This window comes from Pseudomonas sp. UBA4617, from assembly GCF_002386445.1.
In the GTDB taxonomy this organism is placed as follows: domain Bacteria; phylum Pseudomonadota; class Gammaproteobacteria; order Pseudomonadales; family Pseudomonadaceae; genus Aquipseudomonas.
Window position 1 is genome coordinate 1 of the sequence record NZ_DGIR01000009.1, and the last position, 204522, is coordinate 204522.

At 62.6% G+C, this 204522-nt stretch carries 218 protein-coding genes, 1 tRNA gene, 2 pseudogenes and 1 riboswitch; of the genes and pseudogenes, 107 read left to right on the forward strand and 114 right to left on the reverse strand.

Features of this window, described 5'->3' with window-relative positions; genetic code table 11:
- Nucleotides 1–31: 31 nt before the first annotated feature.
- Nucleotides 32–325 carry a DUF1330 domain-containing protein gene (locus tag B4L76_RS02235; protein ID WP_296230198.1) on the reverse strand — a complete coding sequence of 98 codons (294 nt, stop codon included), beginning with the start codon at nt 323–325 and terminating at the stop codon, nt 32–34.
- A gap of 77 nt (nt 326–402) precedes the next feature.
- Here B4L76_RS02235 and ribBA point away from each other — a divergent pair, with 77 nt between their 5' ends.
- From ribBA to B4L76_RS02270, 7 genes are all read left to right on the forward strand, one after another.
- A complete protein-coding gene (ribBA, locus tag B4L76_RS02240; protein ID WP_296230200.1) occupies nt 403–1524 on the forward strand; it encodes a bifunctional 3,4-dihydroxy-2-butanone-4-phosphate synthase/GTP cyclohydrolase II in 1122 nt (373 codons plus the stop codon).
- Between the two features lie 219 nt (nt 1525–1743).
- Nucleotides 1744–2769, forward strand: a complete 1026-nt coding sequence (locus tag B4L76_RS02245; protein ID WP_296230202.1) for a polyamine ABC transporter substrate-binding protein — start codon at nt 1744–1746, stop codon at nt 2767–2769.
- Nucleotides 2766–3683 carry an ABC transporter permease gene (locus B4L76_RS02250; RefSeq protein WP_296230203.1) on the forward strand — a complete coding sequence of 306 codons (918 nt, stop codon included), beginning with the start codon at nt 2766–2768 and terminating at the stop codon, nt 3681–3683. The genes B4L76_RS02245 and B4L76_RS02250 overlap by 4 nt, the downstream gene beginning before the upstream one ends.
- Before the next feature lie 6 nt (nt 3684–3689).
- On the forward strand, nt 3690–4499 hold the full coding sequence (locus B4L76_RS02255) for an ABC transporter permease (protein WP_170029338.1): 810 nt from the start codon (nt 3690–3692) through the stop codon (nt 4497–4499).
- 19 nt (nt 4500–4518) lie between these two features.
- The gene (locus tag B4L76_RS02260; RefSeq protein ID WP_296230208.1) at nt 4519–5667 is read left to right on the forward strand and encodes an ABC transporter ATP-binding protein; all 1149 of its coding nucleotides are present in this window, start codon (nt 4519–4521) and stop codon (nt 5665–5667) included.
- A gap of 273 nt (nt 5668–5940) precedes the next feature.
- Nucleotides 5941–7242, forward strand: coding sequence for a phosphate ABC transporter substrate-binding/OmpA family protein (locus B4L76_RS02265; RefSeq protein WP_296230209.1), 1302 nt, complete (start codon nt 5941–5943; stop codon nt 7240–7242).
- Between the two features lie 185 nt (nt 7243–7427).
- Nucleotides 7428–8492: a TerC family protein gene (locus B4L76_RS02270; RefSeq protein WP_296230211.1), complete on the forward strand. Its 1065-nt coding sequence runs from the start codon at nt 7428–7430 to the stop codon at nt 8490–8492.
- 324 nt (nt 8493–8816) lie between these two features.
- Here B4L76_RS02270 and B4L76_RS02275 read toward each other — a convergent pair whose 3' ends face one another.
- The 3 genes from B4L76_RS02275 to B4L76_RS02285 all read right to left on the reverse strand — a co-directional run bounded on the left by B4L76_RS02275 (nt 8817) and on the right by B4L76_RS02285 (nt 11111).
- Nucleotides 8817–9209 (reverse strand): hypothetical protein, encoded by a 393-nt coding sequence (locus tag B4L76_RS02275; protein ID WP_296230212.1) that lies wholly within the window; start codon nt 9207–9209, stop codon nt 8817–8819.
- The gene (locus B4L76_RS02280; protein ID WP_296230213.1) at nt 9202–10602 is read right to left on the reverse strand and encodes a PAAR domain-containing protein; all 1401 of its coding nucleotides are present in this window, start codon (nt 10600–10602) and stop codon (nt 9202–9204) included. The genes B4L76_RS02275 and B4L76_RS02280 overlap by 8 nt, the downstream gene beginning before the upstream one ends.
- 140 nt (nt 10603–10742) lie before the next feature.
- The gene (locus B4L76_RS02285; protein ID WP_296230489.1) at nt 10743–11111 is read right to left on the reverse strand and encodes a histone-like nucleoid-structuring protein, MvaT/MvaU family; all 369 of its coding nucleotides are present in this window, start codon (nt 11109–11111) and stop codon (nt 10743–10745) included.
- Between the two features lie 294 nt (nt 11112–11405).
- On the opposite strand from B4L76_RS02285, the gene B4L76_RS02290 reads away from it, so the two are divergent.
- The gene (locus B4L76_RS02290; protein WP_349679062.1) at nt 11406–12077 is read left to right on the forward strand and encodes an OBAP family protein; all 672 of its coding nucleotides are present in this window, start codon (nt 11406–11408) and stop codon (nt 12075–12077) included.
- A gap of 88 nt (nt 12078–12165) precedes the next feature.
- On the opposite strand, the gene B4L76_RS02295 is transcribed toward B4L76_RS02290, so the two are convergent.
- Nucleotides 12166–13395, reverse strand: a complete 1230-nt coding sequence (locus B4L76_RS02295; protein WP_296230215.1) for an acyl-CoA dehydrogenase — start codon at nt 13393–13395, stop codon at nt 12166–12168.
- Nucleotides 13396–13536: 141 nt separating this feature from the next.
- On the opposite strand from B4L76_RS02295, the gene B4L76_RS02300 reads away from it, so the two are divergent.
- Complete coding sequence (locus B4L76_RS02300) at nt 13537–14463, forward strand: LysR family transcriptional regulator (protein WP_296230216.1); 927 nt, start codon at nt 13537–13539, stop codon at nt 14461–14463.
- 196 nt (nt 14464–14659) lie between these two features.
- Entirely contained in the window at nt 14660–15814 is a 1155-nt protein-coding gene (locus B4L76_RS02305; protein WP_296230217.1) for a cysteine desulfurase family protein, read from the forward strand.
- A 6-nt stretch (nt 15815–15820) separates the two neighbouring features.
- On the opposite strand, the gene B4L76_RS02310 is transcribed toward B4L76_RS02305, so the two are convergent.
- The 3 genes from B4L76_RS02310 to nfsB all read right to left on the reverse strand — a co-directional run bounded on the left by B4L76_RS02310 (nt 15821) and on the right by nfsB (nt 17488).
- Nucleotides 15821–16258, reverse strand: coding sequence for an RES family NAD+ phosphorylase (locus B4L76_RS02310; RefSeq protein WP_296230218.1), 438 nt, complete (start codon nt 16256–16258; stop codon nt 15821–15823).
- On the reverse strand, nt 16255–16704 hold the full coding sequence (locus B4L76_RS02315; protein WP_296230219.1) for an antitoxin Xre/MbcA/ParS toxin-binding domain-containing protein: 450 nt from the start codon (nt 16702–16704) through the stop codon (nt 16255–16257). The genes B4L76_RS02310 and B4L76_RS02315 overlap by 4 nt, the downstream gene beginning before the upstream one ends.
- 130 nt (nt 16705–16834) lie before the next feature.
- Nucleotides 16835–17488 carry an oxygen-insensitive NAD(P)H nitroreductase gene (gene nfsB, locus B4L76_RS02320; protein ID WP_296230220.1) on the reverse strand — a complete coding sequence of 218 codons (654 nt, stop codon included), beginning with the start codon at nt 17486–17488 and terminating at the stop codon, nt 16835–16837.
- A 104-nt stretch (nt 17489–17592) separates the two neighbouring features.
- Here nfsB and B4L76_RS02325 point away from each other — a divergent pair, with 104 nt between their 5' ends.
- Genes B4L76_RS02325 through B4L76_RS02335 form a run of 3 tightly spaced genes read left to right on the forward strand, consistent with a single transcriptional unit; the run spans nt 17593 to nt 20029 of the window.
- Nucleotides 17593–18516, forward strand: coding sequence for a LysR family transcriptional regulator (locus B4L76_RS02325; protein WP_296230221.1), 924 nt, complete (start codon nt 17593–17595; stop codon nt 18514–18516).
- 47 nt (nt 18517–18563) lie between these two features.
- The gene (locus tag B4L76_RS02330; RefSeq protein WP_296230222.1) at nt 18564–19394 is read left to right on the forward strand and encodes an AraC family transcriptional regulator; all 831 of its coding nucleotides are present in this window, start codon (nt 18564–18566) and stop codon (nt 19392–19394) included.
- A 50-nt stretch (nt 19395–19444) separates the two neighbouring features.
- Nucleotides 19445–20029, forward strand: coding sequence for a LysE family translocator (locus B4L76_RS02335; RefSeq protein ID WP_296230223.1), 585 nt, complete (start codon nt 19445–19447; stop codon nt 20027–20029).
- Between the two features lie 61 nt (nt 20030–20090).
- Here the strand turns inward: B4L76_RS02335 and B4L76_RS02340 are convergent, their stop codons facing one another.
- The gene (locus B4L76_RS02340) at nt 20091–21290 is read right to left on the reverse strand and encodes a sugar transporter (protein ID WP_296230224.1); all 1200 of its coding nucleotides are present in this window, start codon (nt 21288–21290) and stop codon (nt 20091–20093) included.
- 205 nt (nt 21291–21495) lie between these two features.
- Here B4L76_RS02340 and B4L76_RS02345 point away from each other — a divergent pair, with 205 nt between their 5' ends.
- The 5 genes and pseudogenes from B4L76_RS02345 to tssK form a co-directional block, all read left to right on the forward strand.
- The gene (locus B4L76_RS02345; protein WP_296230491.1) at nt 21496–22812 is read left to right on the forward strand and encodes a hypothetical protein; all 1317 of its coding nucleotides are present in this window, start codon (nt 21496–21498) and stop codon (nt 22810–22812) included.
- 649 nt (nt 22813–23461) lie between these two features.
- Nucleotides 23462–24472: a type VI secretion system baseplate subunit TssG gene (gene tssG, locus B4L76_RS02350; protein WP_296230225.1), complete on the forward strand. Its 1011-nt coding sequence runs from the start codon at nt 23462–23464 to the stop codon at nt 24470–24472.
- A complete protein-coding gene (locus B4L76_RS02355) occupies nt 24469–25047 on the forward strand; it encodes an FHA domain-containing protein (RefSeq protein ID WP_296230226.1) in 579 nt (192 codons plus the stop codon). Before tssG ends, B4L76_RS02355 begins: the two co-directional genes overlap by 4 nt.
- Entirely contained in the window at nt 25044–25793 is a 750-nt protein-coding gene (tssJ, locus tag B4L76_RS02360; RefSeq protein WP_296230227.1) for a type VI secretion system lipoprotein TssJ, read from the forward strand. Before B4L76_RS02355 ends, tssJ begins: the two co-directional genes overlap by 4 nt.
- A 25-nt stretch (nt 25794–25818) precedes the next feature.
- Nucleotides 25819–26085 (forward strand): annotated as a pseudogene (gene tssK / locus B4L76_RS02365) (type VI secretion system baseplate subunit TssK); the annotation flags it as partial.
- A gap of 125 nt (nt 26086–26210) precedes the next feature.
- On the opposite strand, the gene tssM reads toward tssK, so the two are convergent.
- A complete protein-coding gene (gene tssM, locus B4L76_RS02370; RefSeq protein WP_296230228.1) occupies nt 26211–29888 on the reverse strand; it encodes a type VI secretion system membrane subunit TssM in 3678 nt (1225 codons plus the stop codon).
- A 290-nt stretch (nt 29889–30178) separates the two neighbouring features.
- Between tssM and tssF the strand changes: the two genes are divergently transcribed.
- From tssF to B4L76_RS02395, 5 genes are all read left to right on the forward strand, one after another.
- Nucleotides 30179–31942, forward strand: a complete 1764-nt coding sequence (gene tssF / locus B4L76_RS02375) for a type VI secretion system baseplate subunit TssF (protein WP_296230229.1) — start codon at nt 30179–30181, stop codon at nt 31940–31942.
- A 15-nt stretch (nt 31943–31957) separates the two neighbouring features.
- Nucleotides 31958–32761: a type IVB secretion system protein IcmH/DotU gene (gene icmH / locus B4L76_RS02380; protein ID WP_296230230.1), complete on the forward strand. Its 804-nt coding sequence runs from the start codon at nt 31958–31960 to the stop codon at nt 32759–32761.
- A gap of 240 nt (nt 32762–33001) precedes the next feature.
- Complete coding sequence (locus B4L76_RS02385) at nt 33002–35743, forward strand: type VI secretion system Vgr family protein (protein ID WP_296230231.1); 2742 nt, start codon at nt 33002–33004, stop codon at nt 35741–35743.
- Nucleotides 35740–40278, forward strand: coding sequence for an RHS repeat-associated core domain-containing protein (locus B4L76_RS02390; protein ID WP_296230234.1), 4539 nt, complete (start codon nt 35740–35742; stop codon nt 40276–40278). Before B4L76_RS02385 ends, B4L76_RS02390 begins: the two co-directional genes overlap by 4 nt.
- A gap of 2 nt (nt 40279–40280) precedes the next feature.
- Nucleotides 40281–40637, forward strand: coding sequence for a hypothetical protein (locus B4L76_RS02395; protein WP_296230236.1), 357 nt, complete (start codon nt 40281–40283; stop codon nt 40635–40637).
- A 277-nt stretch (nt 40638–40914) separates the two neighbouring features.
- Here the strand turns inward: B4L76_RS02395 and calA are convergent, their stop codons facing one another.
- On the reverse strand, nt 40915–41967 hold the full coding sequence (gene calA / locus B4L76_RS02400; protein WP_296230238.1) for a vanillin reductase: 1053 nt from the start codon (nt 41965–41967) through the stop codon (nt 40915–40917).
- Nucleotides 41968–42147: 180 nt separating this feature from the next.
- Here calA and B4L76_RS02405 point away from each other — a divergent pair, with 180 nt between their 5' ends.
- Nucleotides 42148–43053, forward strand: a complete 906-nt coding sequence (locus B4L76_RS02405) for an AraC family transcriptional regulator (protein ID WP_296230240.1) — start codon at nt 42148–42150, stop codon at nt 43051–43053.
- 35 nt (nt 43054–43088) lie between these two features.
- Here B4L76_RS02405 and B4L76_RS02410 read toward each other — a convergent pair whose 3' ends face one another.
- Nucleotides 43089–43685: a TetR/AcrR family transcriptional regulator gene (locus B4L76_RS02410; RefSeq protein WP_296230242.1), complete on the reverse strand. Its 597-nt coding sequence runs from the start codon at nt 43683–43685 to the stop codon at nt 43089–43091.
- Between the two features lie 93 nt (nt 43686–43778).
- On the opposite strand from B4L76_RS02410, the gene B4L76_RS02415 reads away from it, so the two are divergent.
- The gene (locus tag B4L76_RS02415) at nt 43779–44375 is read left to right on the forward strand and encodes an NAD(P)H-dependent oxidoreductase (protein ID WP_296230244.1); all 597 of its coding nucleotides are present in this window, start codon (nt 43779–43781) and stop codon (nt 44373–44375) included.
- Nucleotide 44376: 1 nt separating this feature from the next.
- Here the strand turns inward: B4L76_RS02415 and thpR are convergent, their stop codons facing one another.
- Nucleotides 44377–44922 (reverse strand): RNA 2',3'-cyclic phosphodiesterase, encoded by a 546-nt coding sequence (thpR, locus tag B4L76_RS02420; RefSeq protein WP_296230245.1) that lies wholly within the window; start codon nt 44920–44922, stop codon nt 44377–44379.
- A 158-nt stretch (nt 44923–45080) separates the two neighbouring features.
- Here thpR and lpxO point away from each other — a divergent pair, with 158 nt between their 5' ends.
- From lpxO to B4L76_RS02480, 12 genes and pseudogenes are all read left to right on the forward strand, one after another.
- Nucleotides 45081–45980, forward strand: coding sequence for a lipid A hydroxylase LpxO (gene lpxO, locus B4L76_RS02425; protein WP_296230246.1), 900 nt, complete (start codon nt 45081–45083; stop codon nt 45978–45980).
- A 133-nt stretch (nt 45981–46113) separates the two neighbouring features.
- Entirely contained in the window at nt 46114–46458 is a 345-nt protein-coding gene (locus B4L76_RS02430) for a carboxymuconolactone decarboxylase family protein (protein WP_296230247.1), read from the forward strand.
- A 78-nt stretch (nt 46459–46536) separates the two neighbouring features.
- Entirely contained in the window at nt 46537–47106 is a 570-nt protein-coding gene (locus tag B4L76_RS02435; protein WP_296230248.1) for a GNAT family N-acetyltransferase, read from the forward strand.
- A gap of 123 nt (nt 47107–47229) precedes the next feature.
- On the forward strand, nt 47230–48396 hold the full coding sequence (locus B4L76_RS02440; RefSeq protein ID WP_296230249.1) for a DUF1624 domain-containing protein: 1167 nt from the start codon (nt 47230–47232) through the stop codon (nt 48394–48396).
- Between the two features lie 27 nt (nt 48397–48423).
- A riboswitch (cobalamin riboswitch) is annotated at nt 48424–48620 on the forward strand.
- Between the two features lie 111 nt (nt 48621–48731).
- Entirely contained in the window at nt 48732–49742 is a 1011-nt protein-coding gene (locus B4L76_RS02445; RefSeq protein WP_296230250.1) for an ABC transporter substrate-binding protein, read from the forward strand.
- Entirely contained in the window at nt 49742–50758 is a 1017-nt protein-coding gene (locus B4L76_RS02450; RefSeq protein WP_296230251.1) for a FecCD family ABC transporter permease, read from the forward strand. The genes B4L76_RS02445 and B4L76_RS02450 overlap by 1 nt, the downstream gene beginning before the upstream one ends.
- The gene (locus tag B4L76_RS02455) at nt 50755–51543 is read left to right on the forward strand and encodes an ABC transporter ATP-binding protein (protein ID WP_296230252.1); all 789 of its coding nucleotides are present in this window, start codon (nt 50755–50757) and stop codon (nt 51541–51543) included. Before B4L76_RS02450 ends, B4L76_RS02455 begins: the two co-directional genes overlap by 4 nt.
- Before the next feature lie 19 nt (nt 51544–51562).
- A pseudogene (locus B4L76_RS02460) lies at nt 51563–52899 on the forward strand (OprD family porin).
- A 318-nt stretch (nt 52900–53217) separates the two neighbouring features.
- A complete protein-coding gene (locus B4L76_RS02465; protein ID WP_296230253.1) occupies nt 53218–53697 on the forward strand; it encodes a hypothetical protein in 480 nt (159 codons plus the stop codon).
- A 79-nt stretch (nt 53698–53776) separates the two neighbouring features.
- The gene (locus B4L76_RS02470; RefSeq protein ID WP_296230254.1) at nt 53777–55348 is read left to right on the forward strand and encodes a sensor domain-containing diguanylate cyclase; all 1572 of its coding nucleotides are present in this window, start codon (nt 53777–53779) and stop codon (nt 55346–55348) included.
- A 249-nt stretch (nt 55349–55597) separates the two neighbouring features.
- The gene (locus B4L76_RS02475; RefSeq protein ID WP_296230255.1) at nt 55598–56683 is read left to right on the forward strand and encodes a hypothetical protein; all 1086 of its coding nucleotides are present in this window, start codon (nt 55598–55600) and stop codon (nt 56681–56683) included.
- Nucleotides 56684–56998: 315 nt separating this feature from the next.
- A complete protein-coding gene (locus B4L76_RS02480; RefSeq protein WP_296230256.1) occupies nt 56999–57406 on the forward strand; it encodes a hypothetical protein in 408 nt (135 codons plus the stop codon).
- A 79-nt stretch (nt 57407–57485) separates the two neighbouring features.
- On the opposite strand, the gene B4L76_RS02485 is transcribed toward B4L76_RS02480, so the two are convergent.
- Genes B4L76_RS02485 through B4L76_RS02505 form a run of 5 tightly spaced genes read right to left on the reverse strand, consistent with a single transcriptional unit; the run spans nt 57486 to nt 60581 of the window.
- Nucleotides 57486–58220, reverse strand: coding sequence for an amino acid ABC transporter ATP-binding protein (locus tag B4L76_RS02485; RefSeq protein WP_296230257.1), 735 nt, complete (start codon nt 58218–58220; stop codon nt 57486–57488).
- Nucleotides 58207–58857, reverse strand: a complete 651-nt coding sequence (locus tag B4L76_RS02490) for an amino acid ABC transporter permease (RefSeq protein ID WP_296230493.1) — start codon at nt 58855–58857, stop codon at nt 58207–58209. The genes B4L76_RS02485 and B4L76_RS02490 overlap by 14 nt, the downstream gene beginning before the upstream one ends.
- Complete coding sequence (locus B4L76_RS02495) at nt 58854–59519, reverse strand: amino acid ABC transporter permease (RefSeq protein ID WP_296230259.1); 666 nt, start codon at nt 59517–59519, stop codon at nt 58854–58856. The genes B4L76_RS02490 and B4L76_RS02495 overlap by 4 nt, the downstream gene beginning before the upstream one ends.
- Before the next feature lie 22 nt (nt 59520–59541).
- On the reverse strand, nt 59542–60327 hold the full coding sequence (locus B4L76_RS02500) for a transporter substrate-binding domain-containing protein (protein ID WP_296230260.1): 786 nt from the start codon (nt 60325–60327) through the stop codon (nt 59542–59544).
- Complete coding sequence (locus B4L76_RS02505) at nt 60324–60581, reverse strand: hypothetical protein (protein ID WP_296230261.1); 258 nt, start codon at nt 60579–60581, stop codon at nt 60324–60326. Before B4L76_RS02505 ends, B4L76_RS02500 begins: the two co-directional genes overlap by 4 nt.
- 24 nt (nt 60582–60605) lie before the next feature.
- On the opposite strand from B4L76_RS02505, the gene B4L76_RS02510 reads away from it, so the two are divergent.
- The gene (locus tag B4L76_RS02510) at nt 60606–61289 is read left to right on the forward strand and encodes a FadR/GntR family transcriptional regulator (RefSeq protein WP_296230262.1); all 684 of its coding nucleotides are present in this window, start codon (nt 60606–60608) and stop codon (nt 61287–61289) included.
- A 154-nt stretch (nt 61290–61443) separates the two neighbouring features.
- Nucleotides 61444–62781, forward strand: a complete 1338-nt coding sequence (locus tag B4L76_RS02515; protein ID WP_296230263.1) for an MFS transporter — start codon at nt 61444–61446, stop codon at nt 62779–62781.
- A 33-nt stretch (nt 62782–62814) separates the two neighbouring features.
- On the opposite strand, the gene B4L76_RS02520 is transcribed toward B4L76_RS02515, so the two are convergent.
- From B4L76_RS02520 to B4L76_RS02530, 3 genes are read right to left on the reverse strand one after another with little or no spacing between them, the layout of a single operon-like run.
- Complete coding sequence (locus tag B4L76_RS02520) at nt 62815–65955, reverse strand: CusA/CzcA family heavy metal efflux RND transporter (protein ID WP_296230264.1); 3141 nt, start codon at nt 65953–65955, stop codon at nt 62815–62817.
- A gap of 15 nt (nt 65956–65970) precedes the next feature.
- The gene (locus B4L76_RS02525) at nt 65971–67170 is read right to left on the reverse strand and encodes an efflux RND transporter periplasmic adaptor subunit (RefSeq protein ID WP_296230266.1); all 1200 of its coding nucleotides are present in this window, start codon (nt 67168–67170) and stop codon (nt 65971–65973) included.
- Nucleotides 67163–68416 carry a TolC family protein gene (locus B4L76_RS02530; RefSeq protein ID WP_296230268.1) on the reverse strand — a complete coding sequence of 418 codons (1254 nt, stop codon included), beginning with the start codon at nt 68414–68416 and terminating at the stop codon, nt 67163–67165. Before B4L76_RS02530 ends, B4L76_RS02525 begins: the two co-directional genes overlap by 8 nt.
- Before the next feature lie 215 nt (nt 68417–68631).
- On the opposite strand from B4L76_RS02530, the gene aroQ reads away from it, so the two are divergent.
- On the forward strand, nt 68632–69081 hold the full coding sequence (aroQ, locus tag B4L76_RS02535; RefSeq protein ID WP_296230270.1) for a type II 3-dehydroquinate dehydratase: 450 nt from the start codon (nt 68632–68634) through the stop codon (nt 69079–69081).
- Nucleotides 69078–69926, forward strand: coding sequence for a shikimate dehydrogenase (locus tag B4L76_RS02540; protein WP_296230272.1), 849 nt, complete (start codon nt 69078–69080; stop codon nt 69924–69926). Before aroQ ends, B4L76_RS02540 begins: the two co-directional genes overlap by 4 nt.
- Nucleotides 69927–70002: 76 nt before the next feature.
- On the opposite strand, the gene B4L76_RS02545 is transcribed toward B4L76_RS02540, so the two are convergent.
- Complete coding sequence (locus B4L76_RS02545; RefSeq protein ID WP_296230273.1) at nt 70003–70539, reverse strand: thioredoxin family protein; 537 nt, start codon at nt 70537–70539, stop codon at nt 70003–70005.
- Complete coding sequence (locus B4L76_RS02550) at nt 70529–70804, reverse strand: DUF2790 domain-containing protein (RefSeq protein WP_296230276.1); 276 nt, start codon at nt 70802–70804, stop codon at nt 70529–70531. The genes B4L76_RS02545 and B4L76_RS02550 overlap by 11 nt, the downstream gene beginning before the upstream one ends.
- Nucleotides 70805–71025: 221 nt before the next feature.
- On the opposite strand from B4L76_RS02550, the gene B4L76_RS02555 reads away from it, so the two are divergent.
- From B4L76_RS02555 to B4L76_RS02570, 4 genes are all read left to right on the forward strand, one after another.
- Nucleotides 71026–71766 (forward strand): response regulator, encoded by a 741-nt coding sequence (locus B4L76_RS02555; protein WP_003250463.1) that lies wholly within the window; start codon nt 71026–71028, stop codon nt 71764–71766.
- Nucleotides 71763–73049: a sensor histidine kinase gene (locus B4L76_RS02560; protein WP_296230285.1), complete on the forward strand. Its 1287-nt coding sequence runs from the start codon at nt 71763–71765 to the stop codon at nt 73047–73049. The genes B4L76_RS02555 and B4L76_RS02560 overlap by 4 nt, the downstream gene beginning before the upstream one ends.
- Before the next feature lie 235 nt (nt 73050–73284).
- On the forward strand, nt 73285–73902 hold the full coding sequence (locus B4L76_RS02565; RefSeq protein ID WP_296230287.1) for a ferric reductase-like transmembrane domain-containing protein: 618 nt from the start codon (nt 73285–73287) through the stop codon (nt 73900–73902).
- A gap of 14 nt (nt 73903–73916) precedes the next feature.
- Nucleotides 73917–74405, forward strand: coding sequence for a DoxX family protein (locus B4L76_RS02570; RefSeq protein WP_296230289.1), 489 nt, complete (start codon nt 73917–73919; stop codon nt 74403–74405).
- Between the two features lie 38 nt (nt 74406–74443).
- Here B4L76_RS02570 and B4L76_RS02575 read toward each other — a convergent pair whose 3' ends face one another.
- The 7 genes from B4L76_RS02575 to B4L76_RS02605 all read right to left on the reverse strand — a co-directional run bounded on the left by B4L76_RS02575 (nt 74444) and on the right by B4L76_RS02605 (nt 85785).
- On the reverse strand, nt 74444–75142 hold the full coding sequence (locus B4L76_RS02575; RefSeq protein WP_296230291.1) for a DNA-binding domain-containing protein: 699 nt from the start codon (nt 75140–75142) through the stop codon (nt 74444–74446).
- The gene (locus tag B4L76_RS02580; RefSeq protein ID WP_296230292.1) at nt 75135–75983 is read right to left on the reverse strand and encodes a DUF692 domain-containing protein; all 849 of its coding nucleotides are present in this window, start codon (nt 75981–75983) and stop codon (nt 75135–75137) included. Before B4L76_RS02580 ends, B4L76_RS02575 begins: the two co-directional genes overlap by 8 nt.
- Nucleotides 75984–76058: 75 nt before the next feature.
- Nucleotides 76059–76550: an EF-hand domain-containing protein gene (locus tag B4L76_RS02585; RefSeq protein WP_296230294.1), complete on the reverse strand. Its 492-nt coding sequence runs from the start codon at nt 76548–76550 to the stop codon at nt 76059–76061.
- 170 nt (nt 76551–76720) lie between these two features.
- Nucleotides 76721–77272, reverse strand: a complete 552-nt coding sequence (locus B4L76_RS02590) for a DUF4174 domain-containing protein (RefSeq protein WP_296230296.1) — start codon at nt 77270–77272, stop codon at nt 76721–76723.
- 182 nt (nt 77273–77454) lie between these two features.
- On the reverse strand, nt 77455–81981 hold the full coding sequence (locus B4L76_RS02595) for an NEL-type E3 ubiquitin ligase domain-containing protein (RefSeq protein WP_296230297.1): 4527 nt from the start codon (nt 81979–81981) through the stop codon (nt 77455–77457).
- A 132-nt stretch (nt 81982–82113) separates the two neighbouring features.
- Nucleotides 82114–84474 (reverse strand): DNA polymerase II, encoded by a 2361-nt coding sequence (locus B4L76_RS02600; protein WP_296230300.1) that lies wholly within the window; start codon nt 84472–84474, stop codon nt 82114–82116.
- A gap of 120 nt (nt 84475–84594) precedes the next feature.
- On the reverse strand, nt 84595–85785 hold the full coding sequence (locus tag B4L76_RS02605) for an MFS transporter (protein WP_296230301.1): 1191 nt from the start codon (nt 85783–85785) through the stop codon (nt 84595–84597).
- Between the two features lie 118 nt (nt 85786–85903).
- Here B4L76_RS02605 and B4L76_RS02610 point away from each other — a divergent pair, with 118 nt between their 5' ends.
- Nucleotides 85904–86800, forward strand: a complete 897-nt coding sequence (locus tag B4L76_RS02610; RefSeq protein WP_296230302.1) for a LysR family transcriptional regulator — start codon at nt 85904–85906, stop codon at nt 86798–86800.
- Here the strand turns inward: B4L76_RS02610 and B4L76_RS02615 are convergent.
- Nucleotides 86781–87701: a LysR substrate-binding domain-containing protein gene (locus tag B4L76_RS02615; protein ID WP_296230303.1), complete on the reverse strand. Its 921-nt coding sequence runs from the start codon at nt 87699–87701 to the stop codon at nt 86781–86783. The two genes, B4L76_RS02610 and B4L76_RS02615, sit on opposite strands and share 20 nt — an antisense overlap.
- A 159-nt stretch (nt 87702–87860) precedes the next feature.
- On the opposite strand from B4L76_RS02615, the gene B4L76_RS02620 reads away from it, so the two are divergent.
- The 8 genes from B4L76_RS02620 (at nt 87861) to B4L76_RS02655 (ending at nt 93493) form a co-directional block, all read left to right on the forward strand.
- Nucleotides 87861–88649 (forward strand): YqcI/YcgG family protein, encoded by a 789-nt coding sequence (locus B4L76_RS02620; protein ID WP_296230305.1) that lies wholly within the window; start codon nt 87861–87863, stop codon nt 88647–88649.
- Between the two features lie 2 nt (nt 88650–88651).
- Entirely contained in the window at nt 88652–89278 is a 627-nt protein-coding gene (locus tag B4L76_RS02625; protein WP_296230307.1) for a LysE family translocator, read from the forward strand.
- Between the two features lie 38 nt (nt 89279–89316).
- Nucleotides 89317–90402: a hypothetical protein gene (locus B4L76_RS02630; RefSeq protein WP_296230308.1), complete on the forward strand. Its 1086-nt coding sequence runs from the start codon at nt 89317–89319 to the stop codon at nt 90400–90402.
- Nucleotides 90403–90548: 146 nt separating this feature from the next.
- Nucleotides 90549–91235 (forward strand): sel1 repeat family protein, encoded by a 687-nt coding sequence (locus B4L76_RS02635; protein WP_414707156.1) that lies wholly within the window; start codon nt 90549–90551, stop codon nt 91233–91235.
- Between the two features lie 124 nt (nt 91236–91359).
- Complete coding sequence (locus B4L76_RS02640; RefSeq protein ID WP_296230311.1) at nt 91360–92052, forward strand: AzlC family ABC transporter permease; 693 nt, start codon at nt 91360–91362, stop codon at nt 92050–92052.
- A complete protein-coding gene (locus B4L76_RS02645) occupies nt 92049–92363 on the forward strand; it encodes an AzlD domain-containing protein (RefSeq protein WP_296230312.1) in 315 nt (104 codons plus the stop codon). The genes B4L76_RS02640 and B4L76_RS02645 overlap by 4 nt, the downstream gene beginning before the upstream one ends.
- Nucleotides 92360–93193, forward strand: a complete 834-nt coding sequence (locus tag B4L76_RS02650; RefSeq protein WP_296230314.1) for an AraC family transcriptional regulator — start codon at nt 92360–92362, stop codon at nt 93191–93193. Before B4L76_RS02645 ends, B4L76_RS02650 begins: the two co-directional genes overlap by 4 nt.
- A 72-nt stretch (nt 93194–93265) precedes the next feature.
- Complete coding sequence (locus B4L76_RS02655) at nt 93266–93493, forward strand: hypothetical protein (protein WP_296230316.1); 228 nt, start codon at nt 93266–93268, stop codon at nt 93491–93493.
- A gap of 39 nt (nt 93494–93532) precedes the next feature.
- Here B4L76_RS02655 and B4L76_RS02660 read toward each other — a convergent pair whose 3' ends face one another.
- The 5 genes from B4L76_RS02660 to B4L76_RS02680 all read right to left on the reverse strand — a co-directional run bounded on the left by B4L76_RS02660 (nt 93533) and on the right by B4L76_RS02680 (nt 99022).
- Nucleotides 93533–94015: a copper chaperone PCu(A)C gene (locus B4L76_RS02660; RefSeq protein ID WP_296230318.1), complete on the reverse strand. Its 483-nt coding sequence runs from the start codon at nt 94013–94015 to the stop codon at nt 93533–93535.
- Complete coding sequence (locus B4L76_RS02665) at nt 94016–94624, reverse strand: SCO family protein (protein ID WP_296230319.1); 609 nt, start codon at nt 94622–94624, stop codon at nt 94016–94018.
- A gap of 212 nt (nt 94625–94836) precedes the next feature.
- Nucleotides 94837–95421, reverse strand: a complete 585-nt coding sequence (gene nfuA, locus B4L76_RS02670; RefSeq protein ID WP_003250416.1) for a Fe-S biogenesis protein NfuA — start codon at nt 95419–95421, stop codon at nt 94837–94839.
- A gap of 58 nt (nt 95422–95479) precedes the next feature.
- On the reverse strand, nt 95480–96514 hold the full coding sequence (locus B4L76_RS02675) for an acyltransferase family protein (RefSeq protein ID WP_296230324.1): 1035 nt from the start codon (nt 96512–96514) through the stop codon (nt 95480–95482).
- 207 nt (nt 96515–96721) lie between these two features.
- Nucleotides 96722–99022: a fatty acid cis/trans isomerase gene (locus B4L76_RS02680; protein WP_296230325.1), complete on the reverse strand. Its 2301-nt coding sequence runs from the start codon at nt 99020–99022 to the stop codon at nt 96722–96724.
- 175 nt (nt 99023–99197) lie between these two features.
- On the opposite strand from B4L76_RS02680, the gene metH reads away from it, so the two are divergent.
- Together metH and B4L76_RS02690 are read left to right on the forward strand one after the other, a co-directional pair.
- Complete coding sequence (gene metH / locus B4L76_RS02685) at nt 99198–102905, forward strand: methionine synthase (RefSeq protein WP_296230327.1); 3708 nt, start codon at nt 99198–99200, stop codon at nt 102903–102905.
- 107 nt (nt 102906–103012) lie between these two features.
- Nucleotides 103013–103228, forward strand: a complete 216-nt coding sequence (locus B4L76_RS02690; protein ID WP_296230329.1) for a DUF2970 domain-containing protein — start codon at nt 103013–103015, stop codon at nt 103226–103228.
- Between the two features lie 286 nt (nt 103229–103514).
- Here B4L76_RS02690 and B4L76_RS02695 read toward each other — a convergent pair whose 3' ends face one another.
- Complete coding sequence (locus B4L76_RS02695; RefSeq protein WP_296230331.1) at nt 103515–104591, reverse strand: ABC transporter substrate-binding protein; 1077 nt, start codon at nt 104589–104591, stop codon at nt 103515–103517.
- A 213-nt stretch (nt 104592–104804) separates the two neighbouring features.
- Here B4L76_RS02695 and B4L76_RS02700 point away from each other — a divergent pair, with 213 nt between their 5' ends.
- From B4L76_RS02700 to B4L76_RS02725, 6 genes are all read left to right on the forward strand, one after another.
- Nucleotides 104805–106457, forward strand: a complete 1653-nt coding sequence (locus B4L76_RS02700; RefSeq protein ID WP_186675760.1) for a nitrite/sulfite reductase — start codon at nt 104805–104807, stop codon at nt 106455–106457.
- Nucleotides 106441–106935: a DUF934 domain-containing protein gene (locus tag B4L76_RS02705; RefSeq protein ID WP_296230333.1), complete on the forward strand. Its 495-nt coding sequence runs from the start codon at nt 106441–106443 to the stop codon at nt 106933–106935. The genes B4L76_RS02700 and B4L76_RS02705 overlap by 17 nt, the downstream gene beginning before the upstream one ends.
- A 127-nt stretch (nt 106936–107062) precedes the next feature.
- Nucleotides 107063–108631, forward strand: a complete 1569-nt coding sequence (locus B4L76_RS02710) for a hypothetical protein (RefSeq protein ID WP_296230335.1) — start codon at nt 107063–107065, stop codon at nt 108629–108631.
- A 222-nt stretch (nt 108632–108853) separates the two neighbouring features.
- Nucleotides 108854–109657: a 2,5-didehydrogluconate reductase DkgB gene (gene dkgB / locus B4L76_RS02715; protein WP_296230336.1), complete on the forward strand. Its 804-nt coding sequence runs from the start codon at nt 108854–108856 to the stop codon at nt 109655–109657.
- Nucleotides 109658–109662: 5 nt separating this feature from the next.
- Entirely contained in the window at nt 109663–110850 is a 1188-nt protein-coding gene (locus B4L76_RS02720) for an MFS transporter (RefSeq protein ID WP_296230338.1), read from the forward strand.
- A gap of 144 nt (nt 110851–110994) precedes the next feature.
- Nucleotides 110995–111459: a DUF1348 family protein gene (locus tag B4L76_RS02725; RefSeq protein ID WP_296230340.1), complete on the forward strand. Its 465-nt coding sequence runs from the start codon at nt 110995–110997 to the stop codon at nt 111457–111459.
- Here the strand turns inward: B4L76_RS02725 and B4L76_RS02730 are convergent, their stop codons facing one another.
- Nucleotides 111460–112815, reverse strand: a complete 1356-nt coding sequence (locus B4L76_RS02730) for an ATP-binding protein (protein ID WP_296230342.1) — start codon at nt 112813–112815, stop codon at nt 111460–111462.
- Entirely contained in the window at nt 112812–113534 is a 723-nt protein-coding gene (locus B4L76_RS02735) for a response regulator (protein WP_296230344.1), read from the reverse strand. Before B4L76_RS02735 ends, B4L76_RS02730 begins: the two co-directional genes overlap by 4 nt.
- Nucleotides 113535–113698: 164 nt before the next feature.
- Between B4L76_RS02735 and B4L76_RS02740 the strand changes: the two genes are divergently transcribed.
- The 5 genes from B4L76_RS02740 to B4L76_RS02760 all read left to right on the forward strand — a co-directional run bounded on the left by B4L76_RS02740 (nt 113699) and on the right by B4L76_RS02760 (nt 118120).
- Entirely contained in the window at nt 113699–114475 is a 777-nt protein-coding gene (locus tag B4L76_RS02740) for an MlaA family lipoprotein (RefSeq protein WP_296230345.1), read from the forward strand.
- Entirely contained in the window at nt 114442–114705 is a 264-nt protein-coding gene (locus B4L76_RS02745) for a hypothetical protein (RefSeq protein WP_414707150.1), read from the forward strand. The genes B4L76_RS02740 and B4L76_RS02745 overlap by 34 nt, the downstream gene beginning before the upstream one ends.
- 132 nt (nt 114706–114837) lie before the next feature.
- On the forward strand, nt 114838–116070 hold the full coding sequence (locus B4L76_RS02750) for an MFS transporter (protein WP_296230348.1): 1233 nt from the start codon (nt 114838–114840) through the stop codon (nt 116068–116070).
- A 36-nt stretch (nt 116071–116106) separates the two neighbouring features.
- The gene (locus B4L76_RS02755; RefSeq protein ID WP_296230350.1) at nt 116107–116880 is read left to right on the forward strand and encodes an AraC family transcriptional regulator; all 774 of its coding nucleotides are present in this window, start codon (nt 116107–116109) and stop codon (nt 116878–116880) included.
- A 91-nt stretch (nt 116881–116971) separates the two neighbouring features.
- Nucleotides 116972–118120 carry a M14 family metallopeptidase gene (locus tag B4L76_RS02760; protein WP_296230351.1) on the forward strand — a complete coding sequence of 383 codons (1149 nt, stop codon included), beginning with the start codon at nt 116972–116974 and terminating at the stop codon, nt 118118–118120.
- A 45-nt stretch (nt 118121–118165) separates the two neighbouring features.
- Here B4L76_RS02760 and B4L76_RS02765 read toward each other — a convergent pair whose 3' ends face one another.
- From B4L76_RS02765 to B4L76_RS02795, 7 genes are all read right to left on the reverse strand, one after another.
- Nucleotides 118166–119131: a Csu type fimbrial protein gene (locus B4L76_RS02765; RefSeq protein ID WP_296230352.1), complete on the reverse strand. Its 966-nt coding sequence runs from the start codon at nt 119129–119131 to the stop codon at nt 118166–118168.
- On the reverse strand, nt 119131–121428 hold the full coding sequence (locus tag B4L76_RS02770; protein ID WP_296230494.1) for a fimbria/pilus outer membrane usher protein: 2298 nt from the start codon (nt 121426–121428) through the stop codon (nt 119131–119133). The genes B4L76_RS02765 and B4L76_RS02770 overlap by 1 nt, the downstream gene beginning before the upstream one ends.
- Before the next feature lie 105 nt (nt 121429–121533).
- Nucleotides 121534–122310: a fimbrial biogenesis chaperone gene (locus B4L76_RS02775; RefSeq protein WP_296230354.1), complete on the reverse strand. Its 777-nt coding sequence runs from the start codon at nt 122308–122310 to the stop codon at nt 121534–121536.
- Nucleotides 122311–122349: 39 nt separating this feature from the next.
- The gene (locus B4L76_RS02780) at nt 122350–122853 is read right to left on the reverse strand and encodes a Csu type fimbrial protein (RefSeq protein WP_296230355.1); all 504 of its coding nucleotides are present in this window, start codon (nt 122851–122853) and stop codon (nt 122350–122352) included.
- A 3-nt stretch (nt 122854–122856) separates the two neighbouring features.
- Complete coding sequence (locus B4L76_RS02785) at nt 122857–123387, reverse strand: Csu type fimbrial protein (RefSeq protein WP_296230357.1); 531 nt, start codon at nt 123385–123387, stop codon at nt 122857–122859.
- A gap of 19 nt (nt 123388–123406) precedes the next feature.
- Complete coding sequence (locus tag B4L76_RS02790; RefSeq protein WP_296230495.1) at nt 123407–123943, reverse strand: Csu type fimbrial protein; 537 nt, start codon at nt 123941–123943, stop codon at nt 123407–123409.
- Nucleotides 123944–123974: 31 nt separating this feature from the next.
- The gene (locus tag B4L76_RS02795) at nt 123975–124502 is read right to left on the reverse strand and encodes a Csu type fimbrial protein (RefSeq protein WP_296230359.1); all 528 of its coding nucleotides are present in this window, start codon (nt 124500–124502) and stop codon (nt 123975–123977) included.
- Between the two features lie 266 nt (nt 124503–124768).
- On the opposite strand from B4L76_RS02795, the gene B4L76_RS02800 reads away from it, so the two are divergent.
- Genes B4L76_RS02800 through B4L76_RS02810 form a run of 3 tightly spaced genes read left to right on the forward strand, consistent with a single transcriptional unit; the run spans nt 124769 to nt 129899 of the window.
- The gene (locus B4L76_RS02800; protein ID WP_296230361.1) at nt 124769–127018 is read left to right on the forward strand and encodes an ATP-binding protein; all 2250 of its coding nucleotides are present in this window, start codon (nt 124769–124771) and stop codon (nt 127016–127018) included.
- Between the two features lie 15 nt (nt 127019–127033).
- Nucleotides 127034–127495: a response regulator gene (locus B4L76_RS02805; RefSeq protein ID WP_296230362.1), complete on the forward strand. Its 462-nt coding sequence runs from the start codon at nt 127034–127036 to the stop codon at nt 127493–127495.
- 13 nt (nt 127496–127508) lie between these two features.
- Nucleotides 127509–129899: a response regulator gene (locus B4L76_RS02810; protein WP_296230364.1), complete on the forward strand. Its 2391-nt coding sequence runs from the start codon at nt 127509–127511 to the stop codon at nt 129897–129899.
- Between the two features lie 188 nt (nt 129900–130087).
- On the opposite strand, the gene B4L76_RS02815 is transcribed toward B4L76_RS02810, so the two are convergent.
- A tRNA-Gln gene (locus B4L76_RS02815) sits at nt 130088–130162 on the reverse strand.
- A 261-nt stretch (nt 130163–130423) separates the two neighbouring features.
- Between B4L76_RS02815 and B4L76_RS02820 the strand changes: the two genes are divergently transcribed.
- Nucleotides 130424–130666: a hypothetical protein gene (locus B4L76_RS02820; RefSeq protein WP_170029248.1), complete on the forward strand. Its 243-nt coding sequence runs from the start codon at nt 130424–130426 to the stop codon at nt 130664–130666.
- Between the two features lies 1 nt (nt 130667).
- On the opposite strand, the gene B4L76_RS02825 is transcribed toward B4L76_RS02820, so the two are convergent.
- Nucleotides 130668–131093, reverse strand: a complete 426-nt coding sequence (locus B4L76_RS02825; protein ID WP_296230365.1) for a DUF1810 domain-containing protein — start codon at nt 131091–131093, stop codon at nt 130668–130670.
- Between the two features lie 158 nt (nt 131094–131251).
- Here B4L76_RS02825 and zapE point away from each other — a divergent pair, with 158 nt between their 5' ends.
- Together zapE and B4L76_RS02835 are read left to right on the forward strand one after the other, a co-directional pair.
- Nucleotides 131252–132373, forward strand: a complete 1122-nt coding sequence (gene zapE, locus B4L76_RS02830) for a cell division protein ZapE (protein ID WP_296230366.1) — start codon at nt 131252–131254, stop codon at nt 132371–132373.
- 54 nt (nt 132374–132427) lie between these two features.
- Nucleotides 132428–133624 carry a hypothetical protein gene (locus B4L76_RS02835; protein ID WP_296230368.1) on the forward strand — a complete coding sequence of 399 codons (1197 nt, stop codon included), beginning with the start codon at nt 132428–132430 and terminating at the stop codon, nt 133622–133624.
- 76 nt (nt 133625–133700) lie between these two features.
- Here B4L76_RS02835 and B4L76_RS02840 read toward each other — a convergent pair whose 3' ends face one another.
- The gene (locus B4L76_RS02840; protein ID WP_296230370.1) at nt 133701–135590 is read right to left on the reverse strand and encodes a propionyl-CoA synthetase; all 1890 of its coding nucleotides are present in this window, start codon (nt 135588–135590) and stop codon (nt 133701–133703) included.
- A gap of 180 nt (nt 135591–135770) precedes the next feature.
- On the opposite strand from B4L76_RS02840, the gene B4L76_RS02845 reads away from it, so the two are divergent.
- Nucleotides 135771–136637: a LysR family transcriptional regulator gene (locus B4L76_RS02845; protein ID WP_296230372.1), complete on the forward strand. Its 867-nt coding sequence runs from the start codon at nt 135771–135773 to the stop codon at nt 136635–136637.
- Here the strand turns inward: B4L76_RS02845 and B4L76_RS02850 are convergent.
- From B4L76_RS02850 to B4L76_RS02870, 5 genes are all read right to left on the reverse strand, one after another.
- Nucleotides 136611–137765: an HPP family protein gene (locus B4L76_RS02850; protein ID WP_296230373.1), complete on the reverse strand. Its 1155-nt coding sequence runs from the start codon at nt 137763–137765 to the stop codon at nt 136611–136613. The genes B4L76_RS02845 and B4L76_RS02850 overlap by 27 nt on opposite strands.
- Nucleotides 137766–137937: 172 nt before the next feature.
- Nucleotides 137938–139257 (reverse strand): sensor histidine kinase, encoded by a 1320-nt coding sequence (locus B4L76_RS02855; RefSeq protein WP_296230375.1) that lies wholly within the window; start codon nt 139255–139257, stop codon nt 137938–137940.
- Nucleotides 139254–139922, reverse strand: a complete 669-nt coding sequence (locus B4L76_RS02860; RefSeq protein WP_296230377.1) for a response regulator transcription factor — start codon at nt 139920–139922, stop codon at nt 139254–139256. The genes B4L76_RS02855 and B4L76_RS02860 overlap by 4 nt, the downstream gene beginning before the upstream one ends.
- Nucleotides 139923–140237, reverse strand: a complete 315-nt coding sequence (locus tag B4L76_RS02865) for a PepSY domain-containing protein (RefSeq protein WP_296230378.1) — start codon at nt 140235–140237, stop codon at nt 139923–139925.
- Nucleotides 140237–140545, reverse strand: a complete 309-nt coding sequence (locus tag B4L76_RS02870; protein ID WP_296230379.1) for a PepSY domain-containing protein — start codon at nt 140543–140545, stop codon at nt 140237–140239. The genes B4L76_RS02865 and B4L76_RS02870 overlap by 1 nt, the downstream gene beginning before the upstream one ends.
- Nucleotides 140546–140728: 183 nt before the next feature.
- On the opposite strand from B4L76_RS02870, the gene B4L76_RS02875 reads away from it, so the two are divergent.
- Together B4L76_RS02875 and B4L76_RS02880 are read left to right on the forward strand one after the other, a co-directional pair.
- Nucleotides 140729–141808 carry a patatin-like phospholipase family protein gene (locus B4L76_RS02875; protein ID WP_296230380.1) on the forward strand — a complete coding sequence of 360 codons (1080 nt, stop codon included), beginning with the start codon at nt 140729–140731 and terminating at the stop codon, nt 141806–141808.
- Between the two features lie 236 nt (nt 141809–142044).
- Nucleotides 142045–143223, forward strand: coding sequence for a tyrosine-type recombinase/integrase (locus B4L76_RS02880; RefSeq protein ID WP_296230381.1), 1179 nt, complete (start codon nt 142045–142047; stop codon nt 143221–143223).
- A 16-nt stretch (nt 143224–143239) separates the two neighbouring features.
- On the opposite strand, the gene B4L76_RS02885 is transcribed toward B4L76_RS02880, so the two are convergent.
- Nucleotides 143240–143443, reverse strand: a complete 204-nt coding sequence (locus B4L76_RS02885; protein WP_296230382.1) for a hypothetical protein — start codon at nt 143441–143443, stop codon at nt 143240–143242.
- Nucleotides 143433–143741, reverse strand: a complete 309-nt coding sequence (locus B4L76_RS02890) for a hypothetical protein (RefSeq protein WP_296230383.1) — start codon at nt 143739–143741, stop codon at nt 143433–143435. Before B4L76_RS02890 ends, B4L76_RS02885 begins: the two co-directional genes overlap by 11 nt.
- Nucleotides 143742–143849: 108 nt before the next feature.
- Here B4L76_RS02890 and B4L76_RS02895 point away from each other — a divergent pair, with 108 nt between their 5' ends.
- Nucleotides 143850–144545 carry an SOS response-associated peptidase gene (locus B4L76_RS02895; protein ID WP_296230384.1) on the forward strand — a complete coding sequence of 232 codons (696 nt, stop codon included), beginning with the start codon at nt 143850–143852 and terminating at the stop codon, nt 144543–144545.
- On the opposite strand, the gene B4L76_RS02900 is transcribed toward B4L76_RS02895, so the two are convergent.
- From B4L76_RS02900 to B4L76_RS03080, 36 genes are all read right to left on the reverse strand, one after another.
- The gene (locus B4L76_RS02900; protein ID WP_296230385.1) at nt 144508–144714 is read right to left on the reverse strand and encodes a hypothetical protein; all 207 of its coding nucleotides are present in this window, start codon (nt 144712–144714) and stop codon (nt 144508–144510) included. The two genes, B4L76_RS02895 and B4L76_RS02900, sit on opposite strands and share 38 nt — an antisense overlap.
- 24 nt (nt 144715–144738) lie before the next feature.
- Nucleotides 144739–144951: a hypothetical protein gene (locus tag B4L76_RS02905; protein ID WP_296230387.1), complete on the reverse strand. Its 213-nt coding sequence runs from the start codon at nt 144949–144951 to the stop codon at nt 144739–144741.
- A 69-nt stretch (nt 144952–145020) separates the two neighbouring features.
- A complete protein-coding gene (locus B4L76_RS02910; protein WP_296230389.1) occupies nt 145021–145563 on the reverse strand; it encodes a hypothetical protein in 543 nt (180 codons plus the stop codon).
- A complete protein-coding gene (locus tag B4L76_RS02915; RefSeq protein WP_296230391.1) occupies nt 145564–145890 on the reverse strand; it encodes an STAS-like domain-containing protein in 327 nt (108 codons plus the stop codon). It lies immediately after the preceding gene.
- Nucleotides 145887–146987: a hypothetical protein gene (locus B4L76_RS02920; RefSeq protein ID WP_296230392.1), complete on the reverse strand. Its 1101-nt coding sequence runs from the start codon at nt 146985–146987 to the stop codon at nt 145887–145889. Before B4L76_RS02920 ends, B4L76_RS02915 begins: the two co-directional genes overlap by 4 nt.
- Before the next feature lie 134 nt (nt 146988–147121).
- A complete protein-coding gene (locus B4L76_RS02925; protein ID WP_296230393.1) occupies nt 147122–147637 on the reverse strand; it encodes a DUF2514 domain-containing protein in 516 nt (171 codons plus the stop codon).
- Nucleotides 147634–148080 (reverse strand): structural protein P5, encoded by a 447-nt coding sequence (locus tag B4L76_RS02930; protein ID WP_296230394.1) that lies wholly within the window; start codon nt 148078–148080, stop codon nt 147634–147636. Before B4L76_RS02930 ends, B4L76_RS02925 begins: the two co-directional genes overlap by 4 nt.
- A complete protein-coding gene (locus B4L76_RS02935; protein WP_296230395.1) occupies nt 148077–148289 on the reverse strand; it encodes a hypothetical protein in 213 nt (70 codons plus the stop codon). The genes B4L76_RS02930 and B4L76_RS02935 overlap by 4 nt, the downstream gene beginning before the upstream one ends.
- A gap of 58 nt (nt 148290–148347) precedes the next feature.
- Nucleotides 148348–148953: a tail fiber assembly protein gene (locus B4L76_RS02940; RefSeq protein ID WP_296230397.1), complete on the reverse strand. Its 606-nt coding sequence runs from the start codon at nt 148951–148953 to the stop codon at nt 148348–148350.
- Nucleotides 148953–149477 carry a hypothetical protein gene (locus B4L76_RS02945; protein WP_296230399.1) on the reverse strand — a complete coding sequence of 175 codons (525 nt, stop codon included), beginning with the start codon at nt 149475–149477 and terminating at the stop codon, nt 148953–148955. The genes B4L76_RS02940 and B4L76_RS02945 overlap by 1 nt, the downstream gene beginning before the upstream one ends.
- A gap of 9 nt (nt 149478–149486) precedes the next feature.
- Nucleotides 149487–150542, reverse strand: coding sequence for a hypothetical protein (locus B4L76_RS02950; protein ID WP_296230400.1), 1056 nt, complete (start codon nt 150540–150542; stop codon nt 149487–149489).
- Nucleotides 150542–155200 (reverse strand): phage tail tip fiber protein, encoded by a 4659-nt coding sequence (locus B4L76_RS24220; protein WP_349679063.1) that lies wholly within the window; start codon nt 155198–155200, stop codon nt 150542–150544. Before B4L76_RS24220 ends, B4L76_RS02950 begins: the two co-directional genes overlap by 1 nt.
- Nucleotides 155200–155598: a DUF6950 family protein gene (locus tag B4L76_RS02965; RefSeq protein WP_296230402.1), complete on the reverse strand. Its 399-nt coding sequence runs from the start codon at nt 155596–155598 to the stop codon at nt 155200–155202. The genes B4L76_RS24220 and B4L76_RS02965 overlap by 1 nt, the downstream gene beginning before the upstream one ends.
- Nucleotides 155599–155600: 2 nt before the next feature.
- The gene (locus B4L76_RS02970) at nt 155601–156203 is read right to left on the reverse strand and encodes a hypothetical protein (RefSeq protein WP_296230404.1); all 603 of its coding nucleotides are present in this window, start codon (nt 156201–156203) and stop codon (nt 155601–155603) included.
- Nucleotides 156203–156787 (reverse strand): hypothetical protein, encoded by a 585-nt coding sequence (locus B4L76_RS02975; protein WP_296230406.1) that lies wholly within the window; start codon nt 156785–156787, stop codon nt 156203–156205. The genes B4L76_RS02970 and B4L76_RS02975 overlap by 1 nt, the downstream gene beginning before the upstream one ends.
- Before the next feature lie 16 nt (nt 156788–156803).
- Nucleotides 156804–159596, reverse strand: coding sequence for a phage tail tape measure protein (locus tag B4L76_RS02980; RefSeq protein WP_296230407.1), 2793 nt, complete (start codon nt 159594–159596; stop codon nt 156804–156806).
- Between the two features lie 55 nt (nt 159597–159651).
- A complete protein-coding gene (locus B4L76_RS02985) occupies nt 159652–160071 on the reverse strand; it encodes a superinfection immunity protein (protein ID WP_296230409.1) in 420 nt (139 codons plus the stop codon).
- Between the two features lie 80 nt (nt 160072–160151).
- Nucleotides 160152–160331, reverse strand: coding sequence for a hypothetical protein (locus B4L76_RS02990; protein WP_296230410.1), 180 nt, complete (start codon nt 160329–160331; stop codon nt 160152–160154).
- Between the two features lie 167 nt (nt 160332–160498).
- A complete protein-coding gene (locus B4L76_RS02995) occupies nt 160499–160984 on the reverse strand; it encodes a hypothetical protein (RefSeq protein WP_296230411.1) in 486 nt (161 codons plus the stop codon).
- Between the two features lie 57 nt (nt 160985–161041).
- A complete protein-coding gene (locus B4L76_RS03000; protein ID WP_296230412.1) occupies nt 161042–162211 on the reverse strand; it encodes a phage tail tube protein in 1170 nt (389 codons plus the stop codon).
- A 60-nt stretch (nt 162212–162271) separates the two neighbouring features.
- A complete protein-coding gene (locus tag B4L76_RS03005; protein ID WP_296230413.1) occupies nt 162272–162676 on the reverse strand; it encodes a phage tail terminator-like protein in 405 nt (134 codons plus the stop codon).
- Entirely contained in the window at nt 162673–163062 is a 390-nt protein-coding gene (locus B4L76_RS03010; RefSeq protein ID WP_296230414.1) for an HK97 gp10 family phage protein, read from the reverse strand. The genes B4L76_RS03005 and B4L76_RS03010 overlap by 4 nt, the downstream gene beginning before the upstream one ends.
- A gap of 2 nt (nt 163063–163064) precedes the next feature.
- Nucleotides 163065–163448 carry a glutamate 5-kinase gene (locus tag B4L76_RS03015; RefSeq protein WP_296230415.1) on the reverse strand — a complete coding sequence of 128 codons (384 nt, stop codon included), beginning with the start codon at nt 163446–163448 and terminating at the stop codon, nt 163065–163067.
- A gap of 1 nt (nt 163449) precedes the next feature.
- Entirely contained in the window at nt 163450–163821 is a 372-nt protein-coding gene (locus B4L76_RS03020) for a hypothetical protein (protein WP_247282990.1), read from the reverse strand.
- Nucleotides 163821–164117, reverse strand: coding sequence for a hypothetical protein (locus B4L76_RS03025; RefSeq protein WP_296230416.1), 297 nt, complete (start codon nt 164115–164117; stop codon nt 163821–163823). The genes B4L76_RS03020 and B4L76_RS03025 overlap by 1 nt, the downstream gene beginning before the upstream one ends.
- Before the next feature lie 42 nt (nt 164118–164159).
- Nucleotides 164160–165128 (reverse strand): major capsid protein, encoded by a 969-nt coding sequence (locus B4L76_RS03030; protein WP_296230417.1) that lies wholly within the window; start codon nt 165126–165128, stop codon nt 164160–164162.
- A 9-nt stretch (nt 165129–165137) separates the two neighbouring features.
- Complete coding sequence (locus B4L76_RS03035; protein WP_296230419.1) at nt 165138–165884, reverse strand: DUF6651 domain-containing protein; 747 nt, start codon at nt 165882–165884, stop codon at nt 165138–165140.
- A 151-nt stretch (nt 165885–166035) separates the two neighbouring features.
- Nucleotides 166036–167112: a hypothetical protein gene (locus B4L76_RS03040; protein WP_296230422.1), complete on the reverse strand. Its 1077-nt coding sequence runs from the start codon at nt 167110–167112 to the stop codon at nt 166036–166038.
- Nucleotides 167112–168518: a DUF4055 domain-containing protein gene (locus B4L76_RS03045; RefSeq protein ID WP_296230423.1), complete on the reverse strand. Its 1407-nt coding sequence runs from the start codon at nt 168516–168518 to the stop codon at nt 167112–167114. Before B4L76_RS03045 ends, B4L76_RS03040 begins: the two co-directional genes overlap by 1 nt.
- A 2-nt stretch (nt 168519–168520) precedes the next feature.
- The gene (locus tag B4L76_RS03050; RefSeq protein ID WP_296230424.1) at nt 168521–169819 is read right to left on the reverse strand and encodes a terminase large subunit domain-containing protein; all 1299 of its coding nucleotides are present in this window, start codon (nt 169817–169819) and stop codon (nt 168521–168523) included.
- Complete coding sequence (locus B4L76_RS03055; RefSeq protein WP_296230425.1) at nt 169806–170267, reverse strand: DUF2280 domain-containing protein; 462 nt, start codon at nt 170265–170267, stop codon at nt 169806–169808. The genes B4L76_RS03050 and B4L76_RS03055 overlap by 14 nt, the downstream gene beginning before the upstream one ends.
- A 31-nt stretch (nt 170268–170298) precedes the next feature.
- Nucleotides 170299–170895 (reverse strand): putative metallopeptidase, encoded by a 597-nt coding sequence (locus tag B4L76_RS03060; RefSeq protein ID WP_296230498.1) that lies wholly within the window; start codon nt 170893–170895, stop codon nt 170299–170301.
- An 8-nt stretch (nt 170896–170903) separates the two neighbouring features.
- Nucleotides 170904–171116 carry a hypothetical protein gene (locus tag B4L76_RS03065; RefSeq protein ID WP_296230426.1) on the reverse strand — a complete coding sequence of 71 codons (213 nt, stop codon included), beginning with the start codon at nt 171114–171116 and terminating at the stop codon, nt 170904–170906.
- Between the two features lie 74 nt (nt 171117–171190).
- The gene (locus B4L76_RS03070; RefSeq protein ID WP_296230427.1) at nt 171191–171412 is read right to left on the reverse strand and encodes a hypothetical protein; all 222 of its coding nucleotides are present in this window, start codon (nt 171410–171412) and stop codon (nt 171191–171193) included.
- Between the two features lie 81 nt (nt 171413–171493).
- On the reverse strand, nt 171494–171763 hold the full coding sequence (locus B4L76_RS03075; RefSeq protein WP_019751351.1) for a hypothetical protein: 270 nt from the start codon (nt 171761–171763) through the stop codon (nt 171494–171496).
- Nucleotides 171763–172074, reverse strand: a complete 312-nt coding sequence (locus B4L76_RS03080) for a peptidase M48, Ste24p (RefSeq protein ID WP_296230429.1) — start codon at nt 172072–172074, stop codon at nt 171763–171765. Before B4L76_RS03080 ends, B4L76_RS03075 begins: the two co-directional genes overlap by 1 nt.
- A 94-nt stretch (nt 172075–172168) precedes the next feature.
- On the opposite strand from B4L76_RS03080, the gene B4L76_RS03085 reads away from it, so the two are divergent.
- Both B4L76_RS03085 and B4L76_RS03090 read left to right on the forward strand, forming a co-directional pair.
- Nucleotides 172169–172354, forward strand: coding sequence for a type II toxin-antitoxin system HicA family toxin (locus B4L76_RS03085; RefSeq protein ID WP_241105720.1), 186 nt, complete (start codon nt 172169–172171; stop codon nt 172352–172354).
- Between the two features lie 45 nt (nt 172355–172399).
- Nucleotides 172400–172822 (forward strand): type II toxin-antitoxin system HicB family antitoxin, encoded by a 423-nt coding sequence (locus B4L76_RS03090; RefSeq protein WP_296230430.1) that lies wholly within the window; start codon nt 172400–172402, stop codon nt 172820–172822.
- Nucleotides 172823–173185: 363 nt separating this feature from the next.
- Here B4L76_RS03090 and B4L76_RS03095 read toward each other — a convergent pair whose 3' ends face one another.
- The 13 genes from B4L76_RS03095 to B4L76_RS03155 form a co-directional block, all read right to left on the reverse strand.
- Nucleotides 173186–173731: a hypothetical protein gene (locus B4L76_RS03095; RefSeq protein ID WP_296230431.1), complete on the reverse strand. Its 546-nt coding sequence runs from the start codon at nt 173729–173731 to the stop codon at nt 173186–173188.
- Nucleotides 173728–173874, reverse strand: a complete 147-nt coding sequence (locus B4L76_RS03100; protein WP_296230432.1) for a hypothetical protein — start codon at nt 173872–173874, stop codon at nt 173728–173730. The genes B4L76_RS03095 and B4L76_RS03100 overlap by 4 nt, the downstream gene beginning before the upstream one ends.
- Nucleotides 173871–174473, reverse strand: a complete 603-nt coding sequence (locus B4L76_RS03105; protein ID WP_296230433.1) for a recombination protein NinG — start codon at nt 174471–174473, stop codon at nt 173871–173873. The genes B4L76_RS03100 and B4L76_RS03105 overlap by 4 nt, the downstream gene beginning before the upstream one ends.
- A complete protein-coding gene (locus B4L76_RS03110) occupies nt 174464–174787 on the reverse strand; it encodes a hypothetical protein (protein ID WP_296230434.1) in 324 nt (107 codons plus the stop codon). The genes B4L76_RS03105 and B4L76_RS03110 overlap by 10 nt, the downstream gene beginning before the upstream one ends.
- Nucleotides 174787–175188 (reverse strand): recombination protein NinB, encoded by a 402-nt coding sequence (locus tag B4L76_RS03115; protein WP_404940837.1) that lies wholly within the window; start codon nt 175186–175188, stop codon nt 174787–174789. Before B4L76_RS03115 ends, B4L76_RS03110 begins: the two co-directional genes overlap by 1 nt.
- Nucleotides 175189–175199: 11 nt before the next feature.
- Nucleotides 175200–175799, reverse strand: coding sequence for a hypothetical protein (locus B4L76_RS03120; RefSeq protein ID WP_296230435.1), 600 nt, complete (start codon nt 175797–175799; stop codon nt 175200–175202).
- Entirely contained in the window at nt 175792–176013 is a 222-nt protein-coding gene (locus B4L76_RS03125) for a hypothetical protein (RefSeq protein WP_296230436.1), read from the reverse strand. Before B4L76_RS03125 ends, B4L76_RS03120 begins: the two co-directional genes overlap by 8 nt.
- Nucleotides 176010–176753: a replication protein P gene (locus B4L76_RS03130; protein ID WP_296230437.1), complete on the reverse strand. Its 744-nt coding sequence runs from the start codon at nt 176751–176753 to the stop codon at nt 176010–176012. Before B4L76_RS03130 ends, B4L76_RS03125 begins: the two co-directional genes overlap by 4 nt.
- The gene (locus B4L76_RS03135; RefSeq protein ID WP_296230438.1) at nt 176750–177529 is read right to left on the reverse strand and encodes a helix-turn-helix domain-containing protein; all 780 of its coding nucleotides are present in this window, start codon (nt 177527–177529) and stop codon (nt 176750–176752) included. Before B4L76_RS03135 ends, B4L76_RS03130 begins: the two co-directional genes overlap by 4 nt.
- Nucleotides 177526–177948, reverse strand: coding sequence for a hypothetical protein (locus B4L76_RS03140; protein WP_296230439.1), 423 nt, complete (start codon nt 177946–177948; stop codon nt 177526–177528). Before B4L76_RS03140 ends, B4L76_RS03135 begins: the two co-directional genes overlap by 4 nt.
- Complete coding sequence (locus tag B4L76_RS03145) at nt 177945–178799, reverse strand: Rha family transcriptional regulator (RefSeq protein WP_296230440.1); 855 nt, start codon at nt 178797–178799, stop codon at nt 177945–177947. The genes B4L76_RS03140 and B4L76_RS03145 overlap by 4 nt, the downstream gene beginning before the upstream one ends.
- 319 nt (nt 178800–179118) lie before the next feature.
- Nucleotides 179119–179322 (reverse strand): hypothetical protein, encoded by a 204-nt coding sequence (locus B4L76_RS03150; protein WP_027907145.1) that lies wholly within the window; start codon nt 179320–179322, stop codon nt 179119–179121.
- A 32-nt stretch (nt 179323–179354) separates the two neighbouring features.
- On the reverse strand, nt 179355–179603 hold the full coding sequence (locus tag B4L76_RS03155) for a transcriptional regulator (protein WP_016486618.1): 249 nt from the start codon (nt 179601–179603) through the stop codon (nt 179355–179357).
- A 96-nt stretch (nt 179604–179699) separates the two neighbouring features.
- Between B4L76_RS03155 and B4L76_RS03160 the strand changes: the two genes are divergently transcribed.
- Nucleotides 179700–180542 carry a S24 family peptidase gene (locus B4L76_RS03160; RefSeq protein WP_296230444.1) on the forward strand — a complete coding sequence of 281 codons (843 nt, stop codon included), beginning with the start codon at nt 179700–179702 and terminating at the stop codon, nt 180540–180542.
- Between the two features lie 53 nt (nt 180543–180595).
- Here the strand turns inward: B4L76_RS03160 and B4L76_RS03165 are convergent, their stop codons facing one another.
- Nucleotides 180596–181204 carry a hypothetical protein gene (locus B4L76_RS03165; RefSeq protein WP_296230445.1) on the reverse strand — a complete coding sequence of 203 codons (609 nt, stop codon included), beginning with the start codon at nt 181202–181204 and terminating at the stop codon, nt 180596–180598.
- Nucleotides 181205–181291: 87 nt separating this feature from the next.
- Entirely contained in the window at nt 181292–181618 is a 327-nt protein-coding gene (locus B4L76_RS03170; protein WP_296230447.1) for a DUF1654 domain-containing protein, read from the reverse strand.
- Nucleotides 181619–182370: 752 nt separating this feature from the next.
- Between B4L76_RS03170 and B4L76_RS03175 the strand changes: the two genes are divergently transcribed.
- From B4L76_RS03175 to B4L76_RS03235, 14 genes are all read left to right on the forward strand, one after another.
- The gene (locus B4L76_RS03175; protein WP_296230448.1) at nt 182371–182739 is read left to right on the forward strand and encodes a hypothetical protein; all 369 of its coding nucleotides are present in this window, start codon (nt 182371–182373) and stop codon (nt 182737–182739) included.
- A 26-nt stretch (nt 182740–182765) separates the two neighbouring features.
- A complete protein-coding gene (locus B4L76_RS03180) occupies nt 182766–182939 on the forward strand; it encodes a hypothetical protein (RefSeq protein WP_296230449.1) in 174 nt (57 codons plus the stop codon).
- Nucleotides 182940–183251: 312 nt separating this feature from the next.
- On the forward strand, nt 183252–183536 hold the full coding sequence (locus B4L76_RS03185) for a hypothetical protein (RefSeq protein WP_296230450.1): 285 nt from the start codon (nt 183252–183254) through the stop codon (nt 183534–183536).
- Nucleotides 183533–183769: a DUF551 domain-containing protein gene (locus tag B4L76_RS24265; RefSeq protein ID WP_414707154.1), complete on the forward strand. Its 237-nt coding sequence runs from the start codon at nt 183533–183535 to the stop codon at nt 183767–183769. The genes B4L76_RS03185 and B4L76_RS24265 overlap by 4 nt, the downstream gene beginning before the upstream one ends.
- 20 nt (nt 183770–183789) lie before the next feature.
- On the forward strand, nt 183790–184044 hold the full coding sequence (locus tag B4L76_RS03190) for a hypothetical protein (RefSeq protein ID WP_296230452.1): 255 nt from the start codon (nt 183790–183792) through the stop codon (nt 184042–184044).
- Nucleotides 184041–184271: a hypothetical protein gene (locus B4L76_RS03195; protein WP_296230454.1), complete on the forward strand. Its 231-nt coding sequence runs from the start codon at nt 184041–184043 to the stop codon at nt 184269–184271. The genes B4L76_RS03190 and B4L76_RS03195 overlap by 4 nt, the downstream gene beginning before the upstream one ends.
- Nucleotides 184268–184483, forward strand: a complete 216-nt coding sequence (locus B4L76_RS03200; protein ID WP_296230455.1) for a hypothetical protein — start codon at nt 184268–184270, stop codon at nt 184481–184483. Before B4L76_RS03195 ends, B4L76_RS03200 begins: the two co-directional genes overlap by 4 nt.
- 117 nt (nt 184484–184600) lie before the next feature.
- Entirely contained in the window at nt 184601–184747 is a 147-nt protein-coding gene (locus tag B4L76_RS03205; RefSeq protein WP_172439570.1) for a hypothetical protein, read from the forward strand.
- An 8-nt stretch (nt 184748–184755) separates the two neighbouring features.
- On the forward strand, nt 184756–185388 hold the full coding sequence (locus tag B4L76_RS03210) for an AAA family ATPase (RefSeq protein WP_004573816.1): 633 nt from the start codon (nt 184756–184758) through the stop codon (nt 185386–185388).
- An 11-nt stretch (nt 185389–185399) separates the two neighbouring features.
- Nucleotides 185400–186056 (forward strand): hypothetical protein, encoded by a 657-nt coding sequence (locus B4L76_RS03215; RefSeq protein ID WP_296230463.1) that lies wholly within the window; start codon nt 185400–185402, stop codon nt 186054–186056.
- A 59-nt stretch (nt 186057–186115) separates the two neighbouring features.
- Nucleotides 186116–186781: a 3'-5' exonuclease gene (locus B4L76_RS03220; protein ID WP_296230465.1), complete on the forward strand. Its 666-nt coding sequence runs from the start codon at nt 186116–186118 to the stop codon at nt 186779–186781.
- 3 nt (nt 186782–186784) lie between these two features.
- Complete coding sequence (locus tag B4L76_RS03225; protein ID WP_296230467.1) at nt 186785–186979, forward strand: hypothetical protein; 195 nt, start codon at nt 186785–186787, stop codon at nt 186977–186979.
- 41 nt (nt 186980–187020) lie between these two features.
- Nucleotides 187021–187368 (forward strand): hypothetical protein, encoded by a 348-nt coding sequence (locus tag B4L76_RS03230; protein ID WP_296230468.1) that lies wholly within the window; start codon nt 187021–187023, stop codon nt 187366–187368.
- Nucleotides 187343–187879: a hypothetical protein gene (locus B4L76_RS03235; RefSeq protein WP_296230469.1), complete on the forward strand. Its 537-nt coding sequence runs from the start codon at nt 187343–187345 to the stop codon at nt 187877–187879. Before B4L76_RS03230 ends, B4L76_RS03235 begins: the two co-directional genes overlap by 26 nt.
- Here B4L76_RS03235 and B4L76_RS03240 read toward each other — a convergent pair.
- On the reverse strand, nt 187836–188159 hold the full coding sequence (locus tag B4L76_RS03240) for a hypothetical protein (protein WP_289131463.1): 324 nt from the start codon (nt 188157–188159) through the stop codon (nt 187836–187838). The genes B4L76_RS03235 and B4L76_RS03240 overlap by 44 nt on opposite strands.
- 111 nt (nt 188160–188270) lie before the next feature.
- Here B4L76_RS03240 and B4L76_RS03245 point away from each other — a divergent pair, with 111 nt between their 5' ends.
- Complete coding sequence (locus B4L76_RS03245) at nt 188271–188822, forward strand: hypothetical protein (protein WP_296230470.1); 552 nt, start codon at nt 188271–188273, stop codon at nt 188820–188822.
- A gap of 50 nt (nt 188823–188872) precedes the next feature.
- Here B4L76_RS03245 and B4L76_RS03250 read toward each other — a convergent pair whose 3' ends face one another.
- Nucleotides 188873–189517: a hypothetical protein gene (locus B4L76_RS03250; RefSeq protein ID WP_296230471.1), complete on the reverse strand. Its 645-nt coding sequence runs from the start codon at nt 189515–189517 to the stop codon at nt 188873–188875.
- Nucleotides 189518–189561: 44 nt separating this feature from the next.
- On the opposite strand from B4L76_RS03250, the gene B4L76_RS03255 reads away from it, so the two are divergent.
- On the forward strand, nt 189562–190485 hold the full coding sequence (locus B4L76_RS03255) for a DNA cytosine methyltransferase (RefSeq protein ID WP_296230472.1): 924 nt from the start codon (nt 189562–189564) through the stop codon (nt 190483–190485).
- Here B4L76_RS03255 and B4L76_RS03260 read toward each other — a convergent pair.
- Complete coding sequence (locus tag B4L76_RS03260) at nt 190482–190745, reverse strand: hypothetical protein (RefSeq protein ID WP_296230474.1); 264 nt, start codon at nt 190743–190745, stop codon at nt 190482–190484. The two genes, B4L76_RS03255 and B4L76_RS03260, sit on opposite strands and share 4 nt — an antisense overlap.
- A 45-nt stretch (nt 190746–190790) precedes the next feature.
- Here B4L76_RS03260 and B4L76_RS03265 point away from each other — a divergent pair, with 45 nt between their 5' ends.
- The 10 genes from B4L76_RS03265 to queD all read left to right on the forward strand — a co-directional run bounded on the left by B4L76_RS03265 (nt 190791) and on the right by queD (nt 195319).
- Complete coding sequence (locus tag B4L76_RS03265) at nt 190791–191513, forward strand: hypothetical protein (RefSeq protein WP_296230475.1); 723 nt, start codon at nt 190791–190793, stop codon at nt 191511–191513.
- Entirely contained in the window at nt 191510–191770 is a 261-nt protein-coding gene (locus B4L76_RS03270) for a hypothetical protein (RefSeq protein WP_296230476.1), read from the forward strand. Before B4L76_RS03265 ends, B4L76_RS03270 begins: the two co-directional genes overlap by 4 nt.
- Before the next feature lie 49 nt (nt 191771–191819).
- Nucleotides 191820–192422 (forward strand): hypothetical protein, encoded by a 603-nt coding sequence (locus B4L76_RS03275; RefSeq protein ID WP_296230477.1) that lies wholly within the window; start codon nt 191820–191822, stop codon nt 192420–192422.
- The gene (locus B4L76_RS03280; RefSeq protein ID WP_296230478.1) at nt 192419–192670 is read left to right on the forward strand and encodes a hypothetical protein; all 252 of its coding nucleotides are present in this window, start codon (nt 192419–192421) and stop codon (nt 192668–192670) included. Before B4L76_RS03275 ends, B4L76_RS03280 begins: the two co-directional genes overlap by 4 nt.
- Nucleotides 192667–193221 carry a hypothetical protein gene (locus B4L76_RS03285; protein ID WP_296230479.1) on the forward strand — a complete coding sequence of 185 codons (555 nt, stop codon included), beginning with the start codon at nt 192667–192669 and terminating at the stop codon, nt 193219–193221. The genes B4L76_RS03280 and B4L76_RS03285 overlap by 4 nt, the downstream gene beginning before the upstream one ends.
- A gap of 43 nt (nt 193222–193264) precedes the next feature.
- Nucleotides 193265–194038, forward strand: coding sequence for a DNA-methyltransferase (locus B4L76_RS03290; protein ID WP_296230480.1), 774 nt, complete (start codon nt 193265–193267; stop codon nt 194036–194038).
- Nucleotides 194039–194089: 51 nt separating this feature from the next.
- Nucleotides 194090–194446 (forward strand): hypothetical protein, encoded by a 357-nt coding sequence (locus B4L76_RS03295; protein ID WP_296230481.1) that lies wholly within the window; start codon nt 194090–194092, stop codon nt 194444–194446.
- 38 nt (nt 194447–194484) lie between these two features.
- Nucleotides 194485–194661 carry a hypothetical protein gene (locus tag B4L76_RS03300; protein ID WP_175406158.1) on the forward strand — a complete coding sequence of 59 codons (177 nt, stop codon included), beginning with the start codon at nt 194485–194487 and terminating at the stop codon, nt 194659–194661.
- A gap of 25 nt (nt 194662–194686) precedes the next feature.
- Complete coding sequence (locus tag B4L76_RS03305) at nt 194687–194899, forward strand: helix-turn-helix transcriptional regulator (RefSeq protein WP_296230484.1); 213 nt, start codon at nt 194687–194689, stop codon at nt 194897–194899.
- A gap of 63 nt (nt 194900–194962) precedes the next feature.
- On the forward strand, nt 194963–195319 hold the full coding sequence (gene queD / locus B4L76_RS03310) for a 6-carboxytetrahydropterin synthase QueD (RefSeq protein ID WP_112252437.1): 357 nt from the start codon (nt 194963–194965) through the stop codon (nt 195317–195319).
- 93 nt (nt 195320–195412) lie between these two features.
- On the opposite strand, the gene B4L76_RS03315 is transcribed toward queD, so the two are convergent.
- Nucleotides 195413–195880, reverse strand: a complete 468-nt coding sequence (locus tag B4L76_RS03315; RefSeq protein ID WP_296230485.1) for a DUF1289 domain-containing protein — start codon at nt 195878–195880, stop codon at nt 195413–195415.
- 406 nt (nt 195881–196286) lie between these two features.
- On the opposite strand from B4L76_RS03315, the gene acnB reads away from it, so the two are divergent.
- Nucleotides 196287–198896, forward strand: a complete 2610-nt coding sequence (acnB, locus tag B4L76_RS03320) for a bifunctional aconitate hydratase 2/2-methylisocitrate dehydratase (protein WP_296230500.1) — start codon at nt 196287–196289, stop codon at nt 198894–198896.
- A gap of 97 nt (nt 198897–198993) precedes the next feature.
- Here the strand turns inward: acnB and prpD are convergent, their stop codons facing one another.
- From prpD to acnD, 3 genes are all read right to left on the reverse strand, one after another.
- Entirely contained in the window at nt 198994–200478 is a 1485-nt protein-coding gene (gene prpD, locus B4L76_RS03325) for a 2-methylcitrate dehydratase (protein WP_296230486.1), read from the reverse strand.
- Nucleotides 200479–200612: 134 nt separating this feature from the next.
- Nucleotides 200613–201803 carry a 2-methylaconitate cis-trans isomerase PrpF gene (gene prpF, locus B4L76_RS03330; protein ID WP_296230487.1) on the reverse strand — a complete coding sequence of 397 codons (1191 nt, stop codon included), beginning with the start codon at nt 201801–201803 and terminating at the stop codon, nt 200613–200615.
- Between the two features lie 70 nt (nt 201804–201873).
- A complete protein-coding gene (acnD, locus tag B4L76_RS03335) occupies nt 201874–204462 on the reverse strand; it encodes a Fe/S-dependent 2-methylisocitrate dehydratase AcnD (protein WP_296230501.1) in 2589 nt (862 codons plus the stop codon).
- Nucleotides 204463–204522 lie beyond the last annotated feature (60 nt).

The window sequence follows — 204522 nt, forward strand, 5'->3', positions numbered from 1 at the left end:
GGTTTACCCGCGAAGAGGCCGCAAACCCAACTCAGGACTCGACCCCTTCGACAATGATCACCTCAGCCTTCGCCACCCCCTGACGATGACTGCACGCCTCCTGGTACAGCGCGGACCGGTAACACGCCAGCGCCTGCTCATACGAATCGAACTCGATCACCACGCTACGCTGAGGGGTAGGCCGCCCCTCCATCGCCTCGCTGCGCCCGCCACGGGCCAGAAAGCGGCCGCCGAACGCCTGGAAGGCAGCCGGGGCGCGCTGGGTGTACTGCTGGTATTGCTCGGGGTCGGTCACGTCCACATGGGCGATCCAGTAGGCCTTCATGCGTTGCTCTCCTGTTACGGCGATATTATGTATTATGGTATACCATAATAATCATCCTATCACCGTGAGCGTGCAACATGGCATTCAATACCATCGAGGAACTTCTCGAGGACTACCAGCAGGGCAAGATGGTCCTGCTGGTGGATGACGAGGACCGGGAAAACGAAGGCGACCTGCTGATCGCCGCCGAGCGTTGCGACGCCCAGGCCATCAACTTCATGGCCCGCGAAGCGCGTGGCCTGATCTGCCTGACCCTGACCGACGAACACTGTCAGCGCCTGGGCCTGGAACAGATGGTGCCGGCCAACGGCAGCGTGTTCAGCACCGCTTTCACCGTATCGATCGAAGCGGCCAGCGGCGTGACCACCGGCATTTCCGCTGCCGACCGCGCGCGCACCGTAGCCGCAGCCATGGCCCCCGGCGCCCGCCCCGAGGACCTGGTGCAACCGGGGCACATCTTCCCCCTGCGCGCCCGCGAAGGCGGCGTGCTGACCCGCGCCGGGCACACCGAAGCCGGCTGCGACCTGGCGCGCCTGGCCGGTTTCACCCCGGCTTCGGTGATCGTCGAAGTGCTCAACGACGACGGCACCATGGCCCGCCGCCCCGACCTGGAGGTATTCGCAGCCCGGCATGGGATCAAGATCGGCACCATCGCCGACCTGATCCACTACCGCCTGAGTACCGAACAGACCATCAAGCGTATCGGCGAACGCGAACTGCCGACCGTGCATGGCAGCTTCCGCCTGGTCACCTATGAGGACCGCATCGAAGGGGGTGTGCACATGGCCATGGTCATGGGCAACATCCGCCGCGAACAGCCGACCCTGGTGCGGGTACACGTGATCGACCCGCTGCGCGACCTGGTAGGTGCCGAATACGCCGGGCCACCCAACTGGACGCTGTGGGCGGCGCTGCAGAAAGTGGCCGAGGAAGGCGCCGGGGTGGTGGTGATCCTGGCCAACCATGAGTCCTCCCAGGCCTTGCTCGAGCGCGTACCGCAGCTCACCCACCCGGTGCGGCCTTACCAGCGGGGGCAATCGAAGGTGTACTCCGAGGTCGGCACCGGGGCGCAGATTCTCCAGGACCTGGGCGTGGGCAAGCTGCGTCATCTGGGTCCACCATTGAAATATGCCGGGCTGGCCGGGTACGAGCTGGAGGTTGTGCAGAGCATCCCCTTCGAGCCTGGGCTGGTGGGCTGATACGCAGCCTGGCAGGGACAGAGTGATGGCCGGTAGCCCATAGCTCTTGCCAAAAGCTTGGAATACCATAATATGATATCCCGTAGACCTTAAATCTGTTGGCCGCCTCCTACAATTACCAACGGCCTTCAGACACCTTGTTTTAGCGGCTCCCCGAACACGATTGGCGGGCGCATCACAGGCCCCGCCTCGAATAACAAAAGCAACGAGGGCGTAACCATGCTGTTGAGCAAACGTGTAACCGCAGTGCTGTCCGCCAGCCTGCTGACCCTGGCCTGCCAGGCCGCCCAGGCTGCCGACAGCCTGAACTTCGTCAGCTGGGGCGGTACCACCCAGGACGCCCAGAAAGAAGCGTGGGCCGTACCCTTCAGCAAGGCCAGCGGCATCAAGGTGGTCCAGGACGGCCCCACCGACTACGGCAAGCTCAAGGCCATGGTCGAAAGCGGCAACGTGCAATGGGACGTGGTCGATGTCGAAGCCGACTTCGCCCTGCGGGCTGCCAGCGAAGGCCTGCTCGAACCCCTCGATTTCAACCAGATCAAACGCGACAAGATCGACCCACGCTTCGTCTCCGACCACGGCGTCGGTTCGTTCTTCTTCTCCTTCGTGCTCGGCTACAACGAAGGCAAGCTCGGCGCCAGCAAACCACTGGACTGGACGGCGTTGTTCGACACCAAGACCTACCCGGGCAAACGCGCCCTGTACAAATGGCCCAGCCCAGGCGTGCTGGAACTGGCCCTGCTGGCCGATGGCGTGGCCCCCGACAAGCTCTACCCGCTGGACCTGGACCGCGCCTTCAAGAAACTCGACACCATCAAGCAGGACATCGTCTGGTGGGGCGGTGGCGCCCAATCGCAGCAGCTGCTGGCCTCAGGTGAAGCTTCGCTCGGCCAGTTCTGGAATGGCCGCGTCTACGCCCTGCAGCAGGACGGTGCGCCGGTGGGCGTGAGCTGGAAGCAGAACCTGGTCATGGCCGACTTCCTTGTGGTGCCCAAAGGTGCCCGGAACAAGGACGCGGCCATGAAGTTCCTGGCCAACGCCAGCAGCGCCGAAGGCCAGGCCGAGTTCGCCAACAAGACTGCCTACGCGCCGGTGAACGTCGACAGCGTGGCCAAGCTGGACAAGGACCTTGCGCAGAACCTGCCCACCGCCTACGCCCAGGACCAGGTCACCCTCGACTTCGCCTACTGGGCCAAGAACGGCCAGGCCATCGCAGCCCGCTGGAATGAGTGGTTGGTCAAATGAAAGTCGCCATCAACGCCCTGCATAGCGCGCAAGGTGCCCCCACGGGCACCGGCGCACCGGGCGCGGCTCAGCGCCGCGCAAGCCTGAGCCAGCGCTGGAAAGGTAGCCGCAACCTGCTGCCAGCCCTGTTGTTCCTTGGCCTGTTCTTCTTCGCCCCGCTGGCCGGCCTGTTGCTGCGCGGGGTGCTGGAGCCGACGCCGGGGCTGGGCAACTACGAGCAGTTGTTCGCCAACTCGGCCTATGCGCGGGTGCTGTTCAACACCTTCTCGGTGGCCGGCGTGGTCACCCTGATCAGCGTGCTGCTGGGTTTCCCGCTGGCCTGGGCGATCACCCTGGTGCCCAAGGGCTGGGGCCGCTGGCTGCTGAACATCGTGCTGCTGTCGATGTGGACCAGCCTGCTGGCGCGCACCTACTCGTGGCTGGTGCTGCTGCAGAGCTCGGGGGTGATCAACAAGGCGTTGATGGCCATGGGTATCATCGATGCGCCACTGGAAATGGTGCATAACCTGACCGGCGTGGTGATCGGCATGAGCTACATCATGATCCCGTTCATCGTGCTGCCGCTGCAGGCCACCATGCACGCCATCGACCCGATGGTGCTGCAGGCCGGCTCGATCTGCGGCGCCAGCCCGTGGACCAATTTCTGGAAGGTGTTCCTGCCGCTGTGCCGCTCGGGGCTGTTCTCCGGGGCACTGATGGTGTTCGTGATGTCGCTCGGTTACTACGTCACCCCTGCCCTGCTGGGCGGTGCGCAGAACATGATGCTGCCCGAATTCATCATCCAGCAGGTGCAGTCCTTCCTCAACTGGGGCCTGGCCAGCGCCGCGGCCGCACTGCTGGTGGTCATCACCCTGGTGCTCTTCTACCTGTACCTGAAGCTGCAGCCGGAATCGCCGGTTGGCAACGCGAGGTAAACCGCCATGCTCCTGTCTCCCAATGCCATGGGCCGCCCGCTGCGTACCGGCCTGTACCTGACCACCGGGGTCATCGCCGCCTTCCTGTTGCTGCCGGTGGTGTTCATCGTGCTGTTGTCATTCGGCTCGTCGCAGTGGCTGGTGTTCCCACCGCCGGGCTGGACCTTCAAATGGTACGGCCAGTTCTTCTCCAACCCGGAGTGGATGGACGCTGCGCTGGCCAGCCTCAAGGTGGCCCTGCTGACCACCGTGGCAGCCGTGCTGCTGGGCCTGCCTACCGCGTTCGCCCTGGTGCGTGGCCGTTTCCCTGGCCGCGAACTGCTGTACGGGCTGTTCACCATGCCGATGATCGTGCCACTGGTGATCATCGCAGTGGCGGTGTACGCGCTGTTCCTCAAGCTTGGCTACACCGGCACGCTGTTCGCTTTCGTGGTCAGCCACGTGATCGTCGCCCTGCCCTTCACCATCATCTCGATCATCAACTCGCTGAAGCTGTTCGACCAGTCGATCGAGGATGCCGCAGTGATCTGCGGCGCTTCGCGGCTGCAGGCGATCTTCAAGGTGACTTTCCCGGCGATCCGCCCGGGCATGATCGCCGGTGGCCTGTTCGCCTTCCTGGTGTCGTGGGATGAAGTGGTGCTGAGCGTGATGATGGCCAGCCCCGACCTGCAGACCCTGCCGGTGAAGATGTGGACCACCCTGCGCCAGGACCTCAGCCCGGTCATTGCCGTGGCCTCGACTCTGCTGATCGGCCTGTCGTTGCTTGTAATGTTCATTGCCGCCGCCTTGCGCCGGCGCACCGAAGTCAACGCCTGAGCGCGCGGAGAAAACAATAATGAGTGCAGTGATGAAAGAAAACGCGCCAGGCAAGACCCTGGTCAGCCTGCGCGGCCTGAACAAGCATTACGGCGACTTCACCGCCGTCGATAACCTCGACCTGGACATCCAGGATGGCGAGTTCCTCACCTTTCTCGGCTCCAGCGGTTCGGGCAAATCCACCACCTTGTCGATGCTGGCCGGTTTCGAAACGCCCAGCAGCGGCGAAATCCTGGTCGACGGCCAGTCGCTGGTCAACGTGCCACCGCACAAGCGCGACATCGGCATGGTGTTCCAGCGCTATTCGCTGTTCCCGCACCTGAACGTGCGCGACAACATCGGCTTTCCGCTGGCCATTCGCAAGCTGAGCGCCGCCGAGACCAGCAAGCGTGTCGACGCCATGCTCAAGCTGGTGCAACTGGAGCAGTTCGCTCACCGCAAGCCGTCGCAGATGTCCGGCGGACAGCAGCAACGGGTGGCGATTGCCCGCGCGCTGGTGTACGAGCCACGCATACTGCTGATGGACGAACCCCTGGGTGCGCTGGACAAGAAGCTGCGCGAAGACCTGCAGGACGAACTGCGTCAGCTGCACCGGCGCCTGGGCATCACCATTGTCTACGTCACCCATGACCAGGAAGAAGCCATGCGCCTGTCGCAGCGCATCGCCATCTTCAGCCACGGCAGGATCGTCGGCCTGGGCACCGGTTACGACCTGTACCAGAACCCGCCCAATGCCTTCGTCGCCTCGTTCCTGGGCAATTCCAATTTCCTGCGGATCAAGGCCAGCAGCAACGGCGCAGGTAGCTTCGAAGGGCAGCCGGTGGCGATCCGCCTGACGCCGGGCCTGGCTGCGTCGCAGGAGGCGCTGATCATGGTGCGCCCGGAAAAGGCCCTGGCCCTCACCGCCGAGCAGGCCGTGCGTGAGCCGCTGCCGGCGGGCTGGAACGAGGTCAGTGCCAAGGTTGGCGAGGTGTTGTTCCTGGGCGAGAGCCAGACTTGCCACGTAGTCACTGCGGGCGGCACCGAGCTGACCGTGAAGGCACTGTCGGCTGCGGGAATGCCGATGCAGCCGGGCGATAGCGTGAAGGTGCGCTGGGCGGTGGCAGATGCCTGCATCTACACCGAATGGGCCGACAGCGATTTGAGCAAATCCGCCGGGGCGCATTGAAATGACCGGGGCGGCTGCGCGGCCCAGCGCCGCCAAGCCGGCTCACCCCGGCACCGCGCAAGCTTCGAGTTGACGCTGCCCCTGTAGAAGCGGCTTCAGCCGCGATCACTGGCAAAACCGGCGCCAGCCATCGCGGCGCCTGCTTCGCGGATCAGTTCCGCTGCTACTGGTGTGACCTGAACCGGCTTCGCAGTATCGCCTGGCGGCTGTCACATTATCATCACGCTACTGTCGTAATCTGCCGGCCATCTCTATGCCACAGGGCTAACCGGCATGCCCCGCCTGCTTGTCTTGCTGCTTTCCCTGCTTGCGCAGATGGCCCACGCCGAACACCTGCGGGTGCAAGGTTCCAACACCATAGGCGCAGCGTTGCTGCCGGCGTTGGTCCAGGCGCAATTGCGCGCCCGGCATGCCACGGCGATCGAACAGCACCCCGGGCAACTAGCCAATGAAACCGTGATTACTGCGCGTGACAGCCAGGGGCAGCCGATACGCGTCGATATCGCCGCCCACGGTTCCAGTACCGGCTTCACCGCCCTGGGGCGTGGCGAGGCCGACCTGGCCGCCGCTTCGCGGCCGATCAACGACAGCGAAGCGGGCCAACTGCGCGCACTCGGCGACCTGCGCGGTGCCGCCGCCGAGCAGGTGATCGGCCTCGATGGCGTGGCGGTCATCGTGCACCCCGACAACCCGCTGCCCCAACTCACTACAGCGCAACTGGCACAAGTCTTCTCCGGTCAGATACAGCGCTGGGAGCAGTTGGGCATTGCCGGTGGCACCATCCATCTCTACGCCCGTGACGACCGCTCCGGCACTTACGAAACCTTCAAGGCGCTGGTGCTGGAACCGCGGCACGAAACCTTGTCGGCCACGGCCAGGCGCTTCGAGTCCAGCGACGAGCTGGCCGCGCAAGTCGGCGCCGACCGCCTGGCCATCGGTTTCAGCAGCCTGTCGGCTGTGCACCGGGCCAAGGTGCTGGCGGTGGCTGAAGGCGACGCGCCGGCCATGCTCCCCGAGCGCGCGCTGGTGGCCAGCGAAGACTATCCACTGTCGCGGCGTCTGTACTTCTACCTGCCGGCCAATCCGAAACTGCAGGCCAAGGCCCTGGCAGACTTCGCCCAGAGCCCGGCCGGCCAGGCGATCGTCGCCCAGCAGGGTTTCGTCTCGCAGCAGATCAATGCCCAGCCTGTCACGCCGCTGGCCGACATGCCACCCCGTTATCGCGCCCTGGCACAGCAAGCGCAGCGGTTAAGCGTGAACTTTCGCTTCCAGGAGGGTAGCGCGAGCCTCGACAGCAAGGCGTTGCGCGATGTGCAGCGGGTAGCCGAGTACCTGCGCCAGGCCGGCAAGCTGAACGGCAAGGCAGTGCTGGTGGGGTTTGGCGACCCCAAGGAAACACCCGGCCGTGCCGCGCTGCTTTCCCGCCTGCGCGCCCAGGCGGTGCGCCGCGAGCTGGCGCGCGATGGTGTCGAGGTGCTGCAGGTGATGGGCATGGGCGACGAACTACCGGTGGCCGGGAACGAACTGGAGCAAGGGCGCCTGCGCAACCGCCGGGTCGAGGTGTGGGTGGACTGACCGCAGCTGCGTGCCGGGTCGCCGCAACACAGGTCCCGGCAAAAAAATGTAACAGCTCCCCATTCGGCATCCCCGGCAATCAGGACTAGGATCAAGACCATGTGATACCGGGCCCCTCTGACGGCTTCCAGGCCGCCATGTCGGATCACTGTTGCCATGCAACGTCGACATTCAAGGAGGGGCTCATGACAGCTCTGCACACATTCCTCACCACCCCGTTTCTCGGCACCAGCGCCTGGTTGTGGCTACTGTTCGTGGTCATCGTCGTCGGCCTGCTGGTGCTCGACCTTGGCGTGCTGCACCGTCACGACCGGGAAATCGAAATGCGCGAAAGCCTGTTGCTGTACTCAGGCTATTTCAGCGTCGGCGTGCTGTTCGGCCTCGGGGTCTGGTATTACCTGGGCGCACAACCGGCGCTGGAGTTCTATACCGGTTTCCTGGTCGAGCAGTCGCTATCGATGGACAACGTTTTCGTCATGGCGATGATCTTCAGTTATTTCGCCATCCCCCGCCGCTACCAGCACCGCGTGCTGTTCTGGGGCATCCTCGGCGTGGTCGTGCTGCGGGCGATCATGATCGGTGTGGGCGCGGCGCTGGTGCAGAACTTTGCCTGGGTGTTGTACCTCTTCGGCGCGTTCCTGCTGTTTACCGGGGTGAAGATGGCGCTGTCGAAGGAAGACCACCGGCCGGACCTGGCCAACAACCCGATCCTGAAGTTCGTGCGGCGGCACATGCGGGTCACCGAGCAGATCCACGGCGCGCATTTCTTCGTACGCCTTGCTCCGCCCGGCCAGAGCAAGGCGCTGCGCCATGCCACCCCACTGTTCCTGGCGCTGGTGCTGATCGAACTGGCCGACCTGGTGTTCGCCGTCGACAGCGTGCCGGCGATCTTCGCCATTACCCAGGACCCGTTCATCGTCTATACCTCGAACATCTTCGCCATCCTGGGGTTGCGCTCGCTGTATTTTGCGCTGGCGGCGCTGATGCACCGGTTTGTGTACCTCAAGTATGCGCTGGCGATGGTCCTGATCTTCATTGGCTGCAAGATTTTCTATCACGGCATGGTGGGCAAGGTGCCGGCGCTGCTGTCGTTGGGGGTGACGTTCGGGTTGCTGTTGGGTGGCGTGGTGGTTTCATTGGTCAAGACGCGGGGGGAGAAGGTGGCTGTCATAAATCAGTCAGTCGAACAACCTGCAAATTCCAATCGTACAATCGACCAGAAAGAGGAAGACCCGCAGATGCGGGTCTGAGGTTTCGTTATCCTTTAATCATAAGGTAACCCACCAATGACCAAAGCAGCGCAACAAGAATCATCCAAAACGCAATAATCATCTTTCGCTTCAAGCACGGCGGAAAGTCCTTCAGCTCCTGCTCATCAAGCCAGCCCATATATAGGTGCATCTTGGGAAACGCAACCAAGGCGCTCACCGTACTTAACAACAAACAGCGGGACCTCAGGCTCCCCTCCCAAACAGGCTTCATTTGCTCCAGATAAGGGTTGCTTGTGATAGCGGATAACGCGACTTTATAATCGCGAGACACCGCGATTTGCACATGTAGTTCTGAATTCACCGTTAGTCAAATTTGAACAATGCCCACACGACAAACATCCAAATAAGACCGGTCATGGTTAGCCAAGCCGAGACCTTCAACCTGCGTTTAAGCCTCGGCGGGAACGCTTCTAACTCTTTGGGATCCAGTTGTCCCATACGCAGTACCAGCCAGGGAAATGCAACCAACCCACTTACCGTACAGAGCGTCAAGCAGCGCCATTTAAATGATCCAGCGCCCCATGCACGCTTGATGCCTTCGAAATAGGGATTGCTCGTGATGGCCGAGCAGGCGATGCCATAGTCTTTTGTCAACGTCATGACAGCACTGAGAATTAGCCCTGGCATGCCGATAACAAATGGACTTAATAATAATATTACTTTGGCGAGAGGTTGCCAGCCAGCAATATCAATCACTGGTCCCCTCGTAAATAAACTCACCAACTGATTCACCAAGTTTGCCGCCCAGCAGACCTCCAGTCATGCCGCTGGCACCCACCAGCACCACACCGCACACTGGCGCCGCGAGGCCTGCAGAGCCCATGGTAACAACGGCGCATATTGCTCCAGATACCAAGGTTGCTCCTGAAGAACCAAGCATAGCTCCAGCGGTTCCAACAGCAAAACTTCCCGTTTCGGTCATTCTGACCTTTTTACAAGCTTCAGTCTCACCAGCTCGACAAACCTCTCGTACCGTCAGATAAGATGAGGCTCCTCCCAGCCCAAATGCAGCATATCCTCCATGCTCAAGGTACTTGCTAAGCCGCGCCACCTTGTCCAGATGCGTCGCATACCCTGGGATCTGCCTCGGCCCGCCCGCCTTCGACCAATGATGCACAAGACTCCTGGTCGAAATATTCAAGCGCTTCTTCAGCCGTTCGTAGTTGCCCAGATCCAGTTGCTTGTTAAGAAATGCCACTTTCAACTGGCCATCCAGTTGCTGCAGCAACTTTCGCCGCTCGGCAAAGAAGCTCGGGCTGTTCAGGTGGCCATGCCGGATGAACTCGCGCTGGTGCAATAGCTCAATACTGGTCAGCGTATTACTGACCTGCTTTAACCCTTGTTCCAGCATGTCCTTGCCGACGCCCATGGACTGGCTGGCATTGCTGAGCAAGCCGGCGATTTCGGCCTGGTGCTCCATCATGAAGTCCGCTTCGGCGAAATCGAGCACTGCCAGCGCACGGCGTGAATGCTCGGCCGCCGCCATCAGCTGGCCTTCCTCGCGGGTGCAGGCATCACCGTTGTCAGGGTCACCGAGGACGAAGATTTCCCCTGCCTTGAAGCCCTGTTCAAACGTCGGGTTGAGCCGCTGCAGGCGGGAGATGGGTAGGGTGGCATCGTGCTCGGCCAATTGCAGCAGCACCTGCGCGAACGACATGCGCCGTGGCACTACATAGAACCCGGGCTCCAGCGTACCGGGCAACGCCCCCACTACCGGTTGGGAGAAGTGTCCGGGGTACAAGGCGTTTGACGGCTCGGCAAAGTGGGTATTGGCCCGGCCCATAACAGGCTGCGTAGACGGTGGCGCCTCATGCAACGGTGCAACAACCCGATTACTGCCCGGTGGGCAGCCACAGAGCACCAGCGCACCGTCCACGGCCACCCGCTGGCCGCCGGAAATAAAATGGTTTACGCCTTCGGCGACAGTGCCCGCCTGCCCGCAGAGCGGGCACGGCGTGGTACGGTCACCCTCGCGAAGCACCATTCGACCGTCGGCGAGATAGCCGGCGCCCGTCGCTATACAGACAGCACCCGTAGTGGTGACATCACCATCGACTGCCTGCCCTCTTCCCTCCAGACTGACGCGCATCCACAAGTTCCCTGTACCTGGTTCAGGGATGGAAACCTAGCATCCACAGGGGGACTTCGAGGGCAGGGAGTCAAAAATCAGAAGTTTCCTACGGGCTGGCCAAGCTTACAGTTTCGCCTGGTTTCACCTGCCTGGGCACGCTAACGAACCAGCCAGTTCTCAACTTCTTCAGCGCCATGTTCAGCTTTCCAGGCCTTCATCTTCGCGTGGTTGCCGCCCTTGGTTTCAATCATTTCACCCGTATGCGGGTTCTTGTACTGTTTCACCTGGCGCGCGCGCCGCTTGGCTTTGGGCGCAGCGGCGGGCTGAGCCGGGCGGCGACCGCCTTGCGGGTCCAGCAGGCTGATGATGTCGCGCAGGCTGAACTCGTACTTGGCCAACAAGTTGCGCAGTTTGGTTTCAAACTCGATTTCTCTTTGCAGCTCGGGGCTGCCTTTCATGGCTTCCAGTTCGGCAAGTTGAGCAGCCAGTTTCTGTTCCAGCTGGCGGAATTCGGCAAGACGGGACATTAGGGGTACCTTCTTCAGGACGGCCTGGGTTGTCTGGGTTGACAACCAATTAGTGCAGCCACGCAAGTACTAAGTTCCAGGCCATTGCACCAGCTGTACCGCCTGTCCCGTGAATTCAATGTTTTGCACCAACTGGCGGTCTTCTGCCCACACCCCATGGAGACCGATTACATGAAGTTCATCGCATGCTGGCTGCGCCTTTCAGTCGCCTGTCTTGCCCTCTGGGGCTGCTCCACGCCCCGAACAGTGTCGCCTGTCGACGCACCCGGAAAACCCGAGTCCGGAACCACCAGAATGTTGGAGGCAGGCGCAGCGCTGTTGCAGGACAAGCCCCCCATCGAAGCGCTCAATGCCTATCTGGATGGCTTCCACTTCTACAACGGCCACCCCGACATCCAGATGGAAGCCCACCATTACTGCTCGGTGCTGAACGAAGATGTCATCCAGTGCGTGATCTACGACGGCAATACCCGTAGCGCCAAGATCATGGGCGTCGAGTACATCATCGACCAGAAGCTGTTCGCCCACTTGCCGGCAAAGGAGAAAGCCATGTGGCACAGCCATGGTTATGAAGTATCGTCTGGCCAACTGGTAGCACCAGGCATCCCCGCGCCGGCAGAACATGCGCTGATGCAGCGCCTGGCACATACCTATGGGAAAACCTGGCATACCTGGCACACCGACCAGGACAAGGCGCTGCCGCTCGGCGTCCCGCAGTTGATGATGGGCTTTACCGCCGATGGCCAGGCCAACCCGGCCATGGTCGAACAACGCAACCGGCGCCTGCGCATCGATACGGCCGACAGCAAGGCGCAACGGGCCGACATCGCGATACCCGCACCCGACCCGCAGGCCAACGGCTGGCAACGGGGCAATGTCATCCAGCTCGTCGACCCGACCGGCGCCCACCTCCATCGCCCCAGCCAGGCAACACCGGAAAACACCAACAGCCGCTCCAGCCGCTAGCCGTTCTATGGGCTTCCTGACGAAAAGCCCGCGGCCACCGGTCTGGCTGCGCCCTGCCTGTGGAAGCGGGCGACCCAAGCGAGCGAAATCATCGCTCGTCGTGCCGCTTGCGCGCCGGCATATGCTTGCCGATTTCATACTTGCCAATCGCCGCCCGGTGCACCTCGTCCGGTCCGTCGGCCAGGCGCAGGGTACGTTGCATGGCATACATGTAGGCCAACGGGAAGTCGCCGCTCACCCCAGCCCCGCCATGGATCTGGATCGCCCGGTCGATCACCTTCAACGCGACGTTCGGCGCCACCACCTTGATCTGCGCAATCTCGCTGCGAGCCACCTTGTTGCCGACCGTGTCCATCATGTACGCCGCTTTCAGCGTCAGTAGCCGGGCCATGTCGATTTCCATGCGCGAGTCGGCAATCTTGTCGACGTTGCCCCCCAGTCGCGCCAGCGGCTGGCCGAAAGCGGTGCGCTCCACCGAGCGTTTGCACATCAACTCAAGTGCACGTTCGGCCATGCCGATCGAGCGCATGCAATGGTGGATCCGGCCCGGGCCAAGACGCCCCTGGGCAATCTCGAAGCCGCGGCCTTCGCCAAGGATGACGTTCTCGTACGGCACCCGCACGTTTTCGAAGTGCACTTCGGCATGGCCGTGAGGTGCGTCGTCATAGCCGAACACCGGCAGCGGCCGGACGATCTTCACCCCGGGCGCATCGGTCGGCACCAGCACCATCGAATGCTGCTGGTGGCGTGGCCCCAGCGGGTCGGACAGGCCCATGAAGATCATCACCTTGCAGCGGGGGTCGCAGGCACCCGAGGTCCACCACTTGCGGCCATTGATCAGCCATTCGTCACCGTCACGCACAGCTGTGGCAGCCATATTGGTGGCGTCCGAGGACGCCACGTCCGGTTCGGTCATGGCAAATGCCGAGCGGATCTCGCCGCGCAACAACGGCTCCAGCCATTGATGCTTCTGCGCCTCACTGCCATAACGCACCAGCACTTCCATGTTGCCGGTGTCCGGTGCCGAACAGTTGAACGGCTCTGGCCCGAGCAACGAGCGGCCCATGATCTCTGCCAGCGGGGCATACTCCAGGTTGCTCAGCCCGGCGCCGTATTCCGATTCAGGCAGAAACAGGTTCCACAGGCCCTCGGCGCGGGCCCTGGCCTTGAGTTCCTCCATGATTGCGGTGGGCTGCCAGCGGTCGCCCTCGGCGACCTGCCGCTCGAACACCGCCTCGGCGGGGTAGACATGGGCGTCCATGAACGCGCTGACGCGCTCACGCAGTGCCTGGACCTTGGGCGAATAGGCGAAATCCATCGGGGGCTACCTTCACGGTTCGAAGTACATGGGGCAGAGCCTAGAGCAGCAAGCCACCATCCACCTAGTCTATTTTCCGTGTGTATAAACATTCATAACCGATATATGATCGGCCGATAATTCCAACAAAGAGCGGCGCCCATGAACCTCAGCAAGGTCGACCTCAACCTGTTCATCGTATTCGATGCGATCTACACCGAAGCCAACCTGACCCGTGCCGGGCAGATTGTCGGCATTACCCAGCCGGCGGTGTCCAACGCCCTTTCGCGGCTGCGCGAAACCTTCAACGACCCACTGTTCGTGCGCACCGCGCAAGGCATGGTGCCTACCCCCATGGCGCAGAACATCATCGGCCCGGTGCGCAACGCCCTGGCGCTGCTGCGCATTTCGGTGCAGGAAAGCCGCACCTTCAACCCGCAACAGGCCAACAAGACCTTCCGCATCAGCATGACCGACCTGACCGAGGCGGTCATCCTGCCGCCGCTGTTCCAGCGCCTGCGCCGCCTGGCACCGGCGGTGCTGATCGAAAGCTTCCTGTGCAAGCGCCGCGAGACCACCAAGGAGCTGGCCGCCGGGCGCCTGGACTTTGCCATCGACGCGCCGTTGAATACCGACCCGCAAGTACGCCACATCAAACTGATGCAGGATCGCTATGTCTGCGCCTTGCGCCAGGGCCATCCATTGGCAGACAGCAAACTGACCCTCGAAAGCTACCTGGGCATGACCCATATCCATATCTCCAGCCGCCGCAACGGCCTGGGCTATGTCGACCTGGCCCTGGGCAAGATGGGCGTGCAACGCAAGGTTGCCTTGCGTTCGCAGCATTACCTGATGGCCTCGCAGGTGCTGCAGCAGACCGACATGGCAATGACCGTTCCCGAGCGCTTCGCCCGCCGCCATCAGTTGCGCTACCAGCCACTGCCGGTGGAAGTGCCGGCGCTGGAGACCCATCTGTATTGGCATGAAAGCACTGACCAGGACCCGGCCAACCGCTGGATGCGCGAACAGATCACCGAGTTGTGCGAGCGCGTCGTGGCCGAGGAGGAAAAGGCGCTGGCGCCCGCCTGAAGGGCTTGCCAAGAGGCGTTGGGGCCAAACCTTGGGCAGGCGAGAGAAAAATTTTCTACTAATCGTTCTATTGGTAGAAATATCCTTTCAGCGATTCGGGAAATATCGCCGCAAGAAGCAAAAACTATTGCCCAAGCGGCGGGTACGCTTGCTGCAACGATCGCCGAGATTACGGCAATGACACGGACCCGCCCCAATGCCTAGCGCCCCGCTCTATTTCGACTATGCCGCCACTACTCCGGTCGACGACCGGGTCATCGAAACCATGCTTGCCTGCCTCGGCAGCCAGGCCAACTTCGGCAACCCGGCATCCACCGGCCATGCCTTTGGCCAGGCCGCCCGCCAGGCTGTCGAGCAGGCCCGTCAGCAAGTGGCCGAGCGCGTCGGCGCGCAGGCTGACGCACTGGTCTGGACTTCAGGCGCGACCGAGTCCAACAACCTGGCACTCAAGGGCATCGCCCAAGGCTTCGGCCAGCCCGGGCACCTGATCACCAGCCAGCTGGAACACAAGGCCGTGCTCGACAGCGTGGCTGAGCTGGAGCGCCAGGGTTGGGCGGTTACCCGCCTGGCAGCCGATGCCGCCGGGCTGATCCAGCCTGCCGCCGTGCAGGCGGCGTTGCGCGCCGACACCCGCCTGGTATCGCTGATGGCGGTCAATAATGAACTGGGTACGCTCACTGACGTTGCCACGATTGGCGAACAGGTGCGCACCCACGGTGCCCTGCTGCACGTGGATGCAGCGCAGGCGGTGGGCAAACTGGCCATCGACCTGAGCGCGATGGCCGTGGACCTGATGTCGTTCTCGGCGCACAAAGTGTATGGCCCCAAAGGGATTGGTGCGCTCTACGTCGGGCCGCGCGCACGCCCGCTGATGTGCGCGCAGATGCACGGCGGCGGGCATGAGCAGGGGTTGCGATCCGGCACCCTGGCGACCCACCAGATCGTCGGCATGGGCACCGCCTTCGCCTTGGCCGGCCAGCCCGGCGACAGCGAGCACCGCCGCCTCGAACAGTTGGCCGGGCGCCTGCGCGAAGGCTTGCTGGCGCTGCCTGGCGTCAGCCTCAATGGCTGCGCCCAGCAGCGTATTCCGCATACGCTGAACCTGTGCATTGACAACCCCCGTTTCAACAGTACCGCACTGGCCAGCGAGCTGGCATTGTCAACCACCTCTGCCTGCAATTCGGCAAGCAAGGCGGCCTCGCACGTGCTGCTGGCAATGGGACTGGACGAACACCGGGCACGCAACAGCGTGCGCCTGAGCATCGGCCGCTTCAGCACCGAGGCCGAAGTGGACACAGCGATCAAAGTTTTTGCCAGGGTGCTGGCAGCGGCTTCGGCGGCATTCTGGTAAACCTGTCTAGAACAGCCGGCTGTCCGGGGTGAAGTCTTCGACTTCGAGCCTGGCACTGTGCGCCTGCGGGTGCCGCGGGTTGAACAGGTAATTGATGGTTCTGGGCATGATCGCGCTGGGCACCGGCAGCAGCAACGCCGAACAGTCATCAAGGAAGCGGTTGCCCAGACCGCGGGTAAGTTCGGTCTGCGTTGACCAGCCAGGCTGCAAGGATGGCAGCTGTGCCTGGGAAACCGTGTCGGGCAACTCGATGCGCAGCAAGCGCATCGTGGTAGGGAAATCCTCGGGGTCGATCTCCAGGTGCACCAGCACTTCGAGCATGGCACCGGCCGGGCTGGTGGCAGCATAGACCACTGGCCGACCGGCCTGGTGCCAGCGGCCGCTGACGCGCAAACCGCCGGTTCCGCTCAGGTCGGCATAGGCGCTGATCCGCCACAGGATCACAAGCCAAAGCCTTCGGCGATCTGCAGCAGCATTTCCTCGACCTGGGTAGTACCTTGCTGGGTAGTGAGCATCTGCATGGGCGTCAGTCCCGCGAAGCGCTCCTTGGGCTTGGATAGCCAGCGCTTGGCCTTGGCCGCGTCGCCGAACACGGCTTCGGCCATCGCGGTGATATGCGCCGAGCGGAACAACCGGTCACTTTCCTCGACGGTCAGTGGCTGGTCACGTTCGATGCGGGACTTCAGGGTGCGCAGGGGAATGATCTGGTCACGCTCCACTGGCGTGAATACCCCCAGCTCGGTCAGCTTTACCAGCCAGGTGGCGGCAAACCCGTGGGTGATGCGGGTGTGGATCTCGAGATCACTGGCAAACTCGGGGATTTCCAGCAGCGCATGCAGGCGCGCCCGGTACTCGTGGTAACCGTTGTCGCGAAGCACTTCGGCAAGCATGGCAAGCTCCTTTCCGGCGTTTGCCGACAAGTATGCGGTATTTGCCGGATACATGCCAGCCAGGATGCCAAGCGGCCCAGCCCTGACCTTGATAAATTGCAAGGGCCGCTGTGCGGCCCCCCGGACGATGTCACAGGAAGGTGAACACCTGCGAAGCCGGCAAGCGCGACTTGTTCAGCCCGGCATTGAAATCCGTCTCGCTGCGGTACCCCAGGCTGAGGATTACCACGCTGGTGAAGCCACGCTCGCGCAGGCCCAGCTCGGCATCGAGGATCTTGCTGTCGAAGCCCTCGATAGGTGTCGCGTCCAGGCCATGGGCCGCAGCCCCCAGCATGGCCGTACCGAACGCCAGGTAGGTCTGCTTTTCCATCCAGTGCTGCAAATCTTTCTGGTCAAAACGGTGCAGGTCGACGTAGTGCCGGCGGCTCTGGTTCTGCGCGGCACGCGCCTGCTCATCACGGAAGCGCCCATCCGCTGCCTCCTGCTCGAGCACTGCGTCCAGGTGGGCCTCGCTCATCTCGGTGCGCGTGCAGAACACAATCACGTGTGACGCATCGAGAATTTTCGGCGAGTTGTAGGCAAAGCGTTCGGCAGTGCTCTTGGCCACGCGCGCCTTGCCTTCGGCAGAATCGGCGACGATGAAATGCCACGGCTGCGAGTTGACCGAAGACGGGCTGTGGCGCAGTTGTTCGAGCAGGGCGTCGACGGTGGCCTGGGGAATACGGCGCGAGGCATCGTAGGCTTTGGTGGTGTAGCGGCGCTTGGCCAGCGAGACAGTATCCATGCAACAACTCCTGGAATGAACGAGGGATTTGCTGGCCATGCTATCTTACCTGCAAAAAAGAAAAACCAGCACAATGCAACAACACTTTAACTTGTGGAGTGAAAATGCTGCGCATCGCCGACCTCGAGCTGTTCGTTCGCAGCAGCGTACTGGGCAGTTTCACTGCCGCCGCACACGAAGCCGGCTTGTTGCCAGGCCAGGTGGCTGCCGCGATCAAGCGCCTGGAGCGTGATCTCGATGTGCGCCTGTTTGCCCGCACCACCCGCAGCCTGCGCCTGACTGCCGAAGGCGAGTTGTATCTGCCGACCGCCGTGAATGTGCTGGAAAGCCTGCGCCAGGGCCGCGAAGACCTGCATGGCAACTCCAGCGTGCTGCGTGGCGTCCTGCAGGTATCAGCGCCTTCAGACCTGGGCCGCAACATGCTGTTGCCGTGGCTGAGCGCCTTTCGCCGCGAACATCCGGCCCTGCACCTGCGCTTCTTCCTGTCCGACCAGATCGCCGATCTCAACCGTGACCCGGTGGACGTGGCCATTCGCTACGGCCTCAACCAGGACGCCAACTACATTGCCCTGCCGTTGGCCGACTGGAACCGCCGGGTGCTGGTCGCCTCACCCGACTACCTGGCACGGCACGGCCGCCCGCTCACGCCTGAAGCCCTGCAACAGCACGCCTGCCTGCTGTACATGCAGCACAATCGGGTCTACGACAAATGGCGGGTGGGCAACCGTACCGTGCAAGTGCGCGGGCCGCTGGTCAGCGACGATGCCGACGTGATCCGCCGCCTGGCCTTGCAAGGCGAAGGCATCGTCTACAAGTCGTGGCTGGATGTGAGCGCCAACGTGGTAGCCGGCGAACTGGAAATCATCCTGCCCGAGCACATTGGTGAGGCTGCACCGGTCACCTTGGTATGCCCGCACCGCAAGCAGCTCACGCCCGCGATCAGGCAATTGCATGTGTGCCTGCGCGAACGCTTCGAGGCTTTGCGCAGCCGGGCCCTGAGCAACGGCTGCACAATCGTTCCAGACTGAGCCGGGCCGTTACGCTAAGGTAGTGGTTTCCGTTACGGCACGCCCCCATGAGCAACTGGATCGACCTCAAACAGGACGCCGACACCGGCATCGAGTCGGTCCGCGCGCATTTCGTCGGGCATGCCTACGACCCGCACTGGCACGACAGCTTCCTGGTCGGCGTGACCGAACAGGGGGTGCAGCAGTTCAACTGCCGCCGGGTACGCCACCGCAGCACACCGGGGCAGGTGTTTCTGCTCGAACCGGGTGACATCCATGATGGCCTGGCACCGACTGCGGAAGGCTTCACCTATTCGACGCTGTATCTGCAACCCGCCTGGCTGGACCAGCAACTGCGGGCGCTGTTCGAGCACGTGCCAGGCGACAGCCTGCCCAGCTTCGCCGATACCCTGTGCCACGACGAAAGCCTCGCCCGGGCCACCGCCCTCGCCTTCAGCGCCGTGCACGGGCAGGACTGGCGCATCGTGCGCCAGACGGCCATGGACGACCTGCTGGCTTGCCTGACCCGCCACCTGCACTGGCGCCGACGCATCAACCCCGACCCGCGCCTGCCGCTGACCGCGCAGCGTGCGCGCGATTACCTGCACGCCAACCTGGCGAGCGACATTGGCCTGGAAGACCTGGCCCAGGCCTGTGGCATCGACCGCTTCCGCCTGACCCGCGCGTTCAAGGCCGCGTACGGCCTGGCGCCGCACGCCTACCTGATCCAGCTGCGCCTGGCTCGCGCGCGGCGCCTGCTCGCCCAGGGCCAGACTCCCAGCGAAGTGGCCATGGCCCTGGGCTTTGCCGACCAGAGCCACCTCGGGCGCTGGTTCCGCCGCGCCTACCAGCTGACCCCGGCCGACTACCGCAGGCGCTGCTCAAACCTTCCAGACTGAACGGCGGCGGGCAGCGAACATGGTGCTTCGTTCATCCGGAGCCCTTGATCATGTCGCAGTCACTGTTGCCTTTCATTCTGTTTGCCCTGGTGTCCAGCATCAGCCCCGGGCCAACCAACCTGTTGATCCTCGCGCATGGCGCTCGCGCCGGGCTGCGCGCGAGCCTCGTGCCGATCGTGGCTGCCTGTGGCGCAGCTGCAGTGATCGTGCTGATGGTTGGCCTGGGGCTGGGTGAGCTGCTGCTACGCCACCCGCTGGCTCAGCAGTTGATGAGTGGCGCCGGTGTGCTGTGGTTGAGCTGGCTGGCGTGGAAAATGCTGCGCAGTGCGGCCGCCCCGCTGCAGGCAGCCACGGGGCAAGGACTCAGTGCGTTCAGCGCGGCCGCGTTGCAGGTGGTGAACCCCAAGGTGTGGCTGATGGCGGTGGCCGTGGTCGGGGTGTTTGCTTCACCATCGCTGCCGGTGTGGCGGCTGGCGCTGGTGTTCTGGCTGATCGCCCTGCCGTGCATGGCGGCGTGGGCGCTGCTTGGAGCAGGCAGCGCGCATTGGCTGCAGGCGCCGCAGAGGTTGCGGCTGTTCAACCAGGTGCTGGCAGGGGTGCTGCTGTTGTCTGCTTGGGCTGCCGTGCTGGCCTGAGCAGTCTGCACCCTCGCTCTCAGGTCTACAGGTATCTGCAGAAGTGCGTGCCAGGGTCAGGTCAATGTGTCAGTGCCTCGCGGAACCGCGCGGTACTGGCAACCGCCAGCAGCAACCCGAGCACCGCCACGCTTCCGCCCACCAGGCCGATGTAGGCCACGTCCAGCTGGCTGCTGACAATACTCCCGAGCAACGCGCCACCGCCGATGCCGATGTTGTAGATACCCGAGAACAACGCCATGGCCACGTCGGTGGCATCGGACGCCAGCTTCAAGGTCTTGGACTGCAGCGACAGGCTGAAACTGAGAATGGCCACGCCCCAGAACATGCTCAGCGCAGCGAACGCATAGAAGTTGCCCGACAGCGGCAACAGCAGCAGCAGGCAGGCCGCCAACAGGCCGATCGAACCGACCAGGAAGCCATGCGGGAAGCGGTCGCTGTAACGGCTGAACAGCAACGAGCCGAATACCCCGGCACCACCAAACAACAGCAATAGCAAGGTGGTGCGCTCAGCGCCGATCTGTGCCACGTGCAGGGCAAACGGCTCGATGTAGCTGTAGGCAGTGAACTGCGCGGTGATCACCAGCGTCACCAGCACATAGGTGATCACCAGCGCCGGGCGCTTGAACAGGATCGGCAGGCTACGCAGCGAGCCGGAGTTCTGGCTGGGCAACAAGGGCAGCGACTTCATCAGGCAGAGCATGGTCGCCAGCGCCACCACGGCAATGCTCAGGAAGGTAATGCGCCAGCCCAGCGCCTCGCCCACCACCCGGCCCAGCGGGATGCCCAGGACCATGGCCAGGGTGGTGCCGGTAGCCAACAGGCCCAGCGCCTTGGCCTGCTGGCCCGGCGGTGCCACGCGCACCGCCAGCGAGGCGGTAATGGCCCAGAACACCGCATGCGCCAGGGCAATGCCGATACGGCTGACCAACAACATGGCAAAGCTCTGCGACAGCCACGACAGCAGGTGGCTGCCGATGAACACCATAAACACCAGCAGCAACAGGCGCCGCCGCTCGATGTTGCGGGTCAGCAGCATCATCGGCAACGAGGCCAGCGCCACCACCCAGGCGTAGATCGTCAGCATCAGGCCGACCTGGGCGGTGCTCATGGCAAAGCTGCGGCCAATGTCACTGAGCAGCGCCACCGGGACGAACTCGGTGGTGTTGAAGATGAACGCGGCCAGGGCCAGGGCCATCACGCTCAGCCAGCTGCCGCTGCCTGCCGTGGCGGGCATGTGGGTGGGTATGGGTCCATTCATGGGTTGAAACCGGTTCTCCGCAGACAAGGCAACAGACCGCACGCCAGCCACCCGGTTGCACCGGGTGTCGACGTACGCTTTGTTATTGGAAGGAATGCCCGGCATGGTACGCGTCACACCCCGGCCTCACAACCGCGCATCGGGCAGAAGGAGTACCATGCGCGCTTTGTGGATACGTGTACGCAACCAGGAGCCCGACCCGCGCATGGACAAGCAGACTCCCCAGCAACAGTGGCAACAGGCGGTCACCGCCTATGCCCGGGCCGTCAACGACTACGTCGCGCAGGGCCGCGCGCACGGCTGGGATCACCTCGAAGCACCGCAGGCCGCTGCCACCGAGCACCTGCTGGAGGCCTGGCTGGCCGCCCTGCAAGCGGCCAACCGCCCCGGCGTCGATGACCAGCAGCGCCAGGCCTTCCGCGAGGCCTGGCCGCCTGCGCACCATCCCTTGGTGCCGTTGCTCGATGCTCACGGCCAGGGCATCAGCAACGTCTTGCTGCTGGATGACGGGAGCCTGCTGGCGCGCATCGGCATGCCCTGTGACAAAGGCCAGGTAGTGCGTATCGACAGCCACGCGGTAACGCCGGTGATCGGGGTCGAGCATTTCGGTCGCTGCCCGGCACGTCGCTACTTCGCCCTGGCCAACACCGAAGGGGTGCGCGTGACCGATGGCTGGGGCGGCCCCCAGGTGCAGCGCCTGGCCTGGCCGACGGGGCTGGAGGGGTTGCCGGCAGGTTACCCGTTCGAGCCGTTCGAGTTGCCACCCACGCCCTCCGCCCTGATCCCCTTTCCGGATGGCCAGCGGGTCCTGCTGGTAAGTGCCGAAGGTATCTTCCTGCTCACCTGCCAGGGCGCGATCCGACTGCTGCCGCAGCAGGCACGGATACTCGATGAGCTGGCCGAGGGCACCGACCCGGACGACATCAGCCTGGGGCTGAGCATGGAGCACGGTGCGGTGTCGGCGGATGGCCGCTTGATCGCGGTCGGTGAGCAGGGCAGCCGCCACCACGTGCTGGACGACCAGCTCAGGCCCGTGGCCACGATCGGGCCTGCCAGCGAATACCCGCACTTTGCCCTGTTCAACCGCACGGGCGACCAACTGCTGCTCAACGCCTGCCACTTCTACAGCGGTGCCAGCCTGGCGGTCAGGGTGGCCGACCTGCCGGGGCTGGATACCGACTACTACAGCCAGGACCCACGTACGCCGCTGGTACAGGATGGCGCACGGGTGTATGCCGCCGTGGCGCGTGACGGCGAATACATCGTCGGCGATGCCTATGGCTACCTGCGGGCGTTTGGTGAAGATGGCGTGGAGCATTGGCAGCATTACCTGGGCTCGACCATCAGCGCGCTGGATGTCAGTGCCGATGGGCGGACGCTGGTGGCGGCCAGCCATGCCGGGTTCGTTTCGCTGATTGCGCTGGACAGCCAGCGGCCAGCCTGGCAGATCGGCACCGGGGACCATGGTGAAGTGCGGCGCTGGTTGTTCTGGAAGGGCTGGGACAGGCCGATGGCCTGGTAACCGCAGGTGCCCCGCTCCCATCGGGACCAGTGTGGTGTTTCAGAAATGCCGCTGAAAATCTGAGCCAGGCTCGGTAGAAGCTCACTCTCCAAGGGCACCACTTCACGCTGACCTCGGCGTCATGGCTGAGGTTGAGCGTTTTATTTTCAACGTTGAGCGAGAAGCTACGACAACCGTGTCGTAAAGCAAACCCACTCCTGGACTTGTCACTATCGCCCCCTGGCGATCCGAACGCAGTCGCTCTACTGCGTGAGCGGCGTAGTTCAATGGCTGCACAAGCTGTTCTCCGTGTTTGGTCAGGGTCGCTAGTTATTGAGCTCGCAGTGATCGAGCAGGCAACTCGGAGTTCTATATTGCCCCTCCGCATCACGCAGAATGAACAGCAGCAACCAACACGACCGAACATCCCAAGCACACGACTTACCTAGCACAGGAAAAAGCTATGAACTGCGCGATAGCGTGGTGACCAACTTCCTGCAAACATCTTCTTACACTTCGTACCTCGACCGGAAGCCCTTCCTCATTGCATGGTTTTCTTTTTAGCGAAACTACCGCCGAGCCATTTGTTTAATCAATGCCTACCGACTGGTAATTATTCTTACAAACACGTCTTACATATAGAAACCACACCACTCCCTGAGGATTTGACATGGACGATGAATCAGCAAATAAAGTCCAGGATGCTGTGGACCGTATGTTGCCTGAGGCCCATCAGTACTCGTACTTCCAGCTTCTAGAGTTGATGTACCACGTACACGGCGATGATCTTGAGCAACGCCCCCTCTCCCGCGAAACCCGAAGACGCTTGCGGCTGGAGGTCTCTCCGAAACTGTCATTCCCCGTCGCCGATGTAATCAGTGCTGAGCGTATTGGGGACGATCGCTACAGCATTCAAGCCACCTTCCTTGGCTTGCATGGCACCGATTCGCCGCTGCCCAGCTATTACCTTGACGAAGTGGCCTATGAGCATGCGCAGAGCATCGGTGTACGCCCGGCCTACTTCAACTTCTTCAACCATCGTCTGCATACCCTGTTGCATCAGGGGTGGCGCAAGTACCGCTATTACCGGCGCTTCCAACCGGGCGCCACAGACGGTTTCTCTCGTTACATCTTCGCCATGATCGGCCTGGATGACGCGGCGTTGCGCGGGGCGACCGCCTTGCCCTGGAGCCGGTTGCTGAGCTTCGTGGGGATGATTGCCAGCCGCAGCCGATCACCGGGCATGGTGGCTGGCATGATCGCGCACTGCTTCGATCTTCGGGACGTGACGATCCGCGAGTTCGAGAAACGCGTCGTGCAGATACCGCAGTCTCAGCGCAATGGCTTGGGTTCGCGCAATTGCACGCTCAATGACAACTTCCTGGTGGGCGGCAGCACCGTGTCACGTAGCAGCAAGTTCACCATCGTGATCGCGGGGCTTGACCAACAGCAGTTTCGCGAGTTCCTGCCCAGCGGTGACAACTACCACCGACTGGCCCGGCTTGTGGAGTTTCTGCTGCGCGATGTCGGAGCGTATGACCTGGAATTACGCATGCGTGCCGAAGAGGCACCGCCCTTCAGCCTCAGAGCCGAGCATGGCACCCACCTCGGCTGGACCAGCTTTTTAGCTGACCGCAATGACCCCACACCTCCCCCTGTTCGCATCACGGTACGCGCATGAGTACAGATGATCTCTCCCCCAGTCTTACCCTGGCCGTCCTCAACCCGGAAACACTCCTGCATGGCAGCGAGCCGCAGTACCGCTTCGACAAGGCAGGCGGCACCCTTGGCACGCAAGCGACCTGGCGGCTGCATGATCGTGAGGCGCGCATCCTGCCGGTGCACTGCGAGATCCGCTGGCATGAAGGCCATTTCTGCCTCATCGACCACAGCAGCAAGAGCTTCATGAACGGCAGTGACACCGCACTGCTATCAGGCACACCTATACGCCTCAGGCACAACGACAGGCTGCAGATCGGCGATTACCAGATTGCCATCCGCTTGGGCGATGAGGACGAGGCAGAGGAACGGCTGGAGCTTCATTCTGCCAACAATCCGCTTTCACCCCTGCAGGCCGCACAGCGTTTGTGCCCACTGCAGGTTCTCGGCGAACCGGCTATCGATGCAATGAGTCTGTGCCTCCCCTCAGAGCCCGTGCATACAGATGAGCTCGATCCCCAAGCGTATCTGGACCGTGTGGCGCAATCCCGCATTGACCCCACCATCGCCGAGATCTTCGGCAGGGAGATGCGATGAACAAGCGCATCGGTGTGGTTCTGGCCTGTCTGGCACTCAGCGGCTGTACCTCGATCAGCAAGGCATACCAGGTGATCAGGGACCCGACGCTGCCTGTCGGCGGCCCTACCAACGACATCAGCCATGTGGGGCTCAGTCTATATGCCGCTGATCCACCTGCTGTCGCCAGCTCAGCTAACACGACCCTGGAGGAGCCTGCCCCGCCGTCTGACCAACCGACGGGGCTGGCGGTGACCCTCAGTGCGACGGATGCCGTTGGGCTAACTGACAAGGTCGGCGCGCTGGCTGAACAACTGCACCAAAACTACCCAACATCACCCAGTGCGCCTGCTCAGTTGGCCAGCTACACAGCAGCGCACTCCGAGGCACCAGAGCCGACCGGCCAAGCGCCGCGACAAGCCCCCTCTTCCATCGCCTTCAAAGTACTGCAACTCAGGGACGACTCCCTGTTGCTGGACGCCACATATGAGCAAGTGGAAGAAGATCTGGACGAAGCACTGGGCAGCACCCTGATCAGCGTTGACGACTTCCGGTTGGTGCCGGGCCATTTCAAGTTCATTGAACATGAAGAGATCAACGAGCGTACGCGTTACATCGCTGTCGTGGCGCACCTGGATGATCCTCACGGCAAGTGGAAGGATTCCATACGCATCAAGCCCCGCGGTTACAGCCACACCGTGCACGTCCACTTCGAGAACAACGGCGTCGAGCTGCGTCAGGACAGCGAATTTCTCCGCAACCAGTAACGCCTACTGAAAGAAGGAATACCCGATGACTTCACGTAACGCTGTGCTATGGAAAGAAGGCGTGTTCGTCAAACCGCAGCACCTCCAACAGATGGCCTTCGCCGCGGAGTCGGCACTGCAACAACGCGTGTTCAGTTTGAACGATGCATTCTATGGGTTCAGCGAACTGGAATTGAATGCGGAGTACCTGAGCTTCGGCAAGGTTGCCATCATCCGCGCCCGTGGGGTAATGCCCGATGGCACAGTCTTCGACATTCCCGGTGACATGCCACCGCCCGCGCCATTGGAAATTCCCCGGGGAGTTCCCGAATCTTGAGATGCAACTCTGGGCGATCGGGCCGGACTGAATCGCTGAAGCAGTCAAAGAAGAACGCCGATGCCAGTACTGGCATCGGGGTTGTTCTTTTATGAGCTATGTCAGCGCTTTGCCACTTCGTTGGCTACCCCTTCGCGCAACAACCGCTGCGGCAATTCGAAACCCGCAAACAGCTGGCGAGTGAAAGGATTGTTCGCGCCTGTCGCGTGGAACTTGTAACGCGCAGTCTCACCGGCAATCCCGAAACTTAAATCGACGCTGGTTGGCGTGCGAGCGTTCAATCCACCGCGACTGAGCAGGCGGTAGAACGACCATGGGCCGTGGTAGCCCAGGCTGACCGTCGTACCCGCTGCCTGTACCAAGGTGACGCGGCTATGCCCACTCTCCCCGCCAGGGCCTGGCCAGGTCATGCCAAGCGGGTCTCTACCCTTGTCCGCAAATGCCTGCAGCTGACCATCCACACCAAAGACGCTGCCCCGCAACCCGCTGCTGATAGCCACTGGCTCCAGGCCAAAACTCACGTTCAATTCACCACGATTGTCGAAGAACGCGTTGCGAATCGATTCCGCCTGCTTCAGTTGCTCCATCACCTCAGGTCGGACCAGGTAGCCGTCATCGGAGCTGGAATAGAGCGCATTGAGGTTGTCTTTCAGGAACACCGTGAGGTATTGATCCTGGAAGCGCTTGAGCTGCCCCTGCGGGCCAAAAAACGCCTCGAAGTCCTTGAGCGAAACATCCGGCCCAGCTGGGTCGATCGGGTAGCGTGAAGCCAGGCGCTCCTGGTAGACGCTGTACACCTCCGCCTCCCAGCGCTGCTCCAGCTCGCGCAGCGCCATGACCATCAACACCTGGGAGGTCTGCTCCGCCAGTTGGCGAACATGCCGGTTCAGCGGTTCCGGCAAGCCCGTGGCAACGCGCTGCAGGTTGCGGATGGGATCGGGTTCTTTCTCGGAGAACCGGGTGAGCGCCACCGCCAGCGCGGCCTTGCCTTGATTCGGGTTGTCCTGCACCGCTTTCACATAGTCATACACGGCGCTGACGGCCTGCAGCGTTTCGTCATGGAAGGACGGCTTGTCGCCCCGCACATCGAGCATCCCCGAAAGCCCGGCAAACGACCGATAAATTCCCATGGCCTGTACGCGACCTGGTGGATTGCCTTGTGGCTGCTTCTCGTTGTCCACGGGCTCAGGGTAGATCAGCGTGTTGCCGCGCACCGCTTCCAACAATCGCCGCATGGGGGCTGCCGGGCCGGTGACCTGCTCCAGCACACTCACCGCATGGGCCAGGTCGGTGAACTCTGTAACCGAAAACTGGTTCAGCACCCGCCGCCAACTATCGATGTAATCGGCGCTGTACAAGGCACGCAGGCGTTCCGTCAGGGCCTGGCGGTCCACCTCGGAATAGTCGAGGGTGCGCCGCTCGCCCAATACCCACTGGTCGATCAGGGCGAGGTCGGCCACGTACTGGCTGTGTTGGTCGAAGTAGTCCCGAAAGCCCCGCGCAGTGAGCAACGGTGGCAGCGACAGACTGCCATCGACGGCCGCCTGGTAGTTGCGCTGGTTCAACGGCACATAGACGATATCGAAGGCCGGCCCGATCTCGTTGCGCAGGTCCAGCGCACCGTGCAACTGCTGTGCAGCCTGCTGCTTCAGGCTGATGTAGACGCGCTGGGCCAGGGGCAGTTTGCGCAGCTGCTGTTGTGCCTCAGCTACCACGCGCTGGTAGCTCGGCAGCTCGACATCAGCGTAAGCGAGGCCGTACTGCAGATGACGCATCAGCGCCGCCTGCAACTGGCCTTGACCCGGATAAGCCTTTTGCCATTCACGGGCCATCCACTGCTCAACCAGTTCCGGTCGGCGATTGGCGCGATCCTCGATCATGCGGTACACACGCAGGGCGGCCAGTTGTTCATCACTACCGGGTGCCGCCTGCTGGATGGTCGCCGCCACGCCACCCGCAATCGCCGGTAGAAAGCGCCGGGCCAATGCATTCAGGTAGGCCTGGTCCACCTGTGGGCCGATGGCTTTGCCCTGGTACAAGCCCATGTCCGTGAACACGGTCCAGCCTGAGCGATAGTCACCGTACAGGCTCACCGCATCGCGGATCTCATCCAGTGGTGCCAGCAGGTTGCGCCCGCTCAGGTCAGCTTTGCCGTCGGCGCTGGTGTTGGTGAACGCCTGGCTTTTCTCCAGCACCTGTTCGGCCTTGTCACGGTTGACGCTGTAGAAGTACAGCCAACCACCGGCCATGGCCAACCCGCACACGCTCGCGGCGATGGCGCCGCCTCGCAACAGGCGGACCTTGTGCTCGACAACCCGCTGGTTGTCGCCGGCCAAGCCGGCCTCGGGATAGACCACGCGTTGCAACAGTTGCTGGGCGAAATAGACCACGGAAGTGCCTTGTGGCTTGGTCGACAGTGCTGGCGGGCTGAGGGCAAAAGCACGGGCGGAGGCATCCGCGAGCAGGTTACGTACCTCTCCGCGCTGGTAGACCGAGGAAAAATACACGCCCCGCACCAACGCAGGCGTGGTGTATCGATCGCTGCTCAGCACGTCGCCCAGGAAACTCAGCAACATCTTGCGGGCACCACTCAGCTCCCTGAGCAGCGAGTAGGCACGTTTGCGCGCCGCTGGAGGCATTGCACCGCAGGCGGACTCCAATGTGTCCTCAAGCTGCTCGATGAAGTGCTGGTAGGCCTCGCCCAGTTCCTCCAGCCAGCTGTCGAAATCGTTCACCGACGCCAGCGTAAAGGTGAAGCCCTGCACCTCTTCGCGCTCGCGTGCCAGCAGCTTGGCAAACAGTTCCTCAAAGCCGTCCAGCAGGTCGAACTTGGTCATCACCACGTACAGCGGCAGACGCGTGCCTAACTCGCCACCCAGCTCCGTGAGGCGTGCGCGCAGCACGAAGGCCAGGTCACGACGCTCTTTTTCGCTTTGCGCGAACAGCTTGGTCATGTCCACCAGCAGAACCACGCCATTGAGCGGCCGACGACTGCGATTCTGCGCCAACCAACCGATCATGTGCCGCCACAGTCGGCGCTCGATACCTGCCGGCAGCCCTGGCGGATCGGCCGGCTTGAGCGCGACGGGAGCAGCTGTCTCTGTAGCTGCAGGCGCATCGTCCTGACCGTCTTCAAGCGTTGCCGGGGACGGCTGCGGATCGGGTACCGGCACGGGCCGCTCCGGTTGGCTGATGAACTCACCGGGCGGATCGATCAGCACCGCATCGTCCCCTACCCACCAGTCGATATCGAACACCAGGTCTGGATCGGCGCTGGTCCGCTGAGTCGAACTGCGCTCGGTACGGGTCAGGGCAAAGCGCTGGTCCGAGCGGCTGACAAAGCTCGATTTGCCGGCATTCTCTTCGCCCAGGATGAGATACCACGGCACATCGTATCGATGCCCGCGACCGCCCTGGCTGTCGCGCAAGCGAGCCAGGCTGCCGTCGAGGGCGCGCTGCTGGGCCTGCAGGTACACCAGGCAGGGATCCTCCACCTCACGCCGCTGCCGTTGCTGCTCGCGCATGATCGAGCGATTGCGACGGTGCACCCACGCGCTCCACACCAGCAGCGGTAACACCACCAGCAGCACGGTGGCGGCAATACGCACAGGCTGCTCGGCCAGCGGCTGCTGGCCACGCCACTGCCACTGCGGCCCCCACCACCATACCCCGATCACGGCAACTGCCACGCAGAGCACTGTGGCGATAACAACTACGGGCATCGCCTGACGCTGCAACAACGATAAACCACGCAGCAGACTGTCCTTTTTCACTTTCATAGCGGCAAACCTTACCGACTGCACTTTCGATGAATTGACGCACGCTCGAGGCACGAATGGCAAAAGACAGTAACAGCACCCGAAATTACTTATCAACGCCTACCATTACGAAATAAGCGCTAACACTTTTTTTGAAGACGCCGCACGGCGATCTGCAATAAAGAATTAATAGCCGCACACCACCACGGCATTTAAACCACGAACTTGTGGGAAGTTTCCTACAAGTCGCCCCGATCAATTTTTATTGCGTCGGACTCACCCCCTTAAATAGAGCGCTCGAAACAACAAACATGAAGTTTAAAGATTGGTTCAGGCAGGAGCTGCAGACCCTCCGGGAGCTGGGTGACGACTTTGTCGAAGACGAGCCGCGCCTGGCGCCTTTTCTCGGGCGCACCGCTTCGGACCCGCAAAGTGAGCACGTGTTGGAACACTTCGCCTTCCTGACCGCTCGCCTGGTCATGAAGCTCGAAGACCACCTGCCCGAGCTGACACACCCTCTGCTGCAACTGCTCTACCCCAATGTGCTGCGGCCGCTGCCGAGCATGACGGTGATGCAATTCATGCCGGTCGACCATGCGCTGAGCGAAACCCAGGTGATGGCCAAAGGCACGCCGGTGTACTCCCGGCCGGTTGACGGCGTGAGCTGCGAATTCCGCACGTGTGCCGAGCTGGCCATCGCACCGCTGGAGATCCGCAGCATCGCGACGCGGCCCAGTGCCGAAGCCCCCGTGGTGCGCATCGACCTGGGCGCCCTGTCCGAACAGCCCCTGCGGCGTATGAAGTGCGACCATTTGCAGTTCCATCTCGCCGGTGGCATCCGCAACGCGCTGCACCTGTACCAATGGCTGGCACGGCACCTGGACAAACTCTACCTGCACATCGGCCAACACCGCTTCGCACTGCCACCCGCCGTGACCTTCGTCGGTTTCGAGGTCGATGAAGCCCTGCTGCCAAGCGCAGGCGAGCAGATGGACGGCTACCGCATCCTGCACGAGTTCTTTTGCTTCCCCGAACGCTTTCATGGCTTTCGCATCGAGGGGCTGGGGGCCTACTGGCCGGATGAAGCCGCCGAACAGATCCAGCTGGAATTGCGCTTCAACAGGCCCCTGCCACCTGACATCCAGATCGATCAGACGACGATCCTGCTCAACTGCGTTCCCGCCATCAACCTGTTCACCTGCAAGGCCAAGCCCATTCCACTCAGTGAAAAGGCAAGCCACGCGCTTGTAAACGTGGGCCGCCAAGGCAGCGATAAAGACGAGATATTCAGCATCGATCACGTCAGCAGCCAGCGGCAGAAGTCCAAGGACCATGTACGCGACTTCAAGCGCTTCGAGGCCCTGTACCGTGATTTCCCACTAAGCGAACGGCTACCTTCGCTCTACTACCAACTGCACATCGAACAGGAGCCGGTCAACGATAAGGTGCAACACAAGATTGGCGTGGTGCATCACAACCTCGTGCCGTATCTGGGTGACCAGGAAGAACTGAACATCGAGCTGACCTGCAGTAACGGCGCCCAGGCGCAACAGCTGAAGGTGGGCGACATCGACCTGACCACCCAGGACACGCCCTCGTACATAACTTATCGCAACCTGACCCCACCCACTCGCAGCTACCCGCCCATGCTGCAAAGCGGTGGCCAGGGTGAGCGTCACTGGGCGCTGATCTCCAACCTGGCCTTGAACAACCTGTCGCTGTCCTCCCCGGCTGCGCTCGCTTCAGTTCTGCGGGTATATGACTTTGTCGGTGCTCATGACCTGCAGCAGGCCCGCAAGACCGCTCAGCGCCTGGGCGCCATCAAGAAAGTGCACAGCGAGCCCTACGACTGGCTGATCAAGGGCCTGCCCGTACGCGGCATGCGCACCACCCTGCACATCGACCCTGACGGCTTCGAATGCGAGGGCGAGGTGCAGCTGTTCGGCAACGTGCTGTCCCACTTCATGGCGTTGTACGCCAGCAGCAATTCCTTTCATCAACTGCAGATTGCCAACACCGCCAATGCCACCCGCCAGCTATGGCCCGCCCGGACCGGGCGGCAACCGGTAATGTGACCAGGAGGTCCGCCCATGAACAATGTGCCCGAGCAAGACTACGAAAGGGGCCACGCCGATGCCCGAACGTCTCCACCCCCGAACGAACTATTCCCCCAGGTTGACGCGCTTGGATTCGACACCCGCTCGAACACTGGCAATCCCATCCTCGACATTGCCGCGCCGCTGTTCGGTTTGGTCATTCGCCTGGAGGGCACCGAAAAGTACGAGCACGTCGAGCCGTTATATGGCCACGTCAAGACCATGATCCATGGCATGGTCGAGGAAGTGCGCCAGCTTGAGCACTGCGATGAGGGCGACCGCGTGGTGTTTTCCTACTGCCTGTGCTGTGTGGTCGATGAAGCGGTGATGGCCACGCCCTGGGGACGTGACTCACCGTGGAAGGCCCAGTCCCTGCTCAGCGCCATCCATCAGGAGACCTGGGGCGGCGAGAAATTCTTCAATGTGCTGGAGCGCCTGCTAGGGGCGCCGGAAAAACGCCGCGACCTGTTTGTGTTCCTGTTCTGGTGCCTGGCATTGGGCTACCGCGGCAAGTACGCCAACCAGACCAATGGCGACCAGGAACTGGAACGCTGGATGGCGCGTCTGCGCAAGCGGATCGTGGAACTACGCGGCCCCAAAGCCCACTCACAACGGTTGACCGACCCTTTCACCAATGTGGCGCCCCGCCACTATCGCATGAACCGCCAATTGCCGTGGTGGACACCGTGGGCCGTCATGGGCGTGTGTTGTACCGCCGTCTACATGTACTTCGCCAGCAGACTCAACGGTATCACTGAACAAGTTCTGGCTTCGCTGCAAACGCTGTTGCAGCCATAACTTTCACCAGAACGAACCGACATGATTCAGCAGTCACTGTGCCTATCGGCGCAGCAAGTACGGCTTCACCATAAAAACGATAAGCGCTGCATTTAGCGAAACTTCCTACACGACTCTAGGAAACCACTGCAGCGACCTGGAAGGGATTCCTCGCTACGGTCTTGAGTGCACTTACGCCGCGCGTTCCATAACGCGTTCGGCTTCATGAACCTGCCGAAAGGATGAACAGCAGGAGTCTGCATGAGCAACTTGAACGATGTACGTTTCACCTTCAGCACGCCCGCCGATGAGGCAATAGCATTTGATGTGGTGTCCTTCGAATTGAAGGAAGGGATCAGCGAACTGTACCGACTGGAAATCGAACTTGTCAGCTTCGCCGACGACGCCGACTTTGCCACCCTCCTCGACCAGCCTGCTGCTTTGACCATCTGGCAACAGGATGAGGCTGTGCGCCATGTGCACGGCCTGATCAGCAGCTTCGAGCAAGGCAGGACTGGCCACCGCCGCACCCGCTACCGCGCCGTGATCGAACCACAACTGGCGCGCGCCGGCCTGCAATCGGACTGGCGCATTTTCCAGCACCGCCCGGTCCCGCAGCTGTTGGAGGAACTGTTCCGCGAACGCCAGTGGGGCACGTTGGCCCAGTACATGGTCAACCCGCACCAAAGCCGTGAGTTCTGCGTGCAGGCCGGCGACCTGGACCTGGACTTCTTCTGGCGCCTGTCAGCCGAGGAAGGCCTGATCTCGATCTTCGAGCACAGCGAAGGCAGCCATGGCGTGGTGCAGGCGGACAGGATCAACCAGTTCGGCAGCCTGGAAGGTGAGCCGGTGCTGTACGTCGCCAACCGTGGCGGCACCGAGCAGCAGCCCTGCCTGCACCATTTTGCCTACCGCGAGCAGGTGCGCAGCAGCCGCCAGGTCCAGCGCGACTACACCTTCACCCACCCGCGCTACAACCATGAGCACACCATGCTCCCTCAGGAGAGGGGCAATCAAAGCAACGATTACGAACGTTACGACTACCCTGGCCGCTACAAGCACGACAATGCCGGCAAACCATTCACCCAGACCAAGATCGATGCGTTGTTCAGTGATGCACGCGTGGCCGAGGTCGAAGGTGACGATGCCCGTCTGCAGCCGGGTATCGCCTTTCAGCTGAGCGGCCATGCCCGCGAGGACATGAACATCCTTTGGCGACCGCTGCATATTACCCACAAGGGACGCCAGTTCACCGCACTGGAAGAGGACGCGGCTGAGGCCGAGGTCGGTACGTCCTACTCACTCACCGCCACCCTGATTCCTGCACAAGTCGAATGGCATGCCCCTGCCCGCCCCAAACCGGTCATCGAAGGCCCGCAGATGGCCAAGGTGGTCGGGCCGCCCGGTGAGGAAATCTACTGCGACGAGCATGGCCGCGTGCGGGTACAGTTTCCCTGGGATCGCTTCGGCCAGGACGATGACAAGAGTTCCTGCTGGGTGCGGGTCACCCAGGCCTGGGCCGGTGCCACCTGGGGCCAAATGGCCATTCCCCGCATCGGCCAGGAGGTAGTGGTCAGTTTCCTCAACGGCGACCCCGACCAGCCGATGATCACCGGTCGCAGCTATCACATCGTCAACCGCCCACCGTACCGACTGCCCGAGTTCAAGGCCGTCAGCCCGATCCGTAGCAAAGAGCACCACGGCAAGCGCCATAACGAACTGCGCCTGGACGACACCACCGGGCAGATCAGTGCGGCCTTGATGAGTGATCACGATCACTCGGCACTGAATCTCGGCTACCTCACCCATCCCCGCCATTTTGGCGGCAAACCTCGTGGGCAAGGTTTCGAACTACGCACCGATACCCACGGCGTGGTGCGTGCGGGTGGCGGGCTACTGTTGACGACCGAAGCTCGCGCTCGCGCCAGCGAACACCATACAGACCTCGCCGAAACCGCCGAGCGCCTGAAGGCCGCTCAGGAATACCACACCACCTTCGCCAGTGAAGCCCGCGACCACCTTGCCCAGGAAGGCGGCGATCAGGATGAAGTGGGCGATGCCCTCAAGGCACAACACGACGCCATTCGCGGTAGCGGCGGCAACCCTGACGCCAATCGCTTCCCTGAACTGGCCGATCCGCAACTGGTACTCGCCAGCCCAACCGGCATCGCCACCAGCACCCCAGAATCCACCCATATCGCCAGCGGTGAACACCTGGGTTTGAGCACGGGCGGCCACACCAGCATGGCCATCGGCAAACGCCTGCTGATCAGTGCCAGCCGTGGCGTGCGGCAGTTCGTGCAGAGCATGGGCTGGCGTTTGGTGGCCGCTTCCGGCGACATCGACCTGCGTGCCCTGAAGGACAACATCAACTTGCTGGCCAAGCTCAAGGTCAGCGTCACCGCCGAACGCATCACCCTCAGTGCCAAGGAGGAACTGGTGATCCAGGCCGGTGGCAGCAGCACAATCTACAACGCGGGCGGCATCGTGCATGCCACGGCAGGCCAGTACACCGCGTACGCGACTGACTTCATCTACAAAGGCTCGAAGAGCGAAGCAGCAGCGTTTCCCGACGAGATCAAGGCGGGCCAGGGCAATCTGGAACTGTTTCAGCACTATGCGAGCCGCCATGCCTACGAGATGGCGGACTACCGCGTCGAAGACGCATTGGGTCGGGTGTTCACAGGAAAGCTGGATAGCGAGGGCTTCGCCAGCGTGGCAGGGCTCGCCGCCGGACCGGCCAAGGTGACATTGGGCAAGGATCCGACTGATACATGGTCGCCAGCGAGCGAGATCAAACAGTCTGGCGATGCCGCCATTAGCTCGAAAACCGCCGAGCTCGCAGCCAAGGCGGCGGAGCAGGTTGCAACTGCAGTTCTCTCGAATGCCGCCCCCCCAAATGCCTCGGTAGCCAAGGGACTGCTCAATCAGCCTCTGATGAACCGCGCCTCCAAAGAACTGGAGATGTTAGTCACCGCCGCCGTGGGGAAAACAAGACGATGACCGCACCTTCCGCACGTCCACACGAGACGGCCGTCGCGCCTATCAGAGAGATCCCCCCGGAAGACATTGAAGAAAGTGCAAACAATGTTGACCTCTGGCTCAGGCAACTCAGCGAAAACAGGCTGACCCTCGCCGATCTGAAGATGGCTGCTGAGTTCATTCCCATCGCTAACAACATCATGGCGGCTGTTGACGCCGTCAGCGATATGATCACGCTCGCAGAGAACAAGAACAGGACGTTGCTCGACTGGGTCAGCCTCGGCATAAACCTGATCGGTGTAATTCCAGTCCCTCCCGTTATGGCCTTTGCAAGAAAGAGCCTAAGGCCTGCCCTTCACCTAGCCAAGCAGCAGGTCAAAGCAAATCCGAAAGCAGCGATCGGCGAAACCATAGTAACCGTCCTGACCGGGCACCTGAACGCAACGATCCTCGGCGAGTTGGAGAACTTCGTCACCTTCGCAGAAGCCGAACTGTCGCAAATGCTTGCGAAAAGCGGCGCGTCTGCGAAGGCAATGATGCTTACGATCGCCAAGGGTATCGACGACTTCCTGAAAGGACAATTGAAGCATGCGCCGGCAACCAAAAGCGACGAACTTTCGTGGCTGGAGGAGATTGCAAAACATGCGACGCTTCCCCTGGAAGTCGCTACCGTTGCGGCGCTCAATAGCTTATCGAGACTGATCCCCCCTTACATAAAAGCCATTGGCTTCAAATACGTTGCATTACTTCGACACCTTGCTACCGAGGTGGAGGAAAGTCTCAAGGACCTTGGCAACGCTCAAGTAGCCAACAGCATTGGCCACATCCTGTTAATGCTGCGAAACGCCGCTGGGCGCAAACGTGCTCAGCTCAATACCAGTGTTCCTCCAACCGGCATAAGGCAAGCCAGAGGGGTTAGCCGCCAGAATGAACTGGGCGCGATCAACAGGCAGCCTGGCCCGAGGCAGGATGCAAAGCCCGAGAAGAATGGCGCCTGCGCTAGTACATGCCACAACATCACTTTCGCGCGCGGCTCTGAACAGTTGATTCACACTGATTTTACGCTTCTTGGATCCTTCACAGTTTCTTGGGCACGCAACTACCGATCCAGTCAGTCCGCCCTTGACGGCGGCCCATTGGGTGCACGATGGATATCTCCCTACACTGTCTACTTTGAAATCACCGATGAAGCACTGTGCTACCAGGCTGCTGATGGTCGTTCCCACAGCTACCCACTGCCCAAAGTCGGAAAATTCCATCATGACCCCGTCGAAGAAGTCGTACTCGTTCGGACGGGCGAGCGAACGCTTTCACTCGCCAGAGGACATGCGCTAGAAGAGCAGTATGAGCGGGTCGGCGACATTTTCAGGCTCATCTGCATACGCCAGCGCGGCGGAGCCAGCATCGCCCTCCACTACGAGCATTTTCATGAAGGAACCCAAGTCCTCTCTGATCTGCTGACCTATCAGAACGACCAGCCCCATCAACACGTCCAAACTCAACTTGATCGTACCGGACGCATCGAGAGCTTGTGGTTGATGAAGGCTGGAGAGCCGGTTCGACAGCTGGCCGCCTATCGCTATAGCGACGATGGTGACCTGATAACTGCCCTGGATGAGCATGGCAGGCAGTGGAACTACGAGTATCGGCATCACTTGATCACCAGGTACACCGACAGGACCGGCCGGGCAATGAACCTGGCATGGCTGGGTGAAGGGCCGGATGCCAAAGCCGTTCACGAATGGGCAGACGATGGCAGCTATGAGGTGCGCCTGGAGTGGGACAAGCACATCCGCCTTACCTACGTCATGGACGCCCTGGGCAACGAAACCAAGCACTACTACAACATTCAGGGCTACACCTATCGCATCGTCCACCCCGACGGCAACGAGGAATGGTTCTTCCGCGACGATGCCATGAACGTGGTCCAACATGTGCACCGCGACGGCAGCGTTGACCACTATGCCTACGATGAGCGCAGTAACCTGCTGCAGCACACTCGTCCAGATGGCACCTCGGTCCACCACGCCTACGATGACCTCGACCAACGTTTTAAAACACGGGATGCCGAGGGGGGATTATGGCGATATGACTACGACCAACGCGGCAACATCATCGAAACCACAGACCCACTGGAGAACAAGACCCAGTACACCTACAACAGCGACAACCTGCCCATTGCCATCACCGATGCCAACGGGGGCGAGAAAAAGCTCACGTACAACCACGACGGTCAGCTGGCTAGCTACACCGACTGCTCTGGCAAAAGGACTCAGTGGAAGTACGACGCGCTCGGCCAACTTACCAAGCTTATCAACGCTGCCGGTGAGGTAACCGAGTATCACTACGACGCAGGGCACCTCACCAGTGTCGTCCATCCGGACCAGACCCGAGATCGCTTCGAATATGATGCTGAAGGCCGGCTGCTCAGCTTCACCGACGCTCTGCACCGCCGTACCCGCTGGGACTATAACGAAGCCGGGTTGATTCATCAGCGCCACAACCCCAACGACACCACCCTCACCTACCACTGGGACAAGCTCGGCCAACTGGTGCGCCTGCGCAACGAGAACAACAGCGAAGCAACCTTCGCCTACGACCCCGTAGGCCGCTTGCTCAAGGAGACAGGCTTCGACAAGCAGGCCACCGACTACCTCTACGACAACGGCAGTGACTTGCCTACCCGTCGCCTCGACGGCGACCGCATCACGCACTTCGACTACGACCCCATGGGCCGTTTGGTCGAAAGCAACGCTGGGCAGCGTGGCGGCAAAGAGTGGGAAACCGAAACCTTCGCTTACGACGGCAACGGCAGACTGCTGCTCGCCGAGAACAAGGACTGCAAACTGCAGTGGTTCTACGATCTTGCGGGCAACAATACCCGTGAGCACCAGCACTTCAAGTACATGCAGCAGCCGAAGGTCGCCGTCTTCACCCACGAATACGACGCCCTCAATCTGCGGGTCGCCACCACGCGGCCTGATGGCCATAGGGTCAGTTGGCTCACCTATGACAGCGGGCACCTGCTTGGCCTCAAGTTTGATGATCGCGAACTGCTCAGCTACCAACGCGATGACCTGCACCGGGAGATTGGCCGCGAACAAGGCAATGGCCTGATTCAGCGTCAAACCTGGACTGCGAATGGTCAATTGCTCGAACAAACCTTGGCGCACCGTGGTGCCACCAGACGCATTGCGGCTCGCAATTATCGATACGACGAAAGCGGCCAGCTTACCCATGTCAACGACCTGAACCGGGGTGACACGTACTACCGTTACGACCCAGTGGGCCGACTGCTCGAAGCCACCCACAACTACAGCAAGGAGACATTCGCCTTCGACCCGGCGAGCAACCTGCTGGATCCCGACGCGCCGCCTGGACCGAACCCGCACTCACCGCGCAAGATCAACGACAACGTACTCCGCAGCTACTGCGGCACTCAGTATCGATACGACGAGCGCGGCAACCTGCTGGAGCGGATCGAGAACGGCAAGACAGGTCATTTCACGTGGGACCTCTACAACCGGCTGCGGCGTTACGAAGATGATCGGCTGATCGTCAGTTTCGCCTATGACGCATTGGGCCGTCGTCTATACAAGAACTCACGCGCCAAGTACCGGGATCGGCCTCAGGCAGGGCCATTGTGGAACGAGAACGCTCGACGGCAGCGGGATGAGGAACTGGGCTGCGGATTCACCTGGTTTACCTGGGACGGCGACACGCTTGCCACGGAGTGCCGTGATCAGAAGGAACGGGGCGGCAGCACCACTCACTATGTGTTTGAGCCAGGGACGTTCATACCTGTAGCCCAAGCTGTGACCAATACTGTCTTGGACCTCCTGCCACAGCCCCTGTATGGAGATCATTACAGCATCGATAGAGATCCGATCTGGCTGCACAAGCCCAAAGCAGGGCCGATTGAAGCGTTTGTTTGGTATCAATGCGATAAGCTCGGTACGCCTATGGAGCTGACTGACGAAGATGGGCGGATAGACTGGAGCGGAGTTTATAAGTCTTGGGGATTTGCTAAAGAAAAGCTAAGTGACAAAGCTGGATTGGTGGATATTGGAAATCAGTTGCGCTTTCAAGGGCAACACTTTGATATTGAGACGAATTTTCACTATAATCGACATCGATACTATGATCCTAGGACGGGCCGCTTTATTGGAAAAGACCCGATAGGATACGCAGGCAGCCTGAATTTATATAGTTATGCACCGAACCCTTTGGACTGGATTGACCCCTATGGACTGGCAAAAAATAGAGGCCGCATCCAGGCCCAAGGCGCAAAGCTCGAAGAGTCTGTGTCTTGGAATCAAGATACTCCAGTGACAGCGGCTGATGGTAAAAGAATGCTGACTGAATTGAAAGAAAAGCTAAGCGGTCGTGATTTAAATATGAGATCTGAGGCATTCACCAAGGCTGAACGATATATCGACGATGCGTGCAAGTGTGGCGGGGTAAGCGCCCAGGCGAGCAAATCATTCAAGGTTCGCGATACCAAGGGTGAACGGGTTGACATTGAAGTTATCACGGGAAGTGCATTTGAGGAATAATCATGTACGACGACTATCTTACTTGCCAAGAAACCTACATAGCCCTTGAGAATTTATTCTTAGACGAATTCAGATCTTTTGCATCTAAAAATATTAAATCCAAGAACTTTTCGACACCTTTTTACACAACAACATTCAACAATGGCCAGCGATTCGCGGATGCAAATCCTATTTTCTCTGTTCGGGACGTGGAGGGAAACAGAGTCATGCGAATAGTGATTAACGAGGACGAAAAGGAGCTTTCAATATTTTTTAAACCCACTGATTTTGGTGATGAGACTGTGGTATTCGGAGGAATTATCAATTTAGAGCAAATGTTACAAGTTATGAGGGAGTGGGCAGTACAAGCTATCCAATGATGAGAGGATGGATCCTCCCTTCAGCCAGGAGTCGGGTAGCAGTACTTTGAGTCCTGGCGCTATTAGCTGGATGCTGGTACTCGTAATGCAAAATGGGTCGTTGCATAATAAGGGGCGAATCGAATGCCACCAGCGTTAGACAGCACTAAGTACACCCAACTCAACAACTTCGTGCGGCACGAGCGCTGGGCAAATGATTTTTCAATGGTATTTCTGAAACACAACAGCTCTGCGGAAGCGGGTGTGACCGCGACGAGGCTGCTAAGCAGCCGTTCGGTCAGCCCTCGAGTGTGGCCATGTCGATGACGAAGCGGTACTTCACATCACCGGCAATCATCCGCTCGTAGGCCTGGTTGATGTTGCGAATATCCAGCAATTCGATATCGCAGCGAATGCCATGCTCGGCGCAGAAATCCAGCACTTCCTGGGTTTCGGCGATCCCGCCGATCAGGGACCCCGCCAGCACCCGACGCTTCAACACCAGATTGGCCGCATGCAGCGCGGGGTCGATCGGTTCGATCAGGCCCACCAGAATATGCACACCATCGAACTTCAGTGTTTCCAGGTAGGGGTTGAGGTCATGCTGGACCGGGATGGTGTCAAGCAGGAAATCGAACCGCCCGGCAGCCGCGCGCATCTGCTCGGCATCGGTAGACACGATCACATGGTCGGCGCCCTGGCGACGCGCCTCGTCGGCCTTGGCCTGCGAACGGGTGAACAGCGTGACCTCGGCGCCCAGGGCCTTGGCCAACTTGATGCCCATGTGGCCAAGGCCTCCCATGCCGAGAATGCCGACCTTGTGGCCAGGGCCGACGCCATGGTGCTTCAGCGGCGAATAGGTGGTAATGCCAGCACACAGGATCGGCGCGGCGCTGGGCAAGTCCATGCCGGCCGGAATGCGCAGCACGAAGTGCTCGCTGACCACGATACTGCTTGAGTACCCGCCCATGGTATTGCTGCCGTCGACCCGGTCCGGGGTGGCGTAGGTCATGGTCGGGCCTTCCAGGCAGTACTGTTCCAGGTCCTTGGCACAGGCTTCGCAATGGCGACAGGCGTCGACCATGCAGCCGACCCCGACCAGGTCACCGACCTTGTGCGCAGTCACTTTGTCGCCCACTGCGGTGACGCGGCCGATGATTTCGTGGCCAGGCATTAGTGGGTACACGGCAATGCCCCATTCGTTGCGTGCCTGGTGGATGTCCGAGTGACACACGCCGCAATACAGGATCTCGATGGCGACATCGTCCGGGCGTGGGCTGCGGCGCTCGAAAGTCATGGGCGCCAGGGGGCTGGTGGGAGTCTGGGCGGCATAACCGATGGCGGTGTACATACAGGGCCTCGCTGTGAAGTGAAACGATTCAGGCGGCGCATTTTGCGCGCCATGTACCGCCCCGCCCATCGCTGATCCTCCGGCATTCATGCCTGATTCTCCGAAGATGTCCTGCCGCAGCTGGCGCGCCGCCGCCAATCTGCGATGATCAAGCTGTCTGATTCTCTGCCTTGGTTCACCATGCAACTGACCCGATACGTCGACGCCAATGCGCCGCTTTGCGCCCTGATTCGCCGCCTCGCCATACACCCGGGCTTCGTACCCACACACCTGCCCCAGGTGCAGGTATTGAGCTGGGACCATTACGTGGCCAGCAGCCCGCAGATCTACGAACCCAGCCTGATGATCCTGGCCCAGGGCAGCAAACTGGCACGCCTGGGGCTACGAACCCTGGAGTACGGCGCCGGGCATTATCTGGTGCAGGCATTGTCGGTGCCGTTCATGTGCGAAACCTTTGCCACCCCCGAAGCGCCCTTGCTGGGCGTGGCGGTGCACATCGACCGCGGCGTGCTCGGGGAGTTGGTGCAAAGCATGGATCTGGCCCCGGATGCAGCGGTGCAGGCACAAACGCCGCAGTCGATGACTTCGGCGGCGCTCGATGCGCCGATGCGTGAATGCGTGGAACGCCTGTTGCACTGCCTGCAGGACCCGCTGGATGCCAAGGTGCTGGGGCCGGCGCGGGTACGCGAGGTGCTGTATACCGCCTTGCGTGGCCCCCAGGCGGGCGTATTGCGGGCATTGGTCGAGCAACAGGGGCATTTTGCCCGCATTGGCGCCGCCCTCGCCCACCTGCGCGAGCACTACGCCGAGCCGCTGAGCGTGGAGGCGCTGGCCGCGCGTGCCAACATGAGCGTGTCGACCTTTCACGAGCATTTCAAGCGCTGCACTGACATGGCGCCGATGCAATACCTCAAGCGCCTGCGCTTGCTCAAGGCCCAGCAGATGCTGATTGGCGAAAGCCTGGGGGTGGCCCAGGCGGCCCACCGGGTGGGGTACCAGAGCACCTCGCAGTTCAGCCGTGAATACAAGCGCCAGTTCAACCGCAGCCCAGGCGACGAATTACCCTATCAAAGCTTGCCGGTTTGAGGCGATGGGCTGTGCCGCCGGCCAATCTCGATCCGTCACTGGCGCTCGACCATCGCCATGATGGCGGCCTGCAGTTCGGCCTTGGCCGCCTGTGCTTCCAGTTCTCCCGCCGCAGCCGCCTGCGACAACGCATCCGCTGCCCCCACCAACAGGCGCATGCCGGCAGCCCCGACGGTACCGCTGGGGGAAAAGCCGGCCAGCGCTTCCCGACACTTGTCGAGAAAGGGCTGCTCATAGGCCCGCTTGAGCGCTTCCATCTCCGGCGACCCGGCCAACGCGGCCGAGACGCCGGGTATTTCCACCCCCTGGCTCATCACGCAGTCGACGTAGGCCTCGGCTATCACCCAGGCGCGGCTGGCCAGGCTGGCATCACAGCGCGCCAGAGCCTGTTCCAGCATGCGCGACTGGCGGGCATCGTATTCCTGATACAGCGCCACCAACAGCCCGGTACGGGTTTCGAAATGGTCGTAGACCACCGGCTTGGTCACCCCCGCCTGCTCGGCCAGACGGCCCAGGCTGAGGGCATCGGTGCCCTCCTCGCGCACCAGCTGCCAGGCCACATCGAGCAACTGGCGACGGCGCTCGTCACGGCTCAGGCGCTTGCGCGCTCGGGTTGGATCATCGCTTGACATCGCTTACCTACCAAAAGTAACTTACTGAACGTAACTTACCTTGAGTATATAGAGCTGAAGGTAACCCTGCATCCTCATCCAGGAGAATTCACCATGCACGCCCTGATCGTTGTCGGCCATCACGACCCGCAATCCCTGACCCACGCCCTGGCCCGGCAGGTGGCCGATGGCCTCGCCCACGCAGGCCACAGCAGCGAAATCGCCGACCTGGCCAGTGAAGGTTTCGACCCGCGTTTCGGCCTGGCCGACCATGCCGTGCACCGTCGGCTGGCTGCCCCGCCGGCAGATGTGCGCAAGGAACAGGCCCGCATCGAACGCGCCGATGCCCTGGTGCTGGTGTACCCCATCTACTGGTGGTCACTGCCGGCCTTGCTCAAAGGCTGGGTTGAGCGGGTGTTCAGCAACGGTTGGGCGTTCGACTATGACGGCAGCTCCACCGTGAAGAAATTGCGCGGCATGAAGGTGCACCTGGTCGGCGTCGCCGGAGCCGACCGCGGCACCTTCGAACGACATGGCTATGGCGAAGCGATGCGCGTGCAGATCGAGCACGGCATCTTCGACTACTGCGGTGCCAAGGTGCTCAGCTCGACCCTGCTGGAGGACAGCGAAGGGCTGGACCCCGCCGCACACCTGCGCACGGCCCATAGACTGGGTGAACGGTTGTTCGTGGATTGCGAAGTGGCAGCGTGAGTCAGTGGGCCAGCGACCATTGCGCCAACGGCCAGTAGGCGCCCTTGCGCGACTCGTAGAGGGTGAGATGGCGGGCAGCAAGGTAGAAATCCGGCATACTGCTGGCCTCTGGCGGCTGGCCGCGAAAATCCCTGGCCAGTGTCAGGTGCGGGCGATAGTCGCGGCTGGCCGCTTCCACCCCTAGCGGCAGCAGCACTTGCTGCAGGCCGTACACCAGGTGCAACAGCGCCGTAGGGGTTTGCTGAGCCTCCAGCACCAGGGCGCCGGCCCGCTGCCATACCTGCAAGCGGTCCAGTATCAGCCGTGGTGCCGCAGCCGGCAGCGCCAGCTGGTCGACCGCCGCGCAGATCGCCGGCACCTGGGCGGCATCCACATCGCCGAGAAACAGCAGCGTCACATGGAAGTTGGCGGCCGGCACCGGCTTGCCGCTGCGCAGGTTCAGGCCGCGTCGCCATTGGGCCAGTGCCCGGCGCTGGGTATCACTTACCGGCAAGGCGAAGAACAACCGCTTGAAGGGGGTGCCAGTGCCACGTACATCCTGAATCATGGGAACTCCCGAACATGAAACGTTTGCGCAAGGCTAGAGGGTATTACACCTAAGTCGCCCGGGTGTTTCGTAACAATAGGTACAAACTGCCCCCATGATTGTTTATGCTGGCTGGCTAATGCCATGGCGCATGGCCATTTTTCGACAAGTAAACGTCCATGAAAATTGCACTCGTACTCCTCTTTGCCCTCTCGATCGCCTATGTTCACCTGCGCGGTCGGGTTCGTCACAAGCTGACCCGTCAGCTGGGCGACCACTCCAGTTTTCTGGCCCCGGTCAACAGTTTCCTGTACCTGTTCTCCAGGCACCCGGCCAAGCCTTACCTGCCGGTAGAAGCCTTCCCGGAACTGCAGACGCTGCAGGACCACTGGCAGGAAATCCGTGACGAGGCGCGCCAACTGTTGCATGTCGGCGAAATCAAGAAATCCGACAATTACGATGATGTCGGTTTCAATTCCTTCTTCAAGACCGGCTGGAAGCGCTTCTACCTGAAGTGGTACGGCGAAAGTCACCCGTCGGCGATGACCCTGTGCCCGCGCACCACCGAGCTGCTCAAAGGCATCGGCACGGTCAAGGCCGCGATGTTCGCCACCCTGCCACCGGGCGCCAGGCTGGTGCGTCACCGTGACCCGTATGCCGGCTCGTACCGCTACCACCTTGGCCTCGACACGCCCAACGATGACGGTTGCTACATCGACGTGGACGGCGAAAAATACTCCTGGCGCGATGGTCAAGGTGTGGTGTTTGACGAAACCTATATCCACTACGCGGCCAACACCACCGAGCACAACCGCATCATCCTGTTCTGCGACATCGAACGCCCGCTCAAGTACCGCTGGGCAACCGCGTTCAACCGCTGGTTCAGCCGCAACGTCATGGCAGCGGCCGCCGCGCCCAACGATGCTGGCGACAAGACCGGTGGCATCAACCGGCTGTTCACGCGTATCTACAAAATCCGTGAACGGGGCAAGGCGCTGAAAAAACGCAACCGCACCCGCTACTATCTGGAAAAGTGGGCGTTCGTCGCCGCGCTGGTACTGGTATTTATCTACATCTGACTGGCAGTCGGGCGCTTGCAGAAGCGGCCTTGCTGGGCCGCTTCAAAGCCCGCCAGCACCAAAGTACAAGTCTCACTTCCCGCGCTTCGACTAGCCTGAAAGCTCCATTCGCAACCTTACCAAGGTGAAGACGATGAGCATGATGGACTGGGACGCCTACCGTAAGCAGTTGATGGCCGGCATCGGCGATCTCAAGCAACTCTCCCCCGACACCGTTGCCGGCTACATGACCGCCAGCGGTGCGGGTGCCAAGACCAGCCACCTGGACGCCAAGACCCGCGAGCTGATCTCCCTCGCCGTGGCCGTGACCACCCGCTGCGATGGCTGTATTGCCGTGCACTCGCAGCAAGCTGTCAAGCACGGGGCCAGCCGCGAGGAAATCGCCGAGGCTCTCGGCGTGGCCGTAGCGATGAATGCCGGTGCCGCGCTGGTGTACTCGGCGCGCGCCCTGGACGCGGTGGGCAAGGCCACCGACTGAGCGCAACCGGCGCCGTCGCCCTTGCGCGACGGCGCCGCGCCCACCAGACTGGGCAGCCCAGCCCATTCAGGTAGCCGCATGATCCACATCCGCCCCATGACAGCCAAAGACTTCGACCACTTCTGGCCCACCTTCCAGGCTGTAGTCCAGGCCCAGGAAACCTATGCATTCGACCCGGCGTTGAGCTTCGACCAGGCGCGCCAGCTGTGGCTGGAAATACCGTTGCGCACGCTGGTCGCCGAGGCTGATGGCGAATTGCTTGGCTCCTATTACCTCAAGCCCAACGCCGCCGGGCCTGGGGCGCACGTGGGCAATTGCGGCTATATGGTCTGCGAGCGCGCCCGTGGCCGGGGTGTGGCGCGGTTGATGTGTGAACATTCGCAGAAACTGGCACGCCAGGAAGGCTTTCTGGCGTTGCAGTTCAACTCGGTGGTTGCCACCAACGAAGTGGCGGTGGCGCTGTGGCACAAGCTCGGCTTCGAAACCGTTGGCCGTTTGCCCAAGGCCTATCGCCATGCCAGCCTCGGGCTGGTGGACTGCCTGGTGATGTACAAGTGGCTCGCTGATGAACCGGTAGTGGAAAAACCGCCGCTGCTGATCGGGCGCAAGAATATCGAGGCGCGGGTTTCGCGGCGACGCGGGCGCTAAGCGCTTCTTGCCGAACCGGCCTGCCCGCGAACAGGCCGGCACGGGCAAAAACCTCTACCAACCTGGGAGCAATTAGTTATAAGATAACGTTTCATTTGACATCCATTCCTACAGCGACCCGCCATGACAAGCGCCAGTGCCACCCCCACCCTGCTCACCCAGCGCCTGCAGAGCATCGATGCCCTGCGCGGCCTGGTGATCCTGTTCATGCTCCTCGACCACGTGCGCGAGACCTTTTTCCTGCATCGTCAGGTCAGCGATCCGATGGCCATCGACACCACCGAGCCCGCGCTGTTCTTCAGCCGCACCCTGGCCCACCTGTGCGCACCGGTGTTCGTCCTGCTGACTGGCTTGTCGGCCTGGCTGTATGGCGAGAAGCACCAGGGCCGCGGCGATGTCTCGGCATTCCTGTTCAAGCGCGGTCTGTTCCTGGTGGTGCTGGAATTCACCCTGGTCAACTTCGCCTGGACTTTCCAGCTGCCGCCAAGCGTCATCTACCTGCAGGTGATCTGGGCCATCGGCATCAGCATGATCGCCCTGTCGCTGCTGGTGTGGCTGCCACGTGGCGCGCTGATCGGCCTGGGCGCAACCCTCGTCGCGGGGCATAACCTGCTCGACACTGTGCACTTCGATGTCGGATCTGCCCTGCATGTCCCTTGGGCGATCCTGCATGATCGGGGCTGGTTGGAAGTCTCCGACAACCTGCGCCTGCGCACCTCCTACCCGGTACTGCCGTGGATCGGCGTGATCGCCCTGGGCTATGGCCTGGGCCCCTGGTTCGCCCGCAGCAGCGATCCTGCTCAGCGCCAGCAGCGCTTGCTGCGGTCCGGCCTGGCCGCGTTGCTTGGCTTTGTCGTGCTGCGCCTGTTCAACGGCTACGGCGAGGCACCGTGGAGCCTTTACCCTACGCTTACGCAAACCCTCATGAGCTTCTTCAACATCACCAAGTACCCGCCCTCGCTACTGTTCCTGGCACTCACCCTGGGTTGCGGCCTGCTGTTGCTGCGCGCTTTCGAACGCGCCGGCCAGGCGCGCTGGATCAATGGCCTGGCGATATTCGGCGCGGCGCCGATGTTCTTCTACCTGCTGCACCTGTATGTGCTGAAGCTGCTGTACCTGGCCAGCGTGGCGCTGTACGGCCGCAACCAGGGTGACTACTTCGGTTTCGATGGCATCACTGCCGTATGGCTGGGGGCGGTGCTGCTGGCGGTTTCACTGTACCTGCCAGTGCGCTGGTTCGCCCGGCTCAAGGCGCGGCGGCGTGACATCGGCTGGCTGAAGTACTTGTGAAAAGCGTTTCACCTGGCGGCACGATGGTCTACCATGCCGGCCGCCGGTTTCCATCACGGAATCAATAGGGAATCCCAGGCCCAAGCAACGGGCCAAACGGAACTGCCCCCGCAACTGTAGGTGCCGAGCCTGCTCCACCAATGCCACTGGGTCGTTGACCCGGGAAGGCCGGAGCCAGGCCATGACGCATCAGTCAGGAGACCTGCCGGCCTACATTCACCAACCGGCGGGGTGTCCGGGATTGGCCATCAGTGTTGCCCCTGCAGTCAGCAGGGGCCCGGCGATGCCTGTCCGTGCGTTCCTCACCCGAACTGTCCGATAGGAGATCGCCCAGCATGCTGCCCCGTTTCGCCACCCTGCTTGCCAGCCTCGGCCTCACTGGCCTGGCCCAGGCCGCAGCCACCCACTATCCGCTGACGATTGATAACTGCGGCAAGCCGCAGACCTTCGTCCAGGCACCGGAACGCGTCGTCACCATTGGCCAGGCCAGTACCGAAATGCTCTATGCGCTGGGGCTGGGCGACCGGCTGGCAGGCACCTCGCTGTGGTTCAACAACGTACTGCCCGAGTACCAGGCACAGAATGCCAAGGTGCCGCGCCTGGCCGACAACGAGCCCAGCTTCGAGGCGGTGGTCGGCAAGCGCCCGCAACTGGTGACGGTGCAGTTCGAATGGATGGTCGGGGCCCAGGGCGCGGTAGCCACCCGCGAACAGTTCGACGAATTGAACATCCCCACCTACCTGTTGCCATCGGACTGCGAAGGCAAGGACAACCTGGTCGGTGCCGATGGCACCCGCCTGCAGGCATTCCAGGTCGACAGCATCTACAAGAGCATCAACCAGCTGGCCGAGATCTTCGATGTCCAGGCGCGCGGCAGTGCCCTCAACGCCGAGCTGAAAGGCCGCCTGGACAGTGCCAGGGCACAGCTGGCCGGCAAGGACCTGTCCACCACCTCGGCGCTGTTCTGGTTCTCCAGCGCCGACCTGGGCATCGCACCCTACGTAGCGGGCCGTCAGGGTGTTGCCGATTTCATGCTGCGCACCCTCGGCGTGCGCAACGTGGTGACGTCCACCGAAGAATGGCCGACCGTAGGCTGGGAAACCCTGGCCAAGGCCAACCCCACCTGGCTGATCATCGCCCGCATGGACCGTCGCCGCTACCCCGCCGACGACTATCAGAAGAAGCTGGCATTACTGCACAGCGACCCGGTAACCCGCAACATGGAAGCGGTGCGGCAGAACCGCATCATCATCCTCGATGCCGACGCCATGCAGGCTGGCATCCGCCTGTTCAGCGGCCTGCAGACCTTGTCCGCCGCCTTCGCCAGCGGTAACGCAGGCCGGTGATGATGCGTCTGTCATTCTCCGTGGCGATGGCCCTGGCGGCACTGCTGTTGGCCGTGCTGGCCGGTACCGCCATCGGCGAGAGCAACCTGGCACCCACTGTGGTCGCCCAGGTCCTGGCCAACCAGCTGTGGCAGGCCGGCTACCCGGTCGACCCGATCGATGCCGGGATCGTCTGGAATTACCGCCTGACCCGTACCCTGGTTGCCGCGGCCTGCGGCGCCGGCCTGGCCACCTGCGGCGTGGTGCTCCAGGCGCTGTTGCGCAACCCGTTGGCCGAGCCCTACCTGCTGGGGTTGTCCGCCGGCGCCTCGACCGGTGCGGTGCTGGTCGGCTTGCTGGGCTTCGGTAGCCTGGCGTTGAGCATGTCCGCCGGCGCCTTCCTCGGCGCCCTGGCAGCGTTCGCCCTGGTGCTGGTGCTGGCGCGCATGGCCGGCAGCGGCAGCGGCAACGCGCAGGTCATCCTTGCCGGCATCGCCGGCTCGCAACTGTTCAATGCCCTCACCGCGCTGCTCATTACCATGTCGGCCACGGCCGAGCAGGCGCGCGGCATCCTGTTCTGGCTGCTGGGCAACCTCAGCGGCGTGCGCTGGCCTTCGGTGTGGCTGGCCATGCCAGTGGCATTGTTCGGGCTGCTGGTGTGTCTGTGGCACCGCCGCACACTGGATGCGTTTACCTTCGGTGCCGACTCGGCAGCATCGCTGGGCATACCGGTACGGCGTACCCAGTTGCTGCTGATCAGTTGCGCAGCCCTGGTCACCGCCGTCATGGTATCGATCGTCGGTGCCATCGGTTTCGTCGGGCTGGTGATTCCCCATGCGCTGCGCTTGCTGCTCGGTCCACGGCACAGCCGACTGCTGCCCGCCAGCGCGCTGGGTGGCGCACTGTTCCTGATCGCCGCCGACATCCTGTCGCGTACCCTGATTCCTGGCCAGGTGATCCCCGTGGGTGTGGTTACCGCACTGATCGGCGCACCGGTGTTCGCATTGATCCTGGTCAGCCGTCGGGGGCGCCCATGACCGCCATGACCACTGTGGATTTCTCGCCCCTGAGTTGCCAGGGCCTGGGCCTGCAGCTTGGCGGCAATGCTGTGTTACACGAGATAGACCTGCACGTCGTCGCGGGCGAAACGCTGGGCATCATCGGCCCCAACGGCTCCGGCAAATCCTCATTGCTGAAGGTGCTTGCCGGGCTGCGCAAGCCAGGCAGCGGCAGCGTGCAGTTACTGGGCGAACCGCTGGTGCAGTTGCCCCGCCGGCGTATTGCGCAGGCCCTGGCGCTGGTCGAACAGCAGGCCGACACCCTTGATGCCATCAGCGTATTCGACGCCGTTGCCCTCGGCCGCACCCCCTGGCTGTCGGCACTGGCGCCGTTCTCGCGGGAAGACCAGGCCATCGTCGAACAGGCCTTGGCCGACCTCGACGCGCTGCACCTGCGCACGCGCCTGTGGGGCTCACTGTCCGGTGGCGAACGCCAGCGCGTGCACATCGCCCGCGCCCTGGCGCAGCGGCCGCAGGTATTGCTGCTTGACGAGCCGACCAATCACCTGGATATCCAGCACCAGCTGAGCCTGCTGCACCAGGTGCAAGCCCTGGCGGTCACTACCTTGGTGGCGCTGCATGACCTCAACCAGGCGCTTACCTGCGACCGCCTGGCGGTGCTCGACAAGGGCCGTCTGGTTGCCCTTGGCAAACCACTCGAAGTACTGACGCCCGAGCGCCTGCTGAGCACCTTCGGCGTGCATGCCCATTACCTCACCGACCCCTTCGACGGCGCGCGCATCCTGCGTTTCCGCGCCCCTTGAACAGGAAGTTCTACGCATGATGCGCCCTGTTGCCCTGCTGCTCGCCAGCACCCTGCTGGCCCCGTTCGCGCTTGCCGATTCGGCACAATCGCAAAGCAACGGTTTTTTCGCAGATGGCCGTTGGAACCTGCTCAACCGCAGCGTATTCGACCAGCGCGACTACCGGCACGGTGGCCGCAACAGCGCAGCGCGCAATGCCTACAAGCCGCGCAATGAACGTAACGGCAAGGCTGAGGAATGGGCCTATGGCCTGATGGCGACCTTGCAGTCCGGTTTCACCCAGGGGCTGATCGGCGTCGGGGTCGATGCCCATGCCTACCTGGGCGTGCAGCTCGACAGTGGTGGCGGGCGGGCGGGCAAGGCGCGCCTGCTCGCGGTCACTAACGACGGGCACCCCAAGAGCAATTACAGCCGTGCCGGTACGGCACTGAAGCTGCGCTTGTCCGATACCGTGCTGTCCTACGGTGAGCAGAGGGTCAAGACCCCGGTGTTCAGTGCTCCGACAGCCGCCTGTTACCCGAGACCATGACCGGCCTGTTGCTCACCAGCAATGAACTCGACCACCTCAAGCTGGTAGCCGGGCACTTCACCGAGGACACCGACCGCAATGCGTCCAGCCATCATCAAGGCTTCGTGGTGAACTATTCCAACGGCCGCCAGGGCAACAGCTTCGACCTGGCTGGCGTGGTGTGGGACCCCGGCGCCGCTTTGCGCGGCAGCCTCTACACCTCACGCTACCAGGACAGCTGGAACCAGCATTATCTCGGCGCTACCTTCAGCCACGCCCTGGACGAACACCGCAGCATCAGCCTGGACCTCAACCTGTATCGCACCACCGACACCGGCAAGGCGCTGTCCGGCCGCATCGACAACACAACCTGGAGCCTGGTCTCGCGCTACGACCAGGGGCCGCACGGTTTCAGCCTGGGCTGGCAGCAGGTACACGGCAATACGCCGTTCGACTACGTGACCCGTGGGGCGATCTACCTGGCCAACGCGGTACAGATGTCGGACTTCAACGCGCCGAACGAGAAATCGTGGCAGGCACGTTATGACCTGAACATGGGTGCCTACGGCGTGCCGGGTCTGAACCTGACCGCGTTGTACGTGCGCGGGTTCGATATCGACGGCACCCATGTCGACCCGGCGGGCGGTTACGCCTACCTGGGGTATGGCAAGGGTGGCAAACATTGGGAGCGCGACCTGGAAGCGCGCTATGTGGTACAGAGTGGCAAGGCCAAGGGCACCGCGTTTTCGCTGCGGCATAACCTCCATCGAGGAAATACCGCCCAGGCGGAGCTGGACGGGGACCAGATCCGCCTGGCCGTGGAATGGCCATTGTCGGGTGCGTTCTGATCGGCCCCGTCAGCTGAACCGGGGCTGCCATGCACCCAACTGGCAGCAGGCTGCAAGCGCCACTGCGCCCGCTCCTGCGCCGCCATGGCCTGCACCATCTCGGCAAATGTGCGCTCATGTTCCGCACTGACATTGGCGAACGCCCGGTAATCGGGGCTCACAGGTCCTTGCGGTGTTCGAATTCGTCCAGGAGTTTGACGAGGCATGTTCTGACCCGCCAACGCCGCCATCCGCGCACGTGAAGGCAGATGACAGGGTCGTCGTGGCCCGGCCGACATCGGTATAATCCCCGCTCTCACTGCCCGACCAGGCCACACCATGCCGCGTCTTCTCCCGTTGTTGTTACCCCTGCTGCTGACTGCCGCCCTCACCGCCTGCGACCAGAAGCCCTCGCGTGAACAGCAGATCCTGGCCCAGCTGCCCCTGCAGGACGCCTACGCGCACAACATCGCACGCATGGCAGCACTGCTCGGCCGCAGGCACCCGCAGCTGTCGCAGGCGACCATCGAGGATGTGCTACGCAAGCACCTGACCGTCGAAGACCAGCGCCAGGACCTGTTCCGCCTTTACAGCGAGAAGAACTTCAGCGACGCCGAGTTCGCCACCATCGTCGAGGCCACCCAGGATCCGGCCAAAGCCCGCGCCCTGGAAGACACCGAAGCAGGCAAGCGCCTGGGCGAGAAGCTCACTGCCCTGATGCGCGAGACGGCCCGCGACGTGAAAGTCCAGGCCCTGGCCGAGCAGCGCATGCAACAGGTGGAAGACGAACTGGAAGCGCTGGAGAAGACAGGCTCGTGAATACGGTTTCCCATCGCGCTCATAACGCGTAAGGTTATTCCTGTTTCGTAGCTGCTTATTCCATTATTCGAGGTCAGGATTGCCAAACAGCAAGCACGGATTGCGCCTGGATCTACGCACCCTCATCCTGGTGCTCTGCGCCCTGACCGCCTTGGTCATGCTGTGCGCCAGCTATTTCGCCAGCTATCGGGTGCAGCGCCAGCTATTGATCGATCACGCCCTGGAAGCCAACCGGGTGTATGCGACGAAGCTGGCCAGCATCACCGAGACCTTCATCAGCAATGCCCAGCAACAGTTGTCGTTCAGCGCCGGCGTGCAGGGGCGGCAGCTGGCTGATGCCCTGGCGCTGCAAGTCGAAACAGAACGCGTGCTGAGCCAGAGCATGGCCTTCAACTCCACCTTCGTGCTCGATGCCGACGGGGTGCTGCTGGCCATTTCCCCGGCGTCACTGCGGCACCTAGTTGGCAGCCGCATGCACTCACCCGGTGTCCAGGAAGCGCTGAATGCGCGCAGCCCACTGGTGTCGACGCCCTACATATCGGCGGCCAACAACCTGGTAGTGGCCTTGTCGCACCCGGTTTTCGACAGCAAAGGTGGCTACCGGGGCTACGTTGGCGGCAGCTTGTACCTGCGTGAGCGCAACATCCTCAACAGCCTGCTGGGCGAACATTTCTACAAGGACGGCTCGTACCTGTACGTGGTCGACCGCAACCGTCGCCTGCTCTATCACCCCGACGGCAGACGGGTGGGCAAAGTGGTTGAAGGCAATGCCTTGATCGACCAGCTGGCGACCCTGGGCAATGGCACCCGCCAGCTGACCAACAGCAACGGAGTGGCCATGGTTGCCGGTTTCGCTACCGTGCCCAGCGCCGGCTGGGGCGTGGTGGCCCAGCAGCCGCTGGCGCAGACCGTCGCGCCGCTGAACCGGCTGATTCTGAACGTAGTGGGCACCTCGGTACCCTTGGCGCTGGTCGGCAGCCTGTTGCTGTGGTGGCTGGCCATGATCATTGCCCGGCCACTGTGGCAACTGGCCGCCGGCGCCCGCTCGATGGACCGCGCCGGTACTGCCGAGCGCCTGCATCGGGTGTCGGCCTGGTACTTCGAGGCTGCCCAGCTCAAACGTGCGCTGCTGTTCGGCCTCAACTTGTTGCATGAGCGCATCGGCCGGCTCAACCGCGACGCGCAGACCGACCCGCTGACCGGCCTGGGCAACCGTCGCAGCCTGGAGTTCAGCTTGTCGTTGCTGGAAGCCGAAGGTCGGCCGTTCGCCGCCATTGTGCTGGATATCGACCATTTCAAGCGGGTCAATGACAACCACGGCCACGAAGTAGGCGACCAGGTGCTGCGCCGGCTGGCAGAGCTGATGCGCCGCTGCTGCCGCGAGGGTGACCTGCTGTGCCGTACCGGCGGCGAGGAGTTTCTCATGCTGCTGCCCGGGGCCAGCCTGGACGTGGCGGCGGTAGTGGCCGAGCGGCTGCGGGTGACGGTGCAGGATACGCCGGTCGAGCCGGTGGGGGCGGTGACGATTTCGCTGGGAGTGGCGCACTGGGAAGGCGAGGCTGGTGGAGAGCCGGGGTATGTGCTGAGTGCCGCAGACCGGGCGCTTTACCGGGCCAAGCAGGAGGGGCGTAATCGGGTGGTCGTTGGCTGATCATCTTGATTCTCCCGCGAATGCTCGGTGACGACAAAGATGCAAGCTGGAGAGCAATTTACAAGATCAACAAACGGCTGGTATCAGTCGAGCACGGTACAAGCTGGTGCTGACAGTTCGCTGACCGCGCCTCCCATTGGAGTCTGAGATCCACTGACAAGAAGCACAACTAACATTTCTGCCAGTGGTCACAACTTGTAACTTCAGGCCAAATCAATGCTCCAGGAGGCGATCAGAGGATGACCCGCCATGCGTACCCATACAGGAATCAAGTTTGCCTGTTCAACACTCATGATCCTGAGTTTGACCGTTCCTGCTATTGCCACGCTGAGTGCATCTGCCGAAGACCAAAGTACCCTTGCAGGAGCGGATGATCGCCGAGAGCAGGGGCAGCAGGAACCGATCACACCCGCAAGAAACGTGGTACAGAGCGAAGAGCAGGCCGAGTTGCTGCGTCGGCTGGCAGCCTCTCCGAAACTCATCGAACGGCTCAACAACCGCTATCAGAACACGCGTGCCAGTTGTCCAGATGGGCGCACGCCATTGTATTGTACAGGTCTGCTCATACGACGGTCCGTGTATAGCAGCAGTTTTGACTTCTGGACGCACAGCCCGGCAGCAAAAGCACTGGGATCAGTTACCCTCTCTTTTATCCGCGCAGATGCCAATACCAATGGCAACGATATCAGCAGTGGTTTTATCCTGATGGATGACGCCACCGCACAAGCCCGAGAAAAACAGATGCCGTCCTTTCGCTGCATCTATCCGTTCAGTGCAGGTACGCAAAATGCCAATCGACCGTTGCATGGATGCGGCTTCGCCAACAGCGAAGCCCCTCCAAGGGTAGATGAAAGTACGTGTGGCACATTAGCGGACCCTGCCATCACCGCAACCCGATGGATTGCCAATTTCCAGAGGTTCGGTTCCAACCGGGCCAACCAATGCTCATTAAGCACAAAAGTGCCTACACAGGTAATTGCCAGTCTAGAGGTTCGCCAACAACTTTCGACACCAACCGACACCTATGGCAATGAACTGCTGGCCGAACTCTGGGATGAACAAAAACCGGAGTCCCTGCCCATCGAAGCCTTCTTTTTCAACCCGAAAAAAAGCGGTTCCTTCAGCAGTGCACTGGAACTACGTGATGCTTACTACATCAAGACCTCCCAGCTCCTGCCCCTTGTGCGGCTAGACTTCAACGCTAGTGGCAACGCAATTGTCACGGCGCTTAGCGAGCAGGAACAAGGTGAGCAGATCAGCAACGGACTGAACCTCCGTTTGGCAACATTGGCGAAAACTGTGCGGGAAAAGCATCGTTGTACTGCAACGGCGTGATACTTCGCACAACCACGTTTGGTACCAACTTTCATGTATGGAATCCAAGCGAAAGATCGGTAATATCTGGCGCGGTATCCTTTTCCCTTGTGCGCAAAGACAGCGGAATGACAGTGCTCGCTTGGAACACTCTCTACCAAGGATTGATTTTCCAGCCGCTCGACAGCATCACCGAAAGTGGCATGTACCCCATTACTCCGCTGTGCATCTACCCCACAGACGCCGCGAGTTGGTACCGCGCCGATAAAGGGTGCGGCGCTCACTCCAGCTATCCGAACAACAGCCAAGCTTGTAGTGCGCAGAACGTTACTACGCTTGCAATTCAAAACGCATTTCCAGGCGGTAGTGGGAAATACAAGCGCCTTCAACGAACGCAACAAGCACCAGTGCAGCATGGGCATCACACCAAGCACCGTGCGTATCAGCTTTGACACACGCAACAACAATACCGTCAATCCTCAGCAACGGGCGCATCATAATGAATTGATGATCGGGACCTGGCCACAGGACATTCCCGACCTGCTTCCACTCGAAGCGTTCTTCTGGCTAGCCTCAGCTGACAACAACGGGCTTGAGCAGGCGAAAAACATGCAGCGCGACTTGATGACAACTGCCAAACTCTGGGTTCCGGTGATACGGCTGAATCTCAAAGCTGCCAATCCAGCAGAAACGTTTGCCTACGCAACCGAAGACCAGGCCTGTACCCGCACTCAATGCAACTGAGGTGAGCATGTAAACCACCGCAGCTCAACAGGCCTGTGTTGGCTTGCACGCCAACACAACCATCGAGCCTCGGCCGCGCCTAGGCCGAGGCCACCGCACCGATGAAGTTGGCCAGCTCCGCTGTCTGCGGCGCGGCGAACACCTCGCGTGGGTTACCCATTTCATGCACCTTGCCCTGGTGCATGAACACCAGCTTGTCGCCGACCTCACGGGCGAAGCGCATCTCATGGGTGACCATGATCAGGGTCATGCCCTCGCTGGCCAGCTGGCGCACCACGCCGAGCACTTCGTTGACCAGCTCGGGGTCGAGTGCCGAGGTGATCTCGTCGCACAACAGCACTCTCGGCGACATCGCCAGGGCGCGGGCGATCGCCACCCGCTGTTGCTGGCCACCGGAGAGCCGGTCGGGGTAGGCATCGAACTTCTCCGCCAGGCCCACTCGCGCCAGCATCTGCTCGGCCAGGCGGCGCGCTTCGGCGCGGCTGGCCTTCTTCACCACCTGCGGCGCCAACATCACGTTCTCGCCCACGCTCAAATGCGGGAACAGGTTGAACTGCTGGAACACCATGCCCACCTTCTGGCGCAAGGCGCGCAGGTCGGCGCGGCTGGCGTCGAGGTATTCACCGTCCACCTCGATCACCCCGTCGCTGATCGACTCCAGGCCATTGAGGGTGCGTAGCAAGGTGCTCTTGCCCGAGCCGCTGCGGCCGATGATGGCCACCACCTCACCCTCTTCGATGCTGAGGTCGACGCCCTTGAGCACGTGGTTGTCGCCGTAATACTTGTGCAACGCAGACACTCTAAGCAGGGGCATGCAGCCTCCTTTCCAGGTAACGGGCGCTCAGCGAGAGCGGATAGCAGAGAACGAAGTAGCCCAGCGCGACCAGGCCGTAGACCATGAAGGGTTCGAAAGTGGCATTGGCCAGCATGCCGCCGGTCTTGGTCAGCTCGGTGAAACCGATGATCGAAGTGACCGCCGTACCCTTGACCACCTGCACCGAGAAACCCACCGTCGGCGCCACGGCGATACGCAACGCCTGTGGCAGGATGACGTGGCGCAGCTGCTCCGGCCGGCTCAGCGCCAGGCTGCCGGAGGCTTCCCACTGGCTACGCGGGATCGCTTCGACGCAACCGCGCCAGATTTCGGCGAGAAAGGCGCTGGTGAACAGCGTCAGGGCAATGGCCGCAGCCATCCATGCCGACACATCGAGGCCGAACAGGGCAATACCGAAAAACACCATGAACAGCTGCATCAACAGCGGCGTGCCCTGGAACAGCTCGATATAGCCGCGCGCCAGGCCGCGCCACAGCCGCTGCCCGGACAGCCGTGCGACCAGCACCAGCAAGCCGGCAGCACCACCGCAGAGGAACGCCACCAGCGATAGCAGCAAGGTCCATTGCAGGCCGATCAGCAGGTTGCGCAGAATGTCCCAGAAGGTGAAATCCATCAGCGTCTCCCCATCAGCAGGCGCTGCCCCAGCCACGCCAGCAACTGGCGCAGGAGGATGGCCATGAGCAGGTACAGCGCGGTAGTCAGCAAGTAGGTCTCGAACGCGCGGAAGTTGCGCGACTGGATGAAGTTGGCGGCGAATGACAGCTCTTCGGTGGCGATCTGCGAACACACCGCCGAACCCAGCATGACGATCACGATCTGGCTCGACAGTGCCGGCCAGACCTTGGCCAGCGCGGGTTGCAGCACCACGTGGCGGAACGCTTCGAAGCGGCTCATGGCCAATGCCGCGGCTGCTTCCAGCTGGCCCTTGGGAATGGCCTGGATGCCTGCTCGGATGATCTCGGTGGAATAGGCCCCCAGGTTGATCACCATGGCCAGCACCGCCGCCTGCCACTCGGTCAGGCGCAGGCCCAGCGCCGGCAGGCCGAAGAAGATGAAGAACAGCTGGACAATGAACGGCGTATTGCGGATCAACTCCACGTACAGGCCGAACAGCGCATCGAAAGGCCGCACGTGCCAGGCACGTACACCGGCACCCAGCACGCCGATGGCCACGCCTAGCAGCGTGCCGACTGCAGTCAGCTGCAAGGTGAAGCCGGCGCCCTTGAGCAACAGGCCGACCTGGGCCAGCACGGGGGCGAAGTCGAATTCATAGGCCATGTCGGCAGGCTCCGAACAACACTCAGAAGTCCGCCGGCAGCGGCTGCTTCAGCCATTTCTCGGCATTGCGGTTCAGGCTGCCGTCCGCCTTGGCGGCGTCCAGCGTGGCGTTGACCTTTTCCAGCAGCGCCGGCTCGTTCTTGGCCAGCCCCACGTAGACTGGCGAGTCCTTGAGCTTGACCTTGACCACCGGCACCTTGGCCGGGTTCTTCTCGGCAATGGCGGCCATTACCACGCTGCCACTGGCGATCAGTTCGACCTGGCCGGAAAGATAGGCGGCGATGGTCGAGTTGTTGTCTTCGAAGCGCTTGATCACCGCCCCCTTGGGCGCCACGGCGCTGAGTTCCATGTCCTCGATCGAGCCACGGGTAACGCTGATGGTCTTGCCGGCGACCGCATCGATTCCGGCGATGTCAACTTCTGCCGGGCCGAACAGCGCCAGGTAGAACGGCGCATAGGGGCGCGAGAAGTCGATCACTGCGGCACGCTCGGGGTTCTTGCCCAGGCTCGAGATCACCAGGTCGACCTTGCCGGTGGTGAGGAACGGAATGCGGTTGGTGCTGTTCACTGGCGTCAGGGCCAGCTTCACCCCCAGCTTGTCGGCCAGCAGTTGCGCGGTATCGATGTCCAGGCCGCGCGGCTTGAGATCGGGGCCGACCGAACCGAATGGCGGAAAGTCCTGCGGCACCGCCACCTTGAGCACGCCACGGGTGCTGATGTCGGCCAGCGCATCGGCCTGGGCGGTAGGCAGTGCCAGGGCGCCGCTGCAGAACAGGCTGGCCAGGAACAGGGTGCGGAATGTCTTCATCGAACGGCCTCGCAGAGATCAACGGAAAAATGGTGCTGGCCAGACAGTGCACAGGGCATGCCAGCAAGCGCCGCCACCTCGCGCGAACGGGGCAGAGGCCGGTATTGAACGGTCTTACTGGTCTGAACAGTCAGCCCGCGCCGCTTGCCGAGCAAACGGCTGCGCCCCGCTTTTGTGCAGCCTGCCAGAACCTTGCGCCAGCGCGGCGCAACGCTTGCCAGCGCGGGGCAATAGCCGTAAAAAGCCAAGGTCATCGCCCTCCGACCGGTCTGAACAGCATGCTCGACACCCTCCCCCGCGCCGTCCCCGAACAGGCCCTGCAAGGCATTCGCAAGTTGATCGATGAAGGCGCCTATCAGCCCGGCGAGGCCCTGCCCTCGCAACGCGACCTGGCCGAGCAGTTGGGGGTCAGCCGGGCGTCGTTGCGCGAGGCCCTGTCATCCCTCAGCGCCCTGGGCCTGGTCAGCGTGCAGCCGGGCAAGGGGGTGTTCGTGCAGGTGCCGCCGCCCGTGGCGTTCGCCTGGCCCTACGCCGAACAGGTATCGGCCAGCGACACCTTCCAGTTGCGCTATGCCCTGGAAGGGTTTGCCGCCGGCCAGGCGGCACTGGCGCTGACGGCGGACGACATCGACCGCCTTGAGGAGAATGTCGAGGCGATGCGCCGGGAACTGCTTGCCGGCCGCTTCGAAGCAGCGGCCCGGCTGGACTTCGCCTTCCATCAGTTGTTGCTGCAGGCCTGCGGCAACCAAGCCATGCTGCAGGTGATCACCGCCAGCCAGGACATATTCCTGGAAAGCCAGAAGCTGCCGTTCATTCGCCCGGAGCGGGCCATGGAAACCTGGCAGGAACACCGCAAGATCCTTCGCGCCCTGTGCCGTCGCTCCCAGGCCGCGGCGCAGAAGGCGATGCAGGAGCATATCCGCAATGCGGCTTCACGCACCGGGGTGGTGTTTTCGGTGTAGCGCCTGGCCGATGCGGTCGAAACAGGCATCTGGAGGTCGCCCTGAACGAAGCGGGCAACTGCCCGGCTCGGTCTACTGGCCCTGATAACAACGATGGCGCGCTGAAGTGCGCCACATTCATCCAGGCTGCCTATGGAAACCGGAGAGCTTCCGTATGTCTGCATCGCATGAGGTATCCCCCGCCACCCTGCGCCGGGTGATCGCCGCCTCGGCCATCGGCAATTTCGTCGAATGGTTCGACTTCGCCGTCTATGGTTTTCTGGCTACCCTGATCGCCAGCCAGTTCTTCGCCAGCGGTGACGCCAGCGTGGCCTTGCTGAAAACCTTCGCCGTGTTTGCCGTGGCCTTCGCCCTGCGCCCGCTGGGCGGTATCGTGTTCGGCGCGCTGGGTGACCGCCTGGGGCGCAAGCGCATCCTGTCACTGACCATCCTGCTGATGGCCGGCTCGACGACCCTGATCGGCCTGCTGCCGACCTATGCCAGCATCGGCTTGGCGGCCCCCGCGTTGCTGACCCTGGCGCGCTGCCTGCAAGGCTTTTCTGCTGGTGGCGAGTATGCCGGGGCGTGCGCCTACCTGATGGAACATGCGCCCAACAACAGGCGTGCCTTCTATGGCAGCTTCGTGCCGGTCTCGACCTTTTCCGCCTTTGCCTGCGCGGCGGTGATCGCCTATGGCCTGGAGGCCAGCCTGTCGGCCGAGGCCATGAATGCATGGGGCTGGCGCATCCCGTTCCTCATCGCCGCGCCGCTGGGGCTGGTTGGCCTGTACCTGCGCTGGCGCATGGAGGAAACCCCGGCGTTCCGCGAAGCCCTCGCCGAAGGCAACGTGCATGAACATTCGCCGCTCAGGGACACCCTGCGCCACCATGGCCGGGCGATCCGCAACCTGGGCGCCTTCATCTCGCTCACTGCGCTGTCGTTCTACATGTTCACCACCTACTTCGCCACCTACCTGCAGCTGGTCGGCAACCTGACCCGCGCGCAGGCGCTGCTGGTGACCACGGTAGCCTTGCTGTTCGCCGCGATCGGCTGCCCGCTGGCCGGGGCGTTCTCGGACCGTGTCGGGCGGCGCAGGACCATCGGCTTCACCTGCCTGTGGGTGATGCTGTGCGTGTTCCCGGCCTACTGGCTGGCCAGTTCCGGTTCGATGCCTGGCGCGCTGCTGGGGGTGATCCTGCTGGCGATCGGGGCGTTGTGCAGTGGTGTGGTGACCGCGGCGTTGCTATCGGAAAGCTTCCCTACCCGTACCCGCTACACCGCTTCGGCGATTACCTACAATGTGGCTTACACGTTGTTTGGCGGTACCGCGCCACTGGTGGCGACCTGGCTGATCGGGCAGACCGGCAGCAACCTGGCTCCGGCGTTCTACCTGGTGGTGATCGCGCTGGTAGCGCTGCTGGGGGGCTTGGCGTTGCCGGAGACTTCACGGATTTCGTTGCATGATGAGGTGGAAGGCGACGGAGTGAGGACTGGGGCTCGTCGTACAGTCTGAGGATTCGGGGCCGCTTTGCGGCCCCCGACAGTCTCAAACCTCCTGCGCCTCTTCACGCCGGTACGCCCACTGGTACAACGCCGGTAACACTAGCAAGGTCAGCGCGGTGGACGACAGAATGCCGCCAATCACCACCGTCGCCAGCGGCCGCTGCACCTCCGCCCCGGTCCCGCTGGCCAAGGCCATCGGAATGAAACCCAGCGACGCCACCAGTGCCGTCATCAGCACCGGTCGCAAGCGCGTCAGCGCCCCCTCCTCGACCGCCACCCGCAACGTGCGCCCTTGCTCGCGCAGGCCACGGATGAAGGCAATCATCACCAGCCCGTTGAGCACCGCCACCCCCGACAAGGCAATGAACCCCACGCCGGCGGAAATCGACAGCGGAATGTCGCGCAACCACAGCGCCAGCACCCCACCCGTGAGGGCGAAGGGAATGCCGGTGAACACCAACAGGCCATCCCTGAGGTTGTTGAACATCATCAACAACAAGGCCATGACCAGCAGCAGGGCCACCGGTACCACCACCTGCAGGCGCGCGGCCGCCGACTGCAGCTGCTCGAACTGGCCACCCCAGCGCGTCCAGTAACCCGGTGGTATCGGCACCTGTTCGAGCAGGGCCTGTTCGGCCTCCTCGACGAACGAGCCCAAGTCCCGCCCACGCACGTTGGCGCTGACCACCACCACCCGCTTGCCATCTTCGCGGCTGACCTGGTTCGGGCCCAGTTGCAGGTTCAGGGTGGCCACTTGCGACAACGGAATGAAGGCGATCGGCCCGCCGCCGGCATTGGCCGGTACCGGAATCAACAGGCTGGCCAGCCCGTCGACATCCGTGCGCAGGGTTTCCGGCAGGCGCACGACCATGTCGAAACGGCGGTCGCCTTCGTACAGCGTACCGGCCGTGCGGCCGCCCACGGCGATGGCGATGGCGTCCTGCACCTCACCGACGTTCAGGCCATGCCGGGCCGCCTTGTCACGGTCGATGTCGATGGTCAGCACGGGCAGGCCGGTGGTCTGCTCGACCTTCACTTCGGATGCGCCCGGCACACCCTGCAGGCTGCTGGCGATCTGCCCGGCGGTGCGGTTGAGCACGTTCATGTCATCGCCGTACAGCTTCACCGCCACATCGCTGCGCACCCCGGAAATCAGCTCGTTGAAACGCAGCTGGATGGGCTGCGACAGCTCATGGTTGCTGCCCGGCACGCTGGCCGCGGCACGCTGTACTTGGGCAATCAGTTCCTCTCGCGGCTTGCCCGGGTCCGACCATTGCTCACGCGGGCGCAACATCACATAGGCATCGGAGATGTTCGGCGGCATCGGGTCGGAGGCGATCTCGGCGGTGCCGGTTCGGGCGAACACCCGCTGCACTTCCGGCACCTGGGCAATGATTGCCTGCTCCAGGCGCTGCTGCATGTCCACCGACTGCGACAGGCTGGTACCCGGCACACGCAGGGCCTGCAGGGCGAAGTCGCCCTCGCTGAGGCTGGGGATGAACTCGCTGCCCATGCGGCTGGCCAGCAATCCGGACAGCAGCACCAGGCTGGCGGCGGCGGCGAACGCCAGCCGGCGTCGGGCCAGCACCCAGGCCAGCAGCGGCGCATAGCGCTGGCGCGCCGTGCGCATCAGCAAGCCTTCTTCTTCCTTGACCTTGCCGGTGACGAACAGCGCAATGGCCGCCGGTACGAAGGTAACCGAGAGGAGCATCGCACCGAGCAGGGCCATGACCACGGTAAAGGCCATGGGGTGGAACATCTTGCCCTCCACCCCGGTCAGGGCAAAGATCGGCAGGTACACCACCATGATGATCAGCTGCCCGTAGAGCAGCGGCCGGCGCGCCTCGCGGGCGGCGGCGAACACCTCATGGAAGCGCTCGGCACGGGTCAGCATGCGTCCACGGCGTTGCTGGGCATGGGCCAGGCGGCGGATGGCGTTCTCCACGATCACCACCGCGCCGTCGACGATGATGCCGAAGTCCAACGCACCAAGACTCATCAGGTTGGCGCTGACCTTGTTGCCGAACATGCCGCTGAAGGTGAACAACATCGACAACGGGATGACCATGGCAGTGATCAGCGCGGCGCGAACATTGCCCAGGAACAGGAACAGCACGGCGATGACCAGGATGGCGCCTTCGACCAGGTTCTTCTTCACCGTGGCGATGGCTTTCTCCACCAGGTGGGTGCGGTCGTACACCGTCACGGCAACCACGCCCTTGGGCAGATTGCGGTTGATTTCCACCAGTTTGGCGGCAACCGCCCGGGATACCGCACGGCTGTTCTCGCCGACCAGCATGAACACCGTGCCCAGCACCACTTCCCGGCCATTTTCGGTCGCCGCGCCCGAGCGCAACTCCTCACCCAGGCTTACCTGGGCGACATGGCTGACCCGGATCGGCGTGCCATCGGCGGTCGAAATGACGATGTTGGCGATGTCCTCCGCCGACGCCACCTGGCCCGGCGCGCGGATCAGCCATTGCTCGCCGTTGCGCTCGATATAACCGGCGCCGACGTTGGCGTTGTTGCGTTCCAGCGCCGTGACCAGGTCGTTGAGGGTGAGCTTGTATGCCGCCAGGCGCTTGGGCTCCGGTGCAATCAGGTATTGCTTGGCATGGCCACCGATGCTGTTCACCTCAGCCACCCCCGGTACCGTGCGCAACTGTGGCTTGATGATCCAGTCCTGGATCACCCGCAGGTCGGTGAGGGTGTAGGGCGTGCCGTCCTCCTTCAGGGCACCCGGCTCGGCCTCCACTGTCCACAGGAATATCTCACCCAGCCCCGTGGAAATCGGCCCCATGCCGGCTTCGATGCCGTCGGGCAGCTGCTCGCGGGCCACTTGCAGGCGCTCGTTGACCAGTTGCCGGGCGAAGAACAGGTCGGTGCGGTCATCGAAAATGACCGTGACCTGCGACAGGCCCGAGCGCGACAGCGAGCGGGTCTGCTTGAGCCCGGGCAGGCCGGCCATGGCGGTCTCGATGGCAAAGGTGATGCGCTGTTCGGTCTCCAGCGGCGAAAAACCGGGCGCGGCGGTATTGATCTGCACCTGGACGTTGGTGATGTCCGGTACAGCATCGATCGGCAGGTTCTGGTAGCTATGGATACCTACCGCGGCCATCAGGACCACGGCCAGCATCACCACCAGGCGCTGCTCGATGGCAAATTGGATCAGGCGTTCGAACATGCTGGAGTTCCCCGATCAATGGCTGTGTGCAGCCGAGCCTTTGCCCAGCTCGGACTTCAGGACAAAACTGCCAGCGGCGGCCACCTGGGTACCGGCGGCCAGGCCGCTGGTGATTTCCACCTGGCCGGCGTCACGCCGACCGGTCTGCACCGGGCGGGCCTCGAAACCTGCTTCGCTGCGGGCAAACACCACGGTCTGTTCCTCCCAGGTTTGCAATGCGCTTTCCGGCACCACCACGGCAGCCCTGAAGCGCTCGAGGCTGACGGCAACATTGACGAACAGCCCGGGGCGCCAGGCGCCGTTGGGGTTGGCCAGGCTGACGCGGACAGTGGCGGCGCGGTTCTGCTCGCCGAGCAGGTTGCCAACGTAGTTGACCTTGCCCTCGACCCGGGCGCCGAGGTCCGGTGCGCTGACCGTGACACTGCGACCGGTCACCACCTTGTCCAGGTCGCGCGGGGCCACGGCAAAGGTGGCCCAGACCCGGTTCAGGTCGGACAGGGTGAAAGCGTTACTGGTCGCATCGACCACTTCACCCACGCTCAGGTGCTTTTCCACCACCACCGCATCGAACGGCGCACGCAATTCATAGCGATTACCGGCACCGGCCGGGCCCACGGCGGCGAGCTTCTGCCAGGCATTGGCCATGGCGATCTCGGCCTCCTGCAGCGCCTGGCGAGCCTGCAGGTAGTCCTGCTCGGCGCTGATGCGTTCCTGCCACAACTGTTGCTCGCGCTGGAAGGTCAGACGCGCCAGTTCCAGGCGGCGCTGGGCGGCCTGCTGTTCGCTGCGCAGGTCGGATATCTGCTGGCTGGCAATCACCGCCAGCACCTGGCCACGCTTGACCGCCTGGCCCAGTTCGGCCTGCACGGCCGCGACCACGCCCGGCACACGCGGCACGACATGCGCCGTGCGGTCTTCGTCGAAACGGATCTCACCCGGGAAGCTGATGGCATTGCCCAGTTCGCCTGGGCCGGCGGTGGCCAGCTGTACACCGGCAGCTTCGATCTGGGCGCGGCTCAAGTGCAGCTTGCCCGCTTCCTCGCCATGGCTTTGGCCGGCCGGTTCTTCGCCATGGCCGTGGCTGTCTTCGCCATGGTCGTCGGGAATGGCTTGTGCACTGGAAGCCTGGCCGAGGTTGCTGGTCCAGACCAGGCCCGCGAGGCCGAGTGCGGCAAGCGCTGCGACCAGAAGGGCGATCTTGCGTGGATTAGTCATTGTTGCTCCTGCTGTGCGGGTATTTGCCGAGGTCGTCGAGGTCGCCATAGATCCGCTCGATCTGCGCCCGCGCGTCGGTCGCCGAAGCCAACGCCTCGAGGTACAGCCCGCGCGCCTCGATCAACGTGCGCTGGGCGTCGAGTACATCGAGGAAGGCGAACTTGCCCATTTCGAAGCCGCGGGTGGCCGTGTCCACCGCCTGCTGCGCAGCCGGCAGGATGGTGCGGTCATAGGCCTGCACGTCCTGCATGGCCGTCGCCCACTGGCCGACAGCATTGCGCGTTTCACTGCGCAGACGCAGCGCCACGCCATTACGCAGATCCCGCGCCTGGTCGGCCCGGCGGGCTGCGGCCAGCACGTTGCCCTGGTTGCGGTCGAACAACGGCAAGGGCAGCGACAGGCCGACCACATTGACCCGCTCGCGATCTTCGCGGCTGTACTGGCTACCAAGGCTGACGGTGAGGTTGGGAATACGCAGGGCCTTCTCCGAGCCGAGGGACGCGTCGCCGCGCTCGACCTGGGTAGCAGCCAGGCGCCATTCGACAGTCTGCTCGACCCGGTCGAGCAACGCGTCAACGCTGGGCGCTGCGCCAGGGGACAGGTTGGCCGCCTGCAATTGCCCGAAGCTTGCCCGCGGGCTGCCGGTCAACCGTGCCAGGGCCTGGTAGGCCACGCTGCGCTGGGTGCGCGCGCGGCGCACTGCAGCCTCGGCTTGCGCCTGCTGCACCTGGGCGCGGGTAACTTCCACGGGTGATGCCTGGCCGGCAGCTACCCGCCCCTGCACCACCCGTAGCCCACGCTCGGTCAATGCCTGCGATTGTTGCGCCAGCGCCACCGCGGTTTGTGCGCGCAACGCAGCGTGGAAAGCCTGCACCACATCGGCGCGCAGGCCATTACGCTGGCGTTCGAGGTCAAGCTGGGCAATGGCCTGGCCGGCCTTGGCCACGGCAATGCGCGCGCCACGCTTGCCGCCCAGCTCCAATGGCTGGCTGAGCGTGACAGTGGTGGTGCTGGTGTCGCGGCGAGTGTCCTCCCGCTCCCAGGCCAGTTCCGGGTTGGGGATCAGCCCGGCCTGGCGCCGCTCGCCATCGGCGATGCCGATTTCCCGGCCAGCCGCAGCCAGCTCGGGGTTGTGGGCAAAGGCGGCGGCCAGCGCCTCGGGCAGGCTCAGGCTCTGGCTGGCCTGGGCGCCGGCGGCGCCCGCCAGCAACAGGCAAAGCAAGGCGATCTTGGGCGGGATGGGCACGTAACGGCTCCTCGTCGACGAACGTTGGCGAGGCACTGTAGAGAGCGCTGCTTATCGGGGCGGTGGCGTGGAAATTACAATTTCGTAATCAGTATTGCGGACACTGTGGTTCGATAATCGCCCACTTTTGCAGAGCCAGGGCTTGGCTGGATTGACTAAACTAACCAGTCGGTACATAACTGGATGCATCCAACAACAACAAAGCGATGCTCGTCATGAAGCCTGTCATTCTCGTGCTCAATGGCCCCAACCTGAACATGCTGGGCACCCGGGAGCCTGCCCAGTATGGTTACGAAACCCTTGCCGACCTGGCGCAGGGGTGTGCCGACACAGCCCAGGCCCATGGCCTGGAAATCGAATTCCGCCAAACCAACCATGAAGGCGAACTGATCGACTGGATCCACGCCGCCCGTGGTCGCTGTGCCGGCATCGTGATCAACCCCGGAGCCTGGACCCACACCTCGGTAGCCATCCGCGACGCGTTGGTCGCCGCCGAGCTGCCGGTCATCGAAGTGCATCTGTCCAACGTGCACAAACGCGAACCCTTCCGTCACCTGTCCTTCATATCGTCCGTCGCCGTCGGGGTGATCTGCGGCCTGGGCAGCCACGGCTACCGCATGGCCATCAGCCACTTCGCCGAAATGCTCCGGGAGCGCACTGCATGAGCCCGCAAGCCATTCTCGCAGGCCTGATCGGCCGTGGCATACAGCTGTCACGTACCCCGGCCCTGCACGAACACGAAGGCGATGCGCAGGCTCTGCGTTATCTGTACCGACTGATCGATGCCGACCAGCTGCAACTGGACGACAGCGCCCTGCCCGGCCTGCTCGATGCCGCGCAGTACACAGGCTTCACCGGGCTCAACATCACCTACCCGTTCAAGCAGGCAATCCTGCCGCTGCTCGACGAGCTGTCGGAAGAAGCCCGCGGCATTGGCGCAGTGAACACGGTGGTACTCAAGGACGGCAAGCGGGTCGGCCACAATACCGACTGCCTCGGCTTCGCCGAAGGCTTACGCCGTGGCCTGCCCGATGTGGCCAGGCGCCAGGTGGTGCAGATGGGCGCCGGTGGCGCAGGTTCGGCCGTGGCCCATGCCCTGCTGGGAGAAGGCGTCGAGCGGTTGATGCTGTTCGAGGTGGACGCGGCCCGTGCGCAGGCCTTGGTGGACAACCTCAATACCCACTTCGGCGCTGGCCGCGCCGTGGTCGGCAGCGACCTGGCTACCGCACTGGCCGAGGCGGACGGCCTGGTCAACACCACCCCGGTGGGCATGGCCAAACTGCCTGGCACACCGCTGCCGATAGAGCTGCTGCATGCGCGCCTGTGGGTGGCGGAGATCATCTACTTCCCGCTGGAAACCGAACTGCTGCGCGCGGCCCGGGCCTTGGGCTGCCGCACGCTGGATGGCAGCAACATGGCGGTGTTTCAGGCGGTGAAAGCGTTCGAGTTGTTCAGCGGACGGCAGGCGGATGCGGCGCGGATGCAGGCGCATTTCGCCAGCTTCACCTGACCGCACAGCCTTGCGCTGCACCGGTGGCAGCGGCCTTGCATGACACAAGGTCGCTGCCGCAGTCGATGCAGGCCACTCATCCGTTCTCTTCCAGCAACGCCTGTATCACCTGCTCCTGCCCGGCATAATCGCCCTCGCCAAAATGCACATGGCGCACCTGGCCCTTGCGGTCGACGAAGTAATGCGCCGGCCAGAACTGGTTGCCCCAGGCATTCCACACCTTGTAGTCGTTATCCACCGCCACCGGGTAACCGATGCCCAGCCGGGCCACCTTGTCACGCAAGGTGCCGACATCGTGCTCGTAGTCATATTCCGGCGTATGTACCCCGACCACTACCAGGCCCTGGTCGGCATAGCGCCGTGCCCACTCGTTCACATGCGGCAGGCTGCGCTGGCAGTTGCTGCAGTCCCAGGTCCAGAAATCCACCAGCACTACCTTGCCCTTGAGCGCTGGTGCATCCAGCGGCGCCGAATTGAGCCACTGGCTGGCCCCCGACAGCGACGGCATGGCGCCGTAGCTGTCGCGTGCCAGGAGGTGCCCGGCCAGGCCAAGGCCGGTAAGGGCCAGGGCGATACCGCCCACCTTGAGCAACCAGCGGCGATCAATTCTCATGGCAACCGCCGGTGGCGTAGGTACGGTATTGCACGCTCTGCCGCTGGCCCTGGGAGTCCAGGTAGTCCATGCGGCTGTTCACCGGACCGCAGGTATTGCTCTGGTCGTTCTGTACCGACAGGACTTTCTGAATGTCCAGGTGGTCGCCGTAGCGGTACTGCATCACCGCATCGTCATTCATCGGTGCAGTGCCAGCATGGGCGATGAGGGTGCCGACGCTGAGTACGGCGAACAGGCTGGCGCTGGCGAAGGTCTTGAAGGTCATGGCATCTCTCCTGTGTAACGCTTGGGGGGGTGGGGAGTGCTGCTCCCCGGTCGAGAGCCATTTGACGCCCGCCAGGTATCCCGTATGTGTCGCCCAGCGTTGTGATCTGCTTCCTCCTGTATCGGTCCACGGGCCAGATACACTGCAATACAAAACCCCGCAGGCAAGCGCCCACGCGCTCGGTAAACTGCGCCCATCCCCCTTGCACAGGAACGCAGCGCATGGAACACGTCGATCACATCCTGATCGTCGACGACGACCGCGAAATTCGCGAGCTGGTCGGCAACTACCTGAAGAAGAACGGCCTGCGCACCAGCATCGTGGCCGATGGCCGCCAGATGCGCGCCTTTCTCGAAGCCAACAGTGTCGACCTGATCGTGCTCGACATCATGATGCCCGGCGACGACGGCCTGTTGCTGTGCCGCGAGCTGCGCGCCGGCAAACATCGCAACACCCCGGTGCTGATGCTGACCGCGCGCAACGACGAGACCGACCGCATCATCGGCCTGGAAATGGGGGCCGACGATTACCTGACCAAGCCGTTCTCGGCCCGCGAACTGCTGGCACGCATCAATGCCGTGCTGCGCCGTACACGCATGCTGCCGCCCAACCTGACCATCAGCGAAAGCAGCCGGCTGCTGGGCTTCGGCCAATGGCGCCTGGACACTACCGCGCGCCACCTGCTCGACAGCGAAGGCACCCTGGTGGCCCTGAGCGGCGCCGAGTACCGCCTGCTGCGGGTGTTTCTCGACCATCCGCAGCGGGTGCTCAGCCGTGAGCAACTGCTCAACCTGACCCAGGGCCGCGAGGCCGACATTTTCGACCGCTCCATCGACCTGCTGGTCAGCCGCCTACGCCAGCGCCTGGGCGATGACGCGCGCGAACCCAGCTGCATCAAGACCGTGCGCAGCGAGGGCTATGTATTCTCGCTGCCGGTGCAACTGCTCGAGTCGCCTTCATGAAGTGGCCACGCACCCTCGCCTCGCGCCTGGCGCTGATCTTCTTCACCGGCCTGGTCCTGGCCTATGGCCTGTCATTCGGCCTGCAGGCCTACGAACGCTATATCAGCAGCCGCTCGATGATGCTCAGCACCCTGGAACAGGACGTGGCCACCTCGGTAGCCATCCTCGACCGCCTGCCCGCAGCCGAACGCGCCGCCTGGTTGCCGCGCCTGGAGCGACGGACCTATCGCTACCGACTGGACCAGGGCCTGGCGGGCGAAGCGATGCCCAGCAGCGACCCGCCCATGGCCGCCGATTCGATCGTCAAGGCTATCGGCAACGACTACCGCCTGACCTTTCAGGAAATACCCGGCCCGAACGTGCACTTCCAGGCGCACCTGAGCCTGGCCGACGGTGCACCGCTGACCATCGACGTGACCCCGGCACCGGTGCCGGTGGCCCGCTGGCTACCGGTGGTGTTGCTGATCCAGTTGGCCGTGTTGTTGCTGTGCACCTGGCTGGCCGTACGCCTGGCAATCGGCCCGCTGACCCGCCTGGCCCAGGCGGTGGACAACCTCGACCCGGACAAGCCGGGTGTGCAACTGGACGAGAGCGGCCCGCGCGAGGTGCGCTACGCCGCGGTGGCCTTCAACGCCCTGCAAGCGCGGATCGCCGCCTACCTGAAAGAACGCATGCAGTTGCTGGCGGCAATATCGCATGATCTGCAAACACCGATCACACGCATGAAACTGCGGGTCGAGGTGATGGATGACGGGCTGGAAAAGGACAAGCTGTGGAATGACCTGGGCGAAATGGAACACCTGGTGCGGGAAGGCGTGGCCTATGCCCGGAGCATGGACACCAGTACCGAGGCCCCGTGCCGGGTCAACCTCGATGCCTTCCTCGACAGCCTGGTGTTCGACTATCAGGACAGCGGTGCGCGGGTCGAGCGCCGTGGCAGTAGCGGCAGCCTGTTGGAGACCCGGCCGCATGCCTTGCGACGCGTGCTGGTGAATCTGGTGGACAACGCCCTCAAGTTCGCCGGGGCTGCCGAGCTGGAAATAGCCCGGGACGGCGACACGACAGTCATCCGCGTGCTGGACAACGGGCCGGGAATACCCGTTGGCGAGCTGGATGAAGTGCTCAAGCCGTTCTACCGCGTGGAGGGTTCGCGCAACCGTAGCACCGGTGGCACCGGGTTGGGGCTGGCGATTGCCCACCAGTTGATCCAGGCCATGGGCGGTCGGCTGACACTTAGCAACCGCACAAGCGGCGGGTTGTGCGCGCAGATCGAACTGAAATGACAGCTTTTGCAGGTGCGAGCTTGTTTCGCGACCGGGCTGCGCAGCGGCCCCGGGTTTACAGCTTCGCAGCATGAGCTGCCGGGGCCGCTTGGCGGCCCTGTCGCGGCGCAAGGCCGTTCCTACCAAAAGTGGTCGCGCCTCTACAAACAGATACACAACCCAACTTCCGCCGACACACTGCAGATACGCCGCTCCAACACACTCCCGGTTACAACCATATTGCGGGAGCCCCCTGATGACCCCACTGACTCTACCCTCCGGCTGGAAGCTGTTCGCTGTCCTCGCCGGCCTGACCCTGGCGATGACCGCCGTGGTCCTGGCCAGCCAACCTGACCCCGACGGCCTGCGCAGCGCCATCCGCGCCACCGCGCGCAGCTCGTTCGCGCTGTTCCTGCTGGCGTTCCTGGCCTCTTCCCTGGTGACGTTGCTGCCAGGCCCCCAGAGCCGCCGCATCCTCCAGGAACGGCGCTACCTGGGGCTGGCATTCGCTTTCTCCCACACCGTGCATGGCGTGCTCATCTACCGCTATGCCCAGCAATTCCCCGAGCTGTTCTGGGCCAACCGCACGGTCACTTCCAGCCTGCCCGGCACCCTTGGCTACCTGTTCCTGCTGCTGCTCACCATCACTTCGTTCAAGGCCCCCATGCGCTTGCTGGGTGGCCGTGCCTGGCGGGCCCTGCACAGCACCGGCATGTGGGTACTGGCGGCAGTGTTCTGCCTGTCGTTCTACAAACGCATCCCCATGGGGAGCTGGTACCCGCTGGCGTTCGCCCTGATGTTCAGCGCCATCGCCATGAAACTCACTGCCAAGCTGGCCCGCCAGCAACGTCGTAACGCCCGCGCCTATTCCTGAGGAGAAAACACAGCATGAACACGCTGACGCGTACCCTGAGCACCTTTGACCGTTTTGGCACCTGGAGCGCCGACCTGCCGTTGCGGCTGTTCCTGGCCTGGGAGTTTTTCGAGTCCGGCTGGGAGAAGTTCAATGGCAGCAACTGGTTCGCTGACTTGCAAGCCAGTTTCCCGTTCCCCTTCAACCTGCTGCCGGCGGAGTTGAACTGGCAGCTGTCGATGTGGGCAGAGCTGATCCTGCCGTTGCTGCTGTTGCTGGGCCTGGGTACCCGGCTGGCAGCAGCAGGGCTGATGGTGGTCACCGTGGTGGCGATCGTCGCGGTGCATTGGCCGGCGCACTGGTCGAGCCTGGCCGAGCTGGCCCAGGGTTATGTCATTACCGACCAGGGTTTCGGCAACTTCAAGTTGCCGCTGATCTACCTGGTGGCGCTGCTGCCGCTGCTGCTCAAGGGAGCTGGGCGCTTGAGCCTGGACCATTGGCTCAGGGTGCGGTGCTGCAAGTAGATACTGTTGGGGCTGCGCAGCAGCCCCAACACCTCGCGTCAAACTGTACCGATGATGATTCCCTGCTCGCGCAGCCCTTCCAGCAATGCCAACCCTTGCATCACATCGGCGTCCAACGCCTCCAGCCGCGCCCGCCCAGTGCCCTGCTCCAGCGCCAGTAATCGGTACGCCAGCGGCGTCAAGCGAGCGAAGCGCACCTGCAACCCGGCATCGCGATAAACCAGCAACAAGGTCGCTGTCGCAGGTGCAGCCTGCGGCTGGTAATCCGCCCCGATCCGCTCCACCGGCCACCGATAGGCCAATACCCGAGCCACACAAGACAGCAGCGGCTCCCCGTCCAGCAGATTGCCCAGCGGGTCATGCGGCGGGTCCTCGGCATCGCTCAGGTACAGCTGCGCCTCGATCCACTCGTAGTGCGCCAGCTCCAGTTGCCAGGGAGCATCCGGCGGCACGCCCTGCAGGTAGTCGACGAACGCCCCGGCTATTTCGGTGAACAGTGGCGTCTGGCTGCGGTAGTTGGCGTAGAAATCATGTACGCGAGCATGCCAGCGCTGTTCGCCCAGCGCCTGGCGCATGACCGGGAAGCTGCCGGCCAGCAAGCCTTCGATGGCGCCATAGAACAACTCCCGGTACACCTTGAGCCGCCGTGCCTCCACGCCAGCCGGTGGTGCATGGCGCTGCGGGTCGCGCAGGTGGCGGGCCAGGGCGTATTGCTGTTGACGCAAGGTCTCATCCATTGGCGTGCCCTCCAGAGGCGTGCTGCAGCTGGCGAATGCGCGCCGTCTCGGCCAGCAGTTCGGCGAGCGGCGGGTAGTTGAAGTCGCGCTCGAGCACCGTCGGTTGCACGCCAAAACGCGCGCAGGCAATTGCGTACAGCGCCCACACCTCTTCCTTTACTGAGGCGCCATGGGTGTCGACCTTGAGGTCGGGCGCCTCGTCGTAGTGGCCGGCCACGTGCATGCCGACCACCCGGGCCTTGGGCAGGCCTGCGAGAAACGCCTGGGCCTGGTAACCATGGTTGCAGGCATTGACGAACACATTGTTGACGTCCAGCAACAGGTCGCAGTCAGCCTCGTCGAGCACCGCCCGGATGAAGTCGAGCTCACTCATGGCCTGGTAGGGCGCGGCATAGTAGCTGATGTTTTCCACGGCTATCCGGCGCCCCAGATGCTCCTGCACCTGGCGAATACGCGTGGCCACATGGCGCACGGCTTCATCGGTGAATGGCAGGGGCATCAGGTCGTACAGGTGGCCGTCGTCGCTGCAGTAGCTCAGGTGTTCGCTGTACAGGCGCACCTGGTAGCGCTCGAGAAAGCGCCGCGTCTGCTCGAGGAACCGCAGGTCCAGCGGTGCGCTGCCGCCCAGCGACAACGACAAGCCATGGCAGGCAATGGCAAAACGTTCGGCCAGTTGCGCCAGCCCTTTGCCGTAGGCACCGCCCACGGCAATCCAGTTTTCCGGGGCGCATTCGAGAAAGTCCACCACGCCGGCTTCCAGCGCCAGTAGTTCCGACATCAGGCCGCGGCGCAGGCCTAGCCCCGCTTGCAGAGGGGCGGCGGGTATATGGGTTGGGTACATGGAAAGATCTCCAACAGGCACAACGCCCCGCCTGGCCAGCAGGAGGGGCGTTGCGCTTACAGGTGGGTCAACGGCTCAGGGCTTGCCGGTCAAGTGGCTGAACAGGCCTTCGGGCATGCGCTTGCCATTGGCCTGGTAGATCGCCTTGAGGTGGTCGGCAGCTTCCTGTTCGGAAATGTAGCCATCGTGGTTGCGGTCGATCTTGTCAAAGTCGCCGGCACGCTCCTTGGCGACTGCAACGAACTCGTCACGCGACACCTTGCCGTCGTGGTTGGTATCGGTTCGGGCGAACGACGCATCGCCGCACTTGCCTTCGCCACATTTGCCCTCGGCGCCGGCCTTGGCACTGGCGCCACACTTGCCCTCACCGCACTTGCCTTCGCCCTGGGTGGCCTTGGCGCTGGCCCCGCACTTGCCTTCACCACATTTGCCTTCGCCGGCCACCTTGGCCGAAGCCAGCTGGTAACCTTGGGCCAGAGGTTCGACAGCGAATGCGTTGCTGCCAAGTGCCATGCCGCCGATCAGGGCGGCGCCAAGCAGGCCGAGCGTGCTTCGTACATGTGTCATGGTGATGCTCCACTGTGGTTGGGATGTGGAGCCATTAGGCCGTTGCGATTTGTCGGGGATGTATCGCAGAAGGCGCGGTTTTGTATGAAAACCGCTCAGCAGCGTGGCCATATACAGTCAGATACAAACCAGGCTGCAAGCGGCCCCGGCGGGCGCCGGGGCCGAGCCACTCAGTCTTCCAGCGGCTTGGGCGGCGCAGCCGGTTTGGCTGGCTTGGCCGGCTTGCTGTCCTTGGCCTTGGTTTCCGGCGCCGCGGCCACAGGCTCGGGTGCCGTGAGCGCTTTTTCGCTGGCGGGCAGCTCATCGACCGCCTTGAAGATCGTCTGTGGGTCGATAGGCTCGCCGCTGTCGTCATCCTTGAGCACATGCCGTTCGCCGTCCTTGCCCACCAGGATCACCTTGGTACCCTTGCTCGCGCCAAGTTTCAGTTCCCGGATCAGGGCCATGGTGGTCTGCTGTTCGAGGTTCTTGTCCTCACGCTTGCCCATCATGCTGGCGACGCTGTACAGCACCAGGCTGCGTTCCTTGAACGCTGCCTGGGTGGCCGGGTCCTTCAACGCCTCGTTCAACCCGCGCAGGGTCGGGTCGGCGCTGCTCGGGGCGATAACCACCAATGGCCTGGCCTTGCCCAGTTCCTTGGCCAATGGCGCATCGCTGTCTGCGGCGAACAGCGGGCCGGCAACTGCAAGCAAGGTGGCGAGGGTCAGTGACCGAACGAGCATGTGCATCTCCTTATTCTCTCGATTAACCAAAGACTTCAGATCATGGAGAAAGATCCTACGTGCGAGCCTAAACCAACCAGCACGATCACAGCACCGGCAGAAGGTAACCCGGCATTTCCTTGACGGTGCGCCGCCCCCCGGAAAATACCAGTGCCCGAAGTTGAGCATAGCCCACCGATGCCTCATTGCCCTGCCATCCGCGGCTCTGGAGCGGCCTCCAGGGCCTCCCGGGTAAGCGCCAGCAGCAGTGCATGGCGTGCTTGCTCACGCTCGCGTTGCAAGGTCGCGTATTGAGCCATGTACTCGGCTTCCGGCATGCTGTCGGCAGCCTCCATCAACCGGTTGGAGCGCTCCTGGTAAGGCGCATTGAACGCCTCCAGGCGCTCGGCATGGTTCCTGAGCAGATGCTCTTCCCAGAATTCACGTGCCACCAGCGATGCGGCAAGGTGCTCTGTGGTTTCGGCCTCCTCGACCCGCACCCGCGCCTGTTCCAGGCGCTGCGCAGTCACGCCGCCAACCTCGGCGAACAGCATGTCGCCCGGCTGTGCCGGCAAGTCCAGGCTGTCGCGCAGGCCAATACGGTAGGCAAGCCCCACTTCGATTTCGTCCGGGTCCGCCCCATCGGCCCGCCTCGCCTGGATGTCCTCGAGGGCAATGCGGTCCACCTCGTCCAGGCGCCACAAACGCCGCCCCAGTTGCAGCAATGCGGCCTCTTGATTCCCTCCCGCCGCATCCACCCGTGCTCGCCAGACCAGCATATGCAGTTCCAGGTTGCTGAAGCACAACGTGACGCTGTCTTGGCACGTGAGCGTCTCGGCCGCGCGCCTGAACAGTTCTTCGCGCAACGAGCTGTAGTCGCGCATGGCAATCAGCATGCCGAACACCCGGTTCGCCAGGGCCTGGCGATGCGTACGGAAATCCGCGGTTTCCTGCAACCTGCGCAGCAGGTTGAAGAAATCCGCGGCGCCTGGCTCAGTCACCAGTTCGTCCCAGGCTGAAGACTGTTCAGGTCGCAGGGCACTATCGGCGGCATCCAGCCAACGCAGGCGGACCGAAGCCGCTGGGGCGATCACCTCCTGTTCAAGGGGTATGGCATGCGCCTGCATGAAGAGCTGCAGCCGCTGGGCAGTTTCGGCAGTCAGCGGGTTACCTTCGAGCAATACGGTGCTGCTGACCCAGGCCGGTGAGCGATAGAAGCGCCGCGGCAATTCGGTGATCTGGTTGCCGCGCAGATCGGCGATTACCAGTTCCAGGCGGTCCAGCAATGCCGGGGGGAATTCGCTGATGCCAGTATTGCGCATGTGCAGCCGGGCCAGGCGGTCGAGGCGGTACAGCGGGAAAGCGCGGCCCAGTGGGTTGTACGACAGATTGACGTATTCCAGCGCCTCGCAGTTGGCAAGCGTCATGGCCTGCGAGGCATCCAGCACAATGTTGTTGCCGAACAGGTCCAGCTCGCGCAAGTGCGCCAGGCGCTGCAGGTCTGGCGGAACCCGGGTCAGCTCGTTACCGGAGAGTTCGAGCACCTGCAGGCGTGGGAAAGCACGCAAGAACCCTGGGGAGAATTCGCGTAGCCCCAGGCCCATCATCGACAGCTCGTGCACGTGGCCGAAGCTGACCTGTTCCGGCAACTCCGGCAACCTTTGCAGGGTCACTGCCCACAGGCTCAGGCGATACCCCGAGGGCAGGCCTTCCACCCCGGCCGTGCGAATAGCGCTGCGTTGCCAGCAATTGACCAGCGTATCGCGCAGGTAGCGGCGTTCTCCGCGTTCCAGGGTACTCGTGCCCATCTGGATCCAGGCGTGCAGATGGGTCTGCAGCGTTTCCAGTTCACGCATGAGGCTGGCCACTTCATCCTCGGGACGGCGCCCAGCCTGATGTGCGTCGTTGATCCAGGCAAGCACCTGCGCGTCGGTATACGAAGGGTAGATCGCACGCAACGAGGCGAACACCCCCTGCGGCCTGGCACGCCGCCCCGAACCCTCGCCGCGTCCACTCAGCGGGTAGCCAATGCGCCCGTCCGGCAGCCGCCGGGGTGGGCGGAACCAGCTGGCCGGTTCGGCGTGGCCCAACAGACGGCGTATCAGCGCCCGTTGCTGCAAGGCCTGGCGCCCGACCAGCACGCGCAGGTTATGGGCGAAGGGGGCCCCCACGCCCAATGCAGCCTGCTGGCTCTCATCGTACGCAGCAGCGATCACCGCAAACAGTTCACCTGGCTCTCCGAGCACGCCATGTGCGCCGTGTAGCTGGAACTGGCCGTGCAGATGGACCAGGTCGAAACAGCCCTCGCACTGCTCGCTGCCCGCCAGCATTGGCCCGTCGAGCGCCCCTTCGAACAACCGCCAGCGAACGCTGCGGGCCAGCCCTGGCAGTTGCTCGCTCAAGCCCAGCACGGCCCTGGCCAGATCAGCCCCCTGTGGCGTGTCCAGAAAAAGCCCTTCGTACACCCGTATCACCCGTACTTCCAGCGCGGCTTCCCGGGCTGCGGCGGCGAGGTTCAGCGACACCCGCCCGGTGTCGCGCAGCCGTTGCCGGTCAGCCGGCCGCGCATCACGCAGCAAGGCGGCGGCTTGCCGGTCATGCAGCCCCGGGAACAACCGGCGCAAGGTCGCGACATCCTGCCCTTGGCTGCCCTGCTCTGCGACGTATACGCGCTCGAACAACGCCCGTCGCCGGGCCCAGGCCAGCTCGGCCAGCGCCTGGTCAGTGAGCCCCACCGCGCCTGGCAACCTGCGGGCATGTTCCAGCACGGCAGTATCGATGACCTGCACACCACCGCGCAGTTGGCTGACCAGCTGGCGGATGCGCCGGTCCAGGTTGAAGCGCATGGCGCTGTCGCGCATGCCTGCACCGGGGGCATGACCATGCACATGCAGGCCGCGAAGTTGTGCACTGTCCAGGGCATGGGTCGCCATGAAGAGCCCCACATCATCGTCATCGAGCCTGGCAAATTCGCCCCCCAGGCGACGTAGCAGATAACCTTGGCCGTCCCACTGCGCGGGCTGTTCGCACCACAGCCGCCAGGCACCGGCACCATTGTGCTGCAGACGCGGTGCATGGCCGGCCCGCGCCCGCAGGCGCCACTGCCCCGGTAGCCGGTCCGCGACGACCGCGTAATGATGACCGTTCATTTCCACCCAGGCCTGCTCGCCCAGTCGCTGGATACCCTCGCTGTCGGCTGCGCTCGCCTGCGCCGGTAGCACGCTACGGAACGCTGCGAGGGCCGGCTGCCACAAACGCCTGGTGCCATCTTCGAGCCGCACCGGGACCAGGCTGTCGACCATTGCCGACCTGCTCCAAAGGCTGCGCACGGCGCTGGCACCCGCCACCGTTGCGGCCATCACTGCCACGTCGGATGCCACATTCAGCACGTGGTCCAGCGCTTCGCTGGTATCGCCCTCATGCCAGGCTTCGATGCCATGGAACACTTCTCCCAGCAGTTCCCACGCAGTCACTGCCAGCAGGCCGACACCGATCACCGGTACGAACAATGCCGCCAGGTTGAGCAGGGCCCAGCCTTCGGCAGCCAAGCGCTGGTCATGAGCCCTCTGTTGCTCGGCATCGACGCTGCGGGTAGGCACCGCGATCATCGCAGCGTCATCCATCAGCTGCTCGATGCGCGCCCGGGCCAAGGCTTCGAACACTGGCTCAGAAAGGACTTGCGTATGTTCCCCGAGGCTGATGTTGGCCAGGTCGGAGACTCCCTGGTAGCCGGCAATTACCGCAGCGAAGAAGGTCTGGCTGTCGCGTCGGCGAACGAAACGGCTGAAAAAGCGTTGGTACTGCGGGGTTCGCAAGCGCTTGCCCAAGGCGTTGGCGAAATGTCGCAAGTCGGGGAATGCCCGCCAGGCGCCCTGCGGGTCACCCGGAATGTGCACCAGAACCCGCGCCGTGCTGCTGTAAAGCGGGCTGAACGTTTCATCGCGCACATCGAGCACGACGACCTGTTCAAGCCAGGTACCCAGCAGTTTCAGACGCTTGGCCTGCACCGGTCGCCCGTCAAGCTGCAAGGGCGCGTACAGTCCGCAGAAGTCCACCAGCAGCTGGTGCTCCGCTTCGCTGACCTGGCCGCTGATCCAGGCGACATGCGCATCGACCAGCATCGCATAGCGCTGCGCCCGGGCAATCAGCGACTTTACCTTTGGCATCGCGTCATCGCTTGCAGGCGGCTGCAGGATCGACCTCAGGTGATCCTGATACTGCCCACCCAGGTCGAGGCTGCGACACAGCGCGGCGAAATCGCAGGCAGTTGGCAAGGTGTGCTCCGCCGCCCCCAGCAGGCCATTACCGATGGGTTGCCCACCCTTTATCGCCTGGTCAGCCGTGAAATTGCGCAGTGCGGCCTCAAGCAGGGGGATCTGTTCATAGACCACCGTGGTCAGGTGGCTGCCCACCGGCTGATCGTTGATCACCGGCTCACGGCGGCCCTGGCGAAACTGCAGGGTCCCGATGTCGATCGTCGCGGGCAGGTTCAACGCTGCTTGCAGCAACGGCCTGGCAAACCGGTCGATGCCCTGGATCTGCCCAAGCACCGCACTGACGCGCTGGCGGAAGTACAGGCTCAGGCTCATGGCCTGCGCCAGCGCCTGTACTTGCGCCGGGGTGGCCGAAGCCAGCCAGCCCGGCAAGCGCTGCGCGATGATTGCGTCCTGGAAGGCCTGCTCTGCAGTCATGGGCGGATGTAGCGGTTGGTCGGTGCTGCCAGGCATCATGCGTGTCTCCGTTGGATGAAGACCCGAGCCTAAGCAGCTGGCAGACAAGCCGGCGGCTAGATAGTTAATACCTGGCTGCCATCAACCTCAGCGCAGCTGGATGATGTGCAACAGGCCGGCTGCCACACCGGCTCAGAACAGCGGCAATTGCTGATCCACAAGGGCACCGAAACCCTCTCCCACGAACGGCAGGATGGCGTCGGCCACCGGTTGCAGCTGGCGTGACAGATAATGCTCATAGTCGACCGGCGCCTGCAGGTTCTCCAGCGGTTCCGGGCCGGCAGTGGTCATGACATAGCTGATCCAGCCACCGCGCTGGTACTGCAGCGGACGGCCCAGGCGGCGGTTATAGTCATCCGCCAGGCGCGCGGCCCGCACATGCGGCGGCACGTTGCGCTGATAATCGGCCAGCGGCCTGCGCAGGCGCTTGCGGTACACCAGCAGGCTGTCGAGTTCGCCAGCCAGGGTCCGTTGCACATATTCGCGCAGGTAGTCGCGAAATGGCTCGCCACGGAATATCCGCCCGTACAGTTCCTGCTGGAACTGCCGGGCCAGCGGCGACCAGTCGGTGCGCACCGACTCCAGGCCCTTGTAGACCATTTCTTCGCTGCCATCGGCGCGCTGCACCAGGCCAGCGTAACGCTTCTTGCTGCCTTCGTCGGCGCCGCGGATGGTGGGCATCAGGAAACGCCGGTAATGCACTTCGTACTGCAGTTCCAGCGCGCTTTCCAGATGCATCTTTTCGCGCAGGTGTTCGCGCCACCACTGGTTGACCAGGGCCACCAGCTCACGGCCGATGCGGGCCGCGGCCTGATCCTCATGTGGCCCTTTTAGCCAGACGAAGGTGGAGTCGGTATCGCCATAGATCACCTCATACCCCTGGGCTTCGATCAACGCCCGGGTCTGGCGCATGATCTGATGGCCGCGCAGGGTGATCGACGAGGCCAGGCGCGGATCGAAGAACCGGCAGCCGCTGGAACCGAGCACACCGTAGAACGCATTCATGATGATTTTCAACGCCTGTGACAGCGGCGCGTTGCCCTCGCGCTTGGCCGCTTCCCGGCCCTGCCATACCCGCTCGACGATGGCCGGCAGGCAATGCTGGCTGCGCGAAAAACGCGCCCCCCGAAAACCTTCCACTGAATGTTCGTCGTCGGGCAGGCGCAAACCTTCGACCAGCCCGACCGGGTCGATCAGGAAGGTACGAATGATCGACGGGTACAGGCTCTTGTAGTCCAGCACCAGCACCGAGTCGTACAGGCCGGGACGCGAATCCATGACGAAACCACCAGGGCTGGCTTCCTCGGGGCGGCTGCCGAGGTTGGGGGCGACGAAGCCCAGCCGGTGCATCTGCGGGATGTACAGATGACCGAACGCCGCCACCGAACCGCCGCTGCGGTCCACGGCAAGGCCGGTGACCGACGAACGCTCGAGGAGGAAATCGAGCAGGCGGGTATGGGCGAAGATGCGCGTGACCAGTTCGCAATCCTTGAGGTTGTAGCGTGCCAGGGCCGGTTTGTCCTCGGCGAAACGGCGGTTGATTTCATCCATGCGCTGGTACGGCGTGTCGATGGCCTTGCCTTCGCCGAGCAACGTCTGAGCAACACTTTCCAGACTGAACGACGGGAAGCTCCAGGTTGCCGAACGCAGTGCCTCGATACCGTCGATCAGCAGCCGGCCCGGGGCATCGGCGAACACGTGGCCGCCACTGGCGTGGCTGCGCAAGCTCAGCGGCGCGCCATTACGCCCCAGTATCAGCGGCACCTGCAGCAGTCTGGCGTGTTCATGCAACAGGCGCAGGTCGAACTGGATCAGGTTCCAGCCGATGATCGCGTCGGGGTCATGCGCGGCGAACCACTGGTTGAGGCCAGTCAGCAGCTCGGCGCGGTCGGCACAATAGTGCAGGGCAAAATCGAGGTCATCGGCCACGCCGTTCGCCGGGCCGAGCATGTACACCTGGCGCTGCCCGCAACCTTCCAGAGCAATGCTGTACAACTCGCCACGCTCGCTGGTTTCGATATCCAGCGACACCAGGCGCAGCGGTGGTCGATAAGCCGCAAACGGCTTGAGCTGGGCATCGCACCATACGCCCTCGGCATCAGCCTGACCGGTGAACTGCACCGGGGCAGTGATGAAGCGCTCCATCAGGTAGCGCTCGGGCGGGCGGATATCGGCTTCGAACACCTCGATACCGGCCGTGCGCAGGCGTTGCTCCAGTTGCATCAACTGCCGGTGCTGGCGGCAGTACAGGCCCAGCACCGGGCGCTGGTCGAAGTCCTTCAGCTGCAACACCCGCAGCTCCACGCCGGGTTCGTTGCCCAGCAAAACCCGGGCATACGCTTCCTGCGCCTGGGGAATGAACGCCACCGACACCTGCGGCGCCAGGCGCAACAGCCGCGGCCCCTGGTCGGTGGCCAGCCAGAACTCCACACAGGTGCCTTCGGGCGTGTCATGCCAATGCCGGGTCAGGACAAAGCCCTGCTGCAACTCCACCGCGTCGACCTCTGATCGTTTGTTGTGCTGATCGTGGCGATTCTACCTCTGACGCACCATTGCCGCGTGTTTTTTTAGGATGCTGGCTGGTCGGCGACAGGGGCGGACCAGTGAAAGCGCCTAACGAGCGCCCGTCACGAACCCATTGCGCCGCCCGGCCAAGGCCAACAGCCAGGCAACCCCGACCAGCCCCAGCACCACTGCCCCAAACCACTCCACCCCGGCCCCGCTCAACAACACCCCGCCAATGATCCCGCCCAAGGCAATGGCGCCGTTCCACACCGTCACCAGCATCGACTGCGCCACATCCCCACCCTCGCCAGCCGCATCCGCACAGGCAGTCTGCAGCAGGGTCGGCGCGCCACCGTAGGTCACGCCCCACAAGGCGATGCCCAGGTACATCAGCCACGACGACGCCTGCCCCAACAGCAGCGTGGCCAGGGCAAAGCCGGCCAGGCTCAGCAACACCAACAGGCGTAGATGCCGATCCACCAGCCCTCCCACCAGGCCGATCCCGGCCAGGGCCGCCAGGCCAAACACCATCAGCACCGGGCCGATGTCGGCGGCCATGCCAGCGGCTGCCAGCAACGGCACGATGTAGGTGTAGAGAATGTTATGGCCCAGGATCCAGCAGAGGATCACCAGCAGCACCACCGCCACCCCCGGCGTGCGCAGCACCTGCAGGGCCGCCGGACGCTTGCCGACGACGTGCCCCGGGTAATCCGGCACTGACCGCAGCACCCAGGCCATCAGTACTAGCGCCACCCCGGTGACCACCATGAACGTGGCCCGCCACCCCAGCCCCGCCCCCAGCCAGGTGGCGATCGGCAGCCCGAGCGACAATGCAATCGGCTGGCCGAGCATCGCCACCGCCATGGCCCGGCCCTGCAACGCCACCGGCACCATGCGCCGGGCATGGCCGGCAATCAGCCCCCAGGCCAGCCCGGCCGCAGCGCCGGTGAAAAAGCGCAGGACCAGGGTCAGGGTGTTGGACGACGACATGGCCGTCAGCCCGTTGAACAGCACGAAACCGCCGATCGCCAGCAACAGGGCGCGGCGGCGGTACCAGCCCTGGGTCAGGGTCACCAGCGGGATAGCCGTCAGCAGCGAGCCCATGGCATACGCGGTGACCCATTGCCCGGCCATGGCCTGGCTGATGTGCATGCCATCGGCGATCTGGTCGAGCAGGCCGGCCGGCAAGGTTTCACTGAGGATGGCGATGAAGCCGGTCATGGCCAGCGCCAGCAGCCCGCCGAGCGGGAAACGTTCACTGTCGGCGGCCAGCAGCGGTGCGGAGGATGTCTGGGACATTGCAGATGCCTTGAGTAGGAAAACCAGGCGGACAGTCTGCAAGCCAAGGCCATTGCGGAAAAAGGTGGTTACAATGCCGCTCACCCAGGACACCGGTGTCCGCAATCAGAGATACAGTATGGACAGCCTCAGCGGCTTCGTAGTCTTCAATCGGGTCGCCGAAACCCGCAGTTTCGTCGCTGCCGGCCAGTCGCTGGGCATCAGTGCCTCGGCCGTCGGCAAACGTGTGGCGCGCCTGGAAAGCCGCCTGGGTGTGCGCCTGTTCCACCGCAGCACGCGCAGCATCACCCTCACTGCCGAAGGCGCGCTGTTCCTCGAACGCAGTCGGCGCATCCTGGCCGAGATCGAGGCCACCGAGCAGGAACTGTCCCAGGCCAGCGAGACCCCGCGCGGTCGCCTGCGGGTGAGCATGCCGCAGGTCACCGGCCTGGTGATGCCGGCGCTGGCCGAGTTCATGGCACGTTACCCGCAGGTGGAGCTGGACCTGGACTTTTCCGACCGCATGGTGGACATCGTCGGTGAAGGCTTCGATGTAGTGATGCGTGGCGGGCAGCCGGGGGATTCACGGCTCAATGCCAAGTTCCTGGGGCACTTCCAGCACTGCCTGGTGGCTTCGCCCGAGTACCTGCGCGAACGCGGCACGCCCAGGCACCCGCGCGACCTGGCGGCGCACACCTGCCTGCACTACCGCTTCCCCAGCAATGGCAAGCTGGAAACCTGGCCGCTGCGCCAGGAGCACCCCGAGCAGGGCTATGACATCCCCATCTCGATGGTTTGCAACCATGTCGAGACGCGCGTCTGCTTTGCCGTGAACCACCGCGGCATCACCTGCCTGCCGGACTTTACCGTACGCCGCGAACTGGCCAGCGGTGCGCTGGTCAGCGTACTGGACAATTTCATGGAGCGGCGCGGCAGCTTCTACCTGCTCTGGCCGTCAGGGCGACAAATGCCACCGAAACTGCGGGTATTCATCGACTTCATGCTCGAACGCGTATTCAATCGTACAGGTAGTTGATGTCCTTGCAGGCCAGCGCCGGCACCTGGCCGAGCAGGAACTCGCGCAATTTGTGCATCTGCCGCGCCTTGGGGCTGGCCTTGAGCCAGGTCATGTAGTAGCCGTCGCCAGTCGCCACCGCGTGCTTGAACGGCGTGACCAGGCGCCCCGCCCCCAGGTCGGCGCTGGCCAGCACCAGGTCTACCACCGAAATACCCAGGCCTTGCTGGGCGGCAGAAATGCCTTGGTCAAGGGTATCGAACACTTGCCCGTGGTCGATGCTTATGTGCAGCGCGTCCATGCGTGCCAGCCAGCGCCGCCAGTCACGCCGGTCGGGCGACGGGTGCAGGAATTCGCACTGGGCGAGGTCGGCCAGAACCGGTTGCGCCTGGGTCATGTAGTCGGGGTGGCACACCGGAATCAGCCACTCGTCGAACAGCTTGAAGCTCTCGATATCGGCGGGAAAACGCCCGTTGGCCAGCAGGATCGCGCAGTCGTAGGGCTCGGAATAGAAGTCCACGCTGTCGATGTCCATCCACACGCTGGACAATTGCACGCTGCAGTTGTCCTCGACCTTCTTGAATGCATCCAGTGCCCGTAGCAGCCAGCGCACGGTGAGCGTGGACGGGGCTTTCAGGCGCAGGCCGTAGCGGTCCTGGCGCAGCAGCGCGCAGGCATTTTCGATGATCTTGAAACCCACCTTGAGCTCTTGCGCCAGCAGGCGGCCGTGCTCGGTCAGCGCCAGTTTCGGCCCGCGCCGCTCGAACAGGTCACAACCGAACATGGCTTCGAGCGTCTTGATGTGATGGCTGACGGCCCCTTGGGTCAGCGCCAGTTCTTCCGCGGCACGGGTAAATGAGCCATAGCGAGAGGCCACCTCGAAGGCACGCAGTGCGTGCAAGGCCTGAATCCGTTCCGACATGGCGACGCTCCGAGCATGAATGAGACTAATAGTAGGTCATAGTTCCACGCGTTTTACAACGCCCGGATCGTCTCGGAAAATGCAGGTAAATAACAAAGATAACCAAGATCCTGCCTGCATGTGACTGGAAAGTTCATCTAATTATCGCCTGGGGAAATCATGTTTACGGGTTATGGAACTTGCTACCGCCTGGACGCGCTGGAGCTGGCCGCTGAACATGTCCGGTACACGCAACACTGGACTTACAAAACCATAGAGCATTTTCGCACTGTACTTGCCAACCCTGAATTCCCTTGCCTGTTCGGCCGCAAGGCGGTGAACGGCGCTACCTGTCACATACTCTTCGCCCGCTCCGAGCAATTGGCCGATGACATCGCACAGGGCCTGGCCGACTACGTACGCACGATCGCCCCGATCCCACCCAAGCAACGTATCGGCAGCCCGCTGGTGGTATTCCTCGAAACCGCTGCCGACCATACCCTGGCCGAACAGCAGGCGCTGGCCTGGAAGGTGCTGCGTGGCGTGCATGCACGCGATCCGCACCCTTGGCCGCAAGGCATCCCGACCGACCCCGGAGACAATGGGTGGTCGTTCTGCTATGCCGGCATGCCGCTGTTCATCAACATGAACTTTCCCGGCCACCAGCAGATGAAAAGCCGCAACCTGGGGCCGCACATCACCTTCGTCATCAACCCTCGCGCCAATTTCGACGAAGTGGCCAACGCCAATACCGAAAGTGGCCAGCGAATCCGCGAACGCATTCGCGAACGCGTGCGCCACTACAACGACGGTGTCATGCCCGACACCCTTGGCTTCTTCGGCGATGCCGACAATTACGAGTGGAAGCAGTATCAACTGCAGGAAGCAGGGTCGCTCAACCCCTCCCGCTGCCCATTCCATGCCCATGCCGCACACCCGGCCACACCCGACCTACTGATCGAGACCTGACCGTGAATACCGCACTCACCGCTACCTATGCCCTTACCGTACTGCTGCTGATCGCCACCCCCGGCCCGGTGGTGGCTTTGATCGTCAACACCGCGGCCGCGTCCGGCTCGCGCAAAGCCATTTTCACCGCAGTCGGCACCAACTGGGCGTCACTGGTGCTGATCGGCGCGGCCGCCTGGATCATCCTCACCAGCGCGGCCATCGACAAGACCTGGCTGAGCGTCATGAGCCTGCTGGGCTGCCTGTTCATCGGCTACATCGCCGTAGGCACGCTCAGGGAAGCCCTGGCGGCGCCTGCATCCGAGGCACCGGCTGAATCCGCCAAGCCCGGCCGCGGCGGGCTGCTGCAGGGCTTCATGGTGGGCATTTCCAACCCGAAGGACATCATTTTCTTCATCGCCTTCTTCCCGCAGTTCATCCAGATCACCGAGTCGTTCGGCAAGAGCATGGTGGTGCTGTCGCTGCTGTGGGTGGCCATCGACTTCGCCGTGCTCAGCCTGTACATCTTCGCCATCGGCAAGATCGCCTCGCAACGCAGCAACCGCATGATCAGCCTGGCCTCGGGCGTCGCCCTGCTGCTGATCGCGGCTGGCGGCCTGCTGTACAACCTCAGGGAACTGGCAGCCTGAAAGTGCTGCAGGCGCCCGTTGCAACAGAAGGAGACCCCATGACCGCGACAGACCCGAACCGGGCGCCTTCACCGTTGCAACAGGACTACCAGCGCTTTCTGCTGCTGGGCAGCCGGCGTGCCCCGCACACCGTGCATGTCCATGAAACCGACTACCGCTCCGGTACCATCAACACCGATGCCCTGGGCCTGCGCTATAGCCATTGCGCCGGCAAGCGCTTTTCGGTGGCCGAGCGCGGCAGTGCGGCACGCATCAACCTGCTGGTGGGTGGCTCTACCGCCCTGGGCATCGGCGCCAGCTCCGATGAACATACGGTGGCTTCGCACCTGTCGATGCTCACCGGCGAAGTCTGGCTGAGCCTGGCCGGCTGCGGGCTCAACGCCAGCCAGGAACTGCTGATGTTCCTTACCCACCAGCACCGCCTTGGCCAGATCGGCCATGTGGTAGTGCTGAGTGGCGTCAACAGCCTGGCCCACGAAGCCCTCAGCGAAGTCCTCGGCAACCAGCACGACCCGCAGCACGCCAAGGCCTACCAGCGTTTTCTCAACAGTTTCAGCGAAGGCCTGCAGCCTGCCGCGCCGCCCCGCCGACCATCACTGTGGCGGCGCATCAGCCAGGCGTTGGTCGCGCCCACTCCGGTCGAAACGCCGGCAACCTGGCCATTGTCGTCCCCGGAAAAGCGCATGGCGCGTGCGGCCGACCTTATCGGCCGGACCTTGCGCCAGTGGGACCGCTTGCTGGCTGACAGCCACGCCACCCTGACCTTCATCCTGCAGCCGCTGCTGCCCTGGTGCCGGGACAGCCTGCCGGCTGGCGAGCAAGCCATGCTGGACGCGCTGGAACGGCAACCGGCAAATTTCGACCGGCTGCTGGACGGCGTCTTCGACAGCCAGTTGCATTCGGCTTTCTTCCGCCGCATCAAGAGCCAGGCCGACCCGGTCCCTTGCTACGACATGAACAGCATGCTCAGCAGCTCGCCGGTGTTCGGCGCCGACCTGTTCATCGACCGTCTGCACCTGAACGACCTGGGCAACAATGCGCTGGCCAAGGTGATCACCGCCAAGCTTGGCCTGGCCCAGGAAAAACACGCCCAACGCAAGGTCTCGCCAGTCAAGCTCGTCTGAGAGTCGGCAGGTGGTCTTCCGGCGAAGCCCTCGGGTGGCTAGAATAGGCCGTCGTTCCGACCTGCCCGAGGCGCCCGTTTGACCGCCATGAACATCGAAGCCGTCCATCAGTACCTGGCACCCCGTGGAGTCTGCCTGTGAAACGCATGCTTCGCTTGCCCCCACTGTTGATCGCCCTGATGCCACTGGCCGCGCATGCACATGAGGTGCGTATCGACCCGCATGCCGACCTGCTCTACCGCCAGGCCCTGCCTTTGCTGGAGCAGGCTGACAGCCAGGATGACAGCGCCACTACGCTGCGCACGGCCGTGACTGGCGACCCGGAACTCAGCCGCCAGGGCCAGGCGATGGCTCATACCCTGCCCACGGCGGTTGCCTTGCTGAAAAAATCCGTCGAGCTGGGCCACCCGGTCGCACAGTACCGCCTGGCGCTGTACTACATGACCTACCTGCCTGCGGCACAGATTCCAGATGCCGCTTGCCCATTGCTCGAAGCCAGCCTCAAGCAGGGCTTCGCCGCACCGGCGCCGGCCATTGCCACCTGGTGCCCCCCCTACAACGTCAGCGAAGAATACCGTGCTGCACTGGAGGCCATTCCCAACATGGCCACGGTATATGCCTCCTACTACCCGCAGCCGGCCACGCGCCTGGCCTGCAACCGCAACAGGCCGCAGGGGCTGGAAATGCAGTGGGGGCGTCAGCGCGACTACCAGGCCGAGGTGTACCGCCTGCTCGGCGACCTCGATCCGCAACATCGCCAGAGCCTGCTGCAAAAGGCCGTCGAGATAAATGGCTGCGTCACGGCGCAACAGCACCTGACCAGCCATCCCTGAGCCGCCTTTGCAGGAACCGCGTCGTCCAGCAAACAGCAACCCGCGTCAACCAGCAAGATCGTTCAAGCCATTCCCCCGCGCCTTCTGGCATGCTGGCCTGCCTTGTACATGCACTGCAGCCATCATGTCCCACATTGCACGCCAAGCTTACCTCCACGGTGCCATCGCCAGCCTGCCGCTGTCGCTGGCCGTCGCCCCCTGGGGCCTGCTGGCCGGCTCCATGGCCATCGAAGCCAACCTCAGCGCCTGGCAAGGGCAAGGGCTATCGGCCATTGTCTTCGCCGGGGCCGCGCAACTGGTCGCCATCGGCATGCTCAAGGGCGGCGCCAACCTGGCGTCGATCCTGCTGACCACCCTGCTGCTGACCTCGCAGCACCTGTTGTATGGCCTGTCGATGCGCCCGCTGCTATGCAACCAGCCGTTGCGCTGGCGGCTGGGCCTGGGCTTTCTTCTGACCGACGAGTTCTTTGCCCTCACCAGCCAGTACGACCAGCAACAGTTCAACCGCTGGTATGCCCTTGGCGTGGGGCTGACGTTCTACATTGCCTGGAACCTGTTTACCCTGGCCGGCATCCTGTTGGGGCAGAACATTCCCCATCTGGACCAGCTCGGCCTGGACTTCTCCATCGTCGCCACTTTCGTCGCGCTGATCACACCGCTGGTGCGCAACCTGGCCACGGTGGTGTGCGTGGCAGTGTCTCTGTTCTGCTCGGTACTGTTCAGCCACTGGCAATGGGAAACCGCCCTGGTAGCGGCAGGCCTGCTGGGCATGAGTGCCGGTTTCATCTGCCAGAAATTCGCCGGAGCCCGCTCATGACCTGGATCCTGATTTTCGCCATGGGCGCCATTGTGTTCCTCAACCGCTATGCATTCCTGGAGCCACGCCTGCCGTTGCGCCTGAGCTCCAACGCCAGGCAATTCCTCGGCTTTGCCGTGCCGGGCATGCTCACCGCGATCTGCGCCCCGATCATCTTCATGCCCGGGCACCAGCTCGACCTGAGCCTGCTCAACCCCTACCTGCTGGGTTCGCTGGTGGCCATCGCCCTGGTGCTGTTGACCCGCAGCGTGCTACTGAGCATGCTGGTGAGCATGTTGATCTTCTACGCCCTGCGCAGCTGGCTGCCATGAGCACGCCTCTGCGCGAGCAGACACACCTGTGGCAGGCGCCGGCACTGGGCGACGTCGAGATGCTGCATGCACGCTATTTCCAGCAACGCTTCGCCCCGCATGTACATGAAGGCTACGTGTTTACTGTGATCGAGTCGGGTGCCCAGCGGTTCTGGCACCGCGGTAGCGAGCACCTGGCGCCGGTCGGCAGCATGGTGCTGATCAACCCTGACGAGTTGCATACCGGGGCCACTGCCCACGAAGCGGGCTGGCGCTACCGAGGCTTCTACCCGGAGCACGAGCGGGTAACCGGGGTGCTCGAGGAACTGGAACTGGGCCGCCACGGCATGCCCCGTTTCAAGGACAGCGTGATCAATGACCCGGCCCTGGCCAGCGCGTTCAGCCAGTTGCACCAACTGTCCGAGGCAGGCGTTAGTGCCCTGCAGCAACAGACCGCCTGGCGCCAGGCGGTGCTGGCCCTGGTGCAGCGCCATGGGCAATGCGCCGAACCTGCGGCCCCCGGCCAGGAACCGCTGGCGGTGGCCCGCGCCCGCGAGCTGCTGGAAAGCCAGCTGGCCGACCCGCCCTCGCTGGAAGCGCTGGCGGCGGCGGTCAACCTGTCACCATTCCATTTCGCCCGGGTGTTCCGCCAGGCCACCGGCCTGCCGCCCCATGCCTGGCTGAAACAGCGCCGCCTGGCCCGAGCACGGGAAATGCTCAAGCGTGGCTGGGCAGCCTCGGAGGTGGCGTTCGACCTGGGTTACGCCGACCAAAGTCATCTGAGCCGGCAATTCAAGCAGGCCTATGGGGTGACCCCGGGGGCCTACCGCAGCGCCTGCCTGCCGGCCTGAGCTGCGACAGCCGGGCACAGGTAATCCCGCCAGCCACTGCTACACTGACAGAGCTGAACGGAGGATCCTGCCATGTCCGAAACAGAGCTCACCACCCTGCTGTCGCTGATGAACCAGCGCCAAGCCTGCCTGAGCAGCGCCTGCAAGGAGATTGCCGACTGGATCGACCGGCAGGGCGATGTGCCCGCCGCCGGCAAGATCCGCGCCAGCCTGAAGGCCCTGGAGGCTGACGAGGCCAAGGTGCGCAAGACCCTTACCTCACTGACGCTCGACAGGCCACTGCCGAAGTTTCGCAGCTGAAAATGAACAGGGCCGCAAAGCGGCCCCGTTTCAAATCTGTCAGTGGTTCATGTGCATGTGCTCATGCCCGGTGCCCGCCTCGGCGGTGAGCGCTCGCACTTCAGCCTGTACCTCCACGGTTTCCCTGGCACCCCTGGCATCTTCGATGGTCAGGGTCAGCGGCACTTTCTCCCCCTCCTTCACCTGATTGCCCAGCCCCATCAGCATCACGTGCAGGCCGTTCGGATCCAGCGTCACGGCTTTGCCGGCTGGCAACTCGACAGTTTTCACCTCACGCATGCCCATCACGTCGCCGTTCATGGTCATCTCGTGCACCTGAACGGTCCTGGCTACCTTGGACGCCACACCCACCAACTTGCTGTCGCTGCTGGCGGTCAGGGTCATGAAAGCCCCGGTGGACTGCTGGTGCGGCACGCTGGCACGCACCCAGGCATCGCTCACGGTGGTCTGGGCCAGGGCTGGCAAGGCCAGGCCCATCAGGGCCAGGGCGGCCAGGCCGCGCTTGATCGGTTGCATCGACATTCAGCAGATCTCCATCAGGGTAACCAGGTCTTCGGCGCACTCCTGGGCGGTCAGGGCATGACCCAGGCTCAGGCGCAACGTGCCGCGCGTATCGTAGACATAGCTGGTGGACGAGTGCGAGACGGTATAGGTATCCCCGGCCGGGACCTTCTCGTAGAACACCTTGAATTCCTTGGCCACTGCGGCGATCTCTTCGGGGGTGCCGGTGAGCGCGGTGAACGACGGGTCGAACGCCTTGACGTAGGCGTCCAGCACTTCCGGGGTGTCGCGCTCCGGGTCCAGGGTGATCAGCACCACCTGGAACAGGTCGCGGTCACGGCCTCTGAGCAGCTTGCGAATCTGTGCGGCGCGCGCCAGCGTGGTCGGGCAGACCGCCGGGCACTGGGTAAAGCCGAAGAAGATCATCGGCATGCTGCCGTAGAAACTCGACAGGGTGCGTACGTTGCCCTGGGTGTCCTTGAGGCTGAACTTGCGCCCCAGGATCTCGTTGCTCATGTTCTTGCCGTACTTGAACTCGAGCCCCCGGGCCGGGCTGCAGCCTGCCAGCAGGCCAAGCCCGAGAACGCCCATCCCGGCGACAACTGCGCGCCGGGTATATAGATCATTCATGAAACCATCCTTTACAGGGGAGGTGCCGGCCCTCGGGACGGGCCGGACGAAATGCCGGGGCATTCTGGCATGGCCCCCCGAAGGGTTCTACCCGGGCACGGCGGTGGTCGGCTGCAGCCCTTGGAATACGGGCTGCGGCCTGTTGTCGCAGGGCTTGAAACAGTAACACTTTGTTGCTAAGGCGCGGCCTTGTAGCAGCAGCCCATCCAGCATCAGTAGTAGGCGTTCTCTTTCTGACTGTGGTCAGTCACGTCGCGTACGCCCTTCAGCTCGGGAATGCGTTCCAGCAGCGTACGCTCGATGCCTTCCTTCAGGGTCACGTCGGCCTGGCCACAACCCTGGCAACCACCGCCGAACTGCAGCACGGCGATGCCGTCGTCGACCACGTCCACCAGGCTCACCTGGCCGCCGTGGCTGGCCAGGCCGGGGTTGATCTCGGTCTGCAGGTAGTAATTGATGCGCTCGTTGATCGGGCTGTCTTCGTTGACCATCGGCACCTTGGCGTTCGGCGCCTTGATGGTCAACTGGCCGCCCATGCGGTCGGTAGCGTAGTCGACCAGCGCGTCTTCCAGGAACGGCACGCTGACGGCATCCAGGTAAGCGGTAAAGCTCTTCAGACCTACGGCGGTGTCGTCAGGCTTCTCTTCGCCCGGCTTGCAGTAGGCGATACAGGTTTCGGCGTACTGGGTGCCTGGCTGGGTGATGAAAATGCGAATGCCGATGCCAGGCGTATTCTGCTTGGAGAGCAGATCGGCCAGGTAGTCATGGGCGGCGTCGGTAATGGTTATAGCGCTCATGTAGGTTCCTCACAGACTTGCGGCCAAGTGTACGCCAACCCGGCCTTCGAACAAAGTCCTAGTATTTGACTCGGGAAAGCACATATTCAGGGGCTGGCTCCCGTGGCGCCGCCAACCAGGCCTGCAGGCGCCGGTACAGGCCGCGCTCCAGCCAGCGGTAGCTGAACCACGACATTAGTCCAATGGACGGCACGCACAGAGCGAATACCAGGTACGGGTTCAGTTGCAGGCGCTGGCTGGCGAACCAGCCGACGTACAGCACCAGCACATGGACCAGGTACACCGAATACGAACAGTCGCCTAGGGCCTTGAGCAGCCGGTTGCCTCGGAACTGCGGCTCCAGGGCCACGAAGGCCAGCACGATCATTGCGCTCGGCACCCCCCAGTTGAGCAGCCGCCGGGAAGCGTCCAGGTAGTAGATGGCCAGGCTCGCCAGCGCCAACAACAGCAACGGCAGCCAGCGGGCCTGGCGGATCAGCCCGCTGCGGAGCAACACGCCCAGGCCGATGCCGAGCAGGAATTCATAGATGATCGGGTTGTTGTAGAAACGGCTGAGCACGCCCAGCCGGCCCAGCACCTCACTGACCAGCAGCAGCGCAGCGGTCGCCAGCAGTTGGTAACGGCGCTGGCGGACCAGGAAGGCCAGGCCGAACAGCAAGTAGAAGAACATTTCGAAATTCAGCGTCCAGCCCACGTTCAAGGTCGGGTACAAGCCGTAGCCGCCAGGGTTTTCCGCCGGGATGAACAACAGCGACAGCCACAGGTGCTGCCAGGTGAACGCCTGGTGCGGCATCCATTGACTGAAAGCGAGCAACAGCGTGGCCATCAGCGCCGTGTAGAACCAATAGGCCGGGACGATGCGCAACACCCGGTTTAGCAGGAACTGGCGCGGTTCGATGGGCTTGTCACGGGTCGACAGGTAGATGACCAGCCCGCTGATGACGAAGAAGATGTCGACGCCAACAGCGCCACGGTCGGTGAGCAGTTGGCCAATGGGGCCGGTGGCATGGAAGTCGAAGAAGATCTGCATGAAATGGTGGCAAACCACCACCCAGGCGGCGAACGCCCGCAGTGCCTGAAGCGAATACAGCATTGAATACCCTGCAATTGCCGGTGCATTGAGGCCTTTGGAGCGCAGTGCGCTCCACCGCTGGTAAGCCCGCTGCCACGGGTACTGCGCAGCTTTCAGGCATGTGCAGCACCCCGTGGAGTTGGCTGGCCGGCGATGGGGCTGCACAGCAACCCCCGGACCACCCAGCATTTCCGACCGCAGGGTAGGCGCAAAGGTCAGCCCGCCCGATCAGAGGTTCTGGTAGCGGTTCATATCCAGCACGCCCGCCTCGACCGGCTCGGTCTCCTTGATGAAGCTGTTGAGGTCATGGAAGTAGCGCCAGAACTCGGGGTGGCTGCGGCGCACACCCCAGCGCATGACGATACGCTCGAAGCGCGCAGCATCATCCTTGGCGTACTCCATGTCCTCGACGAACTCCGGCACATCTGTGGCCGGGATGTTGAAGATGAAGTTCGGGTAACTGCTGAGCACGCCCGGGTACAGGGTCAGGGTGTCCAGGCCCGGCTGGTAGCGGTACGCCTCACCCAGCAGGAACGCCACGTTGCTGTGCGCGCGGTTGCGCAGCAGGCTGTACACCTGACGCTGGCCACCCAGCCCTTCGATGCGCAGCAGAGTCGCCTCGGGCAGCTGGTTGATCACCTTCAACCCGGCAGCCGGGCGCGACACCAGGCGGCTGAGCGACTGTTCGACATTGCGGAACTCTTCACTCATCTGCGGCCGTGAGCAGTACGCGCCCTGGCAGCGGTTGATCGGGTCGGGCGCGGCATTCAGGCTGCCGGTGCGCTGCAGCAGCTGCAGGCCAAAGTCGCGCTTGGGGTCGCGCAGGTCGAGCTTGATGCCGGTTGGGGTGTCGGTGTCGATGTCCTCGTAGTCCATCCACATCTTCACCTTGCCGCTGTTCTGATACCAGTCGCCGAGGATCGCCTTGCGCTGGTCGGCCGGCATCAGGCGCAGGAAGTTGATTTCGGCACCGTTGCGGATCAGGTCGAAATACAGGCGCGTCTGCAACTGATGCGAGACGTTGCCGAACACGTCGAAGTTGACCGCCAACTGATAATAGGTGCGCTCGAACAGCGGGTAATCGAACAGCCACACGGTCAGTGGCACATCGCCAACCAGGCCCTTGGTCACCGCGGCGCTGTCGAAGTGGCGGAAGATGCTCAGCAGCGCGTTGTCGTTACCGGCCCACAGTGTGGCCCAGCCCGGCGCCGGCATGTCGGCGTAGGCTTCGCGGCGCAGTTTCTCGTACTCGTTGCGTTTGTCGCGGTAGGCGTGCCACAGGCTCAGCACACTGCCAACGTCATCGATCTGCCCAGGCATGGCCAGTAGCGGCGTGGCCTCGCCCCGGTACTGGGCATCGGTGATGTAACGGTCGTGGGCTGGCTCCTGGAACAACGCCCAGAAGTTGTCGCGGATCACATCAGTGGCGATCTGCCCACGGCAGACCGGGCCGCGGATGAAGGTACGCACGAAGTACTCGGCGTTATCCAGCATGAACTGGTAGCGCGCCACCGCCGGGATCGCCTCGAAGGTCTCGAACGGGTTGGCCCGGTGGCGCGGGCCGTAGCCTGGCAAGGCAGCGGCATGCCAGTCGCCGGCGTAGAACAGTTGCTTGACCCGCTTGAGCTTCTGCGGCCCCATCGGGTAGGTGATGTGGGTCTTGTGCACGATCACGCCCTGCACCGGGATCAAGCGGTAATAGAAGTCGGTGCCCGGCGGGTCGTTGGGGCGGCGCGTGGCGATCAGGTCGACCGGCTGCCCGCTCGGGGTGCGCGAGCGCACCCACTGGAAGAAGTGGCCCTGCTCGCCTCCGGTGAAGTAGATGTGAGCCAGGAACAGGTGCTCGTACAGCCAGCGGCCGACCAGCGCCTCGGTGGAGCCGGGGCGGTTGAGCAGTTCTTCCCATTCGGCGATCTGCGTGGCTTCGATCGCGCTTGGCTTGACTGGCTGGTACTCGACCGGCGCACCGCCAGCCAGCCAGCGGCGCAGGGTGTCGTATTCGTTGTCGGTCAGGCCGGTCACCGCCAGCGGCATGCCCTCCTTGGGGTGAGCGCCGGCATAAGCGTCGAACTCCTCGGGCAACGGGCACATATTGTTGCGGTTCAGGCCCAGGACGATTTCTTCAGGCAGCTTGGCGTTGGGCGTAAGCGGGGTCTTGTGCCCCAGCTCCAGCATGCGGGCCATCAGCGCGGCCTGGCTGCCCTGGTTGTCGAGGACCGAATAGAAGCCCTTCTTGCGCCACTCGCCCTCGCTGTGGGCGTCGTAGAACAGCCGCGTGGTGGGCACCGCCCTGCTGCGCTCGCCCTGGTAGACCGGCACCTTGGTCGCACCGCGCACGGCGCCCTCGGGGCTTTCCAGCTTCAGCTGGCAGGCAGCATCGTTGCAGGCGTGGCAGGCCACGCATTTTTCGGTGAAGATCGGTTGGATGTCCCGAGTATAGGAAATAGCCGGGCTCGACTGTGGGGCTTGCGCGAACGCCACGCTACTGATGAACAGCGCGAAAGCGGCGGCAAGAATACGATGCACCATGTGCGGAAAGTCCTGGGAATTGAAACCATCACGTTTTGCCTGATCGTCCTTGGATGCACTGCCAGCAGGCCTGCCAACATGAGCAGTTTTCATGCAAATGGGCGACATGCCTAAAAACCGCGCAGCTTTGTTATGATTCGGCACCTTCTGAAATTTGCCCGACCAGGTAGTTCCTATGTCCGACCGTAGCGCTCGTCTCCAAGCACTCCAGAACGCACTCGCAGAGCGCATCCTGATCCTCGACGGCGGCATGGGTACTATGATCCAAAGCTACCGGCTCGAGGAACACGACTATCGTGGCACGCGCTTCGCCGATTGGCCAAGCGATGTCAAAGGTAACAACGACCTGCTGCTGCTCAGCCGCCCCGATGTGATCGCCGCCATCGAGAAGGCCTACCTGGATGCCGGGGCCGATATCCTCGAAACCAACACCTTCAACGCCACGCAGATTTCCCAGGCCGACTACGGCATGGAAGCGCTGGTGTACGAGTTGAACGTCGAAGGCGCACGCATCGCCCGCCAGGTAGCCGACGCCAAGACCCTGGAAACCCCGGACAAGCCGCGCTTCGTCGCCGGCGTACTCGGCCCGACCAGCCGCACCTGCTCGATTTCCCCGGACGTCAACGACCCCGGTTACCGCAACGTCACCTTCGACGAACTGGTCGCCAACTACATCGAGGCCACCCGCGGCCTGATCGAAGGCGGCGCCGACCTGCTGCTGATCGAGACCATTTTCGACACCCTCAACGCCAAGGCGGCGATCTTCGCCGTGCAACAGGTATTCGAAGAAGACGCTATCGAACTGCCGATCATGATCTCCGGCACCATCACCGACGCCTCCGGCCGAACGCTGTCGGGCCAGACCACCGAGGCGTTCTGGAACTCGGTTCGCCATGCCAAGTCGATTTCCGTGGGCCTGAACTGCGCCCTCGGCGCCAAGGACCTGCGCCCGTACCTGGAAGAACTGGCGACCAAGGCCGACACCCACGTCTCGGCCCACCCCAACGCCGGCCTGCCCAACGCTTTCGGCGAATACGACGAGACCCCGGCGGAAATGGCCGCCGTGGTCGAAGAATTCGCCGCCAGCGGCTTCCTCAACATCATCGGCGGTTGCTGTGGTACCACGCCGGGGCACATCCAGGCCATCGCCGAAGCCGTGGCCAAGTACCCGCCGCGCAAGATTCCGCAAATCGCCAAGGCCTGCCGCCTGTCAGGCCTGGAACCCTTCACCATCGACCGCCAGTCGCTGTTCGTCAACGTCGGCGAGCGCACCAACATCACCGGCTCCGCCAAGTTCGCCCGGCTGATCCGTGAGGAAAACTACACCGAAGCCCTGGAAGTTGCCCTGCAGCAGGTCGAGGCCGGCGCCCAGGTGATCGACATCAACATGGACGAGGGGATGCTCGACTCCCAGGCCGCCATGGTCCGCTTCCTCAACCTGATCGCTGGCGAGCCCGATATCTCGCGCGTGCCGATCATGATCGACTCGTCCAAGTGGGAGGTGATCGAAGCGGGCCTCAAGTGCATCCAGGGCAAGGGCATCGTCAACTCGATTTCCATGAAGGAAGGCGTCGAGCAGTTCAAGCACCATGCCCGCCTGTGCAAGCGCTATGGCGCCGCCGTGGTGGTGATGGCGTTCGACGAGGTCGGCCAGGCCGACACCGCCGCACGCAAGAAGGAAATCTGCCAGCGCAGCTATGACATCCTGGTCAACGAAGTGGGCTTCCCGCCGGAAGACATCATCTTCGACCCGAACATCTTCGCCGTCGCCACCGGTATCGAGGAGCACAACAATTACGCCGTCGATTTCATCGAGGCCTGCGCCTACATCCGCGACCACCTGCCGTACGCACTGAGTTCGGGTGGCGTGTCCAACGTGTCGTTCTCGTTCCGTGGCAACAACCCGGTACGTGAAGCGATCCATTCGGTGTTCCTGTACCACGCGATCCAGAACGGCCTGACCATGGGTATCGTCAACGCCGGCCAGCTGGAGATCTACGACGAGATCCCCGCCGAGCTGCGGGAGAAGGTCGAGGACGTCGTGCTCAACCGCACCGCGCATGGCACCGATGCACTGCTGGCCATCGCCGACGACTACAAGGGCGGCGGTGCCACCAGGGAAGTGGAGAACGAAGAGTGGCGCTCGCTGCCGGTGGAAAAACGCCTGGAGCACGCGCTGGTGAAAGGCATCACGGCGTTCATCGTCGAAGATACCGAAGAATGCCGTCAACAATGCGCGCGCCCCATCGAAGTCATCGAAGGCCCGCTGATGAGCGGCATGAACGTGGTGGGCGACCTGTTCGGTGCGGGCAAGATGTTCCTGCCGCAGGTGGTCAAGTCGGCCCGCGTGATGAAACAGGCGGTGGCGCACCTGATTCCGTTCATCGAAGCCGAGAAAGGCGACAAGCCGGAGGCCAAGGGCAAGATCCTCATGGCCACGGTAAAAGGCGACGTGCACGATATCGGCAAGAACATCGTCGGCGTGGTGCTGGGCTGCAACGGCTACGACATCGTCGACCTTGGCGTGATGGTGCCGGCCGAGAAGATCCTGCAAACCGCCCGCGACCAGAAGTGCGACATCATCGGCCTGTCCGGCCTGATCACGCCGTCACTTGACGAGATGGTCCACGTCGCCCGCGAAATGCAACGCCAGGGCTTCAACCTGCCGTTGATGATCGGTGGCGCCACCACCTCCAAGGCGCACACCGCCGTCAAGATCGAACCCAAGTACAGCAACGATGCAGTGGTCTATGTCACCGACGCTTCGCGTGCCGTGGGTGTTGCTACCCAGTTGCTGTCCAAGGAACTGAAAGCGGGCTTCGTCGAGAAGACCCGCGAGGAATACCAGCAAGTGCGCGAGCGCACGGCCAACCGCAGTGCCCGCACCGAGCGCCTGAGCTACGCCCAGGCCGTTGCAGCCAAGCCGCAGTACGACTGGGCCGGTTACCAGCCCGCGGTGCCCTCCTTCACTGGCGTCAAGGTGCTGGAGAACATCGACCTGCGCACCCTGGCCGAATACATCGACTGGACGCCGTTCTTCATTTCCTGGGACCTGGCCGGCAAGTTCCCGCGCATTCTGACCGACGAGGTGGTTGGCGAGGCGGCCACGGCGCTGTACCAGGATGCACGCGAGATGCTCGACAAGCTGATCGACGAAAAGCTGATCAGCGCCCGTGCGGTGTTCGGCTTCTGGCCGGCCAACCAGGTGGCCGATGACGATATCGAAGTGTACGGCGACGACGGCCAGGCCCTGGCCACCCTGCATCACTTGCGCCAGCAGACCATCAAGCCGGACGGCAAGCCCAACTGGTCACTGGCCGACTTCGTCGCGCCGAAGGCCAGCGGTGTCACCGATTATGTCGGCGGCTTCATCACCACCGCCGGCATCGGCGCCGAGGAACTGGCCAAGGCCTATCAGGACAAGGGTGACGACTACAGCTCGATCATGGTCAAGGCCCTGGCTGACCGCCTGGCCGAAGCCTGCGCCGAATGGCTGCACGAGCAGGTGCGCAAGGAACACTGGGGCTACGCCCGCGACGAGCACCTCGACAACGAGGCGCTGATCAAGGAGCAATACCGCGGCATTCGCCCGGCACCGGGCTACCCGGCCTGCCCGGACCACACCGAGAAGGAAACCCTGTTCCGCCTGCTGGACGGCACGGCCATCGGCGAAACCGGGCCGAGCGGCGTGTTCCTTACCGACCACTTCGCGATGTTCCCGGCGGCGGCAGTCAGCGGCTGGTACTTTGCCCACCCGCAGGCACAGTACTTTGCCGTGGGCAAGGTCGACCGCGACCAGATCGAAAACTACAGCGCGCGCAAAGGCCAGGACATCAGCGTGAGCGAGCGCTGGCTGGCGCCCAACCTCGGGTACGACAGCTGAGTCGGCGCCGGCTTCTTCGCGGGGTGACTCGCGAGAAGCCGGCCATGCCAACCCCGCCTGATTGCCTACACTGTCCCTGATTGCCTCTGCTTTTTCCAGGAGCCACCATGGACGATTCCAGCCAGGGCAAACCGCCGACTTTCTGGCAGATGCTGCACAGCATTCTTGCCGCCGCCTTTGGCGTACAAAGCGGCAAGAACCGCACCCGCGACTTCACCCACGGCAAGGCCAGCCATTTCATTGCGCTGGGGACGCTGTTCACCTTGGTGTTCATTGCCGTACTGATCGGCCTGGTGCAACTGGCCCTGCACCTTGCCCGCTAGCCGGTAGCGGTCTGTTCGCTGGCACGATGAAACGCCTGCGGGATTTCCCCCGCAGGCGCCCTGCTGCATCATGGTCTTGAAGACAAGTCTACTGGTGGCTGACCCAATACACGGCGGTGACCACCACCAGGACGATCAGGCAGAGGATCGCCCAGGCATCGACACTGCTGTCAGCTTTACGGACCTTGGTTGAGTTTCCCATTGCATTGCCTCTTGTAGTGGTTATGGGAATGCACTTCACACCAGCAGTTAAGACGAGCAATGCCCTTCGCTCAAGCAGGGTCTTTCAATAATCGATCGGTGACACCAGAAACGGGTACTGGTAGCTAGGCGGCCGCCCTTCGGCGCTGTACTGCTGGAAATCGACGCCGTAGTCGGCCCGTTCCTGCAGTTGCAGCCAGTGCTTTGCCTTGGCCTGGTCGATCAGCTGCAACACCGGCACGCTGTGCTCGCGCAGACGGCCGTGGTTCACCGGCAGCCCCTGGGCATCATCGTGCAGCAGCACCATGGCCCAACCGCCAAGGGTGAAATGCCCGCCCATCAGTACGCTCAGGCGCCCGTCGATACGCGCGTGCAAGGCCTCGGGCGAAGCGTTCACTGCACCGAACAGCACATCACGCCCCGGCCGCCGGCCTGCCTCTTCACATGCCTGCATGGCGCCAAAGGCCATCTCGTCATTGGCCGACCACACCAGGCGCGTGCCTGGGTAGCGCTCCAGCAGTTGCCGCGCCTGCTCGTAGGCACGCTGACGGTTCCAGCCGCCATACACCACCTGACGCAGGCGCACCTGGGGATGATCGGCCAAGGCCCGACGCATGCCCTCTACGCGCAACTGCGAGGCCGGCGTGGTCTTGACCCCGGCGAAGGCCACCAGGTCCACCGGCCCGCTGTCCCGGGGCAATTGCGCGACCATCTGCTGCAACATCTGGAAGCCTGCCTGCTCGTCGTTGCTGACCAGGGTGCCCAGGGGCTCGGCATACTTGTCGGGCTGGGCCTTGACACTCATGGCCTGGCTGGCGGTCAGGCCGTTGTTGACCAGGAACAGCTTGACCCCGGAGCCACGCGACAGGCGCATGATTTCCGGGGCGACATACTGCTCGTTGACCAGCACCAGGTAGTCCGGCCGCTGCGGCCCGCTCAGGATCGCCCTGGCGCGGCTCAGTGCCAGGTCGGCACGGCGCTCGCTGTACTCCACGCGCAAGGTCATGCCCAGCTCGTCTGCGGCGGCCTGCATGAAACGGGTATAGCTGGTCCAGAACGTCTCGGAGGACAACCCCGGGTTGAGAAAAACCACCGACGCCGGTTGCGCGGTGGCCGTCAGCGGCAAGACAAGACACAAGCTTTGGCACAACGCCTTGAGCATGGGGACAGAACCCTGCGAAGCAAACCTCGGATTATAAACACCGGGCCACAGCCAGCGCACAAATGGCAGTCAATCTCACATAGTCCGTTTGGTTCTTTTCATATGCAAAAACATCACTTTAGCGCATAAACGCAACCTGCTATCGTTCCCCGGCTCCGAACCGGAGTGCGCGGCCGTGCGCGCGAATAGCTGCATGCCTGAGACAGGACTTTTATGTACGTATACGACGAGTACGATCAGCGGATCATCGAGGACCGCGTCAAGCAGTTCCGTGATCAGACCCGCCGCTACCTGGCCGGGGAACTGAGCGAAGAAGAATTCCGCCCTCTGCGCCTGCAGAACGGCCTATACATCCAACGTTTCGCACCGATGCTGCGTGTCGCCGTGCCGTACGGCCAGTTGAACGCCCGCCAGGTCCGCACCCTGGCCAAGATCGCCCGCGACTACGACAAGGGCTACGCCCACATCTCCACCCGCCAGAACGTACAGTTCAACTGGCCCGCGCTGGAAGACGTCCCGGACATCCTTGCCGAGCTGGCCACGGTGCAGATGCATGCGATCCAGACCAGCGGCAACTGCCTGCGCAACACCACCACCGACCAGTTCGCCGGTGTCGCTGCGGACGAAATCATCGACCCACGCCCGTGGTGTGAAATCGTCCGCCAGTGGACCACCTTCCACCCGGAATTCGCCTACCTGCCGCGCAAGTTCAAGATTGCCATCAACGGCTCGCAGGAAGACCGCGCCGCCATCGAGGTGCACGACATCGGCCTGGAGCCGGTGCGCAATGCCGCTGGCGAGCTGGGCTTCCGCGTACTGGTCGGCGGCGGACTGGGCCGTACTCCGGTAGTCGGCTCGTTCATCAACGAGTTCCTGCCCTGGCAGGACCTGATCAGCTACCTGGATGCCATTCTGCGCGTGTACAACCGTTACGGCCGCCGTGACAACAAGTACAAGGCGCGGATCAAGATCCTGGTCAAGGCCCTTACCCCGGAAGTGTTCGCCGAGAAGGTCGAGGCCGAAATGGTTCACCTGCGCGGCGGCAGCACCACCCTGACCGAAGCCGAAGTACAGCGCGTTTCGCGCCACTTCGTCGACCCGGACTACCTGGCCCTGGACAACGTCGACTACAGCGCCCTGGATGCCGAATACCCAGGCTTTGCCCGTTGGCGTTCGCGCAACACCCGCGCCCACAAGCGCCCGGGCTACGTGGCCGTGACCCTGTCACTGAAGCCCACCGGCGTTGCCCCGGGCGACCTGACCGACAAGCAACTGGACGCCGTGGCCGACCTGGCCGAGCGCTACAGCTTCGGTTTCCTGCGCACCTCGCACGAACAGAACATCATTCTCGCCGACGTCGAGCAGCGCCAGCTGCACGCGCTGTGGCTGGAGCTGCGCGAAGCCGGCTTCGCCACCCCGAACATCGGCCTGCTGACCGACATCATCTGCTGCCCGGGTGGTGACTACTGCTCGCTGGCCAACGCCAAGTCGATTCCGATCGCCGAATCCATCCAGCGCCGCTTCGACGACCTGGACTACCTGTTCGACATCGGCGAGATCGACCTGAACATTTCCGGCTGCATGAACGCCTGCGGCCACCACCACGTGGGCCACATCGGCATTCTCGGCGTGGACAAGAAGGGCGAGGAGTTCTACCAGGTATCGCTGGGCGGCAATGCCGCGCGTGGCGCGAGCCTGGGCAAGATCCTCGGCCCGTCCTTCGCCCAGGACGACATGGCCGATGTGATCGAGAAGCTGATCGCCGTGTACGTCGAGCAACGTACCGAGGAAGAGCGTTTCATCGACACCTACCAGCGTATCGGCATCGACCCCTTCAAGGAACGCGTCTATGCAGCGAATCATTAAGAACAACCAGATCGTCGACGAAACCTGGCACCTGCTGCCGAAGGAGACCTCGTTCGACGAGCTGACCAACTGCGACGACTACATCGTCCCGCTGCAGATGTGGCGCGACCATGCCCATGCACTGAAAGCCCGCGATGGTGGCCTGGGTGTGTGGCTGGACAGTGACGAAGAAGCGGAAGAAATCGGCGAGGACGTGCAACACTTCCAGGTCATCGCATTGAACTTCCCGGCCTTCACCGACGGGCGCAGCTACTCCAATGCACGCCTGCTGCGTGACCGCTATGGCTACAAGGGCGAGCTGCGTGCGATTGGTGACGTGCTGCGCGACCAGCTGTTCTTCATGGCCCGCTGCGGCTTCGATGCGTTCGCCATCCGTGCCGACAAGGACCCGGAAGACGCGCTGCAAAGCCTGAAAGACTTCTCGGTGACCTACCAGGCCGCCGCCGACGAGCCGCTGCCGCTGTTCCGCCGCCGCTGATCGTCAGCTGCCGTGCCTGACGGCCCGCCTTCTTGGCGGGCCGATGCGTTTTCGGGTCGGGAATTCAAGTTCGCTGATGGCGCGCCGACATCATGCACGAACGCCCCAGAAAACGCAGGAAGCGTGAATGAATCAGATTCCACCGATCATACGCATGACCCAGGCCTACATGCCTGCTGCCAAGGCACCTCCAGGCATTGCCGTAAAAGCCGCAGAACCCACAGCAAGCAGCGAGGTCAGCCTTGGCCAGCCGCAGCCCAGCGCCGACATTGGTGTCTACAACGCCAAAGGCACCCTCGGCAATGGGCAGGTCCGCCATGTCTGGGAGCATAACGGCATCGACAAGCTGAGCCTGACCATGTATAGCGCGATTCAGGCCTCTTCCACCGCTTCCCGGTTTCAGGGCCTGGGCGCAGCGTTGCTGGAACAACTGGCAGCCAACGGTGGGCAACGTATTGCCCAGTCAGGCCTGGCAGTAGATCGCGGTGCGGCAGCCGAGCCCATGCTGCTTGGCCTGCAACAGGCAAGGCTGCGCGAGTTCGCCACCGACCGCGTGACCTTCACCCTGAACACGGCGTCCGGCGCGACCGTTTCCCTGGGGCTGTTCAACAGCGAAAGGGGCTTGGCGGTAGATGCCGAGGTGCTCGGCGGTGACCTCACCGCCAGTGAACTCAAAGGCCTGGCAATGATGGCGGACAGCTTCCAGACCGCCGTCAACGGCCTTGTTCAAGAGCCCCCGAGCCTGAAGCTCGGCGCGCTGGTGAAGCTCGACCCCACGCTCTTCACCGGCCTGCAACTAGAGGCACAACTGCAAACCGCAGACGGAGCCCGACAGACGTTTGCCCTGCAGATGGACGAGCACACGCGCAGCCTGGAACTCCAGGCGCCGTCCGGCAATGTGAAGATGAACTTCGATACCCAGGGCGGCACCTTGCTGGGCAGCGAGGCGCAACGGCAGGCAGCAGTGTCGAACTACCTGACCCAGTTCGATGCCGCACAGCAACGCGGAAACGGCGATGAACAATTGATGACGCTGTTCAAGGATGCTTTCCGCCAGCTCAATAGCGTCGACGACGCCGCCCTGCGCCCGGCGGCTGATGACATCTGGTCAAACACGAGCAGCCGCCTGCTGCTGAGCGGCATGGCCGACTTCACCGCTTCGCTCTCCACACCCGGGAAGCGCACCAACCCCATGCGCCCGGATGAAATAGACAGCTTCACTTACAACGTTTCACAAACCACCGCCCGCAAGGGCGGAGCAGCCAACCTGAGCCTGCAACAGGACCAGCAGAGTACGCTGAAGGCTTCCTGGCACGAGAGCCTCAACCCATGGGTAGAGCTGCAACTCAGCCTCGACAGCGAGTCGCAGGACTACCGCTACCATGAGGTGGATGACCAAGCCAGCAGCTCGACCCGTATAGGCTTTGTCAACAACGTCCTTGTCGAGGCCACTGCTATGCAACAGGCCAGCCAGCAGGAGCGTGTACGCACTTACCAGAAAGCCGAACTGCAGTCCGATGTCACCACCTCTGCCTCGACCGAACAGTCACGCGACCTGCTGGGACTGCTCGAAAAGCTCTTGGTGAACGACCGGCAGGCGCGGCGACTTGGCCTCGCCTCCAGCCTTGAGCAACAGATCCAGTCGCTGCGGGGTCTATGGTTGCTGCAATCCAACCCAGCGCTGATCCGCGACTGATCAATGCATCCGCCTGCCCCTGTCGCCCTCAGTAGGCGCCAGGGGTAGATTGCCAGGCTTTCGATCACGACCGAACCGCCGATTGTTGACTGCAGCTCAAAAGACCTTGGCCCCGCCGCCCCTTAATCAGTCCCCGCCATACCCGCATACTGCTCCCACACGAACATACGAGCGTCCCGGCTCGGTACCGTTCACTTCTCCCCAAGCAGCAGGAGCAGATCCATGAGCATTCCACCCTTCGGCCTCGGCACCTTCCGCCTGACCGGCCAGACCGTCATCGATTCGGTCAAGGCAGCCCTGGAACTGGGCTATCGGGTCATCGACACCGCACAGATCTACGACAACGAAGCTGAAGTCGGCCAGGCCATCGCCGAAAGCGGCGTGCCGCGCAGCGAGCTGTTCATCACCACCAAGATCTGGGTAGCCAACTACGCGGCAGACAAACTGATCCCCAGCCTGCGCGACAGCCTGCAGAAACTGCGTACCGACCATGTCGACCTGCTACTGATCCATTGGCCAGCCCCAGGCAACGGCGTTGAACTGCCCGAGTACATGGCCGCCCTGGCCGAAGCCAAGGCGCTGGGCCTGACCCGACAGATCGGTGTGTCGAACTTCAACATCGAGCTGACCCGCCAGGCCATCGGCGTGGTCGGCGAAGGCCAGATCGCGACCAACCAGATCGAGCTCAGCCCGTACCTGCAGAACGGCAAGCTGGCTGCATTCCTCAAGGAACAGGGCATCACCGTCACTTCGTACATGACGTTGGCCTACGGCAAGGTCCTGAAAGACCCGGTACTGGCCGAGATCGCCGCCAAGCACAAGGCCACGGTCGCCCAGGTTGCCCTGGCCTGGGCCATGCAACAGGGCTACGCGGTGATCCCGTCGTCGACCAAGCGCGAGAACCTGGCCAGCAACCTGCTTGCCCAGAGCCTCAAGCTGGACGCCGAAGACATGGCCCGGATTGCCGGGCTGGAACGCAATGGCCGCGAAGTCAGCCCTGACGGCCTGGCCCCAGCCTGGGATTGATCGCCATGACCGCTCAAGCAATGAAAAGCGGCCGGGTACTCTTCGCCCTGGCCATCGGCGCGTTCGGCATCGGCACCACCGAGTTCACCCCGATGGGCCTGCTGCCAGTGATCGCCCAGGGCGTCGAGGTGAGCATCCCCAGCGCCGGCATGCTGATCACTGCCTATGCCATCGGCGTGATGGTCGGCGCCCCGGTGATGACGTTACTGTTCAGCCGTTTCGGCAAGCGCGCAGCGCTGATGGCACTGATGGCCATCTTCACCCTGGGCAACCTGCTGTCCTCGCTGGCACCGGACTATTACACCCTGCTCGCCTCGCGGCTGGTTACCAGCCTCAACCACGGCGCGTTCTTCGGCCTGGGCGCAGTGGTGGCGGCCAGCGTGGTGCCCAAGGAGAAACAGGCCAGTGCGGTGGCGACCATGTTCATGGGCCTGACCATCGCCAACATCGGCGGCGTACCGGCGGCCACCTGGGTCGGCCAGCAGGTCGGCTGGCGCATGGCCTTTGCCGGCACCGCCGCACTCGGCCTGCTGGCCATGGCCGCGCTGTGGTTCGCCCTGCCCAAGGGTGAGCGCGGCAGCGTGCCACATGTGCGCAAGGAGCTGGCCGTTATCGCCCGCCCCAGCGTGTTGCTGGCGATGGCCACCACCGTGCTTGGCGCCGGCGCCATGTTCACCTTGTACACCTACGTCGCCCCGGTACTGGCCGAACTGACCGGCGCCTCGGACAGCTTCGTCACCCTCGGCCTGGTGCTGATCGGTGTGGGCTTCACCCTGGGCAACAGCCTGGGTGGGCGCCTGGCCGACTGGTCGCTGGACGGTGCAGCGCGGATCTTCCTCGCAGTGCTGGCGGCAATCATGCTGCTGATGCCGCTGGTACTGGGCAGCCATATCGGCGCCGCCCTGGTCTTGCTGGTGTGGGGCATGTTCACCTTTGCCGTGGTACCACCGCTGCAGATGCGGGTGATGATCGCGGCCATCGAGGCACCGGGGCTGGCGTCCTCGATCAACGTCGGTGCGTTCAACCTGGGTAACGCCCTGGGCGCTGCGCTGGGTGGTGCGGTGCTCAGCCTGAACCTCGGCTATGCAGCGGTGCCAATGGCCGGGGGCGTGCTGGCAGCGGCCGGGCTGCTGCTGGTATGGCTGGGCGGCCGCCGCAAGGCCGTCGCAAATACCGCTGCCGACGCGGCCTGAGCGCTCCGCCAGCGGGACTGTGCCTGGCATGGCACCTGCGCATTGTTCCGGGCAATGCAATTATGAAGTGCCAGGCACATCCATTCTCTGGCCACGCAGCGGCGGCTAAGCTCCTCACCAGCCAATCAATCCGAGGAGTAGCCCATGTCTCGTCCACCCCTTCCGCCCTTCACCCACGCAAGCGCCATCGAAAAAGTCCGCCTGGCCGAAGATGGCTGGAACAGTCGCGACGCAGCCAAGGTCGCGCTCGCCTATACCATCGACACCGTGTGGCGCAATCGCGTCGAGTTCCCCCGCGGCCGCGCCGCGGTCGAAGCTTTCCTGGCGCGCAAATGGAACCACGAACTGGAGTACCGCCTGATCAAGGAATTATGGGCCTTCACCGGTAACCGCATTGCCGTGCGCTATGCCTACGAGTACCACGACGACAGCGGCCAGTGGTACCGCGCCTATGGCAACGAAAACTGGGAATTCGCCGACGACGGGCTGATGCAGAACCGCCATTCGAGCATCAACGAACAGCCCATCAGCGAAGCCGAGCGCAAGTTCCGCTGGCCGCTGGGCCGGCGCCCGGATGATCACCCCGGGCTCAGCGAACTGGGGCTCTGATCAGCCGGTCGGCAGCGTGACCCTGACCTCCAGGCCACCCCCCGGGCGGTTGCACAAGGTCACGCTGCCGCCCTGCTCCAGCACGATGGCCCGTGCTGCCGGCAGGCCCAGCCCGACGCCGCCAGTGTTACGGTTGCGCGAGCCTTCGATGCGGTAGAACGGCGCGAATACCTGCTCGTGCAGCTCCGGCGCGATACCCGGCCCACGGTCCTGCACGCTGATTTCGATCTGCCCGGTACGTATCGCCAGCGTCACTGCGGGGTCACGGCCATACTTCGCGGCATTGTCGATCAGGTTGACCAGCACCCGCCTGATACCCATCGGCCGCCCCTCGTACACGCAGCGGCGTGGCCCGTTCAGCCCCACCTCCACGCCGGCATCCCTGAAATCATCCACCACAGTCGACAGCAACTCGCCCAGGTCGAACACGGTGGCCTGCTCCAGCCGCGCATCGTCACGGAAAAACCCCAGCGCCGCCTCGACCATCGCCTGCATCTCGTCAACGTCCTTGAACAGCCTGGCCTGCAGTTGGGCATCGTCGATGAACTCGGCGCGCAAACGCATGCGCGTCAAGGGTGCGCGCAAGTCATGGGAAATCGCCGCAAGCATCTGGGTGCGGTCGTTGAGAAAGTGCCTGAGCTGCGCCTGGGTGGCGTTGAACGCGAGAATCGCCTGGCGCAGGTCGTGCGGCCCTACCACCGGAATCGGCGGCGCGTTGAAGTCCTTGCCAAAACGCCGTGCGCCTTCGGCAAAACGCTCCAGTGGCCTGGCCAGGTAGCGCGTGGCAAGCAAGGCAACGGCAAGGCTGGAGAGCAGCATCAGGGTCAGGATGATCAGGTTGCGTGGCAGCTCATCCAGCCCCCAGCTACGGGCAGTGGCGCGGAACAGTACCCAGGACTTGTCGCTCAGCTCGATCATCAGCGCATAGCCGCGCTCAGGTGCGTATTCCGGCAGGTCGGACGGTTCGAAGGCTTCGATCCTGGCATCCGGGCGCTTGAGCAGCGCGCGCAGGATAGGCGTGCCCTCGCTGAACTCGGCATCGACCAGCGCGGGCACGCCGGCTTCGTCATGGCGACGCAGCCAGCGCACCGAGTAGCTGCCGTCACCCGCCGCGCTGGCGATGTTGGCCCGCTCTGCCAAGGATGCGACATCGAGAATGCGGGTAACGGCTGCGACCTTTTCGATCACTCCGCTCTCCAGCAGCGGTGGCTGCGCCCAGACACTCAGCAGCAGGCTGAACAGGCCTTTGAGCAGCAACAGGAAGAGCATCGCCGTCAGGGTGGTCAGCGCGATCCAGCGGGCAATGGTGATCTTCGGCCGTGGCAGGGCCTGGCGAACCCGGGCAAGCAGGCTCATCGTCTGGCCACCGTGGGCGTGAACAGGTAACCGGCGTTGCGCAAGGTGCGGATCAACGGCTCGTGGCCCTGCTCGCTTTCAAGCTTGCGGCGCAGCCGGCTCACCTGCACGTCAACGCTGCGGTCATAGGCCTCGTAGGCATCGCCACGGGCCAGGTCCAGCAACTGCTGGCGGCTGAGCACCCGGCGCGGATGCTCGGCGAACACCAGCAACAGTTCGAATTCACCGTTGGACAAGGGGATCATGACGTTGGCCGGCGAACGCAACTCGCGCCGCACCACGTCCAGCCGCCAGCCAGCAAACTCGAGGATCGCGCAGGCATGGCCCGCCGCGCCAGCGGCTGCGCGACCAGCCGCTTCGCCGGCACGCCGCAGCACTGCCCTGACCCGCGCCAGCAATTCACGTGCGGCGAACGGCTTGGTCAGGTAGTCATCCGCGCCCAGCTCCAGGCCCACCACCCGGTCGCTCAGCTCGCCCATGGCGGTGAGCATGATCACCGCCACCTTGTGCTCGGCCAGCAAGCGCTGGCACAGCACCAGGCCGCTATCACCGGGCAGCATCACGTCGAGAATCACCAGGTCTGGCACCCGCCGCTCGACAGCCTGCCAGAGCGCTTTGCCGTCTTTGGCCACGTCCACCTCGTAACCGTGCTGGCGCAGGAACTTCTGCAGCAGGTCGAGCACTTCGACATCGTCGTCGACTATCAGCAAATGGCTCACTAAAACCACCAAAACAAGAAATTCGGCGGTACTTTAAGGCCATCTCCCGCCAGCCGTCATATATTTCAACCCGGTAACAAAGTGTCGACACCGAGACATTCCGGACATCACCCGGCAAACAAAACTGCGCAGCATCGCCGCCAGTTCTTGCCAGGAAGCAACCAATGTCCCGTTCATCTTCCGCCTCCCGTTCAGCGCGCTCTGCCGTGCTGGTGCTGACGCTGCTGGCCGCAAGCGGCTGCAGCCAGCGCGCTCCCGCCACGGCGACGTGCGGCAACGTCGCCTATCAGCTCAGTGACCCGGCAGAACCCGCCAACCGTGCGGTGTTCGCCTTCAACCGCAGCGTCGATGACCACCTGCTGGCCCCCGTCGCCCGGGGCTATCAAGCGCTGCCCGGTTTCGCCCGGCAGGGCCTGCACAATTTTGCCAGCAACTTCGCTGAGCCCAAGGTATTCGTCAACGATGTGCTGCAAGGCAATGGCAAGCGGGCGTTGACCAGCCTGACGCGCTTCATCTTCAACACCACCCTGGGTGTGGCGGGGCTGGTCGATGTATCGGGGAAAATGGGGCTGAGCCAGCACCGTTCGGACTTTGGCCAGACCTTCGGCGTCTGGAACATCGCCAATGGCCCGATCGTCGAACTGCCGCTGCTGGGCTCACACAACCTGCGTGATGCCAACGGCACGGTGCTGGGCATGGCGCTGGACCCGTTTGGCGGCAACAGCGATACCGTCACCACCCTGGGCAACGCCGCCACGGCGGGAGGCATCGTCGACGCACGGGCCGAAGCCCTGCCATTGACCGACCTGCTGAGCACCTGGCCGGATTACTACGTTGCGTTGCGTGACTACAGCGCGCAACGGCGCAGCAATCGGGTGGCAGAAGGCAAGGTCGGCAAGCCGGGCGCATGGCAGGCCGACTGTGCCGGGGGTGGCCGGTGACAAACGATACGCAAACCGCCGTGCTGCTGTTCCGGCGCCTGGAGGGTGCCGCCCGACAGCCGCTGTTGCTGCACGAACTGGAAGCCCGCCTGTCTGCCGATGGCCGCAGCCTGGTACTGAGCCGCTACCGGGAGCGCTTTACCGCCGACGGCAAACCCTACCGCCACGAGACTCACCGCAGCGTACCGATTGCCGCCTTGCTGCGCTGGATGACCCGCCAGGGAGCGTGAAGGAAGAGCAGTGGATTCTGCAATGTCCGAAACGCGAGAGTGGCTGCCCGTTCGGCGTGAGACAGGCACCCAGGGCGCTGGCTACCCTGCTCTGGCAATGCCTTGTTCCCTTTCGACAGAAGAACTTCGCCCATGACGATTCCCTCCGCCTCCATGGCCGCCACCACGCCTGCCACCCCACCCCAGGGCTTTCTGGTCCGCATCGTCGGCGCCGCCGCATTTGCCCATCTGCTCAACGACCTGATCCAGGCTGTGCTGCCGTCGATCTACCCGATGCTCAAGAGCGATTTCGCACTGAGCTTCGCCCAGGTCGGCTGGATCGCCCTGGTCTATCAGGTGACCGCCTCGCTGCTGCAACCCTGGGTCGGCCTGTACACCGACAAGTATCCGCAACCCTACCTGCTACCGGCAGGCATGCTGGTCACCCTGGTGGGCATCGCCCTGCTCGCCTGCGCCGGCAGCTACGCCATGCTGCTGGTAGCAGCCGCAGTGGTCGGCGTGGGCTCGGCCACCTTCCACCCGGAAGCCTCGCGGGTGGCGCGGATGGCCTCCGGCGGTCGCTTCGGCACTGCGCAATCGACCTTCCAGGTGGGCGGCAACACCGGCTCTGCCCTTGGCCCACTGCTGACCGCCGCCATCGTCATCCCGCACGGCCAGCCGGCCATTGCCTGGTTCATGCTGGCGGCTGCGCTGGCTGTGCTGGTGCTGTGGCGGGTGACTGGCTGGACCGTGAGCCACGGCCAGACCCGGCTCAACACCTTCGCCGGCCAGCAGCCGCCCGGGCTGGCACGTGGCGCCATGTGGCGCGCGGTGGGGGTGATCGCCGTGCTGATGTTCGCCAAGTTCGTGTATATCGCCTCGTTCACCAACTTCTTCACCTTCTACCTGATCGACCACTTCGGCCTGAGCGTGCAGCACAGCCAGCTGTACCTGTTCGTGTTCCTCGCGGCGGTGGCGCTGGGCACCTTCGCCGGTGGCCCGGTGGGTGACCGCATCGGGCGCAAGGCAGTGATCTGGGTCTCGTTCCTTGGCGTGGCCCCCTTCGCCCTCGCCCTGCCCCATGCCAACCTGGCCTGGACGGCGGTCCTCGCGGTGGTCATCGGCCTGGTGATGTCATCGGCATTCGCCGCCCTGGTGGTCTATGCCCAGGAGGCAGTGCCGGGCCGGGTCGGCATGGTGTCGGGGGTGATGTTCGGCTTGATGTTCGGCATCAGCGGCATCGGTGCCGCCGGGCTCGGCGCGCTGGCCGACCGGCATGGCATCGAGTGGGTATACCAGGCAATCGCATTCCTGCCAATGCTGGGGCTGGCCACTGCGCTGCTGCCGGCAACCCGCTCGCAAGCCCGCCCCGCCCGCTGCTGTTAAAGTGGCTCGGCCGGGCAGCCTGAACACGAGGTAGCAATGCTCAAACCGCAGCAGGAATTGCTGGTAGAGGTCGATGAATGGACCTGGGAAGTGGGTAGCCGCGCAACCGACTACCCGACCGACTGGTTCATCGAGCCGCACAGCCATGCCAAGCATCAGCTGATCTATGCCATCAAGGGCCTGATGATCGTCGAATCCGGCAATGAACGCTGGACCGTGCCACCCAGCCGCGGGGTGTGGATGCCCTGCGGCCAGGTGCACGCGATACGCTGCGTGGGCGAAGTGAAGATGCGCAGTGTGTTCGTGCGAACCGACACCGCCGTGCAGCTGCCCGGGCAGAGCAAGGCGATCAGCATCTCGCCGTTGCTCAGCGAACTGATCAAGGCCTCGGTGGGTTTCTCGGCGCCGTTTGCCGATGACTCGCGCGAAGGCCGGGTGATGCGCCTGATCCTCGACGAGATCTGCGTGCTGCCAACCCTGCCGCTGAAGTTGGCGCAGCCCGGCGACCGGCGCCTGCGGGCGATCTGCGCGGCGCTGCACGAACGCCCTGACGATAACGCCACCGTGGCCGACTGGGGCCTGCAACTGGGGGTGGACGAAAAGACCATCCAGCGCCTGTTCCGCAAGGAAACCGGCATGACCTTCGGCCAGTGGCGCCAGCAGGCGCGGCTGATGCAGGCGCTGGAACGGATCGCCCTGGGCGAGCGGATCATCGATGTTGCGGTGGCACTGGGGTATGACAGCCCAAGCGCCTTCGCCAGCATGTTCAAGCGCCAGTTCGGCACCACGCCCAGCCAGTTCTTCAAATGACCTGAAAAACAAACATTGCATGATCTCACGCAGCAACCCGGTCATGGCGTGTACAGTAGGCTCACAACAAAGCCCAGAAGGAGCCCGGCACATGACCGCAACGCTGTCCCCCCTGCAGATCGACTGCGATTTCGACTCCGGCAACATTCAGGTACTGGATGCCAGCAACCCGGCCCGGGTGCACCTGGCCATTCGCCCCGACACCCACAGCGACCACTACCAGTGGTTCCACTTCAAGGTCAGCGGGCTGACGCCAGGCCAGATCCATCGCTTCAGCCTCGACAACGCCTCCGGCTCGTCCTACAAGAACGCCTGGAGCGGTTACAACGCCGTGGCTTCCTACGACCAGCAAAGCTGGTTCCGCGTACCCAGCCAGTACGATGGCACGGCGCTGTCGTTCGAGGTTGAAGCCGAACAGCCGCAAATCTGGTTCGCCTACTTCGAGCCCTATCCGCGTGCCCGCCACAACCAGCTGATCGAACGTGCCCGGCAACTGCCAGGGGTCGAAGTGCTGGCCAGCGGCCGCAGCGTACAGGGCCGCGACATTCCCCTGCTACGTGCCGGTGATGGCGCCGCAGGCAAGCGCAAGCTGTGGCTGATTGCCCAGCAGCATCCGGGCGAACACATGGCCGAGTGGTTCATGGAAGGGGTAATCGACCGCCTGCAGGCCGACGACGCGACGATCCGGCAATTGCTGGCCAAGGCCGACCTGTACCTGATCCCCAACATGAACCCGGACGGCGCCTTCCTCGGCCACCTGCGCACCAACTTCAAGGGCAGGGACCTCAACCGTGCCTGGCAGGATGCCAGTGTCGAGTTCACCCCCGAGGTGTTCTTCGCCCAGGCGCAGATGAAGCAGTACGGGGTGGATGCGTTCATCGACGTGCATGGCGACGAAGAGATTCCCCATGTGTTCACCGCGGCCTGCGAAGGCAACCCGGGCTATACCCCGCGGCTGGCGCAGCTGGAAGCGCAGTTCCGCAGCACCCTGTGCAGTCTGACCCGTGACTTCCAGACCGTGCATGGGTATACCCGCGACGAGCCGGGGCAGGCCAACACGACACTGGCCTGCAATGCCGTGGGAATGGCCCATGACTGCCTGTCGCTGACCCTGGAAATGCCTTTCAAGGACCACGACGACGCGCCCGACCCGGTCACCGGGTGGTCGGGCGCACGGTCGAAGGCACTGGCCGGGGCAGTGCTGGATACCCTGGCGCAGATGGTGGACGATTTACGTTGAACCCTGTCTGACCTCGGTTGCTCCAGCCGCAAGTGCGGGGCGCATTCAGAACTGCACATCCAGGATCACACTGTCGGCGTAGCTGCCCGCCGGCGGTGTCGCCTGGTCGGTGTAGACCCTGGCGTTGTAGTTGAACACCTGGCTACCAGTCCCGGTACCCGTCCCGGGGTTCACATCTGCTTCGGCGCTGGCCCGCCGCGCGGCCCCCACCGAACCCCAGCGCTGCGCCCCGGCGCTCTTGAAAATATCGTAGGCGAGGTAGTTGTTCGCCGCCGACTTCATGCGCCGCCGCCCACCGGCCACGTTCTTGCCATCGTCCAGGCCAACGGTGTAAACACTGCCCTTGGTGCACGACACACTGAGGTTCTGGCTCACCGTAGCGAACCCCGCCACCACCGGTGCACTGGCGAAGCTGATGTCAGGCGTGGTGATCTGGCAGTCATTGGTCACCGTCAGGCTCACCGTCAGGGTCTTGCTGCCGCTGCCAGTGTCGCGGCCAATGCAAAACCCGCCAAGCCCGATCCCCTCGCAATAATCCCAGGTCCATTCGACATTGAGGGTTTCCTGATAGACCCCTGCGGCAACGTTGCTACCCACTTGCGTACGCATGTAGAGCGGCACGTTCTTCGGGGTACCGTTGAGCAGGCCCAGCAGATCAAGGATGCCAGTGGAGCGGTATTCGAAAGCGCTGCCGCGGGTGATCGGATAGCTGGTGGTGGCGTCGGCATACAGCGTGTAGGGGATGACATCCCCGGTCGGCCCCACCAGCCCACTGCTGGTGGCGGTGATCCTGATCTTGAACGAATCGGTGCTACTGAGCACGCTGAGCACCGAACCACTGCACTGCAGGCCCGAATTGGTACTGGAGGCCATCTGCACCGTGCTGCGTACCTGAGTCGAGTTCAGCGAGCCGAATGCCGCTGGCGCTGTCACCACGGAAGTGCACTTGGCCCAGGCCGCACCCGCCCCCAACAACAAGGCGCACGCCAGCAATCCACGCCAGCAGCCCATCACTTGCATTCCAACGGGCCGATCAGGGGGATCGAGCCTTGCGCTTCAGGCAGGTCGAACGCTACCCGGCAATGCCCGCCGCCGGCCAGCTCCACCTGCAGGCTGTTGTGCGGCGCCAGGTTTTCCAGGTACACCAGGCCATCCCATCCGACAACTGCCTGGCTGCCGGTTTCGACATGGGTGACACGGCTGCCCAACGTGACCACCCGCCGGTTGGCGTCCACCAGTTCGACGCTGGCCGCCAGCACGCGCCGCAGCGGGAACTCCAGCAGGTAGCCGCTGCCACGGCGCACCGCCACGCGCTGCTCCACTTGCGTGGCAAGGATGTCCGGCGGCAAGTTCATCGGGTCGATTTCGTACTTGCCGCGGTAGTAGCCACTGCTGTACGGCACCAGCAGATGGCCACCGGCATCGGTGCGGCCGATTTCCTGGTTTTCATAGCGCACCGGCACATCGGCGTAACCATGGGTGCTGACCAGCACGAAGGCATCGTCGATGCGGTTGGCGGCGAACAGCCCCGCATCCATCCACACCAGCGATCCGCTGGCGTCGGCCCAACGGGTCATCTCGCCCGTGCTGCCATATACGCCTGCCTGCAACTGTACCGACTGCAAACGCCAGGTGACATCGGCCTGGCGGTAGGCATCGCGCTCGCTACCGGCGGCATAGCCCAGGTTGTAACCGACACCGCCACCGACGGGCACCGCGCGGCTGTAGTTCACGCGCTGCAGGCGCTCACCCTGCTGGCTGCGCTCCAGGGCCAGGGCCAGGGTGCCATGCAGGTCGAACGGTATGACCAACTGCGCCTGCACCGCCCACTGGCTGTCCCCCAGTTCACGGTTGGCCGACAGGTACAGGCTGCTGCTGCCCCACAGCGGCTTGCTGTAGCTGAGGTTGAGCAGCCGGGTACGGGTACCGTCGCCAGCGCGCACGTCGAAATAGCCGGCGCCAATGTTGCCGTACTGGTTCAGGTTCAGGCTGAACGTGACCTGTTCGCTGCGCTGGCTCAGTTGCAGGTCCTGGCTGTCGACTCGGGTCAGGTCGGCGTAGCTGCCGTAACGTTGCAGGCGCTGGTAGCTGAAGCCGATGCGCTGGCTGTTGTACTGGTAGCCGAGGGCAACCTGGTGACCGTTGTCACCCTCGAACTGGCTCTGCGCCAGGGCCGCGTTGAGCACACCAAGGTTGCCCAGGCGCATGTTGCCGCCCAGCCCGCCCAGCATCAGCGACTTGGCGGTCTCGGCATGGCTTTCCAAGGTGAAGCTGTCGCTGACCCCGTAGCGCAGGCTGGCCGAGGCAACTCCGGGGCCGTAGGCGAAATCGCGCACGCCATAATCCCGGCGCAGGCTACCGGCAGACATCGAATAATCCATCAGGCCTTCTTGCAGCAGGCTGCTGGTGACATAGAACGGCAAGGTGGTCGACACCTGCCGGCCAAGCGCATCGGTGGTGACCACCACGGCTTCCCCCGCGCCATTGATGAACGGCACGTTGGTCAAGGTGTAGGGGCCAGGTTGCAGCTCGCTGGTGCTGGCCTTGTAGCCATTGATGAACAGGTCGAGCGAGGTCGGTACCGCCGCTTCGCCAGCGAACGCCGGCAACGGATAGGTGACCAGGTCGGGGCGTATCGCGAAGTCGCGAGACAAGCGCAAGCCGCCCACCCGCACCGAGCTGCTCCAGGGCAAGGCGCCGGTCACCAGGTCACCAGCTTCGTAAGTCAACAGGCGCTGCTCGTCGCTGAAGCGCCAGCTGGTGTCGTAACGCAAGAAGCCCTGATGCCTCTCGCCGCTCGGCGCACCGTTGAACGACTGGCGCCACTGCCCGGTGCTGGAGAATGTGCCCCAGCTGTCGAACAGGCGCAGCTCATTCCAGGCCGCCAGGTAGCTGCCCGCATCATCGCTGTCGTTGAGGTACAGGTCGTAGTTGAACAAGGCGCCAAAGCTGCTGCGCGCCTCAGTCGCCGGGTACAGGTTCCGCTCGCCCACTTGCTGGGCGGGCAGCCAGGCGGGCGGTACCTGTAGCAGCAGCCGCTGGTTCTGGCTGTCGTAGTCGGCGTGCAACCCCGCGATGGCGTCCAGGGCCAGTTCACCCTGGGGGTCGCCTGGCAGCGAGACACCGGCCGCGCGCAGCACCTCGCTGTCCACAAACAGCTGCCCGGCGCGCTGCTGCACCGCCACCAATTCAGCCTTGGGCATCTGGTTCACCAGCAGCTCGAGGTACAGCGTGGCGTCGGCGATGGCGGAGACCTCCGTCGGAGGCGGTGGCAGCTCGTCGGCCAGCACCAGGCCGGAGCCGACCATGGCCAGCCGCAGGCTCCAGCAGGGCACCATCGTCAGCCACCTCACACACGGATTCCTGCCATTGCCGGGTCCTCCCTGGCCCACAAGCGGCATTCAGGCGCTGGCTCATTGGCCTTGGCGGATGGCGTCCGCGCTGCTCTGGCCGTTCACCCGCCCTTTCAACACACTGCCTGCATGGGCAGCCAGCGGCGCCGGCCAGCGCATGCTGGCCCCCGGCAGTACATAGCCCAACAGGCCCTCTGCCAATGCCTTGCTCTGGCTCCCCTGCTGCACCACCACATCGGTCAGGCGGGCGTGCACCGGGCCGGTATTGCGCAGTTCCACATAGGGCTTGCCCTGGACGGTCACCGCACGCCAGCTGAGTTGCGGCTTGCCAATGCCCTCGGCAGTGCGCTTGCCCTCAGGGTCGGCCCTGCCCCACAGGCCTTCGCCGTAGACGAACAGCGGTACCGAATAGCGCATCTGCAGGCGGATCGCTGCAGTAGTGCCAGGCTCGGCCTTGTCGACCGGGATGGCCGGCGGGATTTCGTCAATGATGATGCGGTAGGCCTGCTCCTGGCCGACTGGCGAGGGCGCGGTGCGGGTCAGGCGGATCAATTGCCTCTGCCCGGGAGCGATGCTGGCCACTGGCGGGCTGCCGATGATCTCGCGCTGCGCCTGGAACTGCTCCTGATAGCCATCCTGACGCCAGGCAAACACCCGCACCTGAAGGTTGGCCGCCGTGGTGCCGCGGTTTTCCAGCCACAGCGCGCCGGCTTTCTGATCAGCTTCCAGCACCGGATCAATCGGCCAGATCAGCACCGAGGTTGCCGCCCCGGCCGGCAGGCTCGCCAGCCACAACGCTCCGACCCACCTACGCGCCCACTTCGCGCCTGCCCCCATGAATCTCTCCTTGAATACTGGTCGTCGATGCCGACGTGCTCACCAGCTCACCGTCACCTGCACCACATCCGTGTAGGTCCCGGCCGGCAGCGTACCGGTCAGCTGAACCCGACCGTACACCGGCAGCCTGATCGCCGTCGGGTCGCTGTAGTTCACGGCGACGTTCTGGCCGATCCCCAGGTTCTGGCTGTAGGCCGCATCCTGGTACAACTGGTATGCCAACACCTGGGTGCCACCGGTGCGCTTGAGATTGCGCGTACCGCTGGCACTGTTCTGCCCGCCATCCACGCTCATGTTCAAGGCCACCCCCGGAGTGCACTGGAAGGTCACCGTAGAGCCACCCAGCGAGGTGCCGACAGCCCCGCTGGCCAGCGCCGACTGCGAGCCATAGTCAAGCGTTCCGAAGCTGCTGACACCCCCCACCACCAGGCACCCTGCGACGATCTGCGCAGTCACCGCAAAGCTGCTTGTGGTCGCCGCATCCAGCGGCGCAGCCAGCAGCACGCCAAGGCAGGTCAGCCCACCCGCCAGCCAGCTGCGCATGGCTCAGAACGACAGCTCGACAGACACCGTGTCGGTGTACACCCCGGCCGGCAGGCCCGCCTTGCCACGTGCCTGGCCGTACAGGTTGACGGTCTGGGCCACGCCGGAGCTGGTCGGCAAGGTGATGGTGCCGTCGATGGCCAGCAGCTGCGAATGCCCGGCATCGGTGTAGAAGTCGTAAGGCACGTAATTGCCGGCGCCATCGGCCAGCGCCCGCGTGCCCCCGGTCGACTGGCCGTCGTTGAGGCCAGCCCGTACGCGGATCACCGGTATCGTACCGGCCGAACACAGCACGCTCATCGCCCCTCCGCCACCGCCGATTACCTGGGCGCCGGCCGTGGTGAACAGGGCATCCTGCGTGCCGAAATTCAAGCTACCGAAGTTCATCCCCGAGGTGCCCGAGCTGCCATTGACCTGGCATGCCGCGGTCAGGGTCAGCGTCGAGTTGATGTTCCCGGTCGTGGCGGCATGGGCCTGGAAGGCCAGCGCCAGACCCAGGCCGGCAAGGATGCAGCATGAAAGGTTCGATCGCATCGGCGTCTCCTAATCGGTGTTACCAGTCCAGGGTCACTCTCAGGGTGTCACGGTACAGCCCGGCCGGCAGGGCACGCGGCTGCGCCACCACCACACCGTAAATAGGGATCGGCACCTGGTGGGCGCCGCTGATGGTGAAGGCACGCGCCTGACCGATGCCGTAGCGGCTGTTGCCACCCGGGTCGATAGCCAGTTGATAGGGAATCAGTTCGCGGCCGTTGCTCAGCCGCCGTATGCCATCGCTGCCATTCAGGCCGCCGTTGATGCGCACGTTGAACGCGCGGACGTCAGGGGTGCAGCTGATCTGCAGGCTACCCTGGCCACCCAGGTCCTCGACCCGGCTGCGCAGCGGCTGGTCCCAGCCAAGGCCCCGCTCGCCGAAATCCAGCACTCCGGGGTTGCCCACCAGGGTCGCTTGCGTGCCGTTGCTGCTGACCTGACAGGCCGTGCTGATCACCAGGCGCGCCTGGATGAAGCCGGAGCTGGTGCCATGCGCCGCACCGCTGGGCACCAGCAACGGGCCCAGGCCAAGTAGCAGGATCGAGGTTCGGCTGATGGCCGTCGAGTTCCTGTGCATGGCGGCAGCCCTACCAGGTGAGCGTGATTTTGAGCAGGTCGGCATACCTGCCTGCCTGCGGTACCCAGGCCAGCTTGTCGATGCGCGCGTACAACGGCAGCTCGACCGAGCCGCTGTCCGGCACCCGCGCCGAATGGGCTACATCCACTGCCAACGGTTCGCGCCAGGCGGCATCGCGGTAAAGCCGGTAAGGGATCGGCCGGGCCTTGTCATCTTCGCTGGCCAGAAAACGCAGCTCGCCGATGCCGCCATGCTGGCCGCCGTCGACGCGCACCTGATACGGGGTGTGCGGATTGCATTCCAGGCGCGGCGGGCGCTGGCTCAACAGCACACCACTTAGCGGCGCACCAGGGCCGTCGAGGCGTGCGGCCGCACCCAGGTCGACAAGCCCCAGCGCCTGGGCGCCGGCGTCGCGCGGTTGGCCGACCAGCATGCAGCCGCGCTGCACCAGCACGCGTACCTCCACCAGGAAGTCCGCCGCCGTGGTGCTGGTGCTCACCATCAGGCCCAGCAACGCGGGCAGGAAGCGTTCCGTCACGTTGATTATCCTTGTCGATGTGTGCAGACCTGAGCGTAGCAGCGAGTTGACATCACGGAGGTGGCATACGGCCATTTTTTTGTGTTAGCAACAAAGCGATAGGTCCACGCTAAAAACACCCGGCCTGGCGCCGAACCCACCGCGACTTCAGGCCTCCAATGCTCAAGGCCGGCACTGGTGCCGATAATCTGTTAGGGTGAAGCACTCTTATCCTGCACCAGACACATACGGCACGCATGGACAGACATGACAGGAGCGTTTCATCGATGACTGCAGACAGCACGCTCACCCAGGCCCTTGAACGCTGTGCCCAGGAGCCGATCCAGCTGCCTGGCAGCATCCAGCCCCACGGGTTCCTGCTGGTGCTGGACGAAGCCGATCTGCGCGTGCTCCAGGCCAGTGAAAATGTCGAGCAGTGGCTGGGCTTACCCGCCCGGGAAATCATCGGTTGCAGCTTTGCAGAGCTGGTCAGCGCTGACTTCGACCTGCGTCTGCACCTGGCCCGCCAGCCCGAGGACGAAGCGTTTCCGTTCCATATCGGTGACGTGCAACTGCGCCAGGGCGCACCGTACAGCCGGATACTGCACCTGCTGACACACCGTCACGACCAGGTCCTGATTGCCGAATTCGAGCCCCCACGGCTGCCAGACGACCTTGCCGCACAGGGCGATTACTACCCGCTGGTGCGCAGCTTCGTCGGTCGCCTGCACCAGGCCGCCAGCATTGACGAACTGCTGCAGCAAACCGTTGTGCAACTCAAGCGCATCACTGGCTTTGGCCGGGTCAAGGCCTACCGTTTCGACGCTGAAGGCAACGGCCAGGTGCTGGCCGAAGAGGCCGACCCGGGCTATCCCAGCTACCTGGGCCTATGCTTCCCGGCCGCCGATATTCCACGCCAGGCGCGCGAGCTGTACCGGGTCAACCGCATCCGCGTGATCGAGGACGCCAACTACCAGCCCTCGCCGCTGCTGCCTGCTGCCAACCCGCGCACGGGCAAGCCACTGGACCTGAGCTTTGCCGCGCTGCGCAGCGTATCGCCGGTGCACCTGCAATACATGCGCAACATGGGCACCCTGGCCTCGATGTCGCTGTCGATTGTGGTCGATGGGCAATTGTGGGGGCTGATCTCCTGCCACCACCAGCAACCGCGCCCGGTGGACCTGCGCACCCGCACCGCCTGCGAACTGCTCGCCAGCGTGCTGTCGTTGCAGATCGAGTCACGCGAGTCGCACGCCAACACGCGTCAGCTGCTGCAGTTGCGCCAGCACATCGTGCGCATGATTTCCTCCATGGCCGACCATGACAGTGTCAGCGACGGCCTGCGCGATTTGCCAGACGTGTTGCTGGCCTTCGCAGGTGCCCAGGGCGCTGCGGTCATCTCGGCCGAACGTTGCGACCTGATCGGCAAGACCCCGCCCGCCGCGCAAGTCACCGCGCTGGTGCACTGGCTGACGCAACGGGGCGAAGAGACCGTCTTTTACAGCGACAACCTGCAGCGCGACATCGAGGAACTGCCCGAGCTCGCCGCCCACGCCGGTGGTGTGCTGGCGGTAGCCATTTCGCAGATCCATTCGCACTACCTGCTGTGGTTCCGCCCCGAGCAGGTGCGCACGGTAAACTGGGCCGGGCAACCGACCAAGCAGGTCGGCCCGCAGGGCAACCTCGACCCGCGCCACAGTTTCGAACGTTGGCAGGAACAGCTGCGCGGCTACTGCGAGCCCTGGCACCCACTGGTCATCGAAGGCGTGCTGGAACTGCGCACCGCCGTGCTCGGCATCGTCCTGCGCAAGGCCGAGGAGCTGGCGCAGCTGGCCGGCGAACTGCGCCGCTCGAACAAGGAGCTTGAAGCCTTTTCCTACAGCGTATCGCACGACCTGCGTGCACCGTTGCGGCATATTGCCGGCTATACCGAACTGCTCGCCGAAATCGAGGAGCAGAGCCTGAGCGAGCGTGGCAAACGCTTCCTGCATCACATCCACGAAGCCGCACACTTTGCCGGCAGCCTGGTGGATAACCTGCTCAACTTCTCGCAGATGGGCCGCTCCGCCCTGCGCCTGGCGGACGTCGACCTCAACGCGCTGGTCGAAGCCATTCGCAGTGAGCTGGCACCCGACTACGAAGGCCGTGAAATCGTCTGGGACATCGCCCCGTTGCCCAAGGTGATCGGTGACCCGGCCTTCATCAATCTGGCCTTGCACAACCTGCTGGCCAACGCTATCAAATATACGCGTGGCCGCACCCCGGCGCGCATTGGCATCAGCGCCGTGCAGCATCCGGACGAAATCGAGGTGTGTATTCGCGACAACGGCGTGGGCTTCGACATGGCCTACGCCAACAAGCTGTTCGGCGTGTTCCAGCGCCTGCACCGCATGGAAGATTTCGAAGGCACCGGGATCGGCCTGGCGAGCGTGCGGCGCATTATCGAACGTCATGACGGCCGGGTCTGGGCCCACGGCAAGGTCGACCAGGGCGCCACGTTCCACTTCACCCTCCCGCGCCACCCCGCGACAACCTGAGGCACCGCTACCATCATGCTCAAACCCATCCTGCTGGTCGAAGACAATCCACGCGACCTGGAGCTTACCCTTCTGGCGCTGGAGCGCAGCCAGTTGGCCAACGAAGTCATCGTGCTGCGTGACGGTGCCGAGGCACTGGACTATCTGCTGCGCCGCAATGCCCACGCCGATCGTGACGATGGCAACCCCGCCGTGCTGTTGCTGGACCTGAAACTGCCGAAGGTCGACGGCCTGGAAGTGCTCAAGGAAGTACGCGCCACCGCCGAACTGCGCAGCATCCCTACAGTCATGCTGACGTCGTCGCGCGAAGAGCCCGACCTGTTGCGTGCCTATGAATTGGGGGTGAACGCCTATGTGGTCAAGCCGGTGGAATTCAAGGAATTCGTCGCCGCCATCTCCGACCTGGGAATTTTCTGGGCAGTACTCAACGAACCCCCACCCGGCTCGCTGCGCCTGAACCGGCGCGGCAGCAACTGAGGCCGCCGCAACGATGCAGCCAACGCCGCTGAAACTGCTGATGGTCGAAGACAGCTCGATGGATGCCGAGCTGACCCTGATGCGCCTGGAGCGCAGTGGGCTGCACGTGCAGGCGCAACTGGTGTTCGACCATGTCGGCGTGGAGCACGCCCTGCACGAAGGCCGCTACGACCTGATCCTGTGCGACTGCGTGCTACCGGGCTCGTCCGGCACCGAAGTACTGGCCATCGCCCAGCGCCTGGCCCCGGACGTTCCGTTCATCTTCCTTTCCGGCATTTATGGCGAAGAGCATGCGGTGGAGATGATCCGCCTGGGTGCCACCGACTACGTGCTGAAGAAGAACCTGCCACTGCTGCCCAAGGCGGTGCGTCGCGCCCTGACCGAGGTGCAGGAACGTCAGCGCCGGCGCCGCGCCGAAGAAGCCCTGGCCGATGTCGAGGCACGGGCGCGCTTTGCCATCGACGCGGCCGGCATGGGCACCTGGGACATGCGCCCGCAAGAGGGCCTGTTGTTGTGGGACGACCGCTGCAAGACCCTGTTCGGCCTGCCCACCAGCACTGAAATGACCCTGGACGTGTTCTATGCTGGCATCTACCCCGACGACCTGCCGCTGGTGCGCGAGGCGGTGGAGCGCGCCATGCGCCCGGAAAGCGGCGGCCAGTATCGGGTGGAATTTCGCATCGCCCAGCCTCATGGCCAGGAGCCGCGCTGGTTGCTCAGCAGTGGCCAGAGCCAGTTCGTCGACGGCCAGTGCGTACGCTTCTCCGGCGTGCTGCAGGACATCCATACCCAGCGCCTGGCCACCCAGGCACTGCGCCAGCTCAACGAGATGCTCGGGGAACGGGTCGAGCGTCGTACCCGTGAGCGCGACCGCGCCTGGGAACTTTCACAGGACTTGCTGGCAGTGCTCAACAAGGACCTGACCCCGGTCGCGCTGAACCCCGCCTGGGAGGCCAGCCTGGGCTTTTCCCGCGAGCGCCTGAGCCAGTCCTCGCTGCTGCACCTGCTGCCCGAGCCCGACCAGGAGCTGCTGCTCACCGAACTCGCCGCCCTCGCCCATGGCCGTACCAGCGCCCGCTTCGTCGGGCGCGTCTTGCATGCCGGCGGCCAGCATCGCTGGTTGTCGTGGGTGGTGGTGCCGGAAGACACCTTGCTGTACGTGGTGGCACGCGACATCACCAGCGAACGCGAGGCCGCCATGAGCCTGGCCGAAGCCAACGCGCGCCTGCGCGAGCAGATCGACGAACGCGAACGCATCGAGGCAGCGCTGCAACAGATGCAGCGCCTGGAGGCGGTCGGCCAGCTGACCGCTGGCGTGGCCCACGACTTCAACAACCTGCTGACAGTGATCCTGACCGGTGCCAGCTTCCTCGAACGCGACCTGGCCAAGGGCGATCTGGACAAGGCCCGCAGTCGCCTCACGCACATCCGCGAAGCCGGTGAACGCGGCGCCAAGCTGACCTCGCAGTTGCTGGCATTCTCCCGCCGCCAGCGCCTGGAGCCGGTGCCGCTGAACCTCAACCGCACCTTGGCCGGCCTGGAGGAGTTGTTGCGTCGTACCCTGGGCGGCAATGTCTCGGTGCGCCTGGACCTGGAGCCAAGCCTGTGGCGGGCACTGACCGACCCGACCCAGACCGAAATGATCATCCTCAACCTGGCGATCAATGCCCGCGACGCCATGCCTGACGGCGGCCAACTGACCCTGTCGACCCGTAACACCCGCATCGACACCCGCCCGCAGCGCCCGGAAGACCCGGAGCCGGGTGAGTACGTGGTGCTGAGCATCCGCGACACCGGTTGTGGCATGAGCGAAGAGGTGCTGGCAAAGGTGTTCGAACCGTTCTTCACCACCAAGGACATCGGCAAAGGCTCAGGCCTGGGCCTGGCGCAGGTGTTCGGCTTCGCCAAACAATCCGGGGGCGGCGTGCACATCGACACCGCGCCCGGGCGTGGTACCCAGGTGGCGGTATACCTGCCAGCGGTCCAGGATGAAGCCGAAAGTGAGCCGCTGCCGTCGTTGCTCAGTCACTCGATCAGCGCAAGCGGCAACAACCACACGGTATTGCTGGTGGACGATGACCACCTGGTGCGCGACATGCTCGGCGATGTGCTACGCCAGTATGGCTACCAGGTGCGCCAGGCGCACAGCGGCGAACAGGCGCTGGCCTTGCTGGACGACCAGATCGACCTGCTGCTGAGCGATTTCGCCATGCCCGAATTCAACGGCGCACAACTGGCCCTGGCGGCACGCGAACGTTATCCACGCCTGCCGGTGGTGTTGCTGACCGGTTATGCGGAGTTGCAGGGGCTGGAGCTGCCGGGCAGCCTGGTGATCCAGAAGCCGGTACAGGCCGATGAACTGGCCCGGGTGCTGAACGAAATGCTGACGACCCGGGCCGTATAGGCGTGTCCTTGTGTCGCGATGGGCTGCGCAGCAGCCCCCTTGGCATTTTGCGCCACATCTGAATCCTGGCGCTGCGCAGCCCACCGCGACGCAAGGTCACGCCCACAAGGAAATGCAAAAGACAGATACGGCAAAGCCCAGCGCTTACTGTTCAAGCACCGGACCAAGATACGTTTGAAGCTGGAAAATGGCAGGGGCGGCTGGATTCGAACCAACGCATGGCAGGATCAAAACCTGCTGCCTTACCGCTTGGCGACGCCCCTGTATCGGATGCAGCATTTGCTGCCCTGACAATTCCAACTGAGTGACAACCGGGTTGTTGTCTTGGAATGCGCGGCACTTTAACAACAAACTTTCGGTCTGTGAACCCCCTGATGAAAAAAAATTGCCAGAAAACAGCGAGTTAGTCATTTTCGCGTTTTACCCAGTTACCGTCCGTCGCTTTCCGCCCGCCTCGCTTCAACACAATGGCATTCCTCCCTTCCAATCAGATGAGACAACTGCATCGACCATGGAGGACTCCCATGCCCGTTTCTCACGATCTTTACCAGGACCTGCACTACCCACGTGAAATCGTCCAGCAGCGCCGCCAGCAGGACAAGGCGCTGGACCGGCTGCTCGATGAGTACATGGATATCGACAACCAGGTGCTTGCCGCCGAGTCGATCTCGGCCGGCAACTTCGAGGACGAAGACCTGCGTCACCTCAAGGAACGCCGGCTGGCCGTGAAATACATGATCGAGCGCCAACTGGAGCGCAAGCCCTGAACTAACCCGTCAAGGCGGTCAACGTAAGGGGGTCTGGCTCGCCGTCATAGAACTGCACCAGCGCCCGCTGGAACAACGGGTTGTCGGGCGCCGCCCGGGCGAACAGGGTCAGGCACGAACGCAGCTTGAGGTCATCGGGGCTGCCCAGCACTGCCCTGGCACTCTTGTCGCTATGTTGCAGCAGCGCGCACAAGCAAGCTTGCAGGCGCGGTCCGAGCAGCGGGTGAGCGAGGTAGGCCCGCGCTTCGTCGACCCCGGCCAGGGCATAACGCTCGGCCATGGCGCTGCGGCCCAGGCCACCGAGTTGCGGAAACACATACCACATCCAGTGGCTGCGCTTGTGTCCGGCCAGCAGCTCCTGGATCACCTGGTCATACACCCGGTTCTGCGCCTCGACGAAGCGCTCCAGATCATAGTCGGCGTGCATGCTCGGCCCTCCTCGGTATCGGTCATGCCCTTCACTGTACGCCTGCAGGGCCGACCTATCTCGCCAGGCGATCATTGCCGGGCACTTTCTGTATTAGTCAAATTGGCCGCCCTCGGGCAAGCTGCATGCTACCCCGCCGTCGCCCAAGGAGCGTTGCCTTGCCTGCCTGGATCCCTACCCTGCTACGCCAGCTCGGCCTGCGCCTGCGTGGCACCGCCCGGCCGAGCGAACTGCTCGGCTGGTTCGAAGACAAGGCACGCAGCCGCGGTTATCAGCTCAGCGACGGCCAACGCCGGGTGATCCAATGCATGGCCGGGCAACTGGCACAGCTCGAACAAGGCCAAGCGCGCAGCCTGTACCTGTACGGGCCGGTGGGGCGCGGCAAGAGCTGGCTGCTCGATGGTTTCTTCCAGGCCGTGCCGATAGCGGCAAAACAGCGCCTGCATTTCCATGACTTCTTTGCCCGACTCCACCAGGGCATGCACCGCCACCGCGCGCTGGATGATGCGCTGGGTGCGACCCTCGACGAACTGCTGGGCGGCTGCCGGGTGCTGTGCTTCGACGAATTCCACGTCCACGACATTGGCGATGCCATGTTGCTCACGCGCTTGTTCAAGGCCCTGTTCAGCCGCGGCGTGTGGTTGCTGGTAACGTCCAACTATGCGCCTGAAGGGCTGCTGCCCAACCCGTTGTACCATGAGCGCTTCCTGCCGGTGATCCGCCTGATCAACAGCTCGATGGACGTGCTTGAGGTGGGTGGCGACACCGATTTCCGCAGCCTGCCGGCCAACCGCGAACATCAACGTTTCACTCGCGGCTGCTATGCCTGGCCAGGTACGGCGGCACAACGCCAGGCGCTCAGGGTTCCACACCAACAACCGGTAATGCTGGAAGTGAACAAGCGCCCGTTGCGCGCGCTGGCCAGCGATGGCCGACGGGTGCTGTTTGCCTTTGAAGACCTGTGCGAGAACGCCACGGCGGTCATCGACTACCTGGTGCTGGCCGAGCGATACGATGAGTGGATCATCGACGGGCTGGACGATCTTTCGGAATGCTCATTGGCGGCTCAACAGCGCCTGGTCAACCTGGTGGATGTGCTGTATGACCAGGACCGGCAGGTGGTAGTGCTTGGTAAACGGCCGCTGGCAGAGAGCCTGAACGGGGCGCTTGCCGACTTGATGCGCACGCGCAGCCGGTTGGGGCAGTTGCATCAGCTCGCGCCAGACGAGCCTCATCCAACAAGTTTCTCCAAGCTGTCAACTGCCAGTTCTACCAGCTGACCGATCTTCTGAAGCAGCTTCTAATGCACATCCATACCTGTGGAGGTGCCTCTCATGTCAAGCAACCCGGCCCTGTGGGCCCGCATTGATCTTCCGCTGCCGGAAGATGAGCCGACCGAACTCATCAACCGCCCGCCCTATCTGGTGGGTGGCTACTACTATAGCTCCAAAGCTTCTGTAGATGACTCGGGTGAACCCACGATGGTGCTGACCAAGCTCACGCGCGATGGCGCGGCCGTCGAGGCGTTTGGCGAACATGGCACCGTACGGATCAGGATGCCGTCAGAACCTGCGTCATGGCTATGCTTCGTTGAAAACGGCGATCACCTGGTGTGTAGCGTTGCGCTTCGACTCAATGAACACTTCGCTATTTTCCGCCTGAACAAAACTTCAGGCGTGCTGGACCTGACATTCGGCGATCACGGTTTCAAGCTGGTGGCTTACCCGATCGAAGAGGGTGTTTCCCCTCGTCAGGAAGGCGCCGAGGGATATGCAGGCAGCGTTCCGCAGTTTGCAGATGGCAAACTGCGCCAAGCCGTGAACTCCGGGCTGGCCCAATTTGATCTGCAAGGGAACCTGGATACATCGTTCAATAACGTCGGGATGCGTAGGTTCTTTACCTGGGAGGGCCGGAACCTTTTCACCCTCGAAGTCGTCGCCAGATACGAGGGGACGGAACACGCCGGCTTCTATTACTGCGGCAGTCATCGGGTGGGGGGTGATGATGTGCAGGCTTGGGTCGGCGCCTGCGACAAGCATGGTGCAGTCGTCCCTGGCTTTGCACAGCAGGGTGTGTGGATTGTCAAACGCCTGCCAGGCCATCCGGACATTGCTCATATCGCCGTTCATTCTGCAGTGCAAGCCCATGACAGGCTTTATCTGGTAGGTGGCGCCGGCGAACGTGGTTTTGTGCTTCGCCTGAAACTGGACGGCAGTGTCGACCCGAGTTTCAACGATGGCCAAGCCGTGATTTTCAACCGCCCGGAGTTTGACCGGACGAAGGCATTCGCTGTCATTGCGCATGACAGCGGTATTCTGGTCGGCTGCGCGCACACGTACCCGCTCGAAGATCTGCCAACGGCAATCGTTCGATTGGACGCAAACGGCAAGGTAGATACCTCATTCGGTGAGGAAGGCTGGTTGGTCACACCAGATTACCCAGAAAGCAAGGCCCTGCTGATTCTTGCTCACAGCGGCCAGCAGGTCATCGAGTTGAGGGGGGAGAAGTTCGTGGCCCGCTACCCACTGTAGCCCTCGAGCGCGTCAGCCGCTGATGAACCCGCTTCAGGAGCGGGCTCATCAGCAGCTGGCGCGACGCGGGCGCTGCTCACCCAGCCCTGGGCAAGTCCGCCAGCACCGCTTCGATCTCCCCGAGCACCGCCGGGTCATCCAGGGTCGAAGGCGGCACGTAGTCCTGCCCGTCGGCAATCTTGCGCAGCACGGCCCGCAGGATTTTCCCCGAGCGGGTCTTGGGCAGCCGCTTCACCAGACGTACCCGGTTGAAGCAGGCCAATGCACCAATCTCTTCGCGCACGCTACCCACCAGCTCCACCAGCAACTGCGCCTCGGCGATGCCCTCGCCATCCTTGAGCACCACCAGGGCCAGTGGCACCTGCCCCTTGATCTCGTCATGCACGCCAATTACAGCGCACTCGGCCACTGCCGGATGACGCGCCACCAGGTCCTCCATCTCGCCGGTGGACAGCCGGTGCCCGGACACGTTGATCACGTCATCGGTGCGGCCCATGATGTAGACAAAACCTTCGTCGTCCAGATAACCACCATCGCCGGTGTGGTAGTACCCCGGGTAGGTGCGCAGGTAAGCCTGCAGGTAACGTTCGTGATCGCCCCACAGCGTCTGGCTGCACCCGGGAGGCAGCGGCAAGGCAATGACGATTGAACCCTGGTGGTTCGGCCCCAGCAAATGGCCCTCGTCATCCAGCACCTGCACATGGTAGCCCGGCACCGCGCGGTTGCTGGACCCCGGCTTTGCCGCGCTGCCCTCCAGCCCGACGCAGGGTGCGGTGACCGGCCAGCCGGTCTCGGTCTGCCACCAATGGTCGTGCACCGGCTTGCCAGTGACCCGCTCCAGCCACTCGTGGGTGCTGGAATCGAGTTTCTCACCCGCCAGGAACAACTGGCGCAGCGAACTCAGGTCGTGCTTGCGGATCAGCGCGCCGTCCGGGTCTTCCTTGCGGATGGCGCGCATGGCGGTGGGCGCACAGAACAGGGCATTGACCTGGTATTGCTCCACTACCCGCCAGTAGGCCGCAGCGTCCGGGGTGCGGATCGGCTTGCCTTCGTAGAACACCGTGGTGCAGCCACCCATCAGCGGCCCATAGACGATCAGCGAATGGCCGACCACCCAGCCGACATCGGAAATGCCCCACCACACGTCGCCCGCCTGCATGCCGTAGATGTGGCGCATGGCGTAGCACAGCGCCACGGCGTTGCCGCCGTTTTCACGCACGATGCCCTTGGGTTTGCCGGTGGTACCCGAGGTGTACATGATGTACAGCGGGTCGCCCGCATCCAGCTCGACTGGCGGCACCGGATCGGCGCTTGCCAAGGCCTTCTGCCAGTCCAGGTCACGCCCCGCTTGCAGTTCGGCGTGGGCTTGTGGCCGTTGCAGGACCAGCACGTTGCGCGGCTGGTGCCGGGCCAGTTGCAGGGCGCGGTCGACCAGCGGCTTGTAGGCGATCACCCGGTCGAACTCCAGCCCGCAGGATGCCGTCAGCAGCAACGTTGGCCGGGCGTCGTCGATGCGCAAGGCCAGTTCGTTGGCGGCAAAGCCACCGAACACCACCGAGTGCACCGCACCGATCCGCGCACAGGCCAGCATGGCCATGGCCGCCTGCGGCACCATGGGCATGTAGATGATCACCCCGTCGCCCTTGTTCACCCCCAGTTGGCGCAGCAAACCGGCCAGGCGTGCCACCTCGTCGCGCAACTGATGGTAGGTATAGGCCTGCTGCACGCCGGTCACCGGCGAATCGTAGATCAGCGCCAGTTGCTCGCCCCGACCCTGCTCGATCTGATGATCGAGGGCCAGGTAGCAGCTGTTCAGGCGGCCATCGGCGAACCAGCGGTGGGTACCGTCGGCATTGTCCTGCAAGGTCAGGGCAGGCTTGCGGTACCAGGCCAGGTGCGCGGCCTGTTCAGCCCAGAATGCGGCAGGGTCGGTAATGGAGTGGGCGTAACTGTGCTGGTAGCTCATATCGAGGGAAACCCGGTATTTGTTGTTATTGAAGGGCGAAACCTGAGTATGGACCGCTACACCGCCACCGCCATGGGACTAACGTCACAACCGACCTGCAAATTTGCAGACAGCGCAAAAGCGCCCCATGACGGTGCGAAGCCTCTAGAATAGGCCACCCCTTTTACCGGCGAGCAGCTCATGGATATAGACCAGGCCCGAACCTTTCTGGAAATCGTGCGTTGCGGCAGTCTGGTTGCCGCCGCCGAGCGCCTGTTCGTGTCGCAGACGGCGATTACCGCGCGGGTGCAGCGCCTGGAACAGCAACTGGGTTGCCAACTGTTCGTGCGCAGCCGCAGCGGCGCCAGCCTCACCAGTGACGGCGAGGCGTTCGTCAGTTATGCCAACCAGCTGGTACAGACCTGGGAAGCCGCACGCCGCGACCTGCCACTGCCGCAAGGTTGCCAGCAAGTGCTGCATGTCGGCGGCGAGGTCAGCCTGGGCAACCCGATGCTGCTCGACTGGGTCAGCGCCCTGCACCGCGAGCTCCCCAGCCATGCCATCCGTAGCGAGGTGAGCGATGGTGACGCGCTGCTGCGCAAGGTCGAAATGGGCCTGCTGGATGCCGCGCTGGTCTACCAGCCGACCTACGGCCCGGGCCTGCAGGTGGAGCAGTTGATGGAAGAAAAGCTGATTCGCGTGCGCCGGGTCGAGCGGCCAGACCCGTACATCTACATCGACTGGGGCGAGGCCTTCCGCCGCCAGCACGATGCCGCCCTGCCCGACTGCGCGCGCCCGGCGCTGAGTTTCAACCTGGGCCCGCTGGCATTGCAGTTCATTCTCGACCAGGGCGGCAGTGGTTACTTCCGCACGCGGGTGGTGCAAGCCTACCTGGACAGCGGAGTGTTCGAGCGGGTACCGCAAGCGCCGGAGTTCACCTACCCCACCTTTCTGGTGTACCCGCGCAAACGCGACAGCGACGCCCTGCAACAGGCTTTTGCCATCCTCCGCAGGCTGATAGCCGCCGGCAGCAGCGACTGGTCACAACGCTGGGACCCGCTGGCCTGAACCCTCTGTGCGGCTGAGCAACTGGCGCTTGAGGCCGGCGATCAGGTCGGTCTGGGTGATCACCCCCACCAACTGGTCGCCATCGACCACCGGCAGACAATGCAGGCCCTGCTCGCACAGCAACGGCAGCAACCGCTCCAGCGGGTGCTGGCTGCTGACGCTGATGACCCGACGGCTCATTACCTGTGCCATGCGTATCGCCTTGCGGCTGAACAAGCCACGCCAACTGAAACGGCCCCGCAGCATGGCCGGGCCGACCAGGTCGCTGAGGCTGACGATACCTACCAGCTTGCCGTGCTGCAGCACCGGCAGGGTTTTCAGGTGATGGCTGGCCAGCATCCGCCAGGCCTGCTCCAGAGTGGTTTCGGGCGAGGCGAACTGAACATCGCGGGACATGACCGAGGCTGCGGTGATACCGCCGAGGCTGCGTTGCAGGGCGTGCTGTTCGGTGGCCAGGATGATGCGTTCCAGTTCGTCACGGGTGACGTCGACGAACTCGCCCAGTTCACCCAGCGCCTGATCCAGGTCTTCACCACGGATGCCGACCCGCTCGCTGGGCAGCGGGTCATGGGTATGGTGCAGGTCCTTGCGTGGCGCGGCGCCTTTCGGGTAGCACACGCCCGTCAGGCGGTTGTAGAGGACCGCAACTGCCACCAGGATCAGTGCATTGAGCAATACCGGCTCCAGCAGCCGATCGCCCATGGCGCTCAGCCCCGAGTCGGCCAGCACCGCGCTCACCGCCACGCCGCCACCCGGGGGGTGCAGGCAGCGCAGCAGGCACATCACCAGGATCGAGATACCCAAGGCAGCGGCGGCCACCCACAACTCGGCGCCGAAGCTCTGGCGCATGGCCAAGCCGACCACGCCGGCCACGGCGTAGCTGCCCAGCACCGGCCAGGGCTGGGCCAACGGGCCGGAATGCACGGCGAACACCAGCACCGCCGATGCCGCCAGCGGACCGAGCAGGTGCAAGGCGATGCCAGTGCCGAAGGCCATGCTGGTCAGCCAGCCGGCGAGGAACAGGCCGAGCAACGCGCCGATAGCGGCACGCAACCATTCTCTAGGGGGAATATTCAGCGGCGCAGGCAACAGCCGCTGCAGACGACTTTCGGAACGCGAGGCAGACATTTAGGTAATCAGGATCTTTTTTTCTGGTTGGAAAGAAAACCCGGCAGCGGTGGCCTGAGTTTCGTGCACGGGATTGTGCCGGGCGGGACCAGATTGGACTAATGCAAAAAAATGCCGGTGCACTGCAATTTTTTTGCATTAGTGATACTGGGGGCCGCTTTGCGGCCCGGCATTATCGAGCCTTGCGCGGCAGGTCGATGCTGACCCGCAACCCACCCAGCGGGCTCTCCAGCAGCGCCAGGCGCCCGCCCCAGGCTTCAACGATATCGCGTACGATGCCAAGCCCCAGGCCATGCCCGTCAACCTGCTCGTCCAGCCGCGAACCACGTTCCAGCACTTGTTGCCGCTGTTCCTCGGGAATACCCGGGCCATCATCATCGACCCACAGCTGGTAGCCCTCGGCATCCGCCGCAACGCCCAGGCGCACCTCGCTGTCGGCCCACTTGCAGGCATTGTCGAGCAGGTTGCCGAGCAATTCGAGGACATCCTCGCGGTCCCATGGCAGCAAAAGCCCGGGCGGCACATCGCTGGCCAGCAACAAGCCCTCGCCATGGATCATGCCCAGCGTCCCCAGCAGCCCCGGCAATTCGGCGTCACAATCGAACTGCGCACCTGGCAGCGCGTCACCCGCCAGCCGCGCCCGGTTCAGCTCGCGTGCCAAGCGTTGCTGGATCTGCTCCAGTTGCTCGCGCATCTGCGCACGGACCTCGGGCAAGTCGTTCAGGCGCTCGCTGGAAGCCAGGCTCAGCAGCACCGCCAGCGGTGTCTTCAGCGCATGGCCAAGGTTGCCCAGTGCATTGCGCGAACGGCGCAGGCTGTCTTCGGTATGCGTCAACAAATGGTTGACCTGCCCCACCAACGGCGCCAGTTCGCTGGGCACTCGGGCGTCCAGCTGTGAGCGCTGGCCCTGCTGCAACTGGGCAATCTGCTGGCGCGCCCGCTCCAGCGGCCGCAGCGAGCGGGTCACGGTGATGCGCTGCAACACCAGCACCAGGATCAGTGCCACCAGGCCCATGCCCAGGCCGATCTGCTGCATGCGCCGGAACCCTTCGCGTACCGGCGAATAATCCTGCGCCACGCTGATCGAGATGTCCTGGCCCAGGCGCCGGTAGTCGGCGCGCAGGGCCAGCAACTGCTGGCCTTCGGGCCCCAGCGCGTGGCTGTCGGAAAGCCCCGGCGTCGCAGGTTTGGGCATGTCCAGGTCCCACAGCGAGCGAGAGCGCCAGGTGCCTTTATCGAAATCGATGCGGAAGTAATAACCGGAAAATGGCCGCTGGTAAGCCGCCGAGATACGCCGCTCATCCAGTTGCAGGCCCGAAGGCCCGCGCACCAGCGCCACCAGCAGGTTTTCGCTTTCCTTGCGCAGGCCATTTTCCAGGTAGCGCTGCAGGCCGGCCTCGAATAGCCACAAGGTCAGTTGTGCCAGCACCAGGCCGACCACCACCAGTACCGCCACCAGGCCCAGGCTCAGGCGCGCCTGGATCGACTTCACGCCGCGCTCCCGGCATAGATGTAACCTTGCCCGCGACGGGTCTCGATGACACTGCGACCCAGCTTGCGCCGCAAGTGGTTGACGTGCACTTCCAGCACGTTGGAATCGCGCTCGGTCTCACCGTCGTAAAGGTGTTCGGCCAGATGGCTCTTGGACAGGATCTGCTGCGGATGCAGCATGAAGTAGCGCAACAGGCGGAACTCGGCGGCTGTCAGCTGAATTTCCACGCCATCACGGATCACGCACTGGCGGCTTTCATCCAACTGCAGGCCGGCCGCTTCCAGCGTCGGCTGGTTGGCCAGCCCACGGGCACGACGCAGCAGAGCCTGGATTCGCAGTTGCAGTTCTTCAGGATGAAAGGGTTTGCTCAGGTAATCGTCAGCCCCGGCCTTCAAGCCTTCGATACGCTCGGCCCACGAGCCGCGCGCGGTGAGGATCAGCACCGGCGTGGCCAGCCCGGCAGCGCGCCATTGGGCCAACACTTCAAGGCCCGGCAAGCCTGGCAAGCCAAGGTCAAGGATGATCAGGTCGTAAGGTTCGCTCTGGCCCTGGTACACGGCGTCGCGGCCATCGGCCAGCCAATCGACAGCATAGCCTTGGCGTTGCAGGCCGCTGGTCAGTTCGTCCGCGAGCGGGACATTATCTTCGACTAGCAACAGGCGCATTCAGTCGTCTTCCTCGTCCTTGAGCAGGGTACCGGTGCTGGCATCGAGCTTGATCTCGCGCACCACACCTTCGGTCGTCAGCAACTCGACCTCATATTCGTAGCGATCATCATCTTCTTCCAGTTCGGCCTCCAGCAGGCGCGCCCCGGGGTGACGCCCCAGGGCGGCTTCCAGCAGGTGCTCGAGCGGCAGGATGATGCCCTTCTGGCGCAACTCCAGGGCTTCGTCCTGGTCAAGGTCGCGGGCTATGGCCAGCGAGCATGTGGCCAGCAGCGTCAGCGCAAGGTAGCGTGCCGACCGCGGTAGGTGGATCATCAGTTGTCCCGCGCGTCCTTCAGGACTTCTCCGGTCTTGGCGTCCAGATCGACGTCCCACTCGACATTCTGCGTATCACGCAGCTCGACCTTGTAGATGTAGCGACCGTATTCGTCTTCGAGCTCCGAGTCGGTAACAGTGGCGCCGGGGTGCTTGGCCACGGCGGCAGCCTTGAGCTCATCCAGCGACTTGATGGTCTTGGCATTGACCAGTTTGACGACTTCGTCGGGCTGCACGTCCTTGGCAAAGGCGGCGTTGGCGCCCACGGCGAGGGCGGCGGCGGTGAACAGGGCAGTCAAGGTTTTCATCGTTCTTCTCTCCTGAGAACTGTACAAGTTGTCTACGGGGTTAAGATTACCCAGCAGTCCTTAATTCAACCTGAAAACAATTGCCGGCATGATAGCGCAGGTCAATGGGCCAGCGGCTTGTCGACCTGCACAGCGACCCGGCAGCGTCCCTATAATGCCCAATCACCGCACAAGAGACCCGTCATGAGCGCCATCCAGGTCAAGTATCCCGCCCTTACCTTCAAGGCCGGCCAGCGTGCCCTGCGGCAGATTCGCGAGCGCGGCTTGCAGGCAGCTGACGTCGGCGTGCTGCCGGGCGCGGCGGGTGGGCCGAAGCCGCTAGGCATCCAGGGCCTGGACCTGGCATTGTTCGGGGAATGGCTGCCGTCTGCGCCCCGTCAGCGCGCCCTGATCGGTGCTTCGATTGGTGCCTGGCGCTTTGCCAGCGCCTGCCTCGACGACCCGGTCGCGGGTATCCGTCGCCTGGGCGAACTGTACACCGAGCAGGATTTTGCCAAGGGCGTCACACCCGCCGAGATCAGCCGCAGTTGCCAGCGCATGCTCGATGACCTGTTGCAAGGCCGCGACGGCGAGTTGCTGGCCAACCCGAACTATCGCCTCAACATCCTGGTGGTGAAAAGCCATGGCCACCTCGCCCATGATCACCGCGGCCGCCTGGGCCTTGGCCTGGGCTCGGTGGTGGCCAGCAACCTGCTTGGCCGGGCACGGCTGGCCCGTCATTTCGAGCGCATCATTCTGCACGATGGCCGCGCCACCCCGCCGCTCGAGTCACTTACCGACTTCCCCTCGCGCTGCCTGCCACTAGACCTGACCAACCTGCGCCACGCCCTGCTCGCCTCAGGCTCGATTCCGCTGGTCATGCAAGGGGTCAGGGACATTCCTGGCGCGGGCACCGGCACCTACCGCGACGGCGGCCTGCTCGATTACCACCTCGACCTGCCCTACCGCGGCGACGACCTGGTGCTGTACCCGCACTTCACCGATAAGGTGGTACCCGGCTGGTTCGACAAGGCCCTGCCGTGGCGCAAGGGCGACGCCACGCGCCTGCAGAACGTGCTGCTGATGACACCCTCGCCGCAATACCTGGCCGCCCTGCCCTATGGCAAGCTGCCAGACCGTAACGACTTCAAGCGCTTCATGGGGGACGCTCCAAGCCGCAAGCGTTACTGGTACAAGGCGATTGCCGAAAGCCAGCGCCTGGGCGACGAGTTGCTGGAACTGATCACCACCGGGCGGTTGCACGAACGCCTGCGAGCCTTGTAGCGACCATGCTGGTAGACTGCGCGCATTCTTGATTCATACAGAGTTACGACAGCGTGGAAATCTTCAAGGATTCCACAGTGGATTCCCGCCGAAAACCGAGCGATACCACAAACAGCCATGACGCCCTGAATGCGGCGTCATTGGCGTATCGCCGCGTACCATTCTGTACCTTCCCAATCCCGAAAACGTAGTACATCATCCAGTACATCCAACACACAGCGAGAGGCAATGTACTAGTGGCGCTCACGGACACCGCGGCCAGGCAGGCCAAGCCCCGGGAAAAGGGCTACACCCTTGCAGACTCGCTCGGGCTCACGCTGTACGTCGCCGAAACCGGCGTGAAGAGTTGGCATTTCCGGTTCACATGGCTCGGCAAGCAGGCCAGGATTTCGCTTGGCACATACCCAGAAATAGGTTTGAAGGAGGCCCGTGCGCGGAGAGATGAGGCGCGCGAAGAGGTTGCGCAAGGTATAGATCCGCGCGAATCAAGGAGGGTGAAGAGGACAGAGCGCCTTGGCGCTCAGGAGAGGACATTCCGCCGCGTCTACGACGAGTGGCTGGAATTCAGGAAGGGAAGCCTGACCGAATCGACGGTCAAGATCATCTCGAATGCGATGGAGCTGGATGTACTGCCGGCGTTCGGGCTGCGCCAGATCGATTCGATCAAACGGTCCGACGTAATCACGCTGATTCGCCGCATTGAGCGCCGCGGCTCGGTGACCACCGCCGTCAAGACCAGGCAGTGGATGGGTCAGGTTTTCCGGTATGCGATCGCCACCGGCATGATCGAGAACAACCCCACGGCGGAAATGCACACTGTCACTGAGAAAATGGCTCCGCACAAAAATCGGCCGTTCCTCGCCTTCTCGGAAATGCCGAACATCATCAAGGCCATTGAGGAAAGCCAGTCAGGACTTCAACTTCAGTGCGCCACCAAGCTGCTGATACTCACCGCCTGCCGTCCGGCTGAGGTGCGCAAAGCCGAGTGGGCGGAAATCGACCTCGACACAGCGACCTGGTCAATCCCTGCCAGCAAGATGAAGATGCGCCGCGATCAAGTAGTACCGCTGTCGCGCCAGGCGGTAGAGATCCTGCGCTTGATGCTGCCGATATCCGGCAACCTGAAATACGTGTTCCCGAACCGAACTGATGCCGTTCGGCCGATCGGCATCAACTACGCGGTAAACCTGCTGGACCGTTGCGGCTATACCGGCAGGCAGTCACCCCACGGGTTCCGGCACCTATTTTCCACGGAGATGAACAGCCGCGGATATAACAAGGACTGGATCGAGCGTCAGCTGGCCCACGCCGACAGCAGCGCCATCCGTGATGTGTATAACCACGCCACCTATATAGAGCAGCGCAGAGAGATGATGCAGACCTGGGCCGATATGGTGCTTCCACCAAAAAGTTAGGTCGTCCGCGCCGGGATCATTCCTGCTCCTGCAGCGCCCACAGCCTTGCCGCCTCGGCCAGTTCCAGCATGTCCACCAGGTCACCCTCGTCGATCTCCTGCCGCCGGTGCGCAGCATAGGCCATCTCGCTGAGCACCGCCGCTCGGCCATCGGGATCTTCGACCAAGGCGACCTGATCGTCCAATTCAGCCACCCAGGCCTGCGGGAGGTCAGTTGCCATACTCGCCTACCGCCCGGCACCACCACGACTGCGCATACAGCACGCCGTCAATCTCCTCAACGCCATTTATGTTCATCCCGAGCTGAGCCATTCCGTTGACCCTGGCATCGTGCAGGCGTGGGACGATGTCATCGCTGGGTGTCGGGTTGAACACCCAGGCCTGGGTCGACTCCCGACCCAGCGGCTCGCTGTAGTGGTCGCCGATGTGGATGTCGGCCCGCAGAGGCTGGATTTTCTTGAGCTGATCGGAAGGGATGGCCACGCCATTCACGCGGCGGCGAACGAGGAGGAAGTACATGCTGCACCGAATACTGTATATGGATACAGTATTTCAGCATCAGGAAACGCAAACGCGCCAGTACCACTCGGCGGACTATGCTTGTTTGCTCAGGCAGGAGGGCCGCGCATGTGTGGAAGGCTGAGCCAGTACCGAGGCATACACGACTTCGTTGAAACCCTGAGCCTGCCCGAGGCATGGCGGAACAACGTCGGCGACCAGCCGCTTGGCCGGTACAACGTCGCGCCGACCACGCCGGTGGCAGTGCTGCGGGTGGATGAGGCAGGCCCTCGGGCGGACCTGGTGAGGTGGGGATGGCGACCGCATTGGGCGACCGACCGTGCTGCGCCGATCAATGCCCGGGTCGAGAAAGTTGCGCATGGCCCTTTCTTCCGCTCGATCTGGCCCCATCGGGCCATTACGCCCATCGACGGCTGGTATGAATGGGTGGACGAAGGCGGACCGAAGAAGCAGCCGTACTACGTCCGGCGCCGAGATGGGCACCCTGCCCTATGCGCCAGCATCGGCCAGTTCACAGGAGGCGAGAATGATGGGTTCGTCATCATCACTGCCGATGCCCAGGGCGGGATGGTAGATGTGCACGATCGCCGGCCTGTCGTATTGTCGCCAGGTCTTGCGCGTGAATGGATGGCGGCAGGTACGGCAAAGGAGCAGGCAGAGCAAATGGCGCTCAACCTGGGCGAACCGGCCGGGGCCTTTGAGTGGTACCGGGTTAACACGGCCGTTGGCAATGTGCGCAACCAGGGCGCCGAGCTGATCGAACCGATTAGTGAATCGGACCAGCAGGGCCGCCTAACGCTTTAAGCTGGTAGTCGGTGACGGCCTGGCTCTGTGACTCGGCAATCATCCGCAGACGCTCCACCTCTTCCGCTGGGGCTCCCGAGGCCTTCGCTTCATGGTGACGCTTCCATGCCTGCACGGCGTCGGTATACATGGGATGGTCAGGGTAAAGGATCGGCGGCTTACACTTCATCGGGGTTCCATCCTGAGAAGGCCATCATTGAATGGTAGACGGTGCCCGCCCTGCTTGGATTAACTGGTAATCGATAACCGCTTGGTAAAGCGAATCCGCCAACAGGCGTAGGCGCTCGACCTCTTCAGGCGGCGCGCCATTGTCCTGGGCTTGGTGGTACTCCCGCATGGCGACGATGGCCTGCTGGATCAGCGGCTCTCCAGCCTTAATCATTCCAACAAGAGTGCGTTTGACCACGGTGATTGCTCCTGCCAGCTGGCATGGAATACAACGGGCCCCATTGAGCCATCTTCCGACAACCTCATTCTATCTGTGAAAAAAAGTGCGGTCGATAACACCTACTAAGACAACGAAAAGAATCAAGGCAAGCAGCCCTACCACTATTCCTTTCAAGTCTTGCATGAAAAATTTTACACGATAGAGTAGCGAATTATTGAAATATAGCTCGTTACATCCAAGCTCAATCTCTTCGACAATTTCAGAAGCCAACTCTCTCACTTGATAAGTAAGCTCTTCGCGCCCGATCTCATCAAAAAAATCAATACCCCTCAGCTTCCCTAGGGAAGTCAAGCTTATAATTTCACTACCTACATGTCCATTGAACTGCTTGATGCGCAGCTCAAGTTCTAACAGCAAGCCTGTATAAGCCGTTTCGCTCAGAGTCGGTTTAAAATTACTTTTAGTCACCTCATCGTCAACCCAGCCGGCCAAATCTCCCAGACGATCTACAATCTTATCTTTACGCTTTAAAGCTTCTGTCCGCCGATTTGAGTTGTGCTGCAAATATAAAGTGAACATCCACCCAAATAGTAAAACCAACAGCTGACCCGGTAGATTCTGAAAGTTCATTTAGCTCAGCCCAGCCGCCGCTTCAATCCGATCTTTGATGAGGGCTTCAATACTCTTAACGAGACTGTGCGAGTAGGTCAATTTCCGCTGGAGCTCCTCGAAGGTGAAATCTTCCTCGCGAATTAGCCCACCGAAGGCCTCGTCCAAGAATGAGCGACCATACCTATTGTAACCGTCAAGTACGACATGTACGTGATCAAACTCACGAAGCTTAGGAACTAGCCACATCTTTCTAAAATTTTCGCCACAACCTTCCCCGTCTTCGGGGTATCGACCGTAAGGCTTTTTGCTGAACTGCTTGACTACATCAATAGTATAAGTGCTCATATCTCAATATTCCATTGGACTAACGTACCAGGAAACTTTTTCCGCAACTTAGCCTCGGCCGGTTGCTGATTTTTTTGCCTGAAAGTGTAGAGCCCATTATTACTAAACACCCACAACACCCCTCCTTGGGTGTCGTTAACCAAAGCCTTAATACTTTTACTTCCTTGGCCATGTTTCTCCTGATTAGTCCCACTAACATCATTCTGCATAGAATAATATATGAGCCTCTCATCCGGAACGCGAACCACTATCGGCTTCAAGATCTGAATACCCAAACCATCCAGCCCAGGTATATCCTTAAGCAACTCATCGAAAAGTTTAGGATCCTTGTGCTTAACCAATTGAAAAAACCAAGGCTTTTCAACTACAGTTTTTGGAATACCAACCCCGCAGTCGTAGATAGCAAGGTATAGCTTTTTGCCGAAAGTGCTGCACATTAACCACCAGCGCTTTTGCTCTGCTGGCGAGTCGGGATAAGCATGCAGTCGAACATTATTTATGGTTTCAGATACCGCATCACCATAAACATGTTCTTTGTCCGGGCTCATTTGATCATCATAAATACGCCCCTGAATGAAATCTACAATTTCATCCATCTGGTCACTTCCAACACTGGAAACAATAGGCATATGCCTAGCGCTATCGAGTGAATACTTTATTTCAAAACCATGTATAAGCTTGTGCAAATTACTCGACCTGATAGCAGCGTTGACTGCTGGAGACTTTCGCGAGAAGGAAACCTCAGCTTTTCCTGATCTGCCAGCGCCCGCCATCTCGACAGCGGCGTAAACCACAACCAAAGCCGCCGCCGATATTTTCTCAGTTTGAGAAAAGTCTACAATACAGTCCCGAGCCTTATACCTACTCCGGATTGCCTCAATAAACGCCATAGTTTGAAAGTACGGGCTCATCTTCCCCTCAAACTCATATATGGAAATATATTTTGGCGCCTGAATTACATCCTTATGAAGCAATGGACGAACCGGCTGAACTTTATCTGGGTTATATTTTTTCCCTTTTCGCCCTAGACGACGACGCCACCGGGATTGCCCGATGGCAAAATTGATTTCCTTGGTATTTTCGTCAAGCCGCTTCATCGTCGTCTCGAGGTTCTCAAAGTCTCAGCTCCGACACCTTGTCTGAACTGGTGCTATATCGCCCGCCTTCCGGACTGCCGCACAGCAGCGCACAGTACCAAAAGCAGCCCATGCGGTCACTCCTGGCCTTGAATTTAATAAGCCCCAGCGCCTTTGCCGCGTAGCGCATCGTACTCATGCTCGCATTGCCTTCCGGCTATTCTGGCTGAGTCGTAAGCTTTAGCCAGTTCTCCCGCTCGAGCATCAGCCCGTGCGAGCAGGTGGGAGAGCACCATGGCGGCGCGGATGGCTGCCTGGCCTCGGGCGATAGCGGCGGTGTCCGTGCCGGGGCAACTGACGGTGGCGGCGAGCCTGGCGCCTTCGTGCTGCAACCGCTCGCCAGCAGTATCGGCGCCAGCAGCGCCAGAGTCAGCAATCGTTCTTTCTTCATGGGCATGTGCTCTCGCCTCCTCCTGCGCTTGGGCGCGTCGTTGTTCTTCCTGCCGGGCTCCACGCTCGCCGACAACCTCGGCCAGACGGTCACCACTGTCACGTTCTGCTGATGCCTTAGCAGCCGCGGCGCGCTCCACTGACCTGCCGTGCTGGTACACGCCCCAGTAGGACGCGAGCAGCGCCAGCAGGATCAACGATCTGATTGCCCACGACTTCATGCCAACGCCCTCCGCACACCCTCGTCAATCACCGGGTCCGGGTACGGGTTGCCGCCGTTCTCGTGCACGATGATGCCGACCACCATTTCGCGCAGCGTGGCATGGTCTTTGATGTTGATCGGGTCAGTGGCACGTACGCCCAGGCGCTTGGCAACAGCCGCGGCATAGGCCTGGGTGTCGTTCTCGTTACTCGGCGCCCAGCGGTTGATGGTCTCGAGCACGGTATCGATGCCCTTCCCGCCCAGGCCGGGCATGCCGTCTTTGCCGCGGTAGTTGATCAGCAGCTTACCCAGCGCGCGGATGCCGTTCTCGGGTTCGTCGAACCGGGCGAAGCGCGGCTTTGGCACTCCGGTCTCCAGGCCAAGTTGGCCCTGCCAGGCGTTGCGGGGATTGAAATCGATGTTGCCGGGGTTGTTATTCCGGATGCCACGAGGAGTGCTCATTCAGCGCCCTCCTGTGCCGGCTCAACATCCTGCACCGACACAGTTACCTCGGCGGTGTAGCGCTTGAGTACCTGAGCAACCAGCAGAACGGAGCTAGGCTGAGTACGCAGCAGGTCCCGGGCAACTGCGTCAGCCTGCTCAGCTGTTTCATACTCGGTCTGGTGGACCGGGTCGAAAGCGTTGGATTTGTTGAAGACAATGAAAGGCATGACTTTCTCCAGGCAAAAAAATACCGCCGGGCGGCGGTTGGGTTGGGGTGTCGTCGAATCAGGCCGGCAGTTCAGGCCAATCAATGGCTTCGGGGAAACCGGGCTGCTCAGGTAATCGGTTGAGCGCAATGCGATAGCGCTTCCAGACCTTCAGCGCGTCGGTCTCCCCGGGAGTGGCCTCTTCCAGGTCTACCGCATCCTGCAGCGGGGCGATCGCCAGATCCGCGGCTGCCCGGCGCTGGGCAATCTCCGCCGTGGCGGTCGCACGCAGTTGCTCGGACGCTGCCAGGGCCTTGTCCTCGACTGTCACCAGCTGCCTCCAGTCGATCGCAGCAAATCCCAGCGTCGGCGCCGGGTGCTCGGCCTCAGGGATAGGTAGCGCCACCAGGCCATCAGCCGGCGACACGATGTCACGCGGAAAGCGTGCCGCCTGGCTGGCATCGATCGGCAAGGGGAGCTGCAGCACCACCACCAGCTCACCGGCCACACGCTCGACTGGCGCGATCACCCAAGGGCAACCGGTGGCCTCGGCCGGCAACGTGGCGCCATCCGGCAGCTGGGAAAAGTCCAGGGTCAGACCGTTGATGGTCAGACTGTCGCCTTGCTTGTAGATCGTCAGCGAGGCCGGGGCTACCGGCAGCACTGGACTCAACTTGATACGCATTAGAACCACCTGCCAATAGCGATGTATTGATACTGAATATCGGATGTGGTGGCGAAGCGATAGGACCAGGAATCGGCATACACCGTATTCGTGGTCGCGCTCCACCAGATGCCGTTGTAGGCCTGCTCGCCAATGCCGGCTTGGTTACCGCTCGCCCCGATCGAGCCCAATGCTGTGGCAAGGACGCGCGGCGCCGTGGCGAACGCTACCGGCATGACGGCACGGCCAGCGGCTGCGGTATTCAATGCTTGTTTCGGTACCGTGATGACACCCCAGCAAACCTGGGTGCCGTCAGCTAGGCGGATGAACTCCCCATTGGAGTTGGAGCCGCGTTGTAGCAGCGCGCCTGTGGGCACACCGCCGGCCTGGCTGACCGCGCCGAGAATGTTGCCCTTCTGAAATCCGGTGGCAATCCAGTTGTACAACTCGTCAAAGTTGGCGATGGCTTTCAACCAGGCGCTTCGACGGTCGTCCCCTCCGGCGCCGTTAGGCGCACTTCCTAGATTGATTACTTGCTTTGCCATATAGATTCCTTAAAGCGGCTTCATTGGCCTGGAAGCGAACAGCGTTCGCCCGTTGGCGGTAAGCGGGTTGATCCCCGAGGCGTTGTCGCAATACATCTGCAAGACCGAGCGGTTACCAGGCAAGAAGCCTCCGAAGTTGGCCCGGATCGGCTGGGTGGTCTGCTGAATGTTGGTACAGGAGAACAAGGCATTAGCCAGGACATAGTCGTCATAGCTGCCTGTCCATGGCATTTGCTGGCTCGGGGCGTAGTAGGCACCCACGGCAATCGGGTCGCCGGCCTGAATGAAACTGTTGCTGGCAGGCTGGCCGTTCAGCAGCGACAGGTTGGCTGTAGTGACAAACGTCCGGTTGCCAGAGGCGTCTCGAACGGATGCTCCATAACTGCCTGCCGGTGTGTTGGGGGTCATGTAGCTCGCGCAGAACCACTTGATCTGCATTGGATACAACGCGACCTCGCCATGCGCCTGATTGTTGTTCCAAGCCTTTATGCGAAACCCCGTCCAATTACCCGGACTTCCTTTCACATGGAAGTTGCCAACCATCATGTAGTTGGCAGCGTTGAGAAAAATCAGCGGGCGCTCATAGGTGGTGATTGGTGTTGCGAACGTCACCTCACCCCACTGGATCTGCGAACCGCTTCCTGGGCCTTGAAAACCGATGTTCAGGTCGCCGCTGTAACGGATCGTTAGCACCCGGTTTACGGCGTCGATTTGGGTGCGAACATTGTTGTTGAAAGCCCGTATCCCGTAGCTGCCCGGCGCTGAGAAGGGCTCACCGCCCTGGGACAAAATCATTACCTGCCACTGCCTATTTGCAGCTTGGCGCAACTGAAGCTGTCCCGGGGAGTACCAGGCCTGAGGGCTGTATGTTTCCTCACCTCCATCAAACAAAGCGTCAACCACAACAAATGACGTGGCCTGTATCTCGGGAATTGCGATGTACTGATCAAAGGCACCACTTCCGGTGACCTGCAGCATTTTCAACGACCGGATTGGAGTGATTGTCGTGTCCAACGTAATGGCCCCGGACGCATCCCGCGCCCGGAGCCCATACAGATCAGTCATCAGGTAAGCCTCCCGACTGCTGTCCGTTCGACGCCATTGGCGTCGTAGACGTACAGACCGCCGTTGTTGAGCAGCGTTGAACCGTTGGCATCCTGCCCCCTCAACGTGAACGTACCCGCTGCGAAGTTGATCTCCAGCAACGGTAGGCCCTGGGCGTTCAGCGCAGCAGATCGAATGGTCATACCGGCGACAATCTGCTGAATGAACGCGGTATTGATCACCGCCTGGTTGATGAACACCTGTCCGCCTTCGACCACGAACGGAAGGATCGTCTGGCCGTTCAGGCTGTCGATGATCGCCAGCCGTTGGGCCATCAACAGGATCTCGCCCTCCTCTCCATTGCTGCCGATCGCGATGCCCGAGACTACCTTGCGACCGCCCTGGTTCGTCTCGACCTTCAGCGTGGTTTGAGCCGATACCCTTCCGTTGATGTCAGCCATGACCTCACTGACCTGCTGAACCGACGCATTGGTCTGGCCTATCTGCGCCTGGACCGTTTCGACCTGCCGCCCCATGGCGATGCCGTCCTCGATCCGGGCCGATTGCTCGGTCCAGACACCCACCAGGCCACCCGTAGCGCCAGCTAGGCCGGAGCTGTCACCTTCCATTTCCGGATTCACCTGGACATACAGCCCATCCAGGCGATTGGCCTGCGCGGTTATGGCCGTGCCCTGCTGCTTCACAACCGTGTCCATCTGGCTGATGGCAGTGGCCTGACCACTAACCGCTCGAGCACTGGGCCCGGCAACAAACGGCGACGGGGTGCTGCTCTCCCCGATTCGCTTCTCGACCATGATCGAGTCCACCACCATCGATGCGCTTGGCGCTGCATGCCGGTTCGGATAGATCAGCAAACCGACCTTGCCGCTTTCCGTAATGGTGATTGGGAACGTGATGCGCGTACGCTCAGTGGTATACGGCTGAGTTACCGAGCGAGAGGTCACTCCGTCGTATAGGTTGGCCATCATGGAACCGGCCGTGCCGCCTTTCACATACATCGACACCAGGTAAACACCAGGCTCAACCCGGATGTTGAAGGCCGTCGGATTGTTGGTTGGAGCTAGCACAATGTAAGAAAACAGGCTGTTGGTATCTGCTACCAGAGAGTAGCCAAACCCGGAGTCAGCCTCAGGCACCGCCACTCCAGTCTTGGTCAACAACGCGCCCCCAGTGACTGGCAACGCAGCCGAAGTCAGCCAACTGTAGACACTGTCGAGCAGATTGGCGCCGCTCCCCCCAATTCCGCCCACGCTGCTTTGCAGTTGCGTCAGGGCCTGGCCCTGGCTGGTCAGGGTGTCGCCTTGCTGGGTGACACTCGCGCCAAGGGTGGTGATGGCATCCGCGTTAGCAGTGTCGGCAGCGGTGACGCGGCGCGCAACGATGTTGCACCACAGCGACCGACCAGTGCCGTCCGCCGGCTCAGTACGGGTTAAGAACCGTGCCGATACAGCACCCGCCGGCGCAGTAACGCGCCCGACGTAGGACTTGAATCCTGTCGCCGCAGCCACCACCGAGAAAGCGTTGAAATAGCCCAGGTTGGTTCCAGCTTTGTCGAAGAACTGCATCTGCAGCCGGGCTGTTTGACCAGATGTCATGTAGCCCGGCCAGACATCTGCCGACAGATCAAACTGTTCGCCGCCAGCAGTCACTATGTTTGTTTCCACCCCGCAGAAGCTGTTCGTATAGAACGAAACGCCTTTGCCGGCTGAGGGATGCGCCGAGACGTTGGTTATCCGGGCATCACCGGTCCAAGGATCAATAAGGCCATCCTCGAAACTGCCACGCAGGATCAGGTTGTCAGGTTGCTGACCGATGGACGCCTTGATCTGGGTAATCGAGGTGCCTTGGCTGGTGATGGTTGTGCCCTGCTGCGTTACGGTCGTCTGCAGGGCCTGTAGTGCCGACACATCAGCCTTGCTGGCCAGCTGAGCGATGGCAGATGCCGCCGCTGCCGCCGCGTCGGTGGCCACCTTGTCGGTAACCGCCACCCAGGCCGACCCGTTCCAGCGCTTCGGCGTGTTGGCGTTGTTGGTGGTATCAATCCAAAGGTTCTGCGCCAGACGCTTGGCTGCTACCGGCGCAGTGGAACCGTATATCACCTCCCCCTTTGCACCCGCTGCATCCGACGCTGCCTGGGCCGCCTGCTGCGCGGCAGTGACCTTGCCGTTGGTGGTATCGAGGTTGTTGGTCAGACCGGTGATCGCCGAGCCCTGCGAGGTGAGTCCCTGCTCGGTCTGCGTCACGCGGTTGGCGATCGAGTCCACCGTCGAGGCATTCGCCTTGCCATCGAGACTCGTCTGCACCGAATCGATACGTTGCGCCTGGGCTGTCAACTCGCCGTCCTGCTCGGTGACCTTGGTCTCTACCGTGGTCACGCGCGCGGCCAAGCCAGTTGCCGTGCGCACTGCCTGGCCGACGTCGGTCCAGTAGGTGGCATTCGGCGGCGGGGTGTTGAGCGGAACCGCCTGGCGGGCTTGGTAAATCTTTCCATCGGCGCCCAGCACACCCTGGTCCATGGTGTAGGTCTTGTCCGGGTCGTAGGGCATTGAATCGGCCAGGTCGGTAACGGCGTCGATCTGCTCCTGCAGCTGGTCGTTGACCTCCTTGAGGCGAGCATTAACAGACCCGGGCATGGTCGGCGGGCCAGAGATAAGTCCGATGTTCTCGCGCAAAGCCGGCGCCAGCTGTCCGTTTTCGATCTTGTCCTTCAGCGCATCGAGCATGTTCTCGACATCAGTCGATGTAGAGGCCACCACTTTCAGGAAGGCGCTCACCCCGTAGGCATTCTTCGAGCGAACGAAATAGGCATAGTTGGTGGCAAATGCCAGGCCGGTGTGGGTCAGGGACAGGCCTTGGCCCAGGTACTCACCCTCGGTTGCCTGCGGGTTCGTCGAGAAGAAGTACTCGTAGGTGCCGCCGTTGAGTCCATGCAGTGTATTGCTCGGGATCAGAGTAATGGTGTCGATGGTCGCCTGGACAACACACGACTCCGGGATTGGCGGACCGTCGATACTCACCGTGATGCTGGCCTCGCCGGAGCGAGTCAGCGGCCCAAGAGCGGCCACGCTCATGGTGTAACTACCCGATGGAAGACCAGACAGAGGCAGCTTGAGCGCCGTCGCCGGCACCTGTTGCGCCTGAACTGCGGTCGAGCCTTGGCGAACCGTGATGGCGTAACTGATCACCACGCCAGAAGGCGCCGCCCAGGACAAAATGCCTTGTACCGACTCGGCGTTATCATCGGTTGACCAAGTGAGCCCAGTGGGACTACCCAGGCCACCCGCCGGCATTTTGATAAAGCCGATTGGGTTGTATGGCTGGCCAACGGCGTCGTCAAACTGTGCAGGGTCGTACTGCTGCAGCTGGGCGGTACACCCTTGATCCGCCCCCATACTCCAGTTGGTGACGATGAACTCGCCCAGGATGTTCAGTGACGGCAGGTTCACGCGCACGGCTCGGCCTGGCCGGCAGTTGTAGCCCAGGAAGTTCATGGGAATGCTGATGGTGCCGCCCGCGCGCCGGCGGCGCAGCTCGATGCTGGCCAAGCGCTGGGCCTGATAGGCATCAGTGACGTAGGAAAAGGACAGCGTTTCTGCAGCCTCGCCGCCGTCCTCGATGACCCATTCTGCAATGCTGACCTCGGGGTAGTCGGTCTCCGTCCACGATTGAGAAGTGTCAATGAACGTGCCGCGCACGGTGTTGATCGCGGCGTCGTTGGTCGGCTCGGTGCTGCCGATGATGGTGCCGACCACCATGTCCTCGGTGATCTCGAAGTCGTACGGACCGTAGTAGGCCCCAGCCTGGAACATCCAGCGACCACCCACACGGATAGTCCGGCCGCCGCAGGCAGCTTCGAGCTTCTGCAGTACGTTCGTACGCTGCTCGTCGGCCCCGATCACACAACTGCTGCGATAACGCGGGCTGGTGGTGTTGTCAGGGTTGGCGACCGACTCGTCGCAGATGTTGGCGCCGCTGGCGAACGTCTCGAACACGATCTCATCGTCCGGCACGCCGCAGCGGTTGCGCAGGAACCAGAGGATGTGGAGCGCGGTGTTTTCGGAGTACACAGACATGCCGCTGCGCGGGTCGTAGATGTCATTGCGGCCACGGACGATGAAGCGTGCGTCAGGGATGCCGGACGGGAATTTCTCGGCGCTGTACTTGAGCGACAGGCGCACGAACGACAGCCCGCGGCCGATCTGCTCGCCTTTCCAGTCCGGGCAGTTGGCCTTGAGGAAGGCGTTCACCTGGGTCGGGTTGACGACCAGCTCATAGGAGGCATGCTCGCCATAGGTGGCGATCTCCTCCTCGCCCAGATAGATGTTCTCCAATGCGTCGACCGGGCCTTCACAAAGGACGTAGACCAGGTGCAGCCACTCGCCATCGGTTTGATCACCGACCTGCTCCTGCGCCCAGACCAGCACGCCACCCGTGCTGACCCGGCCAAGGATGAAGCGGGCGGGCGCCTTGGACGAGCGAACGGTCTGAGCCGAAGGCTCATTGTCGCGCATCGGCGACTTGGTGTTCAGCTTCTCCTGCTGCTCGGCCATGTAGAACGCCAGGCCGGCACCAATGGCGGCGCCCACCGGGCCGCCTTGCACGAAGCCAATGACCGCGCCGACGGCGACCTGAGCAATCTTCCTGACGCCACCTGACATTATTCAACTCTCCAGACTGCAAGCGGGTCGCACACCACGCGGGCCACCCCGTCGTCAGTGGTCGCCCAGAATTCGTTTGCCCAGTACACGGCCATGGACCGGCCACCAGGCGCTTCGTACATCGCAATGTCACCGCGCTGGATGAAAGCCGGCGCAACCTGGGCGAAGCAGGCATCCCAAGCCGCCTCGAGGCTGCCGTGCCGCTTCTTCAGAGCCCGCTTCGCGCCCGCCTCGGTCTTGTAGGTGCCGCGATACGCCTCGGCCGGGTCGGTACCGCACACCGCTACCGCGCAGTCCGCCGCAAACAGGCAGCAATCGAATTCACCCCATGAAAAAGGCCGCTCTAAGGCGGCCTTTATCACTTCGCTGAGGCGAGTGGTCCAGTCTCGGTAGCGCATGGCTATTTCTCGTAGGTGAACGTCGGGGAGTCCTTCTTGGAGCCCCAGTAGATGGGCCATTCGGACATTTGGGCGATGGCATAGAAGAAGCGGTCGCCCTGGTGGCGGGCGCGGTGGTTCTCGTCGGTGAAGCGCTCGGTACCCGTGCGGCTCCACTCGGCCATCCGGTCAACGATCGGGACGGTGATCTTGTTGCCGTCCTCGCCGTTGCCGGCGTAGGAAATGGTGGCGGCGTCCATGCGGCCGGAGAACAGAATGTCGGCGGCGTAGTTGCCCTGCTCGTCGAACACGACAAACATCAGCTTGCCAGAGCGCCCGCGGCAGCCACGGATATTGGTCTCGGTGATGATGTAGCTGTCCAGGCCGGTGAGTGCTAGGTCGATCGACATGGGCGAGTTCGAGTTGTCGCTCTCCTGCGACTGCCCTACCTCGCCGAACTGCCCTACCCCCAGATACGTGATGCCGCCGATCACCAGGTCGCCGGTACCCGTGTGCGCGTATACAGGGCCGTCTTCAAAGTCGAGCTGGCAGGCGTACACGCTGAGGAATTTTCCGGTGGCGATGATATCTACCACGCTCTGGCTGAATGGGAACGTCGAGGGCATCAGAAGGCCTCCCTGAACTGGTAACTGCCACTGGCCACAACCGGCCGCACCGTCATGTTCCACGTGTCCTGCGTCATGCGGCATTCGGCGTAGGGGTTGAGGTATTCAACCGGCGTACCGGCGATCAGCGATTTGCGGATGCGCTTGTTGACCGACACGATGGCCTGGCCTTGGGCGTTGGAAGCAGCAGGCTCCACCACTTCGAACATCTCCCCGGCCACGGTGAGGTAATCCCCCACGGCGAAAACTGGGGTGTTCGCGGCGGCGCCGGCCACCGTGATGGCCCGGGCCTGGGCCACCCCTGACACAACGGTGAGGCTTCCCACGCTCACCTTTCGGGTCCGGGTGAACGCCGGCAGGTTGAACGTGCCGAAAAGCCCGTCCAGGCGCCCGAGGAACGCCGACAGCTCGCGCTCCTGCTCACGGGTAAGCAGACCGAACGTCAGGGTGCACTGCCAGTACGCGCCCGGCTGCCCGACGATCTGCTGGGCGTTCGAGAGCGTCGAGGTAAAGGCGCGGCTGTTGTTGACTAAGCCCCACGTCATTTCAGATGGGCGCAGCGATGCCGGCCATTGGATAGCCATGCAGTACTCCTTCTTACTATCGGTTGCGGGCGATCAGCTGCCGCGCCGGCCCGTTCATCTTGAAGTCGCGCAGCATCAGGTTGTAGCCATCCTGCGCGCCCTTCTGGGCTGCCTGCTGAATGCGGGCCAGGGTCGCTTCGTCTGCGGTGCCTTGCACGCTGATGTGCTGGATGATGGACGGCATGGCGCCAGTTGAAGGCGCTGCCGGAACTGCTGCAGCCGCAACCGCAGGGCTCACCCCGACGAAACCGCCACTGGCGTATCCTTTGGCGTTCAAGCGATCCAGATAATCGCGAGCCCCGGGCTGACTTACCACCTCTTTGCGGATCACATATTCGCCGCCGTGGACCACGCCCATCGGCTCGAACTTGCCACCGTCACCGGTGTAGCCGCCAGTCGAGAAGCCAGACCGAGAGATCGTCTCGCTGAACCCTGTCATGGTGCCGCTGCCGGATGCCGCCGCCCCGCCACCACCCAGGAACCCAAGCGCAGACCCAAGGAAGCCTGCCGCTGCCTGCCGGACCTGAATACGGATGAGATCTTCGACAACCTGGTCAGCGAAGTCCTTGAAGGAAAGCTTGCCGGTCTTCACGAAATCGACCACTGCACCTTCCATGTTGCCGAAGGCGTTATTGAACAGGTCGCGAGTCTGCCCTGCTACATCTCTGGCGCTATCCAAATAGTCTTGGAAAGCGCCGCGGGCGCCGTTGCTCCAGTCTGCCTGGGCCTGATCGATCTGGGCCCAGCCATCGCGCTGTGCAGCAACCCGTTTCTGCAGGAACTCACGCTCGATATCGATCTGGGCTTGCAGGTCCTGGCGCTGCTTCTCGCCTTGGGCGTTGGCCAGCTCAGTCTGCAGCTGCAGGATGCGGTTGTTCGTCTCCTGCTCAATCCGCAGGCGCTCCTGCATGCGATAGGCGTCCTTCTGGCCCATGCCCACGGCGTCCGCCTGGGCGGCGTACTCCATGCGCTGGGTGGCCAACTGCCGCTCCATTTGCGCGCGGTACTGCTCGGCCTGGGTCAGGCCCTGCGCGCCCTTGATCGCGGCGGCATAGTTCATGGAGGCCTGAGCCAGCGCCTTGCCGTATTCCTCCTGGCTGATCTTGCCTTTGCTCAGCGCCAGGTCCAGCTGGCCCTGCTCCTTGGTCAGCGCCCGGGCGGCCTGAGCTGCTGGGTCGTACTGGCCATAGAGGCGAGCGAAGGTGTTTTCCGCCTCGGCAACGCCGCGATTGACGTTCTTCGGCGCGTTCTTCTTCGCCTCGCGGGTTTTGATCTCCGCGATTTCCTGCTCAATGTTCTTCCGGGCTGTGGCGTATTTTGTTTCTTGCTCAGAATTGAAGCCGCCCGCCGCCATCGCATCGGCACGGGCCTTGTCGAGATCCTCCAGCTGTTTCTGCAGCTTCTGGGTCTGGGTTTGCGCGGCAGTGAACGTCGAGTTGATCAAGTCAACGCCTTTTTTGCCGGAGTCTTGAACAAACCTGTTGGTGTTCCCTTCCCACGCCTTCCAGGCTTCGTCGGCAATACGGCCTTGCAGCTCAGTGGCTCGCTTTTCGAGCGCTTTCAGGCTGTCCGGGTTCACACCCATGAGGCTGCTCGCAGCAGAACCAAACTTGCCGATGGATTTACGCGCTTCGGCGATCTGGTTGTAGACGTCAGCCAACTCCTGCTCTGGAGTGGTCTTTCTACCGACATCCAGCATCGCGTCCCAGGCTTTCTTGGCGAAGCTGCCCAGGGATTGCCAAGCGGACTCAAGAGAGCCGAGATTGCTCTCCATCTCTGCCGACCTGGAACTCAATGCAGTAGCATAAAGATCGGTAGCGGCCCTGGCGGCATCAATTGTTTTCCCCTGTTTTTCCAAGGAGAGGATGTTCGCGTACTGGCTTGCAGTAAGGAAGTTGAGCTCTGCATCGAGCTTCTTCACCGCCTCAACTGGACCTTTAGCGATCTCATTGAAGGACTGGACCACCTTGGTAACGTCTTCCCCGGTCTGCTTCGACCAGGCCAGTGATGCCTTGGTGATCTGCGCATACATCGGGGTGAGGGCGTTACCGGCCCCGGCAAGCTGTTCGAGAACCTTCGATGCCGCGCCAACCGTCGCGCCTGTAGCAGCGACCTGTTCTGCAAGGCCTGCCAGTTCGCTGTAGCTGGTACCAGCAGCGTTTCCGTTTCGGATGATCGCATCGGTAAGCCGATCCGACTCCTCGGAGCCCTTGTAGTATGCCAGGGCCAGCGTTCCGGCTGCTGCGGCCGCCACTGTGAACGGATTCACCAGGCCAAGGACATAACCACCAAGAGCCTTGGCGGCTGGAAGAACGCCGCCAAACATATCCTTAAGCTGGCCGCCTTGCTGCAGGAAGACCGTAAGCGGTGCTTGACCGCCCTGAAGGCTGACCGCGATATCGGTAAACTGGGCAGGCACTCCACGCAATGCTGCCTGGTAAGCCTTGGCCGACATTCCAGCCTTGTTCATGGTCGTGGTGGTTTCGCCGAGAGCTTCTCGCATCGTGTTAATGCGCTGGGTGTACTCGACGAATGTGTCGCTCTCGACGACGCCAGCCTTCTTCAGCTTGGCCAGCTTTTCCTGCATGTCGTCAAGACGGCCCAAGGCGACAACCGTGGGGTTGATCTGACCCAGCAACTGGGCGAGCTCTTTGCGCTGATCATCAAGGCTACTGCTCACACCATCGGCAGATGAGGCCGCTGCATCGCCGGCCCTCTCCATGCGCTCAAGGGATGTTGTCAGGTCGTCCGCATTGCGCTTTGCGCCCCGCGAGTCGATCGTTACCGCCAGGCGGGATTCCTGGGTCATACCTTTCTCCGGGCATAAAAAAACCCGCCGAAGCGGGTCTTGTATGTGTTTGGTGTTAGCTCCCCACTAGGGAGCTGCCACAGTGCTTGCACTTGATGGCTTCCACCTTGATATCTTCAGCGCAGAATGGGCAGGTTTTTGTGGCTGCGGCAGCCTGTTCCACTGCCGGCGCCTCATTGTTCGGAGCGGCCACTGCAGGTGCCGTTTCTGGCTTTTTGAAGGCCCATACCAGTGCGACTACCCAGCCAATCAGCGACCAGCCGAGGAACAGGTTAAAAAGCGCGATTGAGGCGATATTGGTATGCCCGCGCAACTTAGCTTCGATTGTGGGAAGCATGTAAAGCAGCGGCACGCTGATCAGCCCAGAAAACACGACCAACTTGCCAAAGGCATTCAGCTCATTGGCCGGTATGGTCCCCATGCCGAAGCTGTAAGCAGCCAGAAATGCCAAAACCAAGAATCTCACAGCAAACATAAACTCATCCCTGTATGAACGTATGGCTGGATGCTAGCACTTCGCGGGTGCACGGACCAACGGATGGCCTGATACCGCTACTACTTCTTGGTCCTGGCTTTTTCGCCCTCTTTTTGATTCTGCTCATCCCACCGCCGGCGGAACTCGTCGTCCAGTGCGAAGATGGCGGCGTCGAACTCTTCGCGGCATATCACCGAGGGGTATCGGTCGAGGTATTCGGCGATCGCGGATGGCGCAATCGGTGCCGGCGCGCCGACCATGCCGACGTACTGCCGGGATCGGCCGATGTGGCCGTAGGCCTCAAGGATCTCGGCGACGACGTCGTCGATCTCCGGCGGTTCCTGGGCCTTCAGCCCGAGGCGCTCATGCTTCCAGCGCTTCTTCTCGTTCTCCGGCCCGGCCCAGTCCCTACCCCAGCGATATGCCGCTACTGCTTTTCCGCGGTGGCCTGGGCCTGCTCCTCGATGCGCTTGGCGATGTCCAGGGCGGTGCGCAGGGCCAAGAAGTAGATGCTGGGCAGTTGCTCGATCAGCGCCTTGCACAGCTGCGGTGTGTACTTGGCCGGCTCGCCTGGTCGCTCTTCGACATCGATACCCTGCCAATCCTTGATCAGGTGTTTAGCGGCCAGGTCGATGAACAGGTCGTCGTCGGTTTCGAGCTCGACGTCAGGGATCGAGTCGACGGTGAAGCCAGCGGTGCCAACCCCGGCCTGCTGGTTCAGCGCGGCGAGGTGCCGGCGGATCACGGCCTGGTGCGACTTGTAGATCGGGTTGGCGATGGACGCGACCAGGATCGAGGCAGTGTCCGGCCCCTTGTCGCATTTCACGGCCAGACCGTCCGGGCCGACCTTGAAGTGCACCCAGCGCTCGCCGTTGATGTCCAGCTCAGGCTTCTTTGCAATGGTGATGCCCATGGTATTCCTCTGCGGTAAAAGGCCCGACGCACACCGCAGGGCGCGCCGGGCAAAGGGTTAAGCGGTAACGGTGACAGCGCAGGTGTCGGTCTTGGTGCCGTCTGCAGCGCTGGTCGCGGTGATGGTGGCGCTGCCCACGGCCAGGCCGGTGACAAGGCCGGTCTCGCTCACGCTGGCGATGGCCGGGGCGGAACTGGTCCAGGTGATCTGCTGGCTGGCACCGGCCGGGGTAACCACGGCTTCGAGTTCGCCGGTGTCGCCCACTGCCAAGCTCAGGGTGGCCGGAGTGGCATCTACAGCAGCCACAACGATCGGCGCCGGCAGGCGGGTGATGGTCGGCGGCACGCGGCGCGCGGTGTAGTTCAGTTCCACTTGGACGATGTCGGTGGCGCCACCGTCAGGCCAGTCGCCGCTGACTTCCATCTCGGGGATGAGGAAGGTGTAGCCGCCATCTGCGTTGCTCAGGGTGAACTCGAAGCTGAGCGAATCGCCGGTCTGCTGCGCCTTCCAGTACTCGTACGCGGTCTTGGACCAGCTCAGGGTGATTGAGCCGCCAGGCACGAAGGTGGTCTGAATGATGTTGCCGGCGAACGGGTTGCCGTTGCCGATGCAGCGCTGGGTCTGAGAATTGTTGGCGAACTGCAGGTTGAAGGTGTCAACGCACGCGTTGTCGTCACCCAGCTGCACGCCGTTGATCTTCAGCCCGGTCACATCCTTGAAGCCGTAGCGCCGCTGGCTGGCCTCGGGCGCAGGGCTGACGATGAAGGAAGTATTGTCGGCCTTGTCCTGCCACGAGGTGGCCATGAACGTGGTGGTGACGCTGATCTCGTTATCGTTAGGGACCTCGATGTTGATCGTATCAACCTGGGCGCCGCGGGCGATGCCGGCGATACCAACGTCCGCGTCATAGGCGGCGATGGAGAACGAAATGCGCTCGTTACCCATGGTCAGGGTGTTACCGACCCAGTTCGCGCCGAAGCAAGAGGCCAGGAACTCGTCCAAGGCCCCGTAGCGGAACTTGGTCTCGATGTCGCCGCCCACATCCACGGTCGTCTGGGCGGTACCCTGCGACATCCGTGTCTCGCCGATCTCGTTGTTCTCTTCGGTGTTGTAGGTGGGCACCAGTCCGAAGCTGACGCGGGTCAGCACGTTCCATGGGCCTGGAGGGGTGATCCCCGGGGTGACTTCGCGAATCCACGCGGTAGAGCGCTTTGCACCACTGGACATGGGGTATATCTCCTATCGATAGGCGTAAAAAAACCGCCATGTGGCGGTGCAAGTTGGGGCTCAGTAGGCCCGGTATGGCACCCGGACGTTGACCTGGTACCAGTTGTTGCCGTCGTCGCCGACGACCTGCGGTGACGCCTCGAAGAAATCGAACGGCCCTTCTGGCGCGCTGTAGTACTGAAACTGGGCGACCAATGTGTCGACCGCCCGGGTAATGGCCAACGTGCCGCTGTAGCTCGGCACGAACAGCTGAATGATGACGATGCCGGTCTGGCGCACACACGGGCCAATGCCGACCTCTGGCGTGCTGCTCAGGCCTGGAACATCCGCCAGGCGGGCCCAAATGGCACGACCCGCCGGGTTGAATGGCTTCGGCGGGTTCGGGTAATCGACAGCGTCTGCGGGAATTCCCGCCCACTGCTGCATGCGGCCGATGACGATGGCGCGGATCTGTTCGAAGGTCATGAGCTGTACTTCTGCGCGACGCTGTTGAAGGAAACGCCGTAAATACCGGCGGGAGCCTGCTTCGAGTGCCCGTCCTCAAGCGGAACCGCGTACACCAGATTGTTCTGGATAAACACCTGGGTGTACGGCTCCAGGCCAGTCATGACTGACAACCCGCGAGCAAGAGTTTCACCTCCGGAAGGGTCAACTACATCTGAGGTCGTATAGACCGGAGCGCCGATGCTCACGATGTTGTTGCCACGGAACCTGCCAGTATCGACTGGAGCATTCAGCAATATGAGCTGAAGTATTTCAGCTGAGATTGTTCGCACCCTTAGGGCAAGTTGCTCCTCGACCACACCAGCAAACAGGCTTGGCGGTGTGCTCCATCCCCTGCTCTTGGCCATGGCTACTTCCTCAGCTGCAGTCTGTAGGTGGCCGAGGCCGGGTCGGCGCGCACCGACTTGACCAGGTAGATCACCTGCTTAGAGCGGTCCATCAGGTCAGGCGCGGTGATCGTATGCCCGACATCGGGGGTATCCGTGACCTCGTTGGCCAACGCGGTCAGGCGCAGGTCGCCAACCAGGATGTTCACGTTGTCGATCCGGCTGTCTTCGTAGCGCGACAGCACGCCACGACCGGTGTAGGTCACCGGCTGAGCGGTGGTGGTTTCGTTGACCGGATCCCATACGCCCGGCCCCAGGTACTCGCCCGCGAAGGCAAGCACCGCGTCGGCCAGGTCCGTATTGAACGCCTGGGCCAGGTCCGCCTGCAGTTCAACGCGAAGTCCCATATCAGCCCCTCACGATCTTGGTTTGCCCGCTGCTGTTCAGGTAATGCGCCAGCAGCGCCAGTGCGAACGACTCGCCCGCACTGATGGTGCGTGAGGACTCGGAGTAGGTTTTGCTGCTGGAAACCCCGTCAGCGTTGACCGACTTGCTCAGCACGCCGGTCTCCTTGCTGCCGTAGATGTTCCCTGCCGCAGCCTCTCGGGCGATCTCGGCACCGGCCTGGATGACGTCGTCCGGTACCGGGTCGAACTCAGGCAGGCCGAGATTGGTAAGCCAGGTGTTGGCCATCAGCACCGCCCTGGCCTTCTGGTCGTCGGGCGCCCAGGTCGGCCCAAGCAGGGCGTCTACCTGCTCGACGGTGATGTAGATGGTCATTACGCGGCCTCGCCCAGCAGCTTCTTGAGGTCTTCCAGGCTGGCGTCAGGGCTGAATTGCACGCCCCTTTCGATCAGGGAGGCCTGTAGCTTTGCCTTCAGCTCGGCGTCTTCGGCAGCCTTCTTGTCGGCAGCGGACTTGCCAGCCTTCGAGCCTTTGGCTTCCTTCAATGGCTCCGGGTGCTCGTAGCCTTCGGGCGCGAAGCGCGCATCGATGATCTTGTACCCCTTCTGCCGCAGTTCGGCTTTTCGCTCAGGGCTGACCGGGTGTTTCTCGTAAATCACTTTCTCGCTCATGGCGATCTCCTGGGGAAGGCGCCCCGAAAGGCGCGGTACCGATTACTTGGTTGCGTCGCCGATGGTCAGCACGCCGGCCGAGGCCTTGATGCTGTTCGCCACCAGATCCCAGTTGGTGCCGGTGGACAGCTCTGCGTTGGTCGGCGACTTGCCGCCGTTGGCGGTGTCCCAGGTGTAGCCCTTGAGGCCCAGACCGAAGGTGTAGTCGGCTTGCATGGTGGTCTCGATACGCTCCTTGCCGTTGGAGGTCTCGATGTTGGTGATCAGGTCGGAGCCATCCATCACCACCGCGGCGCCGTCGGCCAGGCTGAGAACCTTCTGCTTGTTCGGGGTGCCGGCCTCGTACAGTGCCGGGGCGTCGGTGATGATCACGGCCTTGCCGAGGATGTCGACCACCTGCACGCCGGAGAACTGGAACAGGCGCTCGGCGTTGGCGAGGTTCTGGCCGACCAGCTTGTGGTACATGGCGCCGGTCATGACTTGGGCCACCAGGCGCTGCGAAGCGTCACCGAACAGGGCGTGGGCGTTGTTGATCGCGACGTAGGTAACGCCAGCAGTGGCCGAAACGTCGTTGGTGGCGGCCGGCTGGTTGCCGATGGCGCCGGCCAGGGCCGAGATGGCGGTGTTCAGCTGGTCAGCCATGATGGCTTCGGACAGGTTGCGGCTGATCACTTCCAGCGCTTCTTCCGGGTTCTTCTGGATCCAGGAGAGCTGGGAAGGCTCCCACAGGATCGGGCCGAAGCCGCCGGCGATCTTCACCGAGTCGTACTGCTTTTGGGCCAGAGGGGTAGATGCCTGGGCACCGTTGGCTGCGTAACGATCCACGCGACGCTGAGCGCTGTGCAGACCAGCCCAGAACGATTCCTGCAGGAAGTCGCCGTCGATGCCCTGGGTGGTCAGGCGGATGGCACCGGCCGAGGATGCGTTGAACTTCTCGACATCCTGAGCCAGGGTCTCGATGGTGGTGCGCTTGAGGTATTCGTTGAACACCTTCATGTTCGAAAGGGCCATTGGGCCTCCTTATTCGCTTGCGGTCAGGCCCTTGATGGCTTCAAGGCGTTCAGCCTTGGTGCCACCGAAGTTGCCCTTCGTGGGTTTGTGCTGGCCACCACCGTTCGGAGCGCCGCCGCCATTGGCGCCGGAACTCTTCAGGATGTGGTCACGATGGGGGTACTGCGAGACGAGGGTTTCGAGCGCTTCGTTGAAGTCGGCCAGCTCACCCGGGCGAGCGCGGCTGAAGATCTTCTGGCCCTGGGCGTCATAAGCAACGACCTTGCCTTCCTCGATCTTGAAGTTGCTGCCGAAGGCGGCCTGGACCATGTCCGCCGGCACAGCCATCTTCTCGGCGATGAACTGGGAGCGGGCAAAGCTGCCGCCGATCTTCTCGGCATACAGCTGCTGCTCGAAGGTCTGCGCCTTGCCGTTGGCTTCATCCAGCTGGGTTTGGAAGGCCTTGCTGATCTCGCCCTTCACTTTCTCGATCTCGCCGGCATCCACCAGCTTCTTTGCGTCGAGGTTGGCGACGATCTCCAGGGCTTTCTTGGCGGCCGCAGCATCTTCGATGCCTTCGAACGCCTTCGCAGTCTTCTCGAAGCTGTCCGCGCGCTCACGGTGCGACTTCGCCTCGGCATTCAGCCGGGTGATGGTGTTTCGAGTGCCCACGGCATCGAAAGCGACGTCCTTGCCGTCGTCATCGGTGTACACGGGCTTGCCATCTTCGATCACTGCGTACTGCTTGCCATCCACTTCAACAGTCTTGAGTTTCATTTCGTCTCTCTGGGCCATCCGGCCTGTTGGTGAGCCATCCGGCCCCAGGTCGCCCCGTCCATCCGAACCGCAGGCATGAAAAAGCCCCGCACTTGGCGAGGCCTTGAAATTGCGCGCCACGAAATGGCGCTTTGGTGTTTTGTGGCGCGGGCTACAACAGCCGATCCCGCAGCTCATCGAGCGTCAGGAACTTGCCCTTGTCGTTGTAGACGTCCTGCAGCTTCAGCTTGTCCTGGCGCAACAGCTTCCCCCGCTCCGGGCCGAGAATCTCGTCCTGGCGGGATGCTGGTTGGCGGGAAAGCCATTGCGCATAGGTGGTCTGCTGCGGCACCTGGCCGTCCATGCTCGCCCGGGTAGCCGCGTCGCTGATTCCCAGCGCCAAAGCGCTCTTGAGGATCGGCAGCTTGGTCGAGCGGCAGCAGAAGTGAATACGGCCAGGCCCGGCCAGCCACGGCACCTTGTGCCCAATGGGCTGGTATGTGCCCAGCGTGTACGGCAGGCGGTCACGGATTCGGCAGGTTGTCGAGGTCCGATTGTCCAACGTACTCAGCCACTCGACATGGCTGATGATGTCGCTGTTGGCCTCGAACGCCTTGTCGCTGGCCGCCTCTGCCGTGCTGGACACAGCAGACCGGACAACCGCCTCCACCTCGCGGCGAGACTTCTGCAGGATGCCGTCGGCGCACTTCTCCGCCTTGGTGCCCATGATCTGCCGGACGATCTCCGGCGTCGTGCGACCTTCAAGAACCCCGGACCGAACCGCATCGCGGATCGACGCAGCCCGGTCAGCCTCGATGCCGGCCATCCACTCGCTGAGCAATCGGCCCTGAAATGGTCTCGCCAGCGCAATAGCGCGCACCTGGCTGAACTGAGCCACGGCAACGGGAAATCGTGCCTGTACAAGCTCAGGAACAGCCGCTGTCAGCGCGGCCGCCTGAAAAGCAATCTCGTAGCTGGCCACGCCGTCGATCACGCCTGTGAGCGCCTGCTGCAGGCTAAAGAACGTCGATTGATTGATGCGCAGCACAGGCGCCAGGGCTGCATCGATCGCCGCAACGGAAGCGCCTGCATCCAGGCTGTCGAGGGCCACTATCAACGCAGCCCGCAACTCCGGGTCGGCGCTGTTCAGGACCTTGATGATCGCCACGACCTGGCTGTTGCTCAGCCTGGAAAGATCCACCTCATGCCCGATCAGTTCGTCCAGCAGTTTCTCGTTGGCTGACTTCATCACAGCGTACCGAGGGCCGGGCCCTGGGCCTCAATCTTCGCCAGTTCCTCTTCCCAGTCGTATTCATCGCTGATCACGCCTCGGCGCTGCATCTCGGTGAACAGCGTCTCCTTGCTAATCATCCCGGCATTGGCCATGGACACCAGCGTCGGCAGCGACACCTCAGGCATGTAGTCGACATCGAAGTTGCCGCGCATCTCGACGGTGCCGCCGTCGCCTAGTCCGCGGTAGTCGGCCATGAACTGGAGCAGCTGCGCCAAGCAGTCGGCGAAGTGATGAGCCATGCGCGCCAGCGGGGACAGTTCCTGCGCCGCCTCCTCTTCCGCCTGGGTGGCGGTCTTGTTGGCTGTCTTGTCCGGGGTCAGAAGCTTGGCCCCGGCCATGCGCATCTCGTTGATCAAGTCTTGCAACGCGGTTCGGCCTGACTCGACAGCCTGGCCGGTGTGCTCGACGTACTTGAGGTCGCCGTCCTTGGGCAGGTCGGTCAGCTGGCCGGTGCCAACCTTGAACTCTGGCGGAACTACATTCCCCTGATTGTCGTACTGCGTCTGGATACCGATGCGTACCAGGATAGGCACCCGGATAACGTGCAGGATGTTGTCCTGGTCGCTCTGGCTCTGCCAGTGCTTCACGTTGAGGTGCGCCAGTTCGATCAGGGGCGGCTTGGCCGTCATGAAACCGGTGCGGCCGGTGTAGAAGGTGACCCACGGGATAGCGGCCAGGCTGTTGGTGCCTTCCTCGTGCAGTTCCCAAGTACCGCCAGATGCGGCCTGCTTCCCCCGCACAGCCTTGGCCGACCTGCGATAGGTTCGCCAGGCGCCCGGCTCCAGCACGCGAATCTGCTCGACGCACGCGGCGCCGAACTCGCCATCCTCCTCCTCGACCACCTCGATGTAGCGGACCATAGTCAGGACGCCGCCCTTAGAGCGCCAGCCCAGCACCTGCTCAGGCCTCACCATAACAACGTATGGACGCACACCGGCCGCCTGCTCGTCGGCCTGGGTCTTCAGTTCGCCTGCGGGCGGATGATCGACGAAGGCATGGCACAGACCGTGGCTCAGGCCCTCAGTGAAGAAGCCAACCGACCAGGAGTTGAGGTCGTTGCCGGCGTGGTCGATGTCCTTGGTCATCTCGACGATGTCGGCAGGCACATCGTCGCCCACCTGCAGCGGTTCGGCGAACACGCGGGAGGTCATGTTGCCGACCGTCTCGGAGTACGCAGGCAGAAGTGTCGAGAGGCGCAGGCGCTCTTTGTAGGCCTCGTCATCCTCTGCTGGGTACTGCGGCAGCAGGGTCTTGCCCGCGGCGCGCATCGCCATCGTCCCACCCATCAGCGGCGAGATCACGGCCCAGTAGGCGCGCATCGCGTCGACAGCGGGCAGCGTGATGCTCGGGTTATCACTCATGGTCACATTCTCAGGGATTGGGTCGTGAAGACCGGTCGCTCAATTGGGTAGTCGTGGTGGATGAAGTAGCCACCAGCGTCGTTCGCGTGGTCCACGCCAGACTTCTTGTCGGGCTCGCCGTTGGGCGCCCATACCTGCTGCTCCAGGCCATCCGCATAGGTCGGGCAGCGCAGCGGGTTGATCAGGTAGCGGCGCTCGCCATTCGCGTTGCAGAACATTGAGTTCATGGCGTTGATGCGGTCCTTTACCGGTGGGTTGGCGTCGGGCGCGATCACGCTGAAGCCGGCCTGGCGCAGGATGGCAATGTCCGTCTCGCTGGCGTTCACCGATTTGCGCGACCCACCAGAGGCGTCGGGATAGATCCTGATTTCGCAGGTCTTCTCGTAATCCCTGCCGTTGTGCCGCCAGTAGCGCTCCTTGATGCGCCGGATCATGTCCGGCGTATCGAAGCCGTCGATCAGCTCATCCACGGCCCTGGGCTTTCCGTCAGGCCGTTTGACATGGACGATCGCCGCCATCTTGCCGACGTTGAAGTCCATGCCAATGAACAGGGGCTCTCCAGGCTCTACGGTGTCGAAGCAGGAATTCAGCTTCCGGTCGTAGGCGTGGTAGATCGAGCCGGAGTTCAGGTTGACAAACTGGCCGTTCAGGTAGGCCAGGATGAGCTGGGCCGGGTACGACTCCATCAGCGAGGGGATGTAGTCCGGCGGCAGATTCAACTCATTGTCGAACGTGCTGGCCTGGACCAAGCCGTACATGTCGTTCAGCGCCGGCTTCTCGCGCAGCTGCTTCACGAACTGCTGATAGACGAACTTGAACCCTTCGGGGGTCGTGGTGACGTCTACACCGTTCTTGAGCCCGTCCACGTTGTAGCGCATACGGGCAATGATCTTACGCCAGGCGTGCTCGGCCTTGAGCGCGGGCAGAACATCGAGTTCGTCGACCAGGGCGTGACCGATCTTGAAGCCCACGATGGTCTGTGGCTTCTCCATCGAGCGGCAGATGGTCGTGCTGCGGTACTGGCCGCCGCTGTAGAACTCGACCTCCTTGTCGCTCTCCTTCGTCTTGACCTTCAGGCCCCAGTCGAAGGCGACCTCCTCGATGGTCGGGAAGAAGATGTCGCGAATCTGCGGGTATGTCGGGGCGAAGTAGCCGGAATCGATCCGGGGCCATTCCCATACGTGCTTGCACAGCGCCGCACATCCCACCCAAGTCTTGCCCGAGCCGAACCCTGCCACGAAGCCGCGGAACTTGTTCTCCATCCGGAGGAAGCTCGCCTGGGGCACGTTAAGTGAGGGCATCAGGCTTCCTCGCATCCACCACATCGACCTGCACCCGAGCGGGCGGTACGTTGTCGTGGGGATTCTCGTTCTTGGTCTGGCGGTTCACGTAAACGTCGCCGACCTCTTTGGCCGCCTGCTCCAGCAACTGGGCAGTCAGGGCCATGTTCTTCATCGACTCAGCCTTCTCGGCCATCCTGCCCAGCGCGCGGAGGCGGTAGGCACGGTGCGCGATAGGAATATCGGCCGTCTCGGTGGTGAATCGCTCCCGGCACTCATGAAAGAGGTCAGCCCAGCGCTTGGCCAGGCCGCGCCCGGCGTACTTGGTTGGGTCGTGCCCCTCACAGGTCTGGCGACTCACATCCAGGCCGAATTCCTTCTTGACAGCCTCCACCACCTGACTCGGTGTATCGAAGCAGGCCAGAGCCTGAACAATGAAGGCTTTGACCTCGCTTCGTAGTGCTGCCATGTGAATGTCATCCGTCAGGACCTGTCAGGATTCAGGCCGACTTGAGCAGACAGGTTCCGCAGGCCCTCGAAATGTTAATCTTGGCCACCTCAGGCGGCCGGCTTGCAGCGTCGATCAGCTGCTGGACTTCTTCGCTTGCACCGTAGCGCCTCACCACCCCAACGAACTCTTCGACGTCGTGGCCGCGCAGGAAGAGCTTGGGCAGCCCCTCCTGGGTGAACTTGGGAGCGCCGAATTCATCGGTTGCCTGGGCGATGTGGTAGAGCTCGTGTTCGACCAGGGCGCAGAACTCAGCGTCGGTGCATTGGGCACAGTAGTCGGCAGCCAGGGTGATGAGGTAGGTCGGCTCCTCGCCGAACCACTGGCGCATCTGCTGCTCTTGCCGGGCCTTCTGCCAACCTCCGGCGCGGAACATCAGCTGCTCGGCCTGGCCAAGGACGACACGCCCCTGCTTGGCGAAACCAGTCGATGCCCACAGCACGCCGATGTTTGCGTCCATCAGATGGGCGTGGTCTGGGTTGTGGATGCTGCCGGTGTCGGCGAGGATCTCGCTCTGCACCCAATCCCACATGCCAGTGGCTGGGCGAAGCGTGAGCCACAAGGATTCGAGCAGGTCAGCCGGTGGCATTGGCCTGGTCACGCCTGCTGCACCGTGACGACCCCGCGAAGCCTACGGGTGTAGATCTCCTCGCGGGCCGGGCGCTTCACCTTCACAGGCTGCGGGGCATAAACGCACACTCCGGCGGCAGTATCGCACCAGAGCACGCTATCGACCTCATTGCCGTTGACGAACACGAGACGCCGGCCACGACCGTCACCGGCGTGGTGGAAGCTTGATGGCGCAGGCATTGGATCTCCTCGCGCCACGAAACGGCGCACCTCTGTTTTGTGGCGCGGACTAGCTGCCAGCCATCTAGGCCGGATTACTTGCGATCAGCGAGGACGGACGCTACGAATTCCTCGTTGGCCTTGTAGTCTTCGCTGCTACTCCCATGCATGTCTCGGTAGCAGTAGCCAGCGTCCCAGGCCTCGCCCAACTTCGCCTCAAGCCTGGCCAGCTCAGCTTGATACCAGGCAATTGCTTCACTCTGGCTGCCCCAAGCCTTGCCCCTCGGCTCATCAATCACGTAGTCGTCGCCGCCCATTAGGTGCTCCTGGCTGAGTTTGCGTTATGAGGAATTATATCCATGGGCGACACTCTGCTTGCATCGAGAGCTTGTGGCGACCTACCCCGGCTGGAACACATGGCCGCGCCGGGCGACTGCATACAGGACGATGCCCAGCTTGAGGATCACTCCGTACAGGGTGGGCACATGGCCGCTCATGGCCAGCACGAACGAACCGAACGCGCCGATGGCCACCAGGTAGAACGCGACAGCCAGCAATGGATGGTCCATGGGGCGAATGCGGCGCAGGTAGTCGCACGCGGCAATCACCACCAGCACGCTCAGGAAGGCATTCGCGCCAATCAGAACTGAAATCAGGGTCGAGCTCATCAGGTAGCTCCCTTGGCTCCGAACTGACTCACCACCGACTTCAGGACTGGGATGATGTTCATTGCCAGTAGCCCTATCAGGAAGGCCACGCCGTATTTGGTTTCTCCGCCCGGATCAAGCTTGAAGAAGCTGATGGCGAGCGGGGTGCAGAACACTGCGGATGCCAGTCCGGTACAGAAGGCTGCGACAGCCTGGCCCCTGGTGAGGCCCCGCAGGAAGGTCAGCGAGAGGATCGCTCCTGCGAAGCCGCCGATGATCACGCCGTACTTCACCAGCAGGACGCCGGCAGTCGTGCTTGCTGGTTCGGCCATATGAAATCCCTGAATCTATAAATACATCATAAATGTGTTGTCATACACCATTTATGGTGTATACTGAACTCATCAACCACACAGCGGAGGGCAGATGAAATGTAACGAGTTCAAGCGGTGGCTGTTGGCAAGAGGAGTAGAGGTTTCGAAGACGGCAAAGGGAAGTCACTTCAAACTCTACTTCAACGGCAAACAGACAACCCTTCCCAACCACGGGGCCAAGGAGATGGCCGAAGGGACTAGGAAGGCAATCATCAAACAACTGGGCCTCAAGGATTGAGGCTCCACCCTTTGAGCTCGAATACATCTGCCCTGAGGTAACGACATGTACGACTACGCAATCAACGTGAACCAGGAGGCCGGGTCTTTCTGGTCTTCGTGTGACGACATCCCAGAGGCGCACAGCGCGGGCGATACGCTCGATGAACTGCTGCGCCATGCTGCCGAGGGGCTTGAGGTTGCCTTGTCCATCTACGTCGATCAGCTGCGGCCGATTCCGCCCGCCTCTCCAGCGAAAGAGGGTCAGCACGTTATCCGGCTGTCCGCCCTGGTGAACGCGAAGATCGCGCTGTGGAACGCCATGCGAGAGAAAGGCATGCGGAAGGCCGATCTGTGCCGGACGCTGGGGGCTGTGCAGACCAAAGTGGATCGGCTCCTCGACTTCGAACACAGCTCGAAGATCGAACAGGTCGAAGCAGCTTTGGCCGCGCTCGGCAAACGCCTGGTGGTGTCTGTCGAACCGGCCTGAATCTGTGTGGGTCTTTCCCCACCTGTCCGCCGAAGACCATTGCAGCGCTGGCACCCCAATGCACCAGTCTCGCCGATCCAGTCACGCGCCACCCTGAAAGCATGTGAGGTCAGGGTGCGCGGGCTGCCGGTGTTTTTCCGTACACCACACTACCGGCTAGCAGTGTCCAGGCTGTCCCGTGAGGGCCTGCCCTGGCTGCAGTTGCGTTTCTTGCTGAAACAAAAATCCCGGCACTTGGCCGGGACTCTTGAGGCCCTCTTCGGGCAATAAAAAACCCGGCTCAGTGGCCGGGTTCGATTTGTCATCCTCAAACACGCAGGAATGACAGGATGGACGCATATTGGCTCATTGGCTCAGTCGCAGTCAAGCGACATTTGCCACCAAAAGGCCTTCATGGTCGAGAATATGCTGAGCCTCTACCAGCGCGGCGTCTACTTCGCGCTCCAGAGCCTTGCGAATGTCACGCCTCCAGCGCTCCTGAGTCTTGATCGGGTGCGGATCATCGCTCCAGTTGTCCATCTCATACCAGGCTGCTGGCAACACGTTGGTGCTGCGCTTGCCATCCACACCGGGCAGCTTGGGCATGGCCCAGGTGAGGATTGCGCAGTGGCGGAAGCGCTTGGGCGCCGGCGACCGGTGCAGGCGGGTAAGCTCCTCGATGGCCGCGTGCTTGCGGTCGACGTGCGTGGAGTATTTCGCCACCAGGTGGCGCCAGTGTTCCTCACTGAGGTTCTTGTGCAGCCGGCCGAACACCCAGCAGTCCATGAGGAATGCAGCCTCCTTGCCGATGATCTCGCCCTTCTGCTTTGTCGCCTGGACCTTTGGCTCGAAATCGCAACCGCCGGCGTTATTGATCGTCTCGGCAGCCAGTGCACGGACCACTGCCGATACTACGTTCTGATAGCTCATTGCCCACCCCCGCCCCGCTTGGCCTTTCTCGAAATGAATTCTTCGTAGTAGCGCTTGCGGCGCACTGCGCCGGCCCAGGACAGCGCCCCGCCCGACACCACGATCAGCGCTGCCAAAATCAGAAATGCCCATGCTGGTGTCATGCTGCTGCCCTCCGTAGGTCTTTGAGTTTTTGCCTGTACAGGGCCTTGATGGCCTGCAGGTCTTCGATGGTCAGGCGCTGGGGCTTATGAGGCCCTTCGAGCCAATCAACCTGGTCGGCGCCGATGCGCTTCACCAGGCGGATGCGGTACTCGACCGCGTTACCCGACAGGTTCCGGTTGCACTTCACGCACTGGCGGTGGACGTTGAGCGGCTCGAACCGCAACTCCGGGCAAGCGCCCACCGACCGGTAATGGCCGGCGTCCCAGCGACTGCCGGTGATGAGGTCGTGGTCGCTCGGCAGCGAGTCGCAACTGATGCACGGCAAGCCGGCGTCGCGCTCGCGGATGTAGGCGTTGAACGCAGTCTGGGTCTCGGCTATGTGCTCGCGGCGGGTCTTCAGCTTCTCGCGGCGCTCCTGCAAGTCTTGGCGGGCCTGCTTGGTAATGGCCTTGGCCGCGATCTTCTGCAGCTTCGGGTCCTTGGCCATGGCCTTGGCGCAGGCGATGCTGCATACCTTCTGCGTGGTCATGGTCGGCTTGAAGGGCTTGCCGCAACCTGGGGCCCTGCACTTCTTCGGCTTGATCTGGGCTACGCGCATGGCTCGGCCTCCTTGGCTTTCTGCTGCTTGGGCTCGAAGTCGCCGCGTAGGGGCATCAGGTAGATCTCCATGCACAACGCGAATCCGCCGATATCCACGATTCCGCCACTGCTGAGCTGCGCAGCGGCCCCTTTCGCGTAGATAACCCAGCACAGCGGTCCGCGGTTAAAAATGGCGCGGCCATCAGGCATGAGGAATCGGCCATCGGTTTCGAGCTTTTGGACCAGCTCCATCGCCATGCCGATGTTTGGCGAAACGCCTTGGCTCGAACCGATAACCAGCGCTAGGTCGCCCGGCTTGAATTGATGGCTCATCAGTAACGCCCTCCCCACCGATCCGGCTCAGTCCAGCGCACGCCGTGCTCGGCGCCGAAGGCGTGAATCCACTCCAGAAGGCTCGCGCACTGCTTCATGCTGAGCTGGCTGGTGCGCTCGTACACGACGTCGAACCCGTTCCCGTCGACCGCTGGTATCAGTTGTGGCCGTTCGCCGCTCTCACGCAGCCAGGCGGCCGTCAGCAGCCGCTTCCAGATCAGGACGTCCCACTTTTTGCCGGCGTGCTCAACCTGCTTCGCGATATCGCTCAGGCAGGCGTGAAGCTTTTTGTTTTGCTCGCCGCTGCGGTCCTGGTCCTTGATCACGATCTTCTTGGGCCGGGTGAAGTCCTGGGCTTGAAGATGACCCAACAAGCGGTTGGCATCGGCCATGCTGTGCATAACGAATTCGGTCATGCCCGTGCTCTCCCATGATTTGCGTGGAAACCCAAGCGGCTTTCAGCAGATTTCCTTGCACAGCACGCCTCGAAGAAGCAGCCGAAGTACCCGATGTGTTTGTTCTGGATCTTCACCAGCCAAAGGCCGCGCGACTTGAACCAGGAGACGCCCATCAGCCCCGACTTGTTGTCCGAACGGAGCTTCTGGTTCTGCATGTTCTGCTGGTGGGTGACTGGCCTGAGGTTTCCTCCACCATTGCTCTTGGATGACCCGTCCACGTGGTCGATTTCAGCCGGGAGTGTCTTTTCGCGCCTCATCCAGAGCACACGATGAGCAAGAAGCAGCCGGCCGAAGACTTTGACCTGCAAATAGCCCTTGCTGTCGGTAGAGCCCGCCTTGCGGCCGGCATGCTTTGCGTTCCACGAGTTGGCAATGCGAGAGTTTTTGAAGTGCTCTACTGGCCTGACCTTCCAAAACAGCTCGTCGCCGCGAATCTCAAAGCAGGCGATTAGCAACTCAATGGACGCCGGATCCGGCTTGGTCAGGTCGATGGCGTGCAGGGCGCCGTACAGACGGTTGAGGTCCTGGCTGCTGCGAATGGCGAACTCAGGCATTGGCCACCTCCTGCAGCTGCTTCTCGGCGGCGCGCACCCTGGTAGTGAGCTGGCTGATCTCGTCCAGCAATTCCAGTGCAACCTCCTCCACAGTCCTCTCACCGAGGAACACGTCCAGGGCGTCGGTGTGGCGCTGCAGGTCTTGATCATCAGCCCGCCAGGCGGCCACTACGGACCACAGCAGGGGTTGCAGCTTTTTCTTGTCGACGGTCATACACCCTCCCCGGCCGGCTGCCCGGCGCGCTTGATGTTCAACTTGGCCAGCAGTTGTGCACGGCACAAGGCAGCGCTGGTTGGGATCTGCTGAATCTCCAGCAGGCGGACCTGGCGCTGGCTGGCGTACTCATCGGCCAGTTGCGCGGCGCTCTTCTGGCTGTCATGGCCAATCCCGGTGGCGATCTTGCCGTCCAGTGGCTCGCCCTCCTGGGCGCGGCGGACGATGATCTCGTATGCCCGGTCGAAGCGGCGGTGCAGGGACTTGTCGGTCGGCTGGGCGGCGCGCAGGTCGAACAGGCCAGTGGCCACGGCAGCCAGGCGTACGCCTTCGTGGCTGTAGCGGCCTTCCAGCGCCTCCATCCATGCGTCGTCAGCGGCGGGTAGGCCCAGTCGCTCCGGCGACGGCTTGCACCAGCCGATGAACTGGCCAACGCTCGGGGCGAACGGCGAACCGCTACGGCGGCACTCCTCGATGGCGTAGCGCACCTGGTTGATGTCGCTGATGCCGGCGTCGATCAGGCCCTTCGTCCAGCTGCGCTTGGCGGCTTTCAACGCTTTGTCATCCGGCCAGGCCTGCTTGTGCGCCGGGAAGATGGCCTGCAGCTGACGGAAAATCTTCTCCACCACCTCGCCGGTGGCATCGTCGACTACGCCCAGCGGCACGCCGGCAACCGGTACCGGCTGGCTGACCTGCAGGGCCCGCGCAGCTGCGGGAATCATTTGGGTGACGTTCTTCATAGGTCATCACTCGTGTCGTGGCGCCAGGACTGGTCATCGAAGTCCGGGCCGGCCGGGCGGCGGGCTTGCGCACCTGGCAGAACCTTCTCCGGGAACAGGCCGGTCCAGCCGTTGCTGATGGACTGGTTAATCACGGCGTCAGGCGCGTGGTGGCCGGCCAGGGTCTTGGCCTGCTTCGCGCAGGTGGTGGCGGTCAGTGGCTTGCGGATCTCTTTGCGGTGCTGGCACCAGTCGGCCCACAAGGCAGTGCTTACGTTGGCCGGCTTGGCAGTCATCGGGTCGAACTTCTGTGCCTTCTTCGAAGCCGCAGGAGCGTCAGCGACTGGCCCCTTCGGTTCTTTGATGGTTCCTTGATGGTTTATTGATGGATTGGGTGCAGCTCCTGCACCCCGTTCTGTCGTGGTTTGCACCCCGTTCTGTCGTGATCTGCACCCCGTTGTGTCGTCATTTGCACCCCGTTCGGAACCGGGTGCAGCTGGTGCACCCCGTTCAACGCACAGGTCATAGACGGTCGGGCGGCGGTCGTGACGGTCGATGTAGGCACCGGCAATTGCCTGATTCCCAAGGCGAATCACCCCTATCTCCAGCAGGAGGTCGAGCTTGTATTTCACCGTGCGGATCGACAGGCCGGTGTCATCGCTGATGCTTGCAGAGGACGGAAAAGCCCCTCGGCCGTTCTTGTCGGCATAGTTGGCCAGGACCAGCAGTACGTAGCGCGCAGTGGCGTCCATGATGTCGCGCTGCTCCAAAGCCCAGGACATGGATTGGACGCTCATTGGCCGCGCTCCTTGGCCATGGCCGTGTCAATGAACGCATCCATGCGTGCAGGCGCCATTCCAGGGATGTCGCGCGTGTCGCAATACCCTGCGCCGTCCCGAAGCCATCGGTACCGCTCTGCATCTTTGCGCAGATCCTGTGCCAGGCCCTCAATAGCGCTCCCGTCATCGTCCATGTCAGCGCCCAGCGCCTCACCGATAGCGCCGATGTCACAGGCGGCAGCCAGCAACATGCGCTTGTGCGACTCCAGGTCCTTGGCGAGCGATATGGTGGAGGCGTGCCAAGCCCATGCCGCGGCCTTGAGCATCGCTGCGGCATCATCGTTGGCAGTGGCCGTCATCTCGCCGAAGCCGAACTCTGCGCGGAAAGCAGCCAGGAACTCGGATTTCATACCCTCTGGCATGCCATGAACGCTCATGCTGCACCCCGCACGGCCTTGTCGTGGGTGTGCAGGCCGTCCCAGTTCTTCTTCATGGGCAGCTCGCCGGCCAGGTACAGCTCGTACAGGCGTACGGCGCCCTTACGCAGAAGGATCGGCTTGTAGACGGTGAAGGGTTCCTTACCGTGCGGGGTGATCTCGTCATGGTGTTCGGTCATATAGCGGTCGCGGGCGTAGGAGCTAACGCGCCAGCGCGAGCCTGACCGGCCTTCCGTGAACAGCCAGTTTTTCGCCTTCAAGTAAGCCTGAACCTGCATGACGTTGACGCCATTCAGTTGCTTGCAGAACTGCGCCGCCGTCTCGCCCTCCTTGAACAGGTTCTCCAGATGGTCGATCTTCTTGGCTTGGGCCTCGACCTGGACGGTGAGCAGCACGCGGGCTTTTTCCGACTCCAGGGCCATCTGGAGGATTTCCAGCGTGCTGAGATCGGCGGACTGAGCCGGGACGGATTTCGCCAGGCGCCAGAACTCCTTGACCAAGCGCTTCTTGAACTCACGGACGATGGCCGTGTTGCGCATGTAGGTCAGCAGTAGGGTCGCCTGCTGCTCGTTCATCAGCGCGATCTCGCGGGATTGCATGCCGCCAGCGGTCTCGAAGGGTTCGATTTGGAATCGCACCCCTCCGAATTCGCTGAAGTCGGCCTGGTACTTGCGAACCAAGGCAATCACACTGGCGTGTTCGTTTCCGGTTTCGTGAGCGATGGTCCCGGTAGTGGTCACCGCCTCACCGTCGACGATGGTGACGATTTGGTTGCGCGCCACGAAATCGAACTTCGCGTTTTGTGGCGCGAGATTCGAGGGGGCTTGTATACTGGATTCCTGCAGATGCATAATTCACCTCAAGAGTTTTATGTGAAGCAGAGAGCCGGGCCGCAATCCCGGCTTTTTTGTGCCTGTAATTCAGAGAGGGCCTCTGCCCTACCCTGATGAGTCCCTCGGAGAGGCCCTCATTGGGGCCACCAACTGCAGGACTTTGGCCTTACGGCGGCCAACCACTGATAAAGCGCCACTGGCTACAGCCGCTTCGTACACCTGGTTCATCGCGGTGTTGAAGTCCCAGTTATTGGCCCTCATCAGCCCCTCTATTCGCTGCCGCACATGCGGCGACAGCTGATCAAGCTGTACGGTCATTTAGGCCTCCAAAGGGCCTTCAGCCCGCGATATCTTCTTGCTGCTTGTCCTGCATCAGCTCCTCGATAACGCCGTTGGCTACGGCCCATTCGATGATTTCGTACAGATAGGTGGCGTGCTGCATGCGGGTCTTGCTCGCAGCCTTGCGGAGGATCCGGTCGAGCACGGGCTCGAAACGGACCTTCACCGGGATGGCGCGCTTCTGATTCGGGTCTTGGTACATGCTTGGTTGGCTCCTTGCGGCTATGAAATGGGTTAAGCGGCGGAAAGCGCGTGGGTCGGGTTGCTGTCGATCTGGCTCCATGGGAACGAAGGACACAGATCGGCACGATTCACAGCGCCATTCGTAAGCGCCTCAATCTGTAGTGCGCGCTTGGCTGGGACCGTGCGCTCTCCTGAACACCATTGGTTGACGGTGGGTGCCGCAACATTCAGCCGGCGCGCCAATTCCGCCTGGCTGCCCAGCACGCGGGATGCTTCTTTGGCTGCTTCTGCTGATTTCATGAGTTCTCTCCTGGAGATTTACCGATGAATATAAGGCATTACCTTATCTTTCACAAGCCATTGCCTAATCAGCGCCCCAATAGGCCTAATTAGGCAATGCTTACCGGACCAGAATTAGGCGCAGCCATTGATGCTGCGCGGATCGCCAAGGGCGTATCGAAGAAGCAACTCGCAGACGACTTCCAGGTGAAGCCTCCGTCGGTGCAGGGCTGGGTGAAAAACGGCCGGATCGACAAGTCGAAGCTGATGGACGTCATCGCCTACTTCGCTGACGTTGTAGGACCTGAGCATTGGGGTCTGCGCCCAGGCTTTACCTATGAGAGCCTGCAGGACGTCGCCTCAGCATCGGTTGAAGAGCCGGCGCCCACCTCGGCTGCGGATATGGTTCGCAATATGCTCGCCAAGCAGGGCAAGAACCTGCCGGAAAGTGCCCGTGCGCAGCTGATGGCAGCTGCCGAAGCTTCGGACCAGGGCAACGTAATCACCGTAGACTTCTCCCGCCCGGGGCTTGTCGGGGATGAGGTTCGGATTGCTCACTACGATGTGCGCGCGGCCATGGGCAACGGCCAGGCCACGCATGACTATCCCGAAATGCTGAAGGACATACGTGTCAGCCCGAGCCATCTCCGTGAGCTGGGCGTCGAGTTCGAAGAGCACTTCCACCTGAAGGTGGTCACTGGCTGGGGCCAGTCGATGGAGCCCACCATCAAGCACCGCGACCCGCTGATCGTGAACATCAATGTGCGCGAGTTCGTGGGCGACGGGATCTACCTCTTCGTCTGGGATGACCTGCTCTACATCAAACGCCTGCAGGTGGCTGATGAGGAGCACTTCGAGATGATTTCGGACAACCCGCGACACAAGGATCGGCTGATCCGGCGGGATATGACCTACATCCAGGCCAGGGTGCTGCTGGTCTGGAATGCGCACTTAGTGTGATCAGCTACCTCCAGACATAGAAAAGCCCGCTAAGGCGGGCTTTTTTGTGCTCGTTATAAAGAGCCTGGGTCAATTCCTATTACTCGCAGGGATTCCGCCAGGGTTGGGTCCAACTGAACTTCACCCGTAGTTGAAGCGGCTTGGTTGATGCCAACGGTGCGATATTTCAGCGTGTGACCGGAGAGCATTTGCTTGATAATTTTTTTCGCTTTATCGCCACCAGTTACCGTGTATGGGCTCATCAGCTGAGTGACATTGAGCATGGCCTGGTCCTGAGTTTGCTTTACCAGGGCAGCCTGTTCTGGTGGCAAGTTCAAGGTGTATTGAGGAGCCGACGGCATCATGCTGACAGGCGTCTCCTGTGGAGTGATGGTCCAGGCCTCATTTTGGTCGATCCGCAGTTGAACTGTGCCGACCGGAATCTTGAAGCGCCCGCCAGACATCAGGCCCACATAAATCTCGTCACCCTCCTTTCGAACCACTGGATAGAAGCGGAGCGACCGGGTAACGATCGATCCCGAGGCGGGGAATTCACTCGTAGTCACCATCATAGTGGTTTTATCCGTGAACTCGTCAGTGGTTCCAGTGGCCTGCCATGTCGGGCCCGACGCGCACCCGCCAAGCGCCATAGTTGCAGCTAAGACCGAGACTATCCTTTTCATTCCAGACTCCAACGCTTTGGTCGGCGAATTCTAACAGAGCTCCGTCACCATCACCCAAGACTGCCTATCTCAGGCTTTTTGCGCTCCTTAAAAAGGCGCCTCTTCCTCCTCCCTCTCATCCTCCCAGTCCCTTTCCGCGACCAGGTCGCCTCGATCATCTGCGCTCTGCGGCTCCCACCGTACGGTCACGCTCTCGTCGTCGTTGAACGTTAGATCTAGCTCCGGCGTCTCGGCCAGCAGGCCCATCACCTCCTCCCACTCCATGTCTCCATCCGTGTCCAGGCGATGGATCGTCACCCAGCGCTGAGCCTGCGCGATCGGGTGATTGATCATCGACGAAACCCGCAGCCCAAGGCGTTCCAGCCCGGTCATTTCCTGGCGCGCCTGCGGCGCCGACTTCTTCTGCTTGGCCATTCTTCCTCCGTTAACTGTACATCCATCCAGTATTAGGCAGAGCTTACCCGAGCCATCGAATGATGCAAGCCCGGATGGCAGATTAGGCACACATGAAAAAGTTAGGCATTACCTATTTACAAGAATTAGGCATTAGCTTATCTTTCATCTCAACGCCGCAGTCACTCACGAGGGACTGCCGAGGCCCTCAAGCCTCACCGCTCTTTAACTCTGATGGGAACCTCGCGGATCGATCCCGGCAACGGTACAGCGCGAGCAATAAATTCGATCCCCATGCCAGCTCTGGAACTGGCCAGCTCGAAGTCAGGCGCTTACGGCGCGGATGGAGGGTTGAGCTGCAACGCTCCCTGCCAGATAGCCCTCAGAACGGGCTGATGCACTGGTACAGCGGGCCACGCCGGGGAACCGGTGGAGGCTGCAGCAATCAAGCAATCGCCCAGGCAACCGTGGCGAGTAACGGAGCCCAGCAAGACCGACTTCACTGGCTGGCCTTGGCGACAGGGCCAGTATCAAAGCTGTTTCACCGAGACCGCTTTGATGCACAGGAGATCAATATGGCTAGAGGCTTGGTTTTCGGGATAGGCATAAACGACCTCCCTCGCTATCACAGCTGCCCCTTCTACAGCAGATGGAAAGGCATGCTTAGGAGATGCGTCGGCGACAGAGCGTTCGGCCCATATGACGGATGTAGGGTCGCAGATGAATGGCTTGTGTTCAGCGCTTTCATGGATTGGATGAAGGATCGGCCATGGATGGGCAACCACCTGGACAAAGACATTCTCAGGACATGGGAAAAACTCTACTGCCCGGGAACATCGGTTTTTGTACCGGCTTATGTCAACTCAATCCTGATTGAGCGCGACTCTGGGGCATGCGGACTGCCGATAGGCGTTTCAACAACCATGCGCGGTAAACCCTATATGGCAAGGGTGCGCTGGCTGGACGGAAGCCGCACCAGCGTCGGCAGCTTTGACTGCCCCCACGAAGCGCACAGGGCCTGGGCTGCAGCCAAGGCAGGTGTCATCAGGCAGGCGGTAGATCAATACCGCACGACCGACCGATTCGACGAGCGTGTCTGCTCTGCCCTTCTGGATAGGGCAGATCAGCTCGCCGCAACCTGAAGTCAACCGCCCTGGAGGCCAAGACTATGAACAAGCAAGCCAACTTTCGCAGCCTGCCAAGCAGTGCACGGTTCACATTCAAGCGCGGCAACGACAGAGCCGTATATCGCAAGTTCGGGTATGACCTCGCAATTCTCGACGGCGATCACAGCGCGCAGCCTTTCAAACTCCATGGAAACACTGCCGTTGTGCGCTGCTGAGACGACCGCACAACCAGCAATGCGTCAACCTGACGAAAACCGCCCGATGCCCTGCTCCTCATCGCAGGCTGCATCGGAGGCCACTCTGAACGCGAGTTGATCGCCGCGAATTGTGAGCGTGGGTAGCGTCTCGCCGCATGGTGAGGCGTCCCGACACCCGGTTTGCCCCGGAGAGTGGCCACCGATGCATCCCGCATCCCCTTCCCTTCAAATACGACCGCATCGACAGGTGCCGGGCTTGGCTTTTCACGCCCAGCTTGGTCCCTGGTGCCCGGCACCTGATCAATGCGGTTGGCTACCGAGGTTCACACGATGAGCAAAGACACAGGCGGACCCGCATTTCCCACCCAGATCAACAACAGCGGAATCACGCCGATCAAGGGTTTCAATGGCGAAGAAATCAAGCCGCAAACCTTCAGCGCTTACCCAGGCATGACCCTGCTCGACTACTTCGCAGCTAAGGCGCTTGTCGGCCTTCTGTCTTGGCCTGGCGACGAGGGAAGCGGCAGCTATCACTCGAACAGCGACCTAGCTCATACCGCAAGCATGGCTTACGAATACGGCAAGGCCATGCTCGCCGCCCGGGTGAAGCCATGAGCGGTTGGATTAAGTGCAGCGACAGACTGCCCAGCCTGGAAGGCAAGCCTGATTGGGGTCACGGCGAAACGGTAATCGCCTTACAGCAAGGGGTTGTTCGAGCGTTGCGCTACGAGCGGCAGATGCACAACAGGACAGAGAAAGGTCGTGAGCCGCGCTGGGTTGACATGCGTGGCCGGATCACGCCCGCGCCAACGCACTGGCAGCCACTCCCTTCCCCGCCCACCGAGTAACCCACCACCTGGAGGCGACCATGGCCAGGGAGCATGAGCTTTACGCCGACAGCGCCCAGGCCCGGGAGGTTGACCGCCAGATGGGCCTGTTTGGCGATACGCACTGGGCCGACCACCTCACATCGGAGCAGGCCCGGGCGAACAATGAGGCTTGGAACACGATGATCCGCGAGCGTGATGAACGCCAGCGGACAGAAAGCCGCCGAGTGATCGGCACGGCCCTCGAAAAGATGGAAGCCATGTGCGGCTCAGGAGCCGCCCGGAGGACAGCATGAACGGCGGCACACGCCAAGAGGTGATTGCCATCATCGACTCTCGTTTCGAAGCAATTGATGCTTCCTTCAGTGAATGCCTTCGCGGCGAGCTGATGATGGCGATCGACCTGGCCGGGCTGACCGGCGCAATCGACCTTACCAAGCAGCGCAGCTACACGGAGCGCTTGAACCGGGCAATCGCCCGCAACAACGAAGCCTGGCTGGTAGCGAACGGGAGAGTTGCATGACTACGCAAATCGTGACGACGCTAATCGACGAGCAGATAGCTGAGGCCGCACAGGCAGTGCCAGACGACCGCATTCTCATGGTTTTCAAGGGGCTTACTTTGGAAGACGCCATGAACCAAGCGCGCATGGCTCATATCGAGAACCCGGCAGCATGGTCAGGCCGAGCTTACCTTTGCGGTATGTGCACCTTGGCCTACGAGGTCCGCACGTGAGCCGCCAGCAGGCCAGGCGCTTAGCGCTCTGGCGCGGCAGCTTCATCACCCTATCACTGTGCACCGCCTGGATGCTCGCAAGCGCTTACGCCGACTGCATCACCTCCTGAGGCATCCATGAACACAACCCCCCGCCTGGCCGCCCAGCTCGACTGGATGACGGTCGGATCGTTCTCGCCTGAGCGGTACCAGGGCGACGAGCGCAAAGAGTACGAAGAAGAGGCCGCTCGCATTGAGCGGCAGTGGGACAACCAACCAAGCTGAGGTGCCGCATGGCAACCGTAACCCTGATCCTCGGCAAGTCCGGGGCCGGCAAGAGCGCGTCGTTGCGCAACTTCAAGCCTGATGATGTGGCTTTGGTACAGGTCATCAAAAAGCCGCTTCCCTTCCCCGGCTCTAAAGCGTGGAAGTCCTACGTCACCGACAACTGGGTCAAGGTCATCGGTGCCTGCCGCCAGACCAAGCGCAAGGTGATCGTGATCGACGACTTCCAGTACATCCTGGCCAACGAGTTCATGCGCCGGAGCGAGGAGAAAGGGTTCGACAAGTTCACCGAGATCGGCCGGCACACCTGGAACATCTTCGAGGCACTGCTCGGCCTACCCGACGACGTTCGCGTCTACATCCTCAGCCACACGGAGGAGACGGACGCCGGCCAGATCAAGATGAAGACCATCGGCAAGATGCTGGACGAGAAGATCACCCTGGAGGGCATGGTCACCATCGTCTTGCGCTCAGTGGTCAGCGACGGCCAGCACCTGTTCAGCACCCGCAACAACGGGTCGGACACCACCAAAGCCCCAATGGGCATGTTCAACGAGGCGATGATCGATAACGACCTTGCCTTGGTCGATGCCGCGATCTGCGAGTACTACGACCTCACCAACACCACTCAGGCCGCATAGGAGCCTTCTGAATGTTCAACCTGGACGCAAATGCCGCGCGCTCCGCGGACAACAAGTCAGCCTTCATCGACGAAGCGGGCAAGTTCATTGGCGAGTTCCTGCGCGCCGAGTACATGGAGAAGCAGGAAACCGGGTCGACCGGTATCGGCTTCACTTTCAAGAGCCGCGATGGTGCCGAGGCAACTTTTTACCTCAACCTGACCTACCAGCACGGCACACGCAATGAAGGCGGTTACGCGATGATGAACGCCATCATGGCGTGCCTGCAGCTGCGCACCGTCGGGGCGCCACAGCCAACCCAGTTCGAGAAGTGGAACAACGACACCAAACAGCGCGAGCAGGTAACCGCGCCAGGCTTCCCTGAACTCTTGAAGAAGCCGATCGGCCTGCTCATCCAGATGGAAATCGAGAAGAACAGCCAGACCGGGATGCCGCGGCCGATCATCTACGCCCCCTTCAGCGCAGAGTCGGAAAAGACGGCGTCCGAGATTCTCGACCCCCGCTGCACCAGCCCAGCCAAGCTGGAAAAAATGGTTCAGCAGCTAATGAAGAAGCCGGTCCATGACCGTCGTCCGAAGTCCGCCCAGGTGGCCGGCGGATACTCCCAGCCCGACAACTACGACTACGGCGCACCGCCTGACTTCTCGGACGATATTCCGTTCGATTGACCGCTGGTCAGCAGCAACCACGCTGCTGACACCCCTCCTTCTTGCGAAACGGACCTCATATGACCGCCTACATTTTCGACTCTGAAACCACCGGACTGAACAGCCCGGAACTGGTTGAGGCTGCATGGCTGCAGCTCGGCACCGGACTGGCAGTAACCGGCGAATTCCTGCAGCGATACAAGCCGTCCAAGCCAATCGAGCTTGGCGCCCTGGCAACCAGCCACATCCTGGATGAAGAGTTGGCAGACTGCCCGCCGCATGACTCCTTCAAGCTGCCCGAAGACGCCACCTACCTGATCGGGCACAACGTAGATTACGACTGGGGTGTAATCGGCAAGCCAGAGATCAAGCGCATCTGCACTGCCGCACTGAGCCGCGCGCTGTGGCCTGAGGCCGACACTCACACGCAGTCGGCCATGATCTACCTGCACTACCGTACGGAGGCGCCCGAGCTGCTGCGTAATGCCCACGCTGCACTGGACGACGTCAAGAACTGCCGTCGCCTCCTGGCAACAATCTTCAGCACCCTCAAGGCGCAGTTGGGCCGGCCGGTGGCCAGCTGGGAAGAGCTGTGGGAAATCTCCGAGGAAGCCCGAATCCCGAAGGTCATTCGCTTCGGCAAGCACGCCGGCTCGAAGATCGAGGACATCCCGCGCGACTACAAACGCTGGCTGCTCGGACAAGCCGACATCGACCCCTACCTGCGCAAAGCCCTGGAGAAGTAAGCCATGAGCGATTGCGGCGAGCATCCCAGCGTCTACTACCTTGGCCGGGAATGCCGCCGCAACGGTGGCGGCAAGCTGGCCAACCCCTTCGCATCCCACACGTTCCACGGCGCCTGGTTCCTGGCCGGCTGGAACGACATGGATCTTGAGATTGAACAGAAAAATCCGAAGCGCGCTGCAAAGAACAAGGCGGCGTGAGCACCTCCACCTTCCCCCAAGCGGCCTGCAGGAGGTCGAACATGGCAACCCTTTTCGACGCATCGACGCGCAAGCCGGTGCGAAAGCTGTACATCACCCGCAGCGGCGGCCAGTACCGGCCTGACGATGTGGCCCTGGCCTTCGCGCTGAGTCTCCGCGTGCATGACAGCGCCGACCACCTGCGCAGGCTGGCCCGGCGCCTGGTGGACAAGGTCTGCCTCGAGCACCAGCCGAACATGAAGCGCCTGGCCCGCGAGCCGGACGATGCCGAGGTGTTTGCGGCTGCGCTCAAGATCATCAACCGGGTGTGCGACCTGCTCGACATCGGGCCGGGCGCCACCTTCGTGCGCAATGGAGGCGATGATGGCTCTGACGCAGCAGCAGCGTGACCAGCGCCGGCGTGAAAAAGCGGCAAGACTGCAGGAAGAAAATCTGCATTTGAAGGTTCGCTCAGGCACAAAGCGAACCCTGCTGGAACTGATGGAGTGGGCCGGGATCGAGGAACAGGGCGAGGCGATGACGCTGATGATTCATCACATCGAGGCGCTCGGTCATCACGCTCTGTTCAGGATCGCGCGCCACGAAATCGAAGCTAACCGATCTGTGGCGCGTATTGAGCCGCTGAGGCTGTCAGCCAGAAAGCGGACTGGCCAGCACCTGCGGGCGATCTGCGGCTGGGCAGACGCCACGTACAGCCAGGTGATCGAGGCGCTGATCCACGGCATCCACGCTCTTGGCCGGCTGCACGCGGCGAAATTTCTCACTCCGCCGCGGCACGAGATCAGCATATCGCCGCGACTGGCTCTGGCCTTCGACCGGAAAAGCATGCTGATGATTCAGCAGGATCCGGGAGACGTCATAATTCCTCCGGATCAAACTCCATCGGCAGGCCATGCTTGATGGTCCCAAACCACTCGAACTGTCCGATAGTTTTCAAAGCGGCCTTTTCGATCTCGTCCGCAACGTCGTCGTACTGCTCTACTGACGGACATAGCTCAAACGTACAACAACAGCTGTTTGAGTCGTAGAACAAGCTGATTACACGTTTTTGTAGCCCCTTTTGAGCGATTGCTACGCAAAAACTGAGCATTTCCGCCAGCTCATATGCCTTTCCGTGACGCGTGCAGATCTCAATTCCGTGTGCGGTGAGGTGATCCACTGAAACACTCGACTCACGCATTGAACCTCCCTAGCCCGGCCCCATGCCGGTCACCCGTAATACCCCATCCCAAACCAAATTGCCACCATGCCGCATCCGGCCACGGAGGGCGGCGCATGCATGGAGAAAGCCATGAGCTACTTCTACAAGACCGAATCCCCAAAGGTCCTGGCCGCAGTGCGCGCCTGGGATCAGAAGAAAGCGGCCTGGAACGTCCAGCGCGAGAAGCTGGGCCAAGCCTTCGGCGCCGATGCATCGCCGATGTACAGCGGCTCCCGCAACTACGTCGGCGGCATCAAGCTCAGCGCCAGCCGCGACCTTGATGTGCACTGGTGCCGTCCTGACGAATACGGCTACCGCTCGCTGCGCCGGGCGCCCAAGCATGCCAAGGGCACGGCCAAGGAGGTGCGCGCTGCCGAGAAGGCTGAACACCAGCGCCTGGAAGACCTCTGGAAAGCACATTGCCCGGACGACATCGACCGGGACGAAATGTGGGAAGCCATCGGCGTTGAGCGCGGCGGTATCTGGCTCAGTGGCGGGGTGTGCTTCACCTATGGCGACACCGTGTACCTGAACCTGGGCAGCAAGGCGGCTGACGGCGATGTCGACGGCCTGGTTGAGATTGTCAGCAGTGAGTACGAAACAGCTCGCCATCGTGTGCTGAACGCGCGCAAAGCCGCCTGACCCTCCGGCGCTGCCAGCCAGCGCCTTCCCCTATTCAACGTTATTGACTGCTAGATCTCCTTCATCATATCCGCGATACGCTTATTGATAGTGCGCTCCACCTGAAAAACGTCTGATTGAAAATTACTGATGAGAAAAAATGACTGTGTCTCGTACTCATCAACTTCTGAGCGAGGAACTCCGAACTCCATTTTTTCGATCATGTCTTTGGCCTTTCGAAAGTTATGATCAATCGTCATGGGCTCAACTTCAGGAAACCCGTACTCTGGTGGATTTTGAGGGCCAACGAGGTGGCCGTAAGCGTTCCACAACGTGCAGAACCTACTCCAGCTGCTTCGCCAATCACGGAAAAGGGTACGAAGCTGGTCTGAGTACTCCCCCAAAACCTCATGATCGTTGACCTGGTGCATCTGCATATGAGCATGCTTAAGACCATTCAAGTACGCTCCCCCATCCATAAGGCCATGAGTCGCTTCGCGAAGCTCCTGGAGCACCTCGAAGTGCTTCTGGTGATTGAACTGCTTCTTCCATGCAGTCAAAGCCTGCCAGGCAAAAAAAGCCATGCATAGTGTGGCCATGTAGCTGAGCACCTCAAATACATCCTTGAACTCAAACTTGGGATTTCCCCAAGCAGAGAACAAGTAAGCTCCAAACATCACCAGCATTACGCATCCAAATAAAACGACTCGATCCATAAGCCCCTCCCCAATTTAAACCGATTCTACAACGAGGCGATGGCATGCCCACAGCAATCGACCTGTTCGCCGGCCTCGGCGGATGGAGCACCGGCGCGCGCGCCGCAGGCGTCCAGGTTCTCTGGGCGGCAAACCATTGGCCAGAGGCCGTGAAGTGGCACGCAGCAAACCACCGGGACACCGAGCACGTGTGCCAGGACCTGCAGCAAGCGAACTGGGCAAAGGTGCCTCGCTCGGACATCGGCATCGCCTCTCCATGCTGCCAAGGCTTCACCAACGCCCGCGGGAAGAAGAGCGGCAACCCCGAGCACGATGCATCGCGCTCGACAGCCTGGGCCGTTCCCTCTGCTGCTGAAGTGCTTGATCAGGACGCCTGGGTGGTCGAGAACGTGCCGGAGTTCGTGAACTGGGTGCTCTACCCCAGCTGGGTGGATGCGATGAGGCGCCTTGGCTACCAGGTTGCGCCGCACATAGTCGATTGCGCCGACCTCGGCGTGCCGCAACATCGAGTGCGCCTGTTCCTGATCTGCACCAAAAGCAAGGCGCCGATTCAACTGCAGCTACAGCAGTGCGAGCACGTCCCGGCCAGCAGCTTCCTCGACTTCGACGCCGGACGCTGGTCGCAGATCGAGAAGCCAGGCCGGGCCCAGGCCACGCTCGACCGCGTGCGCAATGGCCGCCAGCGCTTCGGCGACAGGTTCATCATGCCGTACTACGGCAAAGGCTCAGGCACCACCGGTCGCGACATCAAAAGGCCGATCGGCACCATCACCACTCTGGACCGATGGGCCTTGGTCGACGGCGACCGCATGCGAATGCTAAGCGCCAGCGAAGCCCTGGCCGCCATGTCGTTCCCCGCCGACACCCTGCGCCCGGATAACCACCGACTCACCATGCACATGGCTGGAAACGCGGTACCACCGCTGGCAGGCCAGCGAGTTATCGAGGCCCTTCTTAAAGCAGCCTAGTGCTTCCGGCTCTTGCCGAGCCCAAACGACCCACCGCCGACGGTGTAGACACTGCGGCGCTTTTTCTTCTTCTGCGGACCTTCGAAGAGAATCTTGAGGCGCCGGGCGCGTGCCGCTCCGGTCAGATCGCACACACGCTTGCCTTCTGGCCCCATGCACTTTTCAACGTGCTTCTTCAAAGCCTTCGACGTGAACAGGCCTTTGCAGTGCCTGCACACCTGGTCAATCGGCCGTCCCTTTGAATCAACTGATATCGCCATGGTTTCCCTCCACCGAAGCCATGAGCATAGCCTCGAGGTATCCCCATGCCCACAGAAAACCGATCCAGCACCACCGAACTGAGCAAGATCGTCACCGAAGCCCTTGTCGGCATGGTTTCCGGCGTAACCGGCATGAAGCCGCCCGCTGATGAGCCACTGCCTGGCTTCATTCAGGCGCCGATTGATCGCGCAGTAACGCGGATTTCAGAGCTTCTCGCCCAGCCATCCCCACAGCCCCACCCCGAGCCTATAGCCTGGATGGTTGGTACTGCCTTCTGGTGGACCAAAGAAGAGGCAGAGCGGGATGCCGCAGAGGCTGGGCTGCCGATTGTTGGCCTGGGGCCGATGACCGATCGCACCGCTACCGAACTCGCCGAGAGCGAAACGATGGCGGCGATAGCCGAACTTGCCGAGTGCGAGGCCATGGCCGATATGGTTGCCGAGCGAGAATGGGCGGAGCATGTCGGTACCGGCGATGTATCCAGCAAGGTCGAGGCAGCTTTCACTCAACTGCACAACGATCTGCATGAGGCCGTCGACAAGCTGGCCGAGCGGGATGCGCTGCTGAAAGAAGTGCTGATCAAAACTGACAAATGGATGCTGCCTGACCTGTACGAGCGTATTCGTCTGTCGTTCAAGCCCGCCAGCGCAGAGCTCGGCGCACCAACTCCGCAGACGATCAACGGGCACAAGCTCAACTGCAAAGCGGTCGACGAATACAAGCCTGGAGATTGCAGTTGCAGTGCAGAGCCGGATTCGAAGTCATGACGACGCACTTCGCACCATTCACCGACCTGGAAGACGTTGAGCAAGCGCCCTGCGGCACCTGGCTAGGGGAATCCTCCGAGCTGTCAGGCGACTGGGCCGAAGTCGATTGCCTGCTCTGCAAGAAGCGCCGAGAAAGGATCATCGCTGCCGCCGCTGATGAAGAGCGCTTCATCGTCGAGCAGATGGGCCACATGGCAGCCTTCATGCGCTCGGTGGATTCAGCCCCGCAAGAGAACATTTGTACTCCCAAGCTGTAACCCCTCTCCCCTCTATTCACTGCCGCGATATAGCGGCCAAGGCGAAGCTATGTCTCAAGCAAAGGAACGCCCGATCCTGTTCAGCGGGCCTATGGTCCGCGCCATTCTGGAAGGCCGGAAGACGGTCACCAGGCGTGAGGTGAAGAAGCGCAACGCCCTGGACTGCCTTGCGGCCGGGTTCGAGCCATCTTTCCTGACTCTTTCGGGCAATGCGGACATGTGCCCATATGGCAAGCCAGGCGATCGCCTGTGGGTGCGTGAGGCGTGGCTGGCAGATTCTCAACTCGATTCGATTTCGCCGCGCGACCTGAGCCAGGGCGAGCCCATCATGTACCCAGCAGATGGCAGCGTCCGGCAGACAGGATGCGCAATGGTCTCGCAGGGCCGAGGGCGCCCCTCGATCCACATGCCCCGCTGGGCCAGTCGAATCCTGCTGGAAATCACAGCAGTACGCGTCGAACGGCTGCAGGACATCAGCGAGGACCAGGCCGAAGCGGAAGGCGTGGGTTTCCTTCGGCAAATACCCGATGCAGACGAGACGCTCACCGCCGCGCAGCTATTCGAGTGCCTCTGGAGCAGCATAAACGGCGACGAATCATGGAGCGGCAACCCGTGGGTATGGGTCGTCGAGTTCAAGCGGGTGACACCATGACTCGCCTCGCCCTCTGCCTCCTGCTGCTGGCCACCGGCGCCAGCGCAACCGATAACGTCATCGACGTGCAGCACGACAGCCAGCGCGGCGTCACCTGCTACCTGCTGAATGGGGTCGGCATCAGCTGCATCCCCGATAGCGAGCTGCAGGCCGGCAACCAGCGCCAGCTCTCCCCGCACGAAACACAACCCGAACCTACACCCGCACTGGCGCCTGGGCGCTGGATTGATGAGAGGTATCAGCTGTGAGCAAGATCGATTGGAGCAAGGCGCCTGAGTGGGCAGACGGCCACGGCCTGGTCGCCCACCACGGCATTACCGAGGTGTGGATCAACATGGACCAGTACGCCGTGGTCGGCGCCGAGGATCGCGTCTATCCATACGGTGGCGGTACCGGCGATCACCGGCACAATTTCACGCAGGGCCAGATCCAGTACATCACGCCGCGGCCGGCGCGCTGGGATGGCGAAGGCCTACCGCCGGTTGGCACCACATGCGAATGGCATCCCAGTAGCGACCAGGTCATAGTTGTGACGATCCTGGGCCGTGATGGCGATGAAACATGGTTCCGTCGCAAGGGCGCAGAGGACTCCGAGACTTGCCTGCGCATGGCATTCTTCAGCCCCATCCGCACGCCTGAGCAGATCGCGGAGGCGGAGCGAAAGATAGCAATCGCCAAAATGGCAGAGGATGCCCAGCTGGATTTCAGTGCAGGTGAGCTTCTCACTGCCCGCGAGTATGTAGAGTGCGCGATCGCTGCTCTGCATGATGCCGGCTACCGCAAGCAGGTGGCGCCATGATCGCCCTCGCCTACATGGCCTACCTGATCTACAGGGGGCCGCGATGAGCGAGGTCAGCCTGTACCAGGGAGACTGCCTGGAGGTGATGAAGTCGATCCCAGATGCCAGCGTCGACCTGGTGCTGGCTGACCTGCCATATGGCACCACGCAGTGCGCTTGGGATGTGGTGATTCCCTTCGCCCCACTCTGGGAGCAGTACTTGAGAATCGCCAAGCAGGAGGCGGCCATTGTGCTCTGCGCGGCCCAGCCGTTCAGCTCGCTGGTGGTCGCCAGCAACCCCCGCGACTACCGCTACGAATGGATCTGGGAGAAAGGCAACGCGACCGGCTTCCTCAATGCGAAGAAGCAGCCACTGCGAGCGCACGAAAGCGCCCAGGTCTTCTACCGGCGCCAGCCGGTGTACAACCCGCAGATGACCTCCGGGCACGAGCGTCGCACGGCCAAGCGGAAGACGGTCAACTCAGAGTGCTACGGCAAGGCCCTGTCGCTCACCGAGTACGACTCGACGGACCGATACCCACGCTCGGTTCAGTTCTTCTCGAGCGACAAGCAGACGGCCAACTTCCACCCAACGCAGAAGCCTGTCAGCTGGATGCGGTTCCTCATCGCCACCTACACCAATCCCGAGCAGGTGGTGCTCGACAACACAATGGGCAGCGGCACGACCGGAGTTGCCTGTATCCAGCTGGGCCGGCGCTTTATCGGCATCGAGCAGGACGAAGGGCATTTCGGTACCGCCCAACAGCGCATTGCTGAGGCAATCACCATCCGCGACACCCCGGCAGCGCAGATCGAGCTGTTCGAAGCCCGAGCCTAACCCCTCCCCCTACTACTCAAGCCCGCCGACATGCGCGGGCGAGGAGCAACCATGTCTGATTTTCAGACCACGACCGAGCCCGTGGCCCGGAAGCGCCATACCTGCTGCGAATGCCGCGGGCACATCGATCCCGGGCAACGGTACCAGCTGGTGGCTGGCTGCTGGGAAGGCTCGATGGAAAGCTTCAAAACCTGCCTTCCGTGCGTTCAGGCCCGCGACTGGGCGACTGCCCAACCTGAGTGGATGGGCGACGGAGAGCACCTCTACTACTTCGGCATGCTGGAAGAGGACTTGGCCAATCTGGCTCCGGAGCTTTCACCAGGTGACGGCCGCCGTTTCCGAGCCTATCGGCTGCAGGTGCAAATTTGCCGCCGCCGTGACGCTGCGCACTCACAGAAAGCAGCCTGACCACCAACCTGCCGCCGTCGGCGGCGTGGAGACCATCCATGAACCTGATCGACTGCTACGTCACGAAGATCCTCGGCGAGCCGTACCGCAAGTTCGGCGCCTGGTGGGTCGACGCCGAATACGAGGCCTATGGCCGAATCAGCAAAACTCAACTCATGTTCCGCACCGAGGAAGCCGCCCGGGCGGCGAAGGTCGGGCACCACTTCTTGGCCTGACCTTACTATATAAAGGAGACACCCTATGCGAACCGCAGAAAACATCGACCGCTTCCTGCGCCTCGACGAGGTGCTGCACGTGACCGGCATCGGCCGGAACACCGTCTATCGCAGAATCAGGGAGGGCACCTTTCCAAAACAGGTTAAGATAGGCCCAAATTCGGTCGCCTGGCGCCAGTCGGACATCACCCAGTGGATGACCTCTTTTACCCCCAGCGACGACCAATCAGTACATTGAGCAGTACATTGAAACGCCAATTTTCGCTCAAGCCCTTATCCCACCAGCTATACAGGTCCACCAGTGGAAATCTTCAAGGAATTCACATTCGAATCGGCCCACCGCCTGCCCAATGTCCCGGCCGGGCACAAATGCGGCCGCCTGCACGGCCACTCATTCAAGGTCGGCCTGCACCTCACCGGCCCGCTCGACCCACATACCGGCTGGATCCGTGATTTTGCCGAGGTGAAGGCGATCTTCAAGCCGATCTACGAACAGCTGGATCACAACTACCTCAACGACATTCCGGGGCTCGAGAACCCGACCAGCGAAGTCATCGCCAAATGGATCTGGGACCAGGTCAAGCCGCTGATGCCGGAGCTTTCCAAGGTACGCATTCACGAAACCTGCACCAGCGGCTGCGAATACACCGGGGACTGATGCAGCGGGGCTGGCCCCAGCGCTGGCGCAATGCCCGCAAACGGGCTGCGTGGAGGGCGGCCTGGCGCCGGCCGGGCGACAGCTGGAATGCCGCTATTCCAGCGCGCTGTCCAGGAACGCCGGCGCGATGTAGCGCTGGTAATGCGCTTCCGACAACAGGAAGAATTCGCGGTCGATGGCGTCGCGCAACTGGGGCAGCTCCCAGTCGCGGAATTCCGGCAGCAATACCATGCCGTAGGCTTCCAGGTCACGGATCATCCGAGCGCCGCGGGCGATCAGCTGGTACGCCCAGCAATATTCCGATTGCTGTTCGACAAAACGGATGGAGCGCTGCTCCAGCTGCTGGCGCAGCAGCCCTTTGTCGAACACTTCCAGCTTGGCCATCATCACCTGCACCAGCAACTGCTCCAGGCGCAACCACACGGCGCGCTTTTGCGCATCGTCGTAGCCATTCCAGTGGATCACCTCGTGGTGAAACCGCTTGCAGCCACGGCACACGATGTCTCCATAGACCGTGGAGCAGAGGCCGACGCAAGGGGTCTTGATGGACTTGTTGGACATGAAAAACAACAGCTTGGCGGTGGAACACGAGCCCATGTTAGCCCTTTGTCTAACCAGGGTCACTCGTTAAAGTCATCTTCGCCGCCTTACCTTCAGGCTTTTTTTGCCGTAGAATCATCCGGCCTTTTCAAAGGCAACAATGTCCGTTGGAAGCTGTTTTCAAAGCGTCACGAGCACAGTTCATCCGGTAGAACGGCGTTGGCCCGGGCCATGCATCCCTCGCATGCCCGTGCCAGCCCTCATCAGCTTTCCGTTCTGCAGGCGTAAAACTTTGAAAGCAGCTTCTGTAAGGATTCCTTGCGACTCTGGCTGGGCGGCCCACAAAGCCGTGGCAGCGCATGGGTGCATTGAATGCTGGATGAGCGTCCCGGACCCCCTTTAGGGACCACTGATGAGGGAAATAACTGTGCTTGAAGCCTACCGCAAACACATCGAAGAGCGTGCCGCCCTGGGCATCGTGCCCCAGCCGTTGAACGCCGAACAAACTGCAGGCCTGGTCGAGCTGCTGAAAAACCCGCCGGCCGGCGAAGAAGCCTTCCTCGTAGAACTGATCACCCACCGCGTACCACCAGGGGTCGACGAAGCCGCCTACGTCAAGGCCGCTTTCCTGTCCGCTATCGCCAAGGGCGAAGCCAAGTCGCCTTTGATCGACCGCAAGCACGCCACCGAACTGCTGGGCACCATGCAGGGCGGCTACAACATCGAAACGCTGGTCGCGCTGCTGGATGACGCCGAACTGGGCGCCGTCGCGGGCGAACAGCTCAAGCACACCCTGCTGATGTTCGATGCCTTCCACGACGTGGCTGAAAAAGCCAAGACCGGCAACGTCCATGCCAAGGCCGTACTGGAATCCTGGGCGGCCGGCGAGTGGTTCACCTCGCGTCCGGCGATCGCCGACAAGTACACCCTGACCGTGTTCAAGGTACCTGGCGAAACCAACACCGACGACCTGTCGCCTGCCCCGGACGCCTGGTCGCGCCCTGACATCCCGCTGCACGCCCTGGCCATGCTGAAAATGGCCCGTGACGGCATCGAGCCGCAGCAGCCTGGTTCGGTCGGCCCGCTGGCCCAGATCGAAGCGGTCAAGGCCAAGGGCTTCCCGGTTGCCTACGTCGGTGACGTGGTCGGTACCGGCTCCTCGCGCAAATCGGCAACCAACTCGGTGCTGTGGTTCTTCGGCGACGACATCCCGTACGTACCAAACAAGCGCGCCGGTGGCTTCTGCTTCGGTACCAAGATCGCCCCGATCTTCTACAACACCATGGAAGACGCCGGCGCCCTGCCGATCGAATTCGACTGCACCAACCTGGCCATGGGCGACGTCATCGACGTTTACCCGTTCAAGGGCGAAGTGCGCCGTCACGGCAGCGACGAACTGGTCACCACCTTCCAGCTGAAAACCGAAGTGCTGCTGGATGAAGTCCGCGCTGGCGGCCGTATCCCGCTGATCGTCGGCCGCGGCCTGACCGAGAAGGCCCGCGCCGAACTGGGCCTGGGTGCTTCCGACCTGTTCAAGAAGCCGGAGCAGCCTGCCGACTCGGGCAAAGGCTTCACCCTGGCCCAGAAAATGGTCGGCCGTGCCTGCGGCCTGCCGGAAGGCAAGGGCGTACGCCCAGGTACCTACTGCGAGCCGAAGATGACCACCGTCGGTTCCCAGGACACCACTGGCCCGATGACCCGCGACGAGCTGAAAGACCTGGCGTGCCTGGGCTTCTCCGCCGACCTGGTGATGCAGTCGTTCTGCCACACCGCGGCCTATCCGAAGCCGATCGACGTCACTACCCACCACACCCTGCCAGACTTCATCCGCACCCGTGGCGGCGTGTCGCTGCGCCCGGGCGACGGCATCATCCACAGCTGGCTGAACCGCATGCTGATGCCCGACACCGTGGGTACCGGTGGCGACTCGCACACCCGCTTCCCGATCGGCATTTCGTTCCCGGCCGGTTCCGGCCTGGTAGCCTTCGCTGCTGCCACCGGTGTCATGCCGCTGGACATGCCGGAATCAGTACTGGTGCGCTTCAAGGGCAAGCTGCAACCAGGTATCACCCTGCGTGACCTGGTCCATGCCATCCCTTACTACGCCATCCAGAAAGGCCTGCTGACCGTCGAGAAGAAAGGCAAGAAGAACATCTTCTCCGGCCGCATCCTCGAGATCGAAGGCCTGAACGACCTGACCGTCGAGCAAGCCTTCGAGCTGTCCGACGCCTCGGCCGAGCGTTCCGCTGCCGGTTGCACCATCAAGTTGCCGGAAAAGGCCATTGCCGAGTACCTGCAGTCGAACATCACCCTGCTGCGCTGGATGATCGGCGAAGGCTACGGCGACGCCCGCACCCTGGAGCGTCGCGCCCAGGCCATGGAAGCCTGGCTGGCCAAGCCTGAGCTGCTGTCGGCCGACGCCGATGCCGAATACGCTGAAATCATCGAGATCGACCTGGCCGACGTCAAGGAGCCTGTGCTCTGCGCGCCGAACGACCCGGACGATGCACGCCTGCTGTCCTCGGTACAGGGCGAGAAGATCGACGAAGTGTTCATCGGTTCGTGCATGACCAACATCGGTCACTTCCGCGCCGCCGGCAAGCTGCTGGACAAGGTCAAGGGCGGTATCCCTACCCGTCTGTGGCTGGCTCCGCCAACCAAGATGGACGCTCACCAGCTGACCGAAGAAGGCTACTACGGCATCTACGGCAAGGCCGGTGCGCGCATGGAAATGCCAGGCTGCTCGCTGTGCATGGGTAACCAGGCGCGTGTGCAGACCGGTTCGACCGTGGTGTCCACCTCGACCCGCAACTTCCCGAACCGCCTGGGCGACGCCACCAACGTGTACCTGGCATCGGCCGAACTGGCGGCTGTCGCTTCGATCATCGGCAAGCTGCCGACCGTCGAAGAGTACATGCAGTACGCGAAAGACATCGACAGCATGGCTGCAGACGTCTACCGCTACCTGAGCTTCGACCAGATCGCCGAGTTCCGCGAAGCGGCAGCCAACGCCAAGATCCCGGTGGTTCAGGCGTAAGCTGAGCGGCAAGGTGTAAGCTGCAAGTTGCAAGAAGAAGCCCCGGCAGAAATGCCGGGGCTTTTTTGTGGGCTCTGTGCAGGCCCTTGCCGGCCTCTCAGATTACAAACAGGTCCACGAACCGATGCACTGCCATCCCCTCCAGGGCCTGCTGGTTCTTGCATACCGACAGAATCTCCTCACACCGTTGCCGGGCGAACCTCGTCGCCAGGTTGGCCCTGAACTTCGCCTCCAGCAACGGTATGCCCTCCGCCCGCCGGCGCCGATGACCGATTGGGTACTCCACCACCACCTGCTCGGTACTGCTGCCATCCTTGAAGAACACCTGCAGCGCGTTGGCGATCGAGCGCTTGTCCGGTTCCAGGTACTCGCGGCTGAAGCGAGGGTCTTCCACCACCTCCATTTTCTCGCGCAGGCGGTCGATGCTTGGATGGCTGGCGTGGAAGGCGTCTTCATATTGCTCGGCCACCAGATGCCCGAAAATCAAGGGCACTGCCACCATGTACTGCAAGCAATGGTCGCGGTCGGCAGCGTTGGCCAGTGGGCCGCTCTTTGAAATAATGCGGATTGCCGACTCCTGTGTGGTGATGACAATGCGGTCCACCTCGTGCAGGCGATTGCGTACCCGCGGGTGCAGGCTGACTGCCGCCTCACAGGCAGTCTGGGCATGGAACTCGGCAGGGAAACTGACCTTGAACAGCACGTTCTCCATGACATAGCTACCCAGGGCCTGCGGCACGCGCAGCGCCTGTTGCTCGGCAGGCTTGAGTGCCAGGTCCTTGTTGGTGTGGCTGAACAGTACGTCGTAGAAACCCCATTGTGGCGCAGTGAGCACACTTGGCACGCCCATTTCGCCACGCAGGGCGATATCGGCCAGGCGCACACCACGGCTGGAAGCATCCCCGGCAGCCCAGGATTTGCGCGAACCGGCGTTGGGCGCGTGGCGGTAGGTGCGCAGTGCCTGGCCGTCAACGAAGGCGTGGGACAAGGCACTGAGCATCTGCTCACGGTTGGCTCCCATCAGCCTTGCGCACACTGCGGTGGACGCGACCTTGACCAATATCACGTGGTCGAGGCCAACGCGATTGAAGGCGTTTTCCAGCGCCAGCACACCCTGGATCTCATGGGCCATGACCATGGCTTCCAGTACATCACGCATCAGCAGTGGTGCTTCACCGGCGGCCACGCGCCTTTGCGACAGATGGTCGGCGACTGCCAGGATGCCACCGAGGTTATCCGAGGGGTGAGCCCATTCGGCGGCCAGCCAGGTGTCGTTATAGTCCAGCCAGCGCACCGTGCAGCCGATGTCCCAGGCCGCCTTGACCGGGTCGAGGCGGTAGCTGGTACCGGGGACACGGGCGCCATTGGGCACCACTGTACCTTCCACCAGCGGACCGAGCAGTTTGCTGCATTCGGGGAAGCGCAAGGCCAGCAGGCCGCAGCCGAGGGTATCCATCAGGCAGTTGCGGGCGGTGTCCAGGGCTTCAGGTGATTCGACCCGGTAGCCGAGGGCGTAGTCGGCAAGGGTTTGCAGCACCTGGTCGTAATCCGGGCGGTCATTGAGGTCTACGTTGGCGCTCATATGCAGCTCCCTTCAGAATTGCCGAAGCTGCCTGACAGCCCTGTCGCGGCACAAGGCGCCATGCAGGAGCGGCCTTGGGTCGCGACAGGGCCGCAAAGCGGCCCCAACCCTAAAGCCGAGCGCCAGTGGGTGCGTTAGAAGCTATCGCCAGGTACGCGAACCCAGCCCTCCATCAGCACCCGGGCACTGCGGCTCATGATTGCCTTGGTCACTGTCCACTCACCATTCACCTGGCGCGCCTCGGCCCCCACCCGCAGGGTGCCTGAGGGGTGCCCGAAACGCACGGCGCTACGCTCGCCGCCGCCAGCGGCCAGGTTCACCAGCGTGCCCGGAATGGCCGCCGCAGTACCGATAGCCACTGCGGCCGTACCCATCATGGCGTGGTGCAGCTTGCCCATCGACAAGGCGCGCACCAGCAGATCGATATCACCCGCCTGAACCACCTTGCCACTGGAGGCAGTGTAGGTGCTCGGCGGCGCGACGAACGCCACTTTTGGCGTGTGCTGACGCCCGGCAGCCTGGTCGACGTGCTCGATCAGCCCCATGCGCACGGCGCCATGGGCGCGGATCGTCTCGAAGCGCAGCAGTGCCTGCGAATCGCCGTTGATGGCATCCTGCAGCTCAGTGCCGGTGTAGCCTATGTCTGCCGCATTGACGAAGATGGTCGGGATGCCGGCATTGATCAGGGTCGCCTTGAAGCTCCCCAGCCCCGGCACCACGAGGTCATCGACCAGGTTACCGGTGGGGAACATCGCGCCACCGTCGCCGTCTTCGTCGGCCGCCGGGTCGAGGAACTCGAGCTGCACCTCGGCGGCCGGGAAAGTCACCCCGTCCAGCTCGAAGTCGCCGGTTTCCTGCACCTCACCTTCGCTGACAGGCACGTGGGCGATGATCGTCTTGCCGATATTGGCCTGCCAGATGCGAACGGTGGCGATGCCATTGCGCGGTATGCGCGCGGGGTCGACCAGGCCGCTGCCGATGGCGAACGAACCGACTGCAGCGGAGAGGTTGCCACAGTTGCCGCTCCAGTCGACGAAGGCCTTGTCGATGCTGACCTGGCCGAACAGGTAGTCGACATCGTGATCGGGCTTGTTGCTCGGCGACAGGATCACGCTCTTGCTGGTGCTCGAGGTGGCGCCGCCCATGCCGTCGATCTGTTTGCCATAGGGGTCCGGGCTGCCGATCACCCGCAGCAGCAGGGCATCGCGAGCCGGCCCGGGGGTTTGCGCCCGCTCGGGCAGGTCTTGCAGGCGGAAGAACACGCCTTTGCTGGTGCCGCCACGGATGTAGGTGGCGGGGATTCTGATCTGGGCTGCATGTGCCATGGGTGTGCTGTCCTGTATGAAACGCATATGGCCGCTGGGGCTGCCTTGCAGCCAAAGCGGCCCCCTGCAATTACACGGTGGCTTCGAGGAAGTCCTGGGCGAAGCGCTGCAGCACCCCGCCCGCTTCGTAGATCGACACTTCCTCGGCGGTGTCCAGGCGACAGGTCACCGGCACTTCCAGGCGCTCACCGTTGGCCCGGGTCACCACCAGGGTCAGGGTCGCCCGTGGCGTACGCGCCCCCAGCACGTCGTAGGTCTCGCTGCCGTCCAGGGCCAAGGTCTTGCGGTCGGTACCCGACTTGAACTCCAGCGGCAGTACACCCATGCCCACCAGGTTGGTGCGGTGGATACGTTCGAAGCCTTCGGCGACGATCGCCTCGACCCCGGCCAGGCGCACACCCTTGGCCGCCCAGTCACGCGACGAGCCCTGGCCGTAGTCGGCGCCGGCGACGATGATCAGCGGCTGCTTGCGCTGCATGTAGGTCTCGATCGCCTCCCACATGCGGGTAACCTTGCCTTCCGGCTCGATCCGCGCCAGCGAACCCTGCTTCACGCTGCCATCTTCATTGCGCACCATTTCGTTGAACAGCTTGGGGTTGGCGAAAGTGGCACGCTGGGCCGTCAGGTGGTCGCCACGGTGGGTGGCGTAGGAGTTGAAGTCCTCTTCCGGCAGGCCCATCCTGGCCAGGTACTCACCCGCGGCGCTGTCGGGCATGATGGCGTTGGACGGCGACAGGTGGTCGGTGGTGATGTTGTCCGGCAGCACCGCCAGCGGACGCATGCCGCGCAGGGTACGTTCGCCGGCCAGGGCCCCTTCCCAGTATGGCGGGCGACGGATATAGGTGCTCATCGGGCGCCAGTCGTACAACGGCGCCACCTTCGGCCCACGGTCTTCCTCGATGGCGAACATCGGGATGTACACCTTGCGGAACTGCTCCGGCTTGACCGCGGCGCGTACCACCGCATCGATCTCTTCATCGCTTGGCCAGATGTCCTTGAGGCGGATTTCCTTGCCATCGACCACGCCCAGCACATCCTTCTCGATGTCGAAGCGGATGGTACCGGCGATGGCGTAGGCCACCACCAGCGGCGGCGAGGCGAGGAAGGCCTGCTTGGCATAGGGGTGGATCCGCCCGTCGAAGTTACGGTTGCCCGACAGCACGGCGGTGGCGTACAGGTCGCGGTCGATGATCTCTTGCTGGATCACCGGGTCCAGGGCGCCGGACATGCCGTTGCAGGTGGTGCAGGCGAAGGCGACGATGCCGAAGCCGAGCTGCTCCAGCTCCTTTTCCAGCCCCGCTTCCTCAAGGTACAGCTGCACGGCCTTGGAGCCCGGCGCCAGCGACGACTTGACCCATGGCTTGCGGGCCAGGCCCAGCTTGTTGGCGTTGCGTGCCAGCAAACCTGCGGCAATCACGTTGCGCGGATTGCTGGTGTTGGTGCAGCTGGTAATGGCAGCGATGATCACTGCGCCATCCGGCATCTGCCCGGGCACTTCTTCCCACTTGCCGGCGATACCCTTGGCCGCCAGGTCGCTGGTGGCTACCCGGGCATGCGGGTTGGACGGGCCAGCCATGTTACGCACCACGCTGGCCAGGTCGAAGCTCAGGGTGCGCTCGTACACCGCACCACCCAGGCTGTCGGCCCACAGGCCAGTGGTCTTGGCATAGGTTTCCACCAGCCGGACCTGCTGCTCTTCGCGGCCGGTCAGGCGCAGGTAGTCGATGGTCTGCTGGTCGATGGCAAACATCGCTGCAGTGGCGCCGTACTCCGGGGCCATGTTGGAGATGGTGGCACGGTCGCCCAGGGTCAGGGCGCGAGCGCCCTCGCCGTGGAACTCCAGGTAGGCACCGACGACCTTCTGCTTGCGCAGGAATTCGGTGAGGGCCAGCACCAGGTCGGTGGCGGTGATGTTCGGCGCCAGCTTGCCGGTCAGCTCGACGCCGACGATTTCCGGCAGGCGCATCCACGAGGCGCGGCCGAGCATCACGTTTTCCGCTTCCAGCCCCCCCACCCCGATGGCGATCACGCCCAGTGCGTCGACGTGCGGGGTATGGCTGTCGGTGCCGACGCAGGTGTCCGGGTAGGCCAGGCCACGGTCGTTGTGAACGACCGGCGACATCTTCTCCAGGTTGATCTGGTGCATGATGCCGTTGCCCGGCTGGATCACGTCGACGTTCTTGAACGCTTTCTTGGTCCAGTTGATGAAGTGGAAGCGATCTTCGTTACGGCGGTCCTCGATGGCCCGGTTCTTTTCGAAGGCCTGCGGGTCGAAGCCACCGCACTCGACGGCCAGCGAGTGGTCGACGATCAGCTGTACCGGCACCACCGGGTTGACCTGGGCCGGGTCGCCGCCTTTGTCGGCAATGGCGTCACGCAGGCCGGCGAGGTCGACCAACGCGGTCTGGCCAAGGATGTCATGGCATACCACTCGCGCCGGGAACCACGGGAAGTCGAGCTCGCGCTTGCGCTCGATCAACTGGCCCAGCGAGGCATCGAGGGTAGCCGGGTCACAACGGCGCACCAGGTTTTCGGCGAGCACGCGGGAGGTGTAGGGCAGCCCGTCGTAGGCGCCGGGCTTGATCGCCTCGACCGCTGCGCGGGCATCGAAATAGTCCAGGTCGGTGCCTGGAAGGGCTTTGCGGTATGCAGTGTTCATCATTCAGGCTCGGTCACAGGATTCGGAAGTCTCCGCCGCCCCTGTGGGAGCGGGCTTGCC

Bases quoted from the DNA above. Each gene is read 5' to 3' on its own strand.
- B4L76_RS02235 (WP_296230198.1), bottom strand. From the start codon at position 325: ATGAAGGCCTACTGGATCGCCCATGTGGACGTGACCGACCCCGAGCAA.
- ribBA (WP_296230200.1), top strand. From the start codon at position 403: ATGGCATTCAATACCATCGAGGAACTTCTCGAGGACTACCAGCAGGGC.
- B4L76_RS02245 (WP_296230202.1), top strand. From the start codon at position 1,744: ATGCTGTTGAGCAAACGTGTAACCGCAGTGCTGTCCGCCAGCCTGCTG.
- B4L76_RS02250 (WP_296230203.1), top strand. From the start codon at position 2,766: ATGAAAGTCGCCATCAACGCCCTGCATAGCGCGCAAGGTGCCCCCACG.
- B4L76_RS02255 (WP_170029338.1), top strand. From the start codon at position 3,690: ATGCTCCTGTCTCCCAATGCCATGGGCCGCCCGCTGCGTACCGGCCTG.
- B4L76_RS02260 (WP_296230208.1), top strand. From the start codon at position 4,519: ATGAGTGCAGTGATGAAAGAAAACGCGCCAGGCAAGACCCTGGTCAGC.
- B4L76_RS02265 (WP_296230209.1), top strand. From the start codon at position 5,941: ATGCCCCGCCTGCTTGTCTTGCTGCTTTCCCTGCTTGCGCAGATGGCC.
- B4L76_RS02270 (WP_296230211.1), top strand. From the start codon at position 7,428: ATGACAGCTCTGCACACATTCCTCACCACCCCGTTTCTCGGCACCAGC.
- B4L76_RS02280 (WP_296230213.1), bottom strand. From the start codon at position 10,602: ATGCGCGTCAGTCTGGAGGGAAGAGGGCAGGCAGTCGATGGTGATGTC.
- B4L76_RS02285 (WP_296230489.1), bottom strand. From the start codon at position 11,111: ATGTCCCGTCTTGCCGAATTCCGCCAGCTGGAACAGAAACTGGCTGCT.
- B4L76_RS02290 (WP_349679062.1), top strand. From the start codon at position 11,406: ATGTTGGAGGCAGGCGCAGCGCTGTTGCAGGACAAGCCCCCCATCGAA.
- B4L76_RS02295 (WP_296230215.1), bottom strand. From the start codon at position 13,395: ATGGATTTCGCCTATTCGCCCAAGGTCCAGGCACTGCGTGAGCGCGTC.
- B4L76_RS02300 (WP_296230216.1), top strand. From the start codon at position 13,537: ATGAACCTCAGCAAGGTCGACCTCAACCTGTTCATCGTATTCGATGCG.
- B4L76_RS02305 (WP_296230217.1), top strand. From the start codon at position 14,660: ATGCCTAGCGCCCCGCTCTATTTCGACTATGCCGCCACTACTCCGGTC.
- B4L76_RS02315 (WP_296230219.1), bottom strand. From the start codon at position 16,704: ATGCTTGCCGAAGTGCTTCGCGACAACGGTTACCACGAGTACCGGGCG.
- nfsB (WP_296230220.1), bottom strand. From the start codon at position 17,488: ATGGATACTGTCTCGCTGGCCAAGCGCCGCTACACCACCAAAGCCTAC.
- B4L76_RS02325 (WP_296230221.1), top strand. From the start codon at position 17,593: ATGCTGCGCATCGCCGACCTCGAGCTGTTCGTTCGCAGCAGCGTACTG.
- B4L76_RS02330 (WP_296230222.1), top strand. From the start codon at position 18,564: ATGAGCAACTGGATCGACCTCAAACAGGACGCCGACACCGGCATCGAG.
- B4L76_RS02335 (WP_296230223.1), top strand. From the start codon at position 19,445: ATGTCGCAGTCACTGTTGCCTTTCATTCTGTTTGCCCTGGTGTCCAGC.
- B4L76_RS02340 (WP_296230224.1), bottom strand. From the start codon at position 21,290: ATGAATGGACCCATACCCACCCACATGCCCGCCACGGCAGGCAGCGGC.
- B4L76_RS02345 (WP_296230491.1), top strand. From the start codon at position 21,496: ATGGACAAGCAGACTCCCCAGCAACAGTGGCAACAGGCGGTCACCGCC.
- tssG (WP_296230225.1), top strand. From the start codon at position 23,462: ATGGACGATGAATCAGCAAATAAAGTCCAGGATGCTGTGGACCGTATG.
- B4L76_RS02355 (WP_296230226.1), top strand. From the start codon at position 24,469: ATGAGTACAGATGATCTCTCCCCCAGTCTTACCCTGGCCGTCCTCAAC.
- tssJ (WP_296230227.1), top strand. From the start codon at position 25,044: ATGAACAAGCGCATCGGTGTGGTTCTGGCCTGTCTGGCACTCAGCGGC.
- tssM (WP_296230228.1), bottom strand. From the start codon at position 29,888: ATGAAAGTGAAAAAGGACAGTCTGCTGCGTGGTTTATCGTTGTTGCAG.
- tssF (WP_296230229.1), top strand. From the start codon at position 30,179: ATGAAGTTTAAAGATTGGTTCAGGCAGGAGCTGCAGACCCTCCGGGAG.
- icmH (WP_296230230.1), top strand. From the start codon at position 31,958: ATGAACAATGTGCCCGAGCAAGACTACGAAAGGGGCCACGCCGATGCC.
- B4L76_RS02385 (WP_296230231.1), top strand. From the start codon at position 33,002: ATGAGCAACTTGAACGATGTACGTTTCACCTTCAGCACGCCCGCCGAT.
- B4L76_RS02390 (WP_296230234.1), top strand. From the start codon at position 35,740: ATGACCGCACCTTCCGCACGTCCACACGAGACGGCCGTCGCGCCTATC.
- B4L76_RS02395 (WP_296230236.1), top strand. From the start codon at position 40,281: ATGTACGACGACTATCTTACTTGCCAAGAAACCTACATAGCCCTTGAG.
- calA (WP_296230238.1), bottom strand. From the start codon at position 41,967: ATGTACACCGCCATCGGTTATGCCGCCCAGACTCCCACCAGCCCCCTG.
- B4L76_RS02405 (WP_296230240.1), top strand. From the start codon at position 42,148: ATGCAACTGACCCGATACGTCGACGCCAATGCGCCGCTTTGCGCCCTG.
- B4L76_RS02410 (WP_296230242.1), bottom strand. From the start codon at position 43,685: ATGTCAAGCGATGATCCAACCCGAGCGCGCAAGCGCCTGAGCCGTGAC.
- B4L76_RS02415 (WP_296230244.1), top strand. From the start codon at position 43,779: ATGCACGCCCTGATCGTTGTCGGCCATCACGACCCGCAATCCCTGACC.
- thpR (WP_296230245.1), bottom strand. From the start codon at position 44,922: ATGATTCAGGATGTACGTGGCACTGGCACCCCCTTCAAGCGGTTGTTC.
- lpxO (WP_296230246.1), top strand. From the start codon at position 45,081: ATGAAAATTGCACTCGTACTCCTCTTTGCCCTCTCGATCGCCTATGTT.
- B4L76_RS02430 (WP_296230247.1), top strand. From the start codon at position 46,114: ATGAGCATGATGGACTGGGACGCCTACCGTAAGCAGTTGATGGCCGGC.
- B4L76_RS02435 (WP_296230248.1), top strand. From the start codon at position 46,537: ATGATCCACATCCGCCCCATGACAGCCAAAGACTTCGACCACTTCTGG.
- B4L76_RS02440 (WP_296230249.1), top strand. From the start codon at position 47,230: ATGACAAGCGCCAGTGCCACCCCCACCCTGCTCACCCAGCGCCTGCAG.
- B4L76_RS02445 (WP_296230250.1), top strand. From the start codon at position 48,732: ATGCTGCCCCGTTTCGCCACCCTGCTTGCCAGCCTCGGCCTCACTGGC.
- B4L76_RS02450 (WP_296230251.1), top strand. From the start codon at position 49,742: ATGATGCGTCTGTCATTCTCCGTGGCGATGGCCCTGGCGGCACTGCTG.
- B4L76_RS02455 (WP_296230252.1), top strand. From the start codon at position 50,755: ATGACCGCCATGACCACTGTGGATTTCTCGCCCCTGAGTTGCCAGGGC.
- B4L76_RS02465 (WP_296230253.1), top strand. From the start codon at position 53,218: ATGCCGCGTCTTCTCCCGTTGTTGTTACCCCTGCTGCTGACTGCCGCC.
- B4L76_RS02475 (WP_296230255.1), top strand. From the start codon at position 55,598: ATGCGTACCCATACAGGAATCAAGTTTGCCTGTTCAACACTCATGATC.
- B4L76_RS02485 (WP_296230257.1), bottom strand. From the start codon at position 58,220: ATGCCCCTGCTTAGAGTGTCTGCGTTGCACAAGTATTACGGCGACAAC.
- B4L76_RS02495 (WP_296230259.1), bottom strand. From the start codon at position 59,519: ATGGCCTATGAATTCGACTTCGCCCCCGTGCTGGCCCAGGTCGGCCTG.
- B4L76_RS02500 (WP_296230260.1), bottom strand. From the start codon at position 60,327: ATGAAGACATTCCGCACCCTGTTCCTGGCCAGCCTGTTCTGCAGCGGC.
- B4L76_RS02505 (WP_296230261.1), bottom strand. From the start codon at position 60,581: ATGACCTTGGCTTTTTACGGCTATTGCCCCGCGCTGGCAAGCGTTGCG.
- B4L76_RS02510 (WP_296230262.1), top strand. From the start codon at position 60,606: ATGCTCGACACCCTCCCCCGCGCCGTCCCCGAACAGGCCCTGCAAGGC.
- B4L76_RS02515 (WP_296230263.1), top strand. From the start codon at position 61,444: ATGTCTGCATCGCATGAGGTATCCCCCGCCACCCTGCGCCGGGTGATC.
- B4L76_RS02520 (WP_296230264.1), bottom strand. From the start codon at position 65,955: ATGTTCGAACGCCTGATCCAATTTGCCATCGAGCAGCGCCTGGTGGTG.
- B4L76_RS02525 (WP_296230266.1), bottom strand. From the start codon at position 67,170: ATGACTAATCCACGCAAGATCGCCCTTCTGGTCGCAGCGCTTGCCGCA.
- aroQ (WP_296230270.1), top strand. From the start codon at position 68,632: ATGAAGCCTGTCATTCTCGTGCTCAATGGCCCCAACCTGAACATGCTG.
- B4L76_RS02540 (WP_296230272.1), top strand. From the start codon at position 69,078: ATGAGCCCGCAAGCCATTCTCGCAGGCCTGATCGGCCGTGGCATACAG.
- B4L76_RS02545 (WP_296230273.1), bottom strand. From the start codon at position 70,539: ATGAGAATTGATCGCCGCTGGTTGCTCAAGGTGGGCGGTATCGCCCTG.
- B4L76_RS02550 (WP_296230276.1), bottom strand. From the start codon at position 70,804: ATGACCTTCAAGACCTTCGCCAGCGCCAGCCTGTTCGCCGTACTCAGC.
- B4L76_RS02555 (WP_003250463.1), top strand. From the start codon at position 71,026: ATGGAACACGTCGATCACATCCTGATCGTCGACGACGACCGCGAAATT.
- B4L76_RS02560 (WP_296230285.1), top strand. From the start codon at position 71,763: ATGAAGTGGCCACGCACCCTCGCCTCGCGCCTGGCGCTGATCTTCTTC.
- B4L76_RS02565 (WP_296230287.1), top strand. From the start codon at position 73,285: ATGACCCCACTGACTCTACCCTCCGGCTGGAAGCTGTTCGCTGTCCTC.
- B4L76_RS02570 (WP_296230289.1), top strand. From the start codon at position 73,917: ATGAACACGCTGACGCGTACCCTGAGCACCTTTGACCGTTTTGGCACC.
- B4L76_RS02575 (WP_296230291.1), bottom strand. From the start codon at position 75,142: ATGGATGAGACCTTGCGTCAACAGCAATACGCCCTGGCCCGCCACCTG.
- B4L76_RS02580 (WP_296230292.1), bottom strand. From the start codon at position 75,983: ATGTACCCAACCCATATACCCGCCGCCCCTCTGCAAGCGGGGCTAGGC.
- B4L76_RS02585 (WP_296230294.1), bottom strand. From the start codon at position 76,550: ATGACACATGTACGAAGCACGCTCGGCCTGCTTGGCGCCGCCCTGATC.
- B4L76_RS02590 (WP_296230296.1), bottom strand. From the start codon at position 77,272: ATGCTCGTTCGGTCACTGACCCTCGCCACCTTGCTTGCAGTTGCCGGC.
- B4L76_RS02595 (WP_296230297.1), bottom strand. From the start codon at position 81,981: ATGATGCCTGGCAGCACCGACCAACCGCTACATCCGCCCATGACTGCA.
- B4L76_RS02605 (WP_296230301.1), bottom strand. From the start codon at position 85,785: ATGTCCCAGACATCCTCCGCACCGCTGCTGGCCGCCGACAGTGAACGT.
- B4L76_RS02610 (WP_296230302.1), top strand. From the start codon at position 85,904: ATGGACAGCCTCAGCGGCTTCGTAGTCTTCAATCGGGTCGCCGAAACC.
- B4L76_RS02615 (WP_296230303.1), bottom strand. From the start codon at position 87,701: ATGTCGGAACGGATTCAGGCCTTGCACGCACTGCGTGCCTTCGAGGTG.
- B4L76_RS02620 (WP_296230305.1), top strand. From the start codon at position 87,861: ATGTTTACGGGTTATGGAACTTGCTACCGCCTGGACGCGCTGGAGCTG.
- B4L76_RS02630 (WP_296230308.1), top strand. From the start codon at position 89,317: ATGACCGCGACAGACCCGAACCGGGCGCCTTCACCGTTGCAACAGGAC.
- B4L76_RS02635 (WP_414707156.1), top strand. From the start codon at position 90,549: ATGCTTCGCTTGCCCCCACTGTTGATCGCCCTGATGCCACTGGCCGCG.
- B4L76_RS02640 (WP_296230311.1), top strand. From the start codon at position 91,360: ATGTCCCACATTGCACGCCAAGCTTACCTCCACGGTGCCATCGCCAGC.
- B4L76_RS02645 (WP_296230312.1), top strand. From the start codon at position 92,049: ATGACCTGGATCCTGATTTTCGCCATGGGCGCCATTGTGTTCCTCAAC.
- B4L76_RS02650 (WP_296230314.1), top strand. From the start codon at position 92,360: ATGAGCACGCCTCTGCGCGAGCAGACACACCTGTGGCAGGCGCCGGCA.
- B4L76_RS02655 (WP_296230316.1), top strand. From the start codon at position 93,266: ATGTCCGAAACAGAGCTCACCACCCTGCTGTCGCTGATGAACCAGCGC.
- B4L76_RS02660 (WP_296230318.1), bottom strand. From the start codon at position 94,015: ATGTCGATGCAACCGATCAAGCGCGGCCTGGCCGCCCTGGCCCTGATG.
- B4L76_RS02665 (WP_296230319.1), bottom strand. From the start codon at position 94,624: ATGAATGATCTATATACCCGGCGCGCAGTTGTCGCCGGGATGGGCGTT.
- nfuA (WP_003250416.1), bottom strand. From the start codon at position 95,421: ATGAGCGCTATAACCATTACCGACGCCGCCCATGACTACCTGGCCGAT.
- B4L76_RS02675 (WP_296230324.1), bottom strand. From the start codon at position 96,514: ATGCTGTATTCGCTTCAGGCACTGCGGGCGTTCGCCGCCTGGGTGGTG.
- B4L76_RS02680 (WP_296230325.1), bottom strand. From the start codon at position 99,022: ATGGTGCATCGTATTCTTGCCGCCGCTTTCGCGCTGTTCATCAGTAGC.
- metH (WP_296230327.1), top strand. From the start codon at position 99,198: ATGTCCGACCGTAGCGCTCGTCTCCAAGCACTCCAGAACGCACTCGCA.
- B4L76_RS02690 (WP_296230329.1), top strand. From the start codon at position 103,013: ATGGACGATTCCAGCCAGGGCAAACCGCCGACTTTCTGGCAGATGCTG.
- B4L76_RS02695 (WP_296230331.1), bottom strand. From the start codon at position 104,591: ATGCTCAAGGCGTTGTGCCAAAGCTTGTGTCTTGTCTTGCCGCTGACG.
- B4L76_RS02700 (WP_186675760.1), top strand. From the start codon at position 104,805: ATGTACGTATACGACGAGTACGATCAGCGGATCATCGAGGACCGCGTC.
- B4L76_RS02705 (WP_296230333.1), top strand. From the start codon at position 106,441: ATGCAGCGAATCATTAAGAACAACCAGATCGTCGACGAAACCTGGCAC.
- B4L76_RS02710 (WP_296230335.1), top strand. From the start codon at position 107,063: ATGAATCAGATTCCACCGATCATACGCATGACCCAGGCCTACATGCCT.
- dkgB (WP_296230336.1), top strand. From the start codon at position 108,854: ATGAGCATTCCACCCTTCGGCCTCGGCACCTTCCGCCTGACCGGCCAG.
- B4L76_RS02720 (WP_296230338.1), top strand. From the start codon at position 109,663: ATGACCGCTCAAGCAATGAAAAGCGGCCGGGTACTCTTCGCCCTGGCC.
- B4L76_RS02725 (WP_296230340.1), top strand. From the start codon at position 110,995: ATGTCTCGTCCACCCCTTCCGCCCTTCACCCACGCAAGCGCCATCGAA.
- B4L76_RS02730 (WP_296230342.1), bottom strand. From the start codon at position 112,815: ATGAGCCTGCTTGCCCGGGTTCGCCAGGCCCTGCCACGGCCGAAGATC.
- B4L76_RS02740 (WP_296230345.1), top strand. From the start codon at position 113,699: ATGTCCCGTTCATCTTCCGCCTCCCGTTCAGCGCGCTCTGCCGTGCTG.
- B4L76_RS02745 (WP_414707150.1), top strand. From the start codon at position 114,442: ATGGCAGGCCGACTGTGCCGGGGGTGGCCGGTGACAAACGATACGCAA.
- B4L76_RS02750 (WP_296230348.1), top strand. From the start codon at position 114,838: ATGACGATTCCCTCCGCCTCCATGGCCGCCACCACGCCTGCCACCCCA.
- B4L76_RS02755 (WP_296230350.1), top strand. From the start codon at position 116,107: ATGCTCAAACCGCAGCAGGAATTGCTGGTAGAGGTCGATGAATGGACC.
- B4L76_RS02760 (WP_296230351.1), top strand. From the start codon at position 116,972: ATGACCGCAACGCTGTCCCCCCTGCAGATCGACTGCGATTTCGACTCC.
- B4L76_RS02765 (WP_296230352.1), bottom strand. From the start codon at position 119,131: ATGGGCTGCTGGCGTGGATTGCTGGCGTGCGCCTTGTTGTTGGGGGCG.
- B4L76_RS02770 (WP_296230494.1), bottom strand. From the start codon at position 121,428: ATGGTCGGCTCCGGCCTGGTGCTGGCCGACGAGCTGCCACCGCCTCCG.
- B4L76_RS02775 (WP_296230354.1), bottom strand. From the start codon at position 122,310: ATGGGGGCAGGCGCGAAGTGGGCGCGTAGGTGGGTCGGAGCGTTGTGG.
- B4L76_RS02780 (WP_296230355.1), bottom strand. From the start codon at position 122,853: ATGCGCAGCTGGCTGGCGGGTGGGCTGACCTGCCTTGGCGTGCTGCTG.
- B4L76_RS02785 (WP_296230357.1), bottom strand. From the start codon at position 123,387: ATGCGATCGAACCTTTCATGCTGCATCCTTGCCGGCCTGGGTCTGGCG.
- B4L76_RS02800 (WP_296230361.1), top strand. From the start codon at position 124,769: ATGACTGCAGACAGCACGCTCACCCAGGCCCTTGAACGCTGTGCCCAG.
- B4L76_RS02805 (WP_296230362.1), top strand. From the start codon at position 127,034: ATGCTCAAACCCATCCTGCTGGTCGAAGACAATCCACGCGACCTGGAG.
- B4L76_RS02810 (WP_296230364.1), top strand. From the start codon at position 127,509: ATGCAGCCAACGCCGCTGAAACTGCTGATGGTCGAAGACAGCTCGATG.
- B4L76_RS02820 (WP_170029248.1), top strand. From the start codon at position 130,424: ATGCCCGTTTCTCACGATCTTTACCAGGACCTGCACTACCCACGTGAA.
- B4L76_RS02825 (WP_296230365.1), bottom strand. From the start codon at position 131,093: ATGCACGCCGACTATGATCTGGAGCGCTTCGTCGAGGCGCAGAACCGG.
- B4L76_RS02835 (WP_296230368.1), top strand. From the start codon at position 132,428: ATGTCAAGCAACCCGGCCCTGTGGGCCCGCATTGATCTTCCGCTGCCG.
- B4L76_RS02840 (WP_296230370.1), bottom strand. From the start codon at position 135,590: ATGAGCTACCAGCACAGTTACGCCCACTCCATTACCGACCCTGCCGCA.
- B4L76_RS02845 (WP_296230372.1), top strand. From the start codon at position 135,771: ATGGATATAGACCAGGCCCGAACCTTTCTGGAAATCGTGCGTTGCGGC.
- B4L76_RS02850 (WP_296230373.1), bottom strand. From the start codon at position 137,765: ATGTCTGCCTCGCGTTCCGAAAGTCGTCTGCAGCGGCTGTTGCCTGCG.
- B4L76_RS02860 (WP_296230377.1), bottom strand. From the start codon at position 139,922: ATGCGCCTGTTGCTAGTCGAAGATAATGTCCCGCTCGCGGACGAACTG.
- B4L76_RS02865 (WP_296230378.1), bottom strand. From the start codon at position 140,237: ATGATCCACCTACCGCGGTCGGCACGCTACCTTGCGCTGACGCTGCTG.
- B4L76_RS02870 (WP_296230379.1), bottom strand. From the start codon at position 140,545: ATGAAAACCTTGACTGCCCTGTTCACCGCCGCCGCCCTCGCCGTGGGC.
- B4L76_RS02875 (WP_296230380.1), top strand. From the start codon at position 140,729: ATGAGCGCCATCCAGGTCAAGTATCCCGCCCTTACCTTCAAGGCCGGC.
- B4L76_RS02885 (WP_296230382.1), bottom strand. From the start codon at position 143,443: ATGGCAACTGACCTCCCGCAGGCCTGGGTGGCTGAATTGGACGATCAG.
- B4L76_RS02890 (WP_296230383.1), bottom strand. From the start codon at position 143,741: ATGTACTTCCTCCTCGTTCGCCGCCGCGTGAATGGCGTGGCCATCCCT.
- B4L76_RS02895 (WP_296230384.1), top strand. From the start codon at position 143,850: ATGTGTGGAAGGCTGAGCCAGTACCGAGGCATACACGACTTCGTTGAA.
- B4L76_RS02900 (WP_296230385.1), bottom strand. From the start codon at position 144,714: ATGAAGTGTAAGCCGCCGATCCTTTACCCTGACCATCCCATGTATACC.
- B4L76_RS02910 (WP_296230389.1), bottom strand. From the start codon at position 145,563: ATGAACTTTCAGAATCTACCGGGTCAGCTGTTGGTTTTACTATTTGGG.
- B4L76_RS02915 (WP_296230391.1), bottom strand. From the start codon at position 145,890: ATGAGCACTTATACTATTGATGTAGTCAAGCAGTTCAGCAAAAAGCCT.
- B4L76_RS02920 (WP_296230392.1), bottom strand. From the start codon at position 146,987: ATGAAGCGGCTTGACGAAAATACCAAGGAAATCAATTTTGCCATCGGG.
- B4L76_RS02925 (WP_296230393.1), bottom strand. From the start codon at position 147,637: ATGAAGTCGTGGGCAATCAGATCGTTGATCCTGCTGGCGCTGCTCGCG.
- B4L76_RS02930 (WP_296230394.1), bottom strand. From the start codon at position 148,080: ATGAGCACTCCTCGTGGCATCCGGAATAACAACCCCGGCAACATCGAT.
- B4L76_RS02935 (WP_296230395.1), bottom strand. From the start codon at position 148,289: ATGCCTTTCATTGTCTTCAACAAATCCAACGCTTTCGACCCGGTCCAC.
- B4L76_RS02940 (WP_296230397.1), bottom strand. From the start codon at position 148,953: ATGCGTATCAAGTTGAGTCCAGTGCTGCCGGTAGCCCCGGCCTCGCTG.
- B4L76_RS02945 (WP_296230399.1), bottom strand. From the start codon at position 149,477: ATGGCAAAGCAAGTAATCAATCTAGGAAGTGCGCCTAACGGCGCCGGA.
- B4L76_RS02950 (WP_296230400.1), bottom strand. From the start codon at position 150,542: ATGACTGATCTGTATGGGCTCCGGGCGCGGGATGCGTCCGGGGCCATT.
- B4L76_RS24220 (WP_349679063.1), bottom strand. From the start codon at position 155,200: ATGTCAGGTGGCGTCAGGAAGATTGCTCAGGTCGCCGTCGGCGCGGTC.
- B4L76_RS02965 (WP_296230402.1), bottom strand. From the start codon at position 155,598: ATGCGCTACCGAGACTGGACCACTCGCCTCAGCGAAGTGATAAAGGCC.
- B4L76_RS02970 (WP_296230404.1), bottom strand. From the start codon at position 156,203: ATGCCCTCGACGTTCCCATTCAGCCAGAGCGTGGTAGATATCATCGCC.
- B4L76_RS02975 (WP_296230406.1), bottom strand. From the start codon at position 156,787: ATGGCTATCCAATGGCCGGCATCGCTGCGCCCATCTGAAATGACGTGG.
- B4L76_RS02980 (WP_296230407.1), bottom strand. From the start codon at position 159,596: ATGACCCAGGAATCCCGCCTGGCGGTAACGATCGACTCGCGGGGCGCA.
- B4L76_RS02985 (WP_296230409.1), bottom strand. From the start codon at position 160,071: ATGTTTGCTGTGAGATTCTTGGTTTTGGCATTTCTGGCTGCTTACAGC.
- B4L76_RS02990 (WP_296230410.1), bottom strand. From the start codon at position 160,331: ATGGTCGGCGCGCCGGCACCGATTGCGCCATCCGCGATCGCCGAATAC.
- B4L76_RS02995 (WP_296230411.1), bottom strand. From the start codon at position 160,984: ATGGGCATCACCATTGCAAAGAAGCCTGAGCTGGACATCAACGGCGAG.
- B4L76_RS03000 (WP_296230412.1), bottom strand. From the start codon at position 162,211: ATGTCCAGTGGTGCAAAGCGCTCTACCGCGTGGATTCGCGAAGTCACC.
- B4L76_RS03005 (WP_296230413.1), bottom strand. From the start codon at position 162,676: ATGACCTTCGAACAGATCCGCGCCATCGTCATCGGCCGCATGCAGCAG.
- B4L76_RS03010 (WP_296230414.1), bottom strand. From the start codon at position 163,062: ATGGCCAAGAGCAGGGGATGGAGCACACCGCCAAGCCTGTTTGCTGGT.
- B4L76_RS03015 (WP_296230415.1), bottom strand. From the start codon at position 163,448: ATGGGACTTCGCGTTGAACTGCAGGCGGACCTGGCCCAGGCGTTCAAT.
- B4L76_RS03020 (WP_247282990.1), bottom strand. From the start codon at position 163,821: ATGACCATCTACATCACCGTCGAGCAGGTAGACGCCCTGCTTGGGCCG.
- B4L76_RS03025 (WP_296230416.1), bottom strand. From the start codon at position 164,117: ATGAGCGAGAAAGTGATTTACGAGAAACACCCGGTCAGCCCTGAGCGA.
- B4L76_RS03030 (WP_296230417.1), bottom strand. From the start codon at position 165,128: ATGGCCCTTTCGAACATGAAGGTGTTCAACGAATACCTCAAGCGCACC.
- B4L76_RS03035 (WP_296230419.1), bottom strand. From the start codon at position 165,884: ATGAAACTCAAGACTGTTGAAGTGGATGGCAAGCAGTACGCAGTGATC.
- B4L76_RS03040 (WP_296230422.1), bottom strand. From the start codon at position 167,112: ATGAAGTCAGCCAACGAGAAACTGCTGGACGAACTGATCGGGCATGAG.
- B4L76_RS03045 (WP_296230423.1), bottom strand. From the start codon at position 168,518: ATGAGTGATAACCCGAGCATCACGCTGCCCGCTGTCGACGCGATGCGC.
- B4L76_RS03050 (WP_296230424.1), bottom strand. From the start codon at position 169,819: ATGCCCTCACTTAACGTGCCCCAGGCGAGCTTCCTCCGGATGGAGAAC.
- B4L76_RS03055 (WP_296230425.1), bottom strand. From the start codon at position 170,267: ATGGCAGCACTACGAAGCGAGGTCAAAGCCTTCATTGTTCAGGCTCTG.
- B4L76_RS03060 (WP_296230498.1), bottom strand. From the start codon at position 170,895: ATGCCACCGGCTGACCTGCTCGAATCCTTGTGGCTCACGCTTCGCCCA.
- B4L76_RS03065 (WP_296230426.1), bottom strand. From the start codon at position 171,116: ATGCCTGCGCCATCAAGCTTCCACCACGCCGGTGACGGTCGTGGCCGG.
- B4L76_RS03070 (WP_296230427.1), bottom strand. From the start codon at position 171,412: ATGGGCGGCGACGACTACGTGATTGATGAGCCGAGGGGCAAGGCTTGG.
- B4L76_RS03075 (WP_019751351.1), bottom strand. From the start codon at position 171,763: ATGAGCTCGACCCTGATTTCAGTTCTGATTGGCGCGAATGCCTTCCTG.
- B4L76_RS03080 (WP_296230429.1), bottom strand. From the start codon at position 172,074: ATGGCCGAACCAGCAAGCACGACTGCCGGCGTCCTGCTGGTGAAGTAC.
- B4L76_RS03085 (WP_241105720.1), top strand. From the start codon at position 172,169: ATGAAATGTAACGAGTTCAAGCGGTGGCTGTTGGCAAGAGGAGTAGAG.
- B4L76_RS03090 (WP_296230430.1), top strand. From the start codon at position 172,400: ATGTACGACTACGCAATCAACGTGAACCAGGAGGCCGGGTCTTTCTGG.
- B4L76_RS03095 (WP_296230431.1), bottom strand. From the start codon at position 173,731: ATGAGCTATCAGAACGTAGTATCGGCAGTGGTCCGTGCACTGGCTGCC.
- B4L76_RS03100 (WP_296230432.1), bottom strand. From the start codon at position 173,874: ATGACACCAGCATGGGCATTTCTGATTTTGGCAGCGCTGATCGTGGTG.
- B4L76_RS03105 (WP_296230433.1), bottom strand. From the start codon at position 174,473: ATGCGCGTAGCCCAGATCAAGCCGAAGAAGTGCAGGGCCCCAGGTTGC.
- B4L76_RS03110 (WP_296230434.1), bottom strand. From the start codon at position 174,787: ATGAGCCATCAATTCAAGCCGGGCGACCTAGCGCTGGTTATCGGTTCG.
- B4L76_RS03115 (WP_404940837.1), bottom strand. From the start codon at position 175,188: ATGCACAGCATGGCCGATGCCAACCGCTTGTTGGGTCATCTTCAAGCC.
- B4L76_RS03120 (WP_296230435.1), bottom strand. From the start codon at position 175,799: ATGCCTGAGTTCGCCATTCGCAGCAGCCAGGACCTCAACCGTCTGTAC.
- B4L76_RS03125 (WP_296230436.1), bottom strand. From the start codon at position 176,013: ATGACCGTCGACAAGAAAAAGCTGCAACCCCTGCTGTGGTCCGTAGTG.
- B4L76_RS03130 (WP_296230437.1), bottom strand. From the start codon at position 176,753: ATGAAGAACGTCACCCAAATGATTCCCGCAGCTGCGCGGGCCCTGCAG.
- B4L76_RS03135 (WP_296230438.1), bottom strand. From the start codon at position 177,529: ATGAGCGTCCAATCCATGTCCTGGGCTTTGGAGCAGCGCGACATCATG.
- B4L76_RS03140 (WP_296230439.1), bottom strand. From the start codon at position 177,948: ATGAGCGTTCATGGCATGCCAGAGGGTATGAAATCCGAGTTCCTGGCT.
- B4L76_RS03145 (WP_296230440.1), bottom strand. From the start codon at position 178,799: ATGCATCTGCAGGAATCCAGTATACAAGCCCCCTCGAATCTCGCGCCA.
- B4L76_RS03150 (WP_027907145.1), bottom strand. From the start codon at position 179,322: ATGTACCAAGACCCGAATCAGAAGCGCGCCATCCCGGTGAAGGTCCGT.
- B4L76_RS03155 (WP_016486618.1), bottom strand. From the start codon at position 179,603: ATGAAATCAGCAGAAGCAGCCAAAGAAGCATCCCGCGTGCTGGGCAGC.
- B4L76_RS03160 (WP_296230444.1), top strand. From the start codon at position 179,700: ATGCTTACCGGACCAGAATTAGGCGCAGCCATTGATGCTGCGCGGATC.
- B4L76_RS03165 (WP_296230445.1), bottom strand. From the start codon at position 181,204: ATGAAAAGGATAGTCTCGGTCTTAGCTGCAACTATGGCGCTTGGCGGG.
- B4L76_RS03170 (WP_296230447.1), bottom strand. From the start codon at position 181,618: ATGGCCAAGCAGAAGAAGTCGGCGCCGCAGGCGCGCCAGGAAATGACC.
- B4L76_RS03175 (WP_296230448.1), top strand. From the start codon at position 182,371: ATGGGCAACCACCTGGACAAAGACATTCTCAGGACATGGGAAAAACTC.
- B4L76_RS03180 (WP_296230449.1), top strand. From the start codon at position 182,766: ATGAACAAGCAAGCCAACTTTCGCAGCCTGCCAAGCAGTGCACGGTTC.
- B4L76_RS03185 (WP_296230450.1), top strand. From the start codon at position 183,252: ATGAGCAAAGACACAGGCGGACCCGCATTTCCCACCCAGATCAACAAC.
- B4L76_RS24265 (WP_414707154.1), top strand. From the start codon at position 183,533: ATGAGCGGTTGGATTAAGTGCAGCGACAGACTGCCCAGCCTGGAAGGC.
- B4L76_RS03190 (WP_296230452.1), top strand. From the start codon at position 183,790: ATGGCCAGGGAGCATGAGCTTTACGCCGACAGCGCCCAGGCCCGGGAG.
- B4L76_RS03195 (WP_296230454.1), top strand. From the start codon at position 184,041: ATGAACGGCGGCACACGCCAAGAGGTGATTGCCATCATCGACTCTCGT.
- B4L76_RS03200 (WP_296230455.1), top strand. From the start codon at position 184,268: ATGACTACGCAAATCGTGACGACGCTAATCGACGAGCAGATAGCTGAG.
- B4L76_RS03205 (WP_172439570.1), top strand. From the start codon at position 184,601: ATGAACACAACCCCCCGCCTGGCCGCCCAGCTCGACTGGATGACGGTC.
- B4L76_RS03210 (WP_004573816.1), top strand. From the start codon at position 184,756: ATGGCAACCGTAACCCTGATCCTCGGCAAGTCCGGGGCCGGCAAGAGC.
- B4L76_RS03215 (WP_296230463.1), top strand. From the start codon at position 185,400: ATGTTCAACCTGGACGCAAATGCCGCGCGCTCCGCGGACAACAAGTCA.
- B4L76_RS03220 (WP_296230465.1), top strand. From the start codon at position 186,116: ATGACCGCCTACATTTTCGACTCTGAAACCACCGGACTGAACAGCCCG.
- B4L76_RS03225 (WP_296230467.1), top strand. From the start codon at position 186,785: ATGAGCGATTGCGGCGAGCATCCCAGCGTCTACTACCTTGGCCGGGAA.
- B4L76_RS03230 (WP_296230468.1), top strand. From the start codon at position 187,021: ATGGCAACCCTTTTCGACGCATCGACGCGCAAGCCGGTGCGAAAGCTG.
- B4L76_RS03235 (WP_296230469.1), top strand. From the start codon at position 187,343: ATGGCTCTGACGCAGCAGCAGCGTGACCAGCGCCGGCGTGAAAAAGCG.
- B4L76_RS03240 (WP_289131463.1), bottom strand. From the start codon at position 188,159: ATGCGTGAGTCGAGTGTTTCAGTGGATCACCTCACCGCACACGGAATT.
- B4L76_RS03245 (WP_296230470.1), top strand. From the start codon at position 188,271: ATGAGCTACTTCTACAAGACCGAATCCCCAAAGGTCCTGGCCGCAGTG.
- B4L76_RS03250 (WP_296230471.1), bottom strand. From the start codon at position 189,517: ATGGATCGAGTCGTTTTATTTGGATGCGTAATGCTGGTGATGTTTGGA.
- B4L76_RS03255 (WP_296230472.1), top strand. From the start codon at position 189,562: ATGCCCACAGCAATCGACCTGTTCGCCGGCCTCGGCGGATGGAGCACC.
- B4L76_RS03260 (WP_296230474.1), bottom strand. From the start codon at position 190,745: ATGGCGATATCAGTTGATTCAAAGGGACGGCCGATTGACCAGGTGTGC.
- B4L76_RS03265 (WP_296230475.1), top strand. From the start codon at position 190,791: ATGCCCACAGAAAACCGATCCAGCACCACCGAACTGAGCAAGATCGTC.
- B4L76_RS03270 (WP_296230476.1), top strand. From the start codon at position 191,510: ATGACGACGCACTTCGCACCATTCACCGACCTGGAAGACGTTGAGCAA.
- B4L76_RS03275 (WP_296230477.1), top strand. From the start codon at position 191,820: ATGTCTCAAGCAAAGGAACGCCCGATCCTGTTCAGCGGGCCTATGGTC.
- B4L76_RS03280 (WP_296230478.1), top strand. From the start codon at position 192,419: ATGACTCGCCTCGCCCTCTGCCTCCTGCTGCTGGCCACCGGCGCCAGC.
- B4L76_RS03290 (WP_296230480.1), top strand. From the start codon at position 193,265: ATGAGCGAGGTCAGCCTGTACCAGGGAGACTGCCTGGAGGTGATGAAG.
- B4L76_RS03295 (WP_296230481.1), top strand. From the start codon at position 194,090: ATGTCTGATTTTCAGACCACGACCGAGCCCGTGGCCCGGAAGCGCCAT.
- B4L76_RS03300 (WP_175406158.1), top strand. From the start codon at position 194,485: ATGAACCTGATCGACTGCTACGTCACGAAGATCCTCGGCGAGCCGTAC.
- B4L76_RS03305 (WP_296230484.1), top strand. From the start codon at position 194,687: ATGCGAACCGCAGAAAACATCGACCGCTTCCTGCGCCTCGACGAGGTG.
- B4L76_RS03315 (WP_296230485.1), bottom strand. From the start codon at position 195,880: ATGTCCAACAAGTCCATCAAGACCCCTTGCGTCGGCCTCTGCTCCACG.
- prpD (WP_296230486.1), bottom strand. From the start codon at position 200,478: ATGAGCGCCAACGTAGACCTCAATGACCGCCCGGATTACGACCAGGTG.
- prpF (WP_296230487.1), bottom strand. From the start codon at position 201,803: ATGGCACATGCAGCCCAGATCAGAATCCCCGCCACCTACATCCGTGGC.
- acnD (WP_296230501.1), bottom strand. From the start codon at position 204,462: ATGAACACTGCATACCGCAAAGCCCTTCCAGGCACCGACCTGGACTAT.